We start from the raw sequence: 230686 nt of genomic DNA, 5'->3' as shown, positions 1-230686 counted from the left end.
GCCCGTTCTCATGAATACATCGGACGCTATGGTGGTGAAGAGTTTCTGGCGATTATTTCGCCCTATGATCAAGCTGGTGCTCTGAAAGCCGCGGAAAGATTCCGCAATGCCATAGCCCGCGAGGAAATTAATGCCAATCAGACGCTGATTCCCGTCACGATCAGTTTGGGTGTGGCCATTGGCACAGAACCAGAAACACTGGACGAAAATCTGCTATTACGAAGAGCCGATGAAGCGCTTTACATAGCCAAGCATAAAGGGAGAAACCGGGTCGAAGTTGCAAGCTGACGCCGATTGCAATTCAATCCAGCCGGCCATCAGAATTCAGGAATTAAGGGCGCCTCTAAAAATTCAGAGTTCTAAACAAAACGAGGCGCGAGCAAAAAATGGTGACGCAGCATATAACTGATATGTAAGGAAACATTTTTTGTGAGCAACAAAGTGTTGTGACGAAATTTGGATTTTTAGAGGTGCCCTTAATACACTCGGTAACGAAACCCCTTGCTTGAGGGGTATAATTGCCGCTCAAATGACAAGCTTAACTCTATCCAATCTCTTCACTTAACACACATAACATGACCCAGGAAAATCCATCAGCCCCTCTTCAGGATGAAAATCAAATTATTGCTGAACGCCGCGCCAAACTGACCGAATTGCGGCAAGCAGGCAACGCTTTCCCGAATACCTTCCGGCGCGAGCATCTGGCAGCTACACTCCATCAGCAATTCGACGAATTCTCAAAAGAGAAACTGGAAGAACAACCAACTGTTGCAAAAGTGGCAGGACGCATGGCGTTAAAGCGCGTCATGGGCAAGGCCAGCTTTGCTACGATTCAGGATATGAGCGGGCGCATCCAGTTGTATATTTCGGATGACCATACCGGCGAAGCGGTGCATGCTGCATTCAAACACCATGACCTGGGCGACATCTTCGGCGCACAAGGCACGTTATTTAAAACCAAGACCGGCGAACTTTCGATCCGCGTGACTGATTTGCAATTGCTGACAAAATCGCTACGCCCGCTGCCGGAAAAATTTCATGGGCTGACCGATCAGGAACAGAAATATCGTATGCGCTACTTGGATCTGATCACGAATGAAGAAGCGCGTAAGGTGTTTACGATACGCTCCAAAGTGATACAGGCAATTCGAGAATTCTTCGTCGCACGCGATTATCTGGAAGTTGAAACCCCAATGATGCACCCGATTCCCGGCGGGGCCTCGGCGCGCCCTTTCTCCACGCATCATAATGCATTGGACATGGCGCTCTATTTACGCATTGCACCTGAGCTTTACCTGAAACGTCTGGTTGTCGGCGGTATGGAAAAAGTTTTTGAAATAAACCGCAATTTCCGCAACGAAGGGATCTCCACGCGGCACAATCCGGAATTCACCATGGTGGAATTCTATGAAGCCTATCAGGATTTTACTTACCTGATGGATTTCACGGAAAAAATGTTCTCCACCGTGGCTGAAAAAGTGCTCGGAACCACTCAGATCACTTACCAAGGCAAAGCAATCGATCTGGCGAAGCCATTTACGCGTTTAACCATTACCCAGGCGATTCAAAAATTCCATCCCGAATATTCTGAGGCGCAATTGCAGGATCGTGATTTCCTGATCAATAAATTGCAAACGTTGGGCATACACTTTAATTCGCACGACGGTATCGGCGGTTTGCAGTTGTCACTGTTTGACGAAACCACGGAACATTTACTGTTTGAACCCACATTTATCGTCGATTATCCGGCAGAAGTCTCACCGCTGGCACGTCGCAACGACAATAACCCTGAAATCACCGACCGCTTTGAGCTGTATATCGCCGGACGTGAAATTGCCAATGGATTTTCGGAATTAAACGATTCGGAAGATCAAGCAGTGCGCTTTCAAGAGCAAGCCAATGCCAAAGAGGCCGGCGATGCCGAGGCGATGCATTACGATGCGGATTATATCCGCGCACTGGAATACGGCTTGCCGCCCACGGCAGGTGAAGGCATTGGTATTGACCGTCTGGTCATGCTATTGACCGACAGTCCCAGTATTCGCGACGTGATTCTGTTTCCGCAACTAAGACGGGAGGATTAGGGTAATGTTGAATAATTCGCAACGGCCCTCCCTCAACTGCTACATGCGCTATGCTAAAAAACAATTGCACTTCAAAATCTAATCTACAAATTTTCTAGTTAATCCTTATGGCCTTTAGAATACTCTTCATAATCTTATTTTCATTGACTCTAATAAGCTGTAGTGCTTTTAAGACAACCTTCTCCACTGTTCCAATACCAATAGCTGCCTTTAGTTCGCCGCTTACAATTGACTTGGGAAATTTATCTGAACCGATTAACAATAAAATGTCTAGTTTTGATAAATGTAGACTACTTGAGATTTCTAGTGATCCAGATTCTTTTTCTCAAAGAACTCATTGTAAAAACAACGACAAAACAGATGATGCTATAAAAATAGCAGATTTAGGATTTGATAATTTTGACGATCTTTGCAACACAAGTGACGATGCGCTTCTTTTTGTGGCAATTTCTGGAGGAGGTGCGCGCGCAACAGCATTAGCTACGCACACGATGGCTTCATTGGAGAAAAAGTACAACACACTGAATTGGGAAGCCTTAGCAAAAGGAGAAATTGCTCCATTAATTGACAGGATCCACGTTATTTCGTCTGTTAGTGGTGGCTCAATTTATGCCTATCAAGTAGCGCGACTAAAATTACTATTAGATACCGACAAGCTACAACATGTTGAGAATACTAAGATGGTTTCAAGTTTAAATCCATATGATTTAAATAGATCTGTTTTTTTTCAGATATTGGAGAAATTTCCACTTAAAGGACATGAGCAGGGCCTTTACTCAGCGATGTGGTATCTGAGTCCCTTCAATCTGTTTGTTGGTCCAATATTGACTACATTTACAAATGTAGACTATTTGGATGTTTTATCCGGCGGTTTAAATGGTCTGAGCTTTTTAAATGAGAAAAAAATTTCAAAGGAAGAAAAAAATTTACATTTTGAGGATTATTTAAAACTTTATCTTCCTGCACTAATGAAGCTATCTGAAATTCCTGCGACACCAAGAATTTTTTTTAATTCGACTAATCTAGAAACTGGGCTTCCTTTTGTATTTACGCAACGCTACGTTAATCTTCCAAATAAAAAAGAATTTATTAGAACAGTACGTCATGATCTCCATGACGAAAATGGCAACAAAAATGTTGCACTTCAAACAGCATCTACACTAGAAGAAATTAACAGTACACCCAAAAAAATGCCTTTAGCATATGCAGCAATGGCTAGCGCAGCTTTTCCTCTTGGTTTACAGCCATTAAGACTGATTAAGTATGGATACCGCCCAGTTCAGCAAGAATTATATGAGACCTCAGAGCGGATTCACGTTTCAGATGGAGGTATTTATGATAATTCTGGATTATCAGCCATCACAGATCTTGTGTTGCATTTAAGCGCTCGAAAAGATATAAAACAAAATGATAAATGTAATCTGGATAATTTAGTAATCCTTTCTATTAATGCTGATGCAGATGAATACGATTTATTTTATCCCCACAAGATTGCGCAAGAATCTAGCTTTCTTCAGAAACAACCTTTTAGTCTCAACTTTCCTCTCAGAGTTGGAGTATTAGGAGTGGAGTCACTTAACTTAATCCATTTCGTAAACAAACGGCGAGCTGAACAAATTGCAATCAAAGCTATTACTGATATAAGAGATGAAAGGGAGAAGAAGGAAACAAGGGGAAAATTTACTTATTTTCCAGTAAGCCTCAGTCAATTGTCTAGTTTCGAGAAATACAAAATAAATGATCCGAGTAATTTATATGAAAAATTAAAGAAAATAGGAACAAATTATGTTATTAGCGATGATGACGATTTATTGTTAGAACATGCAGCGCATTTATTACTGACATCAAACCAGCCTGCGGGTGCAAGCTGGGGATTAGAATCGAAATTCTGCCAGAATGAACAGAAAGATAATAGAAGGCTTGAAGATATATTTGTATTCGCATTGAATCCCCAAAAGCATTGCAATGGTTCACCACCAGAGCTCCTCTCAAAGTAGACTCATGATTTAAATTAAATTTATTTTCTCATGCAGCCCTTCCATAAAATTATGAATGTGCAAATTTTATTAATTCTTTAGATAAAATCTACTTACTTATGAGTGAAACTAACTATATCAAGTACATTATTTTCTTTGTGTTTGCATTGCTTGGTGGTTGTGGTTTATTGAAAAAAGAAGATAAATGTGAATCTGAAACAAAATGTAAACTGGCACAATCAGTTGGAGTTGTAACTGAATTAACAGAAGGCGATTCATATATTATCGAAGTTTGTGCTTGTAGGCCATGGAATAGAAGCTGGCTTATGGTTCAAGAACGGCAAAGATATTTCTTTGAAGTTACAGAAATTACAGAGAACTGGAAGGATGGCCGAGTAAAATCATCCGACCCCCGACTTGGTTGGCAAGGTGGTTATAATTTATTTGGTCATTTTATTAGTTTTCTTAAGCGATCAACTAAAGCTAATTGGTATGCTTTAGTTGGTTCAGTCGGTAAAAACGACGAAAACAGCTTTGCCCCATTAGATACAAATTCTGAACCAATAACTATGTATCATTCCGGAGAACTTTATTTTTATGCAAATGACATGAATGGGCGCTACTCTAATAACATTGGTGTGCTTCAGTTAAAAATCACCAGAGTTAGTGATCATGAATGAACAATCACTGCACGACAAGATTATGATAAATCAAAAGGTTAAGTGCATTTAGATACCCACACGAACAATCGCGATGATAGCACTGTAACTGATTAAAAAGGTATTTTGTTATCAGTGAGATCCCCGGAAGCACTAGCTCTCGGGCTTTTATCTAACAACAAACAAAGAGCTCAGAAGCGCGAAGGGCTCGGTTGCGTCTCGACATTCCGCCATCCTCCTCTCATCAGTCTGACAAAAGCACTTCCTTAAACAATCAATCACCAATCCACTTCATCAACGCAAACTGATAATCGGCCAGTTATTTCTTTCTGCGTGGCTTCTCAGCGTGGCATCCGGGTCTACCGCGACCGGGTGCGTCACTTTGCTGAGCAACGGTAAATCGTTGAGGGAATCACTATAAAACCAGCTGCGCAGGAAGGATAACCAGGTTAGATTATGCGCATCCAGCCAGTTTTCCAGCCGTTCGATCTTCCCTTCCCTGAAAGAAGGCGTGCCTGACACCTTGCCGGTAAATTCGCCATCTTTTTCTTCCGGTTCGGTCGCAATCAAATGGCTGATACCTAATGCTTGTGCAATGGGCGCTGTGACAAAACTGTTGGTGGCGGTAATGATGATGCACAGATCATCATCCAGCATATGCCGCTCAATCAACTGGCGCGTGCCCGGCGCAATCAGCGGCATAATCTTCTTACACATAAATTCGCTGCGCCATACTTCCAGCTGAACACGTGAGTGACGCGCCAGCGGCTTCAACTGAAAATCCAAAAATTCATGAATATCCAGCGTTCCTGCTTTGTATTGCTCGTAAAATTCGATGTTCTTGGCTTCGTGCAATTCACGATCCAATGCTTTCTTTTCAATCAAAAATTGCGCCCACTGGAAATCACTATCACCCGCAATCAATGTGTTATCCAAATCAAATAATGCTAAATTCATGAAGCCACCTGTAATAATTCTCGTAATAAAGGTATGGTAATTTGACGCTGATTAACCAGAGAATACCGGTCCAGTGCATCCAGTGTCATCATTAATGACGGCAAATCGCGCCGTCCATGCCGTAACAAATAAAGACAAATTTCCTGCGATAAATCGAAACCACAAGCAACGGCATGACTTTTCATCGCCTGTATTTTTTCTTCTTCGGTTAATTCATGCACCTGATACACCAGCCCCCATCCCAAGCGCGTCACCAAATCCTGCCGCATATTCAAGTATGCCGGTGCAGCCGAGCCGCTGACCAGCAGAAATGCCTGACTTTCATCGCGCAACTGGTTATAGAGATTAAATAATCCGATCTGGGCTGATGCATCCAGACAGTCGATATCGTCAACTGCGACACAATCTATATCGCTATCCACAGAAAATTCGCACGGTTTTTTAGCGGAGAAATATACCGCTTTTGAGTTTTTTTGTGTATAGGCCGCAACCGTTGCCTGTAACAAATGGCTTTTACCGCACCCCAAACCGCCCCATAGGTAAACAAAGCGTTCTTTTTCATGGTTGGACAGAATATTTGTCAGCATGTGCAGCAACTCAACGTTTCGCCCCGGCAGAAAGTTCTCCAATGCAGGAAGTGGCGAGGGTTTAATGTCCAACAGCAGCTGTTTCATTGTGATCGCTCAATACGCATAGCCCCGCTTCGCAAATGCCCGCGACTATGAATTATAGAGATTGCTCCCCAGATAGCGCTCATGAAGATGGCGTAGCCAAACCAGCAGCACGGCACTGACCGGCAATGCCAGCAAGATACCAAAGAAACCGAATAACTGGCCGAATGCCAATAACGCAAAAATCACCATGACCGGGTGCAGCCCGATCCGATCACCCACCAGCCAGGGTGTAATCAACATACCCTCGAGCAATTGACCCGCGCCAAACACAATCCATACCGGAATTATCCCGCTCCAGCCCTGAAATTGCATCAATGCCGCAAAGGTCGCCAGCGTCAGGCCGACGATCATGCCGAGATACGGCACAAATACCAGAATACCGGCTACCAATCCAATCGGTAATGCGAATTCCAATCCCACCAGCCAGAGACCTGTGATGTAGCAAATACTCATCAGGACGATGACGGATAATTGCCCGCGCAAGAATTCCGCCAGAATCCGATCCGTCTCACGCGCCAGCAAGGAAACCTGGTGATGCCAGTAGCGCGGGATCATTTCATCGGCGAGCTTGAGCAACATATCCCAATCACGCAGCATATAAAACAATACCACAGGCACCAGCAACAGATTCACCACAAATTCCACAATCGCCATCCCGCCGCTGGTCAAAGAAGGCAGCACCTTTGCGGCCACCCCCCCTGCACTCTTCCAGTGTTCTGATACGGCCTGTTTCAACACATTCATATCCGGCTGCAAACTGATGTTGAATCTTGTTTCCAGCCAGGGAACCACATGATTCTTGAACATGTCCAGATAAACCGGCATCTTAGCCAGTACTCGCCTCGCTTCCTCTTCGAATAAAGGCACCATAATTAAGATCAGCGCTGCAAAAACACCGAGCAACAAAAACATCACCAGCACTGCACCCACTGTGCGCGATAGTTTTTTCCCAGCTAAAAAAGTCACCATCGGATTACAGATATAGGCAATCACTGCAGCCAGCAGAAACGGGGTCAATATCGGACTGAGCAGGTAAATCAGCCCGCCCGTCACGCAAACCAGCATCAACCACCAGAGATAATGGATATCGTCGGAGCGTTCAGTACTCATGTTTTGTCTAACCCGCTTTTGCTTTTAGCGCATGACCCGCGAGATTCTTACCCAGTTCCCAAATAGAACCCGGCACTTGATGCGTATCCGCAATTGTTTTGGTAAAAGCGCTAATGATGTGATTGATGTCTTTTTCAGTCAGTATCAGCGGTGGCAGTATCTTAACCACGTTCATGCCATGCCCTGCCACTTGGGTCAAGATTCTGTGCTCTTTAAATAGCGGAATGGTAATCATCTGGCAGAATAAGCCTTTGTTGGCCGCTTCCAGCATCATCCAGGCAGCTTTGAGTGTCAGGCTACTCGGTGATTTGAACTCAACCGCAATCATTGAGCCTTTGCCGCGTGCTTCTTTCAGAAATTCAAATTGACCGGTTAGCGCATTTATTCTGCTAATTATTTCAGCACCCATTTTCGCACTGTTCTCAACCAGCTTCTCGGCTTTTATCACTTCCAGGCTGGCCAGACCAGCGGCCATCGCCATATTATTCTTGGAAAAGGTGGAACCATGCACAACAGCGCGATCCATACGATTAAACACGCAATCCATGATCTGCTGCGTCATAGCCACCGCGCCGACCGGAACAAAACCGCCGGAAAGCGCCTTAGCCATGCAAATCATGTCCGGCTTTACACCCCAATGTTCAATCGCCCAAAATTTACCGGTGCGTCCAAGCCCGGTTTGAATTTCATCCGCAACAAACAATGTGCCGTATTTCTTGCATAAGCGCTCGACCTCGGGAAGGTAGTTATCATCCGGGATATTCACGCCTTTGCCTTGAATCGGCTCCACCACAAACGCCGCCACATTGCGGCTACTGAGTGCTTGTTCCAAAGCGGCAAGATCATTGAACCGGACCGAACCGCAGTCTTGCAATAATGGGCCAAAACCATCTTTGAAAATCTGCTCGCCGTTCAGCGATAAAGCTCCCATCGTCAAACCGTGGTAAGCGTGATCACAACAAATAATCCGATTGCGCTTGGTCACGTAACGCGCAAACTTTATCGCCGCTTCAACCGCTTCCGTGCCCGAATTGCAAAAGAAAACTCGCTCCAGATTGTCCGGTGTCGTGGTCAAAATCTCCTTGGCCAGTAAACCGCTCAAAATCGACACATCCATTTGCACCAAATCGGGCATCTCGAGTGACAATACTTCTTTCAAAGCATTGACAATGGTCGGATGGTTGCGGCCAAACGCATAAACACCGAAACCGCTCAGCAGATCAAGATATTCGTTTCCATTTTCGTCATACAAGTACTGCCCGGCAGCGCGCTCATAGTTCCGGTCATAACCAATCGTTTTCAGCACTCTGACCATCTGAGCATTCAGATACCGCTCGTGCAGGTCGAATTTATCCGTGCGATGTTGTGATAACAGGTTGGCTATACTGAAAGACATGAACGACCTCTGCAATTGAAAAAAACCGCCAGTTAAGCTGGAGGCTAAAATCTACGTGTTCCCGGAAAGAAAAAGTTAATACCATTCAACGGCGGTATCGCAGCAACAAAATTAGCGTTGATCATACCCTCATCAGTTTTTTCTTGCTGCTAAAAATACGTACTAATTGTGTGATTTATCATCGCCATTTGCAGACCCGGATGGCTCCTGATACTGCGGCGGGATTTTGACGTAAAGGAGAAACAAATTCAATCGACGAAGCAATGCTCTTGAAAGAACATTATTTGCAATATTCGGCTCAATAAAACCACCCATTTAGATCCACACGCATCATGGACAACTTACTATCAGAATATTCCTCTGGCACGAGTTTGCCATACCGGAATTTTTACTGCTTTTAATCTAACAACATCTGTGACTATTACCACAGCGGAAGTCGTTTTGAGTCTTTATTCTCTTCCCTACAACAAGAAAATATTTTTTACCGGGGCCGCGCGCACAGTAGTTTTAATTTTTACAATCCAAAGGAGAAAATGATGAAAAATAGCTCTGTAACTCAATTATTGCTGGCCTTGTATTTAGGCTTTTTTTCCACACAAATTTTTGCTGCCAATGATGAAGTGGATGGCGGCGGAACAGTCACGGATGTTGTTCTCACCGATAATGTTCTTTGGACCTCATTAATTAGCGTAACGCATACTGTAAATGGTGGTGTGGGTACCAATGACTGCATGGTCGTTGCAAGCGCTGATGTAACAAACCCAGGAGCTGCTTCGGAGAAACAGTATTTATTCACCATCACGAGAAATAACACAAATCCAGGCACAAATGGAACTGCAGAGCGTACGCTTGGTTTTGTCGATAACAGTGGTGTAGATGATATCAATACTCAACCGGTCAGCACCAATGTTTCATTTAAGAATTTGACTTCTACGAATGGTACCGCTGGAACAAATCAGCATACTTTCTACTTCCTAGCCAAGAAGAAAACTGCTGATGCACCGGATGCGACTGTAGAAGATAGCCGTATTGATTTTGTTTGTGTCGATAGAGATTAGAAGTGATCTGGAATTTTATTACACTTCAGTCATCTGGCTGAAGTGTAATAAAATTAATGAAGCTTACTTAATTCATCCTGACAGCAGATAATCAAAGCCACTTGAATAAATCGCTAACTACGAACTCAGCTTTAACTAAGTTCAGGAATCATCAGCGAGAATGCCAGAAGGAATTAGCATCTTTTTTATCAAAAACAAATATATAAAATTCAAGCAATATACAAATCCATAGATTAATCTGGATAAGGAGCGATTTCTCACTCTATTGCTCTCATCACTGTTACAACCTAAAACACCAATTTAATCGATTTTATATATCCACAGCATGCACATCGTTCATTTGCGGTAAAATCACAATCTGAGAGCAGCATTCATTTTGTAACCGCGTGAGAACTCGACTTGACTTCATCCAATTCTAATCACCCTGATACAACCCAACTCTCCTATCGCGATGCCGGTGTAGACATTGATGCAGGGGATCGTTTAGTTGAGAATATTAAACCGTTTGCGAAACGTACATTACGCCCCGAGGTGCTTACCGAGATTGGCGGTTTTGGTGCGTTGTTTGAAATTTCCAAGAAATATCAAAATCCCGTTCTGGTTTCCGGTACGGATGGCGTGGGCACCAAGCTTAAACTGGCTTTTCAGCTCAATCAGCACGACAGCATTGGCATTGACCTGGTGGCGATGAGTGTTAACGACATATTGGTGCAAGGCGCGGAGCCTTTATTTTTCCTGGATTATTTCGCTTGCGGCAAATTAAATGTGGAAACCGCGACTGCGGTGATCAGTGGTGTTGCCAAAGGATGTGAGCTGGCGGGCTGTGCGTTGATTGGCGGTGAGACGGCTGAAATGCCGGGCATGTATCCGCACGATGAATATGATCTTGCCGGATTTGCTGTCGGTATTGTTGAGAAAAACCGGATTATCAGCGGCGCCACGATACAAGCAGGCGATATTGTGCTGGGTCTCGCATCGAGTGGTGCGCATTCCAATGGGTATTCGTTGATTCGCAAGATTATTGAAAATAACCGCATAGATTTATCTACGGATTTCCATGGCCAAACGCTCGCTGACACTATTATGATGCCGACGCGCGTTTACGTAAAACCGGTACTTGAGCTGATCAAACAGCTCCCTGTTAAAGGCCTGGCGCACATTACCGGCGGCGGATTGATCGAAAATGTACCACGTATTTTGCCGGATCAGCTCATGGCCGTTTTGCAGAAAGATGCCTGGGAAATGCCGCCGTTATTTCACTGGCTGCAACGACAGGGGAATGTTGCGGATCATGAGATGGCGCGTGTATTTAATTGCGGCATTGGCATGGTAATCGTAGTGGCGCCTGATCATGCGGAAAACGCTCTGCGCAATTTGCGTGCCTCCGGCGAAACCGTCTGGCAGATCGGTAAAATTAAATCACGCATAAACAATCAGGCGGCGACCATTTTAGTCTAAATGGTTATGCATCCAACGGTATCATGAAATCACTGGTCATTCTAATCTCCGGCCGCGGCAGTAATATGCAGGCGCTATTGGAAGCGGGATTTCAGGCAGATCGCATCACGGTAATCAGTAACAATCCGAATGCAACAGGGTTGGAAATCGCCCGGAAATATGGTGCCAAAACCATCGTCATCGATCATCGTACTTTTCCAGATAGGCAAACATTTGATACGGCATTGGCAGAAAAAATTGACGCTTGCCAACCCAAACTGATTGCACTGGCTGGCTTCATGCGTATACTAAGCGATCGCTTTGTGCAACGTTATCAAGGCCGATTAATGAATATTCATCCTTCATTATTACCCGCATTTCCAGGTTTGGGAACGCATGCAAGAGCACTGCAAGAAGGGATCAAAATACATGGCTGTACCGTACATTTTGTCACTGCACAGCTGGATCATGGGCCGGTTGTGATTCAGGCTGCTATTCCTGTATTGCCCGAAGATACTGAGGAAACACTGGCAGCCCGGGTTTTACAGCAGGAACATCGTATTTACCCTCAGGCCGTACGCTGGTTTATGGAAGATCAAATCCGATTTACTGAGAATCACGTTGAAGTGATAGACTCCAGTGTTCGTGAAATAGCGCTTTATTCACCAGGACTACCCGAATGAAATTTCTACCATCGATTGTTCTGTTGTGGATACTCAGTTTTTCAGTATTTGCTACGGATATACCGTCGCGCATTGAAATCAGTTACGCCGTTACAACGGATATCGGTCAAGGAGAAATTAATGAAGTGATGGAAATCAAACATGTCAATGGTATACATAGTTATACGATTAACAGTGAAGCGCAAGCTACTGGTGTTTTTAAAATCATAGAACCCAATAGTATCGTACGCCATAGCGAAGGAACCATTACTAAACAGGGACTACGGCCCGTTCGCGCTTATGAGAAGCGTGGAAAAAAAGCACCCAGTGTGGCTATTTTTGATTGGGAAAAACATATCATAACGCTGCAGCATAAAGGACAAGAGGAGCAGAAAAGATTACTCGAAGGTACTTTGGATCGCCTCAGCTTATCGTACAACTTTATGTTTGCCCCCCTACCTAAGCAGTATGTGGAAAAACATGTCACCGATGGGCGTAGCCTGCAATTAGCACACTATGCGGTATCAAAGGAAATTCTCCAAACACCCATCGGTGAAATAGACACGATCGTACTAACCCGGCAAGAAAATAAAAATGCCAAAGTGAAAAGAAAACTATGGCTTGCGCCCAACAATCACATGTTGCCTGTTCGCATCGTATCCGTCGAAGAAAATGGCCGCGAAATCGAGAAAATGGTTACCGGAATTAACATTAGCTATAAAGCCGATCATTAAGCAGATCGGTCAAAAAGTACGCATCATAGACAAACTTAATCAACGTTTCTTCCAGTTGATCAAACACACGCCAGGAAATCAATGCAATTAACCCCTTTTCAGCTAGACTCAGCTATTGTTGCCCTAAGAACTGTACTTCCTTTGGAATATCCCGCCGATGGAATTCTGCGGCACTTCTTCCGGGAAAACCCGCTACTGGGTGGACAAGATCGCGCATTCATTGCAGAGACAGTCTTTGGCATATTACGCCACCGCTTTTTTCTTGAAAGCCTGACAGAACGCATCACGCCTCGCTCACTGGTTTTAGCCTATTTAGTAAAATTTAATGGCATGAATTTGCGTGAATTGGCACCGCTTATCAGCGAATCTGAAACAAAATGGCTAGCAGAAATCAAAGCCATCAAATTAGATACGCTGCCACTGGCGATTCAGGCAGAATTTCCCGAATGGCTGGTAGAAAAATTAAAGCAATTCATGGCGGATGCAGACATTCTCAACCTAGGATTTTCCTTACAAAAATCCGCACCGCTTGATCTGCGGGTGAATACTATTCTCGGAAAACGTAATCAAGTGCTCGAAACGCTCAGCCTGGAAGGGATTGAAGCACAGGAAACACCTTATTCCCCCTGCGGGATCCGGCTTACCGGAAAACCTGCGATCAACCGCCATGAACTCTTTTTATCCGGAAAAATAGAAGTACAGGATGAAGGCAGTCAATTACTCGGATACTTGCTGGCACCTAAGCGGGGTGAGATGGTTGTCGACTTCTGCGCCGGAGCGGGTGGCAAATCGCTACTACTGGGTGCCTTGATGAATTCAAAAGGGCGTCTTTATGCTTTTGACATCTCTGAAAAAAGATTGAGTAATCTGAAACCGCGCTTCAAGCGTTCGGGTTTATCCAATCTGCACGCACAACGCATCGCGAATGAGAACGACATCAAAGTTAAACGGCTGGCAGGAAAAATAGATCGGGTACTGGTTGATGCGCCGTGCAGTGGTCTCGGAACATTACGACGTAATCCGGATTTAAAATGGCGCCAATCCCCGCAGAGTATTGATGAGCTTAAAGCAAAACAAGCTGCTATTCTTTCCGCTGCCGCCAGCTTGCTCAAACCAGGGGGGCGGCTGGTGTATGCAACCTGCAGTTTCTTGCCGGAAGAAAATCAACAAGTAGTGCAAGATTTTCTAAACACACATCCACAGTATAGCTTGCTAAACTGTGCCGAGTTACTGGCACAGCAAAAGATACCGCTGGATACCGGCGAATTCTTACAGCTATCCCCTCTGCTGCATCAAACTGACGGCTTCTTTGCTGCGGCTTTAACGCGCGTTGAAGCGGCTAAACCGGAGTAATAACTAAACAATACTCTCTTTTTTTTCACCGGCTGAATGCAACAAAACCGGCAGGATTATCAGTACACAAACCAGGGTTAGAAATAAACCAACCGTCAAAAGCAATCCCATACTGGCGGTACCCTGATGTGTGGAAAACACCAGACTGCCGAAACCCACCAGCGTTGTTAGTGCGCTATAAAAAATGGCACGCGCAGTACTGGTATGCAATAAATTCTCATAAACCGCGCCGGTGCTACGGCTCCTGTGGACCATATGCAAGCTGCTGTCGATACCAATACCCAGTAACAGCGGCAAAGCAATAATATTGGCAAAATTGAACGGCAGCCCTAGCAGAACCGTGCAGGCACCTGTGAATAGAGCCGCCAATAATAGCGGTATTAATACCAGCACGGTCGCTGAAACACTTCTAAGCATCATCCATAGTGTAATTATGACGCCCAGCAACGCCAGCGAGAAAGCATGAATAAACGCATCCACTACCGCTTCACCCGCTTCCAGACTGATTACCGGCACACCGGTCGCAGTGGGAGCTATCTTTTGCACGGCATGCACAAATCTGCGCAATGCGTCATTGTCATTAATATTTTCTGACGGGTAAACCGCAATGCGATATACGTCATCGCTCGTATGCCAGTGCGAGCTCACTGATGCCGGTAATGCCTCTTGCGTAAACGGCTGCGCTGCCAATGCCAGTTGCAATCGTTTAATTGAACCAGGCAACAAACTGAGTAAATCATGATTAGCCGCACGTAATAATTGCTCTCCTCCCTGGTCATTTTGCATCGTACGCTTATCCAGCTCAGCCAGTAGATTAGACAGGGATGCACGCAACGCCCGGGCAGAAGCTTCAGAAGGATGCCCCGGTTTCTCGCCGATAAACCGGTCTAATGCAGTATTTAATTTTTCCAGAGCCATTCGCTGCTCTGGAACAGTATGATGGTCTGGAATCAGAAATGCCGTAGAGGAAAAAGAAATGGGACCGAGCGTCATTGCCATCTCCTCAATCAACAAACTTTTTGCTTCCTGTTCTTGAGGTACCAGATCAAGCATGCTAATTACTTTTTCTACTTCCGGCAGCGCTCTCAGACGTTGCACGATGTGTCCTGTTTCCTGGATATTACTAACTAAAATATTAATATGCCATGGTGAATCTTCCGTGTTTCTCAGTAACTCCTGGAAGGTCTGAACTGACTCCGCATGCGGATTATTCAGATTCAGCAAATTATAATCGAACTTGATGTGTGGCAAAGCCAAGACGGAAGCTAGAATTGCGATGATTGTTACGCCGTATACCAATTTACGCGCGTGTCTGGGTAGATCTAGAACGCTATTGATTGATTGAATCGAAGTTGATGATTTTCTAACGTGGGTTGGAAAACACCTTTGCAAGGCAGGAATTAGCGTCATCGTAATCAAAAAGCTGATCAGCATACCTGTCCCCGATATCAGACCCAGTTCTGCAACTCCCTCATAAGTGGTTGGCATAAAAGCATAGAAACCAATCGCAGTGGTGATTGCACAAATCAGCAGTGCTTGCCCCATATCACCACCAGCTTTATATAATGCTTCTGAAACAGACTGATCAGGCTTCCTGAGTTCTTCATGCCGCAACAAAAAATGAATGGCATAATCAACACCGAGGCCAATATATAAAACAGCAAATGCTATAGAAATCAAGTTCAAATGCCCCACAGCAGCGGTGGCAAATGCTGCAGTCAGTAATAAGCCGATAATCAGACTTAGTATCACTGTGACTATTGCCCCGGCAGAACGAAATGCAATGAGTAATACCAAAGCCACCAGCACTAATGCCAATATTCCAGCATCCTGAGCTCCATGCATTGCACTGAGGAGTTCATCGTGAGCCAGCGCTACTTCACCCGTAATGCGCAATTTTTCAACAGCGTTCGGAGTAAATCCCATATCCTGCGCAGCAATGCGAATTGCATTGATCGGCTCTTCAGCAGCAAATATTTGAGAATAATCGAGCTTAGGCTGTACTATGATCAATTCCTGATAAGTTTCTTTCTGCGCTTCACCACCCAATAATGCTTGCCAGGATAACGCGCGGGATTTACCGGCAAGCCGTGCGTTCAGTGTTGCACTGACCCCATTAAATACCGGTTCCAATTCTAACTGACGGCCCGCGCGCAATTCATCAACGGCTTCTGTGAGAACAGAAGAAAATGTATAAAGTGTAGGACTTTCAGCTATGCGCGCAACCAATGGTTGTGCTGCTGCCAAATAATCGGTAATTCGGCCTAGCTCTGACAGGTTCTTGAAAAAAAGGCCATTCTGCTCAAAAAAAGGTTCTCCGGTTAGATAGTATGTATTGGAAAATTGCGTGCTATCTTTTTGCAGATAGTTGGTAAAGCGTTTAGCTGCTTGATGCGCTTGCTCAGGTGTTGGAGCGTCTAGTACTAGTAAGAACGTATCTTCATACTGGGAAAATGATTTTTTATAACGGATATGATTGGCACGAAAAGGAACATCCTCGGAGAGCATGTCCGTCGTATCGGTATGAACACCAAGATTATTGACTGTATAAACAGTGCTCAGCGAAGTCAATAACAATACGAGCAGAATAATCCAGATAGCATTCTGATAGGAGAACTCGGCCCAACGTGCAAAAATCCGGAAACTAATACTGTGTGAACTTTTCACGTTTAAAAAAACCTTCAGGAAAAAATGAAATCATCGAATGATTAATTTTGCTGAGTCAGAACAATTTTTTCCTTAATCATATCAATCAGTGCCTGGAAACCATCCCGCTGCAAAATAGCGCGATACTCTCCACGTTTTATTGCAAGATCACTCACACCATCAAACAGGATATTGGCAATACGCCAACGCCCGTCTGTTTGGTGTAACACATAATCAAAATTTACCGTGCCGCCATCCGATTTAGTTAACCGGCTACGCACCAATACTTGTTCGCGCGGCAAAGCACGCTGCTCTACAATCTGAAACTGCTCTCCTTCATACTGATTAAACCGCCCAGCATAGGTGGCAATACTGAGCTTGCGAAATGTCTCAGCAATCAAATCTTGTTGTCCTTTATCTAACTGCGACCAGTATGTTGCACCTAATATTGTTTTGATAATCAGATCAAGATCATGAGATTCATCAATAACCGGTTCCAGAAATTTGAATCGCCCTTCATAGCCCAGTTTATCACCTTCACGCATAACCTGAAGTAAGGAGGATTGTAACTTTTCTATAACCCGCTCCGGACTCTCAGGTCCTGAATCGGGCGTACTCAACGCAGCAGAAATTGGCAACAGCATCACCAATATCAGACACCACCCGATCAATTTAATTGTTCGCATTACTTTCATAGCGTCGGTCTTTCCAACAAGCGCGTTCCCCACGCCAATAGCGTAGCGCTGATGTCCAAGTCATGCCAAGATACAGCGTACCAATTACGGGCAATGCTAGACTCCAGAGCGGGGAACGCTGATAATAAATTAAAGTTGGCATATAGGTAATAAACATAGCCACCCATACTAGCGCACTCACTATATAAGCTTCTTGAGCAGATAATAGCAAAAATGCTAGCGGTGCTGCCCAAAACATGGAAATCATGATTAATGTGCAGCTGACAAGTAAAATAAACGAGTATCTTAATTGGGTAAAAGCAGTACGAGCCACCATTTCCCAAATCGGCTTTAAGTCTTGATAACCACGATGACTACGAGCCGCACGACTAAGCCCAACAAAGGTTTTTAAACCCGCACGTTTAATATGTGCAGCTAAAGTACAATCATCAATCAGCGCACCGTGCAAATTTGCAAAAGCTCCAACTGAGCGCAGTGCTTGTGTTTCCACTAAAATACACCCGCCTGCAGCGGCTGCAACCCGTGATACCGGCTTATTTGCTAGCCCAAAAGGATACAAAAGCTTAAAGAAAAATATAAAAGCTGGCATTAGTAAACGTTCTATGAAATTCTTCATAGGCGGCTCTGCCATCAATGATACCAGCGCAAGGTTTTCATTGCGCGCTTTTTGCTGTAACTCAATAACAATCCCGGGGCTTAGCTCAATATCAGCATCCAGCAACAACGTATAGTGTGTTCTGACTTCGCGTAACCCCTGCTCTAGCGCCCATAATTTTCCGCTCCAGTCAACAGGCGGCGCAGTGCCGGATAACACAAGCGCACCACTACGCTGAGCTTGCTCAGCAGTATCGTCCACCGATTGATCATCGATCACAATGATGCGCATATTCCCGCTCTGTGCTCTCACGCCATCAAGCGTATGACGAATATACGGACCCTCGTTGCGGGCTGGAATTAGTACGGTAATATCACTTAGCGTTTTATTGGAATCTATGCCACCTTGCGTTTCAACTTTCTCATGGATACTCCATGGGCGCCACGGCAGCAGTAATAATAACCACCAGCATAAAACACCAAACACAGACAAATACAATACTAATTCCACCATTATTCTTACTTGGAGAAGATTTTATAAACCAGTATCAATATTCTATAGCTGTCTATTTGTTAATCAATGTCACCGGTATATCGGAAAGCTTCTTAGGTGTTTTATTTTCTTCACTCGTCCATTCTGGCGTAGGTTCAGCCACCATAGGGCCTGTGGTTTTAGGTCCTCTCAGTGATGCTATCAGTGCTTTCCATGGACGCTGCAACGTGTCTTCGACCGCTGTAGCTTCATATCCACAATGCGCCATACATTGGGCACATTTTGGATTCTTTGCGGTACCATATTTTTCCCAAGGGGTATCATCAAGCAGTTCCTGGAAGGTTTCTGCATAACCTTCATCCGACAGCAGGTAACAAGGCTTCTGCCATCCAAACACATTGCGTGTCGGGTTACCCCATGGTGTACATTTATAATTCTGGTTTCCGGCCAGGTAATCCAAATAAAGCGCGGAGTGATTCAGTCTCCATTTTCGTTTGAGTTTTTTGCCTAGTTCAAAAATACCTCTAAATAATATTTTTGTATCCTGGCTTTTGATAAAAACATCTTGTTGCGGCGCTTTCTCATAGCTAAATCCTGGCGCGATCGTTGCTGCTTCAACACCCAGCTCCATCGCATAATCCAAGAATTCAGCGACATCCTCGGGCGTTTCACCTTGAAACAAAGTACAGTTCACTGTGACCCTAAATCCTTTCTCTAATGCCAGCTTTATCGCTTCAATCGCACGATCAAAGACACCATCCTGACAAACTGAAGCATCATGACGCTCTTTCATTCCGTCCAAGTGAATCGAAAATGTCAAATAAGGTGATGGTGTATAGTCATCAATCTTTTTCTTTAACAATAGCGCATTTGTACATAAATAAACATATTTCTTACGTTTGATTATGCCTGCAACAATTTGCGGCATTTCTTTATGTATCAATGGCTCACCACCTGGAATCGAAACCATAGGCGCACCACATTCATCCACTGCCTGCATACATTCTTCGTAGGAAAGGCGTTGATCAAGAATATCTTCGGGGTGAGCAATTTTTCCACATCCGGCACAAGCCAGATTACAACGAAACAAAGGCTCCAGCATCAATACCAGCGGATATTTCTTAACTCCTTTTAGCTTTTGCTTGATTAGATAACTGCCAACTGCAATCTGTTGACGTAAAGGAACACCCATGAAAAAACCTCCAAAAATACTTCAAAAGCAAGTTAATGACCGATATTACTTAGCATAATGAATAATAAAACAATGTTTGTTAAAATTAATTAACCAAAATTTAATCTGGGAAACACTACTAAAGTATGCAAACAATCTGTTTTATAACGCGAGATTCATCTTATTCTGAGGAATCTAAACGCAAAAAAATAGAGATTCGCAACAAATGGATATCGTTCAACATTTATAAATCTATAATTACCTGAAAAAGCTTTGAAACCAGCTTTTATGATCAACTATAGAACATGACTCTTCCTATGGCAAATATTTTTACTTAGCTAAAGAAATTGAACAATTAACATCAGTATCGCGAATCGAATAAATTATTCCAATTATTGAAAACTTCACATGTGTGAATAAAAATACACCAAGAGCCGCAGACCCTTGGTGTATCAGAAATATCAAGCTGTTCTTTGTTCTTTAGAAATCGACACCTAATGCACGGAGCGTTTTCTTGGTAATTTTACCTGCTGGAATGCCATTTTGTTTCTGGAAGCTTTCGATTGCAGATACTGTTTTGGCTCCACTAACTCCATCAACCGGACCCGGATTAAACCCAGCATTTACGAGAGCCTGTTGTACTTTACGCATTATCGCAGGCGTTACTGTTACAACATCGTTCCCGTCATCAACTACTGCTGGCGCTGGTGCCGCTACTGCTGCAGAACCAGATCCAAGACTCTCAATACTTTTTACTTCCTCAAGGCTAGTTACTGGCTCAGCTGGCGGCGCAGCTGGTGCTGGTGCGGCGGCAGGCGGTGCAGCTGGTGCTGGTGCTGGTGCTGGTGTTGGTGCTGGTGCGGCAGCAGGTGCAGCGGCGCCATCCTTAGGAGGAAGTGGTTTTTTCTCAAAAATCGGTTTGCACCCGAACAACAGCCCCACCGATAATAACAGAACGGCACAAGCATTTAATGTACTGATTCTACTAGATTTCATTGTTACCCTCCATAAATAATAAATGTATATGTGAAAAGTCATCAATATGCACGAAACACACTTTAACGACAAATTTATTTAACTCAAACGTCTTTACTCAATTAGCCCTCAAAGCTATAGAAATACTTTTTAATTTTACTTATAGTGTCATGGACTAACTTATAATGTTGCGATGTGAACTATCACATTTTTCTGACCATAACGCAATCTGAATAAGTTAATTAATGATAGGCTTAATGCCACATAAAAAAGATTTACGTTTAATTGGCGGCGGCCATAGCCATATCGCCGTTATCAAAAAATTGGGAATGAAACCAATCCCCGGTCTCAGAGTGACGCTCATCAGCAATAATACGCTCACACCATACTCAGGCATGCTGCCTGGATTAATTGCTGGACATTATACCGTTGAAGATTGTCACATTGATTTACGGAAACTGTGTCAATGGGCTGGCGTGCAATTTATTTGCAGCGAGGTTCAACACATTGATCTGCTCGCAAAGCAAATATACTGCCATCAATACCCTTCCTTGCGATACGATTTATTGTCAATTAATGTGGGTTCCCAGCCCGCGCTCGATGAAATTAAAAACGCTACTGCATATGGCCACCCCATTAAACCGGTCAAGCAATTTCTGCAGAATTGGCACCAATGGCTCGAATCAGCTCAAATATCCCGCCAGTCAAAACGAATTGTTGTAATCGGAGGCGGAGCTGCCGGTGTAGAAATACTGTTGGCTATGCACTATAAGCTCTGCAATACGACTTCAATTTATGCAGACTTTACCCTGATTTGCGCTGATCAACATATCCTCAGTTCACACAATGAACGCGTGCAAGCATTTTTTAAACATCACTTGCAAGTGCTAGGTATTCGCATTATCTGCGGAAAACAGGTCGTGTCCGTTACTGAACACCAACTGACGCTAAATGATAATACAACACTGAATTACGATTTTTCTGCCTGGGCTATTCATGCTGGTGCGCAGACTTGGGTAGCAGAAAGCGGTCTCAAGTGCGATGATCGCGGCTTCATTCAGGTTGATCAATACCTCCGCAGTATTTCACATCCGGATATATTTGCTGTTGGCGACAGCGCTGCATTCAAGCCTACGCCATTGCCCAAAGCGGGCGTTTATGCTGTCCGTCAAGGCCCGGTCCTGGCAAAAAATATCGTCGCTCAGCTCGAAAATCGCCATCTTTTGCCTTTTAAACCGCAACGGCACTTCTTAAGTTTGTTAACGACAGGAGATCGTTACGCTGTCGCTTCTCGGGGCACATTATTTGCGCGTGGAAAGTGGGTTTGGGTTTGGAAGAATCACATTGATCGTACTTTCATGGCGCGCTTCAATCCACAGCCTATGGCTAACAACCATAACTCGCACGGTGGCATAGAATCGATGCGATGCGGTGGATGTGGCGCAAAAGTCGGCAGCAATATATTACAGAATGTTTTGTCACAGTTGGATGTTCAATCTCACCCTGATATAGTCAGCGATCCAGGGGATGATGCCGCGATTATTAATCTGCCTGCCAATACCCGATGGTTACAATCCGTTGATTTCTTCAGAAGCTTTATCGATGACCCCTATTTGCTGGGCCGTATCGCTGCAATTCATAGCTTAGGAGATATTTATGCAATGGGTGGAATTCCCCATTCTGCATTGGTGACCGCAATTATCCCGTATAGCAGCGAGCCTATTATGCAAGAAACATTATTGCATTTGATGCGCGGTGTATTAAAAACCCTAAAGGATGAAAATACTGCGCTGATTGGCGGACACAGTGGCGAAGGATCCGAAATGGCTATCGGGCTAACTGTTAACGGAACACTCCCATCAATTGAAGCCCTGACAAAATCCGGACTAACACCCGGTGATAGTTTAATTCTCACCAAACCTATCGGCAGTGGTGTTTTACTCGCTGCCAACATGGCTGCGCGCTGCCAGGGTTTATGGCTTGATCAGGCATTGGCCTATATGTTGCAAAGTAACCGGACCGCGGCAACCATCTTACGCTCTTGTGCAGCGCGCAGTTGTACCGATGTAACCGGATTTGGCTTACTCGGACATTTACAGGAGATGCTACTAGCCTCACAATGCAGCGCCTCCTTATCAATGGACGCCATTCCAATCATGGAGGGCGCACAACAGTACAGCCAGCAAAACATTCAAAGCACACTCTATGCCGCCAATAAACAAGCCAGCCAATGCCAATATTACAGTGGGCAACACCCAAGCTATCCTCTACTCTTCGATCCGCAAACCGCGGGGGGGTTACTAGCCGGAATACCCGCCGAGCGCACCAATGAATGTCTACACGCACTCACTGCTGCCGGCTATACTTCAGCGCATATTGGCAATGTCACGCCCCATGATACAAATTCGCTTATCATTTTAGCTGATCACTAACTGGTCTCGACACGATGTGAATCGATTAATCCAATAAAAATTCGATATTAGCCTGCGGGGTTAAAATTTTTGGCTTGTCCTGCACCTCGTCGTTGAAAGATGGTAAGACTGTTTCAAGAAATGGTGTTATTGAGTTCGTCGATCCACTGGTATTAGTGAACCCCCTGTTGCGTATTACTTTCTTTAAGCGAAAGGAAGACGCTCCTGGGTTAAACTCGAATATGAGCGTATTTGTATACGCAAAGATAAGACTTGTGTTAAAAGATGAAAGTGGATTCTTTCTAGCACTTAGGTCAGTATATAACGAGCTGACGACAATCATCAGGTCTTGCCCGTTAAAATAGGCTGTTGCATTAATGGACTCAAGCGGTTGCGGCAAACCATCGACTGCCGGAATTCCTGAATATCCGATTGCAGTCGCATTATCAATGCACACATCAAGATTATTATTGATAAAGCGAGGAATACCGCCAGTTAAGCTTAATCGATAGATACCATCCCCGGCATCTTGCATGACTTCGAATTTGCTTTGTATCGGCGCACCTTTGGGGGTAGGGTCATTTGCATCTACAGCATTTAGACATTCAAACCCGTTATATACAATACTTGTCCCAAAAACATTGCTTTGAAATAAGAAAGAAAATAATGCTAATGCCAGCACCTTCATTATTTTCATAGTAGCGCCTCGCTTTGAAAACTGAAACAGATTCGGCTAAGTATAAATTGAAATATTCAACTTTTAAGCAGATATATATCTTTATTGATCAATTTTCTGTATTCGCAATGCAATTAAATATAAACGCAGATACTAATTTTACGCACTAGAAATATACGGACTCGATTATATCTTGCTGTACAACGTGGCAAAAGTATCGCCCACATATTTGATTTGTTCTGGAGTATGCGCGGCATTTACACTGCATCGTACGAGCGATTTGCCTTCCGGCGCAGCAGGCGGCAGAATCAAATTCACATAAATATTATGTTCGAGCAAGCTTTGCCAAAGCCGGAGCGCTTGTTGCGGCGTATCAAGAACGGCAGCAATTACTGGACCTGGATCAGGACCTAGCAGGTAGCCAGTTTCCTTGAGCTGTGAATAAAGTTGTGTACAATTGGCCCACAGTTGTTTGCGCAGATCACTTCCTTTGCTCAGCAGAACCAATGCTGCACGCGTTGAAGCAATCGTTGCAGGTGACGGTGACGCAGTAAAAATATAGGGATGACTGATATAGCGTAATTGTTCAAGTTGCGGATGATTGCTCACACAAAATCCACCGATACTACAAAGACTTTTGCTAAAGGTGCCGGTAATAAAATCGACTTCTTTTAACAACCCCGTTTTTTCCACGAGACCCTGACCAGTTTCACCCAATACACCCAATGAATGTGCTTCATCGAGAAGTAGAATGCAATTATATGCATTCTTTAATTTAACAATTTCAGCTAAAGGTGCTTGATCACCAAGCATACTATAGATCCCCTCAGCAATAATCAGGGTTGTTTCAACTCGATCGCCCAGTCTACGCAGTCGTTTTTCCATATCAACCATATCATTATGCTTAAAGCGAATGATATCTGCGCCACTGAGGATGCACCCGTCATAGATACTTGCATGAGAATCTCCATCAATCAATACAGTATCGCCAGGACCTACTAGACCAGAAATAGTACCTAAATTAGCTTGATAACCAGTAGTAAAAACAATGCCGGAGCTACATTGATAAAAATCAGCGAATTCTCTTTCCAAGGCACGGTGACCAAAATAACTGCCATTTGCCATCCGAGAGCCCGTAGTACCTGTGCCTTCTTTGTCAATTGCTTCATGCGCTGCACGAATACATTCAGGTGCGAAGGTTAAGCCCAAATAATTATTAGTGCCGAGCAGGAGCACACGGCGATCTCCAATTCTAGCTTCCGTCGCTGAAAAAACTTCTTCAATCGGTATACCAAACGCACCCACACCATTAGGCAATAGTGATTTTCTTGCAGCAGCTGCTGCGTCTAATTTTTCAAGTAAATTCATTATGAAGCAGATTTTATTTTATGTACCAAGTCAGCCAATTCTCGTACGGTTTGAATATCTGTCAATGCATTAATGGGAATTGAAACATCAAATGTGTCTTCAATTTCCATAATCAGGTTAAGTAGTTTAATAGAATCAATCGATAGCTGGCTAATCAAGTTCGTTTCAGGAATTATCTGAGCATCAGAATTGGTCAAACTACTTAGCCGATCACAGAGCAATTTCATGATCTCATCGTAATTACTTTCAGTCATAAGTTAATTCAGAATAGTTAAATTTTAAATCTAGATTACTTCAGATAAAACGTCTTGTAAACGTATACTCGGTTGCCATGCTGGAAGAGCTTGGGTTAAAGGAGCATTATCACATACCCAGTCGCCATGTTGTAACTCATTAACTTTTCCTGGAGTCAGGATGGGGGAATAGTGGAATAACCGGGCAAGCCATAGATTTGACAATGCGATACTCCGGATTAGAAAATCCGGTATAGGGATGCAATGAACAGGGCGCTTCCACACCTGCTGCGCCAGGACAGCCAAACTCTGATAGCTGTACCCGCCAGGCATTCCATCGTCAAGCTCAAACACCCCTTTAACCGATGGGCTGGAAGAAGCTAGCCAAATCTGAATAGCCGCAACCAGGTCATATACATGTATTAACCCAAACCGGTTATGAATTTTCCCGACGACGGGAAGCAGCCCGCGGCGTATCGCTTGAAAGAGTGGTTTTAGTTCTTTATCGCCAGGACCATAAACAGCCGTGGGACGTAATATCGTCCATTGTAATTGCTCTGAATATTCAATTACCTGAATCTCAGACAAATACTTGCTTCGGGCATACCAAGATAATTCGGGTTGCCTTGCAGCTAAGGACGATACTAACAAGAAGCGAGGTAATTGTTTCTGTCCAGTAATGGCACGTAAAATATTTCTGGTACCTTCGATATTCGTATGTGCGAATTCTTGAAAAGAACTCCCTCTTACCGTTGCAGCACAATGAATAACAAACGCCACATCATTAACCAACTGATGTAGCGCAGTTAAATTATCTAAATCGCCTCGAATCCATTGAATGGATTCACTATCGGATGAGCGATGCAACCGTGTGAGTGCACGAACTGTCCACCCATCTTGAATCAACCTTTGCACCAGCACATTGCCAATGAACCCAGTAGCGCCTGTTACGGCAACTATTTTTGGCATGCGCCCTTATCTGTCACCTGATTCTACAAAAGACAGTTGACCTGCCAGGTTTGTTCTCTGTATATAACCTTGCCTCGCTGCAAAACGTGAAAGCTTTCCAGATGAGGTCCGTGGCAAGGTATGCGGTGGAACCAATTCAACAACACAATTCACCCCGAATGCCATATAAACAAGCTGCTGCAACCGGGTTGTCAGTGACTGCCGCTCAGTTACGGAAGTGAGTCTACATTCAATGACTAATACAATAGTCGTTGTGCCATCTTCATCATTCACTCCAAACGCAGAAGCCTCACGCGACCTGACTTCCGGTTGCTGTTCAGCCAATTCTTCTATATCTTGCGCACGAATATTGCGACCGTTAACAATAATGACATCTGTACGGCGTCCAGTTATAAACAAATCACCTTCAAACAGAAATCCAATGTCTCCGGTATCCAGCCAATTACCAGATTTAAGTGCTTTGTTAGTTTCTTCTGGATTGTTATAATAGCCCATCATCACGCTATCGCCTTGTACTAAAACACTGCCAACCATCATTTCTGACAATTGTTGACCATCCTCATCGATTATCTTCACGGTATGACCAGGTAACGGACGTCCACAATTTACAAATTCATTCTGTTTACGCCCATCCGCTTGCAATCTGGCGGCCATTCGCTTATCGATAAGCGTTTTACTATCAACTTGTATACTTTTGCATCCTTTACCAATTTTTGAAAAGGTAACGGCAAGTGTAGATTCCGCAAGGCCATAGCAAGGCAAAAAAGCATTCTCATCAAAACCTGCCGATGCAAATTTTTCAGCAAAATTTCTCAGAGTTTCTGGCCGAATCATCTCGGCACCGATACCTGCAGCTCGCCAACTGCTGAGATCCAGATCTTTGAGATCAGACTCCCTTACACGTAAAGTACAGAGCTTAAGACCAAAAGGTTGACTGAATGCAACAGTGCAACGGTTGCGGCTTATTAACCGTAACCATTGTAAGGGCCGGATTGCAAAATCCCGTGTCGCCAAATAATCAACAGAGATTTGCGTAACCATTGGCGCCAGAACTAACCCAACCAATCCCATGTCGTGATAAAAGGGCAGCCAAGAAGCAGAACGATCGTCAGGTTTAATTTCCAAACCATTACATACAATACCTTGTAAATTGCACATCAAGGCTCGCTCAGTAATAACCACTCCTCTAGGAGTACGCGTACTGCCTGATGTAAATTGCAGGTACGCAGTTTCATCAGGATAATTAGGCTGTAGTTCAACACTCATCGCAGGAAACTCGTTTAACTTCCCTGGTGTTCCTACCCACTGTATACAGGCTGTTTCTTCCGCAGCCTCTTCCAGAAAATTAATATAGTCAATATTCGCCAGCGCAATACTTGCTTGACTGCTCTCAAGCATACCCCTTAATTGCTGAACGTATATTGCATGGCTACCGAGATTAACCGGAATTGGCATTGCAAAAGGCACTAAACCAGCATAGCGACATGCAAAAAACAACTCGACAAACTCTGGGGAGGTATCAGCAATGATTGCTACCCTGCTACCACGGAGCAAACCAAAACCAAATAAACGTTGCGCTAAGATACGAGCATTCTGTCTTAGTACACTGTACGGCAGAACCGAACGTAAGTTGCCCTTCGCGTCATAAAAGTTATACCCCGTTATCCCCTCCGCTGCATATTCTAAAGCGCTAGTCAGGGTATCAAAGCCCGCCAACTGCTGAGTTAGTGTATTGAGTGTCGGTGTCGGTGTTAATTGTAATTCGCTTGAAGGTTGAAAATCAAACGCTTGCGTTAGCGGAGCGTTCAACTTGGTTATTGTCGAACTCAAGATCTTCCCCTCGAAGTAATAGTACTTGTCATCTTGCTCCCATAAGCAAGAAATCCTGGTTGAGCGTGCCAACGATGATCATTAATCTCTAATAATGCACTTTTTGCTGGCTGGAAAATTTTCATTCAAACGCTTACCGCTGACATTGCTTAATAAATATAAGTGTGTCATATTTGACCACTCCGCAGCTTATATAAGGCGCTTTTTCCTGTCAAGGCAATATTAAATCAGTGTTGCACCAAAACAACAATTGCTCTAATTAATGACTTCTAACTTACCCTCTTGTTTTTCGAATTGTAACGGATAACACCTTTCTAGAGTATTTTTGTTCTAATTCCGCTGATTATAACAATCGTTTAACCTGTGGCCGATCATTCGAATTTGTAAAATCGCGACAAATAATGTGTGAGAATTCATGACACCAAACATATTGGCATATAGTGTTATTTCAATAAATAGATAAGTATAGAAAGCAATGTCAGATTACCTGGTTTCGGCCGATCAATTTCATGATTTATTTGTGCACGGCACTCCATTTCTGGATGTCCGTTCTGAAGATGAATTTGCTAAAGGTAGTTTGCCAAATTCGCTCAACCTCCCCATTCTGAATAACCATGAACGTCATTTAGTCGGGATTTGCTACAAACAAAAAGGGAAACAAGCCGCCATTCAATTAGGCCATAAATTGGTGTGTGGTGAACTTAAGAGGAATCGTATTCAGCATTGGCATGATGTTGTAGCTAACAATCCCGATATACATATCTTCTGCTGGCGTGGTGGAATGCGATCAAATCTAGCACGTCAATGGATCAATGAAACAGGTATTGCTGTGCCGCTAATCGTAGGAGGCTACAAAGCACTCCGACGACACCTAATGCAGGTGATTGAAGAAGCAGCCATAAATTTTTCCATGATCCGAATAGGTGGAAAAACAGGTGCCGCCAAAACGCTTCTGATTAATGAATTAGCCTTTAGTATTGATTTAGAAAAGCATGCCATGCATCGCGGCTCGAGTTTTGGCCATACGGTTAATCATCAGCCTACTCAATCCAATTTTGAGCATACATTAGCCATTGATTTACTGCGCATGACTTATGCTGCTTCCAATAAAAGCACACTTTTTGTTGAAGACGAAAGTAGAAATATTGGAACCATTTCGATTCCGGAGACATTCTTCCAAACCATGCGGCGCTCACCCCTAGCGCTAGTAGAAATGCCATTGGAATTTCGCATTCAACGGATTTTACAAGAATATATTACGGATATGCTGACAGCTTTTCAGATGAAATATGCTGAATTTGGCTTTGAATATTTCAGCGCCTATCTTCTCAACAGTCTTTTGCGGATTCAGAAACGCCTAGGATTAGAACGCTATAAGCACATGCATGCTCTCATGATAAAAGCTTTGGAAACTCAACTGAGTACAGGAAATATTTACGGCCACGAATCCTGGATAACCCATTTACTTGCTGAATATTATGATCCGATGTATGCGTATCAAATAAAGAAAAACAAAGAATCGGTAGTTTTCAGCGGAAGCTACCAGGAGGTGCTTGAATGGGCAAATTATTTCAACTCATCCATGCGCTAAACACTGAAACCATTAATTGTAGTAGCTCAAACCTAACCTGACTGTTAAGACTTGGTGCTTGATGCAATCCTATTACGGGAATGCTCTGCAGCAGCAATCTCTGCTCGTATTCTCGCTGTTGCCGCAGCGGTAGCTTCTTTATCAGCTTGGGAGCGCGCAAATAGCGCTTCCTTAGCCATAACTTCAACAGCTTCCCGGGCTGCTGCAGCTTCCAGCGCTTTGGATTCCAGCACTATGCGTTCCTGCATGGCGGCAAGCGCAGCCGATTCGGTTCTGGCTTTTTCCAATGCGATTCTGGTAGCAGCTTTTTCTGCTTCAAGTTGCGCTTTGGCTTTATTGGCAGCAATAATTTTTGCTTGTGCGCGAGTAATGGCTAATCCTGTAATTTTTTGCTCAATTTCGAGGCGCTCGGCGACAGCTTGTTTAGCATCGGCTATCGCTTTGGCGCGAATTTCCGTATCTTCCAGTAAGCGTTGCTCCAGATCCGCTTGAGTATTTGTTTCTTGCGCTGCAAGAATATCCGCTTGGATTTTTGCCTCCGCTGCAACTCTTAATCTTACTTCAGCTTCCGCCCTGCTTTTGGCTGCATTCCTTGCAATTTTTTCTGCGTCCGCACGTGCTTCCGCTTCTTTAATGGCCTCTTCATCTGCCTTAATACGTTTCTGATACTCCTTGTTCGCGTTGACCTCCGCTTTCTTCTTCTCATTTGCAACCACTTTGGCTTCTTTTTCAACGCGCAAGGCTGCTTCTGCAGCAGCTAATGCTGCAGCCTCGGCTTGCATACGCTGATTGGCTTCTTCAAGCAATTCAGATTCTGCAGCAAGGCGGGCCTTGATTGCATCAGCAGCTGCGTTCTCTTTCGCAATGATGGATTCCGCTATTTCGGTTACAACTTTTTCTGCGTCTGTTTTATCGCGTGCCGCGATGGTTGCTTGGATGTCTAATTCAGCTCTTTTTCTCGCTTGTTCTGCCGCGATCGCTTCAGCTCCGGCCTTTTCTATCGCCGCTTGTACCGCAGCAGTCTCGGCTTTCAGCCTATCCTCTTCGATTTCTTTCGTCCGCTTCTCCACATCCAGCCGTTCAGTAATCTGAGCCAGGGTTTGCGCCTCTATCTGCGAGCGAATCTGCATTTCCTCAATGATTTGCTTTTCAGCTTCTTCATGAGCCTTAGCCAGTGCTATGGTTCTTTGCGTCTCCTGAATTTTTGCATTGGCGAGCATCGCTGCATGTGTTTCTGCTTCTATCGCAGCCAATGCAAGCGAACGCGCCTCATCTGCAACTTTAGCTCGATGCATCGCAGCTGCGGCAGCTTCATTTTCTTTCAATGCGGTTTCATGCGCCTTATCCAGAGCAGCGGCTTCTTGTTCAACGCGTTTCTGCATTTTCTCAACAATTGAAGCTTCTGCTTTAATTTTGGCTTCCAATAGCGCGTTTAGGGATTTTTCAGCCTTAATCTTCTCTTCCGCAAGTTCCCTGGCTTTTATTTCAAATTCCCGGCGAGCATTGGCTTCCCTGATTGCCAAGGCCTCCGCTTTGGCTCGTGTTCGGGCTTGATCAGTAGCGATCGCTTCAGCTTGAATTCTAGTTTCAGCCGCAATTCTGGCATTAGCTTCGGCACGAGCTCGTGCTTCAGCAGTCACCTTCGCGATGTTTTCTGCTTCAATTCGCTTATGCGCTTCCTTGATTGCCCGGTCTTCCGCACTTAGCCGGTCACGAAATGCAGTATCCAAAAGCTGTTTAATTTCCTCACTCGATGCTTTGTTTAATTGTAACTCTTCGGCAGGCATGACGATTTCTTCGTCATGCTGTACCTCCGGCGATGAAGAGAATTTGCGTAGTGAACTGAGTAAACGTGACTTAAATGTCATAAGTTATTAACCAAACCAGCAATTATTTGAACTGCCAATGTTAATAAATAGTTTCCGATAAATGGACGATCACTTTAACAGTTCCGGGCAAGAAACTTGTATCGAAAAAGAAGGGAAATATTGTCTGTTTATGTATTAAGTCTGCCCGCATATAGCATCAAGAGGAATTGACTCATGCTTTTCCCCAGAAATCAGCTATGGCATATTGATTTGATTGATATTAAGAATTCCCATCATTAGATTTAAAGCATCATGCACCAGGTATTCCAGAATCGGCGCATAAAAAGGCATGCTGAGCGCCAGAACGAAAAGACCAATGGAAAGTGTCAACGGAAAGCCGACCGCGAAAATATTTAATTGCGGCGCAACACGCGTCAGAATGCCTAAGGCAAGGTTGGTAATCAGTAATGCGGTGAGAACGGGAAGTGACAATTGAAGACCTGATTTAAAAATCTCCCCACCCCAGTTTGCAAGCGTCGTAAATGTTACATTTGTAATTCCATCTGAACCAACAGGTAATGTGCTAAAGCTCTGTGAAATCAATGCAATCATCATCAAATGGCCGTCAATTGCAAGAAATGCCAGACTGGCAATTACTCCCAGAAAGCGTCCTATGATATCTATCTGACCGGAGTTTTGCGGATCAAAGAAAATTGCAAAGCCAAGACCCATTTGCAAACCAATCAATTCACCTGCCGTTTCCACCGCAACAAATACAATGCGCATGACAAATCCAATCGCGACACCAATCAGCACCTGTTGCAGCAAGATGATTAAGCCAATACCGGAAGCCGGATCAATCTGCGGTAATGATTTTTCTACTACCGGCATAACCAGAATAGTGATCATAATCGCCAATCCCAGCTTGACCTTGACTGGAATGCTCGGGTTTCCCAAGATGGGTGCAGTTGCCACCATCGCCAGAATTCTGCTGAGCGGCCAAAGAAATGCCGCCAGTAACGTATTTAATTCTGCAGTGGTTATACTGATCATAATGTTAAATCATTCGTTGGACGAACGAACTCAGGTACAGATACAGATCAACAATCGAAATTGGCTTATGCAACGCTTAACTCTACAACCTACCGGCTTTAACTGACTGCAAGCCAAGGAATGCTGGTAAAAAGCCGCTGCATATAATCTGTCATGATGGTGATCATCCAAGGCCCAGCCAGCACCATTACCAGAAACATTACTAATAATTTGGGTATAAATGACAAAGTCATTTCGTTAATTTGAGTTGCAGCCTGGAAGATACTGACTAATAAGCCGGTTGCCAAAGCAGAAAGCAGCAAGGGCGCAGAGAGCATAAATGTGATTTCAAGCGCTTGCCGGCCGATAGTCATCGCACTTTCTGGAGTCATACTAAGTTTCCTTTCAGGTATAAAAACTTTGCGTTAATGAACCGATAATCAGGTGCCAGCCATCGACCAGTACAAAAAGCATTAATTTAAATGGAAGTGAAATAATCATCGGTGACAGCATCATCATACCCATAGCCATCAATACGCTTGATACAACCAGATCAATGATTAAAAATGGAATGAATACGATAAAACCAATCTGGAAGGCTGTTTTTAGCTCACTCGTGATATAGGCCGGAACCAGTATTTTCAGCGGTACGTTATCGCGGCTTTCGAGCTCTTCACTGTTTGATATTTGTACAAAAAGCGCCAGATCTGTTTCCCTGGTCTGGTGCAGCATGAACGATTTCAGCGGCACACTCGCTTTCTCAGCCGCTTCCACAATACTTATTTTATCTTCAGAAAAAGGTAAATACGCTTCCGTATAGACCCGATCGATGACCGGTGACATGATAAAAAAGGTCAGGAATAATGCCAATCCGAGCAATACCTGGTTCGGCGGAGAAGATTGCGTGCCCAACGCCAGCCTCAGCAACGACAGGACAATAATAATACGTGTGAAACTTGACATCATTAATACCAGCGCAGGTAAAAATGTCAGCGAAGTCAGTAATAAAAGTGTCTGTAAGCTCAGCGTATAAGTCGCGCTTCCATCGGCATTAGGGGAACTGGTAAATGCCGGGAAACCGGATTTTTGCGCAAATGCAGGCACAGCGATAAAACCCACGAAAAGAAACGCAATCTGTAACAGATTACGTTTTGTAATTCCACTCAGGCAGCACGAAAAACCTACCCGAATCCTATGACAAATCAATATGCGTTGAAAGCATGAATGAATAATTGATGCAAAGCTATTATGCATTTTCTTTTTTTATGCTCTGATTAAGCTGCGTAGCAAATGTTTCAACAGACGGATTATCCGGTGTTGTACTGGCAGTATCTGCTAAAGGCTTATTCATGGTATGTAATTTATTGACACGGCCGGGTGCAACACCGAGCACCAGCCAAGTGTTATCAATTTCCACAACAACCACTCGCTCTCTCTGACCAACTCCGGCCGCCGCCACAACCTTAACGACGCCCGCAGTAGCAGTTGATATCAACGAGAAACGTTTGAGTAACCATGTCATCCCGCCTATGATCGCCAATACCAGCAATAATCCCCCCATCATCTGCAACGTATTCTCAATTGTTATCACGGAAGGTGGTGGCACATAGCTTGGTTTCCCTGTTTCAGCCCAAACAGGAAATGGAAGTGTCAGCATCAAAAGCATCAAATATCGGCTTGGCATATCAGCTCTAACGATTGAGTTTACGAATACGTTCACTGGGTGTAATGATGTCGGTCAACCGGATACCGAACTTATCATTAACAACTACTACTTCCCCTTGCGCAATCAGACAACCATTGACCAGCACATCCATAGGTTCGCCGGCCATGCCATCAAGCTCAACAACCGAACCTTGGGCGAGTTGCAGCAGGTTCTTGATAGCAATCTTGGTACGACCCAACTCAACCGTCATCTGCACCGGAATATCGAGAATCATGTCGATATCATGACGGGCATTATTTCCTACGCCATCGTTTGAGAGTTCCTGGAAAACCGATGTGGTTGCAGACTGCGAACCGACCATCGTGTTGTTATTTCTCTCTGGCGCATTAGCTGCCGGAGCGGATGCTTCTTGCTCAGCCATTGCGGCAGCCCAGTCATCGACTTCCGTTTCTTTTTCTGCAGAGTCATTTTGAGAAACCGCGGCCTGCTCCGCCATAGCGGCAGCCCAGTCGTCCGTCTCAGTTTGATCGTTTTCTGTAGGCTCTGACATTATAAATCTCCAATAAATTATTCAGTTTCTGCTGGGGAAATCATTGCATTGACTCTGAGTGCATACTGTCCATTCATGATGCCATAGTGACAATCCATAACAGGTATGCCGTCAACATGTACGGTAATGGTTTTAGGGATTTCCAGCGGAATGATATCTCCCGCTTGCATGCTCAGAATTTGTTCAAATGTAACTTTCGTATGCCCTATGTTAGCAACCAGTTCCACTTCAGCAATTTGCACTTGTTGTGACATCAATTTGATCCAGCGTTTGTCAACTTCCAGGTGATCGCCTTGCAATGCGCTATATAAAGTATCTCGAATGGGCTCAATCATTGAATAGGGAATGCAGACATGCAACTCGCCGCCCTGGTTACCCATATCGATATCAAAAGTAACCGTAACGACCACTTCATTAGGTGTAGCAATTGTGGCAAATTGAGGATTCATCTCAGATCTGACATACTCAAAATTAACCGGATATACTGACTTCCAGGATTTTTCATACTCTTCAAATACCACATCAAGCAAACGCCGAATAATACGTTGCTCAGTCTGCGTAAAATCTCTTCCCTCAACTCTCGTATGGTATCTGCCGTCGCCACCAAACAAATTATCCACAATCAGGAAAATCAGGTTGGGATCAAAAACGAGCAATGCTGTCCCGCGCAGGGGCCTCATTTGAACCAAGTTGAGATTGGTCGGCACCACCAGATTACGCACGAACTCACTGAACTTGATAACTTTGACGGGACCAACTGCAATATCCACCGTGCGGCGCATGAAATTAAATAAACCGATACGCAAAAAACGTGCAAATCGTTCGTTGATGATTTCATACGTAGGCATCCGTCCGCGAACAATACGCTCCTGCGTAGCAATGTTATAGGGTCGAACACCCCCTTTCTCTTCTTCCTTCTGCACTTCATCGCTTTCGCCAGTGGCGCCTTTGAGAAGTGCATCAACCTCGTCTTGTGAGAGAAAATCTTCAGCCATCTGTCGTTTACTGGATCACAAATGATGTAAATAATACTTCCAGCACATCCTCTTGCAGTTCTGATGAATCCAATGATTGTTTGATTTCATCGACAATCTGCTGACTTAACTGTTGTTTTCCTACTATGCCTGTGATATCCGCCGATTTCTTACTGGAAAGCAACATGAGGATACGATTGCGAATAGCCGGCATTTGCTTTTTAATCTCCGCTACGACAGGGGTTTCTTTGGTTTTCACAGTTAACCCAACCTGCAAATATTGACTACTTTCTTCCGGTTGAAGATTGACTGTAAAAATATCAAGATCCACAAATGTGGTTGGTTTTTCCTTGGGCTTTACAGGTTCAGAATCTTCATCACCGGACATCTTCATAAAATACCATGTGCCACCGGCACCCGCCCCGATGGCAAATACTGCTATTAAGATTATGATGATTAAACTCTTCTTGCTCTTTTTGCCTTCTGGTGCAGGCGTTGTTCCATTAGATTTTGACATTTTGCTCAACTCCTCATTTGATAAAATCAATTATCTTCGACGAGGTAATAAACTGATATCACAAATAGCAATGAAATAATGTCACTATTTCCAGATAAAGAGATAAATCAGGAATTCAGTAGTTGCGCCTACTGATTTCTGTTTGAAAGAATATTTGTATAATCTGACTGATTAGTTTGATTCCAGCTCAAATTAGAAATAAAGAAAAAACATAACCCGAATGGGTTTGTAAGGCTATCTTGAGAAGATATTATCTGCCACACCATCCTAACGGATAACGTGACAGATTATGCATAGGAAATTGATTCACAAAAAATCAAACAAGCCTGATTTCATGAAATCAGGCATAGGTATTGACCATGCCGAGATGCCGGCTCGGCATGACAGCCGTATCAATTTGACCCGCCGTCTCTGGTCTTGTACCTGCCATATTATTGGTATCTTTTGCGGAATGATGCGCTTGCTGCTGTCTATTGTCTTGCTGAAATGAATCAGAACCGACCATTACATTACCCAATGTAATGCCGTTCTCGGCCATTATCTCTCTTAATCTCGGTAGCGCTTGCTCAATTGCCTCACGTACCGCCAAATGAGGAGACGAAAACTGCGCTGTCGCCTGATCCTGTGTAATACTCAGCATCACTTCAACAGGTCCAAGATGAGCCGGGTTTAAACGAATTTCAGCCACCTGATTTTGCTGAGAAGACAACCAGACAACTTTCTGTGCAAATTCCCCGCCCCACTTTGACTGACCTACTGGAAGATCAACATGGATGTCTTGTAGTGTTGTATTCAGGGGAACGCCGGAAGCAGAGTTGCTTAGGCTGAAGGGCTGTGAGGAAATTGATTCGCTATGTGTTGAGAATATCGATTCCCCTGTATTAACCTGGATGGCTTCATTCATCTCCGAAGAAAATGGTAAGAATTTGCCGTAAGCGGCAGATTCTGCCGCATCCAATGATTGCCCTATGTCATTGGGTAAAGCAGTAGAGCTGCTTGTAACCAAGTTTAGTTGTGCAAGTTTTTGTTGCAGCAATTGATTGCTGATTGGAATTGCTGAACCCGTAATCTGTTCACCGTCCAGGGGGATCAATGCATTCTGGGATGGTGTGGTTATTGCCAGCGGCACGGCTGATGTTGCAGTCATCGCATCCGGATTTAATGCGAAATCCATTGCGCTTAGCGCCGGATCGGTTTTGTACACACCACCCGCATTGCTAAGCAGATTTTGAATGAAGCTGTTTGCATCATCCGTTGCCGTCGTAACTGTCGTGGTTGTATCCGTATCTTTATCCGTGTCTTTGTCTTTAACTGTATCTTCTGAAGATGCTGCACTATCAGAATGTTCTTTTGTGTTAGAAGTATTGTTTTTTTCATGTTTGTCCGTTGCTTCAGATACTTCGCGCTCCAGGACTTTACCAAATTCTTCTGCAACAGGCTCTTTTGCGCCAGCTGAACCAGAATTGATCATTGCTATAGGATTTTCAGCTGAAGATTTGATTTGAGGTGCAACTGATATAGTTAACATAAGCTTTTGGTCTCATACAATTAATAATGCCATCAGTAAATAAGCAATCTCTATGCCAATCTGACTGTCACTGATATGTTGCTAACCGCCTTTGGGCAGAAATGAATCCCGATGGAAAGAATTCGACGCAAACTCATCTTGTACTTTCTGCTCAAGTTTTAATTGCTTCTGGTTCTCTTCATTTTGTTGACGTTGCGATAGCGTATCGTAGGATTTTAATTTGCGCTGGCAGGACAAAAATTCATTTCCTCCCTCGATCCTTTTGTTTTGTGCATATAAAACCGCTTGCTGTTGTTCGTTGATAGCAGCGTCAAGTTTATTCATAAATGCAATAAAATTGAGCCATTCAATGTGATCAATTCCTTTCTCTGTAGAGTTCTGGAAATGTAATTGATAACTATGACGGTACTGCAAAAGTAACTTTAATTTTTTTTCTGCTTCCTGCTGATGCAAATTTAACTTTCCAAGTTTCCTGGCTAAAGAATCGGTCTGTTGTTGTGCCAGATCCAAAAGCAGTTTTAGCGATGATGTGGTTGGCATAATTATTTTTATCCTTAATTACCGTATTTCTTCGCCTTCAAACAATTTTGTTAGTTTCTCAAGACTATCGGTAAAGTTTTCATGTTGCGACATAGTCTGTTGTAAAAATTTCTCAAATGCCGGATAAAGCCTGATAGCTCGATCCAATTCCGGATCTGTCCCGGCTACATAGGCTCCGACACTGATCAGATCATGACTACGTTGATACCGCGAACACAAGCTTTTAAATTTCCTTGCCATATCCACTTGTTTCTGTGGAACCACGCTGGTCATGACGCGACTGATTGATGCTTCGATATCGATTGCAGGGTAATGTCCAGCTTCGGCTAGTCTTCGCGATAAAACGATATGGCCATCGAGAATGGCACGAGCACTATCAGCGATGGGATCATTCTGATCATCGCCTTCCGTCAACACAGTATAAAAGGCCGTAATTGAACCGCTATTTTGATTGCCATTCCCGGCACGCTCTACCAGTTGCGGTAATTTAGCAAATACAGACGGTGGATAGCCTTTGGTAGCAGGCGGCTCGCCAATAGCCAAGGATATTTCCCTTTGCGCCATGGCATAGCGAGTTAATGAGTCCATTATGAGCAACACATGCTTGCCGGTATCTCGAAAATATTCGGCAATGGCTGTCGCGTAGGCAGCTCCTTGCAAACGTAACAACGGTGAAGTGTCAGCAGGCGCTGCAACAACGACAGAGCGCGCGAGACCCTCCTGACCAAGAATATTTTCTATAAATTCCTTAACTTCACGTCCCCGCTCCCCAATTAAGCCGACAACAATCACGTCAGCAGTGGTATAGCGTGCCATCATGCCAAGCAAAACGCTTTTCCCCACACCACTGCCCGCGAACAATCCCATGCGCTGACCTCGCCCAACAGTCAGCAACATGTTAATCGCACGCACTCCAACATCGAGTGGCTCACTGACAGGAATTCGTTCTAATGGATTATAAGGACGGCTGTAAAGCGGTACGCTCTGCTCTGCATGGGTGGGACCAAGACGATCAAGCGGTTCCCCGACGCCGTTTAAAACACGGCCAAGCAGCTCAGGTCCGACATAAACATGCTTAGCGCGATCTGCTGCACGTCTTCGAGGATGTTGAAAATTACCAATTCTGGGGGATTCGCCAATAAGTTCTGTAGGAACGACTTTTGCACCCGGCGACAATCCATAGACATCACTGGATGGCATCAGAAATAAGCGTTCTCCAGAGAATCCGACAACTTCCGCCGAGACGTTATGGCCATTCGATAGAAAAATGGTGCAGCTGCTGCCAACAGCCAATCTGAGTCCTATGGCTTCTATAACCAGTCCCGCTACCCGTGTAATTGTTCCGCTTAATAAGAAAGGGTTTGCGGGAGTAATCAACTGCGTGCAATTCTTTAAGAAGCCGCCCCATTGTTCAGAACAAGCCATAATTAATCTTTCTTCTCAAGCCAGCCGTCACTCTGTCCAATAGCTGATAATACTCTTTGCCAGCGCACTTCCAAACCGCCATTGATTTCACTACCACTGGCTTCAATACGGCACCCTCCTCTGGACAGCTGCTCATCTTCACGAATACACCATTGATCCTGTTCCAGCTGATCACTCAGATGTGCCAGTACCAATTTTGCATCCTCCGGATGCAAAAAAAGACGAGGATGTTGCATTGCATTGGGCAAGTTACGGATGGCTTCTTGCACGATAGGTATAATTAACTCAGGATTTAGTTTTAATGCCTGTGTGACCATTTTTCTGGCAAGTGCAATGGCCAGTTCTAATAGGCTATCCGCCACTTGTTGATCCATTTCATGCAAATCCTGGTCAAGTTTGGATAGTAGTGCCTGAATGCGCGCCACTTCGGCTTTAACTTCAATTTCAGCGATTTTTCTGCCTTCTGCGAAGCCTGTCGCATTACCTTCTTGCAATCCTGCTGCATACCCCTCTTCTTTGGCGCGCTGAAAAATTGCAGCAACGTCCTCTTCGGTCGGTAAAGAAACCTGGGGCTGCTCATTGGCCTGTATGTTGGCTTCAGTCTCCGCTTCCTGCGTTTCTCTAGTTAATTCTGGTGTCTCAAAAGAATTCATCTCCCATCGCTGATAAGCGTCGGGTTTTTCTTTTGAAAAATAATTACTTGCAATCATTTACAAGCCTTTGTTTCAGTAGTAGATAGGCACGCGATTGACTATTAATTAAGCTCAGCTGATGAAAAATCCATCCACTAAATGAAACCATCATCACCTTTCCCACCCAGTACAATCTGCCCATCGTCAGCCAGCTGACGTACAACTTTAAGAATTTCTTTTTGTTCCGCTTCAACCTCGGATAGTCGTACCGGGCCTTTACTTTCCAGATCTTCCCGCAGAGCTTCAGCGGCACGTTGTGACATATTCTTGAAAATTTTCTTACGCAGTTCTTCTTGCGCACCCTTCAAAGCGATAATCAAAGATTCCGACTGTACTTCTCTGAGGAGTAATTGGATGCCATGATCATCAATATCAATTAGATTATCAAATACAAACATTTCATCCATGATTTTTTGCGCTAAATCTTCATCGTACTGCTTGATATTTTCAATAACACTGTTTTCCTGGGCAGTTGGAACAAAATTAAGAATCTCAGCTGCGGTACGTACTCCACCCATAGCAGCTTTACGGATATTAACGCTGCCTGATAACAACTTGGTTAGCACATCATTCAATTCACGTAAGGCATCAGGCTGAATACTGTCCAATGTAGCGATACGTAATAACGTATCGTTACGTAACCGCTCCGTAAATAAGCTTATGATTTCACTCGCCTGATCACGCTCCAGGTGAACCAGAATCGTAGCAATAATTTGTGGATGCTCATTTTTTATGAGTTCTGCCACCGAAGGTGCATCCATCCACTTCAATCCTTCGATACCGCTGGTATCGCCGCCGTGTAAAATGCGATCAATAAGATTGGCAGCTTTTTCATCGCCCAAAGCACTGGTCAGAACTTTCCGGATATAATCAGCCGAATCCTGACCCAAAGCAGTTCTTCCTTCGGCCTCATTGCAAAACTCTGATACGATGTTTTCAATCTCACTACGCGTTATGTTTTGTAGAGTAGACATCGTTTCACCCAGTCTTTGCACTTCCTTGGGGCCCAACAGTTTGATCACTGATGCCGCTTCTTGCTCACCCAAAGTCATCAGCAAGATCGCGCTCTTTTTGATTCCTTCATCATCCATTTTTAGATATCCAATCTTTTACCACATTGGCAACAATAGCAGGCTCATCAATCGCCAATTGTTTAGCTTTCTTAAGATTCTCATCAAATATTGATTTTTGAATGGCTTGAATTGCCGTTCCATCTCCTTGCTCTGACAGCTGGCCCAGCGCAGCTTCACCAGTTAGCTTTTCAGGCTCTGGCGGGGGCGGGGGTGGAGTTAAGCTTCTTAGGAAAGGGCGCAAAATCTTTAAAAAGAAAAATAGAACAACGGCTGCAATTAATAGTTGCTTTCCGATTTCCTTTGCCAGCATGATTACATCGGGATCCTTCCAAAGGGGAATATCCAGTATTGTTGCAGTGTCAGCAGTAAACAAGCCATTAGTTACTGTGAGCGAATCTCCTCGTTTTTCGCTATAGCCCATGGCTTCTCTGACGAGATTGTTGATTTCCTTAATCTCTTCAGCAGTTAACGGTTCATACGTCACCTCTCCGTTCTCATCCACTTTTTTACGATAATTCACCACAACAGCTGCAGATAATCGTTTGATATTGCCGGTTGATTGCTGAGTGTGCTGTACGGTTTTATCGACTTCATAATTAATCGTGGATTCTTTCTTCTGGTCTGTTGGAACAGGAGGTGCCTTATCACCCTCTTCTTTCTTTTCTCCTCCCGCTTCAATAGGCGCTGCAGCTGGTTCAGGCGGACGATTTGTCAACGCTCCCGGGATTCCTCCATCAATTTTTGAACCGGTGGAAGTCGCTTCGAGTGTTTGTTGACTGCGAATAGCAGCAGCTTCTGATTCAGTATTATTGGGCCGATAAATTTCCTCGGCACGTTCAATACGAGAAAAATCCATATCTGCAGTAACTTGGGCGCGCACATTAGCAGCGCCAGTAATAGGGGTCAGAATAGCCTCGATACGGCGAATATAATTTTCTTCAAGTTCTTGTATATACTCTAACTGTTTGGCATCAAACCTTGAATCTTGTTTGCTATCATTCTGCGTGCTAAGCAGATTACCATTTTGATCCACGACGGTTACATTTTTCACCGGCAAATTGGGTACGCTACTAGACATCAAATGCACGATTGCACTGACCTGCTCAACACTCAAAACTCTGCCGGGGTATAAATTGAGAAGTACAGAAACACTTGGCTGCTGTTTCTCTCTTGAAAAAACAGATGGCTTTGCAATGGCCAAATGCACTCGTGCACTTTGCACCGCTGATAATGATTGAACTGAACGGGCCAATTCACCTTCAAGCGCGCGCTGGTAATTAACTTGCTCGAGGAATTGACTGGAACCAAATTTCTGATTCTCCATTAATTCAAATCCTGGCAAACCGCCTTTGGGCAAACCCTGCCCTGCCAGTCGCAGGCGTATTTCATGCACTTGCTTCTCTGAGATCAAGATCGCACCACCACCGCTTTCAGAGAACTTGTATGGCACGTTCATTTGTTGTAGCGCAGTAATAATGGCCGCACCATCTTGATCTGACACATTATTATAAAGGACACGATAATCCGGTGTCTGACTCCACATCAAGGCACCCACCAGCAAAGCAATGACAGCGGCTGCAGAGAGAATTAATCCAAGTTTCTTCTGATTAGACAACTGACTGAATTGCTCCAACCGGATTGCTGTAGATGGTGGTGTATTGGATTCACTAGGTACTGTTGCCACGCATTATTCTCCTGCCTAAATTCTGGACCGCTTATCAAGAAAATTATTAGTAATTTTCTTCACTCAGATTAACTAACTAATTGTTATGTTATAAAAATTACAAGACACATATCCTGTAATAGTTAAACCAAGCCATTGTTCAATTTATCAATATAGATGCCGTTAGAAAAACATCTTTCATGTTAAATTCACGAATAGAGTTATGTTGAAGTGCTGATTATCGATAGATTTAACGATTCTGAATGCTCAAATAGAATAGGTTTGCCCACCTTATTCACGTCATTGTCGAAGCTGGTATAAATGCTAAGCTACTGGCATTCCTAATAATTGCCACCTAATCCAGTGCAAACAAACAAAGTCATTGAAATTAAACCGGTACCAGTAGATCAAGAACAGCTTCAACTAGCTTTTGCAGCTTTTAATGAAGCCTCTGAACAACTGTCAGGTGTGTACCAGGAATTACAACACCAGGTAGCACAATTAACCGGAGAGCTGGCAATTGCAAATGGAGAGCTACACAGGCAATTAATAGCAAAGGAAAATTTATCGCAGCAATTAAGCCTCTTGCTGAATGCATTGCCTGGTGGAGTAATAGCGCTGAATGGACAGGAATGCATCGAGCAAGTGAACCCAGCAGCAATCTCAATCCTTGGAGAACCTTTGCTTGGCATGACATGGCATCAGGTGATTCAAGAACGTTTGGCAGCGACAGCAATCATCAACGAGTGGCATACAAAACGACAAGATACTTCGGAACAACGCCGTATCCGTATCGAAAGCAGCGCAACGGATTCAACCGGCAGACGAATCCTGCTGGTAAACGATATTACCGAAGCTTACGCACTGCAGGATCAGATAAGGCGCAATCAGCGACTGACTTCAATGGGTGAAATGGCAGCGAATCTAGCCCACCAGTTACGTACCCCGCTTTCAACCGCACTGCTCTACGCCAATCACTTGGGAAGTGATGCATTGACTCCCGCCGAAAGACAGAGGTTTGCAACCAAGACCATTGAACGCATGCATCACCTGGAGCACTTGATTAACGATATGTTACGTTTTGTTAAAGGTGAAATAACGCAGCTCGAAAATTTCGGGATAAGTCATTTGTTAACGGAATTACGACAGGTCATAGAGCCTCAGATGACCCAGTATGGTTTGCAATTAATTGTGCACGATCTTTGTGAAACTGAAAGTCTAATGACTGATCGTCAGGCATTATGCGGAGCAATGTTAAATCTTCTTGAGAATGCCATGCAAGCATCCTCTCCGGGAGATCAAATTATTCTGACAAGCAACCTGGAAGAAGAAAATATTGTTCTAAGTGTCCATGATGATGGACCAGGCATTGATGCAGCACTGCAAGAAAGATTATTCGAACCCTTTTTCACAACACGTTCGGAAGGCACTGGTTTAGGTTTAGCCATTGTCCGAGGTGTTATACAGTCAATGGGAGGTAGTGTGCAGATCAATTCATCGCCTGATACAGGAACTGAATTTGTAATACGGCTACCAAGAAACAAAGGAGATTGATACGATGAATACACTGCCCATTCTGGTGGTAGAAGATGACAAGGATTTACTGGAGGCAATTTGTGCCACCATGAAGCTAGCGGGTTATCAAACACGAGCAGCATCAAATGGCAGTGATGCGATGACTGCCCTGCACGAATTTCAGGTAGGGATGGTTGTAAGTGATGTGCAGATGAGACCCATGGATGGATTCACTCTGTTAAAAAAAATCAAGACGTTCAATCCAGAATTGCCGGTATTGTTGATGACAGCATACGGGGATGTCGAAAAAGCAGTTGCCGCAATGCAGACAGGTGCCAGTGATTATCTGCTGAAGCCGTTTGATCCAGATAGTTTACTGGCACATGTCAAACGCTACGCATTAACCGAGCCTGAACAAGATGACAAAATTGTCGCTAAAGACCCGCGTACGCGAGCGTTACTTTCCCTTGCCAAGCGGGTCGCGCAATCACCGGCAACTGTCATGCTGACGGGTGAAAGCGGCTGCGGTAAAGAAGTAATCGCCCGTTTTATTCATCAGCATTCATTGCGCGCTTCTAAACCATTCGTCGCCATTAATTGTGCGGCTATCCCAGAAAATTTACTGGAAGCAACCCTATTTGGTTACGAGAAAGGTGCTTTTACCGGTGCAGCCCAATCTCAGCCCGGAAAATTCGAACAAGCGGAGGGCGGCACATTACTACTCGATGAAATTTCAGAAATGCCCCTGGAGCTACAAGCAAAATTGTTACGTGTCTTGCAAGAAAGAGAAGTTGAGAGAGTAGGCGGGCATAAGATAATCAAACTGGACATCCGGGTTCTAGCAACTTCTAACCGTGACATGATGGCTATGGTTAAAAGCGGCCAATTCCGTGAAGACCTGTATTACCGGCTCAATGTGTTCCCCATTGAAATTCCTTCACTGCGTGAACGGCCATTGGATATTGAACCGTTGGCGCAACAAGTCCTGGAAACAGCAGTAGCCGGCACCGGACAATCACCCTGCAGAATGACCAAAGCGGCAATAGAGAAGCTGACTCAGCACACTTGGCCAGGCAATGTCAGAGAACTGGAAAATGTGATGCAGCGCGCCATGATTCTGGCCACAAACATGATCGAAGCTGAGCACATCAGTTTACCAAAAGCTGATTTTAGTCAGGAAATTGATACAATAAATGCCAATTCATCTTCACAAGATATGAAGACACTCGAACGTAACCATATTTTGGAAACTCTGGCAGCCGTTAATGGTTCCCGGAAACTGGCCGTTAAAAAGCTAGGAATCTCGGAAAGGACGTTGCGTTATAAACTACAGCAATATCGACTGATGAGTTAACAAGTATCGATTATGTCTTTATGAATCTGATTTAATAAATTATTTGAAGTTTTTGAAGTTTTGCGAGATACTTGAAACCAATTATGTTGGAGTGAGTCATGGATAAACCCGGAATTGATAATATTTTGCAGCAATTGCAAACGGCCTCGGCATTTGCTTCCGGTACAAAAAAACAATCCGAGACGGATGAAGTAGCGAGCGTTGATTTTAGCGAAAAGCTTAAATCAGCCGTAGACCAGGTGAATAATGCCCAAATGACTGCTGACAAACTGAGTGAACAATTCGTCAGTGGCCAATCCAACGTTGATTTACATGAAGTAATGATCTCTCTGCAGAAAGCCAATGTATCATTTCAATCGATGATACAAGTCCGCAATAAGCTAGTAACAGCCTATCAAGAAATCATGAACATGCAGGTTTAAGTTGTGTTCGTTTTGATCTGACCACACAGCGGCCAGATCAAAAAATACTACTCTTCCAGCGCCATTTCCAGCTCCAGCCAACTTTCTTCCAATTCGGTCATTTTATTTTCGAGGGTTGTGTGAATTGCACTGAGCCGATCAATCTCATCCCGGGAACGGTTCGCATAAATAGCCGGATCAGCTAACTGACGGCTTACTTCATCCAATTCCTTCTGCGCGACCGTTAAGGCAACTTCTAGCTTTGATTGCTTGGAAAGCAGTAATTTTTTGTTCGGTTTTGCAGATGTTTGGAGCTGTCCCTTTTGTGAAGGTGATCGTGGTTCTACCACCTCGCTAGAGCGACGCGCTTCTATCCAGTTTTTATAATCTTCCAAATCACCATCTAGCAATTGCGCCTTACCATCAGCCACTAGCCACAATTCATCAGCCACAGCACGTACCAGGCTACGATCATGCGACACCAGAATCACCGCGCCGGTATAGGCTTCCAACGCCAAAGTTAGCGCATCGCGCATTTCCAAATCCAAATGATTAGTTGGTTCATCGAGCAATAGCAAATGTGGCTTCTGCCATGCCAGTAAGGCAAGTGCCAGACGACTTTTTTCTCCCCCGGAAAAACTGGCAACCGGACGATCTTCACTATCACCCCCCAAGCCAAATCGCCCCAAGAATTTTCGCAAATCCAGCTCAGTCTGTTTAGGTGCCAATTGCCGCATATGCTGCAAAGGGGTCGCATCGCCATCGAGATTCTCCAGCTGATGTTGCGCAAAGTAGCCCATACGGATATTGGGCGTCCATTCCAATGTACCAGAGGCAGGCATAATCTCCCCGACCAGAAGCTTTATTAATGTGGATTTCCCCGCGCCATTCGGACCCAGCAAGGCAATTCGGGCACCCGCCTGCAAAATAAGATGAACACTTTGAAACAACAAGTTATCGTCATAACCAAAGCTCATGTCTTTTACGCGCAAGAGAACATCAGGACTACGTTCAGGCGCTTCAATCTGCAATTCAAAGTATCCATCTTCAACATGCGCCGGCGCAATGCGCGCCAAACGTTCCAGCGCTTTGATACGACTTTGCGCTTGCTTGGCTTTGGTCGCCTTGGCACGAAAACGCCGCACAAAATCTTCCATGTGCGCGATCTTTCTCTGTTGCTGTTGAAAAGCCTGGGCATGTTGCATCAGTCGTTCAGCGCGTGCACGCTCAAAATCATCATAATTACCGCTGTATACATCAATTTTCCGTTCGTTGATATGCGCAATGCGATTAACGCAGGCATTGAGAAACTCACGGTCGTGTGACACCACCATCAGACTGCCCGGATAACGCGACAGATATTGTTCCAGCCAGAGAATAGCTTCCAGATCCAGGTGATTAGTTGGTTCATCCAGCAATAATAAATCAGCACGATGCATCAAGGCACGAGCCAGGTTTAGACGCATACGCCAGCCACCGGAGAAATGACTGACCGGATTCTCCAGCGTATGATTCGCAAAACCTAATCCATTCAATAGCTGTGACGCCCGCGCCCGCGCCGTATAACCATTAATCGCTTCATAATGATGCTGGGCCTCAAACCAAGCCGAATCATGTTCGGCTTGGGCCAGGATCTTCTCCAGTTGACGCAATTCAACATCGCCATCCAGTACAAAATCAATAGCAGACTGGTTTGAATTAATAATTTCCTGCTCAACAAAAGCAACCGTTTTCCCAGGCTGCAAACTAACTTCTCCGCTATCCGGCTTGATCACTCCGCGGACTAACCGGAACAAGGTGGACTTACCACAACCGTTTTTACCGACTAGGCCGACACGTTGATTAGCAAAAATCTGTAGATCACAATTTTCGAGTAGCGGAATCCCGCCTTGCAAATAGGTCAAACGCTGAATATTTAGCATAGGATCTTGATAACTATAGAATATTAAAAATAATTCTTATTTTTAATACACAAAAATAAACCGTTGTTACACAGTCCAATTATCCATATTAAAAATGTAATAACACAAAATCTACTTTTCCAGTTTCACATTACCGCACCAAAGTTTTCTTTATAAAGTAAAGGTTTCTAACTAGATTCATAGCTATAGGATATTGTTTATCCACAATATCAACAAATCATAGAAAATCCATTTCTTAATTTCATACAAAAACGGAACAGATATTTAACCACATGATAAATAATATATAATTAAAGTGTAAAATTATTAATCAGGCCTAGAATTAAACTTTACTGTTCCAGTGGTTAACTGGTGAATATAGATCTTTTCCACAAAGTTATCCACAGAAATTGTGGATAATACAAAATATGCTTGAGTAAATAAGACAATAGCTCAAAAATGAAATGTACTTTTTGCGGAATCAATAATCTCTGCCGGTTATTCGATAGTCTATTGTGAACAAATCGACTGAATCAGGCTGTTAGCAACAAATAGAAATGCCCGGTTTTATAGCAAATTAAAATGCAGCGAGCCCTTATTGCGGTTCATTGCGAGGCTGAGGCGACGGATTTTACGCGACAACCTTTCACATTTTTTTATTTCTTGTCCTGCTTCGTCATAATTGGCAATCTTTCGTGACCCATGCGAGATTAAATAATCCATAGTTCTTAAAAAACTATAGCGATTAGTTTCAATAACTTCACACCAAGATGGCAGAGAATTTATAACCTAATGATAGACAATAACAATCAAAGTACTCAATTATTAATCTAGCGCAAACCCATGAAGTTTAGAGTGTGCTAGTGTTGATATGTTGAAAGTACTGTCGGCAGGGCTGCCACAGACAACCTAAACTCATTAGAGCGAAAGTAGGGTAATTCAAGATCAATAAGTTAAGGTTGCTTGAGGCAAAGATTCCCATAATCACTAAATAATTACTGAAAAGGATATTCTAATATGAAAAAAATTAGCATGATTGGTTCTCTGGTATTTTCCTTGATTCTCTCCGTATATTTTGTGGTGACCAATGATGAAACAGTATTAGCGCCAATATTATTAGGACTTCTAGTTTCTTTCATCTCAGCAATGATGCTTCTGACAAAGAAATAGAGAATAACAAGATGATCACACCACAGCGCGTAGGATCTAGACATATATAAGGGCTGGCGTATGCCGAGAAAACACAGCAAAGTTAAGGTTGGTTGAATAAGAATTGGGCAACCCCTTCATTCCAGGCACGGAAAATCTATTTGTATTTGTAACTGGGCAAATAGTTGAAGAAAAATTCCATGCATCCGTTTTGTATCAATCCTGCGCACCACTCATCGAAAATATGAGCTATCAATATTCCCAATGAGTACAATCACCTTGGTCATGGCACAAATCGTTCTCAGGGATTACTTCATTTATAGACTTAATCTTTCAACAGAAAACCATTCCAGATTTTTGTTTTACCTTTCCGTGTACAGTTAATTGTGATTATGTCCACAACAAATATTGCGGAAATGAGTAGCCAGCAATAAACAACCTCTAAATTCCCTATGTCTAATCGAAATCTGTATAGATGTAGAAACAGGAGTATGCTTTAACATTTATTTAACCTTCATTCTGGGAAGTCTAGTTTATGAGAAAAAATATATTATCAATATTATTCGCAACAGTGTTGGTTGCACCGGGAGTGCAATCTGCACTGGCTGAGAGCGTAGCTGTGGCAGGCAGTTCCATCTTCATTCTTGATAACAATGTAGATGGGTCTCAAATAGTCGTAAAAAAACTTACCAATAAGTCTACGGACTCATGTCTTGCTGACGCAGGCTTGAGCAACCTTGATTTAAGTTCGAGTACATCAGCAACTGATATCGTAATCAAGAATGGTACTGCTGTTATTACGACTTATAATAATACCAGTCTTGCAACTGATGTTACGTTAGTAGATGTTACCAGTTGTCCAATTACTGATACGGTAGATCTCAGTGAATGTTATGCCACAATTGACGGTGACAAATTGACCATACCTTGCCTCCAATATGGCGGCGATTTACTTTCTGTTGTACTTAAAGAACGTGGCAGTTCATCGAACTTTGAACTTGAATCGTACAAACCAAACAAAAGCCATTAGCGCGGTTCTGATGATTAAGCTAAAGAGATTAGAGGCTTATACTCGACAACCATGATTTCCTATAATATAGGCAATCTGATGAGATAGCGGATACCCTATTAATCAGATGCTTACCTGTTTTCCTGTGCCCAACCATTATTGAGATATAGCACAAACCCTAACAGGATAGTTATTTGGATAAAAAGATGAATTACATTTTTTCTTGACATTCTAAATAATCCACAGTTTTATAAGGTTACACAAATCTCTTAAAATAATTTCAGATCAAGCAGAAAAGTATACCGTAACTATTTGATAAATGTTACATAATTCACGTGTTAAATATTTAATCAATCCAAGGAAAACCCTTAGAATTCTATAAACTAATTATTCAAATAAAACAGTTATGCACAAAGTTATCCACAGAAAATGTGGATAATAAGCAAAACCCTATATCAAATAAAGTAGTAGCTTTAGAAGCTGGCATTTTTTAGGAAATTATTTAATCGCTTCTATTGTATTTTATGTTCTCCCAGCATCGGTTCATTTATACTTATAATATTGTTATTTCATGCTTATAAGCATTCTGGCTCTATTAATTGGAGTCTTTACTCTCGTTGAATACTTAGAAATTCCGCAGGCAAATCATTTTTCGCCGATTCCCTGGCTTGATTAGCCAGCGCTATTCCCCGGTTATTCATCGCCTCATAAAAATCCGGTCGAATGCTTACTAATTTTTGATATTTGTCGCGAGTTCGTACAAGCCATTTCGAGGTTTCGCTACCCTCCAATTTCTCAGCTAAGTATAGCGCCCAACAACCTGCATTGAATAATACATTGACATCAAATGGATCTATAATTCAGTTTTAAAGCTTCCCAAAGCTTGCAAGCTTTCTCAGGTTGATTCTTAAAGCTTGCTTCCAATTGCGGTAGCACGCACCCCAGGTTTGGGATCAAATTATGGATCATGCTGAATCTGTGCAACAGCCGTAGTAATTTCTTGATTCTCAGTTTCATTTATCAGTGGATCGCTACGAAATGAGCTTATCTTTTCTTTTTCTTTTTCTTTTCTTTTTCTTTTCTTTTGATATCTCAGCCTTTTTCTCATGCCGTTGTGCATTAAGCGCAGATTGTTTCGCACTTCCCTCATGCAATCGAATTTTCTCAGCAACTTCTTTGACTACATCCAGCATTCCCGGCATTTGCTTCCTATCACTTTGAAACATCATTATCGGTGCTACCACACCAATCAGCGCAACAAATGCTGCTACAAGCGCTAATGCTGAAAATAACCAATCGATATTCTTACGAAGTCCTTCCAGATCGCGCTCACAATTCTGCCGTTCCCGATTCTCCAGCCGCTGCGGGCTTTTTTTAGGCTATGTAGCAGTTAGTTGTTGAATTTTCCAATTCACTGATGGCAAATGATTTTTTGATAACCATAAAAACATATAACCAATTGATTAAAAATAAATCGTGTTAGTTTGCAGGTCATTTTCAACAACCAATTGTGACATAGCCTTTTTTTAACGGGAGGGGTAACCGCATAACATGCCACAATCCAATATTCATGAATGTTATCAATTTATGTTTTTGTGAAGTACCGTCAAAGATACCGTCAATTTTTTACACTAGCAGTAAAATCCGCTCAATCTGCCCACTATTAATCAGCAATAAAAAAATAGTAAGTTCAGATGATGGCTATCTCATCATTGGAGTAAGTAACAATAATATAAATTTCAAAAAAATAGGCAAAATGCTTATTCACTTATCACATTGATGGCCTTAATATGAAAATGCGTTATGTATTATTTATTTTAATATCTGACGTAATAGCACAAGTTATCAGACTATTTGAAAGGAACTCGCCAAATCGTCACGAAACATTAACGGTTGGTGATTACATGATTATTCAACCAGGAGAGCAACATGAAACGTTTCTTAAAAACTTCGACAATTTTATTATTATCCGTCGGTACACCAGCAATGGCTGGTGATATTTTATTACTAGGATTTGATACACAGACACCCGTACAACGATGGACTGACACTGGTGCTTTTATCGATAACTTTGGCCAAGGTGGTGCCACTGGAAGCGCATTTGATGGTGCCGGAAATTTTTGGACTGTTGCCCCTAGTTTCGGGAACAACACAATCCAAAAATATGACTCCACAGGAACTGCAATCGGCAGCAGCTTCACAGCTACCGTTAGCGGGCAATGGATCGAGGATATGACCTATGGCGGCGGTCACATTTGGGCAAGCACTTTCGAAGGCCATGTTTTTGAGCTTGATCCTACGAACGGCAATACCATTTCTTCATTCGACTCAGTAGCAAGCTTTGCTGGTGTTGCATTTGATGGCACGTACTTGTACACAACTAATGGCTTCTATAGCGGCGATGATTCCATTGAAAAGTGGTCTACTTCTGGTTCCTTCTTGGGCAGTATCTCGACGGGGTATAACGATGGCGGCGGAATCGGCTATAGCTCTACCGACAATACTTTCTGGGTTGGTTATCTTGGTGGGGAAGTTCGTCATTTTGATATGACGGGCACTTTATTGGGCGGCTTCACAGCCGGTAGCGCTGCTCATGATGGTCTTGAGGTCTATGCTCCGGTTCCAGAACCTGAAACTTACGCTATGCTGCTGGCTGGATTAGGCTTGCTGGGTTTTATGGCACGGCGCAATAAAAAATCAGCAGCGTAATTTAGACTTAAATTATATCCACAACGGGGGCTTAGGCTCCCGTTTCTGTTTCTTGAGCATCTTCGTTGAACTGGTGGAAACCATTTCCACTTTTTAAAAATCCGATCAACCTATTTTCCTCAGTTGATTCCAGTAAAATTGCCACGAATGTATTTCTGGTAAGGGTTTGCGACAGAATAGGAGGCTCACCCAATGGGTGAAATTAAATTTGAAAAAAAGACACTGGTCGAGGCGATCAATACTACTTTGCAGGAGACGGAACAAACGGCGGCTGAACAAAGCGTAGCCACCCCTGGTGGCCGGTTTCACGTTCGCTGGGACGAAGGCGGAAGCGCCACAGCACTGGGGCAATTACCGTTCTTTGCCGAGTTTTTGGAAGTTTCTGGGTTATTCACCCGCTGGGTGGATGGATGTCCAATGGATTACACCAGTCCCAACGCACCCAAGGTAATTGATGTGCTTGGCACCTGGCTATTATCGATCTTGGATGGACAGCGGCGCTATGCACATGTGGCCGGGCTGCGCGGCGATGAAGTTGCTCCCCGGATACTCGGCATGAACAAGATCATCAGTGACGAGAGTTTGCGTCGCGCACTGGCGCACTTGGCACCGGCCCCATGCAAGTATGGTAGCGAAGCAGAACGCGCTGCCCACGCAGTCCAACTGGCGAAGAGCACAGCATGGATGGATAAAGCCCTGGGTGAGAGCATCCAAGAATCTTTACGCACGCCCTGGATACTCGATGCCGACACCAGCGTCAAACTGTTGTATGGTCACCAGGCAGGTGCCGAGATTGGCTACAACCCAACCAAGCCGGGACGGCCGAGCCATACTTTGCACACCTACTGGATCGGCAACATTCGACTGGTGCTCGATGTCGAGGTACAAAGCGGTAAAGCCAGTGCGGCGAAACATAGCCTACCGCGCCTGTGCCGGCTAATTGAGCGACTCGCTGCCGAGGAACGCCCCGCCCTGGTGCGCGGTGACAGTGCCTTTGGCAATCAGGGGGTAATGGTCGAGATGGAGCGAATTGAACAGCACTACCTCTTCAAGCTACGGCAAACTGCCGGAGTTAAGCGACTGATCGAGCGGCAATGGCAGCAAGGCGACTGGCAGAACGCGGGGCAAGGCTTTGACGCGGTGGAAAGCAAGCTTCGGCTGACGGGTTGGAGTGGTGCGCGGCGTGTAGTGGTACTGCGGCGGCGAATCAAAGACAGCATGGCGGCAGCCGAGACGAGCAATGAGAACCAGCAGCCGATGCTCCACTTCATTGACCATTCAGACAAGGTTAAACTCTGGGAATACGCTATATTGGTGACCAATACAAACTACTCCCTCGACGCCATTGGCCAGTTATACCGGGATCGGGCCGACTGCGAGAATGGCTTCGATGAGCTGAAAAACCAATGGGGCTGGGGTGGCTATACCACGCAAGACCTGGAACGTTGCAACCTCTCAGCGCGAGCAGTCGCGCTCATCTACAATTGGTGGAGTTGGTATGTCAGACTGGCACACCCGAAGACACGCCTGGAGGCAATCACTAGCTGTCCCATGTTGCTCAGCGGCATTGCCCGCCTGACCCAGCATGCCGGTCAATCCCGATTGCTGCTCACTCTGACTCACGCAGCCGGAGATCATATCAAGTCGATGATCTCCAATATACGAAAAGGTCTTGATCATGTTCTGGCAAATGCGCCTCAGTTGACCAAAGCGGATCATTGGGGCGTACTTGTACGCTATATCATTAACAAAATTATTGCGACCAGACCGAAAAATTCACAGCTCCTCGGTTTCCTTCCACCCTCTTTGGCCATTGGAGTGACCTAACAGAGGAGTTTAGGATCAAACTTTTTTTGGAGATGTTTATGAAAGAAAAAGAGCTGATCGGTACTATAAATCGAAGGTTGCAAAGAATGAAGGTACACCAGGGGGTATGGCTACCATTTGCACCTTAAAAAACTGTTTTTTAATTTTGCACGCGCATTTCTTTTGGAATGTGTCGGCACTTTGTCTTTAAGGTTGTAGAAAATTGAGGGGCGTACCCGGTGCCGCCTAAATAATAGCCACCGACTCAGTCAAAGTGTTAACCGACCTGTTAACTTTCTGAAGTTTAGTTGTTTAGCTGTTTAGTTAACGTTCTCTTACTGTTGAGCTAATATATACAATGAAAAAAGTTTACGACTTTAATTTTTCGCTACGCTAAAATTTTGATGCGGTTTGAATTACCCGCACGCCCAAATTTCTCTGGAAGTACCTTGGCTTCCCAACTATAGCAAACTAAGCTTGATTCACTGCAATATTCATTCTTGGCAAGTTCTTCACGATTTTCATCTAAACTAAATTCGTTGTATTAGTTTTCCTCATTAGATATTACTAGGCAGCGTGGACTTTAATTCTGAATTTTCAGTGTACATTCCTTGCTATTTTAATCGGAATATCCAGCAATTGATTGCACGAAATAACTTAAAATCCCGAACAAGACTCTCCAACTACCTATAGGAACATCACGGAATTGTCATAAAGGAAACTCTGAATAACTTGCATTTGTCATTCCGAACGCAGCGAGGAATCTTTAATAATCAATGTAATAGATTTCTCGCTCTGGCTCGAAATGACACTTGTTCAGAGCTTCCTAAACATGTCATAAATAGCCATCATAATAGCCTACACCAGTTCGTTAATCTTACTACTTCCCCATTGTGGAACGAGACTGGTCTATCCCATACCGGCACACTCTCTATCCTTCCTCAGGCACCCTCCGTGCGCCGGTATTTTTTCCTTCTGTACTCCTGTCACGCAGTTTTAAATCCCAACGATTCATACTTGACTTTCTAAATAATCCACAGTTTTAACAAGATAAAGAAGTTACTTTGCGCAACTTCATATCAATATGACAAATTACTAATAACCATATGATAAATATCACATAATGAAAGTGTTAAATAATTAATCAATCTAAGTAAAACCCTTAGATTTATATGAATTAATTATTCAAATAAAACTGTTATCCACAAAGTTATCCACAGAAATTGTGGATAATAGAAAAAATCTTATGTTAAATAAGGTGATAGATGAACCATTCGTTAACTGATAGTTATTTTTAAGAAAATTAACTAATCATCCCGATAGCTTTTTTATGTTCCCTCAATAATCGGCTCATTTCTTTTTGCAGTTTGCCTAATCCGTGCTTATAAGCATTCTGACTTGATCTGGCCTTTCCTTCAGGTGTCCTAGCTCCCGTCGACTGTTTCCCCGGTTTCCAATTCTTGATTAATTTTGATTGGTTCAAGCGTTCCTCGGGCGTCCAATGGCGCATTATCAGCCTCGCTTAATAGTTCGTTTGAAGATTTAATTGCTTTTTCCGCGTGCGTAGGCGATTGATTGTTGTTTATTCGCTGGTGGCCATGTGCAATATTGGCTTGTTTGGCAAAGACTATTGGCGGGTTTCTCATTGCTGCCAATACTTCAACGGTGCGGGCACATTGGGCTTGTGCTTTCAAAGCCAGCCGTAGATTTGTTTCCACTTGATTCAAATATTCACAAGTCGCTGCTCGGCTTGTCAATGTACAAAAGATCGCATTTAACGATACGACTTGCACGGCCAGTGTCGATTCCAGCTCGCTTAAATCACCGGCTATAATCTTTTCTGATTTCTCCTTCATCACTGCAACGGCTTCAGTGAAATCAATTTCACCCAATAGCGATTTAGTAAAGGCTTCTGTTGTCAGTGTGTTTAGCAGGCCGTTGAAAAACCCGGCACTTTCAGTCTGAATTCTCGTTTTTAAAAAGCTGCGAGCATTTCAGTTATTTTCCAGATCTGTTTTTTTATCCGGAATGTTCATTCTTTGTGCAATTTTGTGAGAATTTTCTGCAATTCCCGTCTTTTTGCCCTTATCCGCACGTTTTATGCGGATTCAGGGCGTACTGTCCCTATGTGTGCGAACCAGCCCACCAACCAGTCAGGCTTCCGATACGTACCAGATTGTAAATGGCCGCAACAAATCGAAACTGCCCGCTGACTTTCTCTCGCCCGATTAGTTTCAGTTTGCGCATTCCGCCTACTGTCTTCATCCAACCGAATACTTCCTCAATTCGTTTGCGAATCTTCAGACTGATTGCATAGCCTTCATCTTGGCGAAAATCGTCCGGTACGGCGCTGCCTTTGCGTTTGGCCGCTACATGCGGAATCACGCCCAGTGCCTGTACTGCTTTGATGTGTGTGTCTACGTCGTAACCACGATCTTCTCCAACCGTGGCTCCCGATTTGGTGTTGGCTTGCAGCAGCTTGAGCGATTCTTCCCGTTCAGCTATTCCTGTTGCCGCCGATACGCTGACATCTACTACCAGGCCGTTACGGTTCTCCATCAATACATGCCCCATGTAGCACAGACGACTGGCATCGCCGTCGCTCTTGCGCGCCAGGCGTGCATCTGGATCAGTAGTCGATTCATGAGTGGCGTTACTGCGCTTTTCCCCTGCAAAGTCCCGGCTTGGGTTGCGGCTGTTGTCATCCGGCGGGTTGCTGCTGCCATCTTTGCGCACGAAGCTTTTGTGCGAGGCCCAGGCATCCAGTAGTGTGCCATCGATGCTGAAGTGCTCGTCACCACTCAATTCCACCTACTCCGCCAATTGCTTGACACCTGCAAAGAAATGCCCGGACATCTCGTTATCCAGCAAACGATCCCGGTTCTGGGTAAAGGTGCTGTGATCCCATACCGGATCATCTATGCCCAATCCAACAAACCAGCGGTACAGCAGGTTGTATTCAATATGCTCGACTGCCGTTCAGATCGGATCGTAAACAGTACCTGCAGCAGCGATGCTCTCAATAATCGCTCCGGCGGTATCGAGGGGCGCCCTTCTTTCGAGTAAACAGCTTCAAGCTGATGATCCATCCCCTTGAGTATGCCATCCACCAATACCCTCAAAGGGCGCAGTGCATGACTGACAGGGATCCGTTCTTCCAGATTGACGTAGCTAAAAAGCTGTTGTTGCGAGTGTTCAATTCTGCGCATGATTTATGAAATGAGTGGGTTCCATCAAATTTTACCCGACTCGGTGGGTTTTTCAACGGCCTGTTAGGCAAGTGTTCGGCGTAGTTATAGGCTGCGACTACTTTGTTACGTTCTGCATGGGCTAATTGCCGTTCAATCGCTTCATGCGGTCAGCCGTGTTCATGTAGCAGCGTGCTGACCATGCTGCGGAAGCCGTGCCCGGTCATTTCATCTTTTTCATAACCCATGCGCCGCAAGGCTGCATTGATGGTATTTTCTGACATTGGCCGGGCACCGCTGCGTATACTGGGAAAAATATATTGACCATCGCCGGTTAACGGATGAATGGATTGGAGTATTTCAACGGCTTGAGATGAAAGCGGGATGATATGCGGTTCTTTCATTTTCATTTTATGGCCGGGTATGCGCCATTCTGGCTTGTCAAAGTCGATTTCTGCCCATTCGGCATGGCGCAATTCACCGGGGCGCACAAATATCAACGGCGCAAGCTGTAATGCACACTGGGTAATGTATGAGCCGCTAAATCCACTGATTGAACGCAGCAATGCGCCAATGGCTTTGGGGTCGGTAATGCTGGCATGGTGTTTTACCTTGACCGGCGTTAATGCGCCCCTCAAATCACCGCTTGGATCGCGTTCAGCGCGTCCGGTGGCAATGGCATAGCGAAATATACCCGCCCGGCATATTCGCGGCAACGCTGCGCTTTCTCATGCGCGCCACGGCTTTCTATTTTGCGCAGCACAGCCAGCAATTCCGGGGCGGCAATATCTTTGATGACACGGTTTCCCAGCCAAGGAAAAATATCTTTTTCCAGATAGCGCTTGATATTGGTCGCTGTTGTTTCTGCCCAGGTCTTGCTGGTTTTTGCGTGCCACTCCAGCGCTACCGCTTTGAAAGTATTTTCTGCCGCAGTGCGCACAATTTGCTTGTTGATGGCTTTGGTCAACGATGGATCAATATCTTTTGCGAGTAATTCCCGTGCTTCATCGCGCTTCTTTCTGGCAGCAACAAGGGAAACAGCGGGGTAGACACCAATGGCCAAAGTTTTACGCTTGCCCACAAATCGATAATCCATGCGCCAATATTTGCCAGTTGATTTCACCAGCAAATACAGCCCGCCACTGTCACTTACTTTATAAAATTTATCTCGTGGTTTAGCGTTTCTTATCGCGGTATCGGTGAGCATTTGACGGTATCTCGCATGACGGTATCTCGCATGACGGTATCAAAAAGTACCGTCAAAAATACCGTTAAATTGACGGTATTTCAAAAGATGCTATGCAATCTCTTGATACAATCAATTCTCGAAAATCTTAATAATTACAATGGATTTGATACGATATGAGACTTACTGAAATTCTCTAATGGTGCCGGGAGGGGGAATCGAACCCCCATGAAGTCGCCTTCGCGGGATTTTGAGTCCCGTGCGTCTACCAATTCCGCCATCCCGGCTAGCCTGTCTGTTTGTATTTGAATAAACAGAAGGCGCAATTATCACTGAAAAGCCGAAGTACAGCAAGCTGCATGGGCGGAAAACATGCTGCACCAGTATAATAGGCGGCATGAAAATTCAAGATTTTGATTATTACCTGCCCGCTGAGCTAATCGCACAATTCCCCGCTGAGCAGCGTACCAGCAGCCGCTTACTCTATCTGGATAGCATCAATAATCAATGGCAGGATACTTTATTTTCCAACTTGCCCAATTACCTTCGCGCTGGGGATGTCATGGTGTTTAACGATACTCAGGTAATCAAAGCGCGATTATTTGGAAAAAAAGACAGTGGCGGCAAAATCGAGGTAATGGTGGAGCGTGTGTTGGATGATCGTCATGTTTTGGCTGCTATCCGTGCCAGCCACGCACCTAAGCCGGACTCTAAATTGTTTTTGGCTGATGCTATTCCAGTAACAGTAATCGCGCGTGAACAAGAATTTTATACGTTACGTTTTGAGCATGAGAAGCCGGTCACAGAATTATTGGAATGCTACGGTCAACTGCCCCTGCCTCCTTACATTGCGCGACCGGCTACTGCTGCAGATGAAGCGCGTTACCAAACTGTTTATGCCAGAAATTCAGGAGCCGTTGCGGCACCGACTGCCGGCCTGCATTTCGATACCGGCATGATGGATCAATTGCGTGCGATGGGTATCATCATTGCATACGTTACTTTACATGTCGGTGCAGGGACATTTCAGCCAGTGCGCGTTGAAAATATCGCCGATCACACCATGCATAGCGAAACATTCCATATCCCCCAGGCCACCGTGGACGCTATTGCGCATGCAAAAACGACAGGAGGCCGAATTCTCGCAGTAGGCACCACATCTCTGAGAGCATTGGAGGCTTGCGCATCGCTTCATCAGGGCCGGTTGGTTGCAGGTCATGGTGATACGCAGATTTTTATTACGCCAGGCTATCGCTTTCACGTGGCCGAGCGATTATTAACCAACTTTCACCTGCCCTGCTCTACATTGCTCATGCTGGTTTCAGCTTTCTCTGACAGGGATAATATTCAACGCGCTTATCAGCATGCTGTGGCAGCGCAGTATCGGTTTTTTAGCTATGGAGATGCCATGCTTATTGAGAGAAGCTTATGAAATTTCAATTACATTCGACCGATCATACCGCTCGCCGCGGCACATTAACTTTGGCGCACGGTACGGTCGAAACACCGGTTTTCATGCCGGTAGGAACTTACGGCGCAGTCAAAAGCATGTCTCCTGCCGCACTGCAAGCCGTGAACGCACAGATTATTCTGGGCAATACGTTTCATTTGTGGCTACGCCCCGGATTAGAAGTTATCCAAACGCATGGTGGATTACACAATTTCACGGGCTGGCATGGCCCGATATTAACCGACTCAGGTGGATTCCAGGTATATAGCTTGGGAGAATTGCGCAAAATCACTGAGCAAGGCGTTCACTTCAAATCGCCGGTCAATGGAGACAACTGTTTCCTATCTCCGGAAGAGTCAATGCGGATTCAGCGCACACTGAATTCCGATATCGTGATGATTTTTGATGAATGTACACCTTATCCAGCGGATGAAACCATTGCCCGCATCTCTATGGAACTTAGCCTGCGTTGGGCGGAACGTTCCAAACAGGCGCACAGTGATAACTCCAATGCGTTGCTCGGTATCGTGCAAGGCGGCATGCATGAGCATCTGCGTGATCAATCTTTTGCTGGCCTGCACGACATCGGTTTTGACGGCTATGCCATCGGCGGATTATCGGTCGGAGAACCGAAAGCAGATATGCAACGAATTCTCAAACATACCGCACCACTGCTGCCTGCAGATAAACCACGCTATTTGATGGGTGTAGGTACGCCAGCGGATATCGTCAACGCAGTAGCCCAAGGTATAGATATGTTCGATTGCGTGCTGCCTACGCGCAATGCCCGGAATGGTTGGCTATACACGCGGCATGGCATTATCAAATTGCGCAATAGCCGTTATCGCTTGGATACCTCGCCCCCCGACGAGCACTGCGGTTGCTATACCTGCCAGCATTTCAGTCGCGCTTACCTGCATCACTTACAGCGCATCAATGAAATGTTAGGTGCACACCTGAATACTGTTCACAATTTATTCTATTATCAGCAATTAATGGCGGAAATTCGTACGGCAATTGAAAGCAAACAATTTGAAGAATATGCACAAGAATTTCTGGCATAAGCGGTCATCATGCTAATATGTACCCTTTTAATAAAAGGGAGAATTTTATGCTGATAAATGACGCATTTGCCCAAGCTGCTTCGTCATCGCAAGGTGGCGCAGACTGGCTGAGCTTATTACCAATGTTCGGTATACTGATCATTTTTTATTTACTGCTAATCCGCCCGCAGGCCAAACGTGCAAAAGAACAAAAACAGATGGTGGAAGCATTGCAAAGAGGGGATGAAGTCATCACTAACGGCGGTATATTAGGCCAGATCATTAATGTCAGTGAAAACTATGTGATTCTCGAAGTTGCCCCTACCATGGAGGTTACTGTGCTTAAATCTTCGGTACAAACCTTATTACCCAAGGGAACACTAAAAAGTATTGAGCCCAAAGGCAAAACACAAAAAAACAAAACAGTAAAAACAACTGCCGCTCCGGAAACCAAAAAAGCTGAAGATACCGGCGAAGCTTCAGACAACAACGAAAATGAAGCTGAAAAAAATACCGAAAAGAAATAATCGCGCAGTAACACAGGGAATTATTATTTAATGTCTGCCGTTGCATGTCTTTTTACCTTCTATCATTTGATACTTAACTGACACCCATGAACCGCTACGCACTTTGGAAATATCTGATTATTGCGGTTTCGCTTTTACTCGGACTGCTTTACACATTACCTAATTTTTATGGTGAATCTCCTGCAGTACAGATCTCACCGTTACGGGTTTCTGCAAACGTTGACACCACTTTGTTGCAACGAGTCGAAGACGCATTAAAAAAAGCCAATCTTGAAACCGTTGGAATTTTGCTTGAAGCAGACAGTATCAAGGTACGTTTCGCTGATACTGACGTACAAATCAAGGCGAAAGACCTTTTGGAATCGTCTCTCGGCAAAGAATACATCATTGCACTGAATCTGCTACCCAATTCCCCCGCATGGTTAACCAATCTTGGCGCGCTGCCAATGTATCTGGGACTTGACTTGCGTGGCGGTGTGCATTTTATGCTTGCAGTTGATATGGAGGGCGCTCTCGATAAATCACTGGATCGCTACAGTGCCGATATTCGCAGCACATTGCGTGAGCATAAAATCCCATATACCGGGCTTGAGAAACAAGATAAGAAACTGATCTTGAAGTTCCGTGATACCGAAGCACGCGCAAAGGCAGAAACCGAATTAAAATCGAATTACCCTGATCTCGGTTTAATTGAAAAGGAAGCCGATAACAGGTATCACCTCATTGCTGCGATCAAACTAGAAGCCCAAGTGCGCATGCAAGATGCAGCCGTAATGCAGAATATCACTACACTGCGTAATCGAGTTAATGAGCTGGGCGTTGCTGAACCGATTATTCAAAAAGCGGGAGCGGATCGCGTCATTGTTCAATTGCCGGGTGTTCAGGATACGGCCAAGGCAAAAGATATTCTGGGACGGACAGCTACACTGGAAATTCGTATGGTCGATGACGAACATGATCTTGACGCTGCCATACGCGGAAAAATTCCTTTTGGTACCGAACTTTATGAGGAACGTGGCGGCGGTCCGATACTCGTCAAGAAATATGTTTTACTTACAGGTGAGCGTATCACCGATGCACAGCCCGGCTTTGATAAAGATAATCAACCGGCAGTGCATATCAATCTGGATAACAGTGGCTCGCGTATTTTCAAGCAATTAACACGTGAAAACGTTGGCAAAAGAATGGCAATTCTTTTAATTGAGAAAAACCAAACAGAAGTTGTCACGGCACCGGTTATTCGTGAAGAAATTGGTGGCGGGCGTGTCCAGATCAGCGGACGCATGACCAGTAGAGAAGCTCGCGATGTTGCATTGTTACTGCGAGCAGGTGCGCTGGCAGCGCCGATGGATATTATCGAAGAACGTACAGTAGGCCCAAGTCTGGGTGCCGAAAATATCGCCCGAGGCTATAACTCCACGCTGTATGGATTCTTGGCTGTTGCCTTCTTCGTTATAATTTATTACACGGCGTTTGGTGTTATCTCAGTCATCGCACTTGCTCTCAATATATTGTTGCTGGTGGGATTATTATCGATCATGCAAGCTACGCTGACATTACCCGGGATGGCTGCTTTGGCGCTGACTGTGGGTATGGCTATCGATGCAAATGTGCTGATTAATGAACGTATTCGGGATGAGCTACGCGCTGGCGCTTCTCCGCAGCTCGCCATTCACGCTGGATTTGAACGTGCATTTGGTACGATCTTGGATTCTAATATCACGACCTTAATCGCTGGTATTGCTTTGTTTGCTTTTGGCTCAGGACCGGTCAAAGGGTTTGCTGTAGTACTTTGCTTGGGTATTTTAACTTCGGTATTTACTGCAACCTTTGTTTCAAGAGGTATGGTAAATCTGATGTACGGAAGCCGACGTCGACTGGATCACGTTCCCATCGGCAAAATCTGGATACCCAAGCACAGTCTGGACAGCGGCAAAGTCATTTCTCACGAAGAAGATGAAACAAATGAGGATACAACAGTCAGCGGCAAGGTAAGAATCAACGAGCAGAAGAAAGTAAATCTTCAATCTGAAGTGAGCAGTCCAGTCGAAACGATAGCCGATACTAATAACATTATTGACGATGCAAAAATTAGACCAGATGAGAAAGCTATTACCAAAATCAAAAGTAAGCGTAAAAAATCTGATGTCAAGCAACCTAAACAATAATAGCTGGTTTATGAGGAATTAAATATGGAATTTTTTAGATTTAATCGTGATATCCCCTTCATGAGCTGGAGACGGCAAGGTGCTGTTATTTCATTGATAACATTTATTCTTGCTGTTTTCTTCATTGCCACAAAAGGATTAAATCTTGGCGTCGATTTTACAGGCGGTACGGTTCTGGAAGTTGGTTATAACCAGACAGCTGATCTCGGAAAAATCAGAAGTATTCTTGTTGATCTTGAGATGTCCGATGCCAGCGTACAAAACTTCGGCTCTTCCCGTGAAGTTCTCATACGTTTGCCCATTAAACCAGCAGTTTCTAGCGCACAATTGTCTGAAATTGTATTAAATGCGCTCAAGCAAGCTGATTCCTCTGTAGAAATGAGACGTGTCGAATTTGTCGGCCCGCAAGTTGGTGCAGAATTATTAGAAAATGGTGCACTGGCCTTACTATTTGTTTCATTAGGCATAGTTTCCTATTTGGCCATACGATTTGAATGGAAGTTTGGTGTAGCAGGCATTATCGCAAACTTGCATGATGTCGTTATCATCGTCGGTTGTTTTGCATTCTTTCAGTGGGAATTCTCGCTTACCGTATTGGCTGCTGTATTGGCCATATTGGGTTATTCTGTCAATGAATCCGTAGTCATTTTTGATCGCATTCGAGAAAATTTCAGAAAACACCGCAGAGCATCAATCACACAAGTAATCGATAATGCCATCACACAAACTATGTCACGTACTATCATCACGCATGGCAGTACACAGATGGTAGTTATTGCCATGCTTTTGTTTGGCGGTGAAGTGCTTTACTATTTTTCATTGGCATTAACAATCGGCATTTTGTTTGGAATCTACTCATCAATAATGGTGGGCAGTTCTATAATTATGCTTCTAGGAGTTAAGCGCGAGGATCTCGTTAAGCTGGAGAAAAAGCCTCTAGAAAATGATGGCGCAGTGGTGTAAAGGCTTCCAACACTCCCCGTAATATCTATTTATTATCCTATTCAAGGTAAAGTTGCCCTTTGTTAGCAGATATCATCATTTGGATTGTCCACACAGTTAGTAGCCTGGGCTACCCAGGTATTTTTCTGCTTATGTTAATTGAGTCGAGCTTTATACCTTTTCCCAGTGAAGTCATCATGATTCCAGCAGGTTACCTGGCTTCAAAGGGTGAGATGAACATAGTGGCAGTAATACTATGCGGCATCTTAGGAAGCTTAGTGGGTGCACTAGTCAACTACTATTTAGCAATTAAACTGGGCCGTCTTTTGCTAATCCGTTATGGTAAATATGTCATGTTCAAAGAACACAATCTGCAGCAAATGGAAAATTTCTTTGCTCGTCACGGACATATTTCCACGTTTACCGGTCGATTAATACCTATGATTCGGCAATATATCTCTATACCAGCAGGTTTGGCACGAATGAATCTACCTATATTCTGCTTTTATACCAGTCTTGGTGCTGGAATCTGGGTAATTATTTTGACTTTATTGGGTTACTTCATTGGCGAGAACGAATCTCTAATTCATGAGTATTTACGTGATATCGTTATTGCACTGGTTATTAGCTGCGCGATAGGTATTGCACTCTATTGGAATTATCACCGGCGCTCGGGTCGCTAAGCTTCAAATTAGACATCATCTTCCGAATCATTCACTTTATAATAAAGTGAAATCGAGATAGCGACGGTCTGTATACCTGATCGAATCCCCTCCTACACTATACCCGGTAGCGGAGTCAGCACCGGAAGCGGTAAAGTAGCTGAAGAGCTCCCCCGCTGGGATTGTGATGTCCACCCCCACCCCACCTCCTGAGGCTCCCGTTGAAACAATCCGGCAATTCCGATTTATTACTGCCTTAACCTGACGGGTTTCATTCTTTCCATCATACCGGCGAGCATCGTTTTCACAAACATCGAAGGCATTCCGAACTCAATAATCACTGCATTTCTTCTCCCACTCGGCCAGGTCTCCCCGGGGAAGAGCACACTCTTTCAATACACAAACCTGCCGGATTTACGACATTTCGCCTTGATCAACGAGAGCTTCACAGCTTTATGCCCGTTCACCCTGCTTGGTTGTACCTTCTATCCGGGTTCTGGTTCATCGCCTCACAGCTTCGTTCTACGCCTCGTTAGCCGTGATCAACTTACGGTGGGACTTACACCCACACGAGTGCATCCCAGCTGGGCATACATAAAAAAGGACACAACAAATTCTCTTCGTTGTATCCTTAACTTAGACTATTTTTGTTAAGCTGCAGTTTGTTTATCTGATTTGCGTTTGCTTCGCATATAGAAGAAAACGCCAATTGCAAGCACCAGCACAACCGGTGCAATTATTGCCGATTTAGGTGTTGGACGGCCTTCTCCTACTGAGAATGGAAAGCGTGACACATAATCCTGTGCACCACCTGTCACTGTCACCAGTCCTACAAATTTACCTTTCTCCGGGAAAGTATGGTCTACAGTTATTGATGCCGTTGGGTATACCTTCGGCGGTAAATGAAATACTGTTATCGCATCCAGATTCTCTTCTGATCCCGTGTCACGAATAATCCGTACTTCCGTTTTTAGTGGGCGCAATTCTTCTTGGATGTAATCCAGTGCGATCACTGTTTTTCCAACTTCCGGGATGTCTTCACAGAACTCTTCTTCTTGTGAGAGGGGTTGATAGCCCGTAAAGTGCATTCTGTAGGGCCCTACTGTCAATACACACATATCTTCCGCCAAAGCCAAGCCGCCATGCGCTTGTACTTGCGCTGTGAACATCATGCTCATTGCAAATAATACTGTCAATATTGCTTGCTTTATATCTATTATTCTTGCTGACATTGTTTGAATTTCCTGTCGATAAATGGTTAGTTTATGATGACTTTCTTTTAGGTGTCATCGTGTAATTCAGCTTTTCTTTGCACGACGCGAGGCTATCCAGTCTCTGAAACGCCTTGATCTGATGAGTTTATACCCAAGTATTGTTGTCAGCAATAGGCCGACTGCTGGTCCTATGGTTGCTCTGAATACTTCTGCATAATTAATCATTTCTACTCGCAAGTGATACTCATAGTTCAGTGGCGGCACTCCTTCCGCCGTGACCACTACGAGATATTTCCCTGGGTCCAACGCGCTGCTCATGCTGATGACACCATCTTGATACAGTGCAGGTCGTGCATTTGTGACGGTTTCTCCTTCACTTGCTTTGCTGCCTTTGATTACCTTTACGCCAATTGGCATATCACGCAATGCTGGATCTACTAAATCTATAACGAGTACGGTGCTGCCTGCCTTGGGTATATCCGTGCAATAATGTCCGCCTTCATCTACCTGTGGCTGGTAGGTACTGAGGTGAATCATGTTCTCGCCGATCCGGCGCATACAGCTGTCTTCTTCCATGGCAACTTTGCCATGTGCGCTAACTGTATTTGTGTAAAGTGCCATAACAAGTATAAAGACTGCGATCCCTGCTTGTGTTATTTGTCTTGTCACGACAAATCCTCCTCTTGGGTAAGCGCCTCTAATTTTGCCTGTTCTTCTAGTGTCCGCATTCTCTTTGTGTAGTACCCTAAATTTTACTTTGTTCTCTTCTACTGATAAAAAAGCCGGTACACCGGCTGTCTTGCGACAGTGGTGTACCGGCGTTGATGCTTAACTAAGCTTATAGCTTGGTAAAGACTGGGATAACTGCACCAGCAATACTATTAATATAGCGATTGCCTTCTTGGTCCCAGGTCATCAGTAAGCCACCAAAGCGGCTTTCTGGGTCACCCAACAGTGCCATCAAACGTTGTACTTCCCACAACGCATCTTTGGCTTCCATCTTAACTTCACGGGTTTCTCCAGGCTGAATTCCTTTGTCGTCATCCATTGATAAACCAGTTGCTACCAGTTCTCTTGGATAATCTGGATCCAGGTGTTGCTGTCCCAATTTGTTAACAAAACGTACACCTGCTGTGGTGAATTCACCGATGTTGACCGCTGAGTCTCCATTGTTGGTGATTTCCATGGTCACACGTAATGCGCGGCCTGGTACGTCATAGTTAGCATGTGTTACTTTGATTGCAACTGGGTTCGGTGCAATCGGCATTGGTGCTACTTTAGATTCACCAGCTTGGATCGGTACTGTGTATGGGTGCACGCTTTCTGTATAACGATAGCCTCCCCATACCACTGCACAGGTCAGGATCGCAACTGCCAATCCAACTTTTCTGTCCGTTGGTGATGTCAGTAACTCATCACCATACGCCAGCAATACACGGCTACGTGGCAGGAACATCGGTTTCGCTACAAAGTAGCCAATCCAGAAGCAGCCGATAGCTAGCCATAATACATGCCAGAATATGCCATTGCTGAAGTTGAAATTCTCCAGGTCAATGGTTTTACCAGTCAGTGTGGTGATTGGGTTGGTGAAGTCATCCCAACTTCCAGAGATGTTCATCCAAGAGGCTGGGCCTGCAATAGGTCCTGCGTCCTTGATGTTTACCATCGCGTGCATGTGATGACGTCCTGGAATCCTTGCTTTCAGTTTCACTTCAAATTCATAGTCACGTCCAATTTCCAGTGGGCCTGATATGAAGGTCGGTTCGCCATTCAGCTTGGTGCTTAAACGTACAAACACCGGGCTAGGACTTCCTACGTTAAAAAATGCACGTGTTGGCTTACCTACCGCACGTGGCCAATCTTCTGCTAAGTGAAACTTCCCTGTCATGGTAGCAATGTCATTGACTTTGGTGACTTTCGGTTGCCATTTCAAGTCGTACCATTGAATACTACGCATACGCAGGAACGGTTCTTGTGAACGTTCACCGTGTGCCGCTGCCGGTGCTACGTCTACTACCAGCGTTACCGCCAGTGATGCCGCTCCTATCGCAGCTCCATACAGGCCTAATACGCCCAGCTTTAAAATGCTTTTTATATTCATTATTTGATCCCCTGTGCAAAGCCTTTTTCACCAAAAGCTGTTACGTCGTTCTTCATAGAGATACGACCTCTTTCACCTTTAACATAGTAGAAAGCGGTGCAATATAATTTGCCAAAGTACCACCATACACAGAACATCAGCATGGATACAAAAGCCCCGAAGAAGGCCGCAATCACTGTGGTGTGTCCACCAAACGTACGCAGTGAGCCTTGTTCAATCAAGCGCACATATTCCGGTGTACCAGTCCGCACATACAGGAATCCTGTGTAGTCAGCTACTGACAGTAATACACCTTCTACTACCACTGGTAAGTGGGTCGGGCCAAATATCGGCCAGTTGCCTGGATAGAAAAACAATCCCCAGAAACCACCGCCTAACAGTGCTGTAATCAGCCAGTTACCCGTCAACAGTAAAACTGTATCTAACATCAGCGCACCAGGAATCATGGTTGATGGCAATACAAAGTTGATTGGGTAATGTGACCACCAGTAGAAGCCCCAGTAACGGGTCAGCCATTCACCTACTAACAGGCATACGATACAGAGTGTCGCGCCAAATGGCAGGCGATAGTTTACCCACAGGTAATACTGAAGCGCTGCACAGTACATGATACCTACAATCGGTGTTACAACAGGCCACCATTGACGGTCTTTCCAGTCAAGCCAAAAATCCCAGTCTCCTGCCAGTAGCATGAAGTGCATGTGATAGGTACCAACCAGAAGAATACAGAGAATTGGAAAATACACCGCATCTATATATCTGGACATTCTGACTGCTTCTGGCGGCATCTTTGCCGCTGCTAAAATTTCGTCTGTTCTACTCACTAGACCCTCCCTTCTTCTTTTCGTGTGATATTAAATATGAAAACTCTTTGACGATTCCTTTACTACTACTTTGCTGCTAATTCGTCGTCGCGATACATTTCGTTTCCATAACTGCAAGTAACTTAAATCTCTTTACCACTCCTATCTCTCTTCGAGACAGGAGTGGTAATCTCGCCTAGATTAAGGAACTATCCGGTTGTTCAGAATCTCTTTGCTTGAGTTATTCCAGATAACGTCGGTCAGGTTGGAGTAACGGGTGATAATTTGTGCTGCGATACCACCTGAAAACAAGCCTGCCCAGCCCAGAATCACAAAGCCCCAGTGCAATGGCGCACTGAACAGTTCTTCCATGAACCAGAATGCATGACCCCATTCGTTCAATCCTACGTTAGGCAGAATCATCAATGGGCCTGCAATTGCCATAACCAGCGGGAATGATGTGCCGCGGCTATACAGTGGCAAACGGGTCATCGCGTACAGGTATGAGGCTATGCCACATACGATGTACATCGGGAATGAGCCGTAAAACACCACTACGTGACTTGGCGTGAAGCTGGTGTCACGAATAATCACTTGGTGCCACGATGCATCTTGTTCGGTGAAGAAGCTTCCGCCCCAGTAAACACCAAACAAATACACACCCAGCCACATCATCCAGTAGAAATAACGTTTGATCTCTAACTTTGGATCCAGGTTGTCCAGTTGTTCTTTCGTGTCACGGGTCTTCAGGATCCAGCCCCAGGTGATCAAAGCAAATAAAGGCATCAGGGTCATGTGTACGCGCCACAGTCCCATCCACACTTTGTCAAATTCCGGTTCCATCGAGTCCATGCCGTGTGAATATGCAAATGTCCTTTGATACCAGATCCAAAATATCGCCACCAATAACATGGTGAGCATTCCTATCTTGTAGTACTTTGAGTCGTACCACAGCGACATGTCATAGTTAGCGCTCGAACTTGCGCTCGTTGTGCCATAAGTTGTTGCCATGTTTCTATCTCCTAACTGTTAATCAAAACTACTTCCCGTTCTTACTACTTCTTATCACTTTTAATACTAATTAATTAGTACTGCTTTAAAATTCGGCAGCTAAATCTTCCCTGCTTACTTCTCTCAATTTAGCTACACCTCTCAGGCTAGTCGACCTTGGGGTTTAAAGTCAAGTCATTTGTCATAAAATCCCCTACCTTCCCCAATGGTCTTACACCCCAATATTCAAACTTTTTCCTTTACTCACAATAAGTAAAAAAACATTCTGAAGCTACATTCTAAATAAACTTAACACGCTACTAAATTCAATAGCTGTAATAAATCCGACTAGAACGCGCATACAGACATGCACACTAATCAAGCTACAAAGTGTAGTTTCGTATTATGCTCAATAAATCCTCAGCGGTAAATGGTTTAGTCAGATAATCGTTAGAACCTGACATTCTGCCTCGAGCTTTATCAAAAAGACCATCTTTACTGGATAACATAATCACCGGGATCGATTGATAAATAGGGTTTTTTTTAATCAACATACAAGCTTGATATCCATCCAAGCGCGGCATTGTTATGTCAACAAAAATAATATCAGGCTGGTTATCAACAATTTTAGACATTGCTTCAAATCCGTCTTCTGCAAGAATCACTTCACATTCCGATGGCCTCAAAAATAATTCAGCGCTTCTCCTGATCGTATTGCTGTCATCGATAATCATGACTTTAATACCTTTCAATGCACCGGCATTATCCATGTACACTCCATGTGATTATTTGGCAAAAATCTTATAGGCCAGCAACTATTTAATCTTTCTATCAGTCTTTATTTGTTAGAACCCTATTGCTTATTTTTCAGCACTCAAAGTAGTTCTTCTGCTTAAAAATGAATTTCATTTCCTCCAGAATGCGGGTGTGAATATGACCAATATTGTAAAAAACTCCAGTCTACCTAGCAGCATGGCAAAACTGCATATCCATATCTGAGAATCTGTTAGGGAAGCATAAGTCGTTGCTGGTCCAATTTCACCAAGACCCGGTCCTAGATTATTGATACAAGCAACTGCCGCAGAAAAGGATGTAATGACATCCAATCCAGTAAACGTAAGTGCAAGTGTCATCGACACAATACTTGCCGAATAAACAAACAAAAACCCAAGTACCGCGAGAATGACGCGATTCGCTACCACACTCCTGCCCAACTTGGCTGGAATAACCGCATTGGGATGCATGATCGTAATCATTTCACGATACACTTGCTGATACAAAATTCGAGCCCGTATCATTTTTATACCACCGCCGGTAGAACCTGAAGAAGTACAAAATCCGGATAAAAATAACATCCATAATGGAACAAACATTGGCCACAAGCTGTAATCTGTATTGCTATAGCCGGTAGTGGTTGCAACTGAAACAATATTGAAAACAGCATAACGCAACGCTACTAGCGGATCCGTGTAAACATCAACAAACCACAAATAAGATGCCAATCCAATACAACTGAATAAAACAATCATTACATACCAACCAACTTCAGAATCGTAGCGATAGGAAATTAAACTTTTTGCCCGCCAGGCCAGAAAATGCGTCGCGAAATTTATTCCTGCAACCAGCATAAACAGAATGGCGACCGATTCTATGAGTGGCGAATCCCAGTAACCGTAACTCGCATCATGAGAAGAGAAGCCACCTAAGCCCAGGGTCGTGAACGCATGCATCACAGCATCAAACCAATCCATACCCGCCCATCGGTACGCGACAACACAAGCCAATGTTAGACTCGCATAAATTGTCCACAACCCCTTGGCAGTTTCTGCAATACGCGGAGTGAGCTTGTTCTCTTTCATCGGTCCGGGTATTTCTGCATTGAGCAATTGTCGCCCCCCTACCCCTAATAGTGGCAGAATCGCGACCGCCAGAACGATCAAACCCATCCCTCCGAGCCAAACCATTTCACCGCGCCATAAATTGATAGACGGAGGCAATGCATCCAATCCCGACAACACAGTACCACCCGTTGCCGTTAATCCTGAAGTAGCTTCAAAATAGGCCATACTAAGATTGAGATCAGGAAGGTAAATTAATAGCGGTAACATAGCAAAGGCTGGCAAAGCTGCCCAGACCAGAACGACAAGTAAAAAACCATCCCTTGTCTGCAATTCACGTTTATAGCGACGTGTCACCAACCACATGAGCAAACCACAACTCATAGTAATCAAAATGGATTCTTCAAAGGCAAATCGCGCACCGTCGTTGTTCCACAGCGCTAGGCCAAGCGGAATCAACATCGTAAGCCCGAATATCAGAACCATCTTGCCAAGTACATTAACGACAACAAAAAGCCGATTCATGCCATTTCTTATTTACAGAAAACCAACATTGACTTGGAACAATTTTTCCACTTCGCGGATCATCTTTCTGTTAATCACAAATAAGATCACATGGTCTTCTTGTTCGATGATCGTGTCATGATGCGCAATAATGACTCGTATATCCTTATCTGAGTGATACAAAGCCTTTTCACGCTCGGCACTCAGATTTTCACCGAATGTTCCTTCAGATTTAGGTAATCCTCTTACGATAGCGCCAATTGTGGCACCTTTGGGCAGCTTTATTTCTTCTACCTTTCGTCCTACTACATTGGAAGATCTGGCATCGCCATGCGCCACCAATTCCAATGCTTCCGCCGCACCACGACGCAAGCTATGCACCGCGGCAACATCGCCATGCCGGACGTAAGCCAGTAAGGAACCGATCGTAACTTGTGCCGGGGAAATAGCAATATCAATACCGCTGCTTTGCACCAGATCCACATACGCACGGCGATTGATCAACGCAATGACCTTATGCGCCCCCATACGTTTCGCCAACAGCGCTGACATAATATTATTCTCATCATCATTCGTCAGCGCGCAAAACATATCCATCTCGGCAATATTCTCAGCTTCCAGCAATGTTTCATCCGTTGCATCACCATGTAATACCAGTGCGTTATTCAACTCTCCGGCCAAACGCTCACTGGCTTGATAATCACGCTCAATGATTCTGACCTGATAGTCTTTTTCCAATGTTACGCTAAGACGCTTGCCTATTTTCCCGCCGCCAGCGATCATTACTCGCTTGACTGGTTTATCCATCTTCCGCAGCTCTCGCATCACAGTCCGGATATCTTCGGTGGCAGCGATAAAAAACACCTCATCTTCTGCTTCGATCACCGTGTCTCCTTCGGGAATAATCGGCCGGTCTTTGCGGAAAATTGCGGCTACACGTGAATCCACATTAGGAACATGCTTACGCAATTCCTGTAATTGCTGCCCAACAAGCGATCCGCCTTGTAATGCGCGTACAGCAACCAAACTCACTTTCCCCGACGCAAAATCGAGCACCTGCAAAGCTTCAGGAAACTCTATCAACTTCTCAATATATTCCGTCAGAATCTGTTCCGGAGAAATGGCAAAATCGACACAGAAATTCTCGGTAGAAAAAATATCCGGGTGTGCCAAATATTCAGTCGATCGAATACGTGCAATTTTAGTGGGTGTGTTAAATAAGGTAGCGGCAAGCTTACAAGCCACTAAGTTGGTTTCGTCATGTTCGGTAACTGCCAGAATCATATCCGCATCATGAGCCCCGGCGTTCTCTAGCACGGATGGATGTGATGCATTACCAACAACTGTCCGCAAATCCAAGCGATCCTGCAATAATGCCAATCGCTTGGAATCAACATCGACCATCGTGATGTCATTGGCTTCACTGACCAAGCTTTCTGCAACAGACGAGCCCACCTGACCAGCCCCCAGAATGATGATTTTCAATTGACTTACCTATTCCTTCCGGTTCTCGCGCACCCAATCGCGCCATTGGGTAAACAATCCAGGATCCAACGCCGCAATCACTGAGCGTTGCCAAGGCGAACCCGCCCAATAATCATCTTGATCAAAACCGCACATTTTCCCGCCCGCTTCTTCAAGAATCAGCGAACCAGCCGCATAATCCCAAGGCTTCTGCCCGCCATGCAGATACAAATCAAAATAACCGGCGGCGGTATAACACCATTCGAGGGCACAAGCGCCATAATTTCGCTGCGATGCATACGGCGGATAGGCTGCGACTCTTGCCGCAAATTTTCTATCCAATCGCTTCAAATCCACATTCGCCATTGCACTCGATAACGTAGGCACATATTTCTTGATAGGCAATGCTGTTCCATTTAGAAAAGCACCGCCGCCTTTTGTCGCATAAAACATTTCGTCGGCTACCGGGTTATAAATCACCCCTAAAACGCCCCTGCCTTGTTCCATCAATGCCACCGAAATTGCAAAATAAGGTAGTCCATTCAAAAAATTAGAAGTGCCATCAATCGGATCAACACTCCACAATCCGGCTTTACCCTGAGTCCACTGCTCTTCCTGTTCCTGTCTCGACATTTCCTCGCCCATGGTAGCAGCCGGATAAATCTTCTGTAACTCGTAGAGCAAAGCATTCTGTGCGGCAACATCCGCTTCGGTGAAAAAACTGCCGTCCGACTTAAGCTGCCGGTCGACTTGCAGATAACGCGGCATAATTACCTGCTGTGCAACTTCTTTAACAACCGTGATAACTTTTTCTAGCACGTTTACTCCGTACGCCACTTGATCGAGCAACCGATACTGGGGATTTGATTTTCTGGACCACGACCTGTTTTAGCAACCTGCAGCATGGCTTCAAACAGATCGCGGTGCACATCAGCGGGAGCCGCTTCTTTCCGCGATGCATCCAGACGTCCGCGATATTGCAGCTCCAGTTTACTATTGAATCCAAAAAAATCGGGCGTACACACCGCGCCATATTTCTTAGCAATTTCTTGGGTTTCATCCCAGACGTAAGGAAATGGATAATTTAATTTCTTGGCAACCAAGGTCATATTCTCAAACGAATCTTCCGGATAATCGGCTGGATCATTCGACATGATCGCGATCGCATTCATGCCATACGGCTTCAATTCATTCACATCACGAATAATGCGATCCTGAACGGCTTTCACATACGGGCAATGATTGCAGATAAACATCACCAGCAAGCCGTTTTCTCCTTTCGCGGAAGCCAGGTTATACCGCTTACCATCAACACCTAACAAATCAAAATCAATCGCCTTCCAGCCAAAATCACACACCGGTGTTTCCAGACTTGCCATATACTTTCTCCTGTTATCGATAATATTTCAGAAAATCACTTTTCAGCTTGTCGCTTTTCAAATTCAACGTGACGCTCAGACAATGCTGAATACTTATCGTGCTATATTAGCATGAGTCCATTATTGAAATTGCTACTTGCCCAGACCCGACCCAATCATGCATGCGCGCTTTTATCACCCGGCAGAAATTGCCATTGGGCAACTCATTGAGCTTTCCGTCGAGAACAAACATCATGCTGCGCGGGTGTTGCGGCTAAAAGAAGGGGATGCCATCACGTTATTTAATGGCCATGGCGGTGAATTTTCTGCATTCATCGAAAATATCAGTAAATCAAATACCACGGTTTTGATTGATGCCTATCAGGACATGGACTGTGAATCGCCCCTTAATATAACGCTCGCGCAAGCCATATGTGTTAATGAAAAAATGGATTGGATCATACAGAAAGCAGCGGAATTGGGCGTGACATGCATACAGCCGGTTTCGACTGTCCGCAGCATTGTGCATCTTTCCGACGAGCGTTCTTCCAAGCGCCTGCAACACTGGCAGAAAATCATTATTTCAGCGTGTGAACAATGCGGCAGGAATCATTTGCCGCAGATATTGCCTTTGATTTCGCTACCGGAATGGCTAAGTCAAAAGAAAACCATGCGATCATCGCACGATCTGAATTTCATGCTTTCCACAACAGCAGTAGAAAGTTTAAGAAACATGCCCCAACCATCTGCCAGTGCGCACATAGCGCTGGTGATTGGACCTGAAGGGGGATTCACGCAGGAAGAAGAAATAGCAATTTCACATACCGGCTTCATTCCGGTACGGTTGGGAAAACGCATATTGCGCACTGAGAGTGCCGCTTTAGCGGCCATTTCCGCAATGCAAACCCTATGGGGCGACTTCTGAGCAAATAGTCTACTAATTTAAAAAAAGAGAATCTTGACGATCAATGAACTCCACCACCTCTGAATTTGTTTCCTGGTTTCGTTCGGTTACGCCTTATATCAATGCATTCAGGGGAAAAACCTTTGTCATTGGTTTTAGTGGCGAAATGGTCACCGATGCAAAATTTGTCAGCTTTATTCACGATATCAATTTACTTGCCAGTCTCGGCGTCAGATTGGTACTTGTCCACGGCGCACGCCCGCAAATTCAGTTACGTCTGGATGAATCGCAATTGGAAACGCAGTCGGTCATGGGCATGCGCGTTACCGATTCCGCCGCGCTGCAATGTGTCAAAGAATCGGTGGGACGTGTGCATCATGAAATTGCCGCATTGCTCTCGATGGGGTTACCCAACTCACCAATGGCCAACGCTTCCATTCGCGTAAGCAGCGGGAATTTTGTCACGGCTTGTCCGTATGGCGTTATTCAAGGCATCGATTTGATGCATACCGGAAAAGTGCGCAAGATTAATGCGCAAGATATTCATTCCCGTCTGGAACAAAATGATGTCGTATTGATTTCACCACTGGGCTATTCACCGACTGGTGAGATTTTTAATCTTACGATGGAGAATGTGGCTACCGAAGTCGCGATTGCTCTCAGTGCCGAGAAATTGATTTTCCTTTTAGATACCCTGGATACCGTAGCAACTTCCGCTCACAATCCTGAAGTACTCTCGCGAGAACTCACTGTCGCAGAAAGTAAATCTTTGCTCGAAAACAAAGCACCGGTAACCACGGCTTTACTCTCCGACGAAATCCGCTCATCGCTACGCTGCGCAATCAAGGCCTGTGAAACGCATGTCACACGAACGCATCTAATAAGCCGCCACAGCGATGGCGCCATTCTACAAGAGTTATTCACGCACGATGGCATCGGCTGGATGATCTCGCAGGAAACACTGCAAGCACTCCGCAAGGCCAGAATAGAAGATGTCGGTGGTATTCTGCAACTGATTGAACCGCTGGAAACTGAAGGCATTCTGGTAAGACGTAATCGTGAATTACTGGAAATTGAAATTGACCGTTTTACGGTTTTCGAACACGACGGTGTAATCCTCGGCTGCGCTGCGCTGTATCCGTTTCCTGAAGAACACGCCTGCGAACTCGCCTGCTTAGCGATTCACGCGGATTATCGTGACTTGGGGCACGGCAACCGTTTACTCAAACATATCGAAAGCCAGACCATTTCCCAGGGTATCCGCAAACTGTTTGTACTCACCACGCATGCCACGCATTGGTTCATTGAACACGGCTTTACCGAAGCTACCCCGGCCGAATTACCCAAAGCCAAACAGAATTTATACAATTATCAACGCCGCTCGAAGGTACTGATTAAACACTTGTGATTCGATCGGAATCACTTAAATTCACAACGACGGTTTACTGATTGCGGTGAACCTTTCATAATGTCGGCTTTTCTTACCGATTATCTTTGTTGACTGATCTGGAGCACAAATGGCAAGAATGGTTAAATGCATAAAACTAGGTCGCGAAGCCGAAGGCCTGGATTTTCAGACCTATCCCGGAGAGCTGGGCAAACGTATTTTTGAAAATGTCTCCAAAGAGGCCTGGCATCAATGGATCGAACACCAAACCATGCTGGTCAACGAGAATCGCTTGAATCTTTCAGATATCAAGGCTCGAAAATATTTGGCTGAACAACTGGAAGCGCATTTTTTTGGTGCGGGAGCGGAAAAACCGGTGGGTTATGTTCCTCCCCAGAGCCAATCATAGCTCATTTTATGGAATAAAAAGTTGCACAAAATCGAATAAAAAGTGAGATTAGACTAAGCTCTTGTTAATTCTTAACTCGCACTTTATTTCGCCTCTAATTCCAATTACAGATAAAAACAGTAATAATATAGCTTTTATTTTTGGTAGAGGCCATCATGGCACGGAAGGCAAGTGGGACGGAGCAACTTGAGGTAGCGATGGAACGGTTAAAGAAAGCCAAGACTGCGGCAGAACTTCGAGCTGCGCAAGCGATAGTGCTGCCATTGTCGCTAGGTTTGAGTCTGGAGCAGACAGCGCTTGCCATTGGCCGTTCAGTAGGTGTCACCTGCAGAATGCGTACCCGGTATGATCCAGCGACGGGAGAGGAAAAGAAAGCCACGCGCAGCAAACGCGAATTACGTAACCGGGCCAAGGCCAGTTTGGAGCAGGAAGCCAGGATTCTGGATGAAGTGCTGAGTGAGGCTGCTACCGGTGGCGTGGTCATTGTTCCGCCCTTGAAACCGGCGGTTGAAGCTAGGCTGGGCAAGCCACTGGCTTTGTCTACTCTGTACCAAATGTTGGCACGGCATGGCTGGCGCAAACTGGCCCCGGATAAAAGCCATCCACAAGCCGACCCAGCAGCGCGCGAGGCGTGGAAAAAAAACTCCCCGAGCGGCTAACCGAGGAAGTGGCGGCTTTTGCGGTCTCGCGCCCGCTGCGTCTAATGTTTCAGGATGAAGCGCGTTTCGGCCGCATCAGCGATGTACGGCACCGCTGGGACAAGAAGCCCCATCGTCCCATGGTACGTGCCATGCTGACGCAACAATACACCTACGCTTATGGCGCAGTCAGCCCACTGGATGGGCGATTTGATTTCCTAATCCTGCCCTGGGTGAACGGGGACTGCATGCAACTTTTCGTGGATGAAATCGCGGCACGTTACCCGCATGAAAATATCATTATGGTGATGGACGGTGCAGGCTGGCACAAAAGCCAAACCATGAAATTGGCAGAGAATATGCGAATCCTGTTTCTACCACCTTACTCGCCAGAACTCAACCCGCAGGAACATGTATGGGATGAATTGCGGGAAAAATTCTTTCATAACCGCGCCTTCGATAGTCTGGATGCGCTTGAGATACATCTGGAAAGCGCGCTAAAAAGCTTTGAATTAAACCAGGAAACTATGCGTAGCATTGCCGGATGGGATTGGATTATTAATGCTGTTTTAAAATAAAATTGGAATAATACGTCATCAGAATGAGTTCTGTAAATGATCACTCTTTCGAAAGCTGTTGAAGTGATCTTTACAAAATCATTAATCTGAATCTCTTGATCTTGAGATCGATCACTGGAGTCAACTATTACAACGAGCCAGTAAGCATCACAAGGCTTATAATGATTCGACTTTTCTTCCTTAACGCTAACAATTGCACGTAGCTTCTCCATTGACATGAGCTGACCAGAATAGCATTGAACAATCCGCCACTTCGGATCTTCATATTCTTCTGTATTCAGATAAACAGATGAAAGTTCTGGTATGTTTTTAAAAACATCTCGGTGTATCAGCCCCGTTCTAAATTCATCAATATTTTTTGCTAACGTAGTGATTTTTTCAACAAGTAGCTTTTGGTTTCGAATGTAATTAACTTTATCGAATGAGAATGAAAGTTCAATTCTTTTTCCACCGTTTTCTAAATAAGATTGATGGGCCCTAGCAACCACAGATTTTCGCACAACACTCTGTTTCTGTTCACTTTCCTCAAGATCTCCTTTCTCAAGAAAGAAATTGGTAATCTCAATCCCAATTCTCCTTTCTCCTTCCAAAATCACACCCGGCTTATCATCAAAGATGATCGTCCCTTCAGGCAACTTATAGCGCTTACAGAACATATTGAAATAGTGTCGCTCTATATCCTGATTAGATCTTTGAGCCATTTGATTTCGGATGCTGAGAAGGGAATGTATAACTTAGGAGATCTGATGATACTCTCAGATCTTGAATCCAAGATGGATTGTGCTTTTCTGCACAATTCATCTTGGATTTATTAAATACTACTGCGATTTGACTTACTTAATAATGGCGTTCAATTCACCTTTTGCATAGCGATTCGCCATACTTTCCAGCGAAATCGGTTTGATTTTACCAGCCTGTCCGGCACAGCCGAAGGCTTCAAAGCGCGCTTTGCAAATATCTTTAGCGGCTGCGGTTGCTTCTTTCAGGAATTTGCGCGGGTCAAAATTGCTTTTGTCTTTTTCCAGGCTGCGGCGGATTGCGCCGGTCATGGCTAGGCGGATGTCGGTGTCGATATTGACTTTGCGCACGCCATACTTGATCCCTTGCTGGATTTCTTCAACCGGTACGCCGTAGGTTTCTTTGATATCACCACCGTATTGACGGATGATATCCAGCCATTCTTGTGGCACTGAGCTGGAGCCGTGCATCACCAGATGGGTATTGGGAATACGTTGATGGATCTCTTTGATGCGTTGAATGGCCAGAATATCGCCCGTCGGTTTACGCGTGAATTTGTAAGCGCCGTGCGAGGTTCCAATGGCAATCGCCAAGGCATCCACCCCGGTTTTGCGCACAAAGTCGGCAGCTTCTTCCGGGTCGGTCAGCAATTGATCATGAGACAACACACCTTCTGCGCCGTGTCCATCTTCTGCTTCTCCCATGCCAGATTCCAACGAACCCAGGCAACCCAGCTCACCTTCAACGGAGACACCCACCGAATGCGCAATATTGACAACATCGGCCGTAACATTGACGTTGTATTCGTAGGTAGAAGGTGTTTTGGCATCTGCTTGCAATGAACCGTCCATCATGACACTTGAAAAACCGCTGCGGATTGCATTGACGCAAACCGACGGCGATGCGCCATGATCCTGATGCATGACAATCGGTATATGCGGATAGGATTCAACGGCCGCTTCAATTAAATGACGTAAAAATGCTTCGCCGGCATATTTCCTCGCGCCTGCAGAACCCTGCATAATGACCGGGCTATTGCATTCATCAGCCGCCTGCATGATCGCCTGGATTTGTTCCAGATTGTTAACGTTAAAAGCAGGTAAGCCATAGCCATTTTCTGCAGCGTGATCGAGTAGTTGTCTTAATGATACGAGTGCCATTTAAATCTCCTTCAAAAAATTATCTTAATGTGATCCTGATTTAGTACAAACGCTTGTTCTTAGAAAATCTTTGATTCTTTTCGCCGCAACTTTCGTTATTCGAATTCCGGCGTTGCATCCAGTCAGTCTGCCGGTTTACGTGACATCCATTCCTTGCCGCAATTTCCATTCGCCGACTTTGATAATCTTCATTGTATTGGTGCCGCCAGATTTACCGACCGGCTCACCAATCGTCATCACCATGATATCACCATTTCGCACGACACCACGCTGGAGCAATTCTTCTTCAGCCAGATTGAGAATAATCTCCGGATCATTAAGCCCTTCGCCAAATTCCACCGGGTAAACGCCTCTGAATAGCGTCACTCTGCGACGCGTTTCTTCATTAGGACTCAGCGCAAAAATAGGCACTTTGGAACTTCTCCGCGACATCAGCAGTGCAGTCACACCGCTTTGCGTTAAAGCAGCAATCGCGCGAATCTGCAGCCCGCTGGCGGTGAACATGGTGGCACGGGCAATCGCTTCTTCAATCGTGCCCGGACTTGTATTCGCCATCCGCTTGTCATGACTGACCAAATATTCCTTTTCGGCCTCCAAACAAACGCGCGCCATGGCTTCTACCGCTTCCACCGGATATTCACCCGCTGCCGATTCTGCCGACAACATCACCGCATCGGTACCATCCAGCACAGCATTGGCAACATCCGATACTTCAGCACGCGTTGGAATCGGATTAGTAATCATCGATTCCATCATCTGCGTTGCGGTCACAACTAACTTATTATTGCCGCGTGCAGAGCGAATCATTCTTTTTTGCAGGGCTGGGACAGCGGCATCTCCTACTTCAACCGCTAAATCGCCGCGCGCCACCATAATCGCATCGGATGCTTCGACAATATCATCGAGCGCAAGAATGGCTTCTGAGCGTTCGATCTTCGCCATGATCATACCTTTACCGCCCGCTTCTTGCATCAGTGCTCGAGCTTGCCGGATATCATCACCGGAGCGGACAAACGAAACAGCCAAATAATCGGCGCCCAGTAGTGCAGCCGTTTTGATATCCTCGAGATCCTTGCTCGTCAATGCAGGCGCACCCAGTCCGCCGCCTTTGCGATTGATACCTTTGTTGTTCGACAGTATCCCGCCCTGCTCAACGATACAGAATACTTGATGACCCTTCACGTGCGAAACACTCAGCACGATGCGGCCATCATCCAGCATTAGCGTGGCACCGGCTTCCAGATCATTCGGCAGTTCTTTATAGTCTAACCCGACTCTTTCCTGATTGCCCAGTTCACAAGTCGCATCCAAAATGAACTGATCGCCCACTTCCAGCCTGATTTTGCCGTGCTCAAACCTGCCAACACGAATTTTCGGACCTTGCAAATCAGCCAGAACACCGACAGTCAGACCCGCAGCTCGTGCCAGCGAGCGGGTCAATTCCGCAAACTCAATATGTTGTTCTCGCGTACCGTGAGAAAAATTAATCCGAACAACATCCACACCCGCCCGGATCATGCGGTCCAATATTTTTGGGTTACTGCATGCGGGGCCGAGTGTTGCTACAATTTTAGTTCTTCGAATCATTATCTCTCTTGGATATTAGTTAGCACGTGTTTCTAATATTTCTACCGCGGGTAATTTTTTACCCTCTAAGAATTCGAGAAATGCGCCACCTGCTGTTGATATATAGGATATTTTGTCATAGATATCATATTTCTGAATCGCAGCAATAGTATCACCCCCGCCCGCCAGCGTAAAAGCGCTCGTTTCCGCAATCGCCCGTGCGATTTTCTCAGTTCCGGCACCAAACTGGTCAAATTCAAATACACCCACCGGACCGTTCCAAACGACTGTTCCCGCACGCATAATGATATCCACCAATTCCTGCGCGCTTTTGGGTCCAATATCAAAAATCATGTCGTCATCACTTACATTACCTGCGTCTTTCAATACTGCAGGCTCGTTGGCATCAAACTTTTTACCCACCACCACGTCGACAGCGATGGGAATCGATGCATTCCGCTTAGCCATTTTATCCATCAGTATTTTGGCCGTTGGAACCAGATCATCTTCGCACAGTGATTTGCCAACATTCTTACCGGTTGCTTTCAGGAATGTATTGGCAATACCGCCACCCACAACGAGTTGATCAACTTTCTCAGATAACGACTCGAGTACTGTCAACTTGGTCGAGACTTTGGAACCCCCGACAATGGCCACCATAGGACGTGCCGGATTCAGCAAAGCTTTGGTTAATGCTTCCAGTTCTTCGGTGAGCAGAATACCTGCACACGCCACTGGCGCATACTTGGCAATGCCATGGGTTGATGCTTCAGCACGGTGCGCGGTACCAAATGCATCCATCACAAAGACGTCGCACAATTTCGCATACTTCTGTGCCGTATCTTCTGAATTTTTCTTTTCGCCTTTATTGATGCGGCAATTCTCCAACACAACCAATTCCCCATCGGCCACTTCAAAACCACCATCGACCCAGTCGCGGATTAAACGCACGGGTTTATTTAAACGGCCTGCAATATTATCCGCGACCGGTTTCAGTGAATTTTCCTCTGCCCACACACCTTCCTCAGGGCGGCCGAGATGCGATGTGACCATCACCTTGGCGCCTTGTTTAAGGCAATGATTAATCGTCGCCATCGAGGCGGAAATGCGTGCATCCGATGTCACCTTACCATCCTTCACAGGCACATTCAGATCAGCGCGTATAAATACACGTTTACCTTTCAGATCAAGGTCAACAAGTTTAATAACAGACACGGCAAGCTCCAAAATTGTCTTTAAGAAAATATAAAGGATAGCAAGCGCTACCCTTTATGTCTTAACGAATTGAATATTAAGTCAAACAGCAGTCAAGATTTTATTTATTCTTAACTGCGTATCTTCAAATACAAAACTACTTGGCAACAGTACGAACCATCTCCAGCACTTTGGTGGAATAACCCCATTCGTTGTCATACCAGGCAACTACTTTCACAAAGCTTTTATCTAAAGCCATGCCTGCTTCGGCATCAAAAATGGATGTACAGCTTTCACCGCGGAAATCGGTGGATACCACTTTCTGGTCGGTGTATCCCAGCACGCCCTTCATTGAACCTTCGGAAGCATCCTTCATCGCTTTACAAATTTCCTCATAAGATGCATCTTTTTCCAGCTCAACCGTCAAATCCACAACAGATACATCTGACGTTGGAACACGGAAAGCCATACCGGTCAGTTTTTTATTCAGCTCAGGAATCACAACGCCCACTGCTTTAGCAGCACCTGTTGAAGATGGAATAATATTTTCCAGAATTCCGCGGCCACCACGCCAATCTTTGTTGGACGGGCCATCCACAGTTTTTTGTGTCGCTGTTGCGGCATGAACCGTCGTCATAAGTCCGCGCTTAATGCCCCATTTATCATTCAGCACCTTGGCTATCGGCGCCAAGCAGTTCGTGGTACAGGAGGCATTGGAAATAATGCTCTCACCTTTATAAGATTTATCATTCACGCCAAAGACAAACATTGGTGTATCATCTTTGGAAGGCGCCGACATAATGACTTTCTTGGCACCTGCTACCAAATGTTTTTCACAGGTTTCTTTGGTCAGAAACAGGCCAGTCGACTCAACCACAACTTCAGCACCCACTTCATTCCATTTCAGCTCAGCAGGATCTTTAATTGCCGTCAGTCGAATTCTTTTACCATTGACAACCAGCGTATTCCCATCAATTGCGATATCGCCCTGGAAACGGCCATGTACCGAATCATGTTTTAACATATAAGCCAGATAATCCGGCTCTAACAAATCATTAATGGCAACCACTTCGATATCAGGAAAATTCTGTATTGCGGAGCGAAAAACCATACGCCCGATTCGACCAAACCCATTAATACCAACCTTAATTGTCATACCGAAACTCCTTAAATAAGAAACTTTTTGCTTTCAGGTAAATACACAATTCACCCAACTGCTTTAATCATAAATTGAATTAGAGAATGCCTTTTACTGTCTTGACCACGTTCTCGACGGTAAAGCCAAAATGCTTGAATAGAACATCTGCAGGCGCTGACTCACCAAAGGTATCCATACCCACCACAGCACCATCCAGTCCGACGTACTTACGCCAGAAATCTGTCACACCCGCCTCTATGGCAACTCGCTTAACGCCTTTTGTCAAGACACTGTCCTTGTAAGATGGTTCCTGACGATCAAATACATTCGTGCATGGCATGGATACAATACGCACATGAATACCCTCTTCCGCCAATGCTTTTTGTGCATTCACGGCCAGTCCAATCTCTGAGCCTGTTGCAATTAGAATAGCATGCGCTTTCCCATTGCCCGCTTCAGATAATACATAACCACCTTTATCAATTAATTTGATCGTAGCTGCATCCCGTTTCTGGAACGGCAAATTCTGGCGGCTGAAAATCAAGATTGAAGGGCCATCCTTGCGTTCGATGGCACGCGCCCAAGAAACTGTTGATTCAACAGTATCACAGGGCCGCCATACATCCATGTTAGGGATATAACGCAATGTGGCTGTTTGCTCTACCGGTTGATGTGTCGGACCATCCTCACCCAGGCCAATGGAATCATGAGTAAACACGAAGATATTGCGAATTTTCATCAATGCAGCCATGCGCAGTGCGTTACGGGCATACTCAGAAAACATCAAAAATGTGGCGCCATAAGGAATCAAACCGCCATGTAACGACAATCCGTTCATCATGGCACTCATGCCAAACTCACGCACACCATAGTAAACATAATTACCGCCGTTTTTCTGGCTAATTCCCTTAGAACCTGACCATAAAGTCAAGTTAGATCCGGCCAGATCCGCAGAACCGCCAATCAACTCGGGTAGAATTGGCGCCAGGCCTTCGATCGCGTTTTGTGAGGCTTTGCGGCTGGCAATCGTCTCTGCTTTCGCATTCACCTGATTGATAACGCTATCGACATGACTACGCCAGTTTGCTGGCAAATCTCCCGTCATACGACGGTTAAATTCAGCGGCTTCAGCTGGATGTTTCTCTGCGTATTCAGCAAATTTCTGGTTCCATTCAGTTTCAAGCTTTTGGCCTTTCGTTCTTGCATCCCAAGCACTGTAAACTTCTTGTGGTATTTCAAAAGGCGGATGATGCCAGCCAATGTGCGGACGAGTAGCCGCAATTTCTGCATCACCCAATGCGGCGCCATGTACCGAATGGGTATTGGCCATATTCGGTGAGCCCAATCCAATGACCGTTTTGCAGCAAATCATTGATGGCTTGTTATTTACCTGTTTAGCAGCTTCAATCGCTGCTTCAATCGCTTCCGGATCATGCCCGTTGACATTGGGCACAACATGCCAGCCATAAGACTCAAACCGCTTCGGCGTATCGTCGGTAAACCAGCCTTCCACGTGACCATCAATGGAAATACCATTATCATCGTAAAAACAGATTAGTTTGCCCAAACCCAAAGTACCCGCCAAAGAACAAGCTTCGTGCGAAATGCCTTCCATCAAGCAGCCATCACCCAAGAAAACATAAGTATAGTGATCCACAATATTATAGCCAGGACGGTTAAATTCAGCAGCCAGAACTTTTTCTGCCAGCGCCATGCCTACCGCATTGGTAATACCCTGACCTAATGGACCTGTTGTGGTTTCTACGCCCGGGGTATAGCCATATTCCGGATGCCCTGGTGTCTTTGAATGAAACTGACGGAAGCGTTTGATTTCTTCCATTGGCAAATCGTAGCCCGTCAAATGCAATAAGGCATAGATCAACATCGACCCGTGTCCATTGGAAAGAATAAACCGGTCACGGTCGACCCACTCCGGATTGCCAGGATTATGACGCAGATGATGGATCCACAGCACTTCAGCAATTTCAGCCATACCCATCGGCATACCGGGGTGGCCAGAATTGGCTTTTTGCACGGCATCCATAGCCAACGCGCGAATCGCACTGGTCAAATCTTTAAACACCGGCGCGTCAAAATCCTTAAATGTACCCATCGATACTAACTCCCCTATATTTTCAACAAATAGAAATGGCCGGTCTGCATATTCATATGCTATGCATCGGCGGAAAAGTTAGTATTATCTATTATTTTGCGCACAAAACCAATCCAGTAGCAGCAAAATTTTCTTACAGAATCAGTTTCCCCGCAATTTAATTCCCAATAATTTTATTTTCCGATACAGATGTGTACGCTCCAATCCAGCCCTGTCAGCCACACGCGTCATATTGCCACTTTCTTGATCGATCAGCCTTTCGAAGTATGTTTTTTCAAACAAATCACGTGCTTCACGTAGTGAAAGATCCAGCGGAATTTCAGGAGTAACAGATGTGGAAGCCGATTCTGGAAAAACCATGGCCTGTTGGACGGCTTCAGCAGAAATCTCATCACCGGTACATGTCAATGCCAAAGAATGCACGACACCTGTCAACTGTGTAAGATTACCTGGCCAATCATAATTCCGTAAGCAATTAAGCGCCGCAGTACTGAACTGCAAGACTGATGAAGCCTCCCCCGATTCAACAAAACGCGATAAAATTTGACTGGCCAAATCAGGAATGTCCTCCCGGTGCGCTCTCAATGCCGGAATACCTATACTTAAGCTGCTCAGCGCTTCGTATAATTTGGGATGATAAACACCTTGCGCCGTTAACTCTGCCAGGGGCTGAGATGTCGCACAAATCAACCGTACGTTATATTTATCCAGCTTGCTCAACAATAACAGCAAACCTTTTTGCGCTAATTTGCTGATTTCACCCACATCCTTGAGAAATAACAGACCGTCACGCGCAAGCTCGAGTAAATCCAGTGGCGATTCAGCCAGCGACGTCAATGTCTCTGGTTCCACCCATGGTGTATTTTGGCGATGCATAAAACGCGCACATATCTCCGCACCGGCACCCGGCTCTCCCATCAGCAGCAAAGGCGTTTTCAGATTTGCGACTTGCTCTAATCTTTTCCTGAGATCTGCGATCAGAGCACCTTTACCCAAACTGGCGAGAGAAAGTGTTGATTGCTGTTTATTTTGCCCCCCTCGCAAGGCCTTACTGACAGTACTTAGCAGCTTTTGCAGCGGTATTGGTTTCTCCAAATAGCCAAATGCACCAATACGTGTCGCTTCGACTGCTGTATCGATAGTGCCATGCCCAGACATCATGATCACCGGCATTGTCAGCATTCCGTTACTCGCCCAATCTTTCAGCAGTGTAATACCATCGGTATCAGGCATCCAGATATCCAGCAACACCAGATCCGGGCGCGTTTGACTTCGCCAGATCCGCGCTTGTTCAGCATTTTCTGCCAGCGCCACACGATAGCCTTCATCACGCAAAATTTCAGAAAGCAATTCGCGTATGCCAATTTCGTCATCAACAACAAGTATTGTATTGTTTGTTATCATTTAGAATTCTCTCTACTAACGAAATCTAATCAGCTTATCTACAACTGTCAAATTTCATGATCATCTATGGATTCCAAGTTTTTTGATAGACGAGTGCCCGAATATGAAAGATTTTATTCATCTTTTCTGTAATCACTGATTCATTAATTCAACTTAACACCAGTTTGTTATTCCCCGCAGAGATATTCTTCTCTACCGTTGGCAGGATAATTGAAATTTGAGCGCCACGGGGCTTAATATTTTCAATATGGATCAAGCCTTCATGCTCCTCAACAATTTTCTTGACGATGGGTAACCCCAATCCGGTTCCTTTCGATTTGGTTGTGACATAAGGTTCAAAAACCCGCGATCTGATCTCGTCTGAAAAACCGCAGCCATTATCACGCACACTCAGCTGCACCCCCCCATGCACCATCTCGGTTCTTACTTCGATTACAGGCTCTGATGTATCTATCAATGCATCTTGCGCATTCTGCAATAAATTATGCAGCACCTGACGCAACTGTGCAGCATCACCTCTGACTACCGGCAAATCGTCTGCCAATGTCGGCTTGATTTGTATGTGTTTACTATTATCAGTTGTCATACTTGCTGTTTCGTAAAGTGACAATACTTCGCGCACCAATCGATTAAAATCCAGTTGACGCAATTCCAATTCAGGAACACGCGCATATTGATTGAATTCATTAACCATCCTTTTTAGCGCTTCGACCTGATTGACAATCGTCTCTGTCGAACGACGCAGAATTCTTGCATCTTCCTCGTCCAGTTTATTGATCAACTTATGTTGCACCCGTTCAGCAGAGAGTTGAATCGGCGTCAACGGGTTTTTAATTTCATGCGCGAGCCGGCGCGCAACTTCACCCCAGGCAACTGCACGCTGCACTTGCAATAAATTAGTAATATCGTCAAAGACCACCACCCCGCCGCCACCCGATATCTTGGGCAAACGTGTTCCCCGTAACAGCAAGACTTGATTATTACCATCTCCTGAACGCGTTAATTGGCGCTGCCAAACACCAGTTTCTCCTGAGTTAAAACCTTCCCTGATCTCAGTAACCAAAGTATTCAGTTGCGGTTCATTACTCACACAGCCTTCGATGATTGAACCATCCAGGCTGATCATAGGGATCTGCAGTATTTGCTCGGCACTACGGTTTGCCTTGGATAAAACCAATTGATCGTCAAACACCAATACACCGGATGAAAGATTTGCCAGAATACTTTCCAGATGCGCACGCGCGCTCTCCACTTCCTGCTGGTTATGCTGTGCTGTCGCTTGCGCTTCCTCCAGTTGTTGCGTCATCAAATTAAAAGATTCCGTCAACACACCCAGTTCATCGCTACTCTGGACCAAATGACGGCGGCTGTAATCGCCTTGCGCAATAGCGCGCGTACCTTCCGCCAGCATACCAAGCGGGGCGCTCAATTTCTCGCTGAGCAATGAAGCGGCTGCCAATGCTGAAAACAATGACAAAAGCAATGCCAGTGTCAATGTAACACTATACAGCCGGGTTAATCCCTGACGGGACAAAGAGAGCTCCTGATAATCCTGATATCCTGCCTGCACTCGTTCGGCATCTTTTGCCAATTGCACAGGAACCGGCTGCAAAAGCTGAAGCACCCGGATATCTTCTTTCAGACTCAATACATTGACAGGCGCAACTACGCGCAAATACAAACCCTTATCTGCAACGGATTCAACCGCGCTGTAGGCTTTTTGAATTCTTATGTGCCGCATCACGATCGCATTGGGCATTTCAGGAAATAATGCCAAATTACTTTCACTGGAAAATGCAATAACTTTACCATCCTGGTTAAACAGAGTTGCTTCTTCAATTTGCGATTGCAACAATAATTCATTGAGCACTAGTAACGGTTGGCTGGAAGGCTCAGACAACATCAACGCAGTGGCTTGTGCTTTCTTTCGCAATTCTCCCAGCAAGTTTTCAAGCATGGTTTGCCCTAGACTCAAGCCACCCTCCAACGCACGGTCCACTTTAACATCAAACCAGGATTCAATACTCTTCTCAAGAAATTGCACAGATACGGCATAAACCAAAACACCAGGAAGAATCGCCATCAGTGAGAAAACCAGCATTAAGCGTAATGCCAGTCTGGATCCGAACACACCCGACTTAAGCCGGCGCCGGAATCGCCACAGCAAAAATCCCACGATAACCATGAGAAATAATACGAAAGCAATGTTGATACCCAGCAATAACCGGTACTTTCGTTCAAAAAACTCAGTATTGGCACCCGCTGTAGCCAGTAAAAAAAGCATCACCGCTCCCACTCCGGCACCAATAATGAGCACATACTTCATTATTGGCCTTTCATCTGGAACGGCTGCTCTGGTGTTGGTAACTTCATACGCCATTCCAGTTTGTCTGAGCTCAGATCCCATTTGCTGGAACCCAATGCTTCAACCTGGAATGGTTTAGGCATACGTGTCAAATCAAGCCAGATACGCAGTGACGCGATATAATCAACATCATGTTTTAAATCAGATTTGACAGTCAAGGGATAATCACGCAATTGACCCAGAGCCTGCAATGCTTCCGTTAACGTATTAAAACTTTGCGAGAATGAGGGGTGGTTCAAATGATATTGGCGCGTCAATGCGTAATATCTTAACCCAACTCTTAATTTACCACGCGCAACTTCGTCGTTAAGCCAATACCAACGCGAATCTACCAAACTGAATTTGGTTACAAAGTACAAAACAATACTTTTTTCAAGCGCTTGTTCCAAAGTGGCATTGAGAGCAATATCAGAATCAATACTGATTTCATATCCTTGCCCAACTGCTGCCATACTGACAGACTTTATCTGAATACCCTCTGCTTGCGCAACCACGACCGGCAACAACGTAATCAACAGCAAAAAAATCAGATTGGCAAGAGATGACTGTACACGCCACATATTTTGGCTAGTTTTTTTGCAACAGTGTATAAAAGAAACCATCATGTTGAGTATCTGGTAACAATTGTCCATCTACCATTGCTGCCCCAGAAAGTGGTAGTGGACATGCATCAGGATGATGTTTAAGAAATTTCTCTATCTGCATCGTATTTTCTTCGGCAAAGATCGAGCAAGTTACATAAAGTAACTTACCATCCCTGCTTAAAATTTTCCACAATGCATTCAGAATTGCCTGTTGACTTGCTGCGAATTTGACCAGATCACTTTCACGCCGCAACCATTTAATATCTGGGTGCCGGCATACTACACCAGATGCAGAACAAGGTACATCAGCCAATATACGATCATACGACTGACCGTCCCACCATTCATCGGGATGCGAGGCATCTCCGCACAACAGACGTTCTGCTGTCACATTCAAGCGCGCAAGATTCTGCTGAACTTGAGCAAGCCTTGCTGAATCATTGTCCAGTACCGTCAGCGAAATATCGGCCAATTCCAGCAAATGCGTGCTTTTCCCTCCGGGTGCCGCACAAGCATCCAATACACGCATGCCGTCATGCACATCCAGAAACGTCGCAGCAAACTGAGCTCCTGCGTCTTGCACGGTTACCAGACCTTCTGCAAAACCAGGCAAGCTTTCCACCATAACCGGCTGACTCAGTTGCAGTGCGCCAGAATCTAGCAATTCTGTATGCATCGTTTTCTCTGCCAACAGCTTACGGTAAGTTTCCACGCTGATCTTACGTTGATTGACCCGCAAAGTCATCGGAGGACGTTTGTTGTCTGCCTCCAATATGGCTTGAAAGTTTTGCGGGTATTGCCAGCGCAATTTATCAATCCACCATTGCGGATGCGAATAACGTCCGACCTCATTTTCAGCAGCTTTCCTCAATAAGCTATCACGCTGCCGGATAAAACTGCGCAATACCGCATTCACCAGTCCCTGCATACCTTTACCATGCACAAAAGATCGCGAGGCCGAAACAGCCTGATCAACCACTGTGTGCGGCAATGCTTTACTGTATTGCAGTTGATATAAGCTGACTAAGAGTAGATGATGCAGGCTCTTGTCACGTAGTGATTTTTTCAGCAGCAAACCAAGAGTTGCTTCCAATTGCCCATAAAATCGCAATACACCATAACTCAAATCCTGAATGGCACCTCTTTGCTGTCGCGATAACGCGGGGTCTGCGCGCCAAACTTCCTGCAATACTCCCGTCAAACTTGCTCCGGCCAGCACCTTACTGATTACAGAAGCCGCAACAAGCTGGGTTTTAATCATGCTTTGAAGTGGAATGTTTCACTGCAGAAAAATTTTCACCTGGCTGTAAATTATTCCCCGCCAGAAAATCTGCACTACTCAATTTCTTGCCGCCGGGTTTTTGCACTATTTCAACTTGTAACATATTAGAACCACAGGCCACAGTAATGCCTTCACGATCTACTGAGATAATTTCCCCTGGTTTACCTGCTGCTCTCCCTGCAACTACTTTTGCTTGCCAAATCTTCAATGCAAGATCCCGAAAATAAGTATAAGCACCTGGATTTGGATTAAACGTCCGTACAACACGGTCAATTTGCTCGGCACTTTGTTGCCAATCAATTTCTGCTTCAGTTTTCTTTATTTTGGCGGCATAGCAAGCCAGTGTCTCATCCTGCACTATGGGAACAAGTCTTCCCTGCTGCAGCAGCACCAGAGCCTCAACGATACTCTGTGCACCGAGCAGACCCAACTTGTCATGCAATGATTGCGTAGTATCATCCGGTGCGATCGCTATGCTACGCTTTAATAAAATGGCACCTGTATCCAACCCTGCATCCATTTGCATGATGGTAATACCGGTTTCATGATCACCCGCCAGAATAGCCCGTTGAATCGGCGCAGCCCCGCGCCAACGCGGCAATAACGAAGCGTGAATATTCATACAGCCCAAGCGAGGAATTTTTAACACAGTTTCAGGTAAAATCAAGCCGTAAGCCGCCACAATCATCACATCTGCGGACAATGCCAGCAATTGCGTTTGTATTTCGGCAGATTTAAGCGTTAATGGCTGTAACAGCGCAAGATCCTGTTGTTGGGCAAGCAACTTAACCGCACTGGCGGCCGTTTTCATTCCTCTGCCAGCAGGACGGTCCGGCTGCGTCAACACCAGGACAATCTCATGATCTGCCTTGAGTAATGCATCCAGTGCAGTCGCAGCAAAAATGGGAGTTCCAGCGAAAATGATTCTCATCCTAGGCGCATCGTTCTTTCATTTGTTTGGATTCCAGGAATTCAATGCCATTGACAGAAGAAAACCATTAATCCGGGGAATTTCGGGGAACAAACTACATCACATTTTCATAAAAGCACAATTTTTACATGGCACTTCGCTGTTTTTTCTTTAATCTCGCCAGGGTGCGTGCCTGCTTAAGCCGTGACCAGTACTCAACAAACACTTTTCCGGCCAAGTGATCCATTTCATGTTGAATACACACCGCCAGCAATCCATCGGCATTCAGAACAAAAGATTCCCCTTCCGTATTCAAGGCTCTTACCGCAATAGATTCGGCACGCTGTACTTTTCCATAGATACCTGGAACTGACAAGCAACCTTCCTCATAATCAGATAGGCCATTACTGGCTATAATTTCAGGATTGATCAAAACAAGCAATTGATCATGCGTTTCAGAAGTATCGATAACAATCACACGTTCATGCACATCCACTTGCGTCGCTGCCAGCCCTATCCCAGGTGCAGCATACATCGTTTCAGCCAAATCTTTTATCAGCAAGCGGATTTTGTCCGTGACTTGCGCTACCGGAGCCGCTACAGTATGCAGCCTCTCATCCGGGTATTGTAATATTTTTAGAATAGCCATGAAAAATTTGTTTAGTTTAATAAACTCAATATCGCAATTAGACCGTATCATTAGATAATCATTCTCTAAGCTTTTATAACTACAATTACCTATCATTGGGATCGTTCATGCGAAAGCCTATTATAGCTATGATTTTATTCCTGAGCCTGCTTTCTGTTACGCAAGTCAAAGCTGAGAACATTATACTGCGAGGCGACACACCCGATCACCATGTGGTTGTACCCGGCGATACTCTGTGGGGAATTGCCTCCCGGTTTCTTAAAGACCCATGGCGCTGGCCTGAAATCTGGGGACTCAACCGCGAACAAGTGAAGAATCCGCACAAAATCTACCCTGGTGATATTGTAATTTTGGAAAAGACACCTTATGGCAGTCGATTGCGGCTTGCAGAAGATGACGGCGGTATAAAAACAGTCAAACTATCGCCTAAAATACGTACAGAACAATCGAGTACTGCAGCGATCCCCAGCATACCGGCATCAACCATCGAGCCTTTTCTAAGTCAGCCGTTAGTCATTGAAAAAGATGGCCTTGCCGATGCACCGTATATACTGGGCTCCAGTGAAGGCCGGGTTGTTTTAAGTACAGATAATACGGTTTATGTCAGTGGATTACCTAAAGACAAAGGCACAACATGGCAAATCTTCCGCCCTGGCAAGGCGCTGAAAGATCCTGACCAAGAAGGCCTGATCCTCGGCTATGAGGCAACCTACCTGGGAGATGCCAGGGCGAATGTTTTTGCTGATGTCAGCACGGTAACCATCACGCGCGCTACGGAAGAAATTCTCAAAGGCGACCGTCTGGTTCCCGCCCCTGAAACCCTATTTAATAACTACGCACCCCATGCACCGGAATTTTCGATTAACGGGCGAATCATTTCTGTCTACGGCGGCGTCACTGAAATTGGCAGAGGCGACATCGTCACGCTGAATAAAGGCGAACTGGATGGCGTGGAAATGGGGCATGTGCTTGCTATCTATCGAAAAAGCCAGGCTAAGTCCCTTAAAGGAGAGATGGTACAATTACCGGATGAAAGAACCGGATTGGTATTTGTATTTCGTGTTTTTGATAAAATATCCTATGCACTTGTCGTACAAAGCACACACTCCATAAAAATCCTGGATGCCGTTAAAACACCCTAAAATTAATGCTGCACATTCATGAAACACGCACCGGATATTGAATCTTGGTTGAATCTTAATCTCATTGACGGCCTAGGCGGCGAATCCATCCGCAGGCTTTTAATTGCTTTTGGCAGTCCTTCGGCAATACTTTCAACACCTATCACCGCTCTCGAACGCATTGTAAAAAACTCAATTGCCAAACGCATTAAGCAAGGCGCTGATCGCAATAAAATTTCTGGTGCGCTTAAATGGCTGGAAGATCCCGCCAATGCCGTCATTACTCTGGCTGATTCGGATTACCCAACGCAACTGCTGAACATTGCCGATCCGCCTCCCTTACTTTATTTCAAAGGGCAGCGGGAACTATTGCGGAAACCCGCACTGGCAGTCGTTGGCAGCCGCAATGCCACACCGCAAGGCTTATCCAATGCAGAGGCCTTCTCCGAAGCAGCCAGCAATGCCGGATTCTGCATCATCAGTGGTATGGCATTAGGTATCGATACAGCGGCTCATCAAGGAGGTTTGCGCGGCGCAGCTGCCAGTATCGCTGTTATCGGCACTGGTTTGGATATTGTTTATCCAGCCAAGAATCATCTTTTAGCGCATAAACTGGCGAAAGAAGGCGCGCTAATTTCCGAGTTTCCTCTCGGCACACCCGCCATCGGAACGAATTTCCCGCGCAGGAATCGTATTATTAGTGGCATGAGTCAAGGTTGTCTGGTAGTAGAGGCTGCATTACAAAGCGGATCGCTGATCACGGCACGCCAGGCATTAGAACAAGGGCGAGAAGTGATGGCGATCCCCGGCTCTATTCATTCACCACTCTCAAAAGGCTGCCATGCACTGATTAAGCAAGGTGCGAAACTGGTAGAAAACACACAAGATATTTTAGATGAATTAAATTATTTTCCATTAATCAGCAATGAAAATCTCGACAAAAGAAAAGAATTTGCTACCGGACAATCAACTGAAAATACCGTATTACTCAAACACCTAGGCTATGATGCCGTAGATATTAATACGCTATGCGCCCGTAGTGGCTTGACGGCTGAAGTTGTATCAGCCATGCTATTAACGCTTGAGCTTGACGGCCAGGTCAGCAGTTTGCCGGGGGGATGTTATCAGAGAATTCAATAACATCGGTTAAGATCAACCAGAAATGCCGGTCTGCACACATACTTGCAACTTATTAAACTCAATTATGTTCGATATACTCGTTTATTTATTTGAAAATTATTTTGACTCAGGAAGTTATCCTGACTCTGCTACTCTGACTCGCAAACTCTCTATGGCCGGATTCGCAGATGAAGATATTAACGAGACACTGAACTGGCTCTCAGAGCTCGCACGCCACGATATCGGCAATTACCCTGCAAGCTTTGCAGAAAACGATTCTTTCCGCTGTTTTACAGAGTATGAAATGGAAAAGATTGATACCGAGGGCCGGGGATTCATTTTCTTTCTGGAGCAGGCTGGCATCATTAACCCGTTACAAAGGGAACTGTTGATTGACCGTGTGTTGACAATGGATGAAGATTCCTCCAGCCTTGAAAAAATCAAACTGATTGTTTTAACAGAGTTGTGGATCCAGAATCAGCTTACTGACGATGCCATACTTGAGAAATTGTTGATTGTCAGCGATTCTCATTACCGGCATTAAGACCAATCACAATCTTTATTTAGTCATAACGGACGAGCGCTTGGCGTGCGTATGTCCAATACACTCATCATATATGCTTGCAACCCCAATTCAAAATAAACACTCAGCCATAACAAACATGCCTAATTTCACATCAGCGATCAGTGGCTTTTCCCGGGAAATTCATGAGTAAATCTCTGATTATTGCTGAGAAACCTTCTGTTGCAGCAGATATCGCAAGGGTATTGGGTAACTTTACCAAACACACTGATTACTTCGAAAACGACCAGTATGTCGTATCTTCGGCAGTAGGTCATTTGCTCGAATTGGCCATTCCGGAAGAATATGAAGTAAAACGCGGCAAATGGAGTTTTGCAAATCTGCCGGTTATTCCGCCGCATTTTGATTTGAATCCAATTGAGAAAACCTCCTCACGTTTAAAATTACTCAGCAAACTTATCAAGCGTAAAGATATAGATACTCTTATCAATGCATGTGATGCAGGACGTGAAGGTGAGCTCATTTTTTATTATATCCTGCGCCATGTCGGCACCAATAAACCGGTCAAACGCCTTTGGTTGCAATCCATGACTCCCGATGCAATCCGGGAAGGGTTTACTAAATTACTGGATAACTCAGAAGTACAATCTCTGGCTGAAGCCGCAGTCAGCCGCTCAGAGTCAGATTGGCTGGTCGGAATTAATGGTACGCGCGCCATGACTGCCTTTAATTCCCAGGAAGGGGGTTTTCATAAAACCACTGTTGGACGGGTACAGACACCTACATTAGCAATTCTTGTCGAGCGTGAAGAAAAAATCAAAAAATTCCGTCCTCAGGATTATTGGGAAATTCATGCTACGTTTGCAGCCAGCAATGGCAACTATAATGGTAAGTGGTTTGATGAAAAATTCAGCAAGGATAAGGTCAATCAAGAATTAAAGCCTGAAAGGCTCTGGGAACAGAAGAAAGCCGAGGTCATTCGTGACAAATGCCAGGGAAAGCCCGGTCAAGTCAATGAAGAAAGCAAACCAAGCAAAGAAATCTGTCCATTGCTTTATGATCTGACCAGCTTACAGCGAGAGGCCAATAGCCGCTTTGGCTTTTCTGCCAAAACAACACTCGGGCTGGCTCAGGCATTATATGAAAAACATAAAGTATTGACTTACCCGCGAACGGATTCACGTGCACTTCCGGAAGACTATATCGCCACCGTTAAAGATACTGTACAAAGCCTGGGAAATACGGATTATGGAAAATTTGCCCAACAGATCCTGGCTTCAAACTGGGTAATTCCAAACAAACGTATTTTCAACAATGCTAAGATTTCAGATCACTTTGCCATTATTCCCACTTCATTAAATCCGGCCAAATTAAACGAAGCCGAAGCAAAAATATATGATCTGGTTACCAAACGTTTTTTGGCTATTTTCTTTCCCGCCGCCGAATTTCTGATTACCACCCGCATTACCCGGGTTGAAAACGAACCTTTTAGAACCGAAGGGAAAGTCATGGTTAATCCGGGTTGGCAGGCGGTATATGGCAAGTCAGCCAAATTGGATGATCTGGAAGATGATACAACACTCGCCGCAATCACCCCAGGTGAATCGGTTATCACAGAAGAAATTAACGTGATCGCTAATCAAACTCGTCCGCCCGCAAGATTTAATGAAGCGACATTACTTTCTGCCATGGAAGGCGCAGGGAAACTCGTTGAAGATGAAGAGTTGCGTGCAGCCATGAGTGCAAAAGGTTTGGGCACGCCAGCAACACGCGCAGCCATCATCGAGGGTCTGGTGTTTGAAAATTATCTACAACGTGTAGGACGCGAGCTTCACCCGACTGCCAAAGCTTTTTCGTTAATCACATTATTACGTGGCCTTAAGATTCCAGAACTTATTTCACCCGAATTAACAGGTAACTGGGAATTTCAGTTACGTCAGATTGAGCAAGGTCACCTAAAACGCACCGCGTTCATGGAAAAAATCGCCGCAATGACAAGCCATATTGTGGAGCAAGCCAAAACTCACCGCGGGGAAACCATTGCGGGAGATTTCTCCTTACTTAAATCCCCCTGCCCCAAATGTGGTGGTATCGTGCATGAAACCTATAAAAAATTCCAGTGCCAAAAATGTGACTTTGCACTCTGGAAAATTCTGGCCGGACGTCAATTTGAGATTGATGAAATGGAAACTTTGATTACCCAGCGCGAAGTAGGGCCACTTCAAGGTTTCCGGAGCAAAATGGGGCAGTCGTTTAATGCCATCATCAAGCTTACTGACACTTATGAAATGAAATTTGATTTCGGCAATAACGACGAGAATCATGAAGAAGTCGACTTCAGCAATCAAGTCGCCTTGGGAAAATGCCCAAAATGCAATCATGCAGTTTATGAACATGGCCTGCAGTATGTATGTGAGAAATCCGTCGGAGCAACTCGCACATGCAATTTTAAAACAGGAAAAATTATCCTTACACGCCCGATAGAGCGCGAACAGATTACCAAATTACTTGAAACCGGAAAAACAGACCTGCTCACAAAATTCATTTCCAAAAAAGGCAGACCTTTTTCAGCTTACTTGGTCAGAAATGCTGACGGAAAAATAGGATTTGAGTTTGAGCAGAAAGCTCCCAAGAAAACAACTGAAACAAAAACAAAACAGTCTAAAGGCAAAACAGCGAGCAAAGCCGCTTCGTAGCAAAATAACCAAGTGTTTTTCTTTTGCCGGGAAACTTACAAGCGTGCTCCACAGGAAAGACATTCGGGCATCGTTTGATCACTCCGAATGTCCATTTTTACCAATAAGTTCAGAGATCACGAAGCATAAAAGTTGAGAACGTACTTAATTACCCCTCCGGACCCCATAATAATCATGATGAGCCCTCCCACAATGGCAGTGCCCTCTAAAATGATAGAAGTGAATGCCCGTGCTGTGTTTTCAAATTCTTCTTCACCTAAAACATTTCTGCGTTTTTCTCTGCGATTTTTTACCCATAACTGCAACCAGATAGCCACAGGAATAGTCAGTAAAGAAAACATTAAAGCAATTTCTGCATCTTCCATTAAATCAACCTCTTATTTTTTAAAAATAGTACGAAAATCTTACTGCACCAATTTACTCCAGCATTAGATAGCAAATAGCTCTTAAAAGTGCTTTAAGCTCATAATGTATTCTTGCGCTAGCAAATTTACTGCAATAGATTACCCTAAACAAGATAGTTAAATAAAGATTTTTCCAAATTTAGCGGATTAACTCAAGAAACTCCAGCCGGATCCAACACTCCCAGAGATCAATAAAATTACGCTCTGAGTGTTTTTATGGGATATCATCTCACAATTTTTACTACTGCATACATCATGGAATGGCTTGATCTCCCGTTTGCTAAAAATGCTCAGGGCATTGTACAACTACCTGGATCAAAAAGTATCTCCAATCGAATTCTCCTGCTAGCTGCATTGGCCGAAGGTACCACACAGATTCATGATTTATTGGCTTCTGATGATACCGCACGTATGCTGGATGCACTTACCAAACTGGGTGTTTCAGTCACACAGACAGGTAAAAACGCTTACTGCATCACCGGAGAAAGAGGAACCTTTCCCGTTACAAATGCTGATTTATTTCTCGGCAATGCCGGCACTGCATTCCGGCCTTTAGTTGCCGTGTTGTCTTTAATGCAAGGGCATTACCGGTTATCCGGCGTGTCGCGCATGCATGAGCGGCCCATTGCAGATCTGGTCGATGCATTACGCCAATTTGGCTCAAATATCACTTACTTGGGCAATCCCGGTTTTCCACCCCTGGAAATCAAACCGGCCGATTCACGTATAAAAAGTGACACCATTTCTGTTTCCGTAAAAGGCGATGTTTCCAGTCAATTTCTAACTGGATTGCTGATGGCGCTGCCACTCAGCGGAAAAGATTCCTTCATCAATGTATCCGGTACTTTAATCTCGCAACCCTATATCGAATTAACGCTTGCACAAATGCAGTGCTTTGGTGTGCGCGTCGAACACATCAATTGGCAGAAATTTATGATACCGGCACGCCAGGATTATTATAGCCCAGGCCATATCAGCATTGAAGGTGATGCCTCCTCAGCCTCCTATTTTCTGGCAGCTGGGGCTATTGGGCATGGCCCGGTACGTGTCCAGGGAGTCGGTCGAGACAGTGCGCAAGGTGATATTCGTTTTGCTGCTGCATTGGAAATGATGGGGGCACACATCTCCATGGGGGAAAACTGGATTGAAGCAAGCAGCGCAGAAGCCAATCGCTCCGGAAAATTTCTGCATGGCATCGATCTGGATTGCAACCATATTCCGGATGCCGCCATGACGCTTGCAGTCACCGCATTATTCGCAGAAGGCACTACCACGCTCCGCAATATTGCCAGCTGGCGCTTGAAAGAAACCGATCGCCTTGCGGCCATGTCAAATGAATTGCGCAAATTAGGCGCAACTGTTGAAGAGGCCGTGGATTATTTGCGCATCACTCCTCCTGTCCATGGTTTGACTCCACATGCAGCAATTGATACTTATGATGACCACCGCATGGCCATGTGCTTTGCACTGGCGTCTTTAGGAGTACCGGTGCGCATCAATGACCCCGATTGTGTCGCAAAAACATTCCCCGATTATTTTGAAATTTTTTCACAAATCGCCCATCCTGAATAACCGGATAACAAGACTGTTTAATGGATACTTATAAAATTCCAGTTATCGCCATAGATGGCCCATCAGCATCCGGCAAAGGCACCATTGCCCAATTGGTCGCTAAAAAGCTCGGCTTCCATTACCTCGACAGTGGCGCGCTGTATCGTCTGGTTGCTTTGAAAACAATGCAGTCGCACACTAACATTCACAATACTGATCAACTCGCCGAAATCGCCAGAAACCTGAATGTAGTGTTTAAGAATGAAGATATTTATTTAGATGGCACAATTGTCACTGACGCTATCCGGGCAGAGCAATGCGGCCTCTTGGCTTCACAAATAGCTGCCCATCCACAGGTTCGTGAAGCGCTAACCGATCGCCAGCGTGCATTCTGTCAGCCACCCGGATTGGTTACGGATGGCCGTGACATGGGGTCCGTTATCTTTCCCGATGCCATTCTCAAAATATTTTTAACTGCTAGCGCGGAAGTTCGCGCACAAAGAAGATATAAGCAGTTGAAAGAGAAAGGAATAAATGCTAATATCTCAGACTTATTGCAGGATATCAAGAAACGTGATGAACGCGATAGCAATCGCAGCATAGCGCCCTTGCAACAGGGTGCTGATGCACAACTGCTTGATACGACTTCACTTACCATATCCCAGGCACAAGATGCCGTTCTCTCCTGGTATAATATAATCTCTGCAAAAAACCCGCGTTTGGATAAGTAATAACAGCATTCTTTATCTTCTGTCTTTAAAGAAGATAAAATAAGTTTATTATTCAAACATTTTATTAATTAACCCAGTCCGTTGGATATTCATCCAGCCGGAATGATCAATCAGGTATTTTTTATAATGACTACAGCTGCCACTGCAACCCAGAAATCCCCCGAAAGTTTTGCCGCACTTTTTGAAGAAAGTCTTACACGCCAGGAAATGCGGACCGGTGAAGTAATCACCGCCGAAGTTGTCCGTGTTGACTACAATATCGTTGTTGTCAACGCTGGCCTTAAATCCGAAAGTTACATTCCTATCGAAGAATTTAAAAATGATCGCGGTGAAATTGAAGTTAAGCCGGGTGATTTTATCAGTGTCGCCATTGAATCTCTGGAAGACGGCTATGGAGAAACACACCTTTCACGTGATAAAGCTAAACGCCTGACCGCTTGGCATGATCTTGAAGAAGCGATGGAAAGCGGCAAGATTGTGACCGGAATGGTTAATGGTAAAGTAAAAGGCGGCTTGACTGCTATGATCAATGGCATTCGTGCGTTTCTGCCTGGCTCGCTAGTGGATATCCGCCCCGTCAAGGACACTACACCTTATGAAAATAAGGAAATGGAATTCAAAGTCATCAAACTTGATCGCAAGCGTAATAATGTAGTGGTATCACGCCGCGCGGTTCTGGAAGCGACACAAGGTGCAGATCGTGAAACCTTATTGTCCAACCTGCAGGAAGGTTCGGTTGTTCAAGGTGTAGTCAAAAATATTACTGATTATGGCGCATTCGTTGATCTGGGCGGAATTGACGGGCTGCTGCATATTACCGACTTGGCATGGCGTCGCGTTAAGCACCCATCCGAGGTGGTCAATATCGGCGATGAGGTTACCGCCAAAGTACTCAAGTTTGATCAGGAAAAGAATCGTGTTTCATTAGGCATGAAACAACTCAGTGAAGATCCATGGGTAGGACTGTCACGGCGTTATCCAGCACGCACCCGTCTATTTGGCAAAGTAACCAATTTAACCGATTACGGTGCTTTTATCGAAATCGAACAGGGCATTGAAGGGTTAGTGCATGTATCTGAAATGGATTGGACCAACAAAAACGTTTATCCATCCAAGATTGTTCAATTGGGCGATGAAGTTGAAGTAATGATTCTTGAGATTGATGAAGAACGCCGCCGCATCTCATTGGGTATGAAACAATGCCAAACCAATCCGTGGGAAGAATTTTCCGCAAATCATGAGAAAGGCGATAAGGTTCGTGGACAAATTAAATCCATTACAGATTTTGGTGTGTTCATCGGTTTACCCGGCAATATTGACGGTCTTGTGCATTTATCTGATTTATCTTGGAATCACCCTGGTGAAGAAGCCGTGCTTAATTATAAAAAAGGTGATGAGATAGAAGCGATTATTCTCTCCATCGACGTTGAACGTGAACGTATTTCACTAGGTATCAAGCAAATGGAAGGTGATCCTTTCACCAGCTTTGTCGCAGAACACGATAAAAACAGCATTATTGAAGGCACTGTGAAGTCTATTGACGCCAAAGGTGCTGTAATCGCGCTGACTAACGAAGTAGAAGGCTACTTGCGCGCATCCGAAGTCTCACGCGACCGCGTCGAAGACATACGCACTCACTTGAAAGAAGGCGATAAGGTCGAGACTATGATTATCAATGTGGATCGCAAAAATCGCACCATTAATCTTTCGATTAAGGCAAAAGATAAATCAGATGAATCCAGTGCCATGCAAAAAATTAAAACACCTGTTAATGCTGGAACAACCAGCTTGGGTGCTTTACTAAAAGCTAAAATGGATAGTAAGAACACAGAGCAATAAGGAAAATTCATGACAAAATCTGAATTAATTACCCGACTAGCGGCACGTTTTCCGCAATTAGTCACCAAAGATGCCGAGCTCTCAGTCAAGACGATTATCGATGCAATGGCAAAAAGCCTGTCTCAAGGTCAGCGTATAGAAATACGCGGCTTTGGTAGTTTTGATTTAAATTATAGACCTCCGCGTATTGGCCGCAACCCGAAATCAGGCGAAAAAGTCAAAGTACCTGAAAAATATGTTCCACATTTTAAAGCAGGAAAAGAAATGCGTGAGCGTGTTGATTATAAGGATATAAAAAACAAGTAGCCGAATCAAAGGAAGAGCACTTCTAAAAATTAGAAGTGCTCTCACCTAATGCAGCATGATCAAAAAATAATGTATTTAAGTTACAAAATTTATAATTCTAATATACATAGTCATATCGAATTCTTAATTGACCATTTCTGTTTTAGTAATTTGTTATTCAATTAGCTTATGTAAAGCTTATAATTAATCATTTATCAACATATATGGGCTAAACTCATCATGATGAACATAATCGCTTGGTTTTTGCGCATTGTAGTCTTTGTAATTCTTGCTGTATTCGCTTCCAAAAATGCACAACCAATTGAATTGTTTTATTATCTGGACAAATCGATCGAGCTTCCTTTAAGTGTTGCGCTGCTGATATTCTTCGCACTGGGCAGTCTTATCGCCCTAATCTTTGTGCGATGCCGTTGTAACACCCATAAATAAAGTACCTCCCATGCATAACCCGCGCATCATAGTGGCACTTGACTTTTCCAGTGCTGAAGATGCGTTGAGATTAGCTGAAAAACTAGAGCCCCGCTTTTGCCGCCTAAAAGTGGGCAAAGAACTTTTCACAGCAGCCGGACCGAATCTGGTAGAAAAACTGATGCTGAAAGGCTTCGACATATTTCTGGATCTCAAATTTCACGATATCCCCAATACGGTTGCCAATGCCTGTAAAGTTGCGGCTAATTTAGGCGTCTGGATGATTAATGTCCATGCGCTGGGCGGGCGAAAAATGTTATTAGCGGCTCGTGAAGCCATTGCACAAGGATCAACCAAACTAATCGCGGTCACTTTACTCACCAGCATGGATGAAAACGACCTCGCCGATATCGGATTACAAGGCAATCCCGAGCAAATTGTAGTGCGCCTGGCGCGATTAACCAAAGACTGTGCTTTAGATGGCGTGGTTTGTTCTGCATTGGAAGCAGCAAATCTACGGCACCAAATTGGAGAAGACTTCTGCTTGGTCACGCCCGGTATTCGCCCACTCAATGATCGAGCGGATGATCAAAAAAGAATTACAACACCACGGCAGGCTATTCAGAAAGGTTCAAATTATTTGGTTATCGGCAGGCCAATCACTCAGGCAAACGATCCACTTCTCATGTGTCAGCAATTAAATTCGGAAATATCTGAATTAATTTTATGAACGTTGCTCACCTCTGCCATCCTAGGATGGTTATGATCAATTAGTTCTAAAAAATTTTCAAACAACCTGTAAAGCTTTTAGAATCGGCAATTGTTTTTCCAAAAATACTATTGCTTGTTCGGTTAATTCCTTAATATTTTCTTCTTCAGTTTCCAACACTTTACCTTCGTTAATGATTCTTTGTCCTTGCCCTCCCAGAATTTGCCACACAAACTGCGCAAAATCACCAGGCTGTTTCAAACCATTGCTTAACCCCAGCAGAAATAATTGTTGAAAACGCCCGACAAATAATCCTCCACCAGTAACGGGACTGGCAAGATATGTGATGTCCCCATTACTGTTAGCTTTTCGCATAATAAAGTTGTTTAGCTTATCTGTACGTTTTTTAGCCTTAACAATAATATCTTCTTCTTGTGCCAACGAAATTTGGCCCGAGCCAATTAGTAGCATTGCAGCTTGAATAATCTCGGATAGTGCTATCCCCTTATCCTTTACTGCCTGCTCAATCTGACCAAGTGATTTAATCTTATGATCTGCCAAATAATCCAAAATCGGCCCATAAACTGAGTCACTTAATGTGGCTGTACCTAAACTGCCTGTTACTTTGAGAACTATTTCTGTGCGGTGCACTGTTAAAATTACTCGAAGTGTGCGTGACTCATTATCTTTATCTAAAGCAGATAGCTTACAAGCCCCTTTAACCCAGTAATCACGGCGAAATTGCTGATTTACTATAAAATCGCGCACACTCTCTCGGAACATCGCATCGGGAATAGTGTTAAGCAAAGCTTGCTGTTCGCTCGACAAATTCAAAACATCAAGGTGATCGAGCTGATTTGCCGAACAAGCATAGCTAAGTTTCGCTGGAGCAAGCCAATTCCCCATCGTTGCAAAATGTATAGGATGCCAATCGCGATTAAAATATTCATGTGCTAAATAATGCCGGTTCTGCTCTTTCAATTTATCAATGCGTTCTGCAATTTGCGGACTGTTTTTTAAGAATTTTGGATCAATCTTCAATAGTTTTTCTGAAAATTCAAGTGCACCATTTATTCGATTGATAATTCCATACCCTTCCGATCCAAGAATTTTTGCATGTTCGGTTAATAAATGTCGCATTGGTGCAAAAGATGACCAACCGGGCAATGTGTTATAGCTAATATACAAAATCCCACCCACTTTCAATTTACGGCGGATAAAATTAACTATAATTGCGCGGTTCTCATCACTAATCCAACTCCAGATACCGTGTATACCGATAAAATCAAAATCGGGCAAATCCGTACGGCTTGCAAAACTTTCAAAACTATCGTCAAACAACTTTGTTCCTGAGCTTGAGGCATTAGCCATTTCCTGAGCGAATACAACCTGTGATGGATTAAAATCCGTTCCATGCCAATCAATTGCAGAAGCTGCTGCATGCACATTGATACTTATACCTTGGCCAAAACCCAATTCACATGCAGTGCCTATCTCAGGAAATTTCAGGCCGGAATATAGAAATATCTGCTTTATCCTTAATGGATTAAGTTCAGAATAGTATCCGTATGTATAGCCAATATCCGCTACATAACCATCAGTCCAGTTGTTCATAAGTGTTTTAGGAAGCTTTTGTTGTTTCTGTCAAATTTAATTTGAAACCATCACGTAATTTGCGCATAGTGAATTCTTTTTTTAAGTTTTGCCTTGATGAATGCCTTGCTGATTCTCACGTTTTACTCAATAAAACTTTTAAGAACTCAAATTCTTTCAGCAATAAAAAAGGGCCAAATCATAAATGATTTGGCCCTTTTTCTTAAAAGCTATTATTTAATAATAACTCTTTATGGATTACTTCTTTTAAACCACTGTAAAGACCAGCGTATCGGCAGCAGCGTTATAAATCAACGTATCATCGGTACCTGTACCGGTAATCGTCAACTGATAATCATCAGCAGCAGCGTAAGCTCCATCGCCATTTACGTCAATTTGAAGGGTCATGGTACCACCAACTTCTGCTGCAGCAATATTCGTAGTAGCACTAATTGTTGTACCATGAACATTGATGTTAGCACCAGTAGCCGACAACAGCGTACTACCGCTCTTCAACAGTGCTTCCAAAGCAGACGAGAAGTTGATGGTTACGGTATCGCCTGCCGCTACACCAGTTAAAGCCAGTGTTGAAGAATCTCCTGCTTTAATATCACCCGCATTCAATGCAGTTGCAGTGTAAATCAAGGTATGCGCATCAGTACCACCACCATCGACTGTCACAGTATCAGAACCACCGCCTAAGTATAAGGTTGAAGTTACGGTCGCAGCGTTATCGATATCGATGGTGTCGTTTTTACCAGTACCTTTAGCCAGCAGCGATGTGATAGCCGATGCATCGGTGTCGATAGTTACTGCCGCATCATTGGTCAAGCCGGATGCATCAACTTCAGTTGGATTAGTACCCGCTGCAGTCGCAAAACTTAATGCTTCGTCGCCGGTAATAACTACTTTCTCAGCATCACTTGCGGTCAGAATAACTGAGTTCTCTTCCGCACCACCCACTGTTTTGGTAGAAGAACCGTCACCAATGGATTTTAAGTTGATAACGTCAGCATTAGCAAACACCAGAGAAGTCACATCAATACCCGTACCACTCTTAGTGACACTGTTATCCAAGCTGATGGTTGCTGTATCACTGGTACCGCCTGATACAAAATCAGCGGCTGTTAAGGTAATAGTTGTTGGTGCTGCACCGTTTATGGTGATATTACCTGTTGTTGCTGCGTTCAGATTTGAGATCGTAGCTGCACCACCTGTTGCACTAACTACCAAACCAGAAAGTGTATTTTTCGCACCGATTATAGACAAATTATAAGCAGTTGCATCTACACCGGCAGCTTCAAAAGTTTCAAACTCAGTGATGCCAATTACTTCAGCAGCGGTATCAATAGTATCTGCATCAGAAACACTCAGCGTATCGGTACCTGTACCGCCTTTCAGCACATCCAAAGCAGTTACGGTTGCACCCATCACAATCTTGTCATTTCCTGAACCACCAGTAAAAGTCAGATCAGACGTAGCAACAGCGGCTGGACCAATCGTTACATTCCCAGTTGCAGTGTGTGCATCAATTGTTTTTACTGTTGTCAACACTTCTTGAATCGTAACATTCTTATCACCTGCCACATTGATGGTCGCAAGCTTAGCACCAGCATTTGTCAATGTAACATAACTATCATTTCCAGAAGCCGTTACACTCAATGTTGTCAATGCTGTTCCTGTCAAGTCAACGGTAGCATTTCCGGCTGTTTTGTCACCGGCTTTATTCAGTGTCAATCCCAGGCTCGTCGGTGTATTACCAGAAATAGTTGCAGTTGTAGTTGCCACCTGATTGGTCAGCTTGACTGCCTGATCAGAACCAATAGTCACGGTGTTTGTACCAAACCCATCCACCTCAACTGACTTCACATCAGATTTGGAAGATAGATCAATCGCGCCACCCGGAGCATTGTAATAGACCTGTTCAATACCCGAAATATTGGGAACAGTATTTGTGCCATATACTTTCAGAGTATCAGTGCCTGTTCCACCAACCAAGGTATCACCCGCTGAAGCGGAAACATTATCACCAATAAAGATATCATCACCGGAAGTACCGGTAAATGCATCCGTAGTATTAGTAAGCGTAAATGTTTTACCACCCGCCGTTCCACTATCTTTCAATATAGCTTCCACATCTGCATCGGTATATGGTGCTGTTCCCGTGACATTACTCAAAACCTTTTGCAGAGTATCTAAATCGCTGGCAGAAGCTGCTTTCGAATACGCATCAGATACCAATACTTTATTATCCAGTAATGTTGCGGCCTCAGTAAACTCTGTTGCTGGAGTGCCCGACAGATAAGTTACTGCTTGAACAACGATATTACCAAATCCAACACCGTCATTAATTAGTTGTGTAAAGTATGCTTCAGCTTGAGAGCCCGCACTTGCTGGATCGCTATCAGCCGCCAAACCAAAGTTATGTGCCAAAACGGCAGCTTGATCTTCTACTGTAACCTTACCGCCCATAATGCCGTTAGTGAACAATGTGTTAGCAGCTAATGCATCGGCCAATTGACTGGTGGTCATTCCACCGGAAACCAAATTTGCCAGCTCAGTTAGATTGCTACCGCCCGGTGCTGCATTGAATAAACCTGCAACAATCTTCAGAATTTCAGTTTTCTGTGTACTCGTTATAGCCATGGGAGCTCCCTTGATAAAAAATTAAAAATAGTTACGAAAGTAAATTACTTGCAAGTTTTTCACTTTTCACTTTGTCTCTATGTAACTTCTGCGCGGTTAATAATCCACTTACCAGAAGATACCACAAAAGCCAAGTTAAAGTGCATTCTGCCCAAAACAAAACCGCTTTGCAAGTATGCGACTGAAGTTTACATTGAGCATGTTGCTTATTTACAACATTGTAACAGCATTTGTTCACGCCAAGACTTCAAAATGAAGGGTAAGAATGTGTTTTTTCACTCCCTCATAATTAAGCCAACAATAATGAGAATGATTCTTATTTGATTATATCAACAGACAGATAAGATACAAGACTTATTAGTTAAGGAACCTCTGAATAACTGTCATTTCGAGCAGAGCGAGAAACCTATACTGTTGATTGCCAAAGATTCCTCACTACGTTCGGAATGACAAAGGTGAGTTATTCAGAGATTCCTTAACTAATTAATTTAGTGCAATGCGATTAGCTATGCGCACGCCATAATTAGCTTACAGGAACCTATCTGCTTTTCCATTGTTATTTTTCGTTTAAAATCTGCGATAATGTTACATTCAATGCACAATATTCATATTCAATTTCTTGCATCTGTTCACCACTACCTTTTTAGATAACTTCCTAAGCCTTCGGCAACACTACCCGCTTATCTTGCAAATGATCAAGCGGGAAGTGATTGGCCGCTACAGAGGCTCGTTTCTGGGATTATTATGGACATTTGTCAATCCCATTTTGATGCTGGCCATTTATACATTTGTTTTCGGCGTAGTATTTAAAATACGCTTAGATCCGCAGAACACTGATATATATGATGATAAATTTGCCTTTGCATTATTATTATTTACCGGATTGATTTTATTTAATTTATTCTCCGAATGCCTTTCCCGTGCGCCAGGGTTGGTACTCGCCAATGTCAATTATGTTAAGAAAGTTATTTTCCCGCTGGAAATCTTACCGTTGGTTTCTTTAGGTTCCGCACTATTTCATGCCGGAATTAGTTTTTTGGTGTTAGTTATTTTCATACTGGTTATTGATCACCCCATTCATTGGACTCTGATTTGTTTGCCTATTATCATACTGCCACTGCTATTACTCGTCTTGGGATTGTCCTGGATGCTTGCTTCAATCGGGGTTTATGTGCGTGACATTGGACAATTTATTGGCCTGATATTGACCATGTTACTGTTTATGAGTCCAATTTTTTATCCTGCTTCTGCATTGCCGGAATCTGTTCGTGATTATCTATTTCTCAACCCGCTTACTTTTGTCATAGAACAAGCACGGGCAGTAACCTTATATGGCCAACTCCCGGATTGGAGTGGCTTAGTTATTTATTATATGCTTGCCTGTATTATTGCTTGGGTCGGTTTGATGTGGTTTATGAAAACACGCAAGGGATTTGCTGATGTTCTCTAATCCAGCCAATTCTAAAACAGCCATTAGCGCCTTAAAGCTATCCAAATGCTATCAGTTGTATCAGCACCCCAAGGATCGTTTAAAGCAATTCTTGTGGCCGCACAAATGGTGGGGGTCACGTCAATTTTATCGTGAGTTATGGGCGCTGCACGATATTGATTTGACTGTGATGCCAGGAGAAGTTATTGGTATCGTAGGTCAAAACGGCTCCGGAAAGTCGACACTGCTGCAATTGGTTTGCGGCATTTTAACGCCCACTCAGGGTGAAGTACGGGTAAATGGCCGGGTTGCTGCTCTGCTGGAACTGGGCGCCGGGTTTAATCCCGAGTTTACCGGCCGTGAAAACGTTCTAATGAGCGCGGCGATCATGGGATTCAGTCAATCCGAGATTGCCGATCGTATAGAAGATATTATTGATTTCTCAGGCGTTCGTGATTTCATTGATCAACCGGTCAAAACTTATTCCAGTGGCATGTATGTGCGCCTGGCATTTTCTGTTGCGATTAATGTCGATCCGGATATTCTAGTCATTGATGAAGCCTTATCAGTTGGCGATGGCGCTTTCGCTCGCAAATCATTTGACCGCATCATGCACATGCGCGATGCGGGAAAAACAATTCTATTCTGCTCACATTCGCTGTTTCAGGTTGAATCTTTATGCAGCCGCGCCGTCTGGATTAATCAGGGAAAAATTATTTTAGATGGCGAATCGGCGCAAGTGGTATCCGCTTACCAGGCATTTCTGGATCAAAGCATGACAAACTCAACACCTGAAAAACCCGATATCCATACTGACGCCTCTGCATTTACCAGGAATCACACATCGGGTAGCGCTCATCTGGATAAAGTCAAGTTACTGGCAAATGAGATCATCACGCAGCATGCTATCATCACAAGCGGTCAATCCGGCATCAAGTTATGGATCACCTTTGCTTCCGACCCTTCATTGCCTTGCCCCAATGTGGGAATAACATTACAAGCAAAAGATGGCCGCACAGTCACCAGTGCAGCAACATGGGAAGACCAGTTTAGTGTGCAACGCAATTCCGAAGGATATGGACAGATTTGTCTCAGACTGGATCAAGTACCGTTACTAAAGGGTGAGTATCAGATTAATGTATATCTGCTCTGTGAGCGCGGCATACATCTCTATGATGCAGCAGAAAGTGTGGCAACCTTACAGGTAAAACAAACAAGCCGTTTGCAGGGATATTTTTCAATTCCTCATCAGTGGGAAAATAACCATATTAGCACGCATAATGACCAAGACAGTTAATCACAACTCAGCGCAAGGTTCTCGATACTATCGGCAAACCGGTTATGCCGCTTCGATTGCCACATCTTCACCTTCTCCTTTCAAAGATCTTACTTTCCCGCTGAACGTCTATGCGCATGCCTTGCTGTTAGAGGAAGGCAAAGCCACCTATCTACATTATGGGTTGTTCCAAGATAACCAAACCAGCCTGCAGACGGCACAGCAATTTTCTACGGATCTGTTGATGGCCAGGCTACCGCCGCCTCCTTGCCGCATTCTGGAAGTGGGTGTTGGTCTGGGCACCACTCTTTCCCTATTAAATCAGCGCGGTTATGATATCCATGGCATCACTCCCGACGCACAACAAATCGCTTATATTCAAAAAAACTTGAATTCAGGGGCTTCCGTAAGCTGCCATTCGCTGCAAGATTTTAAAGCCCATCCAGAAAGCTTTGATGTCGTGCTATTACAAGAATCCGCACAATATATCGAGCCGTTGGTCATTTTTAATAAAGCACTCGATCTGCTCCCCTTATCCGGTGATTTAGTCATTATTGATGAATTCGCACTGAAATATGATGAAGCAGGAATTGGGGGTCTTCATCTGCTTGAAGATATGGTAGCACTTGCAGAACGGTTCGGATTTGAGCTGGTTGAGCGCATGGATCTATCCACTCAGGCAGCACCCACACTGGATTATCTATTGCGCTTTACTGCAACTCATCGACAAAGTCTGATCAAAGACCTTGCCTTGACCGATGAACAGCTCGCTCAACTGGATGAATCGAACCGGACCTATCACAAAAAATATGCCAGCGGACATTATGGCTATGCCTTGTTACATTTCAGAAAAAAAACGGTGCCCAAGTGGCGCCTGCAGATTCTAGAAAAAAGCCAGACTCCGGAAATGTTCGGCTTGTTTAAGAAAACATTCCATCACGACATGACGCCGGCCACATGGCAATGGAAATACGACTCAAATTCAGGACGTGAAATTGGTATTTGGCGGGACAATCAATTAATCGCTCATTATGGTGGCGTTGGCCGGAAAATCCTGTTTTTTGGTCAACCTCAAACCGCTGTGCAGATAGGGGATGTGATGGTGGATACGAATGAACGCGGCACGCTCACCCGAAAAGGGCCTTTTTTCCTAATGGCAGCAACTTTTCTGGAACGCTACATCGGCTATAATAAACCCTATCTGGTGGGTTTTGGTTTCCCCAACGAACGCGCCATGAAAGTTGCAGAACGGCTTGGGTTATACGCTGAGGTCGGTCGCATGATTGAATTTTCATGGAACACCCGGTCACGATTCCCGCTTTGGGGAACACGTCTGTACCTGATTGGCAGAGAACAAACAGACTTTGTAATAACCGCCGTTAACGAATGCTGGCATCGCATGGCCGCCGATCTGCAAACCGCAATCATCGGCATTCGCGACTGGAATTATCTGCAATATCGTTACCTCGATCATCCCAGTCAGCAATATCAAATCATGCTAGTGAAAAATCGTTTCAATCGACGTGCGCGGGGTATTTTGGTACTGCGCTTTGATCCGGAAGGTTGTGAAATCGTTGATCTCATCGCACCGTTAGCTGAAATTCCATTGTTGATTACGCATGCGAGACGACTGGCTGGCATATACGGCGCTACACGGGTGTTTTGTCATATTACCGGAAACTTCACTTCATATTTCGCAACCTCTGGTGGAAAACAACAACCGCTAGATATCCGCATACCCGCTAATGCCTGGAGTCATGGAACGCCCCCAGAAACTCTGAAGAATCACTGGTGGTTAATGAGTGGTGATAAGGATTTTCGGTAAATTGTTACTACACAAGTTTGTTCGCCCCCTTATTTTGGCAGGATTGCACAAAATATTCAGGTTAGAAAATCGGCTTTTGATTCACAGATATCATGGCATACAAAACCACACCCGTAATCAAGGTGCAAATAGCGGAGATTCTATGGACGGTCCCCTCTCCACGGGGAACAGGGGTAGATGGTAAAGAATGAGGTAGTCCCCTCGCGGACCTGACGGCATCTACGTGCTAAGGTGGAGATAATAGAATCTTTCAACAAACGGAGGGAGGGGCTGTAATGAATTTTACGTCCCATGGTTTGGATATTGCAAAGCGAGTTTTTCAGCTCTTCTGGGTGACACACGGAATCGGCGTGACTCATAACCACAAGTTTTGCAAGCATGAGTTTCTGAAATTCTTTGCATAACGTGGAGCCGGACTGATTGCAATTGAGGCATGCGGTAGCGCGAAATGACCTACAATACTGGTAAAAGAAGATGCGGATAGATAGTGTGAATATAGCGCAGTGGAATCGACAATGAAAGCACCCGGAGCAGCACGGGCACATTGGGAATACCGTGATCGATCAGGTGAGTAGCCGTCTGTCCCACGCGCCGCCCACCGCACGAAGGGCAAAATAACCGCCGTTTGCAGGAAACAGCGGCTAACTTTTCATGGGTGCCGTCAGCACAACGCAGGCGCAGAAAGCCATGGGGCGGGTATGGCGGGGTGGTACTACGCGCCAAGCGCGACGCATTGTGAGGGTCTACCAAAAATGTGGCATAAACGACAACACATTTAGCATTTACAAGGCCCACGTGGCTTCATACAGCGAGATTTCGCGGCGGTTGAATAAGTGACAGCGACTGTGGTCCGGGTTTGATGAGTGCCGCTGTGCCCAAGATTTACTGGCTCAGCGGCATGGGGAACTACCGCCGGTCATGGCAGCCTTTTCGGCGCACGTCATGTGCTCGGAACTAGGCCGAGGCCGACAAATAGCTGGCCAACGTCAACTCATGATTACGTGAACTACCCCAGGCATCGAAGTTCTTGACCTGCGCCAACAACGGATGCGGGTGGCCCTGCTTCTCGGTGACCAGTCCGATCAGCGGCCAAGCAATTTGCAGTGGCGATGCGCGAAAATCTAGGCGCTGTTGCAGCGCGCAATAGTGCTCGGAAAAAGCTTCTACACCCTGGCCAACCTCCTGCGCTATCCGGAGCAAATCGCTGGTGTTGCCGCGCCCGGCATCCAGCACGGGCTCAACGCCGTTCTGCCCGACCTGCAGACCAATCACCGAATGATGCGGAGCGGAAAAAAACAGTTCCACAGTGACACGGTTTGCATAAATGCTGGAAATGGTCGCGACTGATGTTGTGGCGGCACTCACCATGGCCGCCATCCGTTGCTTCTGCTCGCGCTGGATGCGCTCCAGCGTGTCGGCCAGACAGAAGTAGTATCCAAAAACCTGCAGGTCCATGAGTGGGCGCACAGCCAGTTCGAATGCTTCCTGCGTTGTGCCGCTCCAGCCCACATCGACCAGTGCTACCCGATTTCCCGCAGTGATCCCCACCTGCTTGAGGTAGCGATACAGGGCGTGGCGATTACGCTGACACACCTTGAGGATTTCCCAGCGATAGGCATACAAGAAACTGGCCATCTTTTCATGCAAGGCCGGGGTCACGCGAACCTTGTCGCCGAGTCCCAGGTCCGCCATAATTTTGGGAGCTGGCGGTTGTACGCCAATTCTCTCCAACAGCTCGCAAGGTGCCAGGCCATCAGCACCGGACAAGAGGAAAGGCAGGAACTGACTGAAGTTTTCAGCCTTAATGGCCGCCAGAGTATACGCAGTGCGTGAACCGAGGAAATAGCAAAAATCGGGCAATCCGCTGTCCGCCTGCGCCCGGGCGACACGCTCGAGCGCGTAACCATCGCGGGAGAGAAACAACACGTGGTCGATGCCGTCCAGCCGGGCACGTTCCCGGATCCACTGCAGGAAGCCCACGGTGGCCGGGCCTCCGTAGATAAAACCAAGTTCCGTATAGGAGTCGGGCGTGATCTCTCGGGTACTGGTACGCAACAGGCCGTGTCCAATCGAGGTGGAAAGCGAGGCGGTTTTCTTTACGTCTCGATCCCAGCTGGCCCGATAGTGAAAAACCATCAACCCCTTCTCGCGTGGCCGCATCACATCCGCCAGTTGGTTGTCCCCGATATGGAGAATATTCCCTGTCGGCAGGCCCAGCCTGGCAGCCACGATGCTGAACAATTCCCCGCTGTCACGCTTGGTCGCATTGCAATCCGCCGAGATGAACAGCGGCACATGTGCAAGGCCATGCGGCTGGAGCGCTTCGATAAAGAATTCTGTTGAGAAGTACATGTCCGAGGTGATCACCACAGGCTTGCCCGCGGCAAGCAAGGCATGAAACACTGCGAACATCTCGGGGTTCGGCTCAACTAACGCCAGTTCAAGAGCGTATTCAGCGCGCATCAATTCGTCGCTGGGCAAACCCGTTTCAGCCAGGCAGGTGTAGATATCCTCCAACCGGATTTCCTTGCGCCCTGCTGCGTGCATGCGGCGGAAAGCCTCTGCTTGCGCCGCCAGGCGCCGCTCACGAAAGTCCGGAATGGCAAACCGGATTGCCAGAATGTCGAATGCATCCTCCGGGTTTGCCAGGGGACGGGTAAACAGCGTGTCGAAAAAGTCGAACGAGATTGCCGCAGCGACCTCAATCAGTCGCTGAAGCTCGTCGTGGCCGGAGAAAAAATGCCCCGCCTTGGCCGCCGACTGGAGTTCATGGCCATTTGTCATCTCGTTCATCAAGCAGGTACCTCAAAATTGATTCCATTGGGGCGCAGGTTTGGGTTGTGGAAGGGATCGTGCTGGAAATAGCCGGGGTTGCGCTCATAAAGTTGGACAAGATCGCGCCGCAGGCGGGCGGCCTTTTTGGGATCAGTATTGTCGAGGCCGCGCGATGCCGACTCGTGATGCGTCAGGCGAACCGCCTGGCAAACCACATTGTAAAAACCAGCATCGTGCAGGCGCATGCACAAATCGATATCGTTATAGGCAATCGGCAGGGTCTCGCAGAATCCTCCTATGGCATCGAATTTATCCCGGGATACCATCAGGCAGGCGCCCGTCACCGCCAGCCAGTTGTATTCCAGGAGGTTGCGCATGCAGTAGCCGGGAGCGTCGCAGTCCTGCATCAGAAAGGCGTGCCCCGGTCCACCTTCGAGGTTCAGGACACCTGCATGCTGAACCTGTTTTCTTCCCGGATACAGAAGTTTCGCGCCCACCGCGCCGACATGTGCCAACTGGGCAAAACCGCCTAGGCGCTCCAGCCAGTCCCGCTGCAGCACTTCGGTGTCGTCATTGAGAAACAGCAGCAGCTCGCCAGTAGAGGTACGTGCGCCAATGTTGTTCAATTCGGAGAAGTTGAATGGGGCATCGTGCCGAATTACTTTGACGCCATCCTTCCCGTTGATCTGCTGCAGGTAGGCTACAGAAGCCGGGTCAACAGACCCGTTGTCCAAGATGACCAGCTCAAAATGGCGATAGCCCGTCGTTTGCAGGATCGAGTCGATGCAGCGGCGCAGAATTTTTACATTGTCGCGCGTGGGTATGATGATCGAGATCAGCGGGTTGCCTTGCAATTGGTAGGCCACGCGGAAATAGCCACTGATCTGTTCGATTGGCTCAACTGTCGCGACAAGACCACGGCGGGCCAGTGCGTCTTCCCGAACTCGTTTGGATGCATCCAGTATGTAGGATTTTGCTGAGATGTCAGACGCAATCGAGCCCGGAATGATGCGCCAGTGGTAAAGCACCTTAGGGACATGACTGATGCGATCGGTCTGCTCGGACACGCGCAGAACAAAATCCCAGTCCTGGCAGCCATCGTACTGCGAGCGCAATCCGCCCACCGTATCAAGCAAACTGCGTCGTATGCAGGATACGTGGCAGGTAAACATCGTGCTCATCATCGTGTCGGGGGACCAGTCCGGTTTGAAGTGAGGTTCACTATAATCGCCAAATTCGGTGATTTTGTCTTCATCGCTATAGACGAAGTCTGGCTGCTCTCGCTCGATGCACAGCGCGAGTTCATACAAACAGTCCACGGTAAGTTCGTCATCATGATCCATGAACACGATGAAATCGCCACTAGCAGCCTCAATCGCTACATTGGTCGCCCCCGCAATACCCTGATTCTTTTCCAGAAACAGCACCTTGATTTGCGGGTGATCTATCCGTGCCAAGGCTTTGCGGATTTCCTCGGCTGGACTGGCATCGTCAGCAAGTACCAATTGCCAATGCGGGTACCACTGAGCCTGGACGGAAGCGAGTAATGCATCGAGGAGTTCGATTGGCGTGTTGTAAACCGGTACCACGATTGAAAAAGAGGGCAGGGATTGCAGCCGCGCAAGTCGGCTGTTGAGATTCGCCGGGCGTTGCGGCTCAATGTAGGTGTAACCCCCGGGCCTCGACGCCAGGGCATAGTGTCCCTGCCGATCACGTACGATGGCTGCTGGTTCGAGTTGGAAGCCCAGCTTGGTCGGCGACAGTACCGGCGGCGATGCGCTTGTCACCTGTGTTGCCAGGTAATATTGTTGACGAATGCGCACCTTCACACCCTTCACCCCCTCCTGGCGCAAAACCCTCAGCAGCCTTTTTGAAAGTTCCGGCAACGACTCGCGTTGAAGTAACCTCTGGGCCCCATTTTTTACATCCTGAGCTTTGCGCCACAGGCGACCGACATAACGCAACGGGCGGGTTACTCGCCAGCTGGATGAATTCTGCAGTTCGGCGATGGTCTGTGCCTGAGCCTGAACAATTCCGTTTCGCTCGGAAATCTCATGCTCAAGGTGCATGAGCCGCTGATTGCTCTCTGCCACGCAGTGATTAAGACTGGCGAGCCGCCCGTCGCGCTCGGCTACGGCACGGTGAAGATTGGAAATCTGGCCATCTTTTATCGGGCTCTGCTGCACAGCCTGCATTATTTTGATCACTTGATCGTCAGACAGCGCATCGTGCCATTTCCTGAGGATGACCAGCTTGGCAGTTTCTGTGATCGAACCGTTCAAATGCACCCCCGATCCGGCCTGTTGATTGATTCGATAAGTCGCACTTACCCCATCAACAAACAAAAAGTCCGAGAATCGGGACAGCTGTATCCAAAAGTCCCAATCCTCGTAGATTTCAAAGGATTCGTCGATACGACAGCCAAGCTCAAGCAATGTCCTGGAAAACAGGATTGCATGAATCGGAATGAAATTCACCGCCAGCAGCCTGATCGAATCAAATGGAAATGAAAAGGTGTTGGGGAGTGGATTATCCCGTTCATCAATACTTCTGACGCCCGTGTAAACCACCTTGAGCTCGGGGTGTTGCCTAAGCGCGGCCACCAGTTTCTGAATATGATCGGCATCGAACCAATCATCGTCATCCAGGAAGATCAAATATTCGCCTTGTGCGGCATCCAGCCCCATGTTTGCCGCTCGGCTGCGCGGCAAGCGTTCGCCGGTATCGACTACCCTGACAGGAAAGCGCCCGCACCATGGCTCTACTGGTTGGTGTCCGGAGCCCTTCGCATTCACTAGCACCACTTCGATATTTGAATAGGTTTGTAAGGCCAGAGAATCGAGTGCGTCTGTCAAGGTTGGTCGATCCATGCTGCGGATGATCACGCTCACCAGCGGTATGTCGCAGCCACTGGTGGCGAAGCCAAAGCTGCGTCGGTGGGCCATCGGCCCGTCGAGCAAAATGGACAAGCGCTTGCCAAGATCAGTGGCCGTCAGCACCATAAAGGCTTCGGCGCTTTTTACCTGCGCTCCCAGGTGCATTGCTCGAAAACTGTTGATTCCAGAAATACGGGCGTCGTAGGGTTGTTCCTGCAGTTGCGAAGGAAAACAACGCATCGCCTGACGCTTTTTCTCTTCTGTCGCTCCGATGTCGTGAATCAGGTTGGGATAGGGTAATGGGTCGGTCACCTCGTAGAACGCTGCCTGTCTCTGGCCGCCTACACGACGAACGGCTTCGGCGCCGGCAAAGGCAATGGCCTGATGATCGGGATGCCAGTCAGTGGGCGATGGGAGAAATACCAGGTCGGCATCGGTATCGCGAATTGTTTCAATCAGTCGTCCGATCAACACCTCGCCATAGCTGACGCCACGATCCGGCAGACCCCAGAATATCGGCGTGTTGAATCCCAGCAGCCTGGCGGCAGCGCGGGATTCCTCGGCGCGCAATTCGATCAGTTTCCTATCGGCATTGTCGCCGCCTAAAGCACCGTTGGTCACGATAATGGTCGTGATCCTGCTCCCGCCGCTTTGCAGTAGTGATAGGGTCGCGCCACAGCCGAACACTTCGTCGTCGGGGTGTGGCGCGATAACGAGAACATTTTGGGCTGGTGGAAATGTGGTCGTTATTAACGACAATAGCTCTTCTTCGTTTGCAATGGCCATATTGATTCTGATTTGATAAAATCATCTATTCTAATTATCTCTTAATCCTCGCTGGCTTGCTGAGAGACGCGCTCTGGCGACATTACGATCATAGTTGGTGATGAGTGGACGGAGATGGCAAACACAATGCCAGTTTGCCATAATCTGGGCTATGCCAAGATCGGCCGCCATCAGAGACAAATCACTGTGGCTCGGGGCAATAATCCAATCGGCTACGCAAGCAGCGAATAATTCCCAACTCCACAACAAATTCAACACGTTATCAGTGACACTGATTCCAGAGGCGTCTAGGAAAAACAAACACTCTTTTTCATAGGAGATGAAAGTACTGGAAATCGAATCGAGTGTCAAACACACATTGACAAATGATCAGAAATTCACAATATCCGTTAATGACTGTTGCTGGGAGTTGTTCATTTATTGGCGAGAGGGAAGTGAATTGGAGAAAAAGTTTATGTACGACATACCCGCAAATCCAAATAGTAACAAAGCGGTGGGAATTTCTTATACAATCAGGCGCTTTGCAAGACGTTTCAAATCGTTTCTTTTTTCGCTGTTCAAATCAAGGATGTCATGTTTTTTGTCCCTGCTTTATCTTGACTAGTTCCCTAATACCGCTTCAATTGTGTGGTGATGTGTCCATCCACCTTTGCGATCGAGAAAAATTGAAGCCATTGTTTGATTACCACCTCCATTACGTCCTGCTGCCACATCAAGTGCTGGGCATTGGCAACGGGGATCACTATGCTCTACTTGCCATTTAGTTGCCAAGAGTGGGCGCTTCGTTTTCTTGACGTAGCGCACTCGGCGAGACAAGAAGAAAGGATCAGTACGCCCTTGAGTAGATCGAACCGAAAGCTTAACTTCGAGTTCGATTCTGAGCAGCACCTCACTATCTCTCGCTGCAATACGATTGTTGTTCCGGGCGAAAAATGGGTATGGCAATTGAATTAATATGAACACCGCTGACAATAGCAGTTTCCTGATCATCAACTTGCTTGTACGAGTGCAGTTTTTTTATTCGTCCGAAAAAATTTGCTTTCGAAATGGCATTATGGGTAAGCAATATCGACATACTCAGCAAAATTATTGCTTGACATCCCCGATGACAACATAGAATTTTTGAGTAAGCTCCCAATAATTTCAATTTTATTCTATAGGTCAATTGATTGAAAAAATTGCATACCGACATTGTACCGATTGTCGTCACTTTTAATCCCGATGAATCCACATTGATTGACAATCTCACTTCGTTGCTTTCACAAGTCCAATACGTTGTTATTGTGGATAATGATTCGACGTGCGATGTCACGGAAATCATTCAACGTCTTGATGAGGAATGCTTCAATAGAATCAATCTGATCAAACTGCCACATAATAGTGGTTTGGGAAAAGCCTTTAATACTGGCATAGCAGAAGCGCGTGACTTGAACGCTGTTTTTGTGCTACTCATGGATCAAGACAGCATCCCGGAATCAAATATGCTGAGCAAATTACATAACGCATACCAAAATCTTGAAAAACAGGGTATCTTGGTTGGCGCTGTTGCGCCGCGTTACCGCGATAGCACATCTTCACAACTATCACAATTTGTGCGCATTTCCCGATTTAGGTTAGCGCGAATATTCAATGATAAAAACACCAACTATCTACGCGCAGATTTTCTGATTTCCTCTGGTTCACTCATTGCGATGCACGCATTGGAACAAGTGGGCGAAATGGATGTTGGACTTTTTATTGATCACATTGATACAGAATGGTGTTTTCGGACACAGTCTAAAGGCTTTGCTTTATACGGAGTATGTGACGCTTTCATGCAACATTCCTTAGGTGACAAGCACATTCGCATCTGGTGGGGGCGCTGGCGAAATATCTCTTTTCATCAGCCTTTCCGCTATTATTATATGTTTAGAAATAGCGCATTGCTGTGGCAACGTCCTTATATGCCTGAAGCGTGGAAACGGGCCGACAAGCTGCGTATTCTATGCATGCTATTTTTTTTCACGTTATTTTCACCCAATCGAATAGCCAATTTGCATATGATGCTAAAAGGTCTGAAGGATGGATTTAACCGGCGGACAGGAAAACTATAAAGAGTTACCAATGGATACAGAAACACACAATCTGCAATCAGTATCAATACTGATTGTAAATCACAATGCCGGTCAACTATTAACCCAGTGCGTTCACGCCGCGCTTGAACAAGCACAGGAAGTCATTATTGTCGACAATGCTTCGGAAGATCTAAGCATGGAACGATTAAGATATTGTTTCTCTGATGAAAATCGCTTAAATTTAATTACAACCGGTAAAAACCTGGGTTTTGCCGCTGGTTGCAATATCGGCCTTTCTGCATCAACTCAACCCTATATACTTTTCCTGAATCCCGACTGTATTTTGAGCGCCGGTTCATTACAACGCGTGGTTCAGGTAATGGAATCAAATCCACATATCGGCATGGTCGGTGGATATCTGATTAACCCGGATGGTTCCGAGCAAGGTGGTGGGCGGCGCGCTATCCCTTCACCCTGGCGGGCGTTTGTGCGTGCCTTTGGGCTATATCATCTGGCGAAATACTGGCCACAGTTGTTTTTTGATTTTCATCTGGATAAACAACCATTGCCACAAGCTCCCGTTGAAGTTGAAGCCATATCAGGCGCACTGATGCTGGTGCGGCGTGAAGCCATCGATGATGTCGGTTCCTGGGATGAAAATTATTTTTTACATTGTGAAGATCTGGATTGGTGCATGCGATTTAAGCAAAAAAACTGGAAAATTTTTTTTGTACCGGATGCTCCGGTTACCCATTTTCAGGGAACCTGCAGCCGTGCCAGGCCATTTTTTGTTGCTTGGCATAAGCATAAAGGTATGCGGCGTTTTTACCGGAAATTTTTTCAACATCAGTATCCACGCGCGCTGATGGGGCTAGTCACCTTCGCCGTATGGCTCCGCTTCGGTATCACTGTAATATTCTATTCGCTACAAAATTGTTATAAGTCGCTGAAACAAAAACATGAGTGAGCGACATGTCGGATTGCTCGGCGCAACCAGTCTAATTGGTGAATGCTTACTGAAACAATTGATACAAAACAATTGGCAGATCACTGCCTTTTCTCGCCGCCCGATTACACAAAGCCACCCGCAAATCACCTGGCAACAGCTGGATACAACAAATCAAAGAGCCGGCACAGAAAAAAATAATATCCCTATTTGGATATGTGCCGCTCCCATTTGGGTATTGCCTGAGCACTTTGATCTCTTATCAATTTATGGCGCACGACGGATTGTCGTATTATCTTCCACCAGCCGTTTCACCAAAGAGACGTCATCCGCCCCCAGCGAACGAAAAATTGCACAGCAATTGATAAAAGGTGAGGAACTTGTGCAAACATGGGCAACCACACATGGGGTAAAATGGATCATTTTGCGCCCGACACTGATTTATGGACACGGACACGATAAGAATGTTGCTGAGATAGCACGATTTATCCGCCGCTTTGGATTCTTTCCACTGCTGGGATCAGCCAAGGGATTACGGCAGCCTGTTCACGTTGAAGATGTCGCTTCAGCATGTTATGCGGCGCTAGACACTTTAAATCTGACCAGTCGTTCCTATAATCTAACCGGCGCGGAAACTTTACCTTATCGCGAAATGGTCAAACGCGTATTTGAGGCACTAAATCATCCGCCACGCATGTTGGCGATACCGCTCTGGCTTTTTCAGATAGCGGCACGGGGGCTTAGCTGGCTGCCACGTTACCGCAGCTGGACATCTGCAATGGCGGAAAGAATGAGTCAGGATCTGACATTTGACTGCTCGGATGCAAAACGGGATCTAAACTATTGTCCAAGATCGTTTGAATTGACGGCCGAAGATTTACCTGGTTAAAACCAACAATGTGCAATCATAATTAGTTCAGCATATTGCAATTATTAAATGAGTTACACAATATCATGGTGTTGATAAATGAAATTAAAATTTAAAGCGCCTCAGAATGAAATCGCTCAGGTACTGCTCAGCTTTAAGAAAACCTTTAGAAACATAGGTGTCTTTAGCGCTGTTATCAATATGCTGATGCTCATGCCAGCCATTTACATGCTGCAGCTCTATGACAGCGTATTAACCAGCCGCAACGAAATGACTCTGTTAATGCTGACACTGATCATGCTGGGTGCTTATGCTTTTATGGGTGCACTGGAATATGTGCGGAGTTTTGTATTGATTCGCGTCGGTGCTCAGCTCGACATGAAATTGAATAAACGCGTCTATACTGCGGCTTTTGAAGAAAACTTAAAACAAGGCAATAACAATGCCGGGCAAGCTTTAAAAGATCTGACCAATTTGCGGCAATTTTTAACCGGCAACGCATTGTTCGCCTTTTTTGATGCACCCTGGTTTCCAATTTATATATTCGTTATATTCATGTTTCATCCTGCTCTGGGTGTTTTCGCCTTATGCGGTACAACTCTATTATTCATTTTGGCCTATATTAATGAAAAAATATCGCACAAACCTTTAGCCGAGGCGAATTCAATGGCTGTCGCTTCGACCAACGTGGCATCCAATAATTTGCGTAATGCCGAAGTGATTGAGGCCATGGGTATGCTGCCCAATATTCAATCACGCTGGTATAAACTGCATAGCCGATTTCTTAACTTACAAGCTGAGGCAAGTGAAAAAGCCGGTATTGTCACCGCGCTGTCAAAATCTTTTACAGTCGCATTGCAATCACTCATGTTGGGATTAGGTGCTTTACTGGTTTTAGATAACAGCATTACCCCCGGAATGATGATTGCTGGCTCAATACTATTTGGTAGAGCCGTTGCGCCGGTCCAGTTATTAATCAGTGTGTGGAAACAAATTGGCGGCACGCGGAGTGCTTATGAGCGCTTAACTAAATTGCTCGAACAAAATCCGGCGCGCGAAGCAGGCATGGCGTTACCTAAACCGAAAGGCGTTATTGCAGTTGAGAATATTACAGCGGCTCCGCCCGGTGGCAAAGTTGCTGTTATCAAAGGGTTAACTTTTTCCCTAGCTGCCGGTGAGGTTCTCGGCATTATTGGTCCGAGCGGATCGGGAAAATCCACTTTGGCACGCCTGCTAGTTGGTGTATGGCCTGCTGCTGCAGGGAAAGTAAGGTTGGATGGCGCGGATGTTTATCTCTGGAACAAGGATGAATTGGGTCCGCATATCGGTTACTTACCTCAGGATATTGAATTATTCGCCGGAACTGTTTCCGAGAATATCGCGCGTTTTGGCGAAGTGCACGCGGATAAGGTTATTCTGGCAGCCAAACGAGCGGGAGTTCATGAATTGATTCTGAATATGCCCTCCGGCTACGACACACCACTGGGTGATGGCGGCACCGGTCTTTCTGGCGGGCAGAAACAACGTCTCGGCTTAGCGCGCGCCATGTATGATGATCCATCATTGATTGTTCTCGACGAACCCAATTCAAACCTCGACGATGTGGGAGAACAAGCGCTTCTGGCAGCCATCATTGATTTGCGTAAACGTGGAAAAACCATTGTCTTGATTACTCACCGTACCAGCATTATCAGTGCAACCAACAAGCTGCTATTATTACACGATGGCATGGCAAAAATGTTTGGCCCGACTAACCAAGTCATCGAAGCATTGACCCAACAACAGCAGCAAACACAACAAGCGCTTTTGGCACAACAACAAGCCAAAAAGCAAGCTACTCAAAACCAAACGACTCAAACTACCAATGTAGTTGACTCCAAAACTGAATAAATTATGGCACACCGTTCAATTGCACATTGAGAAAGCATCGATCATCAAGCAGGGATAATAATGAAGGTTGCAGCAGAAGAAAAAAAGACAATTATTGAGACTGTTCCGGTGGATCTATCCAATCAAGTTGAGACTGATGAAACCCACTATACCAAACTTGGCTGGTGGATTGTTCTGGCAGGCTTTGGCGGATTTATTTTGTGGGCGTCTTTCGCACCGTTGGACAAAGGCGTGCCGATTTCAGGCACAGTTACTGTTGCTAGTAATCTTCAGGCGGTACAACATCAAACCGGTGGCACTATAGATCGCATCCTGGTAAAGGAAGGAGATCATGTTAAGGTAGGCCAGGTAGTAGTACGTATGAATGATGTTCAGATAAAAGCCCAAGCCGAAATAACCCGCAGCCAACTTTATACTGCGCGCGCAGTGGAAGCACGTTTATTGGCTGAGCGTGATAGCAAAAATGAAATTGCATTTCTTGCGGAATTACTATCACTACAAAGTGATCCACGTGTCGCCAATAACCTCATTATACAAAATCAATTATTCACATCGCGCAGACTGGCCTTGCAACACGAAATAGCTGCCCTTGATGAAGGCACTGCCGGCCTAAAAGTACAACTGCGCGGGCTTGAAGCAACGAAAATCAGTAAAAACCAGCAATTGAAGTTCTTGGAAGAACAACTTGTAAATCTTCGGGAACTGGCAAAAGATGGTTTTGTACCCCGTAACCGGGTTCTGGATCTTGAGCGTACCTATACGCAACTGGCGGGTGAAATTTCCTCCGATATCGGCAATATCGGCCGCACGCAACGCCAGATAACAGAATTGGAACAGCGCCGCATACACCGGCAACAGGAATACCAGAAAGAAGTACGTCAGCAATTATCCGATATACAGCGCGAAGCTGATAGTCTTAGCAGCCGTCTGAGCGGGCAGGATTTTGAATTGGCCAATGTTGAAGTTAGAGCGCCTGTTGATGGCTTCGTAGTAGGCATGAATGTGTTTACTGAAGGGGGTGTTATCGGGCCAGGATTTAAGTTAATGGATATCGTTCCAAGTGATGATGTGCTGGTCATTACCGGGCAGGTGCCTGTTCATTTAATTGACAAAGTCCATGTTGACCTTCCTGTGGATTTGATTTTTTCCGCTCTTAATCAAAAGAAAACACCCAATATCCCGGGCATCGTAACCCAGGTATCAGCGGATCGTCTAACGGATGAACGAACCGGCCTTCCCTATTACAATATGAAAGCTAAGGTGACTTCCGAAGGTATGAAACAATTGTCAGATCAGCTGATTAGAGCAGGCATGCCGGTAGAGGTATTTATTAAAACAGGTGAGCGGTCATTAATGAGCTATTTATTCAAACCAATACTTGATCGTGTTCATTCATCCCTAAGTGAAGAGTAGTCGCGATGATATCCACCTGCAAAAAGGTTTCGGTTTTAGTTTTTATCGTTCTATTCAATCAGGCTTGCCTAGCACATGCATTTAGCCTACTGGATGCTTATGAGGCAGCATTAGAAAATGACCCAACCTACCGTTCGGCGTTCCATGAAAATGAAGCGGGACAGCAAGCAGAGGCCATTGGTCTTGCAGGTTTACTACCTAATTTATCAATTACCCATGTACAGAGTAAAACTACTGGAACACAGGCATTTTCTAGTGGTGTCGGCGGTACCCAACCACTCAATTTTGATAGTCAAGTAAGTACCCTATCATTGCGTCAACCCTTGATTAATCTGGAAGCTGTTGCCAGTTACCGCCAGGGAAAAGCGAAAGCTGATTCCAGTCGTGCAAAATTTACCGGTCTCAGCCAACAGCTTGTTGTACGAGTAGTAGAAGCCTATGTTAAAACTTTGCTGGCGCAGGACCACGTAAAGCTGGCTGAAGCACAACGCGACTCCTTCGAAGAACTCAAACACGTCAATGAGCGTATGTTACAAAAAGGTGAAGGAACTACTACGGATGTCCTCGAAACACAGTCGAAGTTCGCTTTAGCGCAGGCGAAAACAATTGAAGCCCATGATGAACTGGAAGGAGCACAACTTCAACTTGAAGCAATCGTAGGTCAGAAAATAACCAAACTAGATAGCTTGTCTGAAAAATTCAGTTCTCATGCCATCCAGTTGCAAGACTATGATAGCTGGTATGCCTTAGCGCTTGAGCGCAATGCTGAGCTGGTGACACAACGTCATGCAGTAACTTCCGGAAAAGAGGAAATCAGAAAGAGCTACGCAGGCCATGCTCCTCGTGTAGACCTCGTTGCCAGCTTAACTCATAATAAATCCGGATCATTTGTTACTGCAAATCGAGAATTTGATCTAGCAGCGGCAGGCGTTGAAATTAATATTCCTTTATACGCGGGTGGCCGCGTTAATGCTATTACCGCACAGGCAAAGGCTAGCCATGCACAAGCTGAGGCTGATCAAGATGCCATAACTCAAAAAGTGCTTGTTGAACTACGCAAACAATATAATCTTTTACTCAGCGGTGTCAAAAGAATTGAATCGCTGGAGCTATCTGTCAAATCAGCAGAATTGCTTGTGGAAGCAACACGAAAAAGCATTCTGGGTGGTATACGCATTAATTTAAATCTTTTAGATGCGCAGCAACAATTACATACCGCACGGCGAGATCTTGCGGAAGCTAGATATAATTATCTGCTCGCATATCTTCGCTTACAGTTAGCTGCTGGTACACTGACTCTAGATGATTTAAGAAATATAGCCGGTTATTTTACAGCTCATAACTGATTCTGCAATCAACCTGTGTTGATCAAATGCCATTCTTTCCTTAGTGTTTCCTGACGAGTAACCACTGCTACAAAACGATACTGGGAAATCTCAAGTTGGAGTATGCCGCTCTATTGATTGAAAACAATATTTTTTCATCAGGACCAGCGTAAATATTTTTCTCCGCGCAAAGCTCCGGAAAATTTCTTGCAACATTATTATTTATTGTTTAACCAATGTAATGCTTCCACTGCCTGTCTTTGTATCATTTGTACCATAAATCTCATTCGGAATTCCAACTACTCCTGATAGCACATTACCATCAAATAATAGGCGATATTCTCTATTAGCATTCCACCCAGAATTGGCAGAAGAGCCAGCACTATTAAACTCCAGCGCTCGCATCCGTTTAATTCTAATCAGTTGGCGATTCTCTGTATCACTTGATATATTTGCAAGGATTTCTGGATCAATTCTGTCTTCATCAATAAACTCATCATTAATTTTAAATTGAGTAACTATATCGCCAGTCACTCTTGCGGTAAGGTAGCTATCTCCCGTACCTTTATGTGTAATCTCGCCACCTACATAACCGTATTGCACAACTACAAGTTGTAGCGTTGTTTGTAGAATACTATCAGAAGCTTCGTATGTCCCTTTCCAAGTGGTATTTCTTAATTCCTGTTCTAATTGCTCATTAATATTCTTTTCAACTTGCGCATCAGCAATAGTCAATGTTAAGTCACTGCGTAAATTTAAATTTACTTTATAGGTATTGCCGTTTGCATCAATACCACCGATAGTTAGGCTGTTCTTTCCTGATGTTTCAGGAGCTACAAAAGATTTAGAGAAATCAGCATCTATTGCTAGTACAGTCATATTCCAAAGTAGAAAACATAAAAGCATTATTTTTTTAAACATTGATCACCCACTTAAAGAATAAAATAACCCACGGCAAGAATATTGAATCGGCCAGGAGCCTGCCGAACTTGAACGATCGTAGCAAACCATCTGAGAAATCGTAAAACTATGAACCACTGTTCGCGCTGGTGCAGTAGATCAGTCTTTAGTCCAACAGACTCATAGTGTATGTTTGTTAGCTGAAAATAAAGAATCCCGCCGCAAACAGCGGGTATTAAGTACGCCTCTCAATCTGCTGATTTTTAATCAGCCCTCGCACCAAGAGGCGGGGTATTGGATTCGCAAAGATTAAATAAATCAAAATCCGTTGAGAATGATTCCCTGACAAATTAGCAAATGTGTTTCTTTAAAAAAAACCGCTGAGATTCTATCCGGCGATTGCTTATTTTGCTCTCCCTGTCTAATCAACATCAATACACAGCTGCTAATCCCAGCAAATGTAATTCATAACCGATTAATACACCGTAGCCAATTAAAACCATATACTGAAGGTGTCTTACACGCATTCTTCCAACCAGTTGAACGTTATGGTGCATAACAAGCAATATAAGCGCCATTGATGTGAGGGCCAACTTGAAGACAACGAATTTTTCTACACTGTCTTCTATAAGTATTTTCATAAACCAATTAAGTTCTTCGCCGCCATTGGCCAATATATTCAGCGTGAAAAAAGCATCGGCAGCACTTAAGAATAGAATGGCAATAGTGCATAGCATCAAATGCCCTGCATAACAATCTACATATACTGGCTCCCCTCGAGCCGTTGCCCTACGTTCACCGACTCTCTTGCCAGTTTTTATTCCCAAATGAAAAGGACAGAAAAACGGCATACCTTGACGGCGATCCTGACTTCGATTGTTAGAAATTGCAACCGCATTAACCATACAAACCCCGCATGCATTAATTATTAAGATTATAAAAACAGATATTTATTTACCACATTTAAATAGCTTTATAGGTTAATAACACCAGATCTTCCTTCACACACAACTATTTCCCCTCTAAGTACCATACCGCGATAAAAATGTAAAGCCGCCTTCTGATAATTCCAGTCACATAAAGAACCACTTCACTAGTGCAATATACAATTATTAATAAACAAGCGAGTAAAATGTATTATTCTTTCCATTTATAAAGTATAGATGCTTGCAATCAATAGCTTGGGAATTATATTAAACTTACTACTCATCTAATTTCATAAGAACATAATAGCTGATTGATAAAAAGGATATTGACATCAGACCCCATAACAAGTTGTAATACACGGTTCCATTGACAAAATAAATTTAGAGAGAAAAAATGAAACGTACTTATCAGCCTTCAGTTACTAGAAGAAAGCGTACACATGGGTTTCTTGTACGTATGAAAACACGCGCTGGCGCTGCGGTTATCCGCGCTCGTCGCGCAAAAGGCCGTGCACGACTGAGTGTTTAATTTTATTGGATAAAATTTTTTATTTTTAGATTTGTTGAAATTCACTCCCTGCCGAGAAATTGCAGGTTGCATAAAGCAACAGAATTTGCTGCAATAATTAATTTAAAATATCAGGTTAGTGGTGATTTAATCCAGATTTATATGAAACCGAATCGACTTGGTTATGCGCGGCTTGGACTAATCGTTTCGAAGAAAATTGAACGGCACGCAGTTAAACGCAATCGGATTAAACGTATACTGCGAGAGACATTTCGTAGAAACCGGCTCAACGATCAAACAAATGAAATAGACTGGGTAATACGATTAAGACGTTCTGTTGCCAAGAATGAATCGATAAAACTGGCCACTGAAACGCGATTATTAATGCTCCAGCTACAGCAATGTCACGGTTAATTATTGCCTTTATAAAATTCTATCAGTACTGTATCAGTCCTCTATTGGCGCCTTCATGTCGTTTTAGTCCAACCTGCTCACAATATGCCTGTGAGGCATACGCAAAATATGGGCTATTCCGTGGAACACGATTAAGTATCTGGCGCATATTGCGATGCAATCCTTGGAGTAAAGGCGGTTACGAGCCAGTTCCTTGATAAAGTTTTAATTTCCGCCATCGCGGCATAGTTAATTTACTACTTTATACCTACAAAATTATCGACAAGGTAGCTCTGGCATAAAATGAAAATACAGCGAAGCACTCAATTGCACGATCAACTGACACACAAAGCGCACAAGCAGTTTTGTCAAAAAAAACCAACCTGATCAGATAAATAATGGAAACAAAAAAACTTGTACTTATTATCATTTTCTCCACCTCGTTACTTTTTCTGTGGGATGCGTGGCAAAAAGAATTATACCCGCCTACTTCACAAGTAATGTCCGGAACGGCCTCAGACGTCTCAAATCAGCGCCATGACCCGCTACCGGTACCGGGTGATGAGCTTACATCGGCAGCAGGTGAATCCGGCATTCCTTCAGGAATAGAAAGCAGCCACCCATCCGTCACCCCCAATCTATTTACAATAGGGGAAAAGATTCATATCAAAACGGATATGGTCGTCGCTGAAATCGATACAGCCGGCGGCGATATACGGCAACTTGGTTTAATTAAACATCCATCTAGAGAAGATAAAAATAAACCCTACGAACTATTATTGGATAAAACTGCGCGATTCCATGTCGCACAATCAGGGTTGATCGGTGACGGATTACCTAATCACAAAACCAAATATACGGTAGATTCGGGTAATTATGACTATGAATTAGAATCTGGTCAGGATAAGGTAGTAGTACGCCTCCTGGCACCTGAAACGGATGGCATACAAGTAGCCAAGATTTTCACCTTCCATCGCGGCAGCTATGTAATTGATGTTAAATTTGAAGTCTCTAACAATAGCGAAACCGCAATTATTCCATTCTCATATTTTCAGATGTTGCGGGATGCAAACGATCCCACGGGTGCGAGTACAATGGTTCATTCCTATACCGGACCAGCGATGTACACAGAGGCGGAAAAATTCCTAAAAATAAAATTTTCTGACCTGGATAAAAATAAAGCAGAATACCCTACCAATGCAGACAATGGCTGGATAGCCATGCTGGAGCACTATTTCTTAACTGCTTGGTTACCCACGCAAAATACACCCCGCGAGTACTATGCAAAACACTTAGCGCCTAACCAATATACTGCTGGTGTTATTGCACCCATCGGTACAATTGAACCAGGTCAAGTTAAAAACATAACAATGCCATTTTATGCAGGCCCGCAAGAACAAAATAAACTTGCTGAGCTGGCACCGGGGCTCGAGCTCACAGTTGACTATGGCTGGTTAACGGTACTTGCTGTCCCGCTATTCTGGTTGCTTTCTTTTTATCATTCATGGACAGACAATTGGGGTGCAGCAATTATTCTCCTGACGCTGACTGTCAAATTGATATTCTTCCCGCTATCTGCAGCCGGCTATCGCTCCATGGCTAAACTGCGGGTAGTTACTCCTAAATTGCAACGGATACGTGAACAATACGCCAGTGATCGCCAGCGTATGCATCAAGCGATGATGGAGTTTTACAAAGAAGAAAAAATTAATCCGATGGGCGGCTGTTTACCCATTTTAGTCCAGATTCCCGTATTTATTGCTTTGTTTTGGACATTAATGGCTGCTGTTGAACTGCGCTATGCGCCGTTTGCATTATGGATCACTGATATGTCTGTACCCGATCCGTATTATGTACTCCCGGTAATTATGGGCGTATCAATGTGGATCCAATCTAAACTCAGCCCTACACCTGCAGATCCAATGCAGGCAAAAGTAATGCAGATTATGCCTATTGCATTTAGCATTTTCTTTTTCTTTTTTCCGTCTGGACTTGTACTTTATTCACTCTGTAACAACATCCTTTCAATCACCCAACAATGGCAAATAACGCGGATGTACGAAAACAAAGCTGAAGAAGAAGCTAATAAGGACAAAAATAAGAAAAAAAGAAAGGACAAACCAGAAACTGCTACAGAAGAACCTCAACTGCTTTCCTCCTCTGCTACTGATGACGAAAAAACAGTCAAGGAAGAAGTAATATCTGCAGCAAACACTGAGCAGCACGAAAAACCGCAAGCACTTGCCGCAGCAACAGCAGTAGTACCCGCTAAAAATAAAGCACCGGCAAAAACAAAAAGCGCACCTGCTGGTAAGAGAACAAAGAAGAAATAGATTATCATTTACCGGTTATTTAGCATCATGAATAACCGGTAAATGATAGCAGCCACCATGGAGATTATTCATAGTAAGCACTGATATCATTGCAGCAATTGCAACACCTCCTGGCAAAGGCGGGATTGGCGTAATACGTATTTCAGGCAGGAATCTGAAACACTTGGCAGAAACGCTACTAGGCAACCTCCCGGAACCGCGCTACGCGAGCCTCAGAAAATTTCTGGATACCGATGGTCAAATCATTGACCAAGGCATCGCGCTCTATTTTCCCGCACCTAACTCATACACTGGCGAAGACATACTTGAATTGCAAGGACATGGCGGCCCAGCAGTCATGAATCTGTTGCTTAATCAATGCCTTTCTGCGGGTGCTCGCTTAGCCCAACCGGGTGAATTTACACTACGCGCTTATCTCAATAATAAAATTGACCTAATTCAGGCTGAGAGTGTGGCTGCCATCATCGAAGCCAGCACCTATGAAGCCGCACGTTGCGCGATCAACTCTTTGCAAGGCCAGTTCTCTGCCAGGATCGAAGAACTGGTAAGTTTATTGATCACGCTACGCATGCTCATAGAAGCAATTCTTGATTTTCCCGAAGATGAGATTGATAACTTGCAAGTATTGCAAATTAAAGAAAGACTGAATGATGTTCATGCCCAACTTGAGCAAATATTCGCCGCAGCACGGCAAGGAAACTTATTGCAGGAGGGTATTAAAATCGTTCTCGTAGGCGCACCCAATGTCGGCAAATCCAGTTTATTGAACCAACTGGTTGAAGATGATGCCGCCATCGTTACAGATATTCCCGGAACCACTCGTGACACTATCCAAAGAACTATCGCCATTGCCGGCGTACCCATTCATATTATTGACACAGCGGGTCTGAGAGAAACCAGTGATGTTGTCGAACAAAAAGGTATTGAACGCACGCATGCTGCAATTAAAAATGCCAACATGGTGCTTCAATTGGTGGATAGCAACCAGCATCAGCCTGATATGAAAGATCAAATACAGAAATGTATCCCTTTTGACAAACCCCTGATCACAGTATTCAACAAAATTGATCTCCTGAATGAGCAGCCAAGAATTGAAGGTGAAAAAACTGATATCAGCATTCATCTTTCGGCTAAAACCGGCGCAGGCATCGAATTGCTACGCCAGAAAATACTGGACATCGTCGGCTGGCAATTCAATCAGGCCGGTGAAGGAGTTTTTATGGCCAGGCAACGCCATCTGGAAGCACTGAAACAGGCTAAAGCACATCTGGATAATGCTCAAACATTCACTGAAAATGAGTCGCAGTTAGAGTTGCTCGCCGAAGAACTCAGACTTGCACAATACGCCTTATCGGCAATAACAGGACAATTTACTGCTGATGATCTACTTGGAGAAATTTTTTCTCATTTCTGCATTGGCAAATGAACTATCTGTTTTTTTAACTACAAAACAGCAGCTGGTATTAAAGAAAATGATCCAGCAATTTACGGCTATGGCGATCAAGCGCCAAACGATCACGAATCAAAAAATGAATGCCATAGCTATCCGCAATCATTAACGATGATGCTGTTAATCGGCGAATATCTTCTTCACCATTGAGTATAAAAGTAGACTCACCACGATCCGTTTCAACTTGCCAGGTATTCGGTGTAATAAAACTTGAAACCTTAAGAACACGTTTTATCTCGGGCATAAATTCACGATTCGCAAGCTCCGATTCAATGAGTTCACGATAATCTTCCGGCAAATCAGCCAGTCGCTCTATCCACAATAACTCATGACCATGCGAATCAATCAGAGCAATACCCAGATCTGGATCAGTAATCGGAAATGAACGTACGGGCACTACACCTTCCTGCATCAAGCCGGATCGATCGGCAAAAACCAATCGCCCGTATGCGTTCCGGCTTAATTGATATTTATCTGCATCACTCATATACGCTCCCCCGCAGCGCTATGCTCCGCAACAGAAGTAATGGCCCGGTCTTCAGTATCGACATTACGCGCCTGAGCCAGATACAAGCGATAATAATAGCCTTCGCGTGCCATCAATTCGGCGTGATCTCCAATTTCGACGATCCTCCCCCGATCAAGAACAATCAATCGATTAGCCTCGCGCAAAGTTGACAAGCGATGCGCGATGGCAATCGTTGTACGGCCACGCACCAGATTGTCCAATGCCTTTTGAATGTCTTTTTCAGTTGTTGTGTCGACCGAAGAAGTCGCTTCATCCAGAATCAGAATACGCGGATCAATCAATAGGGCGCGAGCAATCGAAATACGCTGACGTTCCCCGCCTGACAGTGCTTGACCGCGCTCGCCCACCAGCGAATCATAACCAAGAGGCAGGCGCAGAATAAATTCATGGGCATGCGCCGCGCGAGCGGCTGAAACAATTTCCGGGCGTGTGGCATCCGGTTTACCATAGGCAATATTTTCCGCAATGGTGCCGTAAAACAGGAATGGTTCCTGAAGTACCAGCCCGATATGTTTGCGATACTCAGCAATCGGTAACGTGCGTATATCATGCCCATCGATCAGAATCATCCCTTCGGTAACATCGTAGAAACGGCAGATCAGATTTACCAAGGTGCTTTTCCCGGAACCGCTGTGTCCAACCAAACCGATCATTTCTCCGGGTTTGATAACCAGATTGATTTCACGCGTGATGCTGCGCGTTCCGTAACGGAAACCGACATTACGCAACTCAATCTGTCCTTGAATTACCGGCAAATGCACCGGATTTGATGATTCTGGAACGCTGGAAACATGATCCAGAATATCAAAAATCCGCTTGGTGCCCGCGGCGGCTTTTTGCGTGACGGAAACAATACGGCTCATCGTATCGAGTCGTATATAAAAGCGGCCTATATAAGCAAGAAAGGCCGTAAGCACCCCAACCGTAATTTCATCCTTCGATATCTGCCAAATACCAAATACCCACACGACTAGCAATCCGACTTCTGTCAGTAACGTAACGGTCGGTGTAAATAACGACCAGATTCTGTTTACACGGTCATTGATCTGCAAATTCCGCTGGTTTGCGGCATGGAAGCGCGCCGCTTCTCTCTTTTCCTGTGCAAATGCCTTCACCACCCGGATGCCCGGGATAGTATCCGCAAGCACATTATTCACTTCAGCCCAGATACGATCAACCTTCTCAAAACCAATTCGCAACCGGTCACGAACCAGATGAATCAACCACGCGATGATCGGCAGCGGCACAAGCGTCACGAGGGCCAGCCACGGGTTGATTGAAATCAGAATCACGGCGGTCATAACAATCATGATGACGTCGGTGGCAAAATCCAGCAAATGCAATGAAATAAAAAGATTAATACGATCAGTTTCAGCGCCGATGCGTGCCATTAAATCACCGGTACGTTTGCCACCGAAATATTCCTGGGAAAGACTGAGAAGGTGTTCATAGGTTGTAGTACGCAGATCGGCACCAATACGCTCCGAAACCAGCGCCAGCATATACGTTCGCGCCCAGCCCAGCATCCAGGCAAGCACTGCCGCGCCTAACAAGCCAGATAAATACAACTTTACTAAATCCGTATTGATCGGTTGACCGTTCTGATACGGTATCAGCACATTATCCATGAGCGGCATGGTCAAATACGGCGGTACCAACGTTGCAGCGGTACTGCACAAGGTCAACAGAAATCCGATGAGCAAGCGTCCCTTGTAAGGCTTGGCGAAGCGCCACAAACGCAATAATGTCCAAGTAGAAGGCGGAGTATGACTTTGTTTGTCACAAACCGGACACTCTTCTTGTTCAGGGGATAAAAAGGCAGCGCAATTCGGACATTGAATTTGTGCATGATCCGATACCGGCAGCTTACCGGTAAGATAATAATCGAGCTGTTGCGTAAAGCATTCGATCAGTCGACTCACTGCTATATCGTTACCTAATCGGTAACGCCAATAGGCTAGCCGGGCTTGTGTATCAAACAATTCAAGACAACCGACACCGGCGTAATCTCGTTGCGTCAGTACTAAGCCCTGCTGATAACGCCATTCTTGCCAAATCTCATCGCTTACCATTTTGGTCAGTAAGCGTTTATTGGTCACTACTACTATACTGTCAGCAAAATGGAGTTGGGTATTGAGATCGACTTCAAGCCAAGCAATTACATTTTCTTCGGCGATTAATTGCGATGAAAGTGCTTCGACCCAGATTGATGGAAGATTATTCAATGATAGATTCAGGATTTGCTGCATTCGCTAAGCTGCAAGTAAGGATAAGATAAGAATCTCTCTAGAAAATGAGTAAAGAAATGCAATCAATTGCTAGCTGGATTGATCACTGGATTTGCTATTAGCTGACAGAAGCAGCTTCCCTAATGACATGTTTCATCATTCCCGCTTAATCAAATATGCGCGTATTTTATACTAGCTGATAACTGCTAGCGCCTAGGTTTAAGAACTTTTTCTAAACCCTCCCGGAATTACTCGTTTTCATGCCAGCACTAAATTGTAATTTAATCTCACTGCTGTAGTTCTAATTCTTTCCACAAAGATATACTGGCTTCTGATAAGGCGTCAAAGAAAAAATTAAAAACCAATAAGAATAATTAATTGGAATCCAACCATTCGTGAAGTTCATTATCAATATGAGTATCTGTCGGTATATCATCAACCAGCTCAGACTCATTATCAATACGCACATCCATTGGCAAGTCATCAACCAATTCACGTTCAGGCTCACTCGCATTTTCTGCATCTGCCGATAAGTCATCAACCAGTTGAAGTACGTTGTCAATATAAGCATCTATCGACAACTCATCATCCGATTCATGTTCATTATCAATATGAGCATCTATCGATACGTCATCAACCAGTACCGTATTATCTATGACTGACTTACTTTTTTCCAGGAACTGCCAATAGGTTGCCGACACCAAAGCAAAAGCAAACAGCACTAACAGTAACAATAAAAGCTTCCCAGTATTAAAATGCTCGTCATGTCCACCATAAACGGTAGTACCATCACCTGAATTAATGATCTTGAATTCGGGCTGACAATTTTCTAAAGCCGCTCTACGGGCAGATTGCAACCGATACAAAGTACTCTGTTTAATAGTCTCATCAGCACCAAAGTCCAAAAATCTGGCAATTTCTTTTCCCAGCTCTTGCTCATTCATAATTTCACTCCTTTCTCCCTGAGAATTGTTGCTAATGTATGAACTGCCCGTGAGCAATGGGTTTTTACACTCCCTTCCGAACATTTCATAATTACAGCTGTCTCCGCTAAACTCATTTCTTCCCAATAACGCAGTATGAAGGCTTCTCGTTGACGTGCTGGAAGAATTTCCATCGCATTTTCTATTAAACCAATCAACTGTACTCTCTCAAGCTGCGTGTCGGGCTCCTCAGCAAAATTGGATTCCGGTTTTATCTGCAAAGTTTCGAGAATATCGAAGTCTTCCTGGTTCTTGCTCTGATCATTGGGTGTAAATGCTGAAAACAGCGTAGTCCATAATGAGCGAATCTTTTGCCGTCGATAGTAATCGCGAATGGTATTCTGCAAGATACGTTGAAATAAAAGCGGTAACTCTTCGATCGGTTTCGAAGCATATTTTAGCGCGAGCTTCATCATAGAATCTTGCACAATATCCAATGCCACATGTTCGTCATGAACCGCAAACATTGCTTGTTTGTATGCGCGCCTCTCGGTTTCAGCCAGAAAATCTGAAAGTTCTTGTCGAGTAGCCAGAATTACCAACCTTTAAATAAAAGTAAATTGAAAAATTAAAGCTAGCTTGTGCGAAATTTTTTTAAAATACAGAAAAATATCATAATGAAAGCTGAAACAATATTAAATTTCTGCAAGAATAGACGTTGGATTTCATTTATCCTGGTGGGGGTTTAAATCAAATTATTCAATATCAAGGCCTGCGCGCAATGATTTTATAACTATTCTACTTATTTTTCGCTAGAACAAAGCGCTTATTATCTAACAACAAAACAAAGATCCACTTTTATGCAACAACGCATCGTCAATTGCCCTCAATGTGGTAAGCGTGTAGTCTGGGAACCGGACAGCCGCTTTCGCCCATTTTGTTCTGAACGGTGCAAAACAAACGATTTATCGCAATGGGCTCAAGAATCTTATCGAATTCCTGAGCCAGAGAAAGATCTGGAAGATAACAAAACAAATGAGTCTAGCTAATGGATGAGTCGATTTATGAGAAGAATCGCCAATTACAGCGCAAGCTGGATCATCTAATCAAACAGGCTAGGGCCAATGAAAAAAAGCAGGAATTATATGAAGCTTTTGGTTTCGAAATTATTGGAGCCAGTACGCCAAAACAATTGCGCGATTTACTGCTATCCCAGACCATAGCACGCTTTCAACTTCTGGATGTTGTGTTATGTCTCGTCGATCATCATAGAGATACCGAACGCCTGTTTTTTGATCACGATGAAGAAGCGCGTCTGAATTTTGAGAACAAATTACTGATTCTTGATACCTTAAAAGATGCGGAAATCATCCAATCATTGGTCAGTCACCCAATATTGGGCACTGAAGTATTAAAAAAATATCCTTGGATGACAGTCAATTTAAAAAATAAAGCTCAAATTCGAAGCGCTGCGTTCTTACCGCTTCTGCGTAGCGATCGAATCATCGGCGCATTATTGTTGCTAAGCCACGATATTAACCGCTACCAACAAGGTGTTGGAACGCTTTTTCTGCAGAAGCTATCAGCTATGACTGCCGTTGCAGTAGAAAATTGCCTCAACCAGCAAAGAATCAAGGAAGTCAGTTATCAGGATGTTCTGACACAAGCTTATAACCGCCGCTATTTCGACCTGCGTTTCAAAGATGAGATTGCCAGATGCATCCGCTGGGATGATGATCTCATTTGCATGTTTCTTGACGTTGATCACTTCAAAAATGTAAATGACACCTACGGGCATCAAACAGGTGACTTGGTGTTACGGCATATGGTCAGCTTAATAAAAGAACAGGTCAGGTCCTGTGATATTGTGGCTCGCTATGGCGGGGAAGAATTCGTCGTCGCTCTGCCTACGACAACACTGCAAGCTGCTCATGAAATCGCGGAACGTCTACGCCAAGCGATTTGCTCCACCACACTGAATTTTAATGATAAACAATTCAGAGTATCGATTTCTATCGGTATGGCCAGTTTGAGAAGCTTATTAACCGCGCAGCCACCTGATGCCGAATTTATCGGCACAACTTTGCTGGACAGAGCGGACAAAGCACTATACGCCGCTAAAAAAGGCGGCAGGAATCAGGTAGCGGTTTATACCAATCCGGAAACGTATGAATTCACTGAATAATCCATAAATAATTTTTCCGCTGCATCATTTCAATCAATTATACGATACCTCGCATCATGGCTATACCGTGCGCACCCATTTCCTGCGCTATCGGCAAATCTTCCGGATGTAGTCCGCCCAACGCATAAACCGGCAATGAATAATCACGAATCAGCGCGGCAAATCTTCTCCAACCCAATGGAGTCAGCCCCGGATGACTTTGTGTAGATTGAACCGGTCCCAACACGACAAAATCAAGCCCCAACTGCTCTGCTGCAAAAAGTTCTTCAGCATTGTGGCAGGATGCGCCACATAATCCGTATTCCGAATCAGGGCGGCACGGCAATGCCATCAGTTGCGATGACGTAAAATGCACACCGTCGGCACCCATCTCACGAGCCAGTTCCGCATCGCCATTTATCAACACTTTCGCTTGATAAGACTGCGCAAGCGCGAGTACCTGCAAGGAAAATTCCCGCAGCACATCTTTAGCCATTTGTTTCTCACGAATCTGCAGCAAGTGCAAGCCATTCTGCAATGCTTGTTCAATCTGCTTCAATGTCGCTTCAATCCCGATCTCAGTAGCTTGGGTAATAGCATAAACCGGCGGCAACAAAAGCGCTTGCAAAATGGGGCCATTGGCGGGCAGGATGGGAGACACTTCAACTTGATGCGGCTGTTGCCAGGATAATCCTTGTTTTTCCCTGGGCGAAGGCTTGCCTTCCCATTCCACCACGCGAAAAAAATGCAAGCGCACCGTTGCATGGGAATAGGTAAAAATCCTGGTTAACCAAGGATGGGCTTGACGAATATGGATTCCCAGCTCTTCCCACAACTCGCGCTCGAGCGCATGCAACAACGATTCGTTTTTCTCTACCTTGCCGCCAGGAAATTCCCAATAACCGGAATAGACTTTTCCTCCGGGCCGGCGCGCCAGCAAAAACTGACCATCTGGCCGTAAAATCACAGCTGCGACGACTTCAACGATTGGGACTGATTCAGCAAGTGGTGCGGATAAACGGTGCATGAACTATTTTAATTGCCACTGCCTGATTTTTGTCTACCCGCCAGATCCCGCGCAAACTGCCAAGCTACCCGCCCGCTGCGTGAACCGCGTTCCAGAGCCCATTGCAAAGCTTCTGTACGCGCCAATGCGGTCATTTCCTGGATGCCAAAATAAGCCAGCCAGTAACGCACGATTTGCAAATAGTGCTCCTGATCGAAAGGATAAAACGACACCCACAAACCAAAACGTTCCGATAAGGAGATTTTTTCCTCAATCGCCTCGCTCGGATGCACTTCCTCGCCGATGTGCCGCGTATCAAGATTATCGCGCATGAACTCTGGCACCATATGACGCCGGTTCGATGTGGCATAGATCACAACATTATCGGAAACCGTGGCGATCGACCCATCCAGTACAACCTTAAGCGCTTTATACCCCGGCTCGTCGCTTTCAAATGACAAATCATCACAAAACAAAATAAAACGTTCCGGGCGCTGATAAATCATTTCCACAATATCATGCAGATCGACAAGATGATGTTTTTCTACTTCGATTAGCCGCAATCCATCACCAGCATATTTATTCAACAATGCCTTGATTAATGAAGATTTCCCTGTGCCGCGCGCGCCGGTCAGTAACACATTATTGGCAGAAAATCCCTGCACAAACTGCTGTGTATTCTGATCAATACGCTGTTTCTGATCGTCAATACCGCATAATGCATCGAGTGTAATCCGGTGTGGCTGTATCACCGGCTGAATATACTTGGCATTGCCCTGCCTGCGCCAGCGAAAAGCGATCGCCGTTTGCCAGTCAGGTTCCGGTTGTGTAATCGGCAAAAACTTTTCCAAGTGATCGAGCAGTTTGTCTGCCCGCTCATAGAGTTTCTCGAAATCATTCATGGGATATTGGCTTAGCTGCGGTAGCTCGCATTAATCTTAACGTAATCATAAGAAAAATCGCAGGTCCACACCGTAGTCGATGCGACACCACGATTCAGCACGACACGGATGGTGATTTCTAATTGATTCATCACGCGTTGTCCATCTGCTTCTTGATAATTGGCTGCGCGCCCGCCTTTCTCCGCCACCAGGACATCGTCGAGATAAAGCTGAATGGTATCCACATTCAAATCGCCGACACCGGCATAACCGATTGCAGCAAGAATCCTACCCAGGTTAGGATCGGAGGCGAAAAACGCGGTTTTGACCAGCGGCGAGTGCGCAATCGCATACGCCACTTTGGCGCATTCCTCCGTATCCTTGCCCGCTTCGATTTGCACGGTAATGAACTTGGTTGCGCCTTCGCCGTCGCGTACGATCATTTTTGCCAGGTCGGCAGCAACTGCGGTTACGGCTTGCTGCAATTGGCTAAATTCGCTGCTGTCTTGCCGGGTAATTTCCGCATTTCCGGCTTTCCCGGTTGCCACGACAATGAACGCGTCGTTGGTCGACGTATCGCCGTCTACCGTGATGCGGTTAAACGAGTGATCCGCTGCGTACCTGACCAGCTCCTGTAACGAGGCCTGACTGATGGCCGCATTGGTCGCCACATACCCCAGCATCGTTGCCATATTCGGGCGGATCATGCCGGAACCTTTGGCGATGCCAGTCACCGTCACGGTTTTACCACCGATCTGTACCTGCTTTGAGGCCGCCTTCGGCACGATATCCGTCGTCATAATCGCGTGCGCGGCGTTGAACCAGTTATCCACCTTGCAGTTGGCCACCGCAGCGGGCAATCCTTGAACAATCTTATCGACCGGCAGCGGCTCCATGATCACGCCAGTCGAGAACGGCAACACCTGCTGCGTGGCGCAACCCAATAACCGGCCCGCTTCGGCGCAAGTTGCCAGCGCATGCTGAATTCCCGCTTCACCGGTGCCGGCGTTGGCGTTGCCGGTATTGACCACCAGCGCGCGAATGGGCGACTGCGCCAAATGCTGCTTCGCCACAATCACCGGGGCAGCACAAAAACGGTTCTGCGTAAACACACCGGCAACTTTGCTGCCTTCATCCAGCAGCATTACCAGCAAATCCTTGCGATTCGCCTTTTTGATACCGGCTTCAGCAATACCAAGAGCTACACCTGCAACGGGCAATAAATTTTCGGGAAGTAAAGGGGGAATATTAACGGGCATAGTAAATAATCAGATCATTTTAAAAATGACGCTATGCTACCGTATCTCAAGCAGGATTTCCCAGAAATTACGCTTGGGGATGACGTCAGCGAGCCTGTTTTTGATACAAGAAAATCATGTGAGGCTCGCTGTGATTCATGATGCTCTGGTCAACTCATGCACGGAAAGCTCCTCTCGTTGGAGAAGCGTGATGATATGCGGATTGGTTACTCGTAAGACTTGTGTTGAAGATGGTATACCTAAGATTTGCGCTGATTGGGTTTACCTCGGTGTAGATCTTCTTGGCGAATCCAGCGCCAAACCGGATCTACTTCAGGCACCTTCGACATCAATCTATTTCCATAATTTACATGGCATAACAAGGAATCGTGCTAATCGAGTATGCAAGAAAAAGGATAAAAGCTTAAGAAATAAAAGAAAACTCGCGACTACCTGATTCACCAACAAAAAACCCCGGGTAACCGGGGTTTTTTGTTATTGATACTCTAATTTATTCAGGCACAATATTTGAAGCTTGTTTACCTTTAGGTCCTGTTGTTACATCAAAGGTAACGCGCTGAGCTTCGCGCAATGATTTAAAACCATTGCTATTGATTGCAGAGAAGTGTGCAAATAAATCTTCTCCACCGTTGTCTGGAGTAATAAAACCAAAACCTTTAGCGTCATTAAACCATTTTACAATACCTGTTGCCATGTTATTTCCTTAATAATTAAAAATTTACGTCTATGGTAATCCATAGTAGCCATCGAATATCAAGGAAAAATGGTCAACCAAAAGCATCACAATTTAATAACTTGAATCCAAAAGACATAGATAAGATACACGTTTCCTGAAAAAGTTCAAGTATTTGTTGCTAATACATAGCAACAAATACTGTTTACAAACACTTACCAATTCAATCAGTGGCTCTCCGCGCGAGATCCAGATCCCCGCAATATCCGGAATTACCTTAAGGCTGATCCCGCCTATGGGAAAGGTATCGCGGATGCTTTGCATATTTCATTGCAGAATATTTCTGTGTAAAGGAAGCTCTGATTAAGTCCTTCAACAGGCTCAGGACGAACGGCAATCAACTTAATCAGAGCTTCCTAAACATGGCACAATTCATAATTCATTTGAACAGACACCGCCTTTTAACGTTGTAACTGCGGCAATTCCAGAAGCCTTAAAGCGGTGTGATGTTGACATTCCATTCAAGAAAAGACTTGAACACCCGATTACCAATCAAATACCATTCATCAACTGAAAACAGTCTATGCGCATAGGAATACTTGAAGACGAAGCAACTCAAATAGCCATCTATGAGCTTCTGTTCTCGCCAACTCAATACCAATGCGAATTCTTTGGAACAATTTCTGCTTTTATCGATGCGCTCAGGGATAAAAGATTTGATTTACTCGTTATCGATTGGATGCTGCCTGACGGAACTGCCGGAGAAGTGCTCGAATGGATTCGAAAAAACTTCGATTGGCATATCCCAGTAATATGCGTCACCTCACGCAACAGCGAATCCGATGTTGTCAATGTTCTGCATATGGGTGCGGATGATTATTTTGTAAAATCCTCGCGGTATTTCGAGTTACTTGCCAGAATAGAATCATTAGCGCGCCGCAGCCGGGAAAAACCATCCAGCATACTTCATTTCGGACCTTACAAGATCGATCCAGAGAATCAGGAAATAATCGTTGACGGCAAAAATGCCGGTCTTACCCAGAAAGAATTTGCGCTCGCTTGCTATCTGTTTCAGAACACCGACAAACTGCTGTCGAGAATTCATCTGTTGGAAAAAATATGGGGATTAGCGGCTGAAATTGATACGCGCACAGTCGATACGCATATCAGCCGTATTCGTAACAAACTCCATTTTTCTTCACAGAGCGATTGGGATATCCTGACTATTTATGGATATGACTATCGGCTTCAGCACGCCAAGGTTGCCGAAACTATTAAATAATCCAATCTGCAATTCTCAAATCAGCCTCGGTTATTTCTTAGTCCAACTGTATCCTCACATCACGTGAATGCTATCAAACCGCTTTAAATATCTAATCAATCCCCGCATGCTTTAACAATACATCCCGAGTTTTCGCTGGTTCAAACACCACATCAAAACACCAATGACCAAAACCGCCTTGTTCATTGACGGCTTTAATCCAAGTTTCCATCGCAGCGCGTTTCGCCCGGTTTTGTTCGCTATCGACACCTTTCACTTCAAGAACCAGCGTTTTACCGTTATTCAGGCGAATTAAATAATCCGGAACAAAATTACGCGAAGAGCCACGCCACAGATAGCGCATTATGAAATCCAGGTGATCATTCTTCGCCCATGAAACCACCTGCGGCACTTTCTCACAGAGATCCGCCACGACTTTTTCCCATGCGCTGTCGTAAACCACATGGCTAATCTGTGACTTCTCAGTGACGAGACAAGGCCGCGTGGTCAACCAAGAGCGCATCCGCGCTGTGGAGCTGATGGGATTCAATTCATCAAATATCGCCTCAAGTTTCTCGGTATTTTGCGCGATGACAAACCGGCTTACATGCGCGACCACCGTATCCATATTCAGTGCAAACAATATCTGCTTGCGTATCGGATCTTGATGCCAAAGGCTGGGAATATCCAGTTTGTCACTGTCGAGAAACGCTTCCATGATACGAATCAGTTGCACCGCGAGAAATTGCTTATCGCCGCCGAAGCTATCTGCACTTTGTAAATACAGCTTTCTGGCAGCACGGAAAATAAGATTTTGCAGCCTAAAATCATCCACGGCTTTTTCCAGATCAATTTCTGATGCCATCGATAGATTCGCAAACCCGGTGAGCGATGGCGCCACTTCCGCATTGAGCGGCGTATTCATCGGATCGAGTGTCTATGGCTGAACATTCTCCCAATCCATAACCAATCCCTGCTTCAGCACGGCATCAATGCGTTGAATATTGGGCCATCGAATTTCAAGGTGATTACGGCCTGGTTCGACCTGTATGCGCACACTCGGTTTAGGCGGTGGCGGTGCTTCTCCTTCTTCCCCCACATCCTGAAAGATCGACAGCGGCACGCCAAAAATATTGACATATTCCGGCAAAAACAATCCCTGCTCATCCATATCATGCGCCACACCCCGCAAACCCCGCCCGATCACTTGTTCACACAACAACTGACTGGTGAATGCACGCAGCCCCATAATATGCGTCACATTCGCGGCATCCCATCCCTCGGACAGCATGGCGACCGAAATCACATTGTGCAGCTTCTGACCGGGTTGGCCGCGCTTGCCGACCGTGTCCACCAAAGCGCGCAGTTGTTCCTGCTGCTTGAATGAAATGAAATCATCTATCTTGTTTGAGGAAAAATAGGGATTTTATAAAAACCCCTATAGTCCATATCATTCCATGTAAAACTATTGATCCGGCCATTAAATAGTTTTAAGCGGCATATTTTACGTACGGATCTTGGAAGTAAGAAGCAACGCGCTCTGGATTATTCTGCAGCATCAACATATGATCATCGACAGCGGCATGTAATTTCTCCTTGGTACGCACCGGAACTTTCGAACCGATAGCCTGCTTCAAATCTGAGTTTAATCTTTCTTCTGGATTTAATTCCGGACTGTAGCTGGGTAAATAAAAGCATTCGATCTTTTCCTTATTTTCTTCCAGCCAAGCCTTCACTGGTTTGCTGTGGTGCACTCTCAAATTATCCAGGATCAAGAACACTTTCTTCCCTGCATCCTTGATCAGTAGTTCGAGAAATTCAATGAGTCTATCTGAATTGAAATTTCCATCAATAATCTGCCAGCGTGCACAGCCTTTGTTGGTTACAGTGGCAATCATTGACAACCGTTGCCGCGTGCCAGGAGCGTAGGTCACGGGTGTTTTTCCCTTGGGTGCAAAGCCACGTCCTCGCACATCCGTATTGACTAATCCTGTCTCATCACCCCAGTGAATCTCCCCGCCTTCAGTTTGAGCGCGCTTGGCAATATCCGGATATTGCTCATTGAGCCATTGCTTTACCGCCTCCAGGCGTTGTTCATAAGCACGTCGGATCGGCTTCTGCGGGGTAAATCCCCAACGCTTGAGGTAGTGTCCCACCGTGCGTATCGGCATGGATATGCCACATTCCTGCTCAATTAACTGTCTTATCGCCCCACGATTCCACAACGCAAAATCCATCTTCAGTTGCTCAGGACGCTTATCACAAATAAGCCGTTGCAATCTCAACTCCTGCTCTTCGCTTAGGCTGCGTTTGTCACCCGTACGTCGGCCGCGTCTACCAGGCTTTAGTCCAGCTGCACCACCTTCTTCATAAAGTCGAATAATCTTCTTCACAGCCGTGTCGCTCAGCTCCGTAACCTGCGCTATTTGCCCAGGTTTGCCGCCTCGCTTGTGAAGACGAATCACTTGCCGGCGACGTTCATGCAGCGCTTCATCTTTTAAGGTTCTTGCATCTATTTTTTCCATCCTCCTACGACATGCAAAATCAACAAAAATCAAACTATTTATTGGCCGGATCTATAAACTTAGTTACAGACTTTATTTACGATTTCCGTAACAGTTTTCAACTAGCATCATCTTCTAACTCATTAATACCTAGTGTACGTAATAGCATCTTGTGAACCTGAATTTGATTGACTCTCTTGATTTCACTTTTTGAAAGTACTGTTTTACCATGATCAGACCACATATATGGCTCGGTTGCACTTACTTTTACACCAACGGCACCAATTCTATATAAGCAATTCAATATTTCAGAAACCACTTCTGACTCATTCGTTTTACCACCGGAATTACAATAATCAATTACTGCTTTGCCACACGGATCATCATGATTATCTATCAACTTGTCAGCTATATTGTTTAACCGCTCAGCTAAAGTTGAGCGTTTAAAAATAAATGGTATCCCACGCAATATTTCAATAGTTTCCTTTAGACACGGATATACTTGACTCCACTCCTCATATAAAGACTTTATCCTTTTTTCTGAATAAACCCCCTCTGCGCGAGTCAATGCCTCCCAAGATACACGAGGACTGTTTAGAGCTGATATAAAGCATTCATTAAGAAATTGCATAACATCTCTTGGACGCAGCAGAGTTCTTTCGATTACATAATCTAACGCTACTTGTTTTCCCCCTTTTCGTGGAGAAGGAAAAATATCATCAAACTTCACACCTTCTTTTGTGTATTGCCTTTTAAATACCTCATTTATTCTTCTTTCAATCATTTGTTCTAACGTGTCTTTTGACCATAATAATGGCAGCATATAAGACTCATACTTTTTCTGCTGAAAACCCGCATCCCTTGTGGAATCAAATACAATATCAAGTAAATCTCTTCGTAAAGCCACTATGATTTTGATATTGCTTATTTTTCTAAATGTCTTTATCTCCTCAATAAGTGCTCGGATAAATCTATATCGTGTCTCAGTGTTAGCCCATTCTTCATCTAGCTTATCAATAAGCAAATAATATTTCTTTTGCTGATCAGTAAATACAGACTCTTCAAGAAAATCCAAGATGCTTGCTAATTTCTTAATTTGTATTGAATTCACTACTTTGTTTGCTTTATGTACTATCGCTGTTTTCTTTTCCGTTGATAGTTTTCTTGCACCTTCAAGTGAAATATCTACACCCAGTAATTCCGTATCAAAACCCGCTTTCAATTCCTGACCAAGTTTCTCAGTCACTTCACGTAATTGTTGATCAGTATCTAACCAAAACTTAGTACCCCACTCCCGAAAATATGACAGTGCTTCCTTTTTAACCGGATCGCGTTCTACCATACTTGCAAGTTTTGCAAGTATACCGCTTCCATCGGTCTCCGACTTTAGGTCATAACGTAGTTTCAGCAATTCAACTGTAAGAATATGTCGCCATAGCAATCTATAAAATAGGTCAAGTTTCACTCCTATTGATTCAAAAAACTGAATAATATCTGAATGCTCAAGAAACCTAATTGATCAGAAGTGTCCGGAGATTTAATTAAATAGATTCAGTTGGTTATTATTTTTCGACATGGTTATTTGCACCTCGGCATTTTTAACCAATTGATCGATAGGTGTTTTCTCGAAAAGAGTCAGGCTTAAAATCTGTAGAATTGTGTAAAGCGAAGCTTCGGTATTGAGCCGCTTTTTCACGATGGCAACCAAGACATAAACCGATATGGCAATCCATATCTGCGTTTTGACTGCGTTCTCAGTAGTTCCGTAGAAACGCTTGATACGAAGATGTTGCTTGATCCACTTGAAGAATAGTTCGACCTGCCAGCGACAACGATAAAGCTGAGCGATGGTCAGCGCAGGTAAGTCGAAGTTGTTGGCTAGAAATACCAGATGCTTGTCGTGTTCTGCATCGTAGAACTTGATACGCCGCAGGTGCTGAGGATAATCCTTGCTAGCCTTGGGAGCCCTTAGGGCAATGGTTTGTTCACAGCGTAGTCCGGTGGATTTGTCCACGGAGCGAGAGTAGACGCGGCGAAAAAGCAGATTGGATTTAGCGCGTGTTACAAAAAATGCTTGTGCTTGGTGCATGGTGTACCAGCGAGAAAAATCGGTGAAGCCCCGATCCATGATGTAAAAGCTGCCAGCTTCGGGTGTCAGGATGTCGAACACATTGACCTCGTGCATCTTGCCATCGCTGATATGAATGAAGGTTGGAATATTGCCGCGCAGGTCAAGCAGCGTATGCATCTTAACGGTAGCCTTGGTGGAGCGGAAGCGTGCCCACGGAAAGACGCTCAAGCACAAGTCAATGGTCGTGGTATCGAGTGCGTAGACCGTTTGTTCCAGCTCGACAGCAAAGCTGTCGCTGGCGTAAAGCTTTCTGGCTGTCTGGATCAGGCTCATCGCGAAATCCATATAGATGCGGCAGTCGCGCTGCTCGTTGGCATCAGCCAACGTACTCTTGGCGATGTTGCCTCGTATGCCCAAATGGTAGAGCTTGGCTTGGTGGGCGCGCAGACAGGTTTCGATGTCGCGCAGACTCTCGCGGTAAGTCAGTTGTGCGAAAGCCATGCACAGAAACTGGTCGAGATGCGAGAACTTGAGTGTTGGATATCGACCTGAATATCTGGCTACGCACTGATGAAACGTGCGCAAAGGCAGGTGCTCCATTAATTGGGCAAACACCAATTTCCCTGCGTGCATATGCAATCTCCTGACAAAAGTCAGAAGTTTGGCGCAAGTTGAAATCGATTACAGAAAAATATGTCATTTAGTAATGGTCGTTCAACGAGTTATCATGCGACAATTCTCGAATCTCCGGACACTACTGCTAATTGATATATCATTTGGGTCCAGCATTTTTGATTTATCAACAAGCCCCTGAATCTGTAGTAGCAATGCGCTTTTTCCAGAACCGGTACGACCAACAATAATACTTTCAGGCTTATCCACTTCTACCAATAAATCAAGATCGCCATTATTAACAAAACATGCAGAGAGAAGCTCTTTATCAGTTTCTGCCTCAAGATCACCAATACGTAATCCTCGTTTAATAATTATTGGATTTATTAAATTATTCATGATCATTTCCCTTCTTTTAATGCAGATAACAATTTTATCCGCTTGTTCTCCTCGCTTATAATCCGGAGAAAATCAGATAAAGCATCCCGTAGCCAGCTGCTTGCTAAAATTAGCTACTCTCTTGAATCAACTGATTTTCGACCAACTGTCGCTCCACGAAGGCTGGAATTGAATTCCATAGAGATCAATACATCCCGCCAATCCATCACACTATTCCTGCAACAGATGATTCACCTCAGCCAGATCAAAATATTCCGGGTCAAAGTCACCGTCGATATCCTCTGCTATCCATTCCAGCATGCTTTCGTGTTCCGGATGTTCAGGATCCGAAATCGCATCCAGGAACATCGCATACCCTCCTATTCCGCCAATATCCTCAGGCGGACAAGCCCCGTTGCCTTTGAGACACACCGGCAAAGCAACGCCTGTTTCAAACGGCAGGATTTTTTCCAGAATGACTTCATGCTCCCAGCCATCACCAAAATCATAAGTATAGTTCAGCTTATCCTTTTCCTTCTTTAATGCCTGATCAAGCCGGTATTTGGCTTCATCCAGAATATCCGAAGGAAAATCCGCATCCGGCACGCCATAACGATCGCTTCCCTTAGAGAACTCGTGCATATGGGAATCGGTCCATCCCATCACGATTTGCAAAATATCATGCACATCTTCCAGGCTGACTGTGCTCGCTACTAAAAACCTGCGCCATATTGGTGGACGAAAACCTTTTAGGGTAATTTTAAGTTGATAGATTGACCGTAAAGATTTTGCTGCCGCGCGTGTTCCCATTTCCATTACTCCCGAACAAAATTAATGATTGTGCCGACATCATAAAAAACACCGCACTTGCAGCGCTGCATGCTTGCCCACAGCACTGCTTAAGAAACCACTCATTCGGATTGTTACTTAGCCACTGCGAAACAACAAGTTTTTTATTATTGGTTCAATGTTTCAGAAAAACGCACATTGTTGCGGCTGTTGCCGCACACTGCTTTCAGTTCATACCTCTGTTAGAATCCGGTATCCGGAGTTGCACCTGAGTGAATCCTGGTCATAGCAATCTCCGTTTCTCGTATTGATTGATAAATTCAACAATCATTTCTTTTCTGACAACAACCCTATTTCCTATGAATGCTCCTTGCCCGCTTGATAATGTTCGCATCGTTCTCAGCCATACCAGCCACCCCGGCAATATCGGTGCGGCTGCGCGGGCGATGAAAACGATGGGATTGAGCGTGCTGTATCTGATCAATCCCCGGCTTTTCCCGGATCGGGAGGCGGATGCCCGTGCTGTAAGCGCGCGCGATATTCTGGATAAAATTAAGGTTTGCACCGAATTGGATGAGGCTTTGGAAAATACCGTGATGGTTGCAGCAATGACGGCGCGGCCACGCGACCTTTCGCATGATGTGTTCGATGCTCGCCAGGGTGCACGGGAATTATTGCGTTATGCGCGGCAACAGCCGGTCGCATTGCTGTTTGGCGCAGAAACCTCCGGCCTGACCACCGCGGAAGTGAATAAGTGTCAGATCATTATTCATATTCCTGCCAACCCGGAATTCAGTTCACTGAACTTAGCGAGCGCTGTGCAAGTGATGGCTTACGAACTGCGCATGGCGCTGATAGAAAACGAAGAACCTGCATCCCCGATTGGATCACCAGTTAGTTTTAATGATCTGGAGTTATTTTATGCGCATCTTGAGCAGGCGATGATCGCCTGCGATTTTCTTGATCCGCAAAAACCCAAACTGTTGATGCAGCGCATCCGCCGTTTGTTTGCACGGGCGCGACTGGAAAAAGAGGAAGTGCAGATTCTACGCGGTATTCTGACGGCTTTGGGGAAGCGCTGGTAGCATTCCAAAGCTCTCTTGCACCTATAGAAATCCTGAATAACTGACATTGGTCATTCCGAGCGCAATGAGGAATCTTTGAGGATGTCTCGCGGTGCTTGAAATGACAGTCAGTCAAAGATTTTTCTAGTTTTCCTTAATCAAAGTCCCCACACCTTGATCGGTCAATATTTCCAGCAGCAGTGCATGCTCTACCCGTCCATCAATGATATGACAGGATTTGACACCCTTCTTGACGGCATCCAGAGCGGAACCGATTTTGGGTAGCATACCGCCAGAAATGGTGCCATCGGCAAATAATTCATCCACTTTCTGCGCGGTCAATCCGGTCAGTAAATTGCCCTCTTTATCCAGCACACCGGGGATGTTGGATAATAAAATCAGTTTTTCCGCCTTGAGAATTTCAGCCAGCTTCCCGGCGACCAGATCCGCATTGATATTATACGATTCACCTTCGGAACCTACACCGATGGGTGCAATGACCGGAATAAAATCCTGCGTATCGAGCAGCGCAATCAAAGACGGGTCAATCGATTCGATTTCGCCAACCTGACCGATATTGATCCATTTTCCTGCTGTCTCGCGATCTGCCATGAGCATCTTCTTAGCGCGGATAAACGCGCCATCCTTGCCCGTCAGACCGACGGCTTTGCCACCGTGGCGATTGATTAGACTCACGATGTCTTTGTTGACTGATCCGCCTAATACCATTTCAACCAAATCCATGGTTTCCGCATCGGTGACGCGCATGCCTTGGATAAATTCGCCTTGCTTACCTACACGCTTGAGCATGTCATCGATCTGCGGGCCGCCGCCATGAACCACCACCGGATTCATACCCACCAGTTTTAGCAGCACCACATCGCGCGCAAATCCATGTTTGAGATTTTCTTTCACCATGGCATTCCCGCCATATTTAATCACGATGGTTTTGCCATGAAAACGTTGAATATAAGGCAACGCTTCGGACAGAATTTTGGCTTTGTCTTTTGCTACAGCGTAGGAAGTCGACATGATTCTCTCAATCACTTATCAAATAATTTGTAATAAAAATGTACCCGCAGTTGGTTCCGACAGCATTTCATTCACGCGCGATCTGCAAAAATTTCTCATCACGAATCAATTCATGCAGGCTTAATTCTCGCCATAGCCGCCCTTCTGTATCCTTATAATTTGCGATAATACCCTTGGGCAGTTTCTTTTTGGCCGATTTAACCGGGGTAAAGTCAGATATATTTCTGATGCCTAGCATACTATTGACTATGAAACCGCCGAACATCTTATTCCCTGGGGAAGCGAGTAATATTCTTGATTTCAGGTTGAATTGCGTTGGACTTCCGCCCAAATAAACGCCCAAATCTGTAATTCCATAGAGATTCCCGCGCACATTGGCCAAACCAAGAAACCAGGGCTGCGTTAACGGAACGTGCGCTAATTTGGGTATTTGTACGACTTCACTGACTTCAGTCATTGGGATCAAATAGCGATCTTCTCCCACTGCCACACCCAGCACGGTGGAAGAAGTATCACCTTTACCCGCGCTTTGTATTTGCTCGGTTAATGTATGTTGGTATTCTTCTATGCTCATATTGCCTGTTAAGCCACTTTGTAATGCTGTGTTTTAGGCTATAGATTATTCGTGATTCGGTTATTTTACTGTATTATCGGGCATGAAATTTTGAATTCTGTGGAGTAAATTAAATGAAATATATCAATCAAACTTGGCTGACACTTTTTTTATTCCTCCCTTTGTTACTTGGTTGTGTACCGATGTTTGCAGTTGGAACAGCAGCAGGTACTGGGGCTTACATCTCCGAGGATCGCAGAACCAGCGGCATGTTCATTGAAGATGAAGGAATTGAATTAAAAGGTGCACGGCGTATTTATCAACAATTTGGTGATATGGTACACATCAATATCACCAGTTATAATCGCATGGTTTTGTTAACGGGAGAAGCACCGACAGAAACCATCAAAGCGGATATTGAGAAACTGATTATGGGTGTTGATAATGTGCGTAAAATCTTCAATGAAATCGCTGTTGCCGGAAATACTTCTCTAGCTTCCCGCAGCAATGACACATTGATTACTTCCAAGGTCAAGACACGTTTCTTAACCGAACGTAAATTTCAAATCAATCATGTCAAGATTGTAACGGAGAATGAAGTAGTGTATCTGCTCGGTGTGGTTACCCGACAAGAAGCCGATAACGCTGCACAAATTGCCAGCTCTACTTCTGGTGTGAAGAAAGTCGTAAAAGTATTCGAATATCTGAATTAAATTCATGTTACCAGCTAATTTGATAGCTGATTTGCAGGGGGCATTTCCTCCCGATCGCTTTTATACCGATCCGGTAGATTGCTATTCTTATGCTTATGATAACAGTCGCAAAATATTTCCGCCTGATGCCGTCTTATTTCCGCTAACCGGCGAGGAAGTACAACACATCGTGGCGTTATGTAATCAATATCAGGTTCCATTGACTCCTCGCGGGCGCGGCACCGGCACGGCGGGTGGTAGCTTGCCAGAATTTGGCGGCATTGCTTTATCGATGGAGCGCATGCTCAATATCATTTCTGTTGATCCTGCGAATCGAGTTATTGTGGTGGAACCTGGCGTGCTGAATCAATTTGTGCAAGATGCCGCCAAGCCATATGGTTTTTTCTGGCCACCCGACCCTTCCAGCGCCATGTTCTCTACCATAGGTGGAAATATTGCCACCAGTGCAGGTGGCCCTCATGCGGTTAAGTATGGCACGACACGTGAACATGTTTTGGGTTTAAAAGCCGTGACCGGTGCGGGAGACTTTATTACTACCGGCTGTTACACCACTAAAGGTGTAGTCGGCTATGACCTTACTCGTCTTTTGATTGGTTCAGAAGGAACTCTCGCTGTGATTACCGAGGCAACACTTAAACTGACTGCTTTACCCAGTGCCATCGCTGGCATTACAGCGCACTTTAACGATCTTTCAAGTTGCGCAGAAGCTATCGTTAATATTATGTCGCTACCTCAACTGCCAAGCGCTCTTGAATTTCTGGATTCCGGCTCGCTAAACTTGATACGTGGCCGCTATCCTGACATGCTGCCGGTGAACACTATCGCCATGCTGATGATTGAAGTCGATGGTTCCAAGAATGACATTCTTGATGCAGTATCCGGAATTCTTGCGGCATGCAGAACTGGTGGATTGATTCATGCCAACCAGGTGGACGATACCGCAGCATTGTGGAAAGCCCGTAAGGCTTTATCCCCTTTATTACGTGAAATCGCACCCAAGAAAATTAATGAAGATGTTGTAGTACCGGTTAATACCCTGCCCCAATTTCTACACGGGTTGACACAACTAAGTACGCAATATCACTTGCACAACGTAAATTTTGGTCACGCCGGGAACGGCAATATTCATGTCAATTTGTTGATAAACCCTGATGATCCGGAAGAAGTTACACGAGCAGAACGTTGTTTGGATGAAATATTTGACTTGGTTATCCAGCTTCGAGGTACATTATCAGGAGAACATGGTGTTGGTAGTGAAAAACGTGCTTTTGTAACGAAGGAGATAGACCATACAACTCTTGATTTAATGAAAAGCATCAAACATCTGTTCGATCCTAACAATATCCTTAATCCTGGAAAATTATTTCCTAAAACTTAGCCAATCTAATAACTGTATATAATTAGCGCTTGAAATATGTGGCAATCACATATTTCAAGCGCAATATTTTCAATACTTAAACTTAATTTCTAAAAAAAGAAGTAGTGATCTACTAGTAGTGCTACGAATAGCAGCGCTAAATAAAGTATCGAATAGCGGAATGCTTCTCGTGCCAATTGGTCACTATAGTTTCTGTAAATCTCTACTGCGTAGTACATAAAAATTCCATTTAACACAATTGAACTTGCCAAATAAATCAGTCCACTCATTTGAGTTATATAAGGCAGAGTAGTCACAATACACAGAATGATTGTATACAACAACACATGCAATTTTGTGAATTGATCGCCATGTGTCACAGGAAGCATAGGCATACCAATTGATGCATATTCGTTTTTTCTGTACAGCGCAAGCGCCCAAAAATGGGGAGGTGTCCAGGCAAAGATAATCAAAAATAATAGCAACGCATCCGCCGTAACGTCACCCGTAACTGCTGCCCAGCCCAACACAGGCGGCATAGCGCCTGAGGCGCCGCCAATTACGATATTCTGCGGCGTTAACGGTTTCAGAATCACGGTATAAATAATGGCATAGCCTACAAAAGTGCCCAGTGTCAGCCACATAGTCAGCGCATTAATCCAGTAATACAGAATGAAAAGACCCAAACCGCCAACAATCAACAGAAAGAACAGAGTTTCTGGAACACTCACTTTACCTTGCGGGAGGGGCCTTCCTTTCGTTCGCGCCATCACGGCATCCATCTTTTGTTCTACCAGGCAATTTAATGCGGCAGCAGCTCCTGCTACCAGCGCAATACCTATCGTACCGAATATTAGAATATCTAAAGGTACTGCCCCAGGTACTGCGAGAAACATACCGATAACCGCGGTAAAAACAATCAACGAGACAACACGCGGCTTCGTTAAGCGATAAAACTGATTAATACGCGTTGCTGTTTCATGCCAAGTCATACTAGTAGACATGTCTTTGATCTCCTTTATCCATTTTCATTGAATATTTTTATTTTTGATTCAAGCGAATCCTGTCTGCTGGAATACAACAAAATCTTAATGTTCTAATTGCGAAACATGTAGCAATCTCTTTATGTCATGACCCATTTTTGTCCCATCTACGTTTTCTGGAAAACGCATCATTAAGTTACCCATTGGATCAATCAAATAGATGTGTTTTGTTTGAATTTCTTTGGTTTCAATAAAACCAAGAATCTCGCTATCCTGTGCTTTAGCAAAGAATGTACCTTCGTATTCTTTAACTAATTCTGCATCCGGAATGACATCATCATTAATTAGCCAAAGCCGCTCAATACGATGTTTTTGTTTTCCCTGCACTAATCGTACTTGCCGCATAAAATATAGTTTTTGCTGACAAGCTTCGTCGCAATGCCCGGAATCTATTGTCACTAATACCCATTTTCCATGCAAATCCTTCATGCGAAGGATTGTATTATCAACCTGGTTCGTTGCTTTTCCTGTCACCTTAACGATCGGTATTAAATCACCATAGTGTTTACTTTCTGGTTTATAGTCTAGAAAATATAAGGCATAAGAGATCACAACCGGTGCACACATTAGTGCCAGAAGTAATAATAATTTACGCCTATTAGACTTTTGTACTTGTTCGTTTAACATTCAATACTAAGAAAATAATTATTGCTGTAGTTGCTAATAAAAACCATTGAACTGCATAACCTAAATTTTTGGCAGCACCTGAGTCTGGCCTATCCCAATCACGTATCAGCCCATCCTCTACATTATTCTTTTGTAATACCATCATGGGTTGAATTTCTTGTCCTATTACCTCCTGATAGCGCAGCAGATTAAAGTCATTCCAAACCTTGCCTGCTGTTACCATTTCGGACAACTTGAATGTTCTCAATTCTGGTGCTACTACTAACCCAGTTACTTTAACGACACCATTAATCTCATTGACATGCGGCAATACTGATCTATCATACCCTGTCGCGACCCAACCTCTGTTGATTGCAACAAGTAATGTACTATTCAAAACTCTTAAAGGAGTAATTACGTGATAGCCCGCGTGTCCCTGGTGGGTTTTATTATCTAGAAATATTGTATGTTCCGAAATAAACTCACCTTGCACTTCAACATCTCGATACTGAAAATCTTCAAGCCTGACTAAAGTATTTGGCAATGCCACTGGGGGTTGCTTTGCGTATTGTTCAAGAAGCTCATGCCGTGCTTCTTTTTCGTCTGCACGAGATAACTGCCACTTACCCAATTCGATGAAAAGCAGTACCGATACTGCGGTAATTAAAACCATCCAGAACTTTGGTTCAAAGCGGTATCCCAATACAATCATTTTCTGTCTGTATAAATTTTGATACACGATTGACTGTTATTTTCAGGAAATGTTCGTCCTATATTTTTAGTCAGATTTAGAAGAAATACCAGGCCGGTTTTTTATCTTTTGAATGCATAAATAAAAAATTCCAGACTCTTACACGTTACTAGAGATGTTTCTTCTAGTTAAATTTTAACTAACAGTGTGTAAAAGCTGGAATCCTCACTACCGCCTGTTTCTTTACATCAGGTAAACGAAAATAAACAGTCCTAACCATACTACGTCAACAAAGTGCCAGTACCAAGCCACGCCTTCAAAACCAAAGTGATGCTCAGGTGTAAAGTGCCCGGCTAAGCTACGAAAGTAGATAACAGTCAGCATAATTGCACCTACAGTTACATGGAATCCATGAAAACCTGTCAACATGAAAAAGGTTGAACCGTAAGCGCCTGTTGTTAGCTTAAGATTTAAGTCGCTGTATGCATGCATATATTCATATGCTTGGCAGCCAATGAATAAAGCACCTAAGAATATGGTTGCAAGCAACCAATTTTTAAGACCGTCACGTCTATTCTCTCTCAGTGCATGGTGTGCCAAGGTGACTGTTACCCCAGACAATAAAAGCAACAGTGTATTGAATGCTGGTAAGCCCCACGCGCCCATTGGAGTAAATTGTTCATGTATGCCAGGTCCTGCAGTCGGCCATGCACCACTATACGTAGACCAGAAGCTATTTCCTAACACGGAACTTTCTGCTTCTAGCCAGGGGATAGAGAGGTTACGCATGTAAAACAGTGCACCAAAAAATGCGCAGAAAAACATTACTTCAGTCAAAATAAACCAGCTCATTCCCCAACGGAATGAACGATCAACTTGCTGATTAAATTTTCCACTCTCACTTTCCCTTGCAACAGTTCCAAACCAACCAAATAACATATAGATCAGTATGGAAAAACCTACTGCTAATAGACCATATCCAAGTTCCATCTTGTTCATGGTCAGGGCTGCTCCTGATCCTAAAAATAACAGCGCGGTCGATCCTATTATTGGATATGCCGATGGAGCTGGGACATAATAGTGTCCGGATTCTTGACTCATTCTTATCTCCTCCTACTTATGATTTATTTAATTTCTAACTAACAACCAATTGAACTAATAACAGCACAGCAATTACAAAAAGTAATCCACCAACGATCCCACCTATGACAACATGAACTGGCTTTAATGTTGCAGCATCATTCTCAAGATCACTCTTTCTACGGATTCCCATAAATGCAGCCGCGACAGCTTTAGCTATCTGCCAAACACTCACACTGTTTTGTTTCTCAGTAATCTTATTCAATTGTACTGCCTCATTTTTAAGCCACAATTCATCTACCGGGTAATTCAAAGAAGGTATATGAAATAGTCACCGTATTTATCTCTGGTGGCAACCCTGGTTCAATTACGAATTGCACTGGCATTTGTCTAGTTTCGTATGGCTTAAGCACTTGTTTCGTAAAACAGAAACATTCAAATTTCTTCAAATGTTTATCTAGAAAACGCGGACTGTAACTGGGTATTGCTTGCCCGTTTATTTCACGATCTGAGTCATTTGTAATTTCATACATCACACTGATCGCTTCACCAGGATGAATACGAGCGCTGGTTTGCAGAGGTTTAAATTGCCAAGGCAGTCCTCTTGTATTGGCATCAAATTCAACTGTAATCCAGCGCTCTTCGTCTACCCAGTTCTCTTTAACCAGCACGTCCGGTTTTAGCAGATTATTAATTCCAGTTACTTCACAGAACTTCTCATAAAATGGCACAAGAGCATATCCAAAAACAAACATAATCAATGTGAAAACAAGTAACTTTTTCAACATTACTACATTAGCTTTCGATAAGTTAGTTACCATATTGTTTGTAAATAACCGTTAAATAAAGTGCTACCACCGTAAACAACAGAAACAACCCCGTTCTAAGCTTTTTACGCTTTAATTCTGTTTCTTGTGACATACGCTTTTCTCGACTGTCTTTTACTTAACAACCGGCGGTGTTTCAAAACTATGGTATGGAGCCGGTGATGGCAAATGCGTCCATTCCAGTGTTGTCGCACCGTCCCATGGCGACTGCGGCGCTTTTTCTCCATTACGTATACAATCAATCACGAGGTAGAGGAAAAGAAGCTGCGTCAGTCCAAATCCAAATGCGCCAAGGCTAGAAATCATATTGAAATCTGCAAATTGCAAGTTGTAATCAGGAATTCTACGCGGCATGCCAGCTAATCCCAAGAAATGCTGGACAAAGAATGTCGCGTTAAAGAAAAACATCGATAACCAGAAATGCCATTTACCAAGCGTTTCACTGTACATATGGCCGGTCCATTTTGGAATCCAATAATATACGCCAGCAAATAAAGCAAATAAAGCGCCTGACACGAGAACATAATGGAAGTGGGCAATTACATAGTATGTATCCTGTACTTGTATATCAATAGGTACAATTGCACAAATCACACCGCTAAAACCACCAATCACAAATAGAAATATGAATCCTATTGCGAATAACATTGGTGTTTCGAAAGTCATCGAACCACGCCACATTGTTGCGGTCCAGTTAAATACTTTCACTCCCGTCGGAACTGCGATCAGCATCGTTGCATACATAAAAAACAATTGTCCAACTGTTGGCATCCCTGCTGTGAACATGTGATGCGCCCAGACTATGCAAGATAAAATCGCAATGGATGCGGTTGCATAAACCATTGATGAGTAACCAAATAATGGTTTTCTTGAAAATGTTGGAATGATTTCAGAAACAATACCAAAAGCTGGCAAAATCATGATATATACTTCTGGGTGCCCAAAGAACCAGAAAATATGCTGAAATAGAACTGGATCCCCACCACCGGCCGCATTAAAGAAACTTGTGCCAAAATGACGATCTGTCAGTAGCATAGTTACGACACCAGCCAGAACCGGCATCACCAGAACCAGCAAGTAAGCAGTAATCAGCCATGTCCATACAAACATTGGCATCTTCATCATTGTCATACCTGGTGCGCGCATATTTAAAATGGTCGTGATGATATTAATTGAGCCCATAATTGAGGAAGCACCTAAAATATGAACTGAAAAAATCATTAGATCCACGCCCAGACCACCTTGTGTGGAAAGTGGCGGGTAAAATGTCCAACCACCTGCTGCTGCACCACCTGGTACAAAAAATGAGCCAACCAGCAATGTTGCTGCTACTGGCAACAACCAAAAACTCCAGTTGTTCATCCTTGCAAAAGCCATATCTGGCGCACCAATCATCATTGGTACTTGCCAGTTTGCAAAACCCACAAAAGCCGGCATGATGGCACCGAACACCATTATCAGCCCGTGTAACGTAGTAAACTGATTAAATAGTTCTGGCTGTAAAATTTGTATGCCGGGCTGATATAGCTCTGCACGAATTCCCATCGCCAAAAAACCACCCACCATAAACATAGTAAAACTAAACCAAAGATACATCGTACCAATATCTTTATGATTGGTCGTTTTAACCCAGCGCATTATCCCACTGGGATGATGATCATCATGTTCGTGACCATGTACGTCACCGTGTACTGCTGCCATAGTTATCTCCTTTTACTTATTTTCTATATGCATTGATGTCTTAACTGCAGAAGCACTTAACTGTGCAGCTACCCATTTAGAATAATCATCTGCATTCATCACTTCTACTACAATAGGCATAAACCCATGATCCTTACCACACAATTCGGCACACTGCCCACGATAAATTCCCGGCGCATCTGCGGTGAACCATGTGTCACGAATAAAACCTGGAATAGCATCTTGTTTAATGCCCAATGCTGGCACCCACCATGCATGAAGCACATCATTTGCTGTGATAATCACCCGTACTTTTTTACCCACCGGCACAACGACACGATTATCTACTTCTAGCAAATAATTTTCGCCCTTAGGTGCTTTATTTTCATACTGAGCTCTTGGTGTCGACAATTTGCTATAAAAACTAATCCCCTCTCCCTCACCTTGGAGATAGTCATAACCCCACATCCATTGATAGCCCGTGGCTTTGATGGTCATATCAGGACTTGAAGTATCTTTCATCGCAATAACTGTCTTAGTCGCAGGCAACGCCATAACCACAAGAATAATACAAGGTATTACAGTCCAGATAACCTCTACTGTAGTACTGTGATGAAAGTTTGCTGCTTTGTATCCCAGAGATTTACGGTGTTTGAGTATAGAGTAAAACATGACGCCAAACACACCAATAAAAATAACCAAACATATCCACATAATCCAAATATGCATATCATATGTTTCTCTCGCGATGATACTTTGCGGCTCTGGAAAATTATATTTAGACCCTACTGCCATACTTGAGTACAAAGCGAGAGTGAATACCCCCGCTAGGGCTGCTACTAATTTACTTCTCATATTTCCCCCCACATGATTACTAATTTTACAGATTTCAGGTACGACTACGAACGCTACAAACCTGAACGCTTATCCTGTTCAGCCAGCTAACGGAAGTCATACGCCAAAATCCTGTTTTGTTAATACCACACCATGATTGACGATAATTACATTTCCTTGGCCGAATTTCCTTATTATCCGCAACTTAGATTTTCTTAGTAATAGATTCTTCTACATGCTAATTAATCGAATGGAAATTCTAGCATGCCACCGCTGCCCTAACAAGGAAAAATCATGATTTTTATAGCAATATTCCCCTGCTTTTAAAATGGTATTCTTCTTTAGCGCGCCTAAAGAGCATTGCTGAAAGGCAATATTTTCTTTCTAAATTCTTCCGAGTACACAGATATTCTCATCGGAATTGCCTATAAAATATCAACTTCAAGCTGAATCTATCACTGGAATTTTACCGGCGCACTCATTCATAATTTGCAAATACACTCAAGACTTGTTTCTACAAAACGACTTTTTACAATTCCTTAAACCCATTGAATATCAGACTTAATTAATTGAAATTTTATTTGTTTTTGAGCTTGCTCATAAACATTTTTTTCTTGAACTTGTACAAGTGCTGCAAATTTTCATCATACCAATTTCACTAAAAGCATAATAAATAAAACAACAACAACGATGGGTATAACAAACCCCATCCAATCTGCCGATGTGCCCTTTGAGCTATTCTTCACCATATCCCGTGTTACTGGGATCAGAATAATAATGAACGTTACCAACGCCAAAGCAGAAACAATTTCCATCCAGTCCATATTGCCCTCTTCCTGAATGCTTTTTTCTATAAATCTATTTTGTCCAAAAAAAACCCCGGATTTACCGGGGTGTTTTATTCATTCAAATCGTCAGGAATAAGTACTAATCGTCATTGCCCATGATACCCAATATTTGTAGTAAGCTAATGAAGATATTGAAGATTGTCATGTACAAACCAATTGTCGCCAGCACATAATTAGTTTCGCCACCGTGAATGATACGACTTGTGTCATACAAGATAAAGCCGCTCATAATCATGATAACTACAGCTGATATCATTAGTGACATGGCCGGTATTTGCAGGAATATATTTGCCAGTGCTGCCAATAGCACCAAAAGAAAACCTACCATCAAGAAGCCGCCCAGAAAACTGAAATCTTTTCGAGTAGCCAACGCATATGCTGACAATCCCATAAATATGACCCCTGTGCCCCCTAGCGACAATGTAATGATATTTCCACCATTAGGCAGTGAAGCATACATACTCAGTATTGGCCCCAATCCAAATCCCAGCATACCCGTAATCAGAAAAACAATCCCAATACCGGCTGTGGAATTAGCAAAACGAGGCAGAACAAACATGGCAATCACCATACCGCCAATTACAGAGATCATGTAAGTCATAGGCGGCATATTCATAAACATTGATAGTGCAGCAGTAAGACCGCTGAACAATAATGTCAATGATAAAAGCATATATGTGTTGCGTAATACTTTATTCGTCGTAATAGCTGACGACGATCTTTGAGCAACTGTTGAGTAATTTTGATTCATTATTAAATGCCTCCACTATAAAATTAATACAAGACTATTCTAACGACAAATAAGACTATAATATCCCAAATATAGTTCAAGGCATAATAGCACGAATTATACCGGTCTATTAATTACCCTATTCCTGTGTAGCTTTTGCTAATGTAAAGTTATAAACAAGAAAAAATCCGCCTCGTTCTAACAGGGTGATATTCATATTAACAGGACCTGCATCAAAGTTTGCAATGCCTGAGTAATTGATGCGCTTCTCACCCACAATTGAGAATGCACTGGCAGTATGCGAAAAATTAAGCTCCTGAATAGACCGGAACCGGCCGAATCCGCGATACAAATTCATCAGTTTATCCAGTTGTTCGTCACTCACCGCTTGCTTTGCCTCTGGTGCCAGATGAGTCAGAAGCACTTGCTTTTCCCAGCCAGAGATTTCAGTCAATATCCTGGCAACAGCAGGTTCTGCACTCTTACTGTAATAATCTTTTTCTCGATTGGTATAAAAATACAACATAATAACCAATGTAAGTAATATGGCTACGATGATGCGTAATGTTTGAATTTGCATAAGTCGTGAACTATAAAAGACTGATTATAAGTTATTCTCTTCCCACAATTCGCCGCTTAGCCCGTTTCTCGGCAAAGTAATACCAAAATGTTGATAAGTCGCTGTCGTTGCCACACGACCTCTCGGTGTACGTTTCAGAAATCCTTGTTGAATCAAATAAGGTTCTAGCACATCCTCAATTGTGTCACGCTCTTCACTAATTGCCGCAGCGAGATTATCAACACCAACAGGCCCCCCACTAAATTTTTCTATTACTGCCAACAACAACTTTCGATCCATGACATCCAAACCGATTGCATCCACATCCAACATGCTTAAGGCCGCGTCTGCTACTGCATGAGTTACATGTCCATCGGCTTTAACTTCGGCAAAATCACGCACACGACGCAGCAGTCGATTAACAATCCGTGGAGTTCCGCGCGAACGGCGCGCAATCTCAAATGCACCATCGGGTGATATTTCTACTTTTAATAACCTAGCTGATCGTATGACAATTTTGCTTAATTCTTGCGGCGTGTAAAATTCCAAACGCGAAACAATGCCAAAACGATCACGCAACGGATTAGTAAGCATACCGGCGCGGGTCGTAGCCCCGACCAGAGTAAATGCGGGCAAATCCAGTTTTACAGAACGTGCAGCTGGCCCTTCACCAATCATAATATCCAGCTGGTAATCTTCCAGCGCAGGATACAGAATCTCTTCGACCACCGGGGATAGTCGATGAATTTCATCAATAAATAAAACATCGTTAGGTTCCAAGTTTGTCAGCAAAGCTGCCAAATCTCCCGGCCGTTCTAAAACTGGACCGGATGTTTGGCGCAAATTAACGCCCATTTCTCTGGCAATAATATGTGCAAGCGTAGTTTTACCTAGACCCGGTGGACCAAATAACAAAACATGATCAAGCGCTTCATTACGATTTCTTGCCGCCTCTATGAATATCTGCAGTTGCCCGCGAATCTTTTCCTGACCGACGTATTCTTCCAGTTGTTTTGGGCGTAGCGCACGCTCCAGAATTTCTTCCTGGGATGATTCAGGCGCTGCGGCAACAAGTCGATCTGTTTCAATCATTCACAATAGCTCAAGTAGTATTCTCGCTACTTTTCCTTAGATAATAGTTGCAACGCCTGCCGTATTCCATCGGAAACGTTTGCATTTGATGCGATTTGCTTAATGGCCCAATCGGCTTCCCGATCATTATAACCTAATGATAACAAGGCATTGAGTATGTCACTACCATTATTAGGAGTAGCTGAGCTTTGGTCTAAATTGATACCCTCAGTATCCAGCTTATCCCGCAACTCCAGCAACAAGCGCTCAGCTGTCTTTTTCCCGATACCGGGCACTCGAATGAGTCGTGTACTATCTTGGTCTCCCACAGCTCGGTACAGATCAGGCACACTCAAACCTGATAAAAGTGCCAACGCAGTTCTTGCGCCTACCCCTGAAATCTTTATCAGCTGGCGAAAAGTCTGACGCTCCGATTCCGTTGCGAAACCAAACAAGAGATGCACATCTTCACGTATCACAAGATGCGTATACAATGTCGTCTGCATACCGGTCATTGGAAGATCATAAAAAGTACTCATCGGCACATCTATTTCATAACCAACCCCCTGTACATCCAACAACACCTGCGGAGGATGTTTTTCGAGCAAGATACCTGTTAATCGCCCGATCATACTAAGCGCCCACGTTTCATGCGATAGCCTGCTGTTGCAATCTTTCCCAACCCCATTCCACCATGGGCATGACATATCGCACAAGCCAATGCATCTGCCGCATCAGCGCTTGGGCTACCGGTCAGATTAAGTAATCGCACGACCATTTCCTGCACTTGATCTTTTTTTGCATGACCATTACCCACCACTGCTTGTTTTATTTGCAACGCAGTATATTCAGCCACGACCAGATCATTCATCACAGCTGCGCAGATAGCCGCGCCACGTGCCTGACCTAGTAATAATGTTGATCGAGGATTGATATTGACGAAAACTTGCTCTATGGCAACATGTTCGGGTTGGTATTGCGTAATGACCTCATTTAAATTATTTAGAATCAATTTGAGGCGGGAAGGTAACTCACCTTCAAATGTTTTGACATTGCCGCTGCTGACATAGGTTAAATTACTCCCATATTTATCGATCACGCCAAAACCGGTAATACGTAAACCAGGATCTATGCCAAGTATACGGATTTCATCACCTGCCAATATGGCTTTTATTCATCAAGGATTGCTGTGGTGTATACATTCTGCACATCATCAAGATTTTCCAAGGCGTCCAGTAATTTCTGCATTTTTACAGCATCATCACCGCTTAGTACAGCTTCATTACTTGGCTTCATGGTCACTTCCGCCAGCTCAGCCTTAAACCCTGCTTTCTCCAATGCTTCCTTAACGTTTATAAATTCATAGGGATCAGTAATCACTTCGATACTACCATCCTCATTGCTGATCACATCTTCAGCTCCGCCCTCCAAGGCAACTTCAATGAGCTTATCCTCATTAGTTCCTGGTGCAAAAACTAATTGACCGCAGTGTTTGAATAAGAAACTGACAGAACCGTCCGTACCTAGATTACCGCCATACTTTGTAAAAGCATGGCGTACATCCGCTACAGTGCGAACACGGTTATCTGTCATACAATCGACCATCACAGCAGCACCCGCTATGCCATAGCCCTCATAACGAATTTCTTCATAATCAGCACCATCCAGGGTGCCACTGCCACGCTTAATCGCACGCTCCACGTTGTCCTTCGGCATATTCTGATCGTATGCCTTATCCACCGCCAAGCGTAAGCGCGGATTACTATCCGGATCTCCGCCACCCATACGAGCAGCCACAGTTACTTCCTTAATAAGCCGTGTAAATACCTTACCGCGTTTCGCATCCTGTGCGGCTTTTTTATGTTTGATATTAGCCCATTTGCTATGACCTGCCATTTATCTGTGTCCTTTACGAAAGTAGATTTATGTTACCACTCCATAGCTTATGGATAAAGTAATGAACTCTAGTCACATAAAACAGTTATTCATTTTGTATAACATACAAACAATTTTAAATACATTTAATTATCTTATTGCACTTATTCCACCGTCACTGCTTTTGCTAGATTCCTTGGCTTATCAACATCTGTACCTTTTTCCAAGGCAACATGATAAGCCAATAGCTGAAGCGGTATTGTATGAAGAATTGGACTGAGTAGACCCGCATGCTCTGCTAGTCGGATCACATGCAGATTCTCGCTTTGCGCTATCTGGGAATCTGCATCCGCGAACACATAGAGTTCGCCACCTCGAGCATGCACTTCTTGCAGGTTCGATTTTAGTTTCCCTAACAGCTGATCATTGGGAGCAATTGCAACAACTGGCATTTCGCTATCCACTAAAGCTAATGGACCATGTTTTAATTCTCCAGCTGCATAGGCTTCGGCATGTATATAAGAAATCTCCTTGAGCTTAAGTGCACCTTCCATGGCTACAGGATAATGAACGCCACGTCCAAGAAATAATGCATGGCGCTTTTGTGCAAAGCTTTTAGCCCAAATCTTCACTTGCGGCTCGACTTGTAGGGCATGCTGCAAGGCTACCGGCAAATGACGTAGCGCCATAATCATCCGTTGTTCATCTTCATTAGATAACTTATGTCGCATCTTCGCCAGTGTCACCGTTAGCAGTAAAAGTGATGCTAACTGCGTAGTAAACGCTTTGGTCGAAGCCACACCAATTTCTGGACCTGCCCGGGTGAGGAAACGCAGATCAGTTTGCCGTATCAGAGCACTTTCCGGCACGTTGCAAATAGCAAGACTGTATTGATGACCTAATTTCTTCGCATAGCTCATTGCCGCCAGAGTATCTGCGGTTTCTCCCGATTGGGAAATGCCGACAACTAAAGTAGTTGGATCTGCTATGGGATCGCGATAACGATATTCGCTCGCTATTTCAACGTTACATGGCAAACCGGCAACAGTTTCCAGCCAGTAACGAGCAACCAAGCCTGCATGAAAGCTGGTTCCGCAGGCCAGTATCAGAATACTGCTAGTTTTATTAAATATATTCTCAGCTTCACTACCAAATAAATTGGGTGAAATAGACTGAGCACTGAATACCATTTCCAACGTATTTGCCACAGCACTCGGCTGTTCAAATATTTCCTTCTGCATGAAATGAGCATACGGTCCCATTTCTATTGCTTCACTCGCCAGGCTACTTTCGTGAACTGTACGTTCGACTTCTTGTGCTAAACTGCCATTAAGACAATTGACAATGCGATAACCGTTGCTTGTCAGTTCAGCGACATCGCCTTCTTCCAGGTAAATCATATTTTTGGTTGCTTTTAATAATGCGGATGCATCAGAAGCCGCATAATTCCCGCCCTCACCCAAACCCAGCAATAATGGCGCTCCGTTACGTGCAACAACAAGCTTTTCAGGCCGGGCTTCTTCCATCACAGCAATTGCGTAAGCGCCTTGTAATTCAGCAATAGACTCGCAAACAGCTTTTAATAAATCAAAGGTCCGTTTAAGATTAAATGCGATGAGATGTGCAATAACTTCGGTATCGGTATCCGATATAAATTCAAATCCTTCCGCCTGTAAGCGCTTGCGCATTATTTCATGGTTTTCAATTATTCCATTATGCACGATAGCAATTCTAGTATCTGTGCCTACAGTCCCGGAGAAATGGGGATGCGCATTACGTTCTGACGGAGCTCCATGCGTCGCCCAGCGTGTATGTGCAATGCCCGCGAGTCCTTGTGTTTTCTGCTTAATCGCAAGTTTCTGTAATTCAGTTACGCGGTCTGTAGTGCGTAATCTTTGCAGTCCATTACACGTTACCACCAGTCCGGCAGAGTCATATCCTCGGTACTCTAAACGTAGCAATCCTTCCAGCAACATTGGAACGATATTAACATTGGCTACTGCACCAACAATTCCACACATTGTGTATTCTCCTTGCAACTAAACCTGATATATCAGAATCTACTGAAACAAAATTCCATTTTATACTTTTGGCTTCTGCGGACGCTTCCATCCAGCAATGCTCACTTGTTTTGATCTGGATAAAGTAAGCTGGCCTTCCGGCGTTTCCCTAGTGATAGTCGATCCAGCCCCAATTGTTGAACCTTTAGAAATTGTGACTGGTGCAATTAGCTGCGTATCTGATCCGATAAATACATCATCCTCTATGATGGTTTGATGTTTGTTTGCACCATCATAATTACAAGTAATTGTTCCGGCGCCGATATTGACATTCTTCCCTACAATAGAATCACCAATATAGCTTAAATGATTTGCTTTACTTCCTGAAGCGATCTGACTATTTTTCACTTCGACAAAATTACCAATATGCACCTTGTTTGATAGTTTGGTTCCGGGTCGAATCCGTGCATATGGTCCAATCTTGCAATTCTCACCTATCTCTGTATTTTCAATTAGGCTATACGGCAGTATCGTGGTGTCTGCTGCAACTTTTACATTCTTTAATATGCAGTGCGCACCGATTTGAACAAAATCATCAAGCTTGACGTTCCCTTCAAAAATACAGTCAATATCAATTTCAACATCAGATCCGCAGATAAGTTCTCCCCGTATATCAATTCGCGACGGATCCATCAAACTGACTCCCTGGTGCAAGAGCTTGTCAGCGCAATCCCTTTGATAAATTCGTTCAAGCGCTGCAAGTTGCGACTTGTTATTAATGCCCATTACTTCCCATAGATTTGCGGCTTGTGATGATGCAACCTGAATATCTTGTTTAACCAACAAAGCAATTATATCGGTCAGATAATATTCATTTTGCATATTTTTATTTTTAATTTTTGGCAGCCAGTCATGTAAATACTCATTGGGTATCAGCATTATTCCAGTATTAATTTCATGGATCTCCTGTTGCTCAGCAGAGGTGTCTTTTTGCTCAATAATAGCCTTAATTGCTCCTGTTTCAGTATCACGCACAATTCTGCCATAGCCTAAAGGATTTTCGATCACAGCAGTTAACAGCACACAGTGTTTTTCTTCTGCTTTAGCTATTAATTTTTGTAAAGTATGAATCCTGATTAATGGAACATCACCATATAGCACCAGTGTCAAGCCATCTCTTTCAAGATGCGGCAGTGTTTGCATTAATGCATGCCCTGTACCCAATTGCTGCTCCTGGAGAACCCAAGTTAAATCATTCCCTTTGATTGATTGTTTAACCTTTTCAACCCCATGGCCGATGACAATGCAGATTTTCTCTGGTGATAACAGTCTGGCAGTTTTAGTCACATGCATTAGCAAAGAACGGCCTGCCAAGGTATGCAATACTTTCGGAAGAGAGGAGCGCATACGTTTTCCCTCACCTGCTGCCAGTATCACAACATTTAGCTTTGTCACAATATTAAACTTCCTTAATTTTCATGTGTTATCAATCGAGCGCATCAGTACTGATGAGTATTTCAACTTTTCATTTGTATTGAATAAATTTTGTAGTTGTCCCGAGTGGATTTATATTGCTAAATACTTTAGCATTTATGCGGCAACCTTGAGAAACTTGTTTGAAAGTATTTAGCAAACCGCAGATACAAAAAAGGCGACATATGTCGCCTTTTTTGCTTTTATTGCCTTAACTAGTGTCCGCGCTTTCTTAGCTTATCAATTGCAGCCAATTGCGCCATGGCTTCAATTAATTCGGCCTGTGCTTTTGTATAATCCATTTCAGATTCTTTATTCTTCATGGCCTCTTCCGCTGCTCGTTTTGCTTCTATAGCTTTGGCTTCATCAAGATCATGACTGCGCACTGCAGTATCTGCTAGTATGGTAACACTATCGGGCTGAACTTCTAGCATGCCTCCAGAAACATATATAAGTTCTTCTTCTTTTAACTGTGCTTTGATACGCACCATGCCAGACTTGATTCTTGTCAACATCGGAGTATGGCGCGGATAAATACCTACTTCACCCATTTGTGCTGGTGCAACTAAAAACTCTACTGGGCCAGAATAAATAGATTCTTCAGCACTAACGATATCAAGATGAAAAATGGTGCCCATTGATAATTTCTCTCAATTTATTGAAGGGTCTTAGCTTTCTCAACGGCTTCTTCGATGCTGCCTACCATATAAAACGCCTGCTCTGGTAGTTCATCATATTCGCCTTCAACAATACCTTTGAAACCTTTGATTGTATCTTTGAGCGATACATATTTTCCCGGAGATCCGGTAAAGACTTCAGCTACGTTAAATGGTTGTGATAAGAAGCGTTGAATCTTTCTTGCACGACTGACAGCCAGTTTATCTTCAGGTGACAATTCATCCATACCTAAAATGGCAATGATGTCTCTCAACTCTTTATAGCGCTGCAATGTTTGTTGAACAGCGCGCGCAGTATTATAGTGCTCTTCACCTACAACTTGTGGATCAAGTTGACGTGAAGTTGAATCAAGCGGATCCACAGCCGGATAAATACCTAGCGAAGCAATATCTCGAGACAATACCACAGTTGCATCCAAGTGACCAAAAGTTGTAGCTGGAGATGGATCAGTTAAGTCATCAGCTGGCACATAAACAGCTTGTATTGAGGTGATCGAACCAGTTTTAGTCGATGTAATACGCTCTTGCAAACGTCCCATTTCTTCAGCCAGTGTCGGTTGATAACCCACAGCTGATGGCATACGTCCCAACAGCGCTGATACTTCAGTCCCTGCCAATGTATACCGATAAATATTGTCGACAAAGAATAGAACATCACGGCCTTCATCGCGGAATGATTCTGCCATTGTCAAGCCCGTCAGTGCTACGCGCAAACGATTTCCAGGAGGTTCATTCATTTGCCCATAAACTAAAGCTACCTTATCAAGAACTTTGGATTCTTTCATTTCGTGATAAAAGTCGTTACCCTCACGAGTACGCTCACCCACACCTGCAAAAACAGAATATCCACTGTGCTCAATCGCAATATTACGGATCAACTCCATCATATTAACGGTTTTACCGACACCAGCACCACCAAACAATCCGACTTTTCCTCCTTTTGCAAACGGGCAAATCAAATCAATCACTTTAATGCCAGTTTCGAGTAATTCGGTAGATGCTGACAATTCATCAAATGCAGGTGCTTCCCGGTGGATAGACATATTTTGTTCTGCACCAATTTCACCCATTTCATCTATAGGGCGGCCTAGAACATCCATAATACGTCCCAATGTTTTGGTTCCTACTGGTACAGTAATCTGTTTGCCAGTATTTTTAACCATCATTCCGCGGCGCAACCCATCAGAAGATCCCAGTGCAATTGTGCGCACTACTCCATCTCCCAGCTGTTGCTGCACCTCCAGCGTAAGCTCAGAACCTTCCATTATTAACGCATCATATACTTTTGGAATGGACTCACGTGAAAATTCCACATCAATCACCGCACCAATACACTGAACAATTTTTCCTTGACTCATCGTTGTTCCCTAACTAAATACTAAAAATGTTTTAAACAGCCGCCGCGCCACCGACAATTTCCGACAATTCCTTGGTAATCGCTGCTTGTCGAGATTTGTTGTAAATCAATGTTAACTCATCAATGACACTTCCTGCGTTATCAGATGCAGCCTTCATCGCCACCATCCTTGCGGACTGTTCTGATGCCATATTCTCAGTGACGGCCTGATATATCAACGCTTCGACATAACGTACCATAATATCGTCTATAACAGGCTTTGCTTCTGGCTCATAGATATAATCCCATGTAGCCTTCGGTTTATCGCTAGCTTGTTCTTCTTTCTGCATACGTTCATCTGTCAATGGAAGCAACTGCTCCATTACAGGCTCTTGCTTCATTGTATTGATAAAGCGATTATAAAAGACATACACTCGATCAAATCGGTCCTGTGTATATCCATCCAATACCACTTTAACTGCGCCTATGAGTTTTCCCATATCAGGTGTATCGCCAAGCCCTGTAACTTGCGACGTGACATTTGCACCGATCCGACTCATGAAACCCAGACCTTTATTGCCAATGCAACAAACCTCAATTTGTTCGCCATCTGCCTGCCAAGCCTTCATTTGATTAATAGCTTTACGCAAAACATTGGTGTTCAAACCTCCACAAAGCCCTTTATCTGAAGTCACGATAATAATGCCAATGCGTTTAACAGTGTCTCGTTCAATCAGAAAAGGATGCCGATACTCTGTATTTGCCCGACTCATATGTGCTGCGACATTACGTATTTTTTCACCATAAGGCCGTGCTTTTTTCATACGATCTTGCGCTTTACGCATTTTAGAAGCCGCCACCATTTCCATGGCACGCGTTATCTTTTGCGTATTCTTTACGCTCTTTATCTTATTTCGTACTTCTCTGCTGCCAGCCATAATTTAATATGTTCCGTTTAGCTTGAATTCTTTGATTGCAGAAATCAATTCCTTTTCAGTCTCCGCATCTAACTCTTTAGTTTTTTCAATCTTGTCGAGAATTGCTCCATGCTGATTACGTATATAACTCTTCAGCGCAGATTCAAATGCCAATGCCCGCTTCACTTCAACATCATCAAAATAACCATTATTAATAGCAAACAAAGTAAGCGCCATCTCAGACACACTAAGTGTTGCATACTGCGATTGTTTCATCAATTCAGTTGCCATTTTTCCACGTTCAAGCTGCTTACGTGTCGCTTCATCCAAATCAGATGCAAACTGGGCAAATGCAGCCAATTCACGATATTGCGCCAATGCCAGGCGTATACCACCACCTAATTTCTTAATAACCTTAGTTTGTGCTGCGCCGCCAACGCGTGAAACTGACACACCTGCGTTAATTGCTGGACGAATACCAGCATTAAACAAGTCTGTTTCCAAAAATATCTGTCCATCTGTAATCGAAATCACATTGGTTGGCACGAAAGCTGTCACATCGCCGGCTTGTGTTTCAATGATTGGCAGGGCAGTCAGTGATCCAGTCTTACCTTTTACTGCGCCTGCAGTAGCCTTTTCGACGTATGCCACGCTGACTCTTGCTGCTCTTTCCAGCAAACGAGAATGAAGATAAAACACATCGCCCGGATAAGCTTCGCGACCTGGCGGACGTCTTAATAACAAAGAGATTTGTCTATATGCCCATGCTTGCTTAGTTAAGTCATCATAAACAATCAACGCATCTTGACCTTTATCCCGAAAATACTCACCCATAGTACATCCAGAATAAGGTGCAATAAATTGCATTGCTGCAGATTCTGATGCGGTTGCTGCCACCACAATGGTATATTCCATTGCGCCATGTTCTTCCAGTTTACGTACCACGTTTGCAATCGAAGAAGCCTTTTGTCCGATCGCAACATAAATACAGAACATGTTTTGACCTTTCTGATTAATGATCGCATCTATGGCTACTGCAGTTTTCCCTGTTTGTCGATCGCCGATGATCAATTCACGCTGCCCACGCCCAACCGGAACCATCGAGTCTACTGATTTTAAACCTGTTTGCACTGGTTGATCTACTGACTGGCGCCAAATCACACCCGGTGCTATTTTTTCTATAGGCTCAGACCTTACTGCTGTAATTGGCCCTTTTCCATCTATAGGCTGCCCCAAAGCATTTACAACTCTGCCCAACAAGCCTTCACCAACGGGCACTTCTAGAATACGTCCAGTACATTTAACCGTATCGCCTTCACAGATGTGCTCATATGCACCCATAATAACAGCGCCCACTGAGTCTCGTTCAAGATTCAGTGCCAAGCCAAAGGTATTACCGGGAAATTCCAACATTTCACCTTGCATTACATCTGACAAACCGTGAATACGTACAATGCCGTCCGTTACAGAAACAATAGTTCCTTGCGTACGGACTTCTGCTGTATCTACAAGTCCTTCAATCCTTTTTTTAATCAGCTCACTGATTTCGGATGGATTTAACTGCATTTCATTTAACTCCTAGCTTTTAAGGGCAACGGCCATGGCTTCAAGTTTACCGCGAACTGAGGCATCAAGAATCTCATCACCAATTTCAACTTTAATTCCACCTATTAATTCCGGATCAACACTTACTTGTGCCTCTATCTTGCGCTTAAATTTTTGTTCAAGATCATCAATCAGTTTCTTCAGTTGCTTACTTTCCATTGCAAACGCACTCACAATTCTTGCTTCCAGCACACCTTCGTGCTGCGCTTTTAATTGTTCAAATAATTGACTAATCTGAGATAGCACAGTTACCCGCTTATTTTCTGTCAGCAACATCATCAGATTACGAGCCTCTGTATTGAATTTATTCCGCCCAATCTCCAAAAATAATTCACCGAGCTGCTTTGCAGAAATCACAGGATTACCTATGAGTAGCTTCATCTGTGCATCCTCAGCAATCGCTGCTGCAAGCTGTAACATTTTTGACCATTGAGCCAAACTATCATTAGCAATCGCCAACTTATACACCGCTTCTGCATAAGGCCTTGCAACTGTAATCGCTTCAGCCATTATTTCAAGTCTTCCTCAATAGAAGCAAGCATATCGGCATGTGCTTTCGCATCCACTTCACGACGCAGTATTTTTTCAGCGCCAGCAACAGCTAATTCAGCAACATGTTGACGCAACATTTCTTTTGCACTGAACACTTCATGTTCTATATCCGCCTTTGCGCCAGCAATTATGCGATCGCCCTCTTCTTTCGCTGTTCTTTTAGATTCCTCAACAATTTCTGTAGCCCGCTTTTCGGCTTGCAAAATTATTTCCGAAGCACGCTGCTTAGCTTCTTTCAATACATCAGAAGAGCGTTGACTTGCCAACTCTAATTCATGACGACCGCGTTCACCTGCCGCCAATCCATCAGCTATAGTTTTTTGACGCTCCTCAATTGCACGCAATAACGGCGGCCACACAAATTTAACAGTGAACCAAATAAATATTGAAAAGGCTATCGCCTGAGAAATTAAAGTAAAGTTAATATTCATGACAAGCCTGTAATATCTGATCTATCCAGCAATAACATTATTATTTAATAACTGCCAGCAACGGATTACCAAATGCAAACAACATTGCCAAACCAACAGCAATAATAAAGGAAGCATCAGTTAAGCCGAGCAAAAGAAATACCTTACCTTGTAAAGTAGGTATCATTTCTGGCTGACGCGCCGCACCTTCAAGAAAACGGCTACACATTACACCCACACCGATACAGGCACCTGCTGCGCCAAGTCCGATCATCAAACCAATACCTATTCCGGTATATGCCTGAATCATTGCCAAATACTGCAAATTCTCCATTTTAGATTCCTTTTGATAAGATTAAAAATATGCCACAAAAAATAAAGCTTCTAAAATTAATGTGATTCATGCGCCATTGATATATAAACCACAGTTAGCATCATGAAAATAAAAGCTTGTAAGGTAACAATCAAAATATGAAAAATCGCCCAACCCGCTCCTAGAATTGCACCAAAAATTGCACCAGAAACTCCTGTTGCCGCCCACATGCCCAACAGCAAGAAAATTATTTCTCCCGCATAGATATTCCCAAATAGACGCAACGAGTGAGACAGGGGTTTAGACACATACTCTATGAAATTAAACAACAGATTCAGTATCCAAAGCAGCGGATTTTTCCCAAACGGTGTACAAAATAGCTCGTGCATCCATCCCCCCCACCCCTTGATCTTCACATTAAAGTAAAGCATCAAGAACCAGATTGAGAGAGCCAATGCAAATGTTGTATTCACATCAGTCGTCGGCACTGTCCGCCAATTATGCAAACCGAACGCATGCTCATAGACCCAGGCCATAATGTCTATTGGCAGAATATCCATAGCGTTCATCATCAAAACCCACACAAATATCGTTAATGCTGTGGGCGCGACAAATATATGCCGGTTACCATGAAATGTATTTTTAACTTCATTGTCAATGAACTCAACCGCAAGCTCGACAAATGCTTGACGTTTAGATGGCACACCAGGCGTTGCTTTACGCACAACTAACCAAATAAATCCAAAACTAATAACCCCAAGAATTAAAGATGTAACCAGGGTATCAACATGCAAAACCCAAAATGAGCCTTCGCCGACTTGTGTTGTTAAATTAGTTAAATGATGATCAATGTATGATGTTGGAGTAAGTTCTGTATCTGATGCCATGCGCTGCCTGCTCTACCATTAAATTTATCTTATTTTGTATCGTCTGATACCAATAACGCCATGCTATAGACCAAAACAATCAGGATAAATGTTCCAATAAATGCGAATGCATTTACATCCTCATAATTTTTAAACACCATCCATAACAAGCTTACAGTCAATATTATTTTTATTGCTTCAGCCCTTAATGCGGTTCTGACAGTCCCTTCAGCAGTATATCCTTTGTGCCTGGATACTATCATCGCGTATGCTGCCGAGGATATTACACTCACCGCCCCGCCAAGCATCGCTGATACAGCACCATGAAAACCCAGGACAAACCAAATTACAACCGCCACTATCAAGGTGATTAGCAATTGCAAACGCAGAACAATATTGAGCGGTCTATTTTTTATCCAAGACATGCTTTTCACCCACCCTTGGAACAGACAGCGTTGCTTACACTTAAAAAAGGCGTAATTGTAGCTGAATCACTCCACACAGTCAATGTAAAATTCTGATTCACCAATCTATGAACAGGCTGCAAAAGAAACCTATCTGCGGTGTTAAGCAAGCTCTATAGCCTTTCTAATATTGCAGCAATCCCCTGGCCGCCACCGATGCACATGGTCACCAATGCATATCTCCCGCCGCATCGGTGCAATTCATAAATAGCCTTAATCGTCAAGATACTGCCAGTTGCACCGATGGGATGACCCAATGCGACAGCACCACCATTCGGATTGGTTTTTTCTGGATCAAATTGCAGTTCTTTTGCTACAGCACAAGCTTGCACAGCAAAGGCCTCGTTGGATTCAATGACATCAATATCTGCTATTTTAAGATTTGCACGCCGCAAAGCTTTCTGAACAGCCGGCACCGGCCCGATGCCCATAAATTTTGGATCAACACCGGCATGACCATAAGAAACCAGTCGCGCCAACGGTTTCAAGTCGCATCTCTGCGCTGCTTTACTTTCCATGAGCACCACTGCGGCGGCACTATCATTAATACCGGAGGCATTGCCTGCCGTTACCGTGCCATCTTCTTGAAAAACAGGACGAAGCTTTGACAGAGTCTCCATACTTGTGTTTTCACGGGGATGCTCGTCCGTATCAAAACGGATTTTTTCTTTATGTGTCGTTATTTCAATAGGCAATATTTGCTCTTTAAAATAACCATTCCTTATCGCATGTAGGGCACGCCGATGACTTTCTGCCGCAAATGTATCTTGTACTTCACGGCTGATTTGCCATTTAGCGGCAATATTCTCGGCAGTAATGCCCATATGCACGTTATCGAATGGATCGGTCAATGCCCCGATCATCATATCTACGGTACCACCATCATTCATGCGTTGCCCCCACCGCAAGGCAGGTAACAAATATCCTCCTCGACTCATGGATTCAGCGCCACCGGCAACTGCCACATCGGTGTCATTTAGCAGAATATTTTGACTTGCCGAGATGATGGCTTGTAGACCGCTCCCACACAGCCGGTTCACTGTCAGCGCTGAAGTGTGTTGCGCTAAGCCGCCATTAATACAAGCAACGCGCGCTAAATACATATCGCGAGATTCTCCGTGTATTACATTGCCAAAAACCAGGTGCCCAACAGCATCTGGATCAATTCCGGCGCGTAATACTGCTTCCTGCACGACCTTTGACGCCAAATCTGCAGGAGCAGCATTTTTAAGTGCGCCGCCGTAATCACCGATGGCCGTGCGCACGCCACTCAGAATGACAACATCCCTCATGTATTTTCCTTTTTATTGCGACAAATAGAGCCATCTCACATAAGAACAGCAGAGTTCCTGTAAATTATGGCCTTAACAGTAACTCTTCCAGCGCGACCTTTACACAACCAAGCTCGTGCTGCAAACTCGCCAACAACTTCGTGGCCTCATCCATTTGATCATTCTCTCCATATGCTTCCAACTGGCGGCAAATATCGGCAAGTGTTTCCGCGCCGACATTCGCTGCACTCGATTTGAAAGCGTGCGCTACCTTAACTAAGGCGTGCCGATCTACAGTTCTTATAGCATTTTCAATTTGAGTCAAGGATTCTGGCGCAGACGACAGATAGATTGCGACCAGTCTTTTTAAAAACCCGGCCCCGCCCTCTGGATCCAATTGGCGTAATACTGTGAGCTTGTCTAGATTGAGAACAGGATTATTTATTTTGATATTTTCTTTATCAGAATGCGTGCTGGTTTAGAATTTGATATTCTTCGACACAGTTTGCCCGACCAGCATTGGTCAAAGTGGATTCAGCATATTGATTTGTAAAAAGCTAATCTCAAACTATACCTACGTTGACATGAATCCATCTAGCATTACGAGCCCAAAAAGCTCTCCCCCGATCTGCTGGTTACCGTTTGCCGCATTAGCACAACAAAAACACAATGCGTATTATTGAGAAGACAATCCGGGACGGCAACATCATCTTCTCAATTTGCTGGAGATTTATTATTTCTTCACAAAATCAACCAATTTCTGATAAGTAAACAAATAATCCTGTGCTTGGAGCGGTGTATGGCATTGTACGCAATTCAGATCATTACTTTTCGCAGTGCCGTCCGGATTGTAAACGGCGAATCCCCAGTCACCGGTACGATTTTCCTTTGGAAATGCGGCATCCCAGTTATTTCTCTTCTCCATCACAGCAACTGCTGCCAGCGAATCAATCTCAAAGATACCGTCACTGCCTGCAATAGGCTTGCCATCCGCATCTTTCTTTGGCGTATATATTTCCATAATCATGACAGCACCGGAAGCGCTCATTTTTCCTTGTGTATAGCTGGAAATCGCAACTTCGTTGGCATACAACTTGGCAACCTGTGTCTGATTCGCACGATTCATGGTTGCATATTTTGTAAAGGTTTTTTCATAACCTTCTGGAAATTTAACATGTTCAGGATCTCCACCTGCATTGGCGCAAAGCGGAGCTATGACAAGTATTGCGGCAGCTGCTTTCAAGGTAAACTTCATATTCTTCTCCTTCTTAGAATGATGTTTCTGGGTTTGGACTACTATCATACCGCATTCGACGAATATTGATGACCGGGTTGATATTTTCAGTCTATTATTTTGCAAGATCAAGGACCAGCATGAAAGACAAATAAATGACCAGCAACGCAAGTGCCAAATTGATCGTAAAACGCACAGGATTTTGCAAAACCGCGTCTACGAAGGTTTTATTCTTTCCTTCCCGTTTTAAGCGGGCATACTCTTCCCGCATTCTGACCGTTCGTTCATTTTGATATGCATTCAGTAATGCTTTCGCCTTCTCAAATTGATCGTCATTGCTGAGCCATATTGCCGGCATCGATACACCCCAGTTACCCGGTGATGTTTCATAAAAATCAATCGCATTGTTGGTTAACAATTCGCGCACCTCATTCGTTTCATCATCGGATACGCCATTAAGGCGGAATAAAATTTTTGCCATAAACGGTCTTTTCTTATGTTATTTTCTACTATCGAAAGGTTTGTATCGCTAATTGATGCTATCTTTGCATCGAATCTGTTGTCAAGTTATGAACAATAGCCGGTACATAAATTACACATTCACAGGTTAATCTGAGCACATGAAAAAAACCATACTTATTACAGGATGTTCAAGCGGGATCGGCTACTGTGTGGCCAAAGCATTGCACGAACGCGGCTATCGTGTGTTTGCCACAGCCAGAAAACGGGCAAGCGTTGAAATGCTGCTGGCTGAAGGTTTGGAAAGCTTCCGTCTGGATTTAACCGATTCAAACTCGATTCACTTTGCTTTTGAAGAAGTCATGCGCCGTACAAATGGTGAACTGTATGCCTTATTTAATAATGGCGCATACGGCTTGCCGGGTGCCGTGGAAGACTTGAATCGCGATGCCCTGCGTGCACAATTCGAAACCAATGTCTTTGGCTGGCAGGAACTCACCAATCTTGCGATACCAGTCATGCGACGTCAAGGTTACGGAAGAATTATCCAAAACAGTTCGGTACTAGGTTTTGTTTCTCTGCCTTTCCGGGGTGCCTACAATGCTTCCAAATATGCCATTGAGGGACTCAGTGATACGCTACGGCTAGAGCTACGAGGCACTAACATTTACGTCAGTCTGATTGAGCCGGGACCGATCGTCAGTCAGTTTCGCATGAATGCTGTCAAGGCGCTGGAAAAATATATCGACATTGAAAACAGCTTTCACCGTAGAAAATACCAAGGTGTGTTAGCGCGCCTGAACAAGCCTGGACCGGCCGTTCCCTTCACACTACCGCCCGAAGCTGTACTCAAGCGGGTAATCCACGCATTGGAAGCTGCCAAACCACAGCCACGCTATTATGTGACATTCCCCACTTATCTGTTTGGCATTCTCAAGCGCATTTTAAGCGCACGTACATTGGATGTGCTGCTGGCCAAATCCGGGAATAACAACTGACAGGTTCTGGTTACGGAACCAAGGTCTTGGCTGCTGAAGTTACACACGCTTGCAGGATTTTCCAAGCGATATTACCCATGAATGAATCCCCTTTCAGGGACGCGTTGACCGTTGTGTCATCAATTTTTTGTAGCAACAGGGCAAATGCATAAACAGATTTGTCATTTTCACTGCGTTGCGCGGCTGATAAGATTTCCGGGGCCGGATTGCCATAGATGAGAATCGCATCGGGATTCGATGGCGCGTAAGTCGAATAAGCGTTATGCAGATACCTTGTATCGTACGCATGAATCTCCGATGCTTGCATGTCTGGATATTGCCGGTTTCTGATTTGCAGAGCACGCATAAATGACCTGCCATCGGATTGCAGTTTATTAGCCACACAACTCGCAAGAAAGGAATGCTCACCCACAAACTTTTCTTCAAAAAGCTGAGCTTTTTCTTTTGAGCCGGATAAATTTGCACATGCCGCCATGAAGAATACGGCTAACAACACAATCAATATCTTCATAACAAACACTCCTGAAAGAAATCAGAGCAACCCCGCAGGAGCAATCTGATCTTTACAAAATGCTATCCATTGAAATAAACATAGGGCTTCATGGGAACTGACGATTCTTTAAATTCCTTGTTTTCTTCTCTATTCTGATTTTTATCCCACCACATACTTCTTGCGGCCAGTCGCTTTTCTTGCATATGCGGATTCTTTTCCAGAAATTCACGCATAAATTTTGTGTGCTCAGATTCATAACTATAATCCATACTTCCACTCCCTATGCTTTAATGCCGAAAACCGAACTTTAGCACAGACCTGATTTTCTATACAGCTCAGGTTTTTCAATTCATCCTGTAATCAATCTGATTGAGTGCAGCAATGTTAGAATAACAGCGAATCATTTTATAACCGCCCAGAATAGATCCAACTTGAATAGTTTTCTTCAACAAGCTTCTCGCAAATTTATTACCGGATTGGAAAACACCAAGCCATTCCGGCATTTTCTCCGATGCTAGTTCTAGGCATTGAAACTTCTTGCGATGAAACCGGAATCGCGCTCTTCGACACAAAACGCGGTCTACTGAGCCATACGCTCTATTCCCAAATAGAAATGCACAGTGAATATGGCGGTGTGGTGCCTGAGCTTGCATCGCGCGATCATATCCGGCGTGTACTGCCCCTAGTCAAACAAACGTTGCTTGCAGCCAAGTGTGAATTGCACGAGATCAATGCTATCGCCTATACCCAAGGGCCTGGTCTGGCTGGCGCGCTTTTAGTCGGCGCCAGTATTGGTGCTGCACTGAGTTTTGCACTAAAAATTCCTGCCCTGGGCATCCACCATCTGGAAGGACATCTGTTATCGCCGCTATTATCCACACCGGCACCGAGCTTTCCGTTTATCGCGCTGCTGGTATCGGGAGGTCATACGCAATTAATGCAAGTTGACGCAGTCGGACACTATAAATTGTTGGGTGAAACGGTTGATGATGCAGCGGGTGAAGCTTTTGACAAAACTGCAAAATTACTCGGATTGGGTTATCCGGGCGGAGCTGCCTTATCAAAACTGGCCCGGCAAGGCCAGGCAGGCCGATTCAAGCTTCCGCGGCCGATGCTCAATAGCGGAGATCTTAATTTCAGTTTTAGCGGGTTAAAAACTGCGGTGCTCACCCTGATCAACAAACAGGAAATCACGCAACAAACCAGTTCAGACATTGCTTTGGCTTTTCAAGAAGCGATTGTGGAAGTATTAACAGAAAAATCACTGACCGCTTTATCCCGAACCGGTCTTTCGCAATTGGTTGTCGCCGGAGGTGTGGGCGCCAACGATCAATTACGTCAGAATCTCAGCAGTAAAGCATCTGCAAAAGGAGCGGCCGTCTTTTATCCTGAACTTGAATTTTGCACCGACAATGGTGCCATGATTGCTTTTGCTGGCGCAATGCGATTGCAAGCTTCGCCTGATAAAACCTGGCAACCGGCACGCAGTTTTACCGTCAATGCGCGCTGGAATCTGGAAATGCTTGATGAGCCAGATGACTGATCAGGAACTGGGAGATTTTTTCTCGCCAATGCGCCCTTCCTTGCCCGCGATCAAATTAATAATATTCGATTGATGGCGCCATATCAGCACAAACGACATGAGCAATACTGCCAGCGTACTTGCTTCAAATCCCAGCATGCTCACGGCATAAATCGGCGCAAGCCCGGCCGCAATCAAAGCAGACAAGGATGATATGCGCCAGATCATTGCAGCCAGCAACCAAGTCGCGATCGCCATCAAACCGACCCATAGATTTAGGCCCAGCAGCACGCCCACCGCCGTCGCCACGCCTTTACCGCCTTGAAAACGCAAAAACACCGGGAAAACATGGCCAAGAAATACTGCCAATGCGGCTACAGCAACCCCTTCATTCCCAAGATCCCAGAACGGGGCATAATGTTGCGCCAAAGCCACCGCAAGCCAGCCTTTCCCGGCATCACCCAATAACGTCAAAACCGCCGCAGCTTTCTTGCCGCTGCGCAAAACATTGGTGGCTCCGGGATTCTTGGAACCGTAGGTACGCGGATCGGGTAATTTGAAAATCCAACTGGACACCACGGCAAAGGAAACCGACCCCAGCAAATAAGCCAGCAAAGCAAAAAGCAATAACGTCATCAGATTAGCACCACCCGGACAAAATAGAATAGAATCCTGTATCGTTCACACCAGCAACTCCCGACCTTCCTCAGGACAACCCATACATTTTAGCGCTTAATCACCGATGGATATTATTTTTCTACACGACTTTAAAGCAAAAACCTTGATCGGAATTTATCCCTGGGAGCGCAAAGTTCCGCAAACTATCCAGTTAGACCTGGAAATCGCACTCCCCACCAGCCTCGCATGCCAGACAGACAATATCGAAGATGCCTTGGATTATGCGTTGATCATCGGAAGAATTAACGAGATTTTGGCAAATAAGCAATTTTCTTTACTGGAAGCCCTGGCCGAGCATATCGCACAAACCATTCTGATAGAATTTCACTCACCCTGGATTAAAGTCAGCGTTGCAAAACTTGGAATTATACGGGGGGTAAAGAAGCTTGGAGTTTGCATTGAAAGAAGCTCAGTAAAAACGCAATACTCCAATTTATAGATTCGGCCATCAAATGGTTTTAACTATTGATGTGCGGCACATGATGTGCTGTCAGATCAAGTCAGAACTACTACAACTTAGATTATCCTGCCGCAACAGCCGATGATAAAAATCCAGGCGCTTACGATGAATTTTTCCTGCTTGTACGGCCAGCATCACGGCGCAGCCAGGTTCACGGGTATGGCGGCAATTACTGAACTTACATTGTCCGATATAAGAGTGAAACTCGATGAAACCCCACGCCAGATTCTCATCTTTAATATGATTTAAGCCATATTCCTGGATTCCGGGAGAATCGATGATATCGCTGTTTGCATCCACATGGTAAAGCTGTGAATGGGTGGTTGTGTGGCAGCCGGAATCTAGTGCTACCGAGATTTCCGCGGTGGCGCGCTTGGCTTGCGGGATCAGCTCATTGAGCAAAGTTGATTTGCCCATGCCTGATTGACCGGCCAGAACGCTAAGATGGCCTTGCAAATAAGGGCGGAGCGCCGAAATATCTTTGAGAGCGCTTAGCTGTAGCACGGGATAGCCGAGTTCTCTGTACAACGAAAGGATGTCCATTGCCGCTCGAGTGGGTTCTGCGAGATCGGCTTTATTCAGTACAATCAATACTTCGATATTTTCACTTTCAACGGCTACTAAGCAGCGATTGATTAATTCCTCACTAAAGCTGGGAACTGCTGCAACGACTATGATAATTTGCGTTACGTTGGCAGCGATGATTTTTTCCTTGAAGCTGTCACTGCGGTATAACAGCGATTTACGCGGCTTTATCGCTTCGATGACACCTTGTCCGGAGGTGGTAAGCTGTAATTCAACCCGATCGCCGCAAGCCACGCCGCCTTTCTTGCCACGCATGACACACGATACGATTTCACCTTTTTCCGTTTCAACGGAGAAGTGCCTGCCATATGCGGCAACAATCTGTCCGATTAAGTACCCAACGCTATTCTTTGCGTTTTTCCGGTGGATACTCAAATTGTAAACAGCTTGTCGATTTTGGCTGCACAGATAAAATCATTTTCAGATAAACCGCCAATCGCATGCGTTGTATAGGTGACTATGCATTGATTATAGCCGATCATCATATCCGGATGATGATCTTCCCGGTGGGAAACCCACGCGACCGCATTCACAAAAGCCATCGTTTGATAGTAATTCTTGAATGCATAGGTTTTGCTGATTTGTTTATCCAGTAATTGCCACCCGTCAATTTGCTGTAAAAAGGAGGAAATCTCAGCAGCAGATAGCGGCGGTACGCCGCCTTCGCATGGTTTGCATTGCTTGGAAGTTAAATCACATACGGTATTATTCATGATTGTCCCTGACTTTGCAGATGCGCTACACGGATCGATGCCGGTGGATGCGAGTCATAAAAGGCGGAATGCAAAGGATCCGGTGTGAGTGTCGCAGCATTGTCCTGATATAGCTTAACCAGCGCATGAATCAGATCATTCGCCGATGAATTTTGTGCAGCATAGGCATCCGCTTCAAACTCATGTTTGCGTGAATAAATGCTCGATATTGGTTGCAGCAAGAAGGTGAATACCGGCATCACTAGGAAAAACAGCAGCAAAGCCATGGCGGTTGACGGCACGTTAGCAACCTGCACACCCAACCCCTCATAAAACCAGCTCTGCTCCATCAAATACCCCAGTAGCCAGAGAAAAGCCAGACTCATCGCAAATGAAATCACGATACGCTTAATCACATGGCGATGTTTAAAATGCCCCAATTCATGCGCCAGTACCGCTTCAATTTCACCCGGATTGAGACGCGCCAGCAGGGTATCGAAAAACACGATGCGTTTGGTTTTGCCAAATCCAGTGAAATACGCATTGCCATGATTACTCCGGCGCGAGCCATCCATGACAAAAAGGCCGCTGGCTTTGAAACCGCATTTGCTCATCAGTTGCTCGATTCGCGTCTTAAGCGTGGTATCTTCCAATGGAGTAAATTTATTGAACAGCGGCGCAATCCAGGTGGGGAAAATTGCCAGGATGAATAAATTGAAAGCAATCCAACCAAACCAGGCATATAACCACCAACTTTCCCCCATTTTTTCCATCAGCCACAGCACACAAAATAACAAAGGCGCACCCAGCAATAATCCTAACGCAGTTTGCTTGATCAGATCGGTAAAAAACATGGCCGGAGTCATTTTATTGAAACCGTATTGCTCTTCGATTACAAAAGTACGGTAGTAGCTCAACGGAAGTTCAGCAGCACTCATCATACAGAAGGTACTGATAATCAGTGCCATACCATGCGGCAGAGGATCGCTCAGCCAGCCTGCCCAGAAATTACTTAAGGCGTTCAGCCCCCCACCCAACGTGAAAACAAGCAACAGCACGACATGCAGCAGTATGCTCGGATATCCTGTACGTGTTTTGGCACAGGTGTAATCCGCAGCCTTCTGGTGATCACTTAAACTGACCTGACTGGCGAATTCTTCCGGCACTTTATCCTGATGCGCGCGCACATAGCGAGTATGCCTCGCGGCCAGCCAGATTTGAGTTGCTGTTGTAAGTACTAATGCGATAAGAAAAACCAATGTAAATGTTTGCATAATAATTAGTTTTAAACTCTAAAGTTTAGATTCATTCATCAGAAAATGATTGCTGCAGCAGTGAATCGTCATTTCCTTATTTGTTATAAAAGTGACGGGCTAGTGCCAATATGACACAATTAAACACATTGCATTCAAAAAATATAGAAATAATTATGGCACAAGACAACAATAACCTCATCTGGGTCGACATGGAAATGACCGGGCTCAGCCCAGATACTGATCGCATCATCGAAGTGGCTTTGGTTGTCACCGACTCGCAATTAAATGTAATTGCTGAAGGTCCTGTTTTGGCAGTACATCAATCGGATGAAATACTGGACGGCATGGACAAATGGAATCGATCCACACATTCCAAATCGGGTTTAATTGACAAGGTGAAAGCTTCTCGATTCAACGAAGTTGAAGTGGAGGCGCAAATGATCGAATTTTTAAAATTGCATGTGCCTTCCGGTGTATCTCCCATGTGTGGCAATTCAATCTGCCAGGATCGGCGCTTCATGGTACGTACCATGCCACAGTTGGAAGCGTATTTCCATTATCGCAATCTCGATGTCAGCACCTTCAAAGAACTGGTCAAACGCTGGAAACCGGAAATAGCATCCGGCTTAACCAAAGAAAGTAAGCACGAGGCACTGGCGGATATTTACGACTCCATCAACGAACTTAAGTATTACCGCCAACATTTTATTGTTGCTTGAAACCGCATCATTATTTACGCTTTCTTACAGTATTACGTTAGTATTGAAGCAGCTTTTCGAATTTTCTCGGGATGTTCATTTCTAAAAAATGGAAAGAAAATTTTATCTTTCACTCATTACTTACTAGGAGAAACAAGATGCTCCACAAAAGAAATTTGATTGCTATCGCTGCTGGAACTGTTTTTTTATTTACGTTCGGTGCAACAACGGCTTCCGCTGCTGCCACTAAAGATAGCGGCCACCAACACCAAGGCGGACAAGCATCAGGCCATGGCGACATGAAATCCGGTGATCACCATGAACATCAATGTCAACACATGATGTCCTCAGTTGATCTCAATAAAGATGGCAAGATCAGTAAGGAAGAGTTCATAAAACACCATGAAGCCAAGTTTGAAAAAAAGGACACCAATAAAGATGGTTTTTTGGATGAAACAGAGATGCACGGCATGATGAATCATATGCACAAACATGACCAGCAAAAAGCTGGTGACCATGACCATGGCGATGCAAAAAAATAAGTGCTGCGTGACAAGCTAAAAAAACCGCATTTTTGATCTGACAGTAGCTTAATTTATTAAAGTAACTGTCAGATCATTCAATGAATTCGATCAACTCAATGTCTTAGTCCAGCCGGTGCCTTAGCTGGCAATTTTTTTTCCAAGGGTTGCGGGTCTAACACGGCTACTGTCAAACTATCATCATTGAAATATTTTTTGGTTACATCACGAATTTGTTCGGCAGTGACCGCTTTCAACTTTTCCAGTATGGTATCAATGTCACGAAAAGATAATCCCATACTTTCCAGTCTTCCAAGCTGCATGGCTTGCGAATAAATGGAATCACGTTGATACACATGGCTAGCGACAACCTGTGCTTTAACCCGGGCAAGCTCTTCTTCCGTGACACCTTCTTTAATAATTTTCTCAATCTCGCCGCGCAACGCCTGTTCCAGTTCTACCACCGTTTTACCGGCACGCGGCACCGCACTGAGAAAAAAAATGCCCGGACCGCGGGCCATCGCGCCATAACCAGCGCTTGCGGAATTAGCAACTTGATTCTCGCGTACCAATGACTTGTTCAGTCTGGCTGAAGCATTACCATCCAGTACGCCCTCCAGTATTTCCAGCGCGTAAGGCTCCCAGTCTGCTGTTACATTTCTAATTGTCGGTGCGTGATATCCCATAATAAGATAAGGCAATTCTGCCGGCGCTTTCACGGTTATTCTTTTAGTGCCCACCTGGGGCGGCTCAGTTTGTGGTTTGCGAGCATCTATCGGTAATAAAGGGCGCTTTTGAATAAGACCGTAGTTTTTTTGTGCCAGTTTGAACACTTCCTCCGCATCAACATCACCGACCACAACCAGTATTGCATTATTTGGCGCATACCAGCGGTCATACCACTCTTGCGCATCTTCTACGCGCATATTTTCCAGATCATTCATCCAGCCAATAATGGGGTTTTTGTATGGGTGCGACTGGTAAGCCATGGCCATCATTTTTTCATACAGCAGCGCACGCGCTTGATCATCCGTGCGCAGCCGCCTTTCTTCCATGACCACTTTGATTTCTTTTGCAAACTCTTCCTCGGTCAGAATCAGGTTACGCATACGGTCCGACTCCAATTCCATTGCCATGGGCAAACTGCGTTTGTGTAATTGCTGATAATAACCGGTGTAATCGTAACTGGTAAAAGCATTTTCTCGCCCGCCCGCAGCGGCGATTTTCTTTGAAAATTCACCATTAGGCACTTTTTCTGTGCCTTTAAACATCATATGTTCCAACACATGGGCAACACCGGTCACGCCATTTAATTCGTCAATGCTTCCCGTTTTGTACCAGATCTGTGAGACCACGACCGGGGAGCGATGATCCTGTTTTACAATCAGTTTCAAGCCATTGTCGAGTATATACTCATGCGGATTGGCAAATGTGGGCAGTGAGATTAACAAACTCGATAATAGTAACAATCGGGAAAATGAAAAATAGCGGAATAAATTAGTACGGTGATCAGGTTTCATTTTTACTAACCTAAATGTGAGTAAACAGAATAAAATTAAGCTTTGAGAATTGCAATGCATATTAGAGCCTACCAGAATGTTTAGTTTTTTTAAATCCAAAAAGAATCCTGAGGACCCCTCTGAAACAGTGGTTATGCCTGACACTGAGTCTGAATCCAAACCTGATGAATCAGTGAGCTTAGCAAGCAAGCTCAAACAAGGCCTTTCGCGCACCCGGCAGAATTTGGGTAAACAACTATCAAATCTATTCGGTGGCGGCAAGATAGATGAGGCGCTTTATGAAGAACTGGAAACTATTTTGTTAACCTCCGACATTGGGGTTAACGCAACCCATCAATTACTTGAAGATCTGCGCAAACAAGTGAGGCGCGACGCATTAACGGATTCCATGCAATTAAAACAAGCACTTAAGGAATCCCTCATCGCTATGCTGGAACCGCTTGTTCAACCATTTGACACCACGATACAAAAACCTTTTGTCATTATGATAACAGGTGTCAATGGCGTGGGAAAAACAACTTCGATTGGTAAACTAGCCAAATATTTTCAATCACAAGGCAAATCGGTATTGCTGGCCGCCGGTGATACTTTCCGCGCAGCGGCACGCGAACAACTGATTGTATGGGGCGAACGGAACAATATCACCGTGATCGCACCGGATAGTGATCCAGCTAAAAAAAGTGACCCGGCAGCAGTGATTTTTGATGCGGTCAATTCGGCCAAAGCACGGGGTATCGATATTGTGCTGGCAGACACCGCCGGACGTTTGACCACGCAATTGCATTTAATGGAAGAGATTAGAAAAGTAAAACGTGTGATAGCCAAAGCGATGCCAGATGCACCACACGAAGTATTGCTGGTTCTGGATGCCAATACCGGGCAGAATGCAGTTACACAGGTTAAAGCCTTTGATGAAGCACTGAATGTAACCGGTTTAGTTCTGACCAAACTGGATGGTACCGCCAAAGGCGGGGTGGTAGCAGCCATTGCCGGGCAATATCCACAGAATCCCCCGGCATTGCGTTTTGTTGGTGTTGGTGAAGGATTGGATGATTTAAGACCATTTGACGCCAGAGAGTTTGTCGAAGCGATGTTTGATTGATGGTTATCAGTATATGGCGGTAACATGATCATCTTCAAGAATGTCTCTAAACGTTATCCGGATGGTTATGTTGCACTAAATAACATTGATCTTACGGTTGAATCCGGTGAAATGGTGTTTCTCACCGGTCACTCAGGTGCGGGTAAAAGCACGTTATTAAAGTTGATAGCTGCGATAGAGCGACCGACTTCCGGCACGATTACGATTAGCGGGCAAAACATCGCGCAGCTCAAACCGGGCGCTATCCCGTATTTGCGCCGCAAAATCGGTTTTATTTTTCAAGATCACAAGCTCTTGTTCGATCGCAATGTTTTTGACAATGTATTATTGCCACTGCAAATCAGTAACTTCGATAACAAAACAGTGGCTGGCCGTGTACGCGCTGCGCTTGATAAAGTCGGTTTATTAAAAAAAGAAAAAGCTATGCCCATTGCATTATCAGGCGGAGAAAGACAGCGATTATGTATTGCGCGTGCAGTGGTTCATCGTCCGAGTATTCTCATCGCGGATGAACCAACCGGTAATCTGGATATTGAGTATGCCCAGGATATTATGTCAATGTTCACATCATTCAATCAGGTGGGTGTCACGGTGCTGATTGCAACTCATGACGCATCCTTATTGAGAGACACGGAACATCGTATTTTGTCATTGAAACAAGGAAAATTGGCAGTATGATACGTGCATGGTTGATGCAACACGGATTTGTATTCTTGCTCACACTCAAACGACTGATTGCTACGCCTGTTACCAGTTTGCTCAGTGTTGTCGTGATGGGCATTGCTCTGAGTTTGCCAGCGGGTATTTACGTACTTATGGAAAATCTGAGTTCCATTTCCGGACAATCGGCGAGTTCTGCGCAAATGAGTTTGTTTCTTAAACTGCATGTGAAGAATGAAGATATTGAAAGAGTCAAGCAGCGGCTAGAAGAAAATTCACAAATCGTAAGCCTCCAGTTCATTCCGAAAGATATCGCACTGCAGCAGTTGCAACAAAGTAACGGACTTACTGATATCACCAGTAGCCTGGTGCACAATCCACTTCCGGATGCCTTCATTGTGCACACCCCGGAGAACACATCTGAAGTTTTGGAACAACTGCGCGTAACAATACAACGCTGGCCGGAAATAGAACATGTGCAATTTGACTCTGCTTGGATCGAACGCTTAAATGCATTGCTTAAGCTGGGGCGATTCGTTGTGTTAATGCTAACAACTCTACTGAGCGTCGCAATAATCGCTATCATGTTCAACACTATCCGCTTACAAATCCTAACTAAGCGGGATGAAATCGAGATATCCAAATTAATAGGCGCAACCGACAGCTTCATCCGGCGCCCTTTTCTTTATTTCGGGGCCATTCAGGGGTTGGTGAGCGGTGCTACCGCATGGCTTATCATGACATTGGCTATCCAAGCGATGAATGAAGAGCTCATTCCACTTGCGCAACTTTATGACTTTGATCTACAACTCCAGCAACTTTCTCCATCCGATAGCATCAGCTTGTTATTGTTTTCAGCCTGGTTGGGATGGCTTGGCGCGCGCCTATCCGTTGCAAGCCATCTCTGGCAAATAGAGCCTAGATAAGTGAAGACTTGGTAACGAAACTTTTTAAAAGTTTGGCACTCTTAGCAGCAGAGTGCTAAAATAAATTCGAAAGATAAAGTTAAGCACAAACCATAATCAGGAGATTATTATAATGACGAATGCTTTAACGCTCCCTTCATTGGGAGGAAGTCTTGAAAGTTATATTCAGTCTGCCAATTCTTTTCCTATTCTTTCCCAAGAGGAAGAGAGCAGCTTGGCGCGACGCCTGTGGAATCATGGTGATATTGAAGCTGCGCAAAATCTAATACTATCGCATCTGCGTTTTGTAGTCGCAATAGCGCGCGGTTACAAAGGTTATGGTCTTCCACAAGCTGATTTGATCCAGGAAGGCAATATCGGTCTAATGAAGGCAGTCAAACGTTTTGACCCTGAACGTGGTGTACGCTTGGTATCTTTTGCGGTGCATTGGATTAAAGCTGAAATTCATGAATTTATTATGCGTAACTGGCGCTTGGTTAAAATAGCTACTACCAAGCAGCAACGTAAATTGTTCTTTAACTTGCGCAGCATGAAACAAGGTTTGGATACGATGAACCCGCAGGAAGTGGAAGCGATGGCCACTCAGCTCGGTGTTAAATCTGAAGAAGTGGTTGAAATGGAAAAGCGATTCAACGGTTCGGATATTTCGTTGGAGCCGATGTCTGATGATGAAGATGATACATTCAGTCCGATCAGCTATCTGACAGACGGTGCAGAGCCTTCGCAAATTCTAGAAAAAGAACAGATAATCAGCTTGCGTGAAAAAGGCTTACAGCAATCGCTGGCTTGCTTAGATGATCGCAGCCGTCACATTATCGAAGCCCGCTGGTTAAGGGAAAAAGATACGGCTACTTTGCATGATCTGGCTGATGAGTTGGGCGTATCAGCGGAACGCATCCGTCAGATTGAAGTGAAAGCACTACAGAAAATGCGCGGTGTTATGGCAGTGGGTGCTTAAAAATAGAATTTGTATCAGTTATACACCCGTTTGATCTAAAATGATCAAACGGGTGTATATTTCCAGCAACCGGAGAGGTACCGAAGCGGTCACAACGGCGCTGACTCGAAATCAGTTGGTCAGGGTAACTTGGCACATGGGTTCGAATCCCATCCTCTCCGCCAATAAATCATCCAAAGAAATACAAAGAAGTATAAATAAGTCGATAAATCAATATATTTACTTAAATGTTTGTCCAAAGCTGTCTCATGAAATATACTACCACCCAACTTTTCTGGTAAGACGGATGGCAAGACGAGATGGCGAAAGAAGTCAAAAAGCTAAAAGCTGTACAAATTAATTCACTCCCACCTGGCACACACTCAGACGGCAATAATCTACTTTTACGGGTAAGAGATTCTGGCTCTCGTAGCTGGGTATTCCGATATAAGCAGAATGGCCGGGCAATCGAGCTTGGATTAGGCTCAACAAATGATAGAACGCTTGCTGAGGCACGAGAGATAGCTAGTAACATGCGGCGTGCAATCGCACGAGGACAATCCCCAAAAGTAGTATTACGGATAGAAAAGCCTAGCAAGACTTTTTCTGATTATGCTCTCGAATGCATAGAGCATAAAAAGGCTGGCTGGCGAAATAGTAAACATGCAAGCCAATGGACAAACACGCTAAAGCAATATGCATTTCCATTCATAGGCGATAAATCCATAACAGATATTGGCGTGGATGATGTCAAAGCTGTACTCAATCCGATTTGGAAAGATAAGACGGAAACTGCTTCAAGGGTAAGGCAGCGAATAGAAGTTGTGCTGGATTACGCTTTTCTTCATGAGGATATTGATAAAAGTAACCCTGCTCGATGGAAAGGTTGTTTAGATCACGTATTTGCAGCACCCAAGAAAGTATCCCCTGTTGTCCATTTCAATGCGATTCCGTATATGCAGCTGCTAGAAGTTATGCAGGCACTACGTGCTAAAGACTGCATGAGTGCATATTGCGTTAGGTGGATAGCCCTGACGGCTTGCAGAAGTTCAGAAGCCCGTGGAATGACTTGGGATGAAATTAACATGACTACAAAGACATGGACAATACCACCCAATCGAATGAAATCGGGTCGAGAGCATCGTGTACCGTTAACTAATGAGTGCTTGGAAATACTTACCAAATTAGAAAAATATAAATCCGGGAATGATGGCATGGTGTTTGGTCAAAAGCTCAGTGATGTAGCAGTTAGTAAAACACTAAAAATCGTATCCTATCCCAAAGCTACTGTGCATGGCCTACGAAGTTCATTTCGTGATTGGTGTGGTGACAAAACCAATTTTCCACGGGACGTATGTGAAGCTGCGCTAGCTCACTCGGTTCAGAATCAGACCGAGGCTGCTTACCGGAGAAGTGATTTATTCGAAAAGCGACGTGAGTTAATGGTGAAGTGGGGAGACTATATTGATAACCGCTCCAATTTTAAGATCGACCAAGAGTTCTTCGAAAACAATAAGCGGCGTGCGCTGAACCTGTGATTCGTAATCAGTAGGTCCGCAGTTCGATTCCGCGCAACAGCATCATAAAAACAAATACTTATATCGGTTAATAATTTACTGCACCGGAACGGGGTTACACTGCAGAGAAACAACAGGCAATAAAGAGGGACAAATAGTGCGTAACAATTATTATTTTTAAAATAAAATAAGGTCTGGTTAATACGCTATTTCATTTTAAAATATATTGATATTCTTTTGATTTAAAAGAATTTCCTGCGTTTATTATGTCCTTGAGTGCCTTTTTCTCATCTATCAAGATTGAAATTAGATCTTTTTAACGTAATTCCGTTGCGTTGTTTCGCATAATTTTAGGTCTTCACTGGTAACTGTTACCAACGTTTGCCGATTATCTCCACGGTTATAAATAAGCACTTCAAAATTATCTTAAAAATTGGCTTCTTTATAAGTATTGGAGCCACTTCTATTTCTGACAAAATCATATTTCTTCGACTATTACTATAGGACAAATGTACTACAAAGAAAGTTTATATTGTAATATATGCAAAATATTTTAAGAGTACATAAGAAAGCAAGAAGTTATATAATAAAAGGGGTATACAAATGAAAAGTTCTTTAAGATCGACAGCAGTCGCTGCTGTTCTCTGTATTAGTTTGGGAGCAGGGGTTGCTAACGCAGGGGTATTCGATGGTCAGACGGTAAATGTCCAATACTTTTTTCCAGATCTAAGCAGTCCTTATGCTGGCTTAGCTAATGGGAATTATTTCGTTGACTCTAGCGTGGAAGTACATAATGTCGTCGATGTTTTTGGAACATTAGATTTCAGTGGAGATGGGTTTGTAGTTAGTTTCTTTTCGAATTTTACTTTACTTCCTGCTAGTTTCAATGGATTTGTTGTAAGTGATGCACTCTCTACGATGGCACCATTTACATCGTTTAGCATACTCTCAAATACCAGTTCTACAGGGACTACTCCTTTCTTAAGCTTTGATGCAGATCACCTCTATGTAAACTGGGAAGGCCAAGGTTTCAAAGCTGGTGAATTGGTTTTTACGACATCAGCGGTTCCTGAGCCAGAAACATTCGCCATGTTATTGGCAGGTTTGGGCTTATTAGGTTTCATGGCACGTCGCAAAAAAGAATCAATCGTGTAATTTAGATTTAGATTAATCCAGAAAGGGAGTTTAGGCTCCCGTTTTTGTTTCTTGGATACGAAAAGCATCGTTATTTCTGAATCAAAAACTAGCAAAATTTCCAAGTAATACTCAAGATTTACGATTCAATACGTAAATTCACGATCCACCACTGCGAGTACAATTTTACCAATGCTTAGAGTCTTTGAATAACAGTTTTATCCAAAGTTCTTCCGGTGAATCTGGCAGCTTGTCACCCCGTTGATTTGAGATAGCGTATAGAGCGGCGTCTCGGCTGTCTTGCCATTGAATACCTCCTGCTTTGTGGTGAATGATTGAAGGATCGGGAAAAGGATTAACAGTATTGGCCTCCTTGTTTGAGTGGATTAGAGAAAGTGGAGATTTAACCAATTTAACTGCCAGAAAATAAAAGAGATTTTCCGCAAGGAACGGCGAAAATGTCTAAACGTATGAAAGGGCTCGGATTGGGAGGCTATCGGGGATTTATTTGTCGATACGATTCATGAAGTTGCTATCGATAGTCGGGCCGCTTTGGATGTGCGGTTGCGGGGAAATGAGAATGCTCTGGATCAGTAAGACCGAGTGCGAGTAGAGTGTGATACTTTGAATTTTGGTTTTAAGCGGAATTTTCCAATATGCTTTATTTGCATATTTTTATCGACGGTAGTGTTAATAACCAATTAAAGATTGGATACGGTGCTTACCTTGCGGTGTCTGAGCTAGATACAGCTATAGAATCGCTAAAAGATACGGTGAGGGTGAGGCGTTTTGAACAAACCAGCTCGACTAAATTGGAATTGCAAACATTGCTGTGGGCATTGAGTGAAACGATTGCTTTAGACAGTGGTAGCGACATGGTTTTGACGGTTTATACAGATTCACAGAACATTATTGGTCTGCCGGGAAGGCGTACCCGTCTTGAAGCAAGTGATTATTTCTCTAGTAAAAACAAACAACTTCATAATTATGAGCTGTACCAAGAATTCTATCGATTGAACTCCAGTTTAACTTGCGAGTTTGTTAAGGTGATAGGACATCAGCCATCTAGTAGAAAGAATGAGATTGGTAAACTATTTGATTTGGTCGATGAAGCATCCAGGCGTTCGCTACGAAGAGATTTTCAGCACATGGAATGAAATAAAATAAAGTATTGAATGGTAAACTGTTAGCCGATCTGCCGATCATTTCGTAACACAAATCAATTCATCCCAGTTCGTGGTGTAATTAGGGCTCTTGTTACCCTGCTTCATCTTCCAGGGCTGTTTAAAACCTTCGGATGCTAATTTCAAAGTGCCTCGACCCATACGAGCATTGATTTGATCCATGACACTCATCAACTTGCTGGATTGATTATCTGCTGCTGATACCGAACCGAAGAGATCCAGTTGCCGGTATTGCCTCGGTACCAGTTCAGACAGCATCACGCCCGCTTTCTGATACAGATAACCGCTGCGATAAATTTTGCGTAATCCCCATAGCGCAACTTTGGTCAGCAATCTCGTATCGTCCGTTTGTCTTGGCAACGCAATCGTCATGCCGTTGGCGTAATAAGGTTCTTTCTCATTGAATGGACTGGTGCGAATATTGACATGCACCGATCCAGCATAGGATTGTTGTCTTCGTAATTTTTCTGCGGCACGGCTAATGTAGAGCGACACCGATTCTTCCAGACTAGCCAGATCGGATACAGGAATGCCGAACGAGCGGGAACTGACAATCTGTTTTTTCGGTGGATTGATTTCTTCCAGTTCGATACAGGCAGTGCCATTGATTTCGCGAATGGTTTTCTCCATCACAACCGAGAAACGGGCGCGCAGTTGCGATGGCGACGCTGTTTTGAGATCCAGCACGGTTTTAATGCCTATTTCATGCAGTTTGGGTGCAAGCCGTCTGCCAATGCCCCATATTTCACCGACTTCAATTTTGCTGAACCATTCATCTTGCTGCTGTGGTGACATGGCGTTCAGATCGCACACACCATTGAACTCAGGATTCTTTTTGGCAATGTGGTTAGCAAGCTTGGCAAGTGTCTTGGTTGATCCTATCCCGACACAAACCGGCAATCCCGTCCATTGCTTGATCCGCTGACGGATATGCTGACCATAGAGAATCTGGTTTTGTTTTCTGAATCCAGTCAGATCAAGAAAGCATTCATCAATGGAATAAATTTCCTGGTTTGGACTGAACATTGACAGTATGCTCATGACGCGATTGCTCATGTCGGCATACAGCACATAATTGGATGAATAGGCAATGATTCCGTGTTTCTGGGCCAAGTCTTTTAGCTGAAACCATGGCTGCCCCATTTTGACCCCCAGCGTTTTGACTTCGTTGCTTCTGGCAACCGCGCAACCGTCATTGTTGGATAGCACCACAACAGGTTTGTCTTCAAGTTTGGGATTGAATACCCGTTCGCAACTGACATAGAAGTTGTTCACGTCAATTAATGCGATGGAGCGGTTATGCTTATCCATGCAATGTGATCACTTCCACATCTTTGCGGTTCAGGAATTTCAGCAGATAGCGGTAAGTATCACGGTCAAAATGAGGATGAGTCGCTATTTCATCAAACTCCTGATGATCTCTAACTGTGCCAAGATGACACCATTGGTCAAAGACATGCACTTCTGTCATGTCATTATCCGGATTATGCTCTCTAATCCCGATGCGACCATCAAATGGCCACGCTAAAAGCTTGTAACCACTTAAAGCTATCAAAAGGCGTAAGCGATGAGATTCCGCAGATTCTTTGTCCGCGCATAATCCTTTACAGTGCTTTAATTGATGCGCAAAACACACGCCAGGGCCTTTTTCCAGCCCTAATGCCTTATCACATAACTCATGTTCATCGGCAAGCTTATTTAGAATCTCCAGTGCTTGTCGTTTGGTTTTGAAAGTGCCATAAACATTATTTAAGGTAGTCCAGTCGATATCACTTTCATAAATCAAGGTAACCAATGGCCGGGCCGCAGGATCATCAGAAATCTGCCATGCGCATAATTGTCTCTCACGTCTGAGCTGCCGATTGTGGATAGGCTGATATTCTTTAATCAAGCGCGATTCTAATAGCAAGGCTCCAAGCTCTCCACTGGTGACCCGGTACTCGATTCGCTTGATTTCTTGGGCAATGCGCATTTCCTTGGCTGAGCTATGATCACCCTGAAAGTGACTGAGCACACGCGTTCTCAAAGTAACACTTTTACCGACATACAGCAGTGCACTTTCACCATGGAATAAATAAACACCAAAGGTGTCCGGTATGGCATTGATTTCAAGTTGATCGAGATTAGCCGGAATGGCTTGCTGTTTCAGTAATGCCAGAGCAACTTCCTGAACAGAATATTCCCCTAATTCATTGAAGGCCGCAGCAATAAACGCTGCCATCATTTCTGTATCACCCATGGCCCGGTGGCGGTTCTCACAAACCAGTTTGAATCTTTCTATAATGGCATCTAAGCCATGTCCTTTATGTTGCGGGTATAGCTTTCTTGAAAGTTTGACCGTGCACAAGAGTTTTTTCTGGAATGTAATGCCAATGCGCTTGAATTCGTTTTTGAGGAAACCATAATCGAAACGTACATTGTGAGCACACAAAACGGCATCATCGACCCAATCTAGCAGGATGTTGCGAATTTCAAAGAAAGTCGGCGCATTTTTTACCATGCTTTGGGTTATGCCGGTCAATCGCTGAATGAATGGTGAGATACTGACTTCTGGATTGATGAGCGTAGTCCAACGGCCGACTTCAATACCGTTCTCATAACGGATTAAGCCTATCTCAGTGATACGATCTTGAGTTGGGGTAGCACCCGTTGTTTCCAGATCCAGCAATACATAACACGGCAACAACGTACTCATTTGAAACGGCGGAATGATCCTATCACGACACCAAAAATCTCAAATTGCGTATTGGGCCGAATGTAAATGGGTTTGTAAGCACCTGATGAATTGGCTGGCATAAGCCTGGGCATTTTGTTCGCCCCGTAATCAAAGATTTTAATGGTGAATTCACGATCCACCACTGCAAGCACAATGTCACCGATGCCTGGTGTCTTTGATCTATCTACCACAACTTTATCGCCCGGCAGTAAACCGACATCTATCATCGAATCTCCCTTGATCGTAACAAAGAACGTCGATGCAGCATGATCAATCAGAAATTCACTGACATCGAGGCTTTTCTCGACATGATCATCTGCCGGACTGGGGAAACCTGCCGCCACTTTGGTGGAAAAAAGTGGTAACAAGGTCGGTTGATCGCTAATGGAAGGAATAAGAAACTCATCCACGTTAGTTGCTTCACTAGCGGAGTCTGTTCTTTTACGCTGGTATGCGTCCAGAAAGTTTTTGATGGTGGCTCCCTGACTTTGGGGTATACGCATTGTAACCGTCGGTTCGCCATATTTACCCTGACCAAGAGGCCTGCCTGCATTTTCTCTTTTTCCGCCACGATTTGGCATTTTCCGAATGGCTCCATGTTTGATATATGAAACGGCATTCAAACATACCAGCCGTAGCGATGTCAAATCTACAATAACAATAACAATGAAAGTGAAATTCCGATAATAGAAAGTTAACTGCTAGATTTCGTCGGAAGTTGATGGTTTTGGATCTGATACTTTGATCAAACGAGGCCAGCGATCATGAATCCAATGATATTCAGATGGTGTCTCTTCTGTAATCACATACACTCTCTGTTCCAGTTTCTTTCAGCTAGTAACGCCTGAATAGCCATCTCCGACGCTAGAATTATTCAGTGGGATTGTTTATCGTGGTCTTTTTCCATGAAGCTTTCAGCAGGGATTAATACAGGTCTGGGATGCCAAGATTTCCATTTTCCAGACTTGATGGAGTCGATACGTGCCCAGCCGCCATTGGGGAATTTGCCTGAGCCTTCTATCTTACGTTTGCCCCAGATGACCCAAGTTACGCCACCATGCCGAAGCAATACTGGGAGTCTGGCATCTGGTTGAGGAAAGTAGATTTTATGATCCTGGTATTGTATGCCGCCGCACATAGATAGAGTATAGCTGACATGCAATTACTCATTCATTTGATTGCATGTAATAAGTTCTATGGAGAGCAACATACCTAAATAGTCAGCCCTGAAATATCCACAAGCACTTGATACTATGCTTGAATGATCTGATTCTTAATGCCCATAACGACCGGAAATGTTAAAATATCCAAGTGTTTTCTGGTCGAAATGGTGATTAAAAATGCTAAGACGTAGCGGTACGATTCATCAACCGAATTTGTTTGGAACAGATTTGTTGATGCAACTTGATCCCAATGATCCGTTGCTGAAGCTTGCATCAGCGATACCCTGGCAAGAATTTGAGGAATCATTTTCCATCCATTACGCGGCGGCGGCAGGTGCGCCGAGTAAGCCGATCCGGCTGATGGTTGGGTTATTGATACTGAAGCAGTTAGAGAATCTGAGTGACGAATCGATAGTATTGCAGTGGAAGCGCAATCCTTATTACCAGGCTTTTTGCGGCATGAAAGAATTCCAGCAGAAGCTGCCTTGCCATAGCACGGAGCTGGTACATTTTCGCAAGCGCATAGGTGCGCAGGGTGTAGAGCGGATTTTCCGGATGAGCGTTGGTTTGCATGGGGAATCAGCGCTGGAAGATGTGGTTCATGTTGACACGACTGTGCATGAGAAGAACATCACGTACCCGACAGATAGCAAACTAGCGATCAAGATTATCAATCGCCTCAACAAGATTGGCCCCGCCCACGGCATTTCACAGCGGCGTACTTTCGTCAAAGAAGTGAAGTCACTGCGCCTGGATATTCGGTACTACCGGCACGTGAAGAAAAGAGCTAAGGCCAAACGCGCATTAAAGCGGCTCAGAACCATTGCAGGTGTATTGATACGGGAACTCAGGAGGGAATTACCGCAGCACTGTCTGTTTGAATGCTATCAACGGGACTTTCTATTGTATGAGCGCGTATTACGGCAACAGCAAAACGATAAGAACAAGATCTACTCATTGCACGAACCGCAAGTGTACTGTGTCGCCAAGGGGAAAGACCACAAACAATATGAGTACGGCAGCAAGGCATCGGTCGCCAGTACCGCAAAAGGTAATCTGATCGTCGGCGTAATCAGTCACGAACAGAATCTGCATGACAGCAATACGTTACCAGAGATCTTGCGTCATGTTGAGATTTCGCGTGGGAAAGCAGCCAAGCAAGCCGTATGCGATCGCGGCTACCGCGGCAAACGTGAAGTCAATGGAACCCAGATCATTTTGCCCGGAAAAGGACTCAAGAAAGATACCCGATACCAGAAAGACAAGAAGCGAAAACAGTGCAGGAGGCGTGCCGCGATTGAACCCATTATCGGCCACCTGAAATCGGATTATCGAATGGCGAGGAACTATCTGAAAGGCGCTATTGGCGATCGCATCAACCTGCTGATGGCTGCTGCCGCCTGGAATCTGAAACAATGGCTGCTGGCCATTTTTTGGCTCTTTTTCCCATGGCGGAAACTGCAAATTTATCGGATTCCTTGATGGAAATTTAAATTACCAGGGCATGCATTTTAGTAGGCGCCAGTTTTCTCGGGTAGCTTTTCCAGAACAACTGTCGTTTGATACTTTTTCAGGGTCGACTAAATAGCTCATTCTTTGAGCTTGATGTTGATTTGACCATCTGTTACTTGAATCTCCTCTACACCTTCCGAAAAGGATTTCCAGAATCCTGGGTCAACACCGAATTCACTGACTAGATCAATATTTTTTAATCCACCCAGCCAAGCATTGGGGATAGGAATGCCCATAATGCTGACACCTTTGAGAACAATGACTGGTCTATTATTCTGATAAGCCATTCCGATACCGGCATTAAAACGGAGTGTTTTGCCGCCAAGAACCGGAAAATCTTCGTCAAGCGGGATGAGTAGTTTTGCACTAACGAGGTTACTTGCAAGATCAATAGCTAATTTTTGGGCAAGATCAGTATTCTTAGCGAGTAATGCATTCAATTCGCGTTCTGTGAAGGTAATTGCACGAGGTGCATTTTTTCCGAGTAGGGTTCTGGTTTTAGGAATCCGTTCTCATCGATTTCATCACTATCGTTTTTATGCATGGACTGTGAAGAAAATATTGGCTCATAACCAATTGCGCTAAGCTTGGCCTTGAGTGTTTTGTCTTCCTTTTGATCCAGAACAACGGGTGTAAATGCTGTAGTAAAAATGTAGGTTTTGAGTACCCAGTATGTTCCCGCCATGGTAATTACAATGGTGGAGATAACGATCAGGAGTATATGGGTCCAATGCATATGAGAAGCTCTTATGTAAGTACTTTCAGTAGGATTCATTCTTGTGAGTATATCGTATCTCCCTTAATGGTTACGTTGCTCTTCATACAACAGTGATGCGTTGTTAATTGGCGAGCAATAGTTACCACTTTTGGCGAATTAATTTTCCAGTTTATAAATAAATTCTTTCTAAGAAACAATGCACGAAATGAAATGTCCCCCCTTTTAATTGGACGGATTTATCTAGGTAACGTATAAATTTGTTTTGTAAAAAATGTCTTGTCAGTCCCATCGTTGATCATTTGACTTTTTCGGGCCATGTGCATAAGTTCGATACCAGCCAGGATACTCAACGTGAGCGATATAAATATATTCATACAGAAGTGTCCGGAGATTTAATTGAATAGATTCAGTTGGTTATTATTTTTCGACATGGTTATTTGCACCTCGGTATTTTTAACCAATTGATCGATAGGTGTTTTCTCGAAAAGAGTCAGGCTTAAAATCTGTAGAATTGTGTAAAGCGAAGCTTCGGTATTGAGCCGCTTTTTCACGATGGCAACCAAGACATAAACCGATATGGCAATCCATATCTGCGTTTTGACTGCGTTCTCAGTAGTTCCGTAGAAACGCTTGATACGAAGATGTTGCTTGATCCACTTGAAGAATAGTTCGACCTGCCAGCGACAACGATAAAGCTGAGCGATGGTCAGCGCAGGTAAGTCGAAGTTGTTGGCTAGAAATACCAGATGCTTGTCGTGTTCTGCATCGTAGAACTTGATACGCCGCAGGTGCTGAGGATAATCCTTGCTAGCCTTGGGAGCCCTTAGGGCAATGGTTTGGTCACAGCGCAGTCCGGTGGATTTGTCCACGGAGCGAGAGTAGACGCGGCGAAAAAGCAGATTGGATTTAGCGCGTGTTACAAAAAATGCTTGTGCTTGGTGCATGGTGTACCAGCGAGAAAAATCGGTGAAGCCCCGATCCATGATGTAAAAGCTGCCAGCTTCGGGTGTCAGGATGTCGAACACATTGACCTCGTGCATCTTGCCATCGCTGATATGAATGAAGGTTGGAATATTGCCGCGCAGGTCAAGCAGCGTATGCATCTTAACGGCAGCCTTGGTGGAGCGGAAACGTGCCCACGGAAAGACGCTCAAGCACAAGTCAATGGTCGTGGTATCGAGTGCGTAGACCGTTTGTTCCAGCTCGACAGCAAAGCTGTCGCTGGCGTAAAGCTTTCTGGCTGTCTGGATCAGGCTCATCGCGAAATCCATATAGATGCGGCAGTCGCGCTGCTCGTTGGCATCAGCCAACGTACTCTTGGCGATGTTGCCTCGTATGCCCAAATGGTAGAGCTTGGCTTGGTGGGCGCGCAGACAGGTTTCGATGTCGCGCAGACTCTCGCGGTAAGTCAGTTGTGCGAAAGCCATGCACAGAAACTGGTCGAGATGCGAGAACTTGAGTGTTGGATATCGACCTGAATATCTGGCTACGCACTGATGAAACGTGCGCAAAGGCAGGTGCTCCATTAATTGGGCAAACACCAATTTCCCTGCGTGCATATGCAATCTCCTGACAAAAGTCAGAAGTTTGGCGCAAGTTGAAATCGATTACAGAAAAATATGTCATTTAGTAATGGTCGTTCAACGAGTTATCATGCGACAATTCTCGAATCTCCGGACACTACTGATATTCATATAACATTAAAAGAATAATGAATCATCAGGCAGTAATCTTAGAGGGCCCCTACCAGTATTCATTCTATGTGTTCCGGCATATACTTTTGAAGGTATAAGGCGGAATTTCCGGCATGAAATTTTTCAGTTGCAGGGGAAAAGTACGCGAACTGCTCCCCAAAAAATCCTCAACACCGCAACATTGAATGCTGGCATGGGTTTTCGCGTTGCGGCACCGTTGCGGTTGCGTTTGCAATTCGCCACGCCGTGCTGAGGCAGATTGTGGAGGGCACCGCTGCGGTAATGTTACGTTTTATCAGCAACGCGAGTGCTTTGCCGTAAATTTACGAAGATATCCCGGCAAGTACTATTTCTCATCATTGCATTCATAGGTAGAATCCTCAACTTAACTTGAAATAATTATTGAGAGGATCTGACCTTGAAAATTAATATCCATCGCTCTGACACGCGCGGGATCTCAAATCATGGCTGGCTGAATAGCCATCATACCTATAGCTTTTCATCGTATCAGAACCCGGAACGTATGGGCTTTGGCGCGTTACGAATTATCAACGATGATGTTGTGCAGCCTGAGATGGGATTTGGAATGCACGCGCACGAGAACATGGAAATCATATCGATTCCGTTAACTGGCTCGCTTCAGCACAAAGATAGCATGGGGAATCAGCATGTCATTGAAGCAGGTGAAGTGCAAATCATGTCGGCGGGCACAGGCATCACTCACTCGGAATACAATCATTCCACAACTCATGCTGTGAGTTTTCTGCAAATATGGGTTTTGCCCAAGAAACTGAATATAGAACCCCGGTATGAGCAGAAAAGATTCGATGTGACACAAAGAAAAAACAAATTCCAGATCATTGTGTCACCCAATGGTATGCAAGGCTCATTATCCATCAATCAGGATGCCTATTTCTCGATGATTGAATTCACCGAAGACCTTTCGAAGGATTATGAATTGTATCGGGAGGGTAATGGAGTTTACTTATTTGTCATTACCGGATCCGTCAATGTTAACGGTACTTGCTTAACTGAGCGAGACGGCGCGGAAGTCACCGAGATATCAAACTTGCAGTTGAAAGGACAGAAGGGAGCACAATTACTATGCGTGGAGATTCCATTATAGCAAAATACTGATTTGAGCTTCCTTCGAAAAATAGTCTACCAAGGGTGGCGTACAATTAACGTTACATTTGTAAGGAAGATGATGATGATGAAGATACCGAAGCAGGAATACAGGACCGACTTGAAGGAACAAGCGATCAAGCAAGTGAAGATGGGGAAGGCGATTATTTTGGTATCGATGGAGCTAGCTGGGGCTGGTAGAACAAACGCTGAGCAACTGGGTATAAAACAGCATGGAAAAATGATCAGGGAAAAGGAAACCAGCGTCGAAAACTGTCCACCCCGTTATGTGTCATGATCCAGCATTCTGCCGGAGAAACCTGGAGTGTTATTTATGGATTTTATTGCCGAAATCAGAAGGCGTTGACGGACATCTCAATCGCCAATGAGGTTTCTAAATGACTGGCTAATCCTCAACAGAAGAAAAAGCTGATAGCATAAAACTGTTCGCCTGTTGGAAGACGAAAAACAGAGGGAACCTCAATATGCTGCTGCTCTAAATTGTGCTTGATACCGTGCAATAGTATTACGCCCAATATTCTCTCTAGGTTGAACTTCATGCAGTTTTGGAAAGCTTTTAATAATATCTTTATCCGGCATAACTATATATCCATCTATTCCACATATCCCATCATCCCATTAACGTCTCTTGACTTGATATAGCGAGCAGGGTTATTAATGTTATTCCCGATTTCATCGAAATGCTTTTCACCGCACTTAATCTTTGCTCCTTCAATATGACGGAGATCGTCCCACCACGTACTGCCTTTTGTTTCGACTACTAAGTAAAGCTTTTCCTCGCCCTCATCCTCGACCACTACAGCCCAATCTGGGTTGTAAGTGCCAAGCGGAGTGGGTACTTTGAACCATGAAGGCAGCTTGGCGTAAACCTTGACCTTTTCGTTCTTCTCTAGGTCTTCAGCAAAGGATTTTTCGACGCCAACTGAGTCATAGACAACGTGAGTGTAAACGGATTTTTGCGTTTCTAACGTGTTTTCGAGATAACACTTGAGCTCTTCCTGCCGAAACAATTCTTGTGTATAGAAATGATCGTCACCGATTTTAGTATAGCGAATGCCATCGGCCAAGGCCAAACGTTTGGTGCGATTAATCGCTTCAGATGCGTAATCGATGAATTGCTGCGGATTACGTTTGAAGTCTTCCAGGCGCTTACTATCACATAAAATTTGGACAATGCTTTTACGTGTGAGCTGTGTTTTGTCCTGAAGATCAGTAATGATGTCCGGTAGCTCAATGTCATTTTCGTGAATTGTAGTGAACCCGGATGCTGAAGTTTGTTCAGCGATCACGCCGCCTTTGCCTATTGCAATGTCAGCCTTGCGGAATTGCGCTCTGGTTTTCGTGATGGGGGGACAATTTCTAATAGCCTCGGCGCAATCTTTGATGAGTTTGAGATAATCAAACTCGACACGATAGGTAGTTTTGTACTTAATCCTGTCCCACAGCGTCTTGAATTCGTCAGAGGCAAGAACAGCTTCGCGAGTATGAATAACCTGGCGATTATCGGCGTTCTTAATATCCAGCCTGCCCGCCACCTTGCGAAGCAATGCCTGAACATTGATTTCGATCAGGTCGGCCTGTTTTTCGCCATGCTTTGAAATCAAAGCCTGTTTTATCTCTGGCGCAAGGGCAAATCTGCCATCTTTGAGAGCATTTTTAAGTAAGTCTTGAACTTTACCTTTTGCATCTACATAATTCGAAGCGTTGAGAAAAGCCCAAATTTTTTTCGATGTTTCATACCCTAAAGCGGCAGGCTGTCCCATTGAATCTGTTAGTGGAATATTCGCAAATTGTTGATCTTCCACAATTCCGAATCTAATACCTATTCCTGTTTCCGGGTCTTCCATTTCCTTTTGAAGGTTCTCTGCAAATTTCTCATAACTTTCAGTTGCAATAACTGTCAGCGTATTGATGTCATTGCCACGCAGGCGCTGGCCATGCTGATTAACGCACAAGCGCAATCCACGACCCAGGGTTTGTCTGCGTTCACGTTCGCTTCCCATATCTCGCAGTGTGCATATCTGGAATATGTTGGGGTTGTCCCAGCCTTCCTTTAGGGCGGAATGCGAGAAAATGAACTTCAACTTGGTATCAAAGCTGAGCAGCTTCTCTTTTTCCTTCATGATAAGGTTGTAAGCACGCTCGGCATCATCACGACCGGACTGGTTGCTTTCCGCAGTCTCGACGGAGCGGCCTTTTTTGTCGATGGAGAAATAGCCATTATGGACTTCGGCAGCATCGGCTTCCAGGTCAATCTCTTTAAAGAGGCTTTGATAGTCGGCAGACTTGGCCAGCTTGCGATACTCTTCCTCAAACATCAGGGCGTACTTGCCCTTTAGCGGATTTCCGTCCTCATCATACTGGCGATAGTGCTCAACACTATCAATGAAGAAGAGGCTCAGGACTTTGATAGGCTGATTGTTGGCGGCAAAAAGCAGTTCTTTATCGAAGTGCTCTTTAATCGTGCGCCGGATCATCAGGCGCTTTATCTGGTCAGGATCAACGCCGCCGATAGCTTCACCGGGGCGCAGCACTTGATCAAAGCCGTCGCCTTTTACCTCGATGGATTCATTGTCTTTTCCGCAGGTAATTGTGCCGATCTGCATGTTTTCGTAGATCGAACGATTGGTAATCTGCTCCAGGTCATCGCCGTCATCGACGGTCAGAATTTCACGTTTGATATTCTTTCCACGCTGAACATCAAGCTCAACCTTCGCGGTAATCGAGCCTTTCGTGTTGTGTGTGGATTCAAGGCGGATATAGGGCTTGTTGTTGCCACTATCAATTTGCAAGGAAGCAACTTCAATCTGCTTGACCAAGCCGCGCTCATAGGCATCCACGGCATCCAGCCGGAATGTCATGTGGTGCTTATCGACGTGAGTGGCAGAGTAGCGCAGAGTGCAAAGCGGGTTCATCGCGCTAAGTGCTTCCTTACCTTTTCCCGTCAAGCCACCGTCCACGCTTTGCGGCTCGTCGACAATTACAATTGGGTGCGTTTGCTGTATGAGTTCAATAGGTGCGCCAGTTTTGCTTTCGGCAACATCAACGGATTCATGATATTTGTATAAATTATTCACCTCCTTTTTGTTTATCGCACCCACCGTCATAATCATAATCTGGACATTAGAACTGGTTGCAAAATTACGAACTTTCTCTGGCTTGGATGAATCATAAAGGAAGTATTCATATCCCTTTGCTTTTGGATAAAGCCCTTCAAAATGCTCTTGCGTTATTTGCAGGGTTTTATAAGTCCCTTCTTTAATGGCAACGGAAGGCACAACGATTACAAATTTCGTAAAACCATAGTTTTTGTTGAGCTCAAAAATGGTTCGCAGATAAACGTATGTTTTACCCGTGCCTGTTTCCATCTCTACCGTAAAATCACCGCTGGCGAGTTTTTCGGTGGGTTTCAGACCGTTCTTGAGCTGTACCTGACGAAGATTCTCTTCAAGCTCTTCATCTACTAGCATTAATCTATTACCAATACCAAGCTCGCTCTCCGCCAAGCCCAACGAATGCTGCGAGCCCGATTCCGGGCGGAATGTCACAGTGAATTCGGAGCGCGATATTTCTTGGCCTTTAAACAGGCTGACTACGGAATCAATAGCGGCCTGCTGATAATCCAGATTGTCTTCAAAATGCAGCTTCATTGAATATTCAAAGCCTCCAGTTTTCTTTCAAAACACCAAGCAACTCTGTTTGACGATTTTCCAATGAAGCTGGAGTCCACTCGGGGCTGTTCAATACCTGAGTAGTCAAAATGTAAGAAGACACGCCTTTAGTTCCAGAAAAGTAAGCTGTCTTCTTTTTCGAAAAATCATAATTCTGCGCCTTAGCATTGCGTCGCATAGTTAATGGAACAAGGTTGGCGAGCTTGTGAACCCATTTTTGTCTTTCAGCAACATCAGGCCATATCTGAGCCCACTCGCTTGCAGGATCAACAGTCTGAGGTAGAACATGCTCTATGGTGAGGATGGTTGGGTCATAGGATGCCGCACCATCGGAGAGAAATGCGTCCAAACGCAATAGGAGGTAATTGCGTCTTCTTGGTGTCATTTCATAAATATTGTCGTTTAGCGCAGTTATCATCTTTTGCTTTTCATCGTCTGTTAGCTCAATAGCGGTGACCGGTGACTCAAAAGAATGACTTGTTTTTAGCGCGGCGATAGCCTTGTTGTAGCGCTCAATCCGCTCATTGATATTAAGAGCGCAAACATGCATGAACGCAGCCAAGCGCTCTAGCCTTTGAAAGAACCAAGCAACGTATTGTGGATCATTTTTTTTGTCGGACAAAAATCGAATTGCAGAGGGAATCCAATCTGAGTTGTCAATTCTGTTAAGCCATCTGAGGTATGAATTAATTTCCTCCGCATGGGAGACAGCTTCGTAACTACTTTGCTTGACGATTGCCAAGGCTGTGGCATATGGCTCTAAAACTTCGCCAATGAGTTTTTCAGGCTGCGGAACTATAGAAATCACATGGGAGCGGAACTCATCCAACAAAGAGCGCTTGGCCTTTTCCTTAGCGTAGATCATGCGAACGTAGCTAAAAAGATCGTTGAAGCCGCCACGCCCAAGCTCGACCTCCATATCCTCCCAGCGCTCGTTATACTCGTCCCGCTCTTTATCGGTTTTGAGCTTGCCGATAATGTCTGCTTTGATAATGTCGGTGGGTTGCAAATCCAAGCCTCGACTGTTCATCACGGAAAACACACGAAACGCAGATTGCTGGCTGGGTGTCGACACAGCAACCAGAAAGCATCGCTGAAGCAGAAAAGCAACGAATTGTTTGATGTTATCCGGTGAATCACCGAGAGAAGTTTTTACTCGATCTTTAAATAGATTACTATTTCGCTTGATATTCAGTCTAGACTCGTTATCCAAGCCTTTGTCATCGAGCACAAAGAGTTCATCAAACCTCAGTTCCTGAACATATTTCAGAAAGAATGCCTTGTCGCGTTCGCGAAGAGTAAGCCTTGGTTTAGGCTCCAGCCCTTCAAACTCATTACCAGGTTCAAGAATATACTTACAAAGCGTATCCCGCTGTTTTCCCTGCATCGTGGAAGCTAGCACTGAAAGCAGAATAGTTAAAGTAGTCAAGCGTTGCTGACCGTCAATCACTTCGGCATAGGGAACGCCTTCTTGCTTGATTAAGACAATGCTGCCAAGGAAATAACCTTCTTCAGGTTCTGATTTGTAAAAATCGAAAAGATCATCAAACAGCTCTGAAGCCTCATCTACTGTCCATGCATAGGGGCGCTGATAAGATGGGATTACATACTCAAAATCTGAGCTGAATATCTTGGCAAGCGGGTATTCTGCGCCACTGATTTTTTTGCTCATGCCAATTCTCCTTTATAAGCTACGCACATGATTTATACCATTCTGTTCCAGAATGGCGGCCATGTTGGTTTTGGAAACGTCATCGCGGAAAGCGCTATCGCGGAAAAACACATGCGTCTCGCTGACTGGTGCAAGCTCTTTGTGCCAGTCGATAATCGCCTGTGCAACATCCTCCACCTGCTCGCGGGAAATGGATTCGTCTAAACAAGCGAATAGCGCTCCGTAGCCAATGCTGTAAATATTTTTGCTTGCTGCTTTGCGACTTTCAATGGGGGCAGAAAGATCAACGCCTCGCTTAATTAAGAGCTCGTATAAAATGTCTAGCTCAGATCGGCCGCCAACAAGATTTTCGTGATGTGCAAGCAAAGAGCTTTCAATATCTGATGCCCTCGGATTCCATGCCTTGATATTTGATCGGTTTAACTTGAACACCTTAAATCCGGAATCAATTCCATTCAAATGGCCTTCAGTATTGCACTTGCCCCTAACCAACCTAATTCTTTCTTTTGCAATTTCGCAGATGTTAAGCGGTAGGTTTTTTGATCTTAGGTAGTCAATGGAATTCGATATAATTTTCTTTGACAAGCCCGCTGCCGATTTCTCCATCGATACAAGATCTTCAGGAAGCTGAACGAGAATACATCTAACTGAAGATTTCTTTTGGATATTTAGAAGGGTAGTTGCGTGTAGAGTTGATCCAGACCCGGCAAAAAAATCCAAAACTAAATCGTTATCTCCTATAGAGAAGGCCTTCATTAATTCAGCTAAGAGCTCTTCATCCTTGGGGTTTGTGAATATGTTCTCGCCGAATAGTGCCCTTAGTCTTTTGGATGCAGCTCTGCCGTCCTTAAATCGCATGCTTGTAAGGCTTTTCATTTCTGTATTTTTCAAATAGGTTTTCAAGCATGGAACGGTGGTTTCATCACTTCCAAAATGGACGCCATTGTCAGAAATGAGTTGTTTCATTTTTTCTGGCGGACAAAACCATCCTCTCGATGGTGGCTTCACATTTTTCTTTGTTATAGGATGTTGTACGTCGTAGACATATTGACCTACGTTGGGGCCAGATATGTTGTCAGGAAAATAGATCCCCTTTTCATCCATCCAGCTGTAGTGCTTGCTGTCTCGAATTGGATTTGAATCAGGAAATTGATTGAACCATTCTAAAGCATCTTTATGTATGGCCTCCCAATCGTTTCCTCTATTTTTCTTAAACCCCTCAAATGCCTTGTAAATTTCATCCAGCCCTTCTTTTCTTTCTAACCAATAGCCTTTGTTTGAACTTTTATTTTTCACGAAAACCACAAAGTACTCGTGCTGAATTGAAATATAATCCTGGTCGTTTTTGCTGCTATTTTTCCAGATTATTTCGCCACAAAAATTCTCCTCGCCAAAAATATTTTCCATGGTTTTGACAAGATTTGCATGCTCGCTCTCGTCTATAGATACAACAATGACTCCATCGTCAGAGAGAAGCGACCTGGCTAGAATCAGGCGGGGACAAATCATGTTCAGCCAGTTGGTATGCTTCCTTCCTGCTTTTTCTCTACCACTTTCACTAACATTCCAATCGCCTAGGTCGCTCTTTTGGCCTGTATATTTCAAGTAGGTGTCTAGACCTTCTGAAAATTTATCTGGATATATGAAGTCTTTGTCCTTGTTATATGGGGGGTCGATATAGATCATCTTTATCTTATTCGCATAACTCTTCTGGAGCAGCTTCAGCACTTCAAGGTTATCGCCTTCAATAAAAATGTTCTTGGTAGTATCCCAATCCACGCTTTCCTCAGGGCATGGCAGCAGCGTTCCTGTTGATGGCGTGAGCGCGATCTGGCGTGCCTTTTTCTTTCCGTGCCAGTTCAAGCCATATTTTTCTTCGTCTTCATCCAGCACACCCGCATCGCCCAAAAGCTGGCGCAGGGTTTCGAAGTTGACACCACCTTCGGTGAAGACTTCAGGAAATAGCCTCTTCATTCGATCAACATTTTCGTCAATGACGTCGGTGATCTGGCCGTCTTCTGGGGTGACTTGCTTCATTGTGCTCTCGCTATTTGAATCACTCATTCTTCAATGCCTTCTATTTTCCGTTACAGGCCGGCCTTTATCTGGCCAATCTCATCGTTAATCTTTTTTACTTGGGTATTCAGCTCAACCTGCTTGCCCATTTGCTTTTCTTTTTTCAGCTTGTTGGAAAGCTCAGACTTTTTAAGCTCAAGCTTTTCCAGTGCGCGCAGCTTTTCAAGCCTGCTTTTTCCCCCGCCGTGCGCTGGGATTTCCTCAAGACTGAACGCTCCACTATGACTTGCACAGTTCATGGCTATAACACGTTCGGTTACAGATTTATAGAAATCAAAGAAATTCTTGAAGGATAGATTGTTGATAGTCAGGCTTTGCAGGAATGCATGGTCGGTATCCGATGGGGTGTTCAGTTTGATCCAATGGGTTATCAGGCTGCCCTCGATTACCCATTTTTCTTGGTCGGCTTGGTTAATGCGCTTATCCGCCACGCTGAGCGCAAGATGCGGTTGGCTATCCATGTCGCAGGTAAACAGCAAAATCAGCGGATATGGGATAGCGCGGTTAACAAAGTGAGCAATGCGCTTTACGCGGCTAGAATTGGATAGTTCGAAGTGCAGCACGGCCACTTCGGGGTAATCACGCTCATTGTCGCTATAGGGTGCGATATTGATCGTGGCGGGCTTTAGGGTATAGAGCCAGCGAATTTTATTGATGTCGTCCTTCAGGCAGGCTTTGTCCGTTGCATCTAGCAGGCTCTTCTTACCATCAGATGCATCCAGAAACAGCTTTTTATAAACGGGCTTGTTCAATGCGCAGCTTGGCGGAATAGCAAGATTTTGCAGAAAGTCTTCGAAAACGTTGTTATTCATTACCGCCTTCCGCCTGATTGTCGGTTAGAATCAGGTACGACACCACGGCGAAGTCTTCTATGCCTTGGCTACTGGTGGCGGTAAGCACTGTGCCGCCTTTGGCAAAGAGGCTTTCCACGCCTTTTTCTTCACTTTTACCTGCAATGCTGTCCACTGCAACGGCCAGCAAATGCTGGTGATGCTCCATGTCTCGGCCCTGCTTGGTGCGATTATTCACTTGCTCGGCGGCGGCTTGATCTACTTCGGTATGCGTGAAGGCCTGGCGTTTGAGCAGGTCGAGCACTTTTTTGCTTTGGGTAAAATTCAGTTCAATAACGGCATTGTCAGATACATAAACTAGGAAGTAAGGCGCGAGTGGATAGTTATCATCCACCTGCACGGCTTCTTTGCCTTTCCTGATATTTTTGAGGCAAAAGATCACGCCGGGCTCAATACCATCTTCGGCCAGATCGTCGTCGAGCGGCACAGCGGAATACAAGCCTAATGGGGCTTTTTCCAGCTTGGCCATATTCGCTTTGTGATTCTGGTTCATGTAACCGGACAAGTCCATGCGGAAGTCATTCAGGGTTAAATCCGTTATGGATACACCGCCCGCCATGTCTTCCAGATCAACAACGGCTTCCTTGAGTTGCTGGAGCTGCTTACGCCGATATTCGAGGTCGTTCATCTCTTTGGCGTTTTCGTCGATGACGTTTTCTTCGCCTGTGGCAGAGATATCAAGCAACACCATGCGGCCTGAGACTCTGGCTTCAAGTTTGATGTACTCGTCCAGCTCCATGTTCGGCCAGAAATTAATGAGCTGGATTTGCGCATTCCTGGAGCCGAGGCGATCAATACGTCCAAAGCGCTGAATGATCCTGACTGGATTCCAGTGAATGTCGTAGTTGATGAGCGTGTCGCAGTCCTGGAGGTTCTGGCCTTCGCTGATGCAGTCTGTGGCAATCAGCAGATCAAGCTCTGTGGTTGCATCTGGGTCTAGCTTGTTACGTTCTTTGGATATGGGCGAAAACGCCGTGAGAATATTGTTTAGCTCTGTGCCCAAGCCTGTGAGCGTGGTTTTATTGGTGCCGCCGCCTGTCACCAACGCGCTATGAATGCCAAGCCCTGATTTTGCCCATTGCGCGAGGTGGCCGTAGAGGTATTGCGCGGTATCGGCAAAAGCCGTGAACACAATAACTTTCTTGTTGTTGGGGTTGAGCTGAATTTTTACCTTCGTTTCGATTGCCTGCTTTAGCAGCTCCAGCTTGGCATCACGTTCAACCGTTACGTTTTTGGCTGTCTCTGCAATACTGGACAGAAATAGCTTGTCGGCTTCAAGTTCCTGCTTGAAGCGGATTATGTCCATGTCCTGCAACAATACCTTGGTTTTGTTACCGATCAAGTAGGGTTCCAGCTCCGTAGATTCCAGTTCGAAGTCGTGAATGTCTTCGATGTTCAGCGCTTCAATGTCACCAGACTCGTGCTCTTCAATTTTGGTAAGCAGGTACTCCACTTGTCTGGCCAGCTTATCGACCGTCAGGCTGAATGAATGGATGGAGCTTTCCATGCGCTTGAGCAGGTTCACCCGCATCAGGTGGATAAGGCTTTCCTCACGGTCGATCTGCTTGAATACGCCCTTACCGCCACCTACGGCTTTGTCGTAGCGTCTTGCATATTCTCTCTTCTTATCGTTCCTGACAAATTTCAGCGGGGAATAGCCTGCCAAGGAGAGCCTGCGGATGGTTTTATTGACTTCTTTCAGCGGCGGGAACTCACCCGACAAGTCAAAATCGGCATAGATGTTTTTGGGCGGCAGCCTAGTAGGAAACTCACCTATGTCTGCCGTGCCATAGTATTTTTCGATATGTTTACGGGAACGTGCAATTGTCACGACATCGAGTAGCTTGAAGTAGTCAAAGCTCATGCTGTCGAGCAAAGTTGTTGTGGTGCGCTTTTCAACAGGCTCTTTCACCCATTGGTTAAACTGCTTTTGTGCCAGCCTGAGTGTGGATTCAATGCTCTTGATACCGACATCATTGAAGGCATCGTCCCGGCCTTCAGTAATGAAGGCTACTTGATTCTTCAGGTCGTTCATTCGGCTGTTAACCGGAGTAGCTGAGAGCATGAGCACCTTGGTTTTAACGCCAGAGCGGATAATGTCATTCAGCAGGCGCTCGTAGCGGGTTTTGCCCTCGGCCTTGTTGGGATTGTTCCTGAAGTTATGAGACTCGTCGATAACGATGAGGTCGTAATTACTCCAGTTCAAAGTTTCGAGATTGATTGAGCCTGAATAGCCCTTAGGGCGGCTCAAGTCGGTGTGATTAAGGACGTCGTAATTGAAGCGGTCACTGGCAAGCAAGTTGCGCTTGTCATTGATGGTGAACATCGTCCAGTTATCACGGAGCTTTTTAGGGCACAAAATCAGTACCCGGTCATTGCGCAGCTCGTAATACTTTATTACCGCCAGGGCTTCAAATGTTTTACCCAGGCCCACGCTATCGGCAATGATACAACCATTGTGTTTTTCGAGCTTGTCGATTGCTCCCAGCACGCCGTCTTTCTGAAACTTGTAGAGCTTATTCCAGACGATGGTATCTTTGAATCCCGTTTTGCTACGGATAATGTTCTCTTCGTCGATGTCTTCCAGAAAATCTTTGAAAATGTTGTATAGGGTCAGGAAGTAGATGAAGTTCGCTGGTTGGTCGGCAGCGATGAAGTCGAGCCTGTCAATCAGCTCGTTCTCAATGTTCTTGGAGCTAGCCTCATCCCTCCATATACCGTCAAACCACGCCAGCAATTGCTGCGTGGTTTGGGTGTCTGATATTCCCGTGTTCATTTGCAGGTTATCCGAGCGAACATCTCCCAAGCCAATAGGAGAGAAAGTTGCACTGCCATGCACAGCAAAGCTGTCTTCGCCCGATTGCAAGTGAATGAGGTTCTGCGCGACCTGCGGCGTTTGACTGGCTCTAACCTCGACCTTGCTCTGAAGCCATTTGGCACATTCGGCGGCAATGCGTTTTTGATCGAGTTGATTAAGCAACCTGATTTCCTGCTCCGTACCAATCAGGGATTGCAGGTTTTGGTCTTGCCAGTTGGTCAGATATAAGCGCGTTTGCTGGGTCTTGGACAATTCCTTCTTCAGAGAAGCAAAACCATAAAGGGTAAAGAGACTGGACAGGACGGCCAGATTTGAGCCCTCAAATGAACGCTCCTTCAGCTCTTTGCCGACATAGCCACTGTTTTTGTTATCTAATAACACAATTGCCTTCTTTCTAACCTATCTAATTATCCACTATCTATTGCTTTACATTAGAGATACTTGCATTTCTAATGCCGTGATTTTAAATCTTGACGTTCGTCCTAATCTTTCTATGAAAAACCAAATAGTAAGATTTCTGTTGAAGATATTATTTTTAGGTAATTCATACTTTTATCTATTCCAAGTAATTCATGGAAGAATATGAGAAAACTCAGTAATCAACAACCACAAAGTTATTGGGTGTAAATCATTTTTCGACCATAAAGATAGGAATTGATACAAGTAAATCCCCTCCTAAAATCTTTCAGTCACACATACTTCTTGTGAAACGTCCAAGGAAGTAAAGCTTAAGCAGCTTGATCGCAATCACTAGCTTCAATTCCGCTATTACACATAGTTTCTCTGTTTCGTTCCCCAGCATTTCCGCTAGTTTCACGATTCTTCTCCCTATTTTTTCTAAATAACTTCTATCAGGGTTGGTCACGTACGTATCCGGCTCAGATAGGGGTTTATACCGTCCATTTATCAAACGCTAGGCTGGTTTTACAAGTAGTTATTCACGCTGAGCATCGCTGACGCTCATTTCTTTATTATTTTTTAAGGAGTTTTCTATGGCTATTCAATGCCCCAAATGCAGCTCCACCCTGATCATAGCCCGTAATATGGGCAAGAAAGTCTGCTGTGGCATCGGTATCGTCGCTGGCGGCGCTCAAGGCGCTTCGAATGCACTCAAAGGTGCCAAAATCGGCGCGGAAGCCGGTGCCTTCTTTGGTCAAACCGGTACTTTCCTGGGTCGATTCGCCGGTGCGATGGTGGGTGCCATGATCGGCGGCACCTCCGGTGGCATCGCCGGTGCCAAGGTCGGCGAAATGATTGATGACCGGGTGCTGGATAACTACGAGTGCATGCAATGCGAGCATGTCTTCAGGATAGATTGACGCTGAATCTTTCGGTACACCTCTTTTATTTTCTTTTATTCTCTTTTTCTCTCTTTTTCACATCCACGCATGCATCGGTCTGTCGCTCACTTATACGCGATGGCCTATTCACGTGCATTTTTACACTTACACATAAGGAAAAACACTATGTCACATCTCGTTCAAAACATGGCCTATACAGGCGCAACACCTTGGCACCAACTGGGCAATCAATTACCCGCCAAACAACCGATTGAAGTCTGGGCAGAGAAAGCCGGGATGGATTGGAGCATCTGTGAAGCGCCAGTGCGCTACATGACGGAGCAAATCGGCTCACTCGGTTCATTGAGGTCGTTTGACGAACAAAAGGTGCTGTATCGCAGCGATACCAAAGCACCATTATCCGTGGTCAGTGAACGCTATCAAGTCGTTCAACCTATGACAATTCTGGAGTTTTATCGTGATCTCACGGAAGTATCCGGTTTCGAACTTGAAACAGCGGGAGTTCTCAAAGAAGGCAAGAAATTCTGGGCCTTGGCACGAACTGGCAAAGAAGCGAAGCTCAAAGGCGATGATGTTGTCAATGGCTACATCTTGCTTGCCACATCCTGCGATGGCACACTGGCCACTACCGCAACACCGACCACGATCCGCGTGGTGTGCAACAACACATTATCCATCGCGTTAAATGGCGCCAGCAGCGCCATCAAAGTGCCGCATAGCACCAGCTTCGATGCGCAAGCCGTCAAAAAACAGCTGGGCATCGCTGTATCACAGTGGGACAGCTTCATGTACCGCATGAAAACCTTGTCTGAACGCAAAGTCAAAAGCCATGAATCGCTGAATTACTTCCTCAAAGTCCTATGCCAAACCGGCAATCATGACGATCAAACCTCTGGTCTCAAAAATGAACGCGCATTAAAAACCGTGCAATCGCTGTATGAGGGTCACGGCAGAGGTGCGCAATTGTCAGCTGCTAACGGCACGGCTTGGGGATTGCTATGCTCAGTCACCGAGTTTGTAGATCATGAAAAAAGAGCTAGAAGCCAAGGGCACAGACTCGATAGCGCATGGTTCGGCCAAGGTGCGAGTCTCAAACAACGTGCTCTTGATTATGCTCTGCAACTGGTTGACTGAACGCCCTATCTGTTAATTCATCTGGCATTACTCTCTCTTACAACCCATCCAATATTGCATTGGCTGGGTTTTTTTCATTTTGAAACGAAAAACTACCGAACAGGAAAAACCATGAGCAATTCTCTTAACACTGAAAAGCGAACGAGGCTTCAGCCTGCTTTGAAACTCGTCAGAACCAATGATCTCAACCGGGATCAATGGCTAACAGTTCGAAAAAGCGGTATCGGCAGTTCCGATGCTGCTGCGGCTGTTGGTCTTAATCCTTATAAATCCCAGCTTGAATTGTGGCTTGAAAAAACTGGCCGCGATGACAATCTGCCGAAAACAGATCCCAACGACGAATCTAGCCCGATGTACTGGGGAATTCTATTGGAGCCTTTTGTTGCAGCCCATTACACCAAGCGTACCGGCAACAAGGTCAGACGCATCAATGCCGTATTGCAGCATCCCATTGAGCCATGGATGCTGGCCAATATAGACCGGGAAGTGATCGGCGCAGCGGATGTGCAAATACTGGAATGCAAAACTACCGGAATAAATGGAGTACGGCTCTGGAAAGAAGGTGTGCCGGAATATGTTCAGCTCCAGGTCATGCACCAACTGGCGGTCACTGGCAAACAAGCTGCTGATGTTGCGGTGCTGATTTGCGGCCAAGAGCTGCAAGTACACCGCATTGATCGGGATGAGACGATGATCGAACGTTTGATAGAGCTGGAACGGCAATTCTGGCGTTTTGTAGAACTTGATCAAGCACCGCCTGCCGATGGTTCGGATTCTGCTGATGTGGCATTGCGTTGCCTGTATCCGCAAGATAACGGAAAAACGCTCGATTTAAGCCGTGATTCGGAAATGTCGCAGGCATTCTCGGATTTGCTGGCAGTTCGGCAATTACTCGCCAGTCAAAGCCAACTCGAATCCCAATTAAAGCAACGCATCCAACAACGCTTGGGAGACATGACAAAAGCGCTATTTGAAACCGGCGAAGTGACCTGGAAACGCAGCAAAGACAAAACAGATCTGGATATTGAGCAACTACTCAAAGATCATCCCGATTTGCGACAACGCTATTGCCTTACCAAGCCTGGTTCAAGGCGTTTTCTGGTAAATGCATCGACATGACTGGCATTTTCTAAACAGAACTACTTACTCCTCATTAACAAAAATAACACTCCAAAGGAACTACTATGCTCAAAGGACTTGCATTAACACCCCCGGTGATTGGCCGGATCACCATCGGGAAGATCGTAGAAAAGAATGGTAAACGGCTTCCTGAAAAGGATGATGAATTTACGATTACCAGCCAAATACAAAACAAGGATGGCTGGATCAATCACCCTTTGAATGAAACCTTGCGTAAAGAGCATGGCAACAAGTTACGCAACATACCAGTCAGATTGCTATTTAACGATCCGGATCTCAATTTGCGCGCCAATTACACTTTATTCGATCGGCAAACCGGCAGACCCGTTTGTGTTGGCAATGGTGAAACATGCCGACGGGCAACCAAGACTGGCATCCAATCTTTCAACTGTCCAGCTCCTGAGTCTTGTGAATTAGCCAAGGGCGGCAACTGCAAACCTTATGGCCGATTGAACGTTCGTATCGACGATGAGGATGAATTGGGAAGTTTTGTGTTTCGCACCACTGGATTTAACAGCATCAGAACACTTTCAACCAGATTGCGGTATTTTGCTGCGGCATCGGGTGGTTTACTTTCCACGTTACCATTGGAGCTTCGCCTGCGCGGTAAATCGACTACTCAATCGCATCGAGCACCGATTTATTACGTTGATTTAACTATCAGGACGGGCATGACGATAGCTGAATCCATTGCCAAAGCCAGGGCGTTAGCTGATGATCGAAAAACAGCAGGTTTTGTTCAATCCGCCTTGGATGAAGCTGCTAGATTGGGGTTTGATAATGGGGCCTTCGAGGATTCTGAGGAGGAGGGTAGTGCTGTGGTTGAAGAGTTTTTTTCTGATGACACTCCCGCAGATGATCAGGGTAAATTGGAAAACAAGAGCGATTTGATAACCAAATTAGATAAAAAAGTGGAGCAACTCAAGTTATCTGGGGAATCTGTGCAGTGTTAAAACAAACGAAGAGCACTACTTATTAATAGAGCAACATCGGATGAATAGCATCCGATGTTGGAATTGCATCAACGGCAGCATGAAACTAACCAGATCCGAATACCGTTCTTATATTCACCGCATAATGGAAAAATGTACTAATTTGATCGGAATTTGCAAAAAGAAAGAGATGTACATAGTTGGCTCACTTTTGTCTGAATGGATGTACATAGTTTTCCCATAAATATTGTTTATTAAGTAATTTTTCTGCTTCAGAAAATAATCGATTTAAATTAATTCAAAAGGAAAATAAGATCTAATTTGATAATTTTCTGTGGAGAAAGAAATTAATTTTTATTTAGTTGCAGGTTAAAAGGATAATGCGGAGAAAAAATGCGAGCAGTTTATGCTTGAATTTTTTTTACAATTTTCTGCTTACAAATCTATAAAGGAGGACTTGACGAAGGACTAATTTTTATCATAAGATTGACACTGTTTATTTCAGTGAATTTTCTTATGATATAAGTGTTAAATCTGTTTTACCTCATTTCTTCTTAACGATCGTCTAATAAAATTTAACGATTGTTTCATACCGAAGCGCCGTGATAATAAAAATCGTGAGCGTATTCAATATAAAAATGCCAATCATGTGTTTATGATTTGGCATAAGTGACCAAAGTGTTTTGCTAAAGTCGCTTTCTATACTCAGCATGGTAACTCTGCTACTCACTGCAGAAATTTACAATGCCCCATACCTGTAGTTCAGTATTTTAAAACCAAACTTTAATTTAAATTTTGGCATTTGAGCTTATTGTATCGCATCGATCATTCGCTCACGGCCTTGTGATGTGGAGACGTACTATGACTGAAAATAATCCAAATAATACCTTTATCCGGTTACCTGAACTCACCCGGCTTACAGGATTGAGCAGAAGCTCCGTCTACCTAAAGATAAATCCAAAATCGAAGTATTTTGATGAGCTTTTTCCTAAACCCGTTCCACTTTCTTCGGAAACTCGCGGTGCAGTAGCTTGGTTACTTGCAGAAACAAACCAATGGATCGAATCACGTATTCAGGCGCGAGCAGAGAAAGAAGTGACCGTTAAATCTATCTGCCAGAGAAAAAGCTGAAGGGGATAACTTTGTACATATCCATCAATTCTGATTTTGCCTTGTTCTTAAGGAAAATTGATAACTAAAAACACTGGAGTGCTTGGAGATTTTTGAGGCAAAAGATTATGCATTATATATTATTATATTAGAGAGATTATTATAAATATAATATAAGAATAAAGATAATGATAGATATATTAAAGTTATATAGATAATAAAATATAGATAGATATATAGATATATAGATAGATAGATAGATGAGTTTCTATTTCATATTATTTTTATAACTTATTTGGTAATAGATTGGTTGCAGAGATGCAAGATAAACTCAAACTAATAAACTAAGCTTGGTATAGAGAGTATTGCAAATCCAGATTATCTATTCATCAATATGGAAAGATAGGAAATCAACAAGTTTTTATATCGATTCTTAAATGCCAGGAAATACTCCAAGCGCTATCGTAATTCCAATTGAATGGAGATAGCTATGAAAATATCTAAGAGATTAAGTCCTGAGGAGTTAGATATTGTAAGTAAAGGTTTTATCGAATTACTTGCTCGTACTTCTGAGGAAAGCGGTATACCACAGCCTAATCAGGCTAATTTTGAGTATGCAGCGGGAGCGCGATCATGGGAAACTCATTTGGACATATTAGCGGAAAAAGGGAGTTGTCACGAAATAATCAAGAAACCTATTTTAACAAAAAGTAAGGACTCAGAGGAACTCACAAAAGCCAACATTCGATATTGTAAATTTAGTAACTCATGGAAAGGGTTTTTTGTGAGATTCCTTCCGAAATTTGTCTTCCAAATCAGCGAGCTTCCAAGAGAATGCTCCTATAGCATACAAGTTGATATTTTTAGAGCGGTTTGCAGAGACCGTAATTTCTGGTTTAGCGATCCCTTTTTCAGAGATTTTTGCGAGAATCATTATCGTTGTTATGAGTTATACGACGAGTCGGTATGTGAACAAATTCGAGTGTTCATAAATGATTTTGTTAAAGATTTATACTTGAGGCTACGAGAACCTAAAACAAGAAGAAAAATTCTCGAGGCAAGGAAAGCGGCAGAACGTAATTCAAAAGAATATTGCAAATATGCTGTGAGTCTTTTTACTGCAAGAACTCCAGTTATTGTCGTAAGGATCGATCTATCTTATCTAGAAGGCATTCAGGTGAGCATTAAAGATGCAATTAAAGACCTTGAGCATTTTCATAGGAATATGCGTCACAAACCGAAGCTATTTAAGGGGTTACTTGGGTACATCGAGAAAATAGAGTATGGGCTGAGTAAAGGCTTGCACATCCATGTATTACTGTTCTTTACATCGGAGCGGCAATCCAATGCTGATGTTTATTTGGCACAATCAATCGGGGAATATTGGGTCAATGAGATCACAGGCGGAAAAGGTCATTATTGGAATGGCAATGCCCAAAAAAAGGAGTACGAAGCTTTAGGGATTTTAGGTATAGGTGAAATTCACGCCCACGATGAAGCGGCGATCTATTGGCTGTGCTACATAATAAATTATTTTTGCAAAGTGGAGCAATTTATTAGACCTATTGCAGATCCAAAGACAAAGCTGCTTCGGAGAGGTGTAATGCCTAAAATGATTGGTCCTAAGCGAGGAAGACCAAGAAATATAGAGCAAAATCCTATGTTATCCAGTGTTATCGAGAAAACCCAGGCAGTTTCAAAAGGATATAACCCGCATCAATCGGCATCTTCGATATTGCAAAAAATTAATCTCGCAATTTGATTTTCTTCCAGAACCTAATGCTATCGATTTTAAAGGTCGTTTCGTAATGGATTATTAATGATAGGAATTCCCCGGTTCTGCCGGGGAGTTACCGAAGATTTAACCCTTGATAAAAAAGAAACAATGATTATTAATTTATGGTGTCTGATAAGAGAATGTTTTTAGCTTGAGCACTTGAAACTGTTAATCCGCTTCAGGTCCTAGCCCTAGTCGGGGAGCCAATTAAAAATAATTAATTTAATATGTGTAACCTAATCAAGGACACGATTAGCCGGTAATTTAAAGTATTCAGCCGTATTACTAGCGTTTCTTGCAATAGCGATGTTGATTAGCATTTGAGATTTACCAGCGAATAGCGTCAGATTTTTTCAGGATAAACTTATAATTGATTATAAATATTAATTACTTAATTACTTAATTACTTAATTACTTAATTATTTTATTCCTAGTAACAATAGTAAGTGGTAAATTTCTAATGCTGATTGACATCGATATGCGAGCTCAGCACCGTCTTCGTCCTGGAAATATAACTTTTCGTCCATCTACAAACGTCCGCTTTTTTTTAAACGTCGATTAACAATCCAATGGTAGAGTGACGACAATAATGGCCGAATCACTGGCAGACCAATTAACCAAGCCAACGGTTTTAGTAGGGATACCCGAGACATCAGCAGAATATAGGCATCTAGTTCCGAAACTATCCGCTGCTGCTCATCGCGAACATGCAGCTCAGACAAGGCCTTGTGAGGATCAATACCGATATCGCGCAGATGGGCGTTCTGCCCGGTGATATCGAACCAGCATACATCTTCCCCTCCTTTTCCCGCCAATTTCTCATAGTTTTCTCGATCCTTGATACAACTGGAGCATGAGCCATCATAATAGACGGTGATTTTTTTCTTTTCTTCGCTCATCATTAATCCCTTCGATCAGGTACAAAAACAGCCGTCAATGACTGTGTAGAAATTGGAATCGCACCTACACAGCCTGAACCAACAATCAATAGCGTTATTGCACTACTATTTGGATGAAACCTTATACACACCTGCTGCAGAAACACCGAATGCTAAGTGGGCAATCACCGTAATCCAATCCCGCGTTTCGACAAACCATGGGAAAATGATGACAAAACCGTACATGTTAATAGTGAATATCCCTAAACCATATAAACCACCCACAATCAGCATGCAGTTCCATTTCCACTATTAAACCGCGTGCGTTGATAACGCGACAATGAAGCAGTTATTTCTAATTTACAATTTATCCGCGTGATGACTGAGATAATCTGCGACCCCTTCAGGACTTGCCTTCATACCAGGTTCTCCAGTTTTCCAACCGGCCGGGCAAAGTTCACCACGTTCTTCAAAGAATTGCAGCGCATCGACCATTCGTAACATCTCGTCGACATCGCGCCCAAGTGGCAGATCATTGACTACTTGGTGGCGTACGACACCTTTTTTGTCGATCAAGAAAGAACCACGCAACGCAACATGATTCGCATGGCTGACTCCATACGCGTGCATCACTTCACCGCCCAGATCTGATACCAGCGTGATATCGATCGGGCCGATACCACCTTGAGTTATCGGTGTATTACGCCAAGCGTGATGGGTAAAATGAGAATCTACGGATACGCCGATGACTTCGACATTACGCTGCTGGAAATCTTTCGCCCTGTGGGAGTGTGCGATGATTTCCGATGGACAGACAAACGTAAAATCAAGCGGATAGAAAAACAATACCGCATATTTGTCACGAATATGGACATGAAAATTGAAATTTTCATCAAAACTACCATTAGGCAAAACAGCAGGTTTAGTAAAATCGGG

213 protein-coding genes, 2 tRNA genes and 1 pseudogene (2 of these 216 running past the window's edge) are annotated in these 230686 nt (G+C 44.5%); 81 read left to right on the top strand and 135 right to left on the bottom strand.

The genetic code is table 11. The annotated features are described in order from the left end of the window. The 4 genes from NIT79A3_RS02615 to NIT79A3_RS02600 all read left to right on the top strand — a co-directional run. Positions 1-288 carry the final stretch of a diguanylate cyclase gene (locus NIT79A3_RS02615; RefSeq protein WP_156796990.1) on the top strand. 918 nt of this gene lie to the left of the window's left edge, so 288 of the gene's 1206 nt are visible here — the last part of the coding sequence; its start codon lies beyond the left edge, outside the window; its stop codon occupies positions 286-288. A 287-nt stretch (positions 289-575) separates the two neighbouring features. Further along, positions 576-2084, top strand: coding sequence for a lysine--tRNA ligase (gene lysS, locus NIT79A3_RS02610; RefSeq protein ID WP_013964711.1), 1509 nt, complete (start codon positions 576-578; stop codon positions 2082-2084). 266 nt (positions 2085-2350) lie between these two features. Beyond that, positions 2351-4081, top strand: coding sequence for a patatin-like phospholipase family protein (locus tag NIT79A3_RS02605; RefSeq protein WP_041360092.1), 1731 nt, complete (start codon positions 2351-2353; stop codon positions 4079-4081). A gap of 98 nt (positions 4082-4179) precedes the next feature. Further along, complete coding sequence (locus tag NIT79A3_RS02600) at positions 4180-4740, top strand: hypothetical protein (RefSeq protein WP_041360090.1); 561 nt, start codon at positions 4180-4182, stop codon at positions 4738-4740. 273 nt (positions 4741-5013) lie between these two features. On the opposite strand, the gene NIT79A3_RS02595 is transcribed toward NIT79A3_RS02600, so the two are convergent. Genes NIT79A3_RS02595 through NIT79A3_RS02580 form a run of 4 tightly spaced genes read right to left on the bottom strand, consistent with a single transcriptional unit; the run spans position 5014 to position 8856 of the window. After that, the gene (locus tag NIT79A3_RS02595) at positions 5014-5676 is read right to left on the bottom strand and encodes an HAD family hydrolase (RefSeq protein WP_013964709.1); all 663 of its coding nucleotides are present in this window, start codon (positions 5674-5676) and stop codon (positions 5014-5016) included. After that, positions 5673-6350, bottom strand: a complete 678-nt coding sequence (gene hda, locus NIT79A3_RS02590; RefSeq protein ID WP_013964708.1) for a DnaA regulatory inactivator Hda — start codon at positions 6348-6350, stop codon at positions 5673-5675. Before hda ends, NIT79A3_RS02595 begins: the two co-directional genes overlap by 4 nt. Positions 6351-6395: 45 nt before the next feature. After that, on the bottom strand, positions 6396-7460 hold the full coding sequence (locus NIT79A3_RS02585) for an AI-2E family transporter (protein ID WP_013964707.1): 1065 nt from the start codon (positions 7458-7460) through the stop codon (positions 6396-6398). A gap of 7 nt (positions 7461-7467) precedes the next feature. Further along, a complete protein-coding gene (locus NIT79A3_RS02580; protein WP_013964706.1) occupies positions 7468-8856 on the bottom strand; it encodes an aspartate aminotransferase family protein in 1389 nt (462 codons plus the stop codon). A gap of 533 nt (positions 8857-9389) precedes the next feature. On the opposite strand from NIT79A3_RS02580, the gene NIT79A3_RS02575 reads away from it, so the two are divergent. From NIT79A3_RS02575 to NIT79A3_RS02555, 5 genes are all read left to right on the top strand, one after another. Beyond that, positions 9390-9914: a hypothetical protein gene (locus tag NIT79A3_RS02575; protein WP_156796987.1), complete on the top strand. Its 525-nt coding sequence runs from the start codon at positions 9390-9392 to the stop codon at positions 9912-9914. A 399-nt stretch (positions 9915-10313) separates the two neighbouring features. Further along, on the top strand, positions 10314-11372 hold the full coding sequence (gene purM, locus NIT79A3_RS02570) for a phosphoribosylformylglycinamidine cyclo-ligase (protein ID WP_013964703.1): 1059 nt from the start codon (positions 10314-10316) through the stop codon (positions 11370-11372). A gap of 23 nt (positions 11373-11395) precedes the next feature. After that, positions 11396-12034: a phosphoribosylglycinamide formyltransferase gene (gene purN / locus NIT79A3_RS02565; protein WP_013964702.1), complete on the top strand. Its 639-nt coding sequence runs from the start codon at positions 11396-11398 to the stop codon at positions 12032-12034. Next, complete coding sequence (locus NIT79A3_RS02560; RefSeq protein WP_013964701.1) at positions 12031-12747, top strand: DUF3108 domain-containing protein; 717 nt, start codon at positions 12031-12033, stop codon at positions 12745-12747. Before purN ends, NIT79A3_RS02560 begins: the two co-directional genes overlap by 4 nt. An 81-nt stretch (positions 12748-12828) precedes the next feature. Continuing rightward, positions 12829-14100, top strand: a complete 1272-nt coding sequence (locus tag NIT79A3_RS02555) for an RsmB/NOP family class I SAM-dependent RNA methyltransferase (RefSeq protein ID WP_013964700.1) — start codon at positions 12829-12831, stop codon at positions 14098-14100. 3 nt (positions 14101-14103) lie between these two features. Here the strand turns inward: NIT79A3_RS02555 and NIT79A3_RS02550 are convergent, their stop codons facing one another. The 5 genes from NIT79A3_RS02550 to NIT79A3_RS02530 all read right to left on the bottom strand — a co-directional run bounded on the left by NIT79A3_RS02550 (position 14104) and on the right by NIT79A3_RS02530 (position 20695). Further along, positions 14104-16767 carry an MMPL family transporter gene (locus NIT79A3_RS02550; protein ID WP_013964699.1) on the bottom strand — a complete coding sequence of 888 codons (2664 nt, stop codon included), beginning with the start codon at positions 16765-16767 and terminating at the stop codon, positions 14104-14106. Between the two features lie 41 nt (positions 16768-16808). Next, positions 16809-17432 carry an ABC transporter substrate-binding protein gene (locus NIT79A3_RS02545; protein ID WP_041360479.1) on the bottom strand — a complete coding sequence of 208 codons (624 nt, stop codon included), beginning with the start codon at positions 17430-17432 and terminating at the stop codon, positions 16809-16811. Beyond that, the gene (locus NIT79A3_RS02540; protein ID WP_013964697.1) at positions 17419-18549 is read right to left on the bottom strand and encodes a glycosyltransferase; all 1131 of its coding nucleotides are present in this window, start codon (positions 18547-18549) and stop codon (positions 17419-17421) included. Before NIT79A3_RS02540 ends, NIT79A3_RS02545 begins: the two co-directional genes overlap by 14 nt. A 52-nt stretch (positions 18550-18601) precedes the next feature. Continuing rightward, entirely contained in the window at positions 18602-19720 is a 1119-nt protein-coding gene (gene hpnH / locus NIT79A3_RS02535; protein ID WP_013964696.1) for an adenosyl-hopene transferase HpnH, read from the bottom strand. Positions 19721-20179: 459 nt separating this feature from the next. Further along, the gene (locus NIT79A3_RS02530; RefSeq protein ID WP_013964695.1) at positions 20180-20695 is read right to left on the bottom strand and encodes a peptidoglycan-binding domain-containing protein; all 516 of its coding nucleotides are present in this window, start codon (positions 20693-20695) and stop codon (positions 20180-20182) included. Positions 20696-20931: 236 nt separating this feature from the next. Here NIT79A3_RS02530 and selD point away from each other — a divergent pair, with 236 nt between their 5' ends. After that, complete coding sequence (gene selD, locus NIT79A3_RS02525) at positions 20932-23106, top strand: selenide, water dikinase SelD (protein ID WP_049785331.1); 2175 nt, start codon at positions 20932-20934, stop codon at positions 23104-23106. Positions 23107-23131: 25 nt separating this feature from the next. Here the strand turns inward: selD and NIT79A3_RS02520 are convergent, their stop codons facing one another. The 5 genes from NIT79A3_RS02520 to NIT79A3_RS02500 all read right to left on the bottom strand — a co-directional run bounded on the left by NIT79A3_RS02520 (position 23132) and on the right by NIT79A3_RS02500 (position 28161). Then, positions 23132-23782, bottom strand: a complete 651-nt coding sequence (locus NIT79A3_RS02520) for a hypothetical protein (protein ID WP_013964693.1) — start codon at positions 23780-23782, stop codon at positions 23132-23134. Positions 23783-23947: 165 nt separating this feature from the next. Then, positions 23948-25129, bottom strand: coding sequence for an aminotransferase class I/II-fold pyridoxal phosphate-dependent enzyme (locus NIT79A3_RS02515; RefSeq protein WP_013964692.1), 1182 nt, complete (start codon positions 25127-25129; stop codon positions 23948-23950). Further along, on the bottom strand, positions 25129-25383 hold the full coding sequence (locus tag NIT79A3_RS02510) for an acyl carrier protein (RefSeq protein ID WP_013964691.1): 255 nt from the start codon (positions 25381-25383) through the stop codon (positions 25129-25131). Before NIT79A3_RS02510 ends, NIT79A3_RS02515 begins: the two co-directional genes overlap by 1 nt. 30 nt (positions 25384-25413) lie before the next feature. Beyond that, positions 25414-26331, bottom strand: coding sequence for an NAD-dependent epimerase/dehydratase family protein (locus tag NIT79A3_RS02505; RefSeq protein ID WP_013964690.1), 918 nt, complete (start codon positions 26329-26331; stop codon positions 25414-25416). Positions 26332-26337: 6 nt separating this feature from the next. Then, on the bottom strand, positions 26338-28161 hold the full coding sequence (locus tag NIT79A3_RS02500; protein ID WP_013964689.1) for a fatty acyl-AMP ligase: 1824 nt from the start codon (positions 28159-28161) through the stop codon (positions 26338-26340). 475 nt (positions 28162-28636) lie between these two features. Between NIT79A3_RS02500 and mnmH the strand changes: the two genes are divergently transcribed. Further along, a complete protein-coding gene (gene mnmH / locus NIT79A3_RS02495) occupies positions 28637-29752 on the top strand; it encodes a tRNA 2-selenouridine(34) synthase MnmH (RefSeq protein WP_013964688.1) in 1116 nt (371 codons plus the stop codon). A 44-nt stretch (positions 29753-29796) separates the two neighbouring features. Here the strand turns inward: mnmH and NIT79A3_RS02490 are convergent, their stop codons facing one another. From NIT79A3_RS02490 to fliF, 14 genes are all read right to left on the bottom strand, one after another. Next, on the bottom strand, positions 29797-31620 hold the full coding sequence (locus NIT79A3_RS02490) for a hypothetical protein (protein ID WP_013964687.1): 1824 nt from the start codon (positions 31618-31620) through the stop codon (positions 29797-29799). Positions 31621-31815: 195 nt separating this feature from the next. Next, on the bottom strand, positions 31816-32613 hold the full coding sequence (fliR, locus tag NIT79A3_RS02485) for a flagellar biosynthetic protein FliR (RefSeq protein WP_013964686.1): 798 nt from the start codon (positions 32611-32613) through the stop codon (positions 31816-31818). A gap of 98 nt (positions 32614-32711) precedes the next feature. Next, positions 32712-32984, bottom strand: coding sequence for a flagellar biosynthesis protein FliQ (gene fliQ, locus NIT79A3_RS02480; RefSeq protein ID WP_013964685.1), 273 nt, complete (start codon positions 32982-32984; stop codon positions 32712-32714). Positions 32985-32997: 13 nt separating this feature from the next. Next, positions 32998-33711: a flagellar type III secretion system pore protein FliP gene (fliP, locus tag NIT79A3_RS02475; RefSeq protein ID WP_348225695.1), complete on the bottom strand. Its 714-nt coding sequence runs from the start codon at positions 33709-33711 to the stop codon at positions 32998-33000. 127 nt (positions 33712-33838) lie between these two features. After that, positions 33839-34249, bottom strand: coding sequence for a flagellar biosynthetic protein FliO (gene fliO, locus NIT79A3_RS02470; protein WP_348225694.1), 411 nt, complete (start codon positions 34247-34249; stop codon positions 33839-33841). A 34-nt stretch (positions 34250-34283) separates the two neighbouring features. Continuing rightward, positions 34284-34808 carry a flagellar motor switch protein FliN gene (gene fliN / locus NIT79A3_RS02465; protein ID WP_013964682.1) on the bottom strand — a complete coding sequence of 175 codons (525 nt, stop codon included), beginning with the start codon at positions 34806-34808 and terminating at the stop codon, positions 34284-34286. 17 nt (positions 34809-34825) lie between these two features. Beyond that, the gene (fliM, locus tag NIT79A3_RS02460) at positions 34826-35803 is read right to left on the bottom strand and encodes a flagellar motor switch protein FliM (protein WP_013964681.1); all 978 of its coding nucleotides are present in this window, start codon (positions 35801-35803) and stop codon (positions 34826-34828) included. Between the two features lie 7 nt (positions 35804-35810). Then, entirely contained in the window at positions 35811-36329 is a 519-nt protein-coding gene (gene fliL / locus NIT79A3_RS02455) for a flagellar basal body-associated protein FliL (protein WP_348225693.1), read from the bottom strand. A gap of 310 nt (positions 36330-36639) precedes the next feature. Continuing rightward, complete coding sequence (locus NIT79A3_RS02450; RefSeq protein ID WP_013964679.1) at positions 36640-37827, bottom strand: flagellar hook-length control protein FliK; 1188 nt, start codon at positions 37825-37827, stop codon at positions 36640-36642. Positions 37828-37908: 81 nt separating this feature from the next. Next, entirely contained in the window at positions 37909-38367 is a 459-nt protein-coding gene (fliJ, locus tag NIT79A3_RS02445) for a flagellar export protein FliJ (protein WP_013964678.1), read from the bottom strand. 18 nt (positions 38368-38385) lie between these two features. Continuing rightward, entirely contained in the window at positions 38386-39792 is a 1407-nt protein-coding gene (gene fliI, locus NIT79A3_RS02440) for a flagellar protein export ATPase FliI (protein ID WP_013964677.1), read from the bottom strand. Positions 39793-39794: 2 nt separating this feature from the next. Continuing rightward, positions 39795-40502 carry a flagellar assembly protein FliH gene (locus NIT79A3_RS02435; RefSeq protein ID WP_013964676.1) on the bottom strand — a complete coding sequence of 236 codons (708 nt, stop codon included), beginning with the start codon at positions 40500-40502 and terminating at the stop codon, positions 39795-39797. 77 nt (positions 40503-40579) lie between these two features. After that, complete coding sequence (gene fliG, locus NIT79A3_RS02430) at positions 40580-41575, bottom strand: flagellar motor switch protein FliG (RefSeq protein ID WP_013964675.1); 996 nt, start codon at positions 41573-41575, stop codon at positions 40580-40582. Next, entirely contained in the window at positions 41568-43241 is a 1674-nt protein-coding gene (gene fliF / locus NIT79A3_RS02425) for a flagellar basal-body MS-ring/collar protein FliF (protein WP_013964674.1), read from the bottom strand. The genes fliG and fliF overlap by 8 nt, the downstream gene beginning before the upstream one ends. A 327-nt stretch (positions 43242-43568) precedes the next feature. Between fliF and NIT79A3_RS02420 the strand changes: the two genes are divergently transcribed. The 3 genes from NIT79A3_RS02420 to fliE all read left to right on the top strand — a co-directional run bounded on the left by NIT79A3_RS02420 (position 43569) and on the right by fliE (position 46511). Then, positions 43569-44774, top strand: coding sequence for an ATP-binding protein (locus NIT79A3_RS02420; RefSeq protein ID WP_348225692.1), 1206 nt, complete (start codon positions 43569-43571; stop codon positions 44772-44774). A 4-nt stretch (positions 44775-44778) separates the two neighbouring features. After that, positions 44779-46089 (top strand): sigma-54 dependent transcriptional regulator, encoded by a 1311-nt coding sequence (locus NIT79A3_RS02415; RefSeq protein WP_013964672.1) that lies wholly within the window; start codon positions 44779-44781, stop codon positions 46087-46089. A gap of 98 nt (positions 46090-46187) precedes the next feature. Next, complete coding sequence (gene fliE, locus NIT79A3_RS02410) at positions 46188-46511, top strand: flagellar hook-basal body complex protein FliE (RefSeq protein ID WP_013964671.1); 324 nt, start codon at positions 46188-46190, stop codon at positions 46509-46511. A gap of 47 nt (positions 46512-46558) precedes the next feature. Here the strand turns inward: fliE and NIT79A3_RS02405 are convergent, their stop codons facing one another. After that, a complete protein-coding gene (locus NIT79A3_RS02405) occupies positions 46559-48412 on the bottom strand; it encodes an ATP-binding cassette domain-containing protein (RefSeq protein ID WP_013964670.1) in 1854 nt (617 codons plus the stop codon). 996 nt (positions 48413-49408) lie between these two features. Between NIT79A3_RS02405 and NIT79A3_RS18515 the strand changes: the two genes are divergently transcribed. Further along, complete coding sequence (locus tag NIT79A3_RS18515) at positions 49409-49561, top strand: hypothetical protein (protein WP_013964669.1); 153 nt, start codon at positions 49409-49411, stop codon at positions 49559-49561. Positions 49562-50075: 514 nt separating this feature from the next. Further along, positions 50076-50570 carry a hypothetical protein gene (locus NIT79A3_RS02400; RefSeq protein ID WP_013964668.1) on the top strand — a complete coding sequence of 165 codons (495 nt, stop codon included), beginning with the start codon at positions 50076-50078 and terminating at the stop codon, positions 50568-50570. A 1010-nt stretch (positions 50571-51580) separates the two neighbouring features. Here the strand turns inward: NIT79A3_RS02400 and NIT79A3_RS02395 are convergent. Then, positions 51581-51742 (bottom strand): hypothetical protein, encoded by a 162-nt coding sequence (locus NIT79A3_RS02395; protein ID WP_198009383.1) that lies wholly within the window; start codon positions 51740-51742, stop codon positions 51581-51583. A gap of 736 nt (positions 51743-52478) precedes the next feature. Here NIT79A3_RS02395 and NIT79A3_RS19280 point away from each other — a divergent pair. Both NIT79A3_RS19280 and NIT79A3_RS18140 read left to right on the top strand, forming a co-directional pair. Then, a complete protein-coding gene (locus NIT79A3_RS19280) occupies positions 52479-53258 on the top strand; it encodes a PEP-CTERM sorting domain-containing protein (RefSeq protein WP_013964666.1) in 780 nt (259 codons plus the stop codon). A gap of 192 nt (positions 53259-53450) precedes the next feature. Further along, entirely contained in the window at positions 53451-55085 is a 1635-nt protein-coding gene (locus NIT79A3_RS18140) for a transposase (RefSeq protein WP_013964665.1), read from the top strand. A gap of 1403 nt (positions 55086-56488) precedes the next feature. Here NIT79A3_RS18140 and NIT79A3_RS18510 read toward each other — a convergent pair. From NIT79A3_RS18510 to NIT79A3_RS02360, 5 genes and pseudogenes are all read right to left on the bottom strand, one after another. After that, positions 56489-56920, bottom strand: coding sequence for a hypothetical protein (locus NIT79A3_RS18510; RefSeq protein WP_156796983.1), 432 nt, complete (start codon positions 56918-56920; stop codon positions 56489-56491). A gap of 268 nt (positions 56921-57188) precedes the next feature. Then, positions 57189-58273 (bottom strand): annotated as a pseudogene (locus NIT79A3_RS02370) (IS5 family transposase). A 149-nt stretch (positions 58274-58422) separates the two neighbouring features. Then, complete coding sequence (locus tag NIT79A3_RS19275) at positions 58423-58890, bottom strand: site-specific integrase (protein WP_049785330.1); 468 nt, start codon at positions 58888-58890, stop codon at positions 58423-58425. Further along, entirely contained in the window at positions 58887-59459 is a 573-nt protein-coding gene (locus NIT79A3_RS19270) for an integrase arm-type DNA-binding domain-containing protein (RefSeq protein WP_049785329.1), read from the bottom strand. The genes NIT79A3_RS19275 and NIT79A3_RS19270 overlap by 4 nt, the downstream gene beginning before the upstream one ends. Before the next feature lie 179 nt (positions 59460-59638). Beyond that, positions 59639-59725, bottom strand: a tRNA-Leu gene (locus NIT79A3_RS02360). Between the two features lie 110 nt (positions 59726-59835). Here NIT79A3_RS02360 and queA point away from each other — a divergent pair. The 6 genes from queA (at position 59836) to NIT79A3_RS02330 (ending at position 66251) form a co-directional block, all read left to right on the top strand. Beyond that, entirely contained in the window at positions 59836-60870 is a 1035-nt protein-coding gene (gene queA / locus NIT79A3_RS02355) for a tRNA preQ1(34) S-adenosylmethionine ribosyltransferase-isomerase QueA (RefSeq protein ID WP_013964663.1), read from the top strand. Next, complete coding sequence (gene tgt, locus NIT79A3_RS02350) at positions 60867-61952, top strand: tRNA guanosine(34) transglycosylase Tgt (RefSeq protein ID WP_013964662.1); 1086 nt, start codon at positions 60867-60869, stop codon at positions 61950-61952. Before queA ends, tgt begins: the two co-directional genes overlap by 4 nt. 47 nt (positions 61953-61999) lie before the next feature. Continuing rightward, positions 62000-62458 (top strand): preprotein translocase subunit YajC, encoded by a 459-nt coding sequence (gene yajC / locus NIT79A3_RS02345; RefSeq protein WP_013964661.1) that lies wholly within the window; start codon positions 62000-62002, stop codon positions 62456-62458. An 86-nt stretch (positions 62459-62544) separates the two neighbouring features. Next, positions 62545-64626 carry a protein translocase subunit SecD gene (gene secD, locus NIT79A3_RS02340; RefSeq protein WP_013964660.1) on the top strand — a complete coding sequence of 694 codons (2082 nt, stop codon included), beginning with the start codon at positions 62545-62547 and terminating at the stop codon, positions 64624-64626. 24 nt (positions 64627-64650) lie between these two features. Continuing rightward, positions 64651-65589: a protein translocase subunit SecF gene (secF, locus tag NIT79A3_RS02335; RefSeq protein WP_013964659.1), complete on the top strand. Its 939-nt coding sequence runs from the start codon at positions 64651-64653 to the stop codon at positions 65587-65589. A gap of 131 nt (positions 65590-65720) precedes the next feature. Then, positions 65721-66251, top strand: a complete 531-nt coding sequence (locus NIT79A3_RS02330) for a DedA family protein (protein WP_156797143.1) — start codon at positions 65721-65723, stop codon at positions 66249-66251. 629 nt (positions 66252-66880) lie between these two features. On the opposite strand, the gene NIT79A3_RS02325 is transcribed toward NIT79A3_RS02330, so the two are convergent. From NIT79A3_RS02325 to NIT79A3_RS02280, 10 genes are all read right to left on the bottom strand, one after another. After that, complete coding sequence (locus tag NIT79A3_RS02325; protein ID WP_013964657.1) at positions 66881-67462, bottom strand: hypothetical protein; 582 nt, start codon at positions 67460-67462, stop codon at positions 66881-66883. 66 nt (positions 67463-67528) lie between these two features. Then, positions 67529-68113 (bottom strand): hypothetical protein, encoded by a 585-nt coding sequence (locus NIT79A3_RS02320; RefSeq protein WP_013964656.1) that lies wholly within the window; start codon positions 68111-68113, stop codon positions 67529-67531. A 169-nt stretch (positions 68114-68282) separates the two neighbouring features. Continuing rightward, a complete protein-coding gene (locus tag NIT79A3_RS02315) occupies positions 68283-69545 on the bottom strand; it encodes a methane monooxygenase/ammonia monooxygenase subunit B (RefSeq protein ID WP_013964655.1) in 1263 nt (420 codons plus the stop codon). After that, on the bottom strand, positions 69545-70369 hold the full coding sequence (locus tag NIT79A3_RS02310; protein ID WP_013964654.1) for a methane monooxygenase/ammonia monooxygenase subunit A: 825 nt from the start codon (positions 70367-70369) through the stop codon (positions 69545-69547). The genes NIT79A3_RS02315 and NIT79A3_RS02310 overlap by 1 nt, the downstream gene beginning before the upstream one ends. A 180-nt stretch (positions 70370-70549) precedes the next feature. Then, positions 70550-71359: a methane monooxygenase/ammonia monooxygenase subunit C gene (locus NIT79A3_RS02305; protein WP_013964653.1), complete on the bottom strand. Its 810-nt coding sequence runs from the start codon at positions 71357-71359 to the stop codon at positions 70550-70552. Between the two features lie 362 nt (positions 71360-71721). Further along, positions 71722-72108, bottom strand: coding sequence for a response regulator (locus NIT79A3_RS02300; protein ID WP_013964652.1), 387 nt, complete (start codon positions 72106-72108; stop codon positions 71722-71724). Between the two features lie 135 nt (positions 72109-72243). Further along, positions 72244-73701 carry a potassium transporter TrkG gene (locus NIT79A3_RS02295; RefSeq protein ID WP_013964651.1) on the bottom strand — a complete coding sequence of 486 codons (1458 nt, stop codon included), beginning with the start codon at positions 73699-73701 and terminating at the stop codon, positions 72244-72246. 12 nt (positions 73702-73713) lie between these two features. Then, positions 73714-75165, bottom strand: coding sequence for a Trk system potassium transporter TrkA (trkA, locus tag NIT79A3_RS02290; protein ID WP_013964650.1), 1452 nt, complete (start codon positions 75163-75165; stop codon positions 73714-73716). A gap of 9 nt (positions 75166-75174) precedes the next feature. After that, positions 75175-75963: an inositol monophosphatase family protein gene (locus NIT79A3_RS02285; RefSeq protein ID WP_013964649.1), complete on the bottom strand. Its 789-nt coding sequence runs from the start codon at positions 75961-75963 to the stop codon at positions 75175-75177. Positions 75964-75965: 2 nt separating this feature from the next. Beyond that, positions 75966-76523 carry a thioredoxin family protein gene (locus tag NIT79A3_RS02280; protein WP_013964648.1) on the bottom strand — a complete coding sequence of 186 codons (558 nt, stop codon included), beginning with the start codon at positions 76521-76523 and terminating at the stop codon, positions 75966-75968. A gap of 136 nt (positions 76524-76659) precedes the next feature. On the opposite strand from NIT79A3_RS02280, the gene NIT79A3_RS02275 reads away from it, so the two are divergent. The 5 genes from NIT79A3_RS02275 (at position 76660) to NIT79A3_RS18985 (ending at position 80418) form a co-directional block, all read left to right on the top strand. Next, on the top strand, positions 76660-77427 hold the full coding sequence (locus NIT79A3_RS02275; protein WP_348225691.1) for a 16S rRNA (uracil(1498)-N(3))-methyltransferase: 768 nt from the start codon (positions 76660-76662) through the stop codon (positions 77425-77427). 43 nt (positions 77428-77470) lie between these two features. After that, positions 77471-78814, top strand: a complete 1344-nt coding sequence (gene argA, locus NIT79A3_RS02270) for an amino-acid N-acetyltransferase (RefSeq protein WP_013964646.1) — start codon at positions 77471-77473, stop codon at positions 78812-78814. Between the two features lie 109 nt (positions 78815-78923). Then, positions 78924-79202, top strand: a complete 279-nt coding sequence (locus NIT79A3_RS02265) for an oxidative damage protection protein (protein WP_013964645.1) — start codon at positions 78924-78926, stop codon at positions 79200-79202. 155 nt (positions 79203-79357) lie between these two features. Further along, positions 79358-79861, top strand: a complete 504-nt coding sequence (locus NIT79A3_RS02260; protein WP_013964644.1) for a winged helix-turn-helix domain-containing protein — start codon at positions 79358-79360, stop codon at positions 79859-79861. Next, entirely contained in the window at positions 79834-80418 is a 585-nt protein-coding gene (locus NIT79A3_RS18985; protein WP_013964643.1) for an IS630 family transposase, read from the top strand. The genes NIT79A3_RS02260 and NIT79A3_RS18985 overlap by 28 nt, the downstream gene beginning before the upstream one ends. An 833-nt stretch (positions 80419-81251) precedes the next feature. Here the strand turns inward: NIT79A3_RS18985 and fba are convergent. The 11 genes from fba to def all read right to left on the bottom strand — a co-directional run bounded on the left by fba (position 81252) and on the right by def (position 95521). Next, the gene (fba, locus tag NIT79A3_RS02245) at positions 81252-82316 is read right to left on the bottom strand and encodes a class II fructose-bisphosphate aldolase (RefSeq protein WP_013964642.1); all 1065 of its coding nucleotides are present in this window, start codon (positions 82314-82316) and stop codon (positions 81252-81254) included. A 135-nt stretch (positions 82317-82451) separates the two neighbouring features. Next, positions 82452-83903 carry a pyruvate kinase gene (pyk, locus tag NIT79A3_RS02240; RefSeq protein ID WP_013964641.1) on the bottom strand — a complete coding sequence of 484 codons (1452 nt, stop codon included), beginning with the start codon at positions 83901-83903 and terminating at the stop codon, positions 82452-82454. A 15-nt stretch (positions 83904-83918) separates the two neighbouring features. Next, positions 83919-85097 carry a phosphoglycerate kinase gene (locus tag NIT79A3_RS02235; RefSeq protein ID WP_013964640.1) on the bottom strand — a complete coding sequence of 393 codons (1179 nt, stop codon included), beginning with the start codon at positions 85095-85097 and terminating at the stop codon, positions 83919-83921. Between the two features lie 136 nt (positions 85098-85233). Then, the gene (gene gap, locus NIT79A3_RS02230) at positions 85234-86232 is read right to left on the bottom strand and encodes a type I glyceraldehyde-3-phosphate dehydrogenase (RefSeq protein ID WP_013964639.1); all 999 of its coding nucleotides are present in this window, start codon (positions 86230-86232) and stop codon (positions 85234-85236) included. 79 nt (positions 86233-86311) lie between these two features. Beyond that, positions 86312-88327: a transketolase gene (gene tkt / locus NIT79A3_RS02225; protein WP_013964638.1), complete on the bottom strand. Its 2016-nt coding sequence runs from the start codon at positions 88325-88327 to the stop codon at positions 86312-86314. Positions 88328-88468: 141 nt separating this feature from the next. Continuing rightward, positions 88469-89731, bottom strand: a complete 1263-nt coding sequence (locus NIT79A3_RS02220) for a sigma-54 dependent transcriptional regulator (RefSeq protein ID WP_013964637.1) — start codon at positions 89729-89731, stop codon at positions 88469-88471. A gap of 148 nt (positions 89732-89879) precedes the next feature. After that, a complete protein-coding gene (locus tag NIT79A3_RS02215; RefSeq protein WP_013964636.1) occupies positions 89880-92057 on the bottom strand; it encodes an ATP-binding protein in 2178 nt (725 codons plus the stop codon). Next, positions 92057-92656, bottom strand: a complete 600-nt coding sequence (locus NIT79A3_RS02210; protein WP_013964635.1) for a DUF4390 domain-containing protein — start codon at positions 92654-92656, stop codon at positions 92057-92059. The genes NIT79A3_RS02215 and NIT79A3_RS02210 overlap by 1 nt, the downstream gene beginning before the upstream one ends. Before the next feature lie 7 nt (positions 92657-92663). Continuing rightward, positions 92664-93941 (bottom strand): 16S rRNA (cytosine(967)-C(5))-methyltransferase RsmB, encoded by a 1278-nt coding sequence (gene rsmB, locus NIT79A3_RS02205; protein WP_013964634.1) that lies wholly within the window; start codon positions 93939-93941, stop codon positions 92664-92666. Continuing rightward, positions 93934-94893, bottom strand: coding sequence for a methionyl-tRNA formyltransferase (gene fmt / locus NIT79A3_RS02200; RefSeq protein WP_013964633.1), 960 nt, complete (start codon positions 94891-94893; stop codon positions 93934-93936). The genes rsmB and fmt overlap by 8 nt, the downstream gene beginning before the upstream one ends. Positions 94894-95017: 124 nt before the next feature. Next, positions 95018-95521, bottom strand: a complete 504-nt coding sequence (gene def, locus NIT79A3_RS02195; RefSeq protein ID WP_041360077.1) for a peptide deformylase — start codon at positions 95519-95521, stop codon at positions 95018-95020. 107 nt (positions 95522-95628) lie between these two features. Between def and NIT79A3_RS02190 the strand changes: the two genes are divergently transcribed. The 4 genes from NIT79A3_RS02190 (at position 95629) to NIT79A3_RS02175 (ending at position 100980) form a co-directional block, all read left to right on the top strand. After that, positions 95629-96663, top strand: a complete 1035-nt coding sequence (locus tag NIT79A3_RS02190) for a LysM peptidoglycan-binding domain-containing protein (protein WP_013964631.1) — start codon at positions 95629-95631, stop codon at positions 96661-96663. 18 nt (positions 96664-96681) lie between these two features. After that, positions 96682-97782, top strand: coding sequence for a DNA-processing protein DprA (gene dprA / locus NIT79A3_RS02185; RefSeq protein ID WP_013964630.1), 1101 nt, complete (start codon positions 96682-96684; stop codon positions 97780-97782). Between the two features lie 64 nt (positions 97783-97846). After that, on the top strand, positions 97847-98305 hold the full coding sequence (locus tag NIT79A3_RS02180) for a DUF494 domain-containing protein (protein ID WP_041360075.1): 459 nt from the start codon (positions 97847-97849) through the stop codon (positions 98303-98305). A gap of 164 nt (positions 98306-98469) precedes the next feature. Then, positions 98470-100980, top strand: a complete 2511-nt coding sequence (locus tag NIT79A3_RS02175) for a DNA topoisomerase III (RefSeq protein WP_013964628.1) — start codon at positions 98470-98472, stop codon at positions 100978-100980. A gap of 116 nt (positions 100981-101096) precedes the next feature. On the opposite strand, the gene NIT79A3_RS02170 is transcribed toward NIT79A3_RS02175, so the two are convergent. Continuing rightward, positions 101097-101345, bottom strand: a complete 249-nt coding sequence (locus tag NIT79A3_RS02170; RefSeq protein WP_013964627.1) for a hypothetical protein — start codon at positions 101343-101345, stop codon at positions 101097-101099. 294 nt (positions 101346-101639) lie between these two features. On the opposite strand from NIT79A3_RS02170, the gene aroA reads away from it, so the two are divergent. The 6 genes from aroA to pyrF all read left to right on the top strand — a co-directional run bounded on the left by aroA (position 101640) and on the right by pyrF (position 106949). Beyond that, the gene (aroA, locus tag NIT79A3_RS02165; protein WP_041360472.1) at positions 101640-102956 is read left to right on the top strand and encodes a 3-phosphoshikimate 1-carboxyvinyltransferase; all 1317 of its coding nucleotides are present in this window, start codon (positions 101640-101642) and stop codon (positions 102954-102956) included. Positions 102957-102976: 20 nt separating this feature from the next. Continuing rightward, positions 102977-103666, top strand: a complete 690-nt coding sequence (cmk, locus tag NIT79A3_RS02160; RefSeq protein WP_013964625.1) for a (d)CMP kinase — start codon at positions 102977-102979, stop codon at positions 103664-103666. A 126-nt stretch (positions 103667-103792) separates the two neighbouring features. Then, positions 103793-105505: a 30S ribosomal protein S1 gene (gene rpsA / locus NIT79A3_RS02155; protein WP_013964624.1), complete on the top strand. Its 1713-nt coding sequence runs from the start codon at positions 103793-103795 to the stop codon at positions 105503-105505. 9 nt (positions 105506-105514) lie between these two features. After that, a complete protein-coding gene (locus NIT79A3_RS02150; RefSeq protein ID WP_013964623.1) occupies positions 105515-105811 on the top strand; it encodes an integration host factor subunit beta in 297 nt (98 codons plus the stop codon). Positions 105812-106030: 219 nt separating this feature from the next. Continuing rightward, positions 106031-106240, top strand: a complete 210-nt coding sequence (locus NIT79A3_RS02145) for a LapA family protein (protein WP_013964622.1) — start codon at positions 106031-106033, stop codon at positions 106238-106240. Between the two features lie 10 nt (positions 106241-106250). Continuing rightward, positions 106251-106949, top strand: a complete 699-nt coding sequence (pyrF, locus tag NIT79A3_RS02140) for an orotidine-5'-phosphate decarboxylase (protein ID WP_013964621.1) — start codon at positions 106251-106253, stop codon at positions 106947-106949. Positions 106950-107006: 57 nt separating this feature from the next. On the opposite strand, the gene NIT79A3_RS02135 is transcribed toward pyrF, so the two are convergent. Together NIT79A3_RS02135 and NIT79A3_RS02130 are read right to left on the bottom strand one after the other, a co-directional pair. Further along, entirely contained in the window at positions 107007-108542 is a 1536-nt protein-coding gene (locus tag NIT79A3_RS02135) for a class I SAM-dependent methyltransferase (RefSeq protein ID WP_013964620.1), read from the bottom strand. Between the two features lie 246 nt (positions 108543-108788). Continuing rightward, positions 108789-111167 carry a hypothetical protein gene (locus tag NIT79A3_RS02130; RefSeq protein WP_013964619.1) on the bottom strand — a complete coding sequence of 793 codons (2379 nt, stop codon included), beginning with the start codon at positions 111165-111167 and terminating at the stop codon, positions 108789-108791. Positions 111168-111858: 691 nt separating this feature from the next. Between NIT79A3_RS02130 and NIT79A3_RS02125 the strand changes: the two genes are divergently transcribed. The 3 genes from NIT79A3_RS02125 to NIT79A3_RS02115 are packed head-to-tail and all read left to right on the top strand — an operon-like array spanning position 111859 to position 115697. Beyond that, positions 111859-112617 carry an ABC transporter permease gene (locus NIT79A3_RS02125; RefSeq protein ID WP_156797141.1) on the top strand — a complete coding sequence of 253 codons (759 nt, stop codon included), beginning with the start codon at positions 111859-111861 and terminating at the stop codon, positions 112615-112617. Beyond that, a complete protein-coding gene (locus tag NIT79A3_RS02120; protein WP_013964617.1) occupies positions 112607-113893 on the top strand; it encodes an ABC transporter ATP-binding protein in 1287 nt (428 codons plus the stop codon). The genes NIT79A3_RS02125 and NIT79A3_RS02120 overlap by 11 nt, the downstream gene beginning before the upstream one ends. Next, entirely contained in the window at positions 113877-115697 is a 1821-nt protein-coding gene (locus NIT79A3_RS02115) for a GNAT family N-acetyltransferase (protein WP_013964616.1), read from the top strand. The genes NIT79A3_RS02120 and NIT79A3_RS02115 overlap by 17 nt, the downstream gene beginning before the upstream one ends. 453 nt (positions 115698-116150) lie before the next feature. On the opposite strand, the gene NIT79A3_RS02110 is transcribed toward NIT79A3_RS02115, so the two are convergent. The 5 genes from NIT79A3_RS02110 to NIT79A3_RS02090 form a co-directional block, all read right to left on the bottom strand. After that, positions 116151-116492: a transposase zinc-binding domain-containing protein gene (locus NIT79A3_RS02110; protein WP_041360072.1), complete on the bottom strand. Its 342-nt coding sequence runs from the start codon at positions 116490-116492 to the stop codon at positions 116151-116153. A gap of 159 nt (positions 116493-116651) precedes the next feature. Then, complete coding sequence (locus NIT79A3_RS02105) at positions 116652-118490, bottom strand: haloacid dehalogenase (RefSeq protein ID WP_013964615.1); 1839 nt, start codon at positions 118488-118490, stop codon at positions 116652-116654. After that, positions 118490-122134: a glycosyltransferase gene (locus NIT79A3_RS18125; protein WP_013964614.1), complete on the bottom strand. Its 3645-nt coding sequence runs from the start codon at positions 122132-122134 to the stop codon at positions 118490-118492. The genes NIT79A3_RS02105 and NIT79A3_RS18125 overlap by 1 nt, the downstream gene beginning before the upstream one ends. 30 nt (positions 122135-122164) lie before the next feature. Then, positions 122165-122434: a hypothetical protein gene (locus NIT79A3_RS18495; protein WP_156796980.1), complete on the bottom strand. Its 270-nt coding sequence runs from the start codon at positions 122432-122434 to the stop codon at positions 122165-122167. Positions 122435-122734: 300 nt separating this feature from the next. Further along, on the bottom strand, positions 122735-123106 hold the full coding sequence (locus tag NIT79A3_RS02090) for a hypothetical protein (RefSeq protein ID WP_156796978.1): 372 nt from the start codon (positions 123104-123106) through the stop codon (positions 122735-122737). Positions 123107-123303: 197 nt separating this feature from the next. Here NIT79A3_RS02090 and NIT79A3_RS02085 point away from each other — a divergent pair, with 197 nt between their 5' ends. From NIT79A3_RS02085 to NIT79A3_RS02060, 6 genes are all read left to right on the top strand, one after another. Further along, on the top strand, positions 123304-124227 hold the full coding sequence (locus tag NIT79A3_RS02085) for a glycosyltransferase family 2 protein (protein WP_013964612.1): 924 nt from the start codon (positions 123304-123306) through the stop codon (positions 124225-124227). Between the two features lie 10 nt (positions 124228-124237). Further along, the gene (locus tag NIT79A3_RS02080; protein WP_041360469.1) at positions 124238-125155 is read left to right on the top strand and encodes a glycosyltransferase family 2 protein; all 918 of its coding nucleotides are present in this window, start codon (positions 124238-124240) and stop codon (positions 125153-125155) included. Beyond that, positions 125148-126023, top strand: a complete 876-nt coding sequence (locus NIT79A3_RS02075; RefSeq protein ID WP_013964610.1) for an NAD-dependent epimerase/dehydratase family protein — start codon at positions 125148-125150, stop codon at positions 126021-126023. Before NIT79A3_RS02080 ends, NIT79A3_RS02075 begins: the two co-directional genes overlap by 8 nt. 78 nt (positions 126024-126101) lie before the next feature. Next, complete coding sequence (locus NIT79A3_RS02070) at positions 126102-127892, top strand: type I secretion system permease/ATPase (RefSeq protein WP_013964609.1); 1791 nt, start codon at positions 126102-126104, stop codon at positions 127890-127892. Between the two features lie 60 nt (positions 127893-127952). Next, on the top strand, positions 127953-129305 hold the full coding sequence (locus NIT79A3_RS02065; protein WP_013964608.1) for an HlyD family type I secretion periplasmic adaptor subunit: 1353 nt from the start codon (positions 127953-127955) through the stop codon (positions 129303-129305). Between the two features lie 5 nt (positions 129306-129310). Continuing rightward, positions 129311-130651, top strand: a complete 1341-nt coding sequence (locus NIT79A3_RS02060; RefSeq protein ID WP_013964607.1) for a TolC family outer membrane protein — start codon at positions 129311-129313, stop codon at positions 130649-130651. 201 nt (positions 130652-130852) lie between these two features. Here the strand turns inward: NIT79A3_RS02060 and NIT79A3_RS02055 are convergent, their stop codons facing one another. Both NIT79A3_RS02055 and NIT79A3_RS02050 read right to left on the bottom strand, forming a co-directional pair. Continuing rightward, a complete protein-coding gene (locus NIT79A3_RS02055) occupies positions 130853-131551 on the bottom strand; it encodes a hypothetical protein (protein WP_156796976.1) in 699 nt (232 codons plus the stop codon). 410 nt (positions 131552-131961) lie between these two features. Then, positions 131962-132435: a DUF5658 family protein gene (locus NIT79A3_RS02050; protein WP_013964605.1), complete on the bottom strand. Its 474-nt coding sequence runs from the start codon at positions 132433-132435 to the stop codon at positions 131962-131964. Between the two features lie 415 nt (positions 132436-132850). Here NIT79A3_RS02050 and rpmH point away from each other — a divergent pair, with 415 nt between their 5' ends. The 5 genes from rpmH (at position 132851) to mnmE (ending at position 137116) form a co-directional block, all read left to right on the top strand. Next, the gene (gene rpmH / locus NIT79A3_RS18120; RefSeq protein ID WP_013964604.1) at positions 132851-132985 is read left to right on the top strand and encodes a 50S ribosomal protein L34; all 135 of its coding nucleotides are present in this window, start codon (positions 132851-132853) and stop codon (positions 132983-132985) included. A gap of 66 nt (positions 132986-133051) precedes the next feature. Beyond that, the gene (gene rnpA / locus NIT79A3_RS02045) at positions 133052-133378 is read left to right on the top strand and encodes a ribonuclease P protein component (protein WP_348225690.1); all 327 of its coding nucleotides are present in this window, start codon (positions 133052-133054) and stop codon (positions 133376-133378) included. Then, positions 133366-133575 (top strand): membrane protein insertion efficiency factor YidD, encoded by a 210-nt coding sequence (gene yidD, locus NIT79A3_RS18115; RefSeq protein WP_013964602.1) that lies wholly within the window; start codon positions 133366-133368, stop codon positions 133573-133575. Before rnpA ends, yidD begins: the two co-directional genes overlap by 13 nt. Positions 133576-133755: 180 nt before the next feature. Continuing rightward, a complete protein-coding gene (gene yidC / locus NIT79A3_RS02040; protein ID WP_013964601.1) occupies positions 133756-135690 on the top strand; it encodes a membrane protein insertase YidC in 1935 nt (644 codons plus the stop codon). 70 nt (positions 135691-135760) lie between these two features. Further along, positions 135761-137116, top strand: a complete 1356-nt coding sequence (gene mnmE / locus NIT79A3_RS02035) for a tRNA uridine-5-carboxymethylaminomethyl(34) synthesis GTPase MnmE (RefSeq protein ID WP_013964600.1) — start codon at positions 135761-135763, stop codon at positions 137114-137116. Between the two features lie 37 nt (positions 137117-137153). Here the strand turns inward: mnmE and NIT79A3_RS02030 are convergent, their stop codons facing one another. The 4 genes from NIT79A3_RS02030 to NIT79A3_RS02015 all read right to left on the bottom strand — a co-directional run bounded on the left by NIT79A3_RS02030 (position 137154) and on the right by NIT79A3_RS02015 (position 141413). Then, a complete protein-coding gene (locus NIT79A3_RS02030; RefSeq protein ID WP_013964599.1) occupies positions 137154-137627 on the bottom strand; it encodes a DUF1854 domain-containing protein in 474 nt (157 codons plus the stop codon). Next, a complete protein-coding gene (locus NIT79A3_RS02025; RefSeq protein WP_013964598.1) occupies positions 137624-139918 on the bottom strand; it encodes an ABC transporter ATP-binding protein in 2295 nt (764 codons plus the stop codon). The genes NIT79A3_RS02030 and NIT79A3_RS02025 overlap by 4 nt, the downstream gene beginning before the upstream one ends. 353 nt (positions 139919-140271) lie before the next feature. After that, positions 140272-140841, bottom strand: a complete 570-nt coding sequence (locus tag NIT79A3_RS18110; RefSeq protein WP_013964597.1) for a DUF3619 family protein — start codon at positions 140839-140841, stop codon at positions 140272-140274. After that, complete coding sequence (locus NIT79A3_RS02015; RefSeq protein ID WP_041360467.1) at positions 140838-141413, bottom strand: RNA polymerase sigma factor; 576 nt, start codon at positions 141411-141413, stop codon at positions 140838-140840. Before NIT79A3_RS02015 ends, NIT79A3_RS18110 begins: the two co-directional genes overlap by 4 nt. 267 nt (positions 141414-141680) lie before the next feature. On the opposite strand from NIT79A3_RS02015, the gene NIT79A3_RS18105 reads away from it, so the two are divergent. Continuing rightward, positions 141681-141869 (top strand): DNA gyrase inhibitor YacG, encoded by a 189-nt coding sequence (locus tag NIT79A3_RS18105; RefSeq protein WP_013964595.1) that lies wholly within the window; start codon positions 141681-141683, stop codon positions 141867-141869. After that, positions 141869-143005, top strand: a complete 1137-nt coding sequence (locus NIT79A3_RS02010; protein ID WP_013964594.1) for a sensor domain-containing diguanylate cyclase — start codon at positions 141869-141871, stop codon at positions 143003-143005. Before NIT79A3_RS18105 ends, NIT79A3_RS02010 begins: the two co-directional genes overlap by 1 nt. A gap of 37 nt (positions 143006-143042) precedes the next feature. Here NIT79A3_RS02010 and NIT79A3_RS02005 read toward each other — a convergent pair whose 3' ends face one another. From NIT79A3_RS02005 to NIT79A3_RS01985, 4 genes are all read right to left on the bottom strand, one after another. Continuing rightward, positions 143043-144011, bottom strand: a complete 969-nt coding sequence (locus NIT79A3_RS02005) for a Nudix family hydrolase (protein WP_013964593.1) — start codon at positions 144009-144011, stop codon at positions 143043-143045. Positions 144012-144019: 8 nt separating this feature from the next. Then, the gene (locus tag NIT79A3_RS02000) at positions 144020-144892 is read right to left on the bottom strand and encodes an ATP-binding protein (RefSeq protein ID WP_013964592.1); all 873 of its coding nucleotides are present in this window, start codon (positions 144890-144892) and stop codon (positions 144020-144022) included. Positions 144893-144903: 11 nt separating this feature from the next. After that, positions 144904-146130, bottom strand: coding sequence for a bifunctional glutamate N-acetyltransferase/amino-acid acetyltransferase ArgJ (gene argJ / locus NIT79A3_RS01995; protein WP_013964591.1), 1227 nt, complete (start codon positions 146128-146130; stop codon positions 144904-144906). Between the two features lie 490 nt (positions 146131-146620). Further along, the gene (locus NIT79A3_RS01985; RefSeq protein WP_013964589.1) at positions 146621-146824 is read right to left on the bottom strand and encodes a cold-shock protein; all 204 of its coding nucleotides are present in this window, start codon (positions 146822-146824) and stop codon (positions 146621-146623) included. Between the two features lie 562 nt (positions 146825-147386). Here NIT79A3_RS01985 and NIT79A3_RS01980 point away from each other — a divergent pair. Continuing rightward, the gene (locus NIT79A3_RS01980; protein ID WP_013964588.1) at positions 147387-148085 is read left to right on the top strand and encodes a response regulator transcription factor; all 699 of its coding nucleotides are present in this window, start codon (positions 147387-147389) and stop codon (positions 148083-148085) included. Between the two features lie 91 nt (positions 148086-148176). Here NIT79A3_RS01980 and NIT79A3_RS18980 read toward each other — a convergent pair whose 3' ends face one another. From NIT79A3_RS18980 to NIT79A3_RS01950, 7 genes are all read right to left on the bottom strand, one after another. Next, positions 148177-148989 carry a hypothetical protein gene (locus NIT79A3_RS18980; RefSeq protein WP_198009382.1) on the bottom strand — a complete coding sequence of 271 codons (813 nt, stop codon included), beginning with the start codon at positions 148987-148989 and terminating at the stop codon, positions 148177-148179. A 12-nt stretch (positions 148990-149001) separates the two neighbouring features. Beyond that, on the bottom strand, positions 149002-149421 hold the full coding sequence (locus NIT79A3_RS18975; RefSeq protein ID WP_198009381.1) for a hypothetical protein: 420 nt from the start codon (positions 149419-149421) through the stop codon (positions 149002-149004). A 133-nt stretch (positions 149422-149554) separates the two neighbouring features. Then, a complete protein-coding gene (locus NIT79A3_RS01970; protein WP_013964587.1) occupies positions 149555-150589 on the bottom strand; it encodes an IS630 family transposase in 1035 nt (344 codons plus the stop codon). 97 nt (positions 150590-150686) lie between these two features. Continuing rightward, positions 150687-151979 carry a hypothetical protein gene (locus tag NIT79A3_RS01965; protein WP_198009380.1) on the bottom strand — a complete coding sequence of 431 codons (1293 nt, stop codon included), beginning with the start codon at positions 151977-151979 and terminating at the stop codon, positions 150687-150689. 126 nt (positions 151980-152105) lie between these two features. Next, positions 152106-153272, bottom strand: a complete 1167-nt coding sequence (locus NIT79A3_RS01960) for an IS4 family transposase (RefSeq protein ID WP_013964586.1) — start codon at positions 153270-153272, stop codon at positions 152106-152108. A gap of 81 nt (positions 153273-153353) precedes the next feature. Then, positions 153354-153650 carry a hypothetical protein gene (locus NIT79A3_RS01955; protein ID WP_041360066.1) on the bottom strand — a complete coding sequence of 99 codons (297 nt, stop codon included), beginning with the start codon at positions 153648-153650 and terminating at the stop codon, positions 153354-153356. A gap of 210 nt (positions 153651-153860) precedes the next feature. Beyond that, positions 153861-154439, bottom strand: coding sequence for a plasmid pRiA4b ORF-3 family protein (locus NIT79A3_RS01950; protein WP_013964585.1), 579 nt, complete (start codon positions 154437-154439; stop codon positions 153861-153863). 338 nt (positions 154440-154777) lie between these two features. Between NIT79A3_RS01950 and NIT79A3_RS01945 the strand changes: the two genes are divergently transcribed. Next, positions 154778-155503 (top strand): RNA methyltransferase, encoded by a 726-nt coding sequence (locus tag NIT79A3_RS01945; protein ID WP_013964584.1) that lies wholly within the window; start codon positions 154778-154780, stop codon positions 155501-155503. Positions 155504-155626: 123 nt separating this feature from the next. On the opposite strand, the gene argB is transcribed toward NIT79A3_RS01945, so the two are convergent. Together argB and NIT79A3_RS01935 are read right to left on the bottom strand one after the other, a co-directional pair. Next, positions 155627-156514 (bottom strand): acetylglutamate kinase, encoded by an 888-nt coding sequence (gene argB, locus NIT79A3_RS01940; RefSeq protein WP_013964583.1) that lies wholly within the window; start codon positions 156512-156514, stop codon positions 155627-155629. Positions 156515-156581: 67 nt separating this feature from the next. After that, the gene (locus tag NIT79A3_RS01935; protein WP_013964582.1) at positions 156582-157088 is read right to left on the bottom strand and encodes a chemotaxis protein CheW; all 507 of its coding nucleotides are present in this window, start codon (positions 157086-157088) and stop codon (positions 156582-156584) included. A gap of 113 nt (positions 157089-157201) precedes the next feature. Here NIT79A3_RS01935 and NIT79A3_RS01930 point away from each other — a divergent pair, with 113 nt between their 5' ends. Together NIT79A3_RS01930 and NIT79A3_RS01925 are read left to right on the top strand one after the other, a co-directional pair. Further along, complete coding sequence (locus tag NIT79A3_RS01930) at positions 157202-157780, top strand: BON domain-containing protein (protein WP_013964581.1); 579 nt, start codon at positions 157202-157204, stop codon at positions 157778-157780. 4 nt (positions 157781-157784) lie between these two features. Beyond that, a complete protein-coding gene (locus NIT79A3_RS01925) occupies positions 157785-159158 on the top strand; it encodes an FAD-linked oxidase C-terminal domain-containing protein (protein ID WP_013964580.1) in 1374 nt (457 codons plus the stop codon). A gap of 89 nt (positions 159159-159247) precedes the next feature. Here the strand turns inward: NIT79A3_RS01925 and cyoE are convergent, their stop codons facing one another. The 30 genes from cyoE to NIT79A3_RS01775 all read right to left on the bottom strand — a co-directional run bounded on the left by cyoE (position 159248) and on the right by NIT79A3_RS01775 (position 184580). Next, a complete protein-coding gene (gene cyoE / locus NIT79A3_RS01920) occupies positions 159248-160141 on the bottom strand; it encodes a heme o synthase (protein ID WP_013964579.1) in 894 nt (297 codons plus the stop codon). An 84-nt stretch (positions 160142-160225) separates the two neighbouring features. Next, positions 160226-160807 (bottom strand): membrane protein, encoded by a 582-nt coding sequence (locus NIT79A3_RS01915; RefSeq protein WP_013964578.1) that lies wholly within the window; start codon positions 160805-160807, stop codon positions 160226-160228. Continuing rightward, the gene (locus tag NIT79A3_RS01910) at positions 160779-161525 is read right to left on the bottom strand and encodes an SURF1 family protein (protein ID WP_348225689.1); all 747 of its coding nucleotides are present in this window, start codon (positions 161523-161525) and stop codon (positions 160779-160781) included. The genes NIT79A3_RS01915 and NIT79A3_RS01910 overlap by 29 nt, the downstream gene beginning before the upstream one ends. Before the next feature lie 195 nt (positions 161526-161720). Next, positions 161721-162578, bottom strand: coding sequence for a cytochrome c oxidase subunit 3 (locus NIT79A3_RS01905; protein ID WP_013964576.1), 858 nt, complete (start codon positions 162576-162578; stop codon positions 161721-161723). A 34-nt stretch (positions 162579-162612) separates the two neighbouring features. After that, positions 162613-162822 (bottom strand): DUF2970 domain-containing protein, encoded by a 210-nt coding sequence (locus tag NIT79A3_RS01900; RefSeq protein WP_049785399.1) that lies wholly within the window; start codon positions 162820-162822, stop codon positions 162613-162615. A 28-nt stretch (positions 162823-162850) separates the two neighbouring features. After that, positions 162851-163345 (bottom strand): cytochrome c oxidase assembly protein, encoded by a 495-nt coding sequence (locus NIT79A3_RS01895; protein WP_348225688.1) that lies wholly within the window; start codon positions 163343-163345, stop codon positions 162851-162853. Between the two features lie 153 nt (positions 163346-163498). Continuing rightward, a complete protein-coding gene (gene ctaD, locus NIT79A3_RS01890) occupies positions 163499-165085 on the bottom strand; it encodes a cytochrome c oxidase subunit I (protein WP_013964572.1) in 1587 nt (528 codons plus the stop codon). Between the two features lie 12 nt (positions 165086-165097). Further along, complete coding sequence (gene coxB, locus NIT79A3_RS01885) at positions 165098-165919, bottom strand: cytochrome c oxidase subunit II (RefSeq protein WP_013964571.1); 822 nt, start codon at positions 165917-165919, stop codon at positions 165098-165100. 623 nt (positions 165920-166542) lie between these two features. Next, the gene (locus NIT79A3_RS01880; RefSeq protein ID WP_013964570.1) at positions 166543-166722 is read right to left on the bottom strand and encodes a hypothetical protein; all 180 of its coding nucleotides are present in this window, start codon (positions 166720-166722) and stop codon (positions 166543-166545) included. Between the two features lie 103 nt (positions 166723-166825). Continuing rightward, on the bottom strand, positions 166826-167497 hold the full coding sequence (locus NIT79A3_RS01875) for a Bax inhibitor-1/YccA family protein (RefSeq protein ID WP_013964569.1): 672 nt from the start codon (positions 167495-167497) through the stop codon (positions 166826-166828). A 118-nt stretch (positions 167498-167615) separates the two neighbouring features. Next, on the bottom strand, positions 167616-168056 hold the full coding sequence (locus tag NIT79A3_RS01870) for a hypothetical protein (RefSeq protein ID WP_013964568.1): 441 nt from the start codon (positions 168054-168056) through the stop codon (positions 167616-167618). 24 nt (positions 168057-168080) lie between these two features. Further along, entirely contained in the window at positions 168081-169127 is a 1047-nt protein-coding gene (ruvB, locus tag NIT79A3_RS01865; protein WP_013964567.1) for a Holliday junction branch migration DNA helicase RuvB, read from the bottom strand. Between the two features lie 26 nt (positions 169128-169153). After that, complete coding sequence (gene ruvA, locus NIT79A3_RS01860; RefSeq protein ID WP_013964566.1) at positions 169154-169738, bottom strand: Holliday junction branch migration protein RuvA; 585 nt, start codon at positions 169736-169738, stop codon at positions 169154-169156. Further along, the gene (ruvC, locus tag NIT79A3_RS01855) at positions 169735-170253 is read right to left on the bottom strand and encodes a crossover junction endodeoxyribonuclease RuvC (protein WP_041360463.1); all 519 of its coding nucleotides are present in this window, start codon (positions 170251-170253) and stop codon (positions 169735-169737) included. The genes ruvA and ruvC overlap by 4 nt, the downstream gene beginning before the upstream one ends. A gap of 23 nt (positions 170254-170276) precedes the next feature. After that, the gene (locus NIT79A3_RS01850) at positions 170277-171002 is read right to left on the bottom strand and encodes a YebC/PmpR family DNA-binding transcriptional regulator (protein ID WP_013964564.1); all 726 of its coding nucleotides are present in this window, start codon (positions 171000-171002) and stop codon (positions 170277-170279) included. A 143-nt stretch (positions 171003-171145) separates the two neighbouring features. Beyond that, complete coding sequence (gene glmS / locus NIT79A3_RS01845; RefSeq protein WP_013964563.1) at positions 171146-173002, bottom strand: glutamine--fructose-6-phosphate transaminase (isomerizing); 1857 nt, start codon at positions 173000-173002, stop codon at positions 171146-171148. A 60-nt stretch (positions 173003-173062) separates the two neighbouring features. Then, entirely contained in the window at positions 173063-174436 is a 1374-nt protein-coding gene (glmU, locus tag NIT79A3_RS01840) for a bifunctional UDP-N-acetylglucosamine diphosphorylase/glucosamine-1-phosphate N-acetyltransferase GlmU (protein WP_013964562.1), read from the bottom strand. 233 nt (positions 174437-174669) lie between these two features. Next, positions 174670-175092, bottom strand: a complete 423-nt coding sequence (locus NIT79A3_RS01835; protein WP_013964561.1) for a F0F1 ATP synthase subunit epsilon — start codon at positions 175090-175092, stop codon at positions 174670-174672. A 17-nt stretch (positions 175093-175109) separates the two neighbouring features. Beyond that, positions 175110-176489, bottom strand: coding sequence for a F0F1 ATP synthase subunit beta (gene atpD / locus NIT79A3_RS01830; protein WP_013964560.1), 1380 nt, complete (start codon positions 176487-176489; stop codon positions 175110-175112). A gap of 31 nt (positions 176490-176520) precedes the next feature. After that, positions 176521-177405, bottom strand: coding sequence for a F0F1 ATP synthase subunit gamma (gene atpG / locus NIT79A3_RS01825; RefSeq protein WP_013964559.1), 885 nt, complete (start codon positions 177403-177405; stop codon positions 176521-176523). A gap of 3 nt (positions 177406-177408) precedes the next feature. Then, positions 177409-178950: a F0F1 ATP synthase subunit alpha gene (gene atpA, locus NIT79A3_RS01820; protein WP_013964558.1), complete on the bottom strand. Its 1542-nt coding sequence runs from the start codon at positions 178948-178950 to the stop codon at positions 177409-177411. Between the two features lie 12 nt (positions 178951-178962). Further along, a complete protein-coding gene (locus NIT79A3_RS01815; protein WP_013964557.1) occupies positions 178963-179499 on the bottom strand; it encodes a F0F1 ATP synthase subunit delta in 537 nt (178 codons plus the stop codon). Then, positions 179499-179972: a F0F1 ATP synthase subunit B gene (locus NIT79A3_RS01810; protein ID WP_013964556.1), complete on the bottom strand. Its 474-nt coding sequence runs from the start codon at positions 179970-179972 to the stop codon at positions 179499-179501. The genes NIT79A3_RS01815 and NIT79A3_RS01810 overlap by 1 nt, the downstream gene beginning before the upstream one ends. A 40-nt stretch (positions 179973-180012) precedes the next feature. Then, positions 180013-180285 carry a F0F1 ATP synthase subunit C gene (atpE, locus tag NIT79A3_RS01805; RefSeq protein WP_013964555.1) on the bottom strand — a complete coding sequence of 91 codons (273 nt, stop codon included), beginning with the start codon at positions 180283-180285 and terminating at the stop codon, positions 180013-180015. Between the two features lie 56 nt (positions 180286-180341). Next, complete coding sequence (gene atpB / locus NIT79A3_RS01800; RefSeq protein ID WP_013964554.1) at positions 180342-181151, bottom strand: F0F1 ATP synthase subunit A; 810 nt, start codon at positions 181149-181151, stop codon at positions 180342-180344. A 29-nt stretch (positions 181152-181180) separates the two neighbouring features. Further along, complete coding sequence (locus tag NIT79A3_RS01795; RefSeq protein WP_013964553.1) at positions 181181-181555, bottom strand: ATP synthase subunit I; 375 nt, start codon at positions 181553-181555, stop codon at positions 181181-181183. Between the two features lie 152 nt (positions 181556-181707). Further along, positions 181708-182886 (bottom strand): acetyl-CoA C-acyltransferase family protein, encoded by a 1179-nt coding sequence (locus NIT79A3_RS01790; protein ID WP_013964552.1) that lies wholly within the window; start codon positions 182884-182886, stop codon positions 181708-181710. Positions 182887-182950: 64 nt separating this feature from the next. Continuing rightward, positions 182951-183262 (bottom strand): Hpt domain-containing protein, encoded by a 312-nt coding sequence (locus NIT79A3_RS01785; protein ID WP_041360061.1) that lies wholly within the window; start codon positions 183260-183262, stop codon positions 182951-182953. 336 nt (positions 183263-183598) lie between these two features. Beyond that, entirely contained in the window at positions 183599-184120 is a 522-nt protein-coding gene (locus NIT79A3_RS01780; protein WP_013964551.1) for a cytochrome P460 family protein, read from the bottom strand. Between the two features lie 94 nt (positions 184121-184214). Further along, complete coding sequence (locus NIT79A3_RS01775; protein ID WP_013964550.1) at positions 184215-184580, bottom strand: DUF6164 family protein; 366 nt, start codon at positions 184578-184580, stop codon at positions 184215-184217. A 139-nt stretch (positions 184581-184719) separates the two neighbouring features. Between NIT79A3_RS01775 and NIT79A3_RS01770 the strand changes: the two genes are divergently transcribed. After that, positions 184720-185556: an SDR family oxidoreductase gene (locus NIT79A3_RS01770; RefSeq protein WP_013964549.1), complete on the top strand. Its 837-nt coding sequence runs from the start codon at positions 184720-184722 to the stop codon at positions 185554-185556. A gap of 10 nt (positions 185557-185566) precedes the next feature. Here the strand turns inward: NIT79A3_RS01770 and NIT79A3_RS01765 are convergent, their stop codons facing one another. Both NIT79A3_RS01765 and NIT79A3_RS01760 read right to left on the bottom strand, forming a co-directional pair. Then, a complete protein-coding gene (locus NIT79A3_RS01765) occupies positions 185567-186067 on the bottom strand; it encodes a hypothetical protein (protein ID WP_013964548.1) in 501 nt (166 codons plus the stop codon). Positions 186068-186129: 62 nt separating this feature from the next. After that, positions 186130-186318 (bottom strand): DUF3460 family protein, encoded by a 189-nt coding sequence (locus NIT79A3_RS01760; RefSeq protein WP_013964547.1) that lies wholly within the window; start codon positions 186316-186318, stop codon positions 186130-186132. 242 nt (positions 186319-186560) lie between these two features. Here NIT79A3_RS01760 and tsaD point away from each other — a divergent pair, with 242 nt between their 5' ends. Then, a complete protein-coding gene (gene tsaD / locus NIT79A3_RS01755; protein WP_013964546.1) occupies positions 186561-187592 on the top strand; it encodes a tRNA (adenosine(37)-N6)-threonylcarbamoyltransferase complex transferase subunit TsaD in 1032 nt (343 codons plus the stop codon). Here the strand turns inward: tsaD and plsY are convergent, their stop codons facing one another. Then, on the bottom strand, positions 187593-188207 hold the full coding sequence (plsY, locus tag NIT79A3_RS01750; RefSeq protein ID WP_013964545.1) for a glycerol-3-phosphate 1-O-acyltransferase PlsY: 615 nt from the start codon (positions 188205-188207) through the stop codon (positions 187593-187595). It lies immediately after the preceding gene. A gap of 106 nt (positions 188208-188313) precedes the next feature. Here plsY and NIT79A3_RS01745 point away from each other — a divergent pair, with 106 nt between their 5' ends. Next, positions 188314-188688, top strand: a complete 375-nt coding sequence (locus NIT79A3_RS01745) for a dihydroneopterin aldolase (RefSeq protein ID WP_013964544.1) — start codon at positions 188314-188316, stop codon at positions 188686-188688. A 51-nt stretch (positions 188689-188739) separates the two neighbouring features. On the opposite strand, the gene rsgA is transcribed toward NIT79A3_RS01745, so the two are convergent. From rsgA to NIT79A3_RS01730, 3 genes are read right to left on the bottom strand one after another with little or no spacing between them, the layout of a single operon-like run. Next, entirely contained in the window at positions 188740-189669 is a 930-nt protein-coding gene (gene rsgA / locus NIT79A3_RS01740; RefSeq protein WP_013964543.1) for a ribosome small subunit-dependent GTPase A, read from the bottom strand. Further along, complete coding sequence (locus NIT79A3_RS01735; protein WP_013964542.1) at positions 189666-190007, bottom strand: 4a-hydroxytetrahydrobiopterin dehydratase; 342 nt, start codon at positions 190005-190007, stop codon at positions 189666-189668. Before NIT79A3_RS01735 ends, rsgA begins: the two co-directional genes overlap by 4 nt. Continuing rightward, positions 190004-191260 (bottom strand): M48 family metallopeptidase, encoded by a 1257-nt coding sequence (locus tag NIT79A3_RS01730; protein WP_013964541.1) that lies wholly within the window; start codon positions 191258-191260, stop codon positions 190004-190006. The genes NIT79A3_RS01735 and NIT79A3_RS01730 overlap by 4 nt, the downstream gene beginning before the upstream one ends. 155 nt (positions 191261-191415) lie before the next feature. Here NIT79A3_RS01730 and orn point away from each other — a divergent pair, with 155 nt between their 5' ends. Together orn and NIT79A3_RS01720 are read left to right on the top strand one after the other, a co-directional pair. Then, on the top strand, positions 191416-191961 hold the full coding sequence (gene orn, locus NIT79A3_RS01725; RefSeq protein ID WP_041360058.1) for an oligoribonuclease: 546 nt from the start codon (positions 191416-191418) through the stop codon (positions 191959-191961). A gap of 137 nt (positions 191962-192098) precedes the next feature. Further along, positions 192099-192482 carry an EF-hand domain-containing protein gene (locus NIT79A3_RS01720; RefSeq protein WP_013964539.1) on the top strand — a complete coding sequence of 128 codons (384 nt, stop codon included), beginning with the start codon at positions 192099-192101 and terminating at the stop codon, positions 192480-192482. A gap of 95 nt (positions 192483-192577) precedes the next feature. Here NIT79A3_RS01720 and NIT79A3_RS01715 read toward each other — a convergent pair whose 3' ends face one another. After that, positions 192578-193981 (bottom strand): pitrilysin family protein, encoded by a 1404-nt coding sequence (locus tag NIT79A3_RS01715; RefSeq protein WP_013964538.1) that lies wholly within the window; start codon positions 193979-193981, stop codon positions 192578-192580. A 133-nt stretch (positions 193982-194114) separates the two neighbouring features. On the opposite strand from NIT79A3_RS01715, the gene ftsY reads away from it, so the two are divergent. From ftsY to NIT79A3_RS01675, 8 genes are all read left to right on the top strand, one after another. Next, the gene (gene ftsY / locus NIT79A3_RS01710; protein ID WP_348225687.1) at positions 194115-195083 is read left to right on the top strand and encodes a signal recognition particle-docking protein FtsY; all 969 of its coding nucleotides are present in this window, start codon (positions 194115-194117) and stop codon (positions 195081-195083) included. A gap of 24 nt (positions 195084-195107) precedes the next feature. Continuing rightward, a complete protein-coding gene (gene ftsE, locus NIT79A3_RS01705) occupies positions 195108-195761 on the top strand; it encodes a cell division ATP-binding protein FtsE (protein WP_013964536.1) in 654 nt (217 codons plus the stop codon). Continuing rightward, complete coding sequence (gene ftsX / locus NIT79A3_RS01700; RefSeq protein WP_013964535.1) at positions 195758-196669, top strand: permease-like cell division protein FtsX; 912 nt, start codon at positions 195758-195760, stop codon at positions 196667-196669. The genes ftsE and ftsX overlap by 4 nt, the downstream gene beginning before the upstream one ends. 112 nt (positions 196670-196781) lie before the next feature. Beyond that, entirely contained in the window at positions 196782-197627 is an 846-nt protein-coding gene (rpoH, locus tag NIT79A3_RS01695; RefSeq protein ID WP_013964534.1) for an RNA polymerase sigma factor RpoH, read from the top strand. Positions 197628-197698: 71 nt separating this feature from the next. Beyond that, a tRNA-Ser gene (locus NIT79A3_RS01690) sits at positions 197699-197791 on the top strand. 135 nt (positions 197792-197926) lie between these two features. After that, positions 197927-199144 carry an integrase arm-type DNA-binding domain-containing protein gene (locus NIT79A3_RS01685; RefSeq protein WP_013964533.1) on the top strand — a complete coding sequence of 406 codons (1218 nt, stop codon included), beginning with the start codon at positions 197927-197929 and terminating at the stop codon, positions 199142-199144. A gap of 582 nt (positions 199145-199726) precedes the next feature. Beyond that, positions 199727-200278 (top strand): PEP-CTERM sorting domain-containing protein, encoded by a 552-nt coding sequence (locus tag NIT79A3_RS19265; RefSeq protein ID WP_013964532.1) that lies wholly within the window; start codon positions 199727-199729, stop codon positions 200276-200278. A gap of 635 nt (positions 200279-200913) precedes the next feature. Beyond that, positions 200914-201414, top strand: a complete 501-nt coding sequence (locus tag NIT79A3_RS01675) for an RNase H family protein (RefSeq protein WP_013964531.1) — start codon at positions 200914-200916, stop codon at positions 201412-201414. A 45-nt stretch (positions 201415-201459) separates the two neighbouring features. Here the strand turns inward: NIT79A3_RS01675 and NIT79A3_RS01670 are convergent, their stop codons facing one another. The 4 genes from NIT79A3_RS01670 to NIT79A3_RS01655 all read right to left on the bottom strand — a co-directional run bounded on the left by NIT79A3_RS01670 (position 201460) and on the right by NIT79A3_RS01655 (position 205319). Next, positions 201460-202752 carry a Y-family DNA polymerase gene (locus NIT79A3_RS01670; RefSeq protein ID WP_013964530.1) on the bottom strand — a complete coding sequence of 431 codons (1293 nt, stop codon included), beginning with the start codon at positions 202750-202752 and terminating at the stop codon, positions 201460-201462. Next, a complete protein-coding gene (locus NIT79A3_RS01665) occupies positions 202745-204136 on the bottom strand; it encodes a 3'-5' exonuclease family protein (protein ID WP_013964529.1) in 1392 nt (463 codons plus the stop codon). Before NIT79A3_RS01665 ends, NIT79A3_RS01670 begins: the two co-directional genes overlap by 8 nt. Then, the gene (gene umuD, locus NIT79A3_RS01660; protein ID WP_013964528.1) at positions 204133-204738 is read right to left on the bottom strand and encodes a translesion error-prone DNA polymerase V autoproteolytic subunit; all 606 of its coding nucleotides are present in this window, start codon (positions 204736-204738) and stop codon (positions 204133-204135) included. The genes NIT79A3_RS01665 and umuD overlap by 4 nt, the downstream gene beginning before the upstream one ends. A 293-nt stretch (positions 204739-205031) precedes the next feature. Beyond that, positions 205032-205319 (bottom strand): hypothetical protein, encoded by a 288-nt coding sequence (locus NIT79A3_RS01655; protein ID WP_348225686.1) that lies wholly within the window; start codon positions 205317-205319, stop codon positions 205032-205034. Between the two features lie 178 nt (positions 205320-205497). On the opposite strand from NIT79A3_RS01655, the gene NIT79A3_RS01650 reads away from it, so the two are divergent. Next, entirely contained in the window at positions 205498-206802 is a 1305-nt protein-coding gene (locus NIT79A3_RS01650; protein WP_013964526.1) for an IS5 family transposase, read from the top strand. Between the two features lie 107 nt (positions 206803-206909). Here NIT79A3_RS01650 and NIT79A3_RS19260 read toward each other — a convergent pair whose 3' ends face one another. From NIT79A3_RS19260 to NIT79A3_RS01640, 3 genes are all read right to left on the bottom strand, one after another. Then, positions 206910-207272: a hypothetical protein gene (locus tag NIT79A3_RS19260; RefSeq protein WP_348225685.1), complete on the bottom strand. Its 363-nt coding sequence runs from the start codon at positions 207270-207272 to the stop codon at positions 206910-206912. Next, on the bottom strand, positions 207269-207568 hold the full coding sequence (locus NIT79A3_RS19255) for a hypothetical protein (protein ID WP_348225684.1): 300 nt from the start codon (positions 207566-207568) through the stop codon (positions 207269-207271). The genes NIT79A3_RS19260 and NIT79A3_RS19255 overlap by 4 nt, the downstream gene beginning before the upstream one ends. A gap of 374 nt (positions 207569-207942) precedes the next feature. Further along, on the bottom strand, positions 207943-209109 hold the full coding sequence (locus tag NIT79A3_RS01640) for an IS4 family transposase (protein WP_013964525.1): 1167 nt from the start codon (positions 209107-209109) through the stop codon (positions 207943-207945). A 553-nt stretch (positions 209110-209662) separates the two neighbouring features. On the opposite strand from NIT79A3_RS01640, the gene NIT79A3_RS01635 reads away from it, so the two are divergent. Both NIT79A3_RS01635 and NIT79A3_RS01630 read left to right on the top strand, forming a co-directional pair. Further along, a complete protein-coding gene (locus NIT79A3_RS01635) occupies positions 209663-210370 on the top strand; it encodes a pirin family protein (protein ID WP_013964524.1) in 708 nt (235 codons plus the stop codon). Between the two features lie 84 nt (positions 210371-210454). After that, the gene (locus tag NIT79A3_RS01630; protein ID WP_083817935.1) at positions 210455-210667 is read left to right on the top strand and encodes a hypothetical protein; all 213 of its coding nucleotides are present in this window, start codon (positions 210455-210457) and stop codon (positions 210665-210667) included. Between the two features lie 316 nt (positions 210668-210983). Here the strand turns inward: NIT79A3_RS01630 and NIT79A3_RS01625 are convergent, their stop codons facing one another. The 5 genes from NIT79A3_RS01625 to NIT79A3_RS01605 are packed head-to-tail and all read right to left on the bottom strand — an operon-like array spanning position 210984 to position 221859. Beyond that, positions 210984-214040: a DEAD/DEAH box helicase family protein gene (locus NIT79A3_RS01625; protein WP_013964521.1), complete on the bottom strand. Its 3057-nt coding sequence runs from the start codon at positions 214038-214040 to the stop codon at positions 210984-210986. Positions 214041-214047: 7 nt separating this feature from the next. Further along, positions 214048-215733, bottom strand: a complete 1686-nt coding sequence (locus NIT79A3_RS01620; RefSeq protein ID WP_013964520.1) for a DUF262 domain-containing HNH endonuclease family protein — start codon at positions 215731-215733, stop codon at positions 214048-214050. 12 nt (positions 215734-215745) lie between these two features. Further along, positions 215746-217797, bottom strand: a complete 2052-nt coding sequence (locus NIT79A3_RS01615) for a site-specific DNA-methyltransferase (RefSeq protein ID WP_013964519.1) — start codon at positions 217795-217797, stop codon at positions 215746-215748. A 23-nt stretch (positions 217798-217820) separates the two neighbouring features. Further along, entirely contained in the window at positions 217821-218621 is an 801-nt protein-coding gene (locus NIT79A3_RS01610; RefSeq protein WP_013964518.1) for a DUF4391 domain-containing protein, read from the bottom strand. Next, positions 218614-221859: a helicase-related protein gene (locus NIT79A3_RS01605; protein ID WP_013964517.1), complete on the bottom strand. Its 3246-nt coding sequence runs from the start codon at positions 221857-221859 to the stop codon at positions 218614-218616. Before NIT79A3_RS01605 ends, NIT79A3_RS01610 begins: the two co-directional genes overlap by 8 nt. 611 nt (positions 221860-222470) lie before the next feature. Here NIT79A3_RS01605 and NIT79A3_RS01595 point away from each other — a divergent pair. The 6 genes from NIT79A3_RS01595 to NIT79A3_RS17655 all read left to right on the top strand — a co-directional run bounded on the left by NIT79A3_RS01595 (position 222471) and on the right by NIT79A3_RS17655 (position 228857). After that, positions 222471-222797: a membrane protein gene (locus NIT79A3_RS01595; RefSeq protein WP_013964516.1), complete on the top strand. Its 327-nt coding sequence runs from the start codon at positions 222471-222473 to the stop codon at positions 222795-222797. A 147-nt stretch (positions 222798-222944) separates the two neighbouring features. Continuing rightward, a complete protein-coding gene (locus tag NIT79A3_RS01590; protein ID WP_013964515.1) occupies positions 222945-223913 on the top strand; it encodes a DUF932 domain-containing protein in 969 nt (322 codons plus the stop codon). A 111-nt stretch (positions 223914-224024) separates the two neighbouring features. Then, complete coding sequence (locus NIT79A3_RS01585; RefSeq protein WP_013964514.1) at positions 224025-225032, top strand: lambda-exonuclease family protein; 1008 nt, start codon at positions 224025-224027, stop codon at positions 225030-225032. Positions 225033-225097: 65 nt separating this feature from the next. Further along, positions 225098-226006, top strand: coding sequence for a hypothetical protein (locus NIT79A3_RS01580; protein ID WP_013964513.1), 909 nt, complete (start codon positions 225098-225100; stop codon positions 226004-226006). A gap of 840 nt (positions 226007-226846) precedes the next feature. Continuing rightward, positions 226847-227116, top strand: coding sequence for an AlpA family phage regulatory protein (locus tag NIT79A3_RS01575; RefSeq protein WP_013964512.1), 270 nt, complete (start codon positions 226847-226849; stop codon positions 227114-227116). Between the two features lie 469 nt (positions 227117-227585). After that, positions 227586-228857 carry an inovirus-type Gp2 protein gene (locus NIT79A3_RS17655; protein ID WP_013964511.1) on the top strand — a complete coding sequence of 424 codons (1272 nt, stop codon included), beginning with the start codon at positions 227586-227588 and terminating at the stop codon, positions 228855-228857. Positions 228858-229399: 542 nt separating this feature from the next. Here the strand turns inward: NIT79A3_RS17655 and NIT79A3_RS01565 are convergent. The 3 genes from NIT79A3_RS01565 to NIT79A3_RS01555 form a co-directional block, all read right to left on the bottom strand. After that, positions 229400-229771 (bottom strand): DUF393 domain-containing protein, encoded by a 372-nt coding sequence (locus tag NIT79A3_RS01565; protein ID WP_041360054.1) that lies wholly within the window; start codon positions 229769-229771, stop codon positions 229400-229402. A gap of 105 nt (positions 229772-229876) precedes the next feature. Beyond that, on the bottom strand, positions 229877-230044 hold the full coding sequence (locus tag NIT79A3_RS18095; protein WP_198009378.1) for a hypothetical protein: 168 nt from the start codon (positions 230042-230044) through the stop codon (positions 229877-229879). 66 nt (positions 230045-230110) lie between these two features. After that, on the bottom strand, positions 230111-230686 hold the 3' portion of the coding sequence (locus NIT79A3_RS01555; protein ID WP_013964508.1) for a peroxiredoxin. Its footprint extends 27 nt past the window's final position; the window shows 576 of its 603 coding nt (coding positions 28-603); its start codon lies off the right edge, out of view; it ends in the stop codon at positions 230111-230113.

The organism is Nitrosomonas sp. Is79A3 (genome assembly GCF_000219585.1).
Lineage (GTDB): Bacteria > Pseudomonadota > Gammaproteobacteria > Burkholderiales > Nitrosomonadaceae > Nitrosomonas.
The sequence above is the reverse complement of the archived record's forward strand: the minus strand, read 5'-3'. Positions and strand labels throughout refer to the sequence as shown.

What these genes read in the sequence shown, in the direction of transcription:
- lysS (WP_013964711.1), top strand. Translation starts at nt 576, where the DNA reads ATGACCCAGGAAAATCCATCAGCCCCTCTTCAGGATGAAAATCAAATT.
- NIT79A3_RS02605 (WP_041360092.1), top strand. Translation starts at nt 2,351, where the DNA reads ATGTCTAGTTTTGATAAATGTAGACTACTTGAGATTTCTAGTGATCCA.
- NIT79A3_RS02600 (WP_041360090.1), top strand. Translation starts at nt 4,180, where the DNA reads ATGAGTGAAACTAACTATATCAAGTACATTATTTTCTTTGTGTTTGCA.
- NIT79A3_RS02595 (WP_013964709.1), bottom strand. Translation starts at nt 5,676, where the DNA reads ATGAATTTAGCATTATTTGATTTGGATAACACATTGATTGCGGGTGAT.
- hda (WP_013964708.1), bottom strand. Translation starts at nt 6,350, where the DNA reads ATGAAACAGCTGCTGTTGGACATTAAACCCTCGCCACTTCCTGCATTG.
- NIT79A3_RS02585 (WP_013964707.1), bottom strand. Translation starts at nt 7,460, where the DNA reads ATGAGTACTGAACGCTCCGACGATATCCATTATCTCTGGTGGTTGATG.
- NIT79A3_RS02580 (WP_013964706.1), bottom strand. Translation starts at nt 8,856, where the DNA reads ATGTCTTTCAGTATAGCCAACCTGTTATCACAACATCGCACGGATAAA.
- NIT79A3_RS02575 (WP_156796987.1), top strand. Translation starts at nt 9,390, where the DNA reads ATGATGAAAAATAGCTCTGTAACTCAATTATTGCTGGCCTTGTATTTA.
- purN (WP_013964702.1), top strand. Translation starts at nt 11,396, where the DNA reads ATGAAATCACTGGTCATTCTAATCTCCGGCCGCGGCAGTAATATGCAG.
- NIT79A3_RS02560 (WP_013964701.1), top strand. Translation starts at nt 12,031, where the DNA reads ATGAAATTTCTACCATCGATTGTTCTGTTGTGGATACTCAGTTTTTCA.
- NIT79A3_RS02555 (WP_013964700.1), top strand. Translation starts at nt 12,829, where the DNA reads ATGCAATTAACCCCTTTTCAGCTAGACTCAGCTATTGTTGCCCTAAGA.
- NIT79A3_RS02545 (WP_041360479.1), bottom strand. Translation starts at nt 17,432, where the DNA reads ATGCGAACAATTAAATTGATCGGGTGGTGTCTGATATTGGTGATGCTG.
- NIT79A3_RS02540 (WP_013964697.1), bottom strand. Translation starts at nt 18,549, where the DNA reads ATGGTGGAATTAGTATTGTATTTGTCTGTGTTTGGTGTTTTATGCTGG.
- hpnH (WP_013964696.1), bottom strand. Translation starts at nt 19,720, where the DNA reads ATGGGTGTTCCTTTACGTCAACAGATTGCAGTTGGCAGTTATCTAATC.
- NIT79A3_RS02530 (WP_013964695.1), bottom strand. Translation starts at nt 20,695, where the DNA reads ATGAAATCTAGTAGAATCAGTACATTAAATGCTTGTGCCGTTCTGTTA.
- selD (WP_049785331.1), top strand. Translation starts at nt 20,932, where the DNA reads ATGCCACATAAAAAAGATTTACGTTTAATTGGCGGCGGCCATAGCCAT.
- NIT79A3_RS02520 (WP_013964693.1), bottom strand. Translation starts at nt 23,782, where the DNA reads ATGAAAATAATGAAGGTGCTGGCATTAGCATTATTTTCTTTCTTATTT.
- NIT79A3_RS02515 (WP_013964692.1), bottom strand. Translation starts at nt 25,129, where the DNA reads ATGAATTTACTTGAAAAATTAGACGCAGCAGCTGCTGCAAGAAAATCA.
- NIT79A3_RS02510 (WP_013964691.1), bottom strand. Translation starts at nt 25,383, where the DNA reads ATGACTGAAAGTAATTACGATGAGATCATGAAATTGCTCTGTGATCGG.
- NIT79A3_RS02505 (WP_013964690.1), bottom strand. Translation starts at nt 26,331, where the DNA reads ATGCCAAAAATAGTTGCCGTAACAGGCGCTACTGGGTTCATTGGCAAT.
- mnmH (WP_013964688.1), top strand. Translation starts at nt 28,637, where the DNA reads ATGTCAGATTACCTGGTTTCGGCCGATCAATTTCATGATTTATTTGTG.
- NIT79A3_RS02490 (WP_013964687.1), bottom strand. Translation starts at nt 31,620, where the DNA reads ATGACATTTAAGTCACGTTTACTCAGTTCACTACGCAAATTCTCTTCA.
- fliR (WP_013964686.1), bottom strand. Translation starts at nt 32,613, where the DNA reads ATGATCAGTATAACCACTGCAGAATTAAATACGTTACTGGCGGCATTT.
- fliQ (WP_013964685.1), bottom strand. Translation starts at nt 32,984, where the DNA reads ATGACTCCAGAAAGTGCGATGACTATCGGCCGGCAAGCGCTTGAAATC.
- fliO (WP_348225694.1), bottom strand. Translation starts at nt 34,249, where the DNA reads ATGCTGACACTTCCATTTCCTGTTTGGGCTGAAACAGGGAAACCAAGC.
- fliN (WP_013964682.1), bottom strand. Translation starts at nt 34,808, where the DNA reads ATGTCAGAGCCTACAGAAAACGATCAAACTGAGACGGACGACTGGGCT.
- fliM (WP_013964681.1), bottom strand. Translation starts at nt 35,803, where the DNA reads ATGGCTGAAGATTTTCTCTCACAAGACGAGGTTGATGCACTTCTCAAA.
- NIT79A3_RS02450 (WP_013964679.1), bottom strand. Translation starts at nt 37,827, where the DNA reads ATGTTAACTATATCAGTTGCACCTCAAATCAAATCTTCAGCTGAAAAT.
- fliJ (WP_013964678.1), bottom strand. Translation starts at nt 38,367, where the DNA reads ATGCCAACCACATCATCGCTAAAACTGCTTTTGGATCTGGCACAACAA.
- fliI (WP_013964677.1), bottom strand. Translation starts at nt 39,792, where the DNA reads ATGGCTTGTTCTGAACAATGGGGCGGCTTCTTAAAGAATTGCACGCAG.
- NIT79A3_RS02435 (WP_013964676.1), bottom strand. Translation starts at nt 40,502, where the DNA reads ATGATTGCAAGTAATTATTTTTCAAAAGAAAAACCCGACGCTTATCAG.
- fliG (WP_013964675.1), bottom strand. Translation starts at nt 41,575, where the DNA reads ATGGATGATGAAGGAATCAAAAAGAGCGCGATCTTGCTGATGACTTTG.
- NIT79A3_RS02415 (WP_013964672.1), top strand. Translation starts at nt 44,779, where the DNA reads ATGAATACACTGCCCATTCTGGTGGTAGAAGATGACAAGGATTTACTG.
- fliE (WP_013964671.1), top strand. Translation starts at nt 46,188, where the DNA reads ATGGATAAACCCGGAATTGATAATATTTTGCAGCAATTGCAAACGGCC.
- NIT79A3_RS02405 (WP_013964670.1), bottom strand. Translation starts at nt 48,412, where the DNA reads ATGCTAAATATTCAGCGTTTGACCTATTTGCAAGGCGGGATTCCGCTA.
- NIT79A3_RS18515 (WP_013964669.1), top strand. Translation starts at nt 49,409, where the DNA reads ATGAAAAAAATTAGCATGATTGGTTCTCTGGTATTTTCCTTGATTCTC.
- NIT79A3_RS02400 (WP_013964668.1), top strand. Translation starts at nt 50,076, where the DNA reads ATGAGAAAAAATATATTATCAATATTATTCGCAACAGTGTTGGTTGCA.
- NIT79A3_RS02395 (WP_198009383.1), bottom strand. Translation starts at nt 51,742, where the DNA reads ATGCTGGATGTAGTCAAAGAAGTTGCTGAGAAAATTCGATTGCATGAG.
- NIT79A3_RS19280 (WP_013964666.1), top strand. Translation starts at nt 52,479, where the DNA reads ATGAAACGTTTCTTAAAAACTTCGACAATTTTATTATTATCCGTCGGT.
- NIT79A3_RS18140 (WP_013964665.1), top strand. Translation starts at nt 53,451, where the DNA reads ATGGGTGAAATTAAATTTGAAAAAAAGACACTGGTCGAGGCGATCAAT.
- NIT79A3_RS18510 (WP_156796983.1), bottom strand. Translation starts at nt 56,920, where the DNA reads ATGAAGGAGAAATCAGAAAAGATTATAGCCGGTGATTTAAGCGAGCTG.
- NIT79A3_RS19270 (WP_049785329.1), bottom strand. Translation starts at nt 59,459, where the DNA reads ATGCTCACCGATACCGCGATAAGAAACGCTAAACCACGAGATAAATTT.
- queA (WP_013964663.1), top strand. Translation starts at nt 59,836, where the DNA reads ATGAAAATTCAAGATTTTGATTATTACCTGCCCGCTGAGCTAATCGCA.
- tgt (WP_013964662.1), top strand. Translation starts at nt 60,867, where the DNA reads ATGAAATTTCAATTACATTCGACCGATCATACCGCTCGCCGCGGCACA.
- yajC (WP_013964661.1), top strand. Translation starts at nt 62,000, where the DNA reads ATGCTGATAAATGACGCATTTGCCCAAGCTGCTTCGTCATCGCAAGGT.
- secD (WP_013964660.1), top strand. Translation starts at nt 62,545, where the DNA reads ATGAACCGCTACGCACTTTGGAAATATCTGATTATTGCGGTTTCGCTT.
- secF (WP_013964659.1), top strand. Translation starts at nt 64,651, where the DNA reads ATGGAATTTTTTAGATTTAATCGTGATATCCCCTTCATGAGCTGGAGA.
- NIT79A3_RS02330 (WP_156797143.1), top strand. Translation starts at nt 65,721, where the DNA reads ATGTTAATTGAGTCGAGCTTTATACCTTTTCCCAGTGAAGTCATCATG.
- NIT79A3_RS02325 (WP_013964657.1), bottom strand. Translation starts at nt 67,462, where the DNA reads ATGTCAGCAAGAATAATAGATATAAAGCAAGCAATATTGACAGTATTA.
- NIT79A3_RS02315 (WP_013964655.1), bottom strand. Translation starts at nt 69,545, where the DNA reads ATGAATATAAAAAGCATTTTAAAGCTGGGCGTATTAGGCCTGTATGGA.
- NIT79A3_RS02305 (WP_013964653.1), bottom strand. Translation starts at nt 71,359, where the DNA reads ATGGCAACAACTTATGGCACAACGAGCGCAAGTTCGAGCGCTAACTAT.
- NIT79A3_RS02300 (WP_013964652.1), bottom strand. Translation starts at nt 72,108, where the DNA reads ATGGATAATGCCGGTGCATTGAAAGGTATTAAAGTCATGATTATCGAT.
- NIT79A3_RS02295 (WP_013964651.1), bottom strand. Translation starts at nt 73,701, where the DNA reads ATGAATCGGCTTTTTGTTGTCGTTAATGTACTTGGCAAGATGGTTCTG.
- NIT79A3_RS02280 (WP_013964648.1), bottom strand. Translation starts at nt 76,523, where the DNA reads ATGGCAAGTCTGGAAACACCGGTGTGTGATTTTGGCTGGAAGGCGATT.
- argA (WP_013964646.1), top strand. Translation starts at nt 77,471, where the DNA reads ATGAACTCCACCACCTCTGAATTTGTTTCCTGGTTTCGTTCGGTTACG.
- NIT79A3_RS02265 (WP_013964645.1), top strand. Translation starts at nt 78,924, where the DNA reads ATGGCAAGAATGGTTAAATGCATAAAACTAGGTCGCGAAGCCGAAGGC.
- NIT79A3_RS02260 (WP_013964644.1), top strand. Translation starts at nt 79,358, where the DNA reads ATGGCACGGAAGGCAAGTGGGACGGAGCAACTTGAGGTAGCGATGGAA.
- fba (WP_013964642.1), bottom strand. Translation starts at nt 82,316, where the DNA reads ATGGCACTCGTATCATTAAGACAACTACTCGATCACGCTGCAGAAAAT.
- pyk (WP_013964641.1), bottom strand. Translation starts at nt 83,903, where the DNA reads ATGATTCGAAGAACTAAAATTGTAGCAACACTCGGCCCCGCATGCAGT.
- gap (WP_013964639.1), bottom strand. Translation starts at nt 86,232, where the DNA reads ATGACAATTAAGGTTGGTATTAATGGGTTTGGTCGAATCGGGCGTATG.
- tkt (WP_013964638.1), bottom strand. Translation starts at nt 88,327, where the DNA reads ATGGGTACATTTAAGGATTTTGACGCGCCGGTGTTTAAAGATTTGACC.
- NIT79A3_RS02220 (WP_013964637.1), bottom strand. Translation starts at nt 89,731, where the DNA reads ATGATAACAAACAATACAATACTTGTTGTTGATGACGAAATTGGCATA.
- NIT79A3_RS02215 (WP_013964636.1), bottom strand. Translation starts at nt 92,057, where the DNA reads ATGAAGTATGTGCTCATTATTGGTGCCGGAGTGGGAGCGGTGATGCTT.
- NIT79A3_RS02210 (WP_013964635.1), bottom strand. Translation starts at nt 92,656, where the DNA reads ATGTGGCGTGTACAGTCATCTCTTGCCAATCTGATTTTTTTGCTGTTG.
- rsmB (WP_013964634.1), bottom strand. Translation starts at nt 93,941, where the DNA reads ATGATTAAAACCCAGCTTGTTGCGGCTTCTGTAATCAGTAAGGTGCTG.
- fmt (WP_013964633.1), bottom strand. Translation starts at nt 94,893, where the DNA reads ATGAGAATCATTTTCGCTGGAACTCCCATTTTTGCTGCGACTGCACTG.
- def (WP_041360077.1), bottom strand. Translation starts at nt 95,521, where the DNA reads ATGGCTATTCTAAAAATATTACAATACCCGGATGAGAGGCTGCATACT.
- NIT79A3_RS02190 (WP_013964631.1), top strand. Translation starts at nt 95,629, where the DNA reads ATGCGAAAGCCTATTATAGCTATGATTTTATTCCTGAGCCTGCTTTCT.
- dprA (WP_013964630.1), top strand. Translation starts at nt 96,682, where the DNA reads ATGAAACACGCACCGGATATTGAATCTTGGTTGAATCTTAATCTCATT.
- NIT79A3_RS02180 (WP_041360075.1), top strand. Translation starts at nt 97,847, where the DNA reads ATGTTCGATATACTCGTTTATTTATTTGAAAATTATTTTGACTCAGGA.
- NIT79A3_RS02175 (WP_013964628.1), top strand. Translation starts at nt 98,470, where the DNA reads ATGAGTAAATCTCTGATTATTGCTGAGAAACCTTCTGTTGCAGCAGAT.
- NIT79A3_RS02170 (WP_013964627.1), bottom strand. Translation starts at nt 101,345, where the DNA reads ATGGAAGATGCAGAAATTGCTTTAATGTTTTCTTTACTGACTATTCCT.
- aroA (WP_041360472.1), top strand. Translation starts at nt 101,640, where the DNA reads ATGGAATGGCTTGATCTCCCGTTTGCTAAAAATGCTCAGGGCATTGTA.
- cmk (WP_013964625.1), top strand. Translation starts at nt 102,977, where the DNA reads ATGGATACTTATAAAATTCCAGTTATCGCCATAGATGGCCCATCAGCA.
- rpsA (WP_013964624.1), top strand. Translation starts at nt 103,793, where the DNA reads ATGACTACAGCTGCCACTGCAACCCAGAAATCCCCCGAAAGTTTTGCC.
- NIT79A3_RS02150 (WP_013964623.1), top strand. Translation starts at nt 105,515, where the DNA reads ATGACAAAATCTGAATTAATTACCCGACTAGCGGCACGTTTTCCGCAA.
- NIT79A3_RS02145 (WP_013964622.1), top strand. Translation starts at nt 106,031, where the DNA reads ATGATGAACATAATCGCTTGGTTTTTGCGCATTGTAGTCTTTGTAATT.
- pyrF (WP_013964621.1), top strand. Translation starts at nt 106,251, where the DNA reads ATGCATAACCCGCGCATCATAGTGGCACTTGACTTTTCCAGTGCTGAA.
- NIT79A3_RS02135 (WP_013964620.1), bottom strand. Translation starts at nt 108,542, where the DNA reads ATGAACAACTGGACTGATGGTTATGTAGCGGATATTGGCTATACATAC.
- NIT79A3_RS02130 (WP_013964619.1), bottom strand. Translation starts at nt 111,167, where the DNA reads ATGGCTATAACGAGTACACAGAAAACTGAAATTCTGAAGATTGTTGCA.
- NIT79A3_RS02125 (WP_156797141.1), top strand. Translation starts at nt 111,859, where the DNA reads ATGATCAAGCGGGAAGTGATTGGCCGCTACAGAGGCTCGTTTCTGGGA.
- NIT79A3_RS02120 (WP_013964617.1), top strand. Translation starts at nt 112,607, where the DNA reads ATGTTCTCTAATCCAGCCAATTCTAAAACAGCCATTAGCGCCTTAAAG.
- NIT79A3_RS02115 (WP_013964616.1), top strand. Translation starts at nt 113,877, where the DNA reads ATGACCAAGACAGTTAATCACAACTCAGCGCAAGGTTCTCGATACTAT.
- NIT79A3_RS02105 (WP_013964615.1), bottom strand. Translation starts at nt 118,490, where the DNA reads ATGAACGAGATGACAAATGGCCATGAACTCCAGTCGGCGGCCAAGGCG.
- NIT79A3_RS18125 (WP_013964614.1), bottom strand. Translation starts at nt 122,134, where the DNA reads ATGGCCATTGCAAACGAAGAAGAGCTATTGTCGTTAATAACGACCACA.
- NIT79A3_RS02080 (WP_041360469.1), top strand. Translation starts at nt 124,238, where the DNA reads ATGGATACAGAAACACACAATCTGCAATCAGTATCAATACTGATTGTA.
- NIT79A3_RS02075 (WP_013964610.1), top strand. Translation starts at nt 125,148, where the DNA reads ATGAGTGAGCGACATGTCGGATTGCTCGGCGCAACCAGTCTAATTGGT.
- NIT79A3_RS02070 (WP_013964609.1), top strand. Translation starts at nt 126,102, where the DNA reads ATGAAATTAAAATTTAAAGCGCCTCAGAATGAAATCGCTCAGGTACTG.
- NIT79A3_RS02065 (WP_013964608.1), top strand. Translation starts at nt 127,953, where the DNA reads ATGAAGGTTGCAGCAGAAGAAAAAAAGACAATTATTGAGACTGTTCCG.
- NIT79A3_RS02060 (WP_013964607.1), top strand. Translation starts at nt 129,311, where the DNA reads ATGATATCCACCTGCAAAAAGGTTTCGGTTTTAGTTTTTATCGTTCTA.
- NIT79A3_RS02055 (WP_156796976.1), bottom strand. Translation starts at nt 131,551, where the DNA reads ATGTTTAAAAAAATAATGCTTTTATGTTTTCTACTTTGGAATATGACT.
- NIT79A3_RS02050 (WP_013964605.1), bottom strand. Translation starts at nt 132,435, where the DNA reads ATGGTTAATGCGGTTGCAATTTCTAACAATCGAAGTCAGGATCGCCGT.
- rpmH (WP_013964604.1), top strand. Translation starts at nt 132,851, where the DNA reads ATGAAACGTACTTATCAGCCTTCAGTTACTAGAAGAAAGCGTACACAT.
- yidD (WP_013964602.1), top strand. Translation starts at nt 133,366, where the DNA reads ATGTCACGGTTAATTATTGCCTTTATAAAATTCTATCAGTACTGTATC.
- yidC (WP_013964601.1), top strand. Translation starts at nt 133,756, where the DNA reads ATGGAAACAAAAAAACTTGTACTTATTATCATTTTCTCCACCTCGTTA.
- NIT79A3_RS02030 (WP_013964599.1), bottom strand. Translation starts at nt 137,627, where the DNA reads ATGAGTGATGCAGATAAATATCAATTAAGCCGGAACGCATACGGGCGA.
- NIT79A3_RS02025 (WP_013964598.1), bottom strand. Translation starts at nt 139,918, where the DNA reads ATGCAGCAAATCCTGAATCTATCATTGAATAATCTTCCATCAATCTGG.
- NIT79A3_RS18110 (WP_013964597.1), bottom strand. Translation starts at nt 140,841, where the DNA reads ATGAATGAGCAAGAGCTGGGAAAAGAAATTGCCAGATTTTTGGACTTT.
- NIT79A3_RS18105 (WP_013964595.1), top strand. Translation starts at nt 141,681, where the DNA reads ATGCAACAACGCATCGTCAATTGCCCTCAATGTGGTAAGCGTGTAGTC.
- NIT79A3_RS02010 (WP_013964594.1), top strand. Translation starts at nt 141,869, where the DNA reads ATGGATGAGTCGATTTATGAGAAGAATCGCCAATTACAGCGCAAGCTG.
- NIT79A3_RS02005 (WP_013964593.1), bottom strand. Translation starts at nt 144,011, where the DNA reads ATGCACCGTTTATCCGCACCACTTGCTGAATCAGTCCCAATCGTTGAA.
- NIT79A3_RS02000 (WP_013964592.1), bottom strand. Translation starts at nt 144,892, where the DNA reads ATGAATGATTTCGAGAAACTCTATGAGCGGGCAGACAAACTGCTCGAT.
- argJ (WP_013964591.1), bottom strand. Translation starts at nt 146,130, where the DNA reads ATGCCCGTTAATATTCCCCCTTTACTTCCCGAAAATTTATTGCCCGTT.
- NIT79A3_RS01985 (WP_013964589.1), bottom strand. Translation starts at nt 146,824, where the DNA reads ATGGCAACAGGTATTGTAAAATGGTTTAATGACGCTAAAGGTTTTGGT.
- NIT79A3_RS01980 (WP_013964588.1), top strand. Translation starts at nt 147,387, where the DNA reads ATGCGCATAGGAATACTTGAAGACGAAGCAACTCAAATAGCCATCTAT.
- NIT79A3_RS18980 (WP_198009382.1), bottom strand. Translation starts at nt 148,989, where the DNA reads ATGAATACGCCGCTCAATGCGGAAGTGGCGCCATCGCTCACCGGGTTT.
- NIT79A3_RS01970 (WP_013964587.1), bottom strand. Translation starts at nt 150,589, where the DNA reads ATGGAAAAAATAGATGCAAGAACCTTAAAAGATGAAGCGCTGCATGAA.
- NIT79A3_RS01960 (WP_013964586.1), bottom strand. Translation starts at nt 153,272, where the DNA reads ATGCACGCAGGGAAATTGGTGTTTGCCCAATTAATGGAGCACCTGCCT.
- NIT79A3_RS01955 (WP_041360066.1), bottom strand. Translation starts at nt 153,650, where the DNA reads ATGAATAATTTAATAAATCCAATAATTATTAAACGAGGATTACGTATT.
- NIT79A3_RS01950 (WP_013964585.1), bottom strand. Translation starts at nt 154,439, where the DNA reads ATGGGAACACGCGCGGCAGCAAAATCTTTACGGTCAATCTATCAACTT.
- NIT79A3_RS01945 (WP_013964584.1), top strand. Translation starts at nt 154,778, where the DNA reads ATGAATGCTCCTTGCCCGCTTGATAATGTTCGCATCGTTCTCAGCCAT.
- argB (WP_013964583.1), bottom strand. Translation starts at nt 156,514, where the DNA reads ATGTCGACTTCCTACGCTGTAGCAAAAGACAAAGCCAAAATTCTGTCC.
- NIT79A3_RS01935 (WP_013964582.1), bottom strand. Translation starts at nt 157,088, where the DNA reads ATGAGCATAGAAGAATACCAACATACATTAACCGAGCAAATACAAAGC.
- NIT79A3_RS01930 (WP_013964581.1), top strand. Translation starts at nt 157,202, where the DNA reads ATGAAATATATCAATCAAACTTGGCTGACACTTTTTTTATTCCTCCCT.
- NIT79A3_RS01925 (WP_013964580.1), top strand. Translation starts at nt 157,785, where the DNA reads ATGTTACCAGCTAATTTGATAGCTGATTTGCAGGGGGCATTTCCTCCC.
- cyoE (WP_013964579.1), bottom strand. Translation starts at nt 160,141, where the DNA reads ATGTCTACTAGTATGACTTGGCATGAAACAGCAACGCGTATTAATCAG.
- NIT79A3_RS01915 (WP_013964578.1), bottom strand. Translation starts at nt 160,807, where the DNA reads ATGTTAAACGAACAAGTACAAAAGTCTAATAGGCGTAAATTATTATTA.
- NIT79A3_RS01905 (WP_013964576.1), bottom strand. Translation starts at nt 162,578, where the DNA reads ATGAGTCAAGAATCCGGACACTATTATGTCCCAGCTCCATCGGCATAT.
- NIT79A3_RS01895 (WP_348225688.1), bottom strand. Translation starts at nt 163,345, where the DNA reads ATGTTGAAAAAGTTACTTGTTTTCACATTGATTATGTTTGTTTTTGGA.
- ctaD (WP_013964572.1), bottom strand. Translation starts at nt 165,085, where the DNA reads ATGGCAGCAGTACACGGTGACGTACATGGTCACGAACATGATGATCAT.
- coxB (WP_013964571.1), bottom strand. Translation starts at nt 165,919, where the DNA reads ATGAGAAGTAAATTAGTAGCAGCCCTAGCGGGGGTATTCACTCTCGCT.
- NIT79A3_RS01880 (WP_013964570.1), bottom strand. Translation starts at nt 166,722, where the DNA reads ATGGACTGGATGGAAATTGTTTCTGCTTTGGCGTTGGTAACGTTCATT.
- NIT79A3_RS01875 (WP_013964569.1), bottom strand. Translation starts at nt 167,497, where the DNA reads ATGAATCAAAATTACTCAACAGTTGCTCAAAGATCGTCGTCAGCTATT.
- NIT79A3_RS01870 (WP_013964568.1), bottom strand. Translation starts at nt 168,056, where the DNA reads ATGCAAATTCAAACATTACGCATCATCGTAGCCATATTACTTACATTG.
- ruvB (WP_013964567.1), bottom strand. Translation starts at nt 169,127, where the DNA reads ATGATTGAAACAGATCGACTTGTTGCCGCAGCGCCTGAATCATCCCAG.
- ruvA (WP_013964566.1), bottom strand. Translation starts at nt 169,738, where the DNA reads ATGATCGGGCGATTAACAGGTATCTTGCTCGAAAAACATCCTCCGCAG.
- NIT79A3_RS01850 (WP_013964564.1), bottom strand. Translation starts at nt 171,002, where the DNA reads ATGGCAGGTCATAGCAAATGGGCTAATATCAAACATAAAAAAGCCGCA.
- glmS (WP_013964563.1), bottom strand. Translation starts at nt 173,002, where the DNA reads ATGTGTGGAATTGTTGGTGCAGTAGCCAATGTTAATATCGTTCCAATG.
- NIT79A3_RS01835 (WP_013964561.1), bottom strand. Translation starts at nt 175,092, where the DNA reads ATGGGCACCATTTTTCATCTTGATATCGTTAGTGCTGAAGAATCTATT.
- atpD (WP_013964560.1), bottom strand. Translation starts at nt 176,489, where the DNA reads ATGAGTCAAGGAAAAATTGTTCAGTGTATTGGTGCGGTGATTGATGTG.
- atpG (WP_013964559.1), bottom strand. Translation starts at nt 177,405, where the DNA reads ATGGCTGGCAGCAGAGAAGTACGAAATAAGATAAAGAGCGTAAAGAAT.
- atpA (WP_013964558.1), bottom strand. Translation starts at nt 178,950, where the DNA reads ATGCAGTTAAATCCATCCGAAATCAGTGAGCTGATTAAAAAAAGGATT.
- NIT79A3_RS01815 (WP_013964557.1), bottom strand. Translation starts at nt 179,499, where the DNA reads ATGGCTGAAGCGATTACAGTTGCAAGGCCTTATGCAGAAGCGGTGTAT.
- NIT79A3_RS01810 (WP_013964556.1), bottom strand. Translation starts at nt 179,972, where the DNA reads ATGAATATTAACTTTACTTTAATTTCTCAGGCGATAGCCTTTTCAATA.
- atpE (WP_013964555.1), bottom strand. Translation starts at nt 180,285, where the DNA reads ATGGAGAATTTGCAGTATTTGGCAATGATTCAGGCATATACCGGAATA.
- atpB (WP_013964554.1), bottom strand. Translation starts at nt 181,151, where the DNA reads ATGGCATCAGATACAGAACTTACTCCAACATCATACATTGATCATCAT.
- NIT79A3_RS01795 (WP_013964553.1), bottom strand. Translation starts at nt 181,555, where the DNA reads ATGTCTTGGATAAAAAATAGACCGCTCAATATTGTTCTGCGTTTGCAA.
- NIT79A3_RS01790 (WP_013964552.1), bottom strand. Translation starts at nt 182,886, where the DNA reads ATGAGGGATGTTGTCATTCTGAGTGGCGTGCGCACGGCCATCGGTGAT.
- NIT79A3_RS01780 (WP_013964551.1), bottom strand. Translation starts at nt 184,120, where the DNA reads ATGAAGTTTACCTTGAAAGCAGCTGCCGCAATACTTGTCATAGCTCCG.
- NIT79A3_RS01775 (WP_013964550.1), bottom strand. Translation starts at nt 184,580, where the DNA reads ATGGCAAAAATTTTATTCCGCCTTAATGGCGTATCCGATGATGAAACG.
- NIT79A3_RS01770 (WP_013964549.1), top strand. Translation starts at nt 184,720, where the DNA reads ATGAAAAAAACCATACTTATTACAGGATGTTCAAGCGGGATCGGCTAC.
- NIT79A3_RS01765 (WP_013964548.1), bottom strand. Translation starts at nt 186,067, where the DNA reads ATGAAGATATTGATTGTGTTGTTAGCCGTATTCTTCATGGCGGCATGT.
- NIT79A3_RS01760 (WP_013964547.1), bottom strand. Translation starts at nt 186,318, where the DNA reads ATGGATTATAGTTATGAATCTGAGCACACAAAATTTATGCGTGAATTT.
- tsaD (WP_013964546.1), top strand. Translation starts at nt 186,561, where the DNA reads ATGCTAGTTCTAGGCATTGAAACTTCTTGCGATGAAACCGGAATCGCG.
- plsY (WP_013964545.1), bottom strand. Translation starts at nt 188,207, where the DNA reads ATGACGTTATTGCTTTTTGCTTTGCTGGCTTATTTGCTGGGGTCGGTT.
- NIT79A3_RS01745 (WP_013964544.1), top strand. Translation starts at nt 188,314, where the DNA reads ATGGATATTATTTTTCTACACGACTTTAAAGCAAAAACCTTGATCGGA.
- NIT79A3_RS01735 (WP_013964542.1), bottom strand. Translation starts at nt 190,007, where the DNA reads ATGAATAATACCGTATGTGATTTAACTTCCAAGCAATGCAAACCATGC.
- NIT79A3_RS01730 (WP_013964541.1), bottom strand. Translation starts at nt 191,260, where the DNA reads ATGCAAACATTTACATTGGTTTTTCTTATCGCATTAGTACTTACAACA.
- orn (WP_041360058.1), top strand. Translation starts at nt 191,416, where the DNA reads ATGGCACAAGACAACAATAACCTCATCTGGGTCGACATGGAAATGACC.
- NIT79A3_RS01720 (WP_013964539.1), top strand. Translation starts at nt 192,099, where the DNA reads ATGCTCCACAAAAGAAATTTGATTGCTATCGCTGCTGGAACTGTTTTT.
- NIT79A3_RS01715 (WP_013964538.1), bottom strand. Translation starts at nt 193,981, where the DNA reads ATGAAACCTGATCACCGTACTAATTTATTCCGCTATTTTTCATTTTCC.
- ftsY (WP_348225687.1), top strand. Translation starts at nt 194,115, where the DNA reads ATGCCTGACACTGAGTCTGAATCCAAACCTGATGAATCAGTGAGCTTA.
- ftsE (WP_013964536.1), top strand. Translation starts at nt 195,108, where the DNA reads ATGATCATCTTCAAGAATGTCTCTAAACGTTATCCGGATGGTTATGTT.
- ftsX (WP_013964535.1), top strand. Translation starts at nt 195,758, where the DNA reads ATGATACGTGCATGGTTGATGCAACACGGATTTGTATTCTTGCTCACA.
- rpoH (WP_013964534.1), top strand. Translation starts at nt 196,782, where the DNA reads ATGACGAATGCTTTAACGCTCCCTTCATTGGGAGGAAGTCTTGAAAGT.
- NIT79A3_RS01685 (WP_013964533.1), top strand. Translation starts at nt 197,927, where the DNA reads ATGGCGAAAGAAGTCAAAAAGCTAAAAGCTGTACAAATTAATTCACTC.
- NIT79A3_RS19265 (WP_013964532.1), top strand. Translation starts at nt 199,727, where the DNA reads ATGAAAAGTTCTTTAAGATCGACAGCAGTCGCTGCTGTTCTCTGTATT.
- NIT79A3_RS01675 (WP_013964531.1), top strand. Translation starts at nt 200,914, where the DNA reads ATGCTTTATTTGCATATTTTTATCGACGGTAGTGTTAATAACCAATTA.
- NIT79A3_RS01670 (WP_013964530.1), bottom strand. Translation starts at nt 202,752, where the DNA reads ATGGATAAGCATAACCGCTCCATCGCATTAATTGACGTGAACAACTTC.
- NIT79A3_RS01665 (WP_013964529.1), bottom strand. Translation starts at nt 204,136, where the DNA reads ATGAGTACGTTGTTGCCGTGTTATGTATTGCTGGATCTGGAAACAACG.
- umuD (WP_013964528.1), bottom strand. Translation starts at nt 204,738, where the DNA reads ATGCCAAATCGTGGCGGAAAAAGAGAAAATGCAGGCAGGCCTCTTGGT.
- NIT79A3_RS01650 (WP_013964526.1), top strand. Translation starts at nt 205,498, where the DNA reads ATGCTAAGACGTAGCGGTACGATTCATCAACCGAATTTGTTTGGAACA.
- NIT79A3_RS19255 (WP_348225684.1), bottom strand. Translation starts at nt 207,568, where the DNA reads ATGCATTGGACCCATATACTCCTGATCGTTATCTCCACCATTGTAATT.
- NIT79A3_RS01640 (WP_013964525.1), bottom strand. Translation starts at nt 209,109, where the DNA reads ATGCACGCAGGGAAATTGGTGTTTGCCCAATTAATGGAGCACCTGCCT.
- NIT79A3_RS01630 (WP_083817935.1), top strand. Translation starts at nt 210,455, where the DNA reads ATGATGAAGATACCGAAGCAGGAATACAGGACCGACTTGAAGGAACAA.
- NIT79A3_RS01625 (WP_013964521.1), bottom strand. Translation starts at nt 214,040, where the DNA reads ATGAAGCTGCATTTTGAAGACAATCTGGATTATCAGCAGGCCGCTATT.
- NIT79A3_RS01620 (WP_013964520.1), bottom strand. Translation starts at nt 215,733, where the DNA reads ATGAGCAAAAAAATCAGTGGCGCAGAATACCCGCTTGCCAAGATATTC.
- NIT79A3_RS01615 (WP_013964519.1), bottom strand. Translation starts at nt 217,797, where the DNA reads ATGAGTGATTCAAATAGCGAGAGCACAATGAAGCAAGTCACCCCAGAA.
- NIT79A3_RS01610 (WP_013964518.1), bottom strand. Translation starts at nt 218,621, where the DNA reads ATGAATAACAACGTTTTCGAAGACTTTCTGCAAAATCTTGCTATTCCG.
- NIT79A3_RS01595 (WP_013964516.1), top strand. Translation starts at nt 222,471, where the DNA reads ATGGCTATTCAATGCCCCAAATGCAGCTCCACCCTGATCATAGCCCGT.
- NIT79A3_RS01590 (WP_013964515.1), top strand. Translation starts at nt 222,945, where the DNA reads ATGTCACATCTCGTTCAAAACATGGCCTATACAGGCGCAACACCTTGG.
- NIT79A3_RS01585 (WP_013964514.1), top strand. Translation starts at nt 224,025, where the DNA reads ATGAGCAATTCTCTTAACACTGAAAAGCGAACGAGGCTTCAGCCTGCT.
- NIT79A3_RS01580 (WP_013964513.1), top strand. Translation starts at nt 225,098, where the DNA reads ATGCTCAAAGGACTTGCATTAACACCCCCGGTGATTGGCCGGATCACC.
- NIT79A3_RS01575 (WP_013964512.1), top strand. Translation starts at nt 226,847, where the DNA reads ATGACTGAAAATAATCCAAATAATACCTTTATCCGGTTACCTGAACTC.
- NIT79A3_RS17655 (WP_013964511.1), top strand. Translation starts at nt 227,586, where the DNA reads ATGAAAATATCTAAGAGATTAAGTCCTGAGGAGTTAGATATTGTAAGT.
- NIT79A3_RS01565 (WP_041360054.1), bottom strand. Translation starts at nt 229,771, where the DNA reads ATGAGCGAAGAAAAGAAAAAAATCACCGTCTATTATGATGGCTCATGC.
- NIT79A3_RS18095 (WP_198009378.1), bottom strand. Translation starts at nt 230,044, where the DNA reads ATGCTGATTGTGGGTGGTTTATATGGTTTAGGGATATTCACTATTAAC.